Here is a 225,839-nt window from a genome sequence, read left to right on the forward strand (position 1 = left end):
CGCCGTGCCGGGCCGCCCGCGGGGGCAGGGTGACGGTCTCGGCGGGTCGGGGTGGTTCCAGGATCGGCATCGCATCTTCCCGTCGGATCGGTGGGTCGCGGGCGGCGCGTTCCGGCACAGGGGCGGGTGGTCGGTCAGGGCGTCATGGGGGTCACGGCGCCGTGCAGGTGCAGGTCCGCGGTCCTTCGTACGTCGGCGCCGCCGCCGTCGATGGAGTCCAGGAGGAAGCCGCAACGGGCGCAGGTCTCCCGGGCCAGTGCCTGCAGTCCCCGTACCCGCCTGGTCAGCTCCTCCTGCCGCCGCGGGAACTCGTCCCAGAGCCGGTCGACCTCCGCCAGGAGCAGGCCGGCCTGTTCCCGCGCCACACCGACCAGGGCGGGCGCGCCGGTACGGCGGGCGAAGTCGAAGACCTTGCCGGAGTAGGGCAGCGGCAGCACGGGCAGGCCGGTGAGCGCGGCGAAGATCACGACGTGCAGGCGCATGCCGACGACCATGTCCAGATGGCTCATGAAGCCGAGGATCTCGCCGGGGCTGTAGGGGTTGTGCAGGATGCGGCCCAGGTCCGGGGCGCTCATCCGGGACAGTACGCCGTGGGCGTGGCGGACGTCCTGGCGTTCCATCGGCACGAAGACCACGTGGGCGTCCAGGCGCCGGGCGAGGAACTCGGCGACGTCGGCCAGCAGCGCGTGGTAGTCGTCCTCGTCGAGTTTCTCCGCGGCCCGGCCCGGTTCGCGCACGGACATCCCGATCAGCCGGGTGTCGGTGGGCAGGCCCTCCTGCCGCATCATCTGCTCGGTGAAGGGCTCGGGGGTGAGCAGCAGAGCCGGGTCGGCGGTGACGGTGAGTTCGCGGTCGATGCCGACCTCCTCCAGGACGAGGCGTGACTCCTCGTCGCGCACCACCACCTCGGTCATCCGCGGCAGCACGGCACGTACGGCGTCCCGGTCGTCCGCCTCGCGCAGTGGGCCCGCGCCGACCGCGTAGGCGAAGGTGGGCACGCCCCGCTCCTGCGCCGCCCGCACCAGCCGCAGGTAGCGCCGTGCCTCCCCGTCGTAGAGGATCCCGCCGCCGCCCAGCACCAGCAGGTCCAGTCCGGCCAGGACGTCCAGGACGGGCTTTTGGGGGACGCCCTCCCAGTCGACGACCTCGTCGGCCTGCGGCTGGTGGGCGCGGGTGTGCTCGGCGTTCCGGCTGAAGACCACGAGTCGGGCCCCTGGCCGGTGGGCTCGCAGGCAGCTGAGCACACACATCAGGATCGCTTCGTCGCCGGTGTTGCACCCGCCGTACGAGCCGAGCAGACCGATACGCAGAGGGGACGAGGCGGGCGACGGGTGTGGGGTGATCGTCATCCGGAACTCCCGTTCGATGGAGCGAGCGGGACCCGCGAGCCGTCCTGGACGGCGCCGTCGCCGAGGGACTGGGGCCGGGGGTCTGGTGGGTGGCAGCGTGCCGTCGTGGCGTGGGGCCCGATTCGCCCGGGCCCTTGGGGAGAACCTCACCTCCGGCTGTCGGGGGCCGCCGGTCCGGCACGGCGGCGACGCGCAGGCGGAGGTACGTTCGTAGAGCCAGTATGGGTGCTTCCGCACCGCGCGTCCTTTCCGCCGCCGTGCCGTGCCGCCGGACGGGTACCCGCCGTGCGGGGGTGATGCGGCCGGATCGCGCCGTGTCACCGGGCGCCCGGGGGGTGCCGGTCCGGCGCTCGACGGTGCCGGGCCCCTCCCCCGCCCGAGCGGGGCCGGCCGACCGGCCCGTGCGTAGGAGGGACGATCACGATGAGCGTGAGCCACCACACCCCGTCACAGGCCGAGGGTGAGCGCGAGGAGGCCGAGACCCCGTGGGCCCACCACCCGGTGCCGGAGTACACGACGCCGTCCCAGGCGGAGGGCGAACGCGACGACGCCCCTGAGGCGACGGAGGCGGTCGCCTCTTCGGACACAGGGCCGCAGGAGACCTGACGATGCCGCTACGGGCCGTGCCCGCGTGCCGGTGAGGCGTGCGGGCACGGCCGGTAGCGGCGTGCCGCGGGAGTTCGGGCCGGTCAGGGTCACGTGGTGGTCCGGGCGGGGTTCAGCAGGCCGACGGCTGCGCCGGCCACCTCGTCGGCGCGGATGCGCAGCAGCTGCGGGTCGGGGGCGTCGCCGTGCGGGTCGCCCGGGGGGCCGGGTTTCCACAGGGCGACGTGGCGCGGGGAGCGCGGAGGTCCCCACAGGCGGGGGGAGACGGGTCCGAAGAGGGTCACGGACGGTGTGCCGTGGGCCACCGCGAGATGGGCCGGTCCGGTGTCGCCGCTGACGACGAGGGCGGCGTGGGCGACGAGCGCCGACAGCTCGTCGAACGGCAGCCCACCGCACAGCACGTCCCGCGCGGGCAGCCCGGCGCGTGCGGCGAGGTCGAGGACCAGCGCGTCCTCCGCGGGGCCGCCGCTGACGACGACTCGGTGCCCCGCGGCTCGCAACCGCCGTACGACGTCGGCGTACCGCCCGGCCGGCCAGCGGCGGGAGGCGGACTCGGCGCCGGGGTGGACGAGGACGGCGCCCGGTGCCGGGGAGGGTGCCGTGGGCGGTGGCAGTCGTACGTCGTCGGGATCGGCCGCGATGCCGTACGCGCCGAGGAAGCGGCACCAGCGCTCGCGCTCGTGCTCGTCCGGTCGCCACACGGGGGGCCGGCCGGGCCCTGGTCCGGCGAGGGGATCGCCCGCGGCGGCGAAGGCCAGGAGCCGACGAGGGCGGAGGGCGGCCAGTGCGTCGCGGCTCTCGGGACCGTTGCCGTGCAGGTCGACGGCGACGTCCGGGGGCGGCCCGGACCAGTGATCCAGCGTCGGCACGCCCCGCCCCGGCGCCTGCGCCGGCAGGACGCCGTCCACTGTCGCGGTGGCCAGCGCGGCCTCGGCCAGGGCCCGGGGCAGTGCCAGCACGATGTGGTCCCCGGGGAAGGCCCGCCGGATGCCCCGCAGCGCGGGAACCCCGGCGAGCAGGTCACCGAGCCCCAGCGCCCGCAGCACCAGGACCCGGCGCCGGCCGTACGGTCCGGTGGCCGCGGCCTCGACCGGGCCGCCCCGGGCCCCTGCCGCGCGACCGTGGACCTCCCGTGGGCGCCACCGCCCCGCCTCGGCACCGAACCCCGCCTCGGCCGCCCGGCGCCGCCGCTCCGGCGGATCGATCACCGCGGGCTCCCTTCACTCGTCACGGCGTTCGGCTACGGGCATCGGTCGCCGCCGCCCTCGTGCGGTGGCCGGCGTCAGGGGTGTGGAGGGTGGTCGTGGGGTCAGGGCCGCTCGCTCGGCGATGCCTGTGGTGGAGCGGCCGTCGAGGTACGGGAAGAGGACGACCTGGCCTCCCCAGCTCTCCACGAGGGGCGCCTCCGGCAGGCGTTCGAGGGCGTAGTCGCCGCCCTTCGCCCAGATGTGCGGGCGCAGTTCGGCGAGGAGGCGTTCCGGTGTGTCCTCGTCGAACACGGCGACCGCGTCGACGCACTCCAGCGCGCGCAGGACCCGAATCCGGTCGGCCTCGGGGACGAGCGGCCGGCCGTCGCCCTTGCGGCGGCGCACGGACGCGTCGGAGTTGACGCACACCACCAGGCAGTCACCGGTGCGCCGGGCGGCCTGCAGCAGCGCGACATGACCGGCGTGCAGCAGGTCGAAGCAGCCGCCGGCGGCGACGACGGTTCCGCCCGCCGCCCGTACCCGGGCGGCCGTGCGCAGGGCGTCGTCCGTGGGCGCGTCCTGGGGCTGGGGGGCCGTCGTTCCGGTGGCCGTGGTGGCCGTGGCAAGGGACCGTACGCCGCCCTCGGCGACATAGCGGGTGGCGGCGTGCACGGCCGCGCGGACGGCCGTCTCGGCGAGTTCGCCGTCGGCGAGCAGCCCGGCTGCGGTGGCCGCGAACCGGTCACCGGCCCCGCACGCGTCGCCCTCGGCCGTGACCGGCGACGGCACGAGCAGCGGCGTCCCGCCGTGCGACAGCAGGGCTCCGCGTCCGCCGAGCGTCACCGCCACGGATGCCACCCGCCATGCCCGTACGAGCCGGCCGGCGTCCTGGGCGGCCGTGCGCAGTTCGCCGCGGGGTCCGCGCTGCTCGGTGTCGTCGCGGTCCTCGGTCCGGTCCGCGAGGGCATGTGCCTCGGCGGCGGACGGCGTCGCCAGCCGTGCGCCCGGCACCGGTGGCATGCCCCGGGGATGCGGGTCCCAGACGACGGGTATCCGCGCCGCCGCCCCGGCCAGCGCCTCGCGCAGCACGTCGGCGGTGCCGCGGCCGTAGTCCGAGACGAGCACGGCGTCCGCCTCGGTGATGGCTCGGACGGCCTCGTGCGTGGATTCCCGGGCCCGTCCCTCGCCGTCGTCCAGGCGCAGCAGCGGCCGGCCGTCCGCGAGGACGCGGGTCTTGCTGGACAGGGCGCCGTCGAGCGGGAGTTCGACCAGGTGCACACGGTCGGTCAGGAGGTCGCGCAGGGCCGCACTGTCCGGGTCGTCGCCGAGGGCGGTGATCAGCGTGACCGGCCGCCCGTCGGCGGCGGCGAGGCAGGCCGTGAGCGCGGCCCCACCGGGGCGGGTGGCGCGCCGGGTGCCGCTGACGACCGGTACCGGCGCGTCGGGGGCGAGGCGTTCGACACGGCCTGAGACGTCGTGGTCGAGCAGGGCGTCCCCGACGACCAGCAGTGCGGCCGGTGCGGTCATGTGCCGTCCTCCTCCAGGAGCAGCGCCCAGGACGCACCGGGCCGTTCGTCGGGGCGGTGGTGCTCCTCCGGGGCGCCGCCGGTGGCGACGGACCAGTACCGCCGGTCCGTCGTGCCGGGCCGGGCGGCGCCCTCCCGGTTGCGCCGGTGCGCCGTCTCCCGTCGTGCGACCGCCTGGTCGAAGGTCTCGCAGAGCATGTGGACGGCCACCAGGTGCAGCTCCTGCACCGTCGCCGAGGTCGCCGCCTCGACGCAGAGGGCCTCGTCGGCGGCGTCCGCGAGCGGGTTCGGTGCCGGGCCGGTCAGGGCCAGCACGGTCATGCCGAGGCGGTGGGCCTCGCTCGCCGCGACGAGGAGGTTGGCGCTGGCGCCGCTGGTGGACAGCAGGGCGAGGACGTCCGCGGCGCGGCCGTGCGCGGCGACCTGGCGGGCGAAGATCTCCTGGACGCCGTAGTCGTTGGCGATGGCGGTGGTGGAGGAGGTGTCGGCGTGCAGCGCGAGTGCGGAGAACGCCGGGCGGTCGTCCCGGTAGCGGCCGACCAGCTCGGCGGTGAGGTGTTGCGCCTGGGCCGCGCTGCCGCCGTTGCCGGCGACGAGGAGCCGGGAGCCGGAACCGAGACGGGAGGCGAGCAGGGTGCCCCAGTGCCGGAGCACGGGCCCGGCGTAGCCGCGGAAGCCCTGCAGCGCCCGCATCAGGTCGTCGCAGTGTGTGACGTCGGTGGCGAGTTTCATCGGACGGCTCCCGACAGCGAGGGGACGGTGGAGACGGCGCTGTAGGCGCGGGTCACGCCGTCGGCGACGCGGTCCCAGGTGTAGTGGGCCAGGACGCGGCGGCGTCCGGCCGCGCCGTAGCGGGCGAGCAGCGTCGGGTCGGCCAGCAGGCGGCGGACGGTGTCGGCGATGTCGTGGTCGTCGTCGGGCGGTACGAGGACACCCGTGACGCCGTCGACGACGGTGTCGAGCTGCCCGCCGACGGCCGTGGCGAGGACGGGCGCGCAGCAGGCCATGGCCTCGACCGGCACGATGCCGAACGGTTCGTAGCGGGGCAGGGACAGCACGAGGTCCGCGCCGGACATCAGCCCCGGCATCTCCTCGCGGCTCACCCCGCCCAGCAGCCGTACCCGGTCGGCGACACCGCACTCGTCGGCGATCGCCCGCAGCCGCTCGGCCTCCGGCTCGGCGAGCAGCAGGGCGGCCTCGGGCCCCCCGGCGACGAGGAGTTCGGCGTCGGGGACGTCGGCCAGGGCGCGGATGGCGCGGTCGAAGCCCTTGCGGGGGACGAGCCGGCCGACGGCGAGGAGGCGCCGGGGCGCGCCGGCGGGTCTGCGCGCCGCGGCGACCGGGGCGAACCGCACGGGGTCGACGCCGCAGGGGACGACCGAGATGTGTCGCCGCGGCAGGCCCATGGCCTGGAGTTCGGTGACCTCGTCCTCGCAGGTGGCGATGATGCGGCTGCACTCGCGGCCGATGGCGGTCTCGATCGCGATGCGGTCGGGCGGGCTGGTGTCGGCGGCGCCCTGATGGCGCTTCTTGACGGTGCCGAGCGCGTGGTAGGTCTGTACGACGGGCACGCCGAGGTCGCGGGCGCCGGCGAGCGCCGCCCACCCGGACATCCAGAAGTGGGCGTGCGCCACGTCGGGCGGTTCGGCCGCCCACCGCCGGGCCAGGAACTCCCCGAACTCGGGCATGTAGGGCGGGAGTTCGTCCTTGGGTATGGGCGCCGCCGGTCCCGCGGGCACGTGCACGACCTTGAATCCGTCGGGCACGGTGACCTGTTCCGGCAGCCGGGGGTCGTCACGCCGTGTGTACACGGTGACCTCGTGTCCGCGGCGGACCAGTCGCCCGGCGAGTTGCGCCACGTAGACGTTCTGTCCGCCCGCGTCGGGTCCGCCGAGCGCGGCCAGCGGACTGGCGTGCTCGGAGACCATGGCGACACGGCCGGCCGAAGGGTGGCTGGTGCTCATCGGGTGACCTCCTTGATCAGACGCTCCCAGTCGTCCCGGAAGCGCCGCTCTCCGTAGCGGGCCTGTGCCGCGGCCCTGGCGGCCTCCCCTGTCAGCCGGGCGTCCACGGGGTCCGCGAGGAACCCGCGCATGGCGTCCCGCAGTACGTCGAGCCGGTTGGACACCACCCCCGCTCCCTCGGGGACGGCCTCGCGCACCTCGGTGGTGTCCAGGGCGACGACGGGCATCCCGAGGAACATCGCCTCCAGCAGGGACAGTCCGAGGGACGTCCACCGGACGGGGTGCAGGTACATGCGGCAGCGCGCCATCGCCGGATGCAGGCTGCTCTGGGGCAGATCGCGGCTGCGCAGCCGGTCGGACGGGAGGTGGAGGTGGTCCCCGAGCCCTTCGGTGCGCATGCCGAAGACGTCCAGCGGCACGGCGCGCGCGAACTCGGGCAGCAGGTCCGTTCCGGTCGTACGGCCGCGCCGCAGGGGCTCGTTGACGACGACCGCGGCGCGCGGCTCCTGTCCGGTCCACAGGTGTCCGGGGTCGATGACGCCGTGCTCGATCACCGTGGTCGGGGCCCGGCCGCTGTCCCACATCAGGCGGTTGAAGTGGGTGACGTGCACGAGCGTGATGTCGGTCCGGTCGGCCAGCGGGTGCCGGGTGTCGACGGGTGTGGCGTGCGGGCTGTTGTGCTCGACGTAGACGGCGGGTACGTCGACGCCGGGACGGCGCCCGGTCCACCGACGGGCGAGTTCGAGTTCGTGCGGCCGTTGCAGCACCATCAGGTCGATGTCGGCCTCCCGCAGCTCGGCGGGGCTCAACTCCCTTACGGTGGGCGGCCACTGCCATGTCCGGGCGCGTCCGAGGCCGTCGGGTCCGCGGTCGGGGGTCACGGGGACGAGGAAGTCGTACGCGCCCTGCACGAACGACGTCAGCCACGAACCGTGCACATGCCACACGAGGATGTTCATGCGTCCTCCTTGAGCAGTCTGCGGACCGCGCCCACCACGTCCTGCCCGGTGACCTCCTCCAGGCAGGGGTGACCGGGCACGGGACACCGCCGGGCGCGGCTGTCCGCGCAGGGCGCGCGCTGGTCGCCGAGGACGACGCTCGGCACTCCGTACGGCGCCCAGCGCTCCGCCGGGACCACGGGGGCGAACAGCGACACGACCGGCGTGCCGACGGCGGCGGCCAGATGAGCCGGTCCGGTGTTGCCGCACACCACCACGTCGGCGGTGCGCAGGATCCCGGCGAGCGTGCGCGGTTCGGTGCGCCCTCCGAGGTCCACGGCGATGTCGCCGCTGACCTTCCGGGTCAGGCCGATCTCGTCGGGGCCGCCGGTGACCACGACCCGGTGCCCGGCCTCGGCGAGCGACTCGACGGCCTCGGCGCAGCGTTCGGGGCTCCAGGCGCGGGCCGGTGCGCTGGCTCCGGGGTGCAGCACGACGTACGGGCCGTTGCCGGTCAGCGCGATGGTGTCGGGCGGCGGCAGGACGCGCAGCAGGCCGTCGTCACCGGCGGGCGGCTCGAAGCCCATGGCGGCGGCGGTGTCGAGGGCGGCCTCGGCCTCGTGGCGGCCGGGGAGCCGCCGGTGGCGCACGTCGAGGAGGCGGCCCGGGTGGTCGGTGCTGTCGGCGCCGATGTACGGGACACCCGCCAGGCGCAGCAACAAGGCCGTGGGCAGGGGGCTCTGGTGGAACGAGGTCAGGACGAGGGCGGCGTCGAACGCCGCGTCCTTCAGGCGTCGTACGAGGCCGTCGACGCCGGCTTCCTGGACGGTGGGCGCGTCGAAGCCCTCCCAGGGGGCCTCCCACACGATCACGTCGTCGACGCCGGGCAGCAGGCGGGCGGCGGGTTCACCGCGCGGGCCGCACACCATGGTGACGTGGGAGGAGTGCGCCGCGACGGCCCGGACCGCGGGTCCGGCGAGCAGGACGTCGCCGAAGCTGTCGAGGCGTACCACCAGGCTCTTCACGGGCGATCACCCCGCCTCTCGGCGAGGAGCCGCCGGACCGCCGTGAGCAGGTCGGGGGCGGTGTCGGGTGCCGTGGCGACCTCGTACGGCAGGGTGGCCGCGTTGGGCACGAGAACGCCCCGGGCGCCGGCGGCGCGGGCCGCCTGGACGTCGGCCGCGATGTCACCGATCACCACGCAGTCCGACGGGTGCACTCCCAGCCGCCGGGCGGCCTCGACGACCAGTCCGGGGCGGGGCTTGCGGCAGGAGCAGCCGGCGTCGGGCGCGTGCGGGCAGTGGACCCAGGTGTTGAGGCCGCCCAGCAGGGTGTCCGCCCGGTCGTTGACGCGGCGGACGTCGGTCTCGGTGAGCAGTCCGCGGCCGATGCCCGACTGGTTGCTGACGACCCCGGTCGGGATGCCGGCGGCGCGCAGCAGGTCCAGTGCCTGTCGGACGCCGGGGAGCGGGTGCACCCGGGTGGGGTCGGCGTTGTAGGGGACGTCCTCGACGAGGGTTCCGTCGCGGTCGAAGAGGACGGCGGCCACGCGGCCGCGGTGACGGCGGCCGCGCGTGGGTCCGTGAAGGCTCGTGCCCGTTGCGCGCCGTGTCACGGTGTGCTCCTGAGGGGGGTGGCCCGCCGGTGGCGTATCAGCCCGCCGACCCAGTGGCGCACGGCGAGCGGCGGGATGACCACGCTGGTGGCGATCATGGTGGTGATCTCATGCGAGGTGCGGGGCCCGGGCTTGATACGGGCCAGGGCGAACTCGGCGGTGCCGAGGGCCCACAGGCCAGCGGTGGCCCGGGCGGCGCGGCGACGGCCGGCCAGCGCGAGGGCGGGGGTGGCGAGCGCGAGGGACGTCACGAGCGCGTGCCGGGGCAGCCTGCCGCGCGGGGCCCGGGCGTGCGCCCACCAGTGGGGGCCGTGCAGCCGGGTCATCAACGCGTCGTCGGCGTTGCCGCGTTGGGCCCGCACCGAGACCCAGCGGTCGGCGCCGCGCACCGGGTGGCGGGTCGTTCGTTGTCCGCGGCGCAGCATCCACCCGGCGTCGCGGACGCGCAGGGCCAGGTCGGCGTCCTCCCGGAAGGCCCGGGCGAACCGTTCGTCGAAACCCTGGACGTTCGCGAGCGCCTCGGTGCGGTAGGCCATGTCCGCCGTGGCCCAGGCGGCCTGTTCCAGTCCGGCGGTGCCGCGTTCCCAGTCGGTGGGCCGGCGGTCCTCGGGCAGCGGGACGCGCAGGCGTCCCTGGACGCCGCCGGTGGCGGGGTCCGCGGCGGCGAGGTCGTCGGCGAGCCGAAGGGACCAGTCGGGCAGCACCTGGACGTCGTCGTCGAGGAAGACGGTCCAGGGTGAACGGACCGTGCGCCAGCCCTCGTTGCGGGCGGCCGCCGGGCCCCTGCCTCCCGTGCTCAGGGTCTTCAGCGGCAGGTCGCCGGCCGCTTCCAGGGGCAGTGGGCCGGCGGGGTCGGGGCGGTCGTCGACCACCACGACCGCCTCGGGTGGGTGGTGGGGCGCGGCCTCGGCGAGCGCGCGCAGGCAGTCGGCGAGGCAGGGCCGTCCGATCGTGGGGATGACGACGGAGTAGGCGGGCGCGTCGGCCGTCATGCGAACACCTTCTTCCGCCGGATCGCGAACGGGCCGAGGGCGAGCAGGTCCACGGGCGCCGAGCCGAAGCACTCCAGGGCGTCCCGGGGGTCGTCCACCATGGGCCGTCCGGCGGTGTTGAGGCTGGTGTTGACGACGACGGGCAGGCCGGTGAGTCGTTCGAATCCCTCGATCATGCGCGCGACCAGAGGTTCGTCCCGGCGGTCCACGGTCTGGATCCGTGCGGTGCCGTCGACGTGGACGACGGCCGGGATGCGGTCCCGCCACTCCTCGGCGACATCGTGGACGAACAGCATGTAGGGGCTCGGCAGCGGCCCGTCGAAGAGCTGAGCGGCACGCTCGGCCAGCACCATGGGCGCGACGGGGCGGAACTCCTCGCGGCCCTTGACGGCGTTGAGGCGTTCGAGGTTCGCGGCGCGGCCGGGGTGGGCGAGCAGTGAGCGGTGCCCGAGCGCCCGGGGCCCGTACTCGCTGCGGCCCTGGAACCAGGCGACGATGCCGTCCCCGGCGAGTTCGGCGGCCACGGTCTCGGCGATGTCGTCGGGTTCCTCGTAGGGCACGGCCGCGCGGTCCAGCCGGTCCCGCAGTTCGTCGTCGCTCCAGTCGCGGCCGAGCGCCGCGGTGGGCATCGCCTCCACGGCCTCCTTCTGGTGGGCGACGTGGAGCGCGGCGCCGAGCGCGGTGCCCGCGTCCCCCGCGGCGGGCTGCACCCAGACGTGGCGGAACGATGTCTCACGGTGCAGCCGGGTGTTGGCCACGCAGTTGAGGGCGACGCCTCCCGCGAGGGTGAGCGCCTCCTCGCCGGTACGGTCGTGCAGCCACCGGGCGAGGCCGAGCAGGACCTCCTCCAGGCAGGTCTGGGCGCTGGCGGCGAGGTCGGCGTGGTCCTGCGTCCAGTCGGCGCCCGCCGCACGTGGGGGGACCAGCGACGCCCACGGGACGGGGCGGGCGCGGAAGCCGCCGTCGCCGTCCGGGTGGACGTACTCGCGCAGCCGGTCGAGGAAGCGGGGCGTGCCGTACGAGGCGAGCGCCATCACCTTGAACTCGTCGCTGCTGCGCAGGAATCCGAGGTGCTGGGTGAGGTCCTCGTAGAACAGGCCCATCGAATCGGGCAGCGACTGCGAGCCGAGGACGGTGAGTTCGCGGTTCGCGTACCGTCCGGCCAGGTGCGAGCCGCATTCGCCGCGGCCGTCCAGCACCAGTACGGCGCTGTCGGGGTACGGGGCGGCCTGTCCGGCCGAGGCGGCGTGGGCGACATGGTGGGCGACGAAGCGGACCTTGCCGGGGTCGAGTCCGGGCAGGGCCTCGGCGAGGAACCCCGGGGCGCGGCGGGCGTATTCCTGACGCAGGTGGTCCCAGGGGTCGTTCAGACCCAACTGATCTGCCGGGCGGGCGAGTTCGGGGTCGTACGAGTAGGCGACCGCGTCCAGGTCGGCCGGGGTCAGGCCGGCCCGGTCCAGGCACCATCGGGCCGAGAGTTCGGGAAGTTCCCAGGCGGAGAAGGGCAGGGGGCGCTTGCCGTGCTTGCGCCGGCTGAAGCGTTCCTCCTCGGCCGCCGCCACGATCCGGCCGTCCACGACGAGGGCGGCGGCGGGGTCGTGGAAGAGGGCGTTGATTCCCAGGACGCGCATGCGATGCCTCCGTACGGTGTGCGGGTGGGGCGGTCAGTCCTGTGGGCGGGGATCGCACGCCGAAGACTCCGTGGCGAAGTAGGCGATGGTCTGCTTGACGCCCTCCTCCCAGGGCACCCGGGGCGTCCAGCCGAGCAGTTCACGCGCCAGGCCGGTGTCCGGGCGGCGGCGCTGCGGGTCGTCGGTGGGGCGGTCGACGTACACGATCGGCGAGGAGGAACCCGTCAGCTCGACCACCCGGTGGGCGATCTCGCGGACGGTGACCTCGTCGCTGCCGCCGATGTTGACGGGGCGGACCGAGTGGCTCGCCGCCACGAGCAGGATCCCGTCGACGGTGTCGTCCACGTAGCACAGCGACCGTGTCTGACGGCCGTCGCCCGCCACGGTGAGCGGTTCGCCGGCCAGTGCCTGGCTGACGAAGGTGGGAACGGCTCGCCCGTCGTGCGCGCGCATGCGCGGCCCGTAGGTGTTGAACAGGCGCACGATGCCGGCGTTCGCGTCCTTCACCCGCACATGGGCGGTGACCAGAGCCTCGGCGAACCGTTTGGACTCGTCGTACACGCTGCGCGGCCCGACCGGGTTGACGTTGCCCCAGTAGTCCTCGCGCTGCGGATGCCGCAGCGGATCGCCGTACACCTCGGAGGTAGAGGCCAGCAGGAACCGGCACCGGTCACGCTCGGCGACGGCCAGCATGTTGCGGGTGCCGAGGCTTCCCACGTCGAGCGTCTCCAGGGGCAGCCGAAGGTAGTCGGCGGGTGACGCGGGGCAGGCGAAGTGCAGGACCAGGTCGTAGGGCCCCGGGAGCCGCTGGGGGGCATCGGGTGCCGAGACGTCGCATGCGACGAACCGGAAGCCGCGGCGGGCTTCGAGGTGTACGACGTTCTCACGCGAACCGGAGCACAGGTTGTCGGCGCAGTCGACTTCGACCTCCGAATCCAGCAGGCGCTCGCACAGATGACTGCCGAGGAAGCCGGCACCGCCGGTCACCAGGGCACGTCGCCATGTACATGTCGAAGATGCACTCATGGGTCTTCCTTCGTCCACGCACGAGGACGCCGGGGAACCGGCGCACACCACACACCGACAGGCGCGGCACAGGAGGTTTCGGAGAACCGCGGAAGGCTTCGGCGCGCCTTCCCCCGGCTGTTGGCGAGAGTGAAAGAACTGGTCGCGGATGGCGCCCGGCGGAAGTGCCCGCGCCCGCGGTCGTCCGTTCCCGACGACGCACGACCACGGGGTTCCCGGGGCGTGCTGGTTTCACACGTTGATTCCTACTATGCGTCGGTCCGTGGATGGTCGCGACTTCCGTGTGAGTCCGCCGACCGCGGGCACTCGGAGCCGGCGGCGGCCCACCCGGGGCGCCGCTGAGGCTGGAGGTGAAGGACATGGGTCATGGTGGGAACGTCATCGACGAGCTGGTGACCGATCACCGCGAGGTCGAGGAGCTCTTCGGCCGGATCGAGGCGCTTCCGTCCGGTGACAAGGACCGCAAGGTGTATGCCGAGCAGGTCACCATGGAGCTGGTGAGGCACTCGGTCGCCGAGGAGGAGTACCTCTACCCGGCGGTGCGGGAGCATGTCGCGGGCGGGGACACCCTCGCGGACAGGGAGATCGAGGATCACTCCAAGGCCGAGCGGCTCATGAAGGACCTGGAGGGGTGCGAGGCCGGCGATCCGGAGTTCGACCGACTCGTCGGGATGTTGATGACCGAGGTCCGCTCGCACATCGCGGACGAGGAGCAGAACCTCTTCCCCAGGCTGCGCGCGGCATGTCCGCCCGAGGCGCTCGACCAGCTCGGCGACAAGGTGCGTACGGCGAAGAAGATGGCTCCGACGCGCCCGCATCCGGCCGCCCCGGACAAGCCGCCCGCCAACAAGCTCCTGGCCCCCGGAGCGGGCCTGGTGGACCGTATGCGCGACGCGCTGAGCGGTCGCGGCAAGAAGGACTGACCCGGGCCGGGAGACACGGCCGTGCTGTCCGGCCTCCCGGGCTCCTGTGAGCAACCACACTCGACCGGCAAATACGGGATTCTCCCGGGCAGTTGACCCCCGGGACGGCGGCGCGACAGGGCGGGCGCCGTCGTTCCGGGGGTCCGGTCTGCCACGATGGTCCGCGCCGTGACCGACTCGGTGGAACCGCCGCGCAACGCAGCCGGCGATACCGGTTCCCCGGTCCCTCCTCGACTAGCCAGGTTCCGGGTACCGCACTGTGTCTCTCACCCCTGCCCTGCCCCCGTCTGCGCCGAACACCGCCTCCGTCCCGTCCGACGGCGAGTCCCGCTCGCCCTGGCGGTCGCTGAGGTACCGCAGCATGCGCTGGTGGTCGGTCGCCAACTTTTTGTCGAACGCCGGCACCTGGATGCAGCTCACGGTGCAGAACCTGCTCGTCCTGCAGATCACCGGCTCGGCGGCGGCGACGGGCCTGTCGATGTCCGTTCAGGCCGCCCCCGCCCTGTTCATGAGCCTGCTGGGCGGTACGGCGGTGGACCGCTGGCCCCTCAAGCTGACGGCCGCCGTCAGCCAGGCGCTGCTCGGCGCGGTGGCCTTCACCACGGCCCTGCTGGTGGCGCTGGGCGGGCTGGACATGACGTCCCTGATGGTGCTGGCCGCCGTCACCGGCATCATCGCCACCGTCGACGGGCCCGCGTGTGCCCTGCTGGGCAACGACCTCGTTCCGGTGGCGGACGTGCCCTCCGCGATCGGTGTCGGCTCGCTGGTGCACAACGCGGGCCGGCTCGTGGGCACCGCCCTGGCCGGTGTGACGGTCGCCTTCCTCGGCACAGCCGCCGCCTATGCCGCGAACGGCCTGTCGTTCCTGTTCGTGGCGTCGGTGATTCCCTTCCTGCGTCCGGCGCCCGGCGCGGTGCGCCACGCCGCGCAGGTGCGTTCCGTGCCGCGGCCCGGCGACGGCACACCCTCCGCGCCGGACATGACCATGCGCCAGGGCCTGCTCTTCTTCCTGCGCCGCCCCCGTCTGGTCGCGCTCGCCGCGGTCACCGGGGTCAGCTCGGTCTTCGGCCGCAACTACGGCCTCACCCTGGCGGTGCTCGTCACCGGGCCGCTCGCGGGCGGGGCGGGGTCCTTCGGCACGGTCTCCACGGTGCTCGCCGTCGGCGGCATCCTGGGCGCGGTCCTCGGCGCCCGGTTGCGCAGGCCCTCCGTCCGGCTGGTGGGCACGCTGGCGGCCGCGGGCGGTCTGCTGCAGGTGGCGGCGGGGCTGTCCCCGTCGCTGGCCGTGCTGCTGGTGCTGGTGCTGCCGATGGCAGTGGTGGAGTCCGTCTCCGACACCGCAGGGACTTCCGTCCTCCAGACCGACCCTCCGGCCCACCTGCGGGGACGCGTGCTCGGCGTCTGGAGCAGCATCGGTACCGTCTGGGGACTCGGCGGCCCTCCGGCCCTCGGCCTCCTCATGGAACTGGCCGGCGCCCGCGGCGCCCTGGTCACCGGCGGTCTGATCATCGCCGCCACCATCGCGGCGGGCCTCACCCTGCGCGCCCGCCGAACCCCGACGCCGACGACCCTGCCGACGAAGGAGGGCGACGTCACGGGGCGGGCGGCCCTGGGGACGGCTGCCTGACGGGACGGCTGCCTGACGGGACGGGGGCGACGGCAGGGGGCGGGCGGCCCTGACCGGACGGCACGAGGCGCGCCGCCCTGACCGGACGACGCACCTGACGTCTGCACCGGCGACTGCTCGGCCGGGCTCACCCGACCCGTCGCCCGGCCCTCCCCCGTCCGACGCCCCGCCCACCGAACGGCACCACGCTCAGGCGGCCAGCGCCCGGCCCGGGTCGAGGCGGGCCTGGAGGGCGGCTCGATGGAGGGCGGCCACGGGGGCCACCAGGTCGGGGTGGCGCAGCAGGGCGGCTGCCTCCCGGTCTCGGGAGTCGGGGCGGACGAGGCGGCGGAACTCCTGCGGTACGCCCGTCGCGTGGTCGCCGTCGGCGAGCGCCGCCACCGCCAGCCGGGCCAGGGCGTCGTCGGTGAGCAGGCAGGCCGCCCAGCTCGCCACGACCTCGTCGACCCAGGTGCGCCAGGCGAAGTCGTCCGTCTCGTCGGCCGCGGCGGCGTCCGCGCCGGTCACCCAGTCCAGGCCACCCGAGCCGCCCGGGCCCGCCATCCCCACCAGTGCGGCGTCCGTCGACGTCGGGTATCGCAGCCATGCGGCGACCGTGACGGCCTGCCGGGCCTGCACCTCACCGCGTGCGGCGGCCAGCGCGCCGCCGCACGCGGGATAGGAACGTGTCAGCCATTGGGTGGTCGCCGCGATGAGCGGGGAGAGGTCTGCGAGCACTGCCGGGCCGTCCGGGTTACGGGCGATGGACGCCGAGTCCACCGGATCTACAGAAGCCCTGAAACGGTAGCCCGGCGTCCCTGCCGGTGGACATGCCCGAACGCCGATCGGCGACGTGGCCTCGCCCACACCGGGACGGTCACGACACGGCGCGACCACGCCCTCAGACTCGCGCCCGGCCGCTCGGGGCAACGGATGCCGCCCGGTCGTGCCGTGCGAGGTGGTAGACGTGGAACGCCCGGCCGATCACCGGCTGGGCGACGTTGCGCACCTTCACGCCGCCGCTCGTCATGCCGTGCTCGCTGCCCAGGTGGGCGTGCCCGTGAACCGCGAGGTCGGCGCCGGCCGTGTCGATCGCCTCGGCCAGCAGATAGCTGCCGAGGAACGGGTAGATCTCGGGCGCTTCCCCGGCCAGCGTGTCCGGCACCGGGGAGAAGTGGGTGAGGGCGATACGTACGTCGCAGTCCTGCCCAGCCAGCTCCTGCAGGGACTCCCGCAGGGTGTCGGCGCGCCGGCGCGAGTACCTGACGAACTCCTTCATGATCGGCTCCCCGAACTCACCGGCGCAGCGCCCGACGAACCCACCGCCGAAGCCCTTCGTGCCGGCCACGCCGATCCTGGCGCCCCCGTTCCCCACCACGGTCGCCTGTCCTTCCAGGACCCGCGCGCCCGCGTCCTCCAGCACGGCGGTGATCTCCTCGGGGCAGTCGGCGTGGTGATCGTGGTTGCCCAGCACCGCGACGACCGGGACCGCCAGTCCCTCGATCTCGTGCGCCACCACCCTGGCCTCCTCCGGGGTGCCGTGGCGGGTGAGGTCGCCGGCGAGCAGCAGCACGTCGGCGCATTCGGGCAGGGTTTCGAAGGAGGGACGCAGCCGGCCCTTGCTGTCGGGCCCCATGTGGATGTCCCCGACGGCTGCTATCCGGATCATTCGACCTCCTCGGCGTGATCGGGTGCGGTGGAGTCCGCGACCACGATGTCGCTGTGGACGGGTGCCCCCGACAGCTCTTCACGCGCCATGCGCAGGATGTCGTCGCGGCACTGCGCGGACGGCACGGTGCCGGTCAGCAGGACCGCCTCGCCGCGAAGCTCGATCCGTACGCCGAGTTCGCCGAGGTCCCCGGCGGCCAGATGGTCGGCGAGATGTGCCAACCGGTAGTCCAGGCCCTGCGGCGCTCCGGCGCCGGGAGCGGGCGGGGCGCCGTATCCGGTCATCGAAGCTCCTCCTGTGGGGCGATGACGTTCAGGCGTTCGAGGAGAAAGAAGAAGGCTGCGGGCATGGGTTCGTCACCGCAGGAAGCGCGTACGTCCTCCCAGTCCACCTTCTCGCGCAGGGCACGGGCGGCGGCCAGCACCGGCCCGAAGTCGCAGTAGTGCTCCGAGAAGGGCTCGATCAGGCCACGCATGAGGTCGGTCGGCGCGATGACGGGCATCCGCACCGAGTCGACCGGGAGCTCCTGCGCGCGGGCGAGTATGTCGTCGGAGACCGGCCGGTGCGCCAGCTCGAACAGGAGGTCGACCTCCTGTCCGAAGCAGGTGGTCTTCAGCAGCCAGTCCTCGGGGGGCGTACGGACGGTGAGGCCCGCCTCGGCCAGTGTCTCGGTCACCGCCTGGGCATCGGAGCGGCGGATGCAGAAGTCGGCGTCGTGCTGGAGGTGACCGCTTCCGCCGTGCGCGTAGACGGCGACGCTGCCGGCCAGGGCGAAGTTGTGCCCCTTGCGTTTGAGCAGCGCGCCCACCTGCTTGGCCGCCTCCAGGATCGCCTGGCTGCGGTCACCTGCCGGTGTCCCGTTGGTGAGCGAGCGCGGCTCCCGCGAAGGCGAAGGCGACGGGCCCTCCTCGACCGGGCGCAGTTCCGGAAACCCGGGTCGCTGGGCGGGCGTCGCGCTCTCCCGGTTCTGCGTCATCACGACTCCGTTCGAAGCACGCCGGTCCTGTCCGAGCCCGCGGCTGGGGCGGGCGGGCTCGATCGCAGGGCCGAGTACCCGGCACGCCCGGTTCAATACGGCGGGCTGAGCGCTACAGGTGGTTCGTCACCGGTTCGCGAGGCGGTCGGGCGGCGGACGGGCCGCCCTCGCAGCGCTCGGAAGGCGCTCGGGCGGCGCTCGGGAAGCCGCCGCCGGGCGGTCACGCCGCGGTGCAGCCCAGCTGCCTGCTCATGCCGAGGGTGCCCGGGACACGAGAAACGTGCAGGCCGGCCCCCACGGGCCGGCCTGCACGTCGTACGCGTGACGGATCAGACGAGGTCGAACCGGTCCAGGTTCATGACCTTGACCCACGCCGCGACGAAGTCGTTCACGAACTTCTCCTTCGCGTCGTCGCTCGCGTAGACCTCCGCGAGCGCGCGCAGCTCGGAGTTCGAGCCGAAGACGAGGTCGGCACGGCTGCCGGCCCACTTCAGCTCGCCCGTGGCGGCGTCACGGCCCTCGAACGTGGTCTGGTCCGAGGACGTCGACTTCCACGTGGTGCCCAGGTCGAGCAGGTTGACGAAGAAGTCGTTGGTCAGCGCACCCGGGGTCTTGGTCAGGACGCCCAGCTGCGACTGCTGGTGGTTGGCGCCCAGGACGCGCAGGCCACCGACGAGGACCGTCATCTCGGGGGCGCTCAGGGTGAGCAGGTTCGCCTTGTCGAGCAGCAGGTACTCGGCGGGGAGGCGGTTGCCCTTGCCGAGGTAGTTGCGGAACCCGTCGGCGACCGGCTCCAGCGCGGCGAAGGACTCCGCGTCGGTGTGCTCCTCGGTCGCGTCGACACGGCCCGGGGCGAACGGCACCTCGACGTCGAACCCGGCGTCCTTGGCGGCCTTCTCCACGGCCGCGGAACCACCGAGGACGATCAGGTCGGCCAGCGAGACCTTCTTGGCGCCGGAGTTGAACTCCTGCTGGACGCCCTCCAGCACCCGCAGGACCTGAGCGAGCTGGTCGGGGTCGTTGGCCTCCCAGCTGCGCTGCGGCTCCAGGCGGATACGGGCGCCGTTGGCACCGCCGCGCTTGTCGCTGCCACGGAACGTCGAGGCCGACGCCCACGCGGTGGAGACCAGCTGCGAGACGGTCAGGCCGGAGTCGAGGAGTTTGGCCTTGAGGGCCGCGACGTCGGCGGCGTCGAGGGCCTCGCCCTGGGCCTCGGGCAGCGGGTCCTGCCACAGCAGCGTCTCCGCCGGGACCTCCGGGCCGAGGTACAGGGACTTCGGGCCCATGTCACGGTGGGTCAGCTTGAACCAGGCGCGCGCGAAGGCGTCCGCGAACTCCTCCGGGTTCTCGTAGAACCGGCGGGAGATCGGCTCGTAGATCGGGTCGAAGCGCAGCGACAGGTCCGTGGTGAGCATCTTCGGACGGTGCTTCTTCGACGAGTCGTGGGCGTCCGGGACGATCTCCGGAGCGTCCTTGGCCACCCACTGGTGGGCGCCGGCCGGGCTCTGCTCCAGCTCGTACTCGTACTCGAAGAGGTTCTTGAAGAACCCGTTGCTCCACTGGGTCGGCGTGGTGGTCCAGGTGACCTCCAGGCCGGAGGTGATGGCGTCACCGCCCTTGCCCGTGCCGTAGGTGCTCTTCCAGCCCAGGCCCTGCTCCTCCATGGACGCGGCCTCGGGGTCGGCGCCCACGTGGTCGGCCGGGCCGGCGCCGTGCGTCTTGCCGAAGGTGTGGCCACCGGCGATGAGGGCGACGGTCTCCTCGTCGTTCATCGCCATGCGGCGGAACGTCTCGCGGATGTCGCGGGCGGCGGCGATCGGGTCCGGATTGCCGTTCGGGCCCTCGGGGTTGACGTAGATCAGGCCCATCTGGACGGCGGCGAGCGGGTTCTCCAGCTCGCGGTCGCCGCTGTAGCGCCGGTCGTCGAGCCAGGTGGTCTCGGGGCCCCAGTAGACGTCCTCGTCGGCCTCCCAGACGTCCGCGCGGCCACCGGCGAAGCCGAAGGTCTTGAAGCCCATCTGCTCCAGGGCGACGTTGCCGGTGAGGATCATGAGGTCGGCCCAGGAGATGGACTGGCCGTACTTCTTCTTGACCGGCCACAGCAGGCGGCGGGCCTTGTCGAGGTTGCCGTTGTCCGGCCAGCTGTTGAGGGGGGCGAAGCGCTGCTGACCCGCGCCGGCGCCGCCGCGGCCGTCGCTGATGCGGTAGGTACCCGCGCTGTGCCAGGCCATACGGACCATCAGCGGGCCGTAGTTGCCGAAGTCGGCCGGCCACCAGTCCTGCGAGGTGGTGAGGACCTCGGCGATGTCACGTTTCACGGCCGCGAGGTCGAGGGCCTGGAACGCCTCGGCGTAGTCGAACTCCTCGCCGAGGGGGTTGGCCACCTCGGGGTTCTTGGCGAGGATCTTCAGGTTGAGGCGCTCGGGCCACCACTGACGGTTGCCACCGCCCTGAGTCGGGTGCGCGGCACGCCCGTGCGCGACGGGGCAACCACCGCCCGCCTCCTCCGCCTTCGGGTCGGTGACGATCGCGTCGTGGTTCTCAGTCATGGGAATCCTTCCGGACGGGGTGGATCACAGTGCTCGGGTGGATCACAGTGCTCGGGTGGATCACGATGCTCGGGTGGATCACGTGTTCAGGAGCCGCGGGCGGCTGAACAGGCGGGGCACAGACCCCAGTAGATGACCTCGGCCTCGTCGACCGCGAAGCCACGGTCGTCGGACGCGGTCAGGCACGGGGCATGACCGACCGCGCAGTCGACGTCGGCGACGGCGCCGCAGGACCGGCACACCAGGTGGTGATGGTTGTCGCCGACCCGCCCCTCGTACAGGGCCGGGCTGCCGGGTGGTTCGAGGCGGCGCACGAGTCCGGCCGCGGTGAGAGCGTGCAGGCCCTCGTAGACGGCCTGCAGGGAGACGTGCCCCACGCGATCGCGCACCCCGGAGGCGATGGCCTCGACACCGAGGTGGTCACCGGCTCGCACGGCCTCCAGCAGCGCGACTCGCGCGGCGGTCACCCGCAGGCCGGCACCGCGCAGCTCCTCGGCGGGGGTCGGGGTCGGGGATGCGGTCATGGGGACAACCTACCTTCCTAAACACGAATGATTCAAGAAAACGAACGATGAAAGTTTGGCCCGTCCTGGATGGCCGGAAAGAGAGGTCGGCCGAGGCGGCGTTCCCGCCCGCACCTCCGTTCCGTCCGCTGGCGCACATGACTCCCTCCTTGGCCCCCCAAAGCGCGAAAAAACATCACTTATGGCATCGGCGCGTCGCTTTCTGTCAAGGACTTCAGCTGATCGACACCCACGCGCACCCCGATGGAGGTACACCGCATGCTCGGCAGACATGGCGCAGCGCGGCGCCGCACCGCCCTCACCGCTCTCGGCACCCTCGTCCTCACCGGCGTCACCACGGCCGCCTCGGCCGAGCCGCCGCCCGCCCCGGCGTCCACCGCCGCTCACACTCTCGGCGCCGACCGGCCGCCCGCGGCGGTGCTGCGCGCCCTGGAGCGGGACCTCAAGCTGAAGCCGGGTCAGGCGGCCGAGCGGCTGGTCAACGAAGCGGAGGCGGGCGCTCGCGCGGGCCGCCTGCGCAACGCGCTGGGCACGCACTTCGCGGGGGCCTGGGTGAGCGGCGCGACCTCCGCCGAGCTCACCGTCGCCACCACGCACTCCGCCGACGTGGCCGCCATCGAGTCGCAGGGCGCCAAGGCCGCCGTCGTCAAGCGGCCGTTGACCGACCTCCAGGCCGTCAAGAAGAAGCTGGACTCGGCCGCCCGCCGCGTCAAGACGCGCGACACTCCGGTCTGGTACGTCGACGTACCGACCAACCGCGTCGTGGTCCAGGCGACCAGGCGTCCGGCCGCCACCGCGTTCATCAAGGCCGCCGGCGTCCGGGGCAAGGGCGTGAGCGTCCGTGTGTCGGCGCAACGGCCGCGGCTGCTGGCCGACCTCGTCGGCGGCGACGCCTACTACATCGAGAGCACCGCCCGCTGTTCCATCGGGTTCTCCGTCACCAAGGACCAGCAGCAGGGCTTCGCCTCGGCGGGCCACTGCGGCGAGCAGGGCGACTCGACGGCCGGCTCCAACCGGGCCTCCCAGGGCACGTTCCAGGCCTCCACGTTCCCCGGCAAGGACATGTCCTGGGTCGCCGTGAACAGCGACTGGACGGCCACGCCCGACGTGGAGGGAGAGAACGGCCAGCGCACGCAGGTCACCGGTTCGGTCCAGGCGCTCGTCGGGGCGTCCATCTGCCGCTCCGGCTCCACCACCGGCTGGCACTGCGGCACCATCCAGCAGCACGACACGAGCGTCGCCTACTCCGAGGGGACGGTCGACGGCGTCACCCAGACCACCGTGTGCGCCGAGCCGGGCGACTCCGGCGGCCCGTACGTCTCCGGCTCGCAGGCACAGGGCGTCACCTCCGGCGGCTCCGGTGACTGCGACGAGGGTGGCACCACCTTCTACCAGCCGATCAATCCGATCCTGAGCGACTTCGGCCTGGTCCTGAAGACCGCCGCGGCCCAGTCCGGCGCGTCCGCCCCGCAGGACAACGGGACGGTGGACACCTGGGCCGCCGGCCGTGTCTACGAGGCAGGCACGACCGTCACCCACGCGGGCGTGCGGTACCAGTGCCTGCAGTCCCACCAGGCGCAGGGCGCGTGGTCGCCGGTCGCCACGCCGGCGTTGTGGCAGCGGATGTAGGAGTCGTGGACGTCGTAGGAGTCATAGGAGGCGTGCAACTCGTACGACCTTTCCGGTGCGGGGCCCCGCCCCGCACCGGTCCCCCTGCCGCTCCGCTACTCCTCGGCGAGGAGCCCGTAGGCCGTGGCGACGAAGCGGTCGCGGGCGCGGAAGCGGCGGGTGCACAGCGCGACCAGGGCCGTGCCTGTGTCGGGCCGGAAGCCGAGGAACGCCTGCTGGCCGAGGGTCGCCCCGCTGTGGAAGTAGAGCGGACCGCCGTCGGTGGGATGCCGGAACCACGCCACCGTGTGGACGTGCCGGTGGTCCCGGCCGCGCCGGAGCACCGGCACGCGGACCGCCCGCAGCGCGTCGGCCAGTGGGCTGCCGGCCGGGTCGAGGTGGGCTTCCAGGAAGGTCAGCAGGTCGTGCGGGGTGGCCCGCAGAGCACCCGCCGCCTGGAATCCGCCGGCGTCGAAGAAGAGGGTGGGGGTGCGTCCGTCCTTGCCGTGTCCGACGGCGTCGGTCCCCGCGTCCTGCGCCTTGAGGGCGGTGCCGTTCAGGCCGAGCGGACGCAGCACATGGGCGCCGAGCAGGTCCTCCCATGCCGTGCCGGTGGCCGCGGCGACCGCGTGACCGAGCACGGCGACGCCGAAGTTGGAGTACTGCCACCGGGAGCCGGGCCGGTGCCGCGGGCGGTGGCGCAGGAAGGCGTCGGTCACCCGCTCGGCCGGATAGCGGCCGTAGGGGTTGGTGCGCCAGGCGGGCAGGGCCCGACGGTAGAAGTCCGCGGGCAGGGCGGGCAGTCCGGCCGTGTGTGTGACGAGGTGGGCGAAGGTCACCGGGTCCCGCTCCCTGCGCCGGCCCGGGTCCAGGCAGGCGGCGACCGGCTCGCCCCCGGTGAGGACGCCCCGCTGGATGAGCTGGGCCAGCAGCAGCCCGGTGAACGCCTTCGAGGCCGACCCGATCTCGTAGCGCAGCTCCCGACGGGGCACCCGCGGGGGTGCGGCGGTGCCGCCGCAGTACAGGGTGCGGCGGCCGGAGCGGGAGACGGCGAGGACGACGTCGGGCGCCTCCACGGCGTCGACGGCCCTGCGCAGCCGCTCCACCAGCGCGTCGTCCTGGGGACCGACGGGCTCGTCGCCCGCGACGGCGCCCCGCAGGCGGAAGCGGTCCCCGGCACCGGCGGGCGGGTCACCAGTCGGCTCGGCGGGCGGGTCACCCGCCGAGCCCGCGGCCCCCACGCCACCCCGTACGTCCGCGCCGCCGTCACCCCCCGGCCAGGGCAGGCCCCGCCCGGTCATGAGGTCGTGGCGTGAGTCAGCTCGGACAGGGCGCGGGAGGTGGCCAGCACGGAGGCGAAGGCGGCGACCAGCGTCGGGTGGTAGACGATGTCGAACAGCTCATCGGGTTCGCCCTCGGGCATGTCCCGGACGGCCGGCATCGCTCCGTCGGGCTGCTGGGCCGCGGCGAAGCCCTCCCAGGCCCGTTCGTCCAGTGTGGGGCGGGGCAGGCAGGCGTCGACGACGAGGAGTTCGCCGAGCAGGTCCCAGCGTCTGAGGTCCAGCCAGTCGTCGATCCAGACGGGCAGCCACGTGGCCAGGTAGTCCGCGATGTCCGGCGGCAGCTGCTCGGGGTGCTCTCCCCAGTCGGTGAGGTGGAACACCGTGTGGGTGACGTCGTAGGCGATGTGCCCGCTGACCGTCCAGGGTTCGGGCGTGCGGGCCAGCCAGGTGGAGCCGACGAGGTCCGGTTCGGGCGTGCGGGGGGTGAGGCCGAAACGGCGCTGGAACGCGGCCAGTCCGAGGCGGCGGGTCGGGTCCAGTTCGAGGGCGTCCCAGCTGTCGAGCCGGTGGTAGAGGACGGTGGCACGCTCCACCTCGGGCTCGCTGTAACCGAGTTCCTTGTAGGGGAGGTACACCTCGAACGGGATGGGCGAGAGTGGTTCGACGCGCTGTCCGCGCACCAGCATGCGCCCGCCGTCCAGGGCCTCCCGCCAGGTGTGGTCCAGGAGCCGGCGGGCCAGCTCGGCCTGCCGCGAGCCCGCCACGCCCTCCCGGAACAACACCCGGCAGATCAGGGCCAGTTCACCGACGGGCTTGAAGCGCTCCAGGAAGCCCACCTCCGGATCGACGTCCGGTTCCAGGCGGAAGCCGTCGCGGTGGGCCCACAGCCACTCCAGGGCGCGCACGCCGACGGTGTGCATGAGACGGGTGTCGGTCATCCTGGCACTCCTTGTCCCCCGTAGCGGTTCTGTATGCCGCCCGCGGGTACCGCATCGCCCTCGCCGGTCAGGCACTTGACGGTCTGTGCCGCCGCGAAGCCGGCCATCAGCGTGGAGTGGTAGCAGTGGCGGAAGCCCGGCTCCTGGTCCATTGCGGCGCCGCCGGGGCGCTGCTCGGGCAGCGCCCCGGAGTCGAGCTGCGCCCGAGCGATCCGCGCCCAGGCGTCCTGGAGTGCCGCGGGGTCCGGCGGGCTCGGGAGGCTCGCGGCCACCACCAGCAGCTCGCAGCTGAGGTCCCACATCCCGGCGTCCAGGCAGGTGTCGAGCCAGGGCGGCAGCCAGTGCGACAGGTAGGCGTCGAGGTCGGCGGGGACGCCCGCGGGCAGGCGGCCCCAGTCGGTGAGATGGAAGACGACATGGGTGAGCGCGTAGCCGGAGGAGCGCTCGAACGTCCAGGGTTCCGGCAGTGCGCCCAGCCAGGTCTGCCGCAGCACCCCCTCGACCTGCTCCGGCCGGTGGATGCCGCTGCGCCGCTCGGCCTTCAGCACGCCGAGCCGCCGTGTCGGGTCCTGCTCGGTGAGCCGCCAGCCGCGCGTGCGGGCGGTCGTCGCGGCGGCGGCCTCGTACCCGGGATGTCTGAGTCCGGCCGCGGCGAACACGGAGTAGATCTCCAGGGGGTAGGTGGCGAAGGGCTCCATCCGCTGCAGGCGCAGGAAGAGTTCGCCCTGGCCGGTCTGCTGCCAGGCGAACCGCAGCAGGTCCGCCGCGCAGATGTGCAGCGAGTCGGACGGCGGCGTGTGCGCGCGTACGCTCGCGCACGTCTGGGCCAGTTCGCCGAGGGGTTTCCAGGTGGCGTCCACATGGCCGTCCGCGGTGAGCGCGTCCTCGCCGAGCGCGAACTCGCCGCGGTGCGCGGACAGCCATGCGAAGGCGGCGGCTCCCACGTCCCGGATCTCCTGGACGCCCATGGCGGTCATACGAGCGCTCCGGCCACCCGCATGACGCGTGCCGCCTGCACCTGGAGGGCGACGCGGGGATCGCTGCTGCCCATCAACTCCACGAAGTCCAGCCCGGTTTCGAGGCCGAGCGTGTCCGGCACCCCGTCGAGCAGGGTGAGCCAGCGGCCCGCGCCCGCCGCCTGCTGCCAGTCACGGCGGCGCACGGCACGCACGAAGCCACGGGCCACGTCGACCGGCCGACGTCTGGCCACCAGGCTCACGGCGCAGTCCTCGCCGGGGACCGCGAGCGGGGCCAGGACCGCGAGTTGATGCGTCAGCACCTGCCAGGTCGCCGCGTCGAGCCAGCTCGCGTCGGGTGCCGTGAGGTCCTCGTCGCCCCCGGAGCCGGACCCGGGCGGGGACATGTCGAACCGCCGCAGTGTGCGCGTCATGGCCCAGTGGCTCCACCTGACGGTGGGTGCCGCGTCCGGGCGCGGCGGGAACGCCTCCACCGTCCTGCGGAACACGGTAAGTGCCTCTGGTACCGGGGGTGTCGGGAAGAGTACGTGCGGCAGCAGAAGATCCGCTCCCAGCACTCGTACGGCCGCGAGGGAGAGGCTTCCCTCAGGGTCGTCCACCGTCTCCGTGCCGGACATGCGCACGTGGTCCCCGCCCCGAAGGGCGGAGACCACGTCGGACGCAAGGTCCTGCACCGCGCCCTGCAAGAGGGCCGAAGTGCCTGACTGCTCCATTCAGCCGCTCCCGTCGGTCCACTCAGCCCTTCTTGGGGCGAGGGGTCGGCGGGGACAGCAGCAGCTTGGTGTCCGCGGAGAGCAGCGCCAGGGCGGCGCACTCACGGCTGTCACGGAAGACTCCGTCGGGCTCGGTGGGGTCGAGTGCCGCTTCGAGGTCGGTCCGGACGCCGGTCGTTTCCTTGATCGCCTTGTCAATGGAAGGCATATCACCATCTCCTCTGGGGTCAGCCATAGCCTCCACAACCAAGGTCACCACATCGCCACAAAGTGCGCATCTTTTCCCATAAGACTCGATACGTCACTTGCCTCACACCTTCGAAGTCGGGCCGATGGCTCCCCGAACACCCTCACTCGGGCCGGGCGGCCACCGGCGCGCAGGAGCTGTCCTGCACGAACAGGTCCGCGCTGTCGCCTCGTTCGACCCTCAGATGGCCACGCTGCCGTCACCGTCGACGAACCGCTCCGGCGCCCAGGCCCGGGAGAGGGTCGCGATCGGGACCGTGCAGTCGTACAGGACGGTCCAGTTGACCCGGTAGGCGCTGCGGGCGAAGCCGATGGTGGTGCCGATGGCCCGCCTGGACCGGCACGGCGGTACGCATCGAACACAGGTCGGAACTTCGATCAGGAGGTAGAGGCGAGGTCCGGACGCGTCCATGCCTCGCGCACGAGGAGGCGAGCCGGGGGAAACCTGTGGGGAACCTGGGAGCCGCGCCCGCGAGAGCGTTCCGCCACCGCTCCCGGGACGTTACCGTTCGGTAGACAACGTCGTCCCGGAGGTGCCCCGTATGACACCCGACCGTGCCGTAGGCCTCGCCGAGTCCGCCCGCGCGCTGGCCGACGGGGAGGTGACGTCGCAGACGCTGGTCGCCCGGGCGCTGGCGCGGATCGAGGCGACCCAGGGCTCGCTCAACGCCTTCCGGGTGGTGCGGGCCGAGGCCGCTCTCGCCGAGGCCGAGGCCGCGGACGCGGAGCTCGCCGCCGGCGCGCGTCGGCCGTTGCTCGGGGTGCCGGTCGCGGTGAAGGACGACATGGACGTGGCGGGCGAGCCGACGGCGTTCGGCTGCGGCGGGGAGTTCCCGCCCGTCGCCGAGGACGGCGAGGCGGTACGGCGGCTGCGCGCGGCCGGGGCCGTGATCGTCGGCAAGACCAACACCTGCGAGCTGGGGCAGTGGCCGTTCACGGAGGGGCCCGCCTTCGGCGCGACCCGCAATCCATGGAACCCCGAGCACACTCCCGGTGGCTCGTCCGGCGGTTCGGCCGCCGCCGTGGCCGCGGGCCTGGTGCCCGCCGCGCTCGGCTCGGACGGCGCCGGCTCGGTGCGGATCCCCGCGTCCTGGACCCATCTGATCGGCATCAAACCGCAGCGCGGTCGTATCTCCACCTGGCCGAAGGGTGAGTCGTTCCAGGGCATCACCGTCAACGGCACCCTCGCCCGCACGGTGGCCGACGCGGCGCTGCTGCTGGACGCGGCGGCCGGCAACCACGCGCTCGACCCGCACCGCCCGCCGGCCGTCAACGCCTCCGAGGCCGTGGGCCGTGAACCGGGCCGGCTGCGGATCGCGCTCTCCCTCAAGCCGCCGTTCACCGCAGTGCCGGCCCGCCTCCACCCCGAGGTGCGGGCCAGGGTCGTCGAACTCGCCGAGAGGCTCGACGCGTTGGGGCACGTCGTCGAGGAGGCCGATCCGCCGTACGGCCAGATCGGGCTGACCTTCGTCCCGCGCGCGACGGCCGGTATCGCCGAGTGGGCGAGCGAGGTCCCCTTTCCCGCGCTGCTCGACCCGCGCACCCGCAGCGCCGTCCGGCTGGGCCGGCTGCTCGGCGGCCCGCCGCTGCGGGCGGCCCGGCGGGCCGAGGCGGTCCTGCACCGTCGTATCGGCAGGTTCTACGAGTCGTACGACGTCGTCCTCGCACCCACGACCGCCGCTCCCCCGCCCCGCGTCGGCGCCATGCTCGGGCTCGGCGGGTTCGCCACCGACCGGGCGATGATCGCCGCCTGCCCGTACGCCTGGCCGTGGAACGTGCTGGGCTGGCCCGGTGTCAACGTCCCCGCGGGATTCGTGGGCGGCCTGCCCGTGGGCGCCCAGTTGCTCGGGCCGGCGAACAGCGAGCCCCTGCTGGTCTCGCTGGCGGCGCAGTTGGAGGCGGAACTGCGCTGGCACGAACTGTGGCCGCCCCAGCAGGGCGAGACGGCGCCCACCGCCGTCGTCTGAGCGGACGCCGGACCGCCTCGACCGCCCGGCCGTCCAACTGCTCCGGGGGTGATGGGTACTCGCCACCGTCACCAGGCCCTAAGGTGCCCCCGTGACCACCTCCACCGCAGAGAACGTCCCGGGCCGCCAAGGCCCGACCGCGACCGTCGAAGCCGACCCGCGTGCCATCGGCAGGGTGCGCACCGAGTACTCCCCCGCCCACGACGGCGACCCCGATCCCGGCGAGATCGTCTGGACCTGGGTCCCCTTCGAGGAGAACGACGGGCGGGGCAAGGACCGCCCGGTCCTGGTGGTGGCCCGGGAGGCCGCGGGGACGTTTCTCGCGGTGCAGCTCTCCAGCAAGCGGCACGACGGGGAGCGCGAGTGGGTGGCGATCGGCAGCGGGCCGTGGGACCGGTCCGGGCGGGAGTCGTGGGTGGACGTGGACCGCGTCCTGCGCCTGCACGAGGAGGGCATGCGCCGGGAGGCGTGCGCTTTGGACCGCGGGCGGTTCAACCTGGTCAGGCAACGGCTGCACGAGCGCTACGGCTGGACCTGAACCGCCGGGAAGGCCCGGACGAACGCCTCCCGTACCGCGCTCCTCGGTGTGCGGTCCAGGATGGCGAACACCACGTGCTCGAAGGCCGATGCGAACCGCCCGTCGGGTCCGAGCAGCGCCCGGAAGGCGGCCGCCACCTGAGCGGGGTCGTTCTGGAACACCCCGCAGCCCCACGCGCCCAGCACCAGACGCCGGTACCCGTGTGCCGCGGCCGTCTCCAGTACCCGCTCGGCCCGTACCGCGAGCGCGTGCGGCAGTTCGGACGTGCGGTGCGGCGCCGTCCGGCGGACGACTCCCGCGTTCGGCGCGGCGGCGGTGAGGAAGCCGACGGTGACCGGCTCGTCCAGGAGACGGCCGCCGTCGTCGCGGAAGACGGGAACGCCTGGTGAGTGGATGACGCGGTCCGTGTAGAACGGGTCGCGGTGGGCCCGGTGGTGGTCGTAGAACGCACGGGCCGCAAGCAGGCAGGTGTGCAGCGCCGAGGCTCGGCACAGGGCTTCCTCCTGGGCCTGCGCGCCGTTGAGGTAACCGCCGCCGGGATTACGGGCGGACGCGAAGTTCAGCACGGCTGTCGCGTCGCCGAGCCGGCGGGCCGCCACCAGGCTGCTCTCGCCCGTGACGTCGACGGACGTCCGGGGCGCGGAGACCGGCGGCGCCGGGACCGCGACGGGGCACGGTCCGTACATCCGTGTGCCGGACCGTGCCGCCTCGATCGCCGCCGCGACGGACACCTCGCGGCCGTCCGGCGCGGTGTAGGCCCCCGCCGCCACGATGTGCTCCGTCTCCCGCGCGATGCCGCGCAGGCGCGCGCTCATGGCGCCACCCCCGTGCGCGCCATGCACCCGCGACCGCGTCGGCCGCCCGCGATCTCCCCCGTCGTGCTCACCCAGGCATCGTGAGCGATGCTGGTCGTGCGGTGCAACAGAGTTTTCCCGAGCCCCGCCACGGGGCAGAAACGGCCGGGAAAGCCCCGGCCAACGCGGGGAAAGCGAAGATCACCGACCCGGAACGTACCGGTACGCACCCTTGTGCGAAGCGGCGCGAGGGTTTTGGGTGGGACCAGTGTGCCGCCCCGCCCACAAGATCCGGGGCGGTGCCACCGTGGACACTCAGGAGGATCCCATGTCCGATTCGGTGAGTGACTGTACGGCGCAGCCGCGCGCCGCGGTCACCGAAGCCGAGGTGGAGGCCCTGGTCAGGGGCATCTGCTTCAAGACCGGTCCGCCCCACAGGCTCGGTGTCGAAGTGGAATGGCTCGTCCATGAGCTGCGCGGACCGCAGCTCCCCGTGACACCCGAACGACTCGAAGCGGCCTACGCCGCACTGCGTACCGCGCCCCTGAGGTCGGCGCTCACCGTCGAACCCGGCGGTCAGCTGGAGCTGAGCTCGCCGCCCGCCGCCTCACTGATGGAGTGCGTCGGTACCGTCTCCGCCGACCTCGACACCGCCCGCGCGGTGCTGCGCGAGCACGACCTCGCCCTCGTCGGCATCGGAAACGACCCCTGGCGCCCGCCCCGCCGCTTCCTGCGCGAGCCGCGCTACGACGCCATGGAGGCCTGCCTGGACCGTACGGGCCCGGCCGGCCGCGCCATGATGTGCACCTCGGCCTCCGTGCAGGTGTGCCTGGACGCCGGTCACGAGGAGCCCGGTCCGCTCGGTCACGGGCGGCGGTGGTGGCTGGCCCACCAGCTGGGCGCGGTCCTGGTGGCCGCCTTCGCCAACTCGCCGCTGGCCGACGGCGAGCCCACCGGCTGGCTCTCGACCCGGCAGCTGCTGTGGATGGAGATCGGCGCGGGCCGCGCGGGCGCGCCCCCGTTCAACGGCGATCCGCGGGCCGCGTGGGCGCGGCACGTGCTGGACGCGCCGGTGATGTGCGTACGGCGGGAGGACGGCCCGTGGGACGTCCCGGACGGCCTGACGTTCCGGGAGTGGGCCAGGTACGGCGCGCCCGGACCGCCGACGCAGGAGGACCTCGACTACCACCTCACCACGCTGTTCCCCCCGGTCCGACCGCGTGGCCATCTGGAGCTGCGCATGATCGACGCCCAGCCCGGCGAGGACGGCTGGATCGTGCCGCTCGCCGTGACGACCGCCCTGTTCGACGACCCCGAGGCCGCCGAGACCGCGTATCGCGCCGTGAAGCCGCTGGCCGAGCGTGCCCAGTCGCTGCCAGCACCGCACAATCCGCTGTGGACCGACGCCGCCCGGACGGGCCTGGCCGATCCGGAGCTGCGGGAGGTGGCCGTCATCTGCTTCGCGGCCGCCCTTGAGGCGCTGCCCCGCCTGGGCGCGACGAACGACGTCACGGCCGCCGTGGCGGCATTCCAGGAGCGCTATGTCAGCAGGGGCCGCTGCCCCGCCGACGACCTGTTGGACGAGTTCGACGGCACGGACCGCACCGCGCACCGGAAGGACCTTCGCACATGACCGACCCCGCCCTCGAAGCCGACACCCTCCGCGAGCGGGCCCTGACCACCCTGACCACCGCCCGTGCCCGGACCACCCTGCTGACCAGTTGCGTGGACGACCCCGATCTGACGGCCCAGCACTCCCCGCTGATGTCCCCGCTGGTGTGGGACCTCGCGCACATCGGGAACCAGGAGGAGCAGTGGCTCCTGCGGACGGTGGGACGGCGGGAGGCGATACGGCCCGAGATCGACGGCCTCTACGACGCCTTCGAGCACCCCCGCGCCGAACGCCCCTCGCTGCCCCTGCTGCCGCCCGCCGAGGCCCGGCAGTACGCGGCCGAGGTGCGCGGCCGGGTGCTCGACCTGCTGGAGAGCACGGCCTTCCACGGAACGCGGCTGACCGAGGCGGGCTTCGCCTTCGGGATGATCGCGCAGCACGAGCAGCAGCACGACGAGACGATGCTGATCACCCATCAGCTGCGCAAGGGTCCCCAGGCCCTGACCGCCCCCGAGCCCGAACCGGCACCGCTGTTCACGGGACCGTCCGAAGTCCTGGTCCCGGGCGGCCCGTTCACCATGGGCACCTCCACCGAGCCGTGGGCGCTGGACAACGAACGCCCGGCGCACCGGCGCGAGGTGCCGCCGTACTGGATCGACACGACGCCGGTCACGAACGCCGCGTACCAGGCGTTCATCGAGGACGGCGGCTACGACACCGAGCGCTGGTGGACGCCGGAGGGCTGGGCGCACATCCGGCAGCACGCGATCCGGGCGCCGCTGTTCTGGCACCGGGACGGCAAGCAGTGGCTCAGGCGCCGTTTCGGCGTCACCGAGGTGGTGCCGCCCGACGAGCCGGTGCTGCACGTGTGCTGGTACGAGGCCGACGCCTACGCCCGCTGGGCAGGGCGCCGGCTGCCCACCGAGGCCGAGTGGGAGAAGGCCGCCCGGCACGATCCCGCCGGGGACCGCTCGACGCGCTACCCGTGGGGCGACGCCGACCCGGGGCCCGAGCACGCCAACCTCGGCCAGCGACATCTGCGCCCGGCACCGGCCGGGAGCTACCCGGCGGGCGAATCCCCGCTCGGCGTACGGCAGTTGATCGGTGACGTCTGGGAGTGGACGGCGAGCGACTTCCTGCCCTACCCGGGCTTCCAGGCGTTCCCGTACAAGGAGTACTCGGAGGTGTTCTTCGGGCCCGAGTACAAGGTGCTGCGGGGCGGTTCGTTCGCCGTGGACGCGGTGGCCTGCCGGGGCACCTTCCGCAACTGGGACTACCCGATCCGCCGGCAGATCTTCTCCGGGTTCCGTACGGCCCGTTCGGGAGCCGCCTGATGTGCCGTCACCTGGCTTATGTGGGCCCCGCGGAGCCGCTCGGCCGGCTCCTGGTGGAGCCCCCGCACGGGCTGTACCGCCAGTCGTGGGCGCCTCGGCGCCAGCGGTACGGGACCGTCAACGCCGACGGTTTCGGGGTCGGCTGGTACGCCGAGGAGGATCCGGTGCCGGCGCGCTACCGGCGGGCCGGGCCCGTCTGGGCGGATCCGTCCTTCGCCGATCTCGCCCGGGTCGTCCGCAGTACCGCGCTGCTGGCCGCCGTACGGGACGCGACCATGCCGGGCGCAGACCAGGAGGCTGCGGCGGCGCCGTTCGCCACGGGGCCCTGGCTGTTCAGCCACAACGGCGCCGTGAAGGGCTGGCCCGGTTCGCTGACGCCGCTGGTCGCGGGCCTGCCCGCGGTGGACCTGCTGCGGATGGAGGCCCGCAACGACTCGGCGTTCGTCTGGGCGCTGGTCCTCGCCAGGCTGCGCGGCGGTGACGACCAGGGGCAGGCACTGGCCGACACGGTCGTGGAGGTCGCCGAGGCGGCTCCCGCGTCCCGGCTCAACCTGCTGCTCACCGACGGCGAGACCATCACCGCGACCGCCTGGGGCGACACCCTGTGGTACCTGACCCGGCCCGGCGGCGGCACCGTCGTGGCCTCCGAGCCCTACGACGACGATCCGCACTGGCAGGAGGTCCCGGACCGCACCCTGCTCGCGGCGAGCCGCTCCGATGTGCTGCTCACCCCGCTCAAGGATCCGAACGACACCCTGGCACAGCCACCGAAGGAGCCCAGCACGTGAGTCCGTTCCTTCTCACCCGCACCCTGCCCGAGGACGCCACCGGCGCCGCCTTGCGCGCCGATGTCCTGGGGGGCCTGACGAGCACGCCCAAGACGCTGCCGCCGAAGTGGTTCTACGACGCCAAGGGCAGTGAACTCTTCGAGCTGATCACCGAGTTGCCCGAGTACTACCCCACGCGCGCCGAGCGCGAGATCCTTGTCGACCGGGCCGGCGAGATCGCCGCGGCCACCGGCGCCCGGACCCTGGTCGAGCTGGGGTCGGGCTCCTCCGAGAAGACGCGGTACCTCATCGACGCGCTCACCGGACTGCACACGTACGTCCCCGTCGACGTGAGCGAGAGCGCCCTCACCCAGGCCGGGCAGGCCCTCGTCGAGGCGCGGCCCGGACTGGACGTGCACGCGCTGATCGCCGACTTCACGGGAGGGCTGGCCCTGCCGGACACGCCGGGCCCCCGGCTGCTGGCGTTCCTGGGCGGCACGATCGGCAACCTCCTGCCCGAGGAGCGGGCCGCGTTCCTGTCCTCGGTGCGGTCCCATCTCTCCCCCGGGGACGCGCTGCTGCTCGGCACCGACCTGGTGAAGGACGAGCGGGTCCTGGTGGAGGCGTACGACGACGCGGCCGGGGTGACGGCCGCCTTCAACAAGAACGTCCTGACCGTGATGAACCGCGAGTTGGGCGCCGACTTCGATCCCGACGCCTTCGACCACGTGGCGCTCTGGGACGCGCGCAGCGAGTGGATCGAGATGCGGCTGCGGTCCCGTACGGCACAGACGGTGAAGGTGCCCGCGCTCGATCTGGCCGTGGACTTCGCGGCGGGCGAGGAACTGCGCACCGAGGTGTCGGCGAAGTTCCGCAGGGAAGGCGTGCGGGCGGAGCTGGCCGCGGCCGGGCTGGAGCTGGCGCACTGGTGGACGGACCGCCAGGGCCGTTTCGCGTTGTCGCTGAGCGTGGCGCGGTGACGGACGGCTCGCGCGATGCCCCGCCCTGGGGCACGGTGGAGTGACGTGTGACCGATCCGCCACGGCTCGGTCACGGGAGAGGAGCACCCGCATGACGAACCACACCTACCGGGTCACGGACATCGTCGGCACCTCGCCCGAGGGCGTGGACCAGGCCATCCGCAACGGCATCGAGCGTGCCTCGCAGACCCTGCGCAACCTGGACTGGTTCGAGGTGACCGAGGTGCGCGGCCAGCTCGACAACGGGCAGATCGCGCACTGGCAGGTGACCATGAAGGTCGGTTTCCGCCTGGAGGACGCCGGCTGACACTCCGGGCCGTCAGGTCCGCCCCTCCCGCTCCTGCGCCACCTTCAGCGCGGCGGAGGGGGCGGCCCAGCGTGCCCGTACGACGGTGAAACCGGCCCGTTCGGCGTCCTCGCAGACCAGTTCGTCGTCGTCCACCAGCATGCGGATCTCCCGCGTGCGGGCGAGGCGGTCGAGGGTCTCCAGCTTGGTGCGCCGGGCGGGCCGTCGGTCGTCGTTGCGCCGCATGTGGACGCGCCCTTCGGGCAGCCCGTGCGCGGCGAGCCAGTCCAGCGTGGCGCGCCGGCAGCGCTCGGGCCGCCCGGTCAGATAGCGGACCTCGCATTCCCCGGCGCTCTCCAGGGCCAACGCGACGCCCTGCGCGATCGGCGGATCCTGCGGGGCGGCCGCGAAGAAGGCGTCCCAGTCGCGCGGCCTGCGCTCCAGGAAGTGCTGCCGGTGTGCCGTGTCGGCGAGGGTGTTGTCCAGGTCGAACACGGCTAGCGGGCGATTGCTGCGGTCGGTCACACCATTCACCCTAGACGGCCCGGGACCGCTTTGAGACAGCCTGACCGGAAGTAATGGGCCGGACTATTTCGCCGAGGGCCCTTTTCCGCAGGCCGTTCACGATCACCACACGTTCACCGGGGTTGTGACGCGCCACGGACGGCGGGCAATTCCTCCCTGGCGGTTGATTGTTCAAAGAGGCCGCTGACATACTCCGGGCTCCGGCCCCGCCGCCCGCCCCCCACCAAGCCCGCACCCACGAGTGTGTTCGGCATGACGCAGCGAAGAAGGTGCGCCTGTGCCCGAGTTTTCACCATGGCACGACAATCCGCTCACAAACGGTTCACCGACCGATGAACCACCGCCCTCCACACGCATATCCGAAGAGCCCGAATTTCGCTCACTGAGGCGCACCCAGCTCGGATTCGGCATCCGCGCCACGCTTCTTTCGGTCGGCGGATTCCTGCTGTACGTGCTGCTGTCGCATTACGTCCCGGGCCCGATGAACGAGCGCCTGGTCGGACACCTCACCGTCGGCCTCGCCCTGGGGCTCGGCCAGTTCGTCGTGATGGGCGTGACGGCCTGGTGCTACGTCCGGCACATGCGCAGACGGGTCGACCCGCTCGCCCGGGGCCTCGGCTCACGACTGCGGCAGCACGAAGCGGGTTCGCTGCGCGCCACCGTGTCCCGCGAGGAGGCCGGGCGGACCGTCCAGCCCGGCTCCGGGGGGTACCGCGCGTGGTGACCCTGTCGGAAGGCATCGTCGACCGGTTCAGCCTGCAACTGACGTTCGTCCTCTTCCTGTCGGTGGTCGTGGTCACGCTGTTCATGGCGCTGCTCACCGCCCCGCAGCGCGACGAGATCAGCGAGTTCTACCTCGGCAACCGCACCATGTCCCCGCTGCGCAACGGGCTTGCCATGTGCGGCGACTACCTGTCGGCCGCGACCCTGCTGGGCAGTACCGGACTGGTCGCCCTCACCGGGTACGACGGACTGCTGTACCTCGGCGGCACGGTCGCTGCCTGGATGATGGTGCTGCTGCTCATCGCCGAACCCCTGCGCCGGACGGGCAAATTCACCCTGGGTGACACGCTGGCCCTGCGTCTGACCGAACTCCAGCGCCCGGCGCGGCTCGCGCTGGCGGTGTGCACCCTCACCATCGCGGTGCTGTACCTGGTGGCCCAGCTCGTGGGCAGCATGGCGCTGTTGACCCAGTTCACGGGTGAACCCAGCGCGGCGACCCGCACCCTGTGCGTCATCGTGATCGGCACGATCGTCATCGTGTACGCGGCCATCGGCGGCATGCCCGGTGCCACCGTCATCCAGATCATCAAGGCCGTGATGCTGGTGGCGGGCGTCTGCGTCACCGCCGTGATGGTGCTCCACCACTACGACTGGAACCCCGACGCCCTGCTGTCCGCCGCGGCGAACAACAGCGGCACCGGCACACGGTTCCTGGAACCCGGGCTGCGCTACGGGGCCAGCGCCACCAGCACACTCGACTTCTTCAGCCTGGAGCTGGCGATCGTCCTCGGACTGGCCGCGCTCCCGCATGTCCTGATGCGCCTGCTCGCCCCGCGCAAGGTCGACGTCCTGCGCTCGTCCGTGGTCTGGGCGATGGGCCTGGTCGCACTGGTCTGCCTGGCGGCCGGGATCCTCGGCCTCGGTGCCACGGCGATCGTCGGCCGGGAGACCATCGCCGAGACCGACCACAAGGGCGACTCCGCGGTTCTGCTGCTGGCCAACGCCCTCGGCGGCGGCATCCTGACGGCCCTGCTGTCCTGCCTCGCCTTCGTCACGCTGCTCGCGGTCGCGGCCGGCCTCACCCTCGCCGCCGCCTCCTCCCTCGCCCACGACCTGTACGGCGAGGTGATCCGCAAGGGCCGTGCGAGCGAGACCGAGGAACTGACCGTGGCCCGGCTGTCCGCGGCCGTCATCGGCGTCCTCGCCATGATGCTCGCCCTCGTCTCGTACGGCGCCAACACCGCGACGCTCGCCTTCCTCGCCTTCGCCATCGCGGCGTCCGCGATCCTGCCGACGATCGTGTACACCCTGTTCTGGCGGCGCTTCACGGGACGGGGCGCGCTGCTCAGCCTCTGGGGCGGCCTGGCCTGCTCGGTCCTGCTGGTGCTGTTCTCCCCGGTGGTCTCCTCCACGCCGGGTTCGTTCTACCCGGGTGCCGACTTCGCCTGGTTCCCGCTGCAGAACCCCGGCATCGTCTCCATCCCGGCGGGCTTCCTCCTCGGCTGGCTCGGCACGGTGCTGAGCGACCGCCGGGAGGCCCGGGAGGACGCCGCCTACGCGGAGTTCGAGGTGCGGATGCTCGTGGGCACGAAGGAGTGAGGGATGCTTCTGTCATGCCCACTCACACCTTCCTGATCGGCGCCGCCCGCCAGCGCCCCTGCACGCTCGTCGTCTGCCGGGGCTGCTGCTGCGGCGATCCCCGCAAGCACCCCGGCACCGATCACGCGGGGCAGCTGGAGCGGCTGCGCACGGCCGGCGCCGAGCACGGCTTCCAGGTCCGCACGACGGACTGCCTCGGCCCCTGCGACCAGGCCAATGTGATCGTCGTCCAGCCGTCGGCCGCGGGGCGCCGGGCCGGCGGGCGGGCCACCTGGGTGGGCTTCGCGATGGACGACGACTGCACGGAGGAGCTGGTGCAGTGGGCGGCCGCGGGCGGGCCGGGCCTCGCGCGGCCGCCGGTCGCGCTGGAGCTTCAGTTCGTCCGGCCGCCGCGGGACGCACGGGTGCGGTCGCGACGCTGACGGGCCACCGCTCCCGGCTGCCGCCCTCGCCGGTAATTGTTAATGGGATCCATTTTCATGTAGCGTCCTCGGTGTTCACCCACCGAGGAGGTCCGTCATGGCTGTCCCCAAGCGGAAGATGTCCCGCAGCAACACCCGCCACCGCCGCGCCCAGTGGAAGGCGAGCACGCCGCAGCTCGTTCCCGTCACCGTCGACGGCGTCAGTCACCTCGTGCCGCAGCACCTGGTCAGGGCGTACGAGCGCGGGCTGCTGCGCCCCCAGGGCTGAGCGGGGATGCCGTACGAGAGCCGTCTGCCGGTCACCGTCCTGTCCGGCTTCCTCGGGGCGGGCAAGACGACGCTGCTCAACCATGTGCTGGCCAACCGTGAAGGGCTGCGCGTGGCGGTCATCGTCAACGACATGAGCGAGGTCAACATCGACGCCGCCCTGGTGCGGGGCGGCGAGGCCGCGCTGTCACGGACCGAGGAACGCCTGGTCGAGATGACCAACGGGTGCATCTGCTGCACCCTGCGCGACGACCTGCTGGACGAGGTCGACCGGCTGGCCCGCGAGGGCCGTTTCGACCACTTGCTCATCGAGAGTTCCGGTATCTCGGAACCGATGCCGGTCGCCGCCACCTTCTCCTTCGCCCGCGACGACGGCGCCACGCTCGGCGATCTCGCATCGCTGGACACCATGGTCACGGTCGTCGACGCCGCCCACTTCCTCACCGAGTTGGACAGCGGGGACGAACTGGCCGAACGCGGCCTCGCCCCGTACGAGGACGACGAGCGCACCGTCAGCGATCTCCTCGTCGACCAGGTCGAGTTCGCCGACGTCATCGTGCTCAACAAGCTGGACCTGGTCGACCGGCCGACGGCCGACCGGCTGCGCGCGGCGCTGGCCCGGCTCAACCCGGCCGCGCGCGTCGTCGACGCCGTACACGGCCGCGTGGCGCTCCGGGAGGTGCTCGGCACCCGGCTCTTCGACCTGGAGCGCGCCCAGCAGGCGCCGGGCTGGGTGCGGGAGCTGAACGGCGACCACGTCCCGGAGACCGAGGAGTACGGCATCTCCTCGACGGTGTTCCGCTCCGAAACCCCCTTCCACCCGGGGCGGTTGTGGACCTTCGTCACGGAGCGGCTCGACAGCGGCGCGTACGGAAAGGTGCTGCGGTCCAAGGGGTTCTTCACCCTCGCCAGCCGCCCGCACCTGACGGGCCTGTGGTCCCAGGCCGGCTCGGTCGCCCGCTTCGAGCCCAGCGCCGCACGGGACGCCGACGCCCCCTACGCGCAGGAACTGGTCCTCATCGGCGTCCGGCTGGACGCCGAGGCGCTCCGGAGCGCCCTGACCGAATGCCTGATCGCTGAGGACGAGGGCCTCCCGGCCGACGACCCGTTCCCGGCCTGGGACACCTACGGCATCGACGACGTCTGCGACCACGAGAGGAATCCTGCGGACTCCCAGGCGTTGCACCCTGTATGAGTTCCGTGATCGCCTCGACCCGCTTCTCCGTCCTCGACCGCTCCCGCACCCGGGAGGGCCACACGCACGCGGAGGCACTGCGCGACACCGTCCGGCCGGCCCGGGACCTGGAGTTTCCGGGCTGCCAGCGGCTCTGGGTCTCCGAGCCTCCCCGCGGGCTCTTGCCGTCGGACGCCACGCACGAGCTGGAAACGCGGTTCCGTCGATCGACGTGAGAGGACAGCTGCCTGGGGTGAGCCCAGCCAGTCGGACTTCGAGAACAGACTGACCGACCGTTCGCCGTGTGGGCGATCCTGGCGATGCAAGCCGGCACGGGCCTTTGGTCAGGGCTGGGTGAGGCTGCGCCCGTGGTCCGCGGCGTACGCGGCGAAGACGTCCGTCACCGTGCCACCGGAGTGGAGAAAACGCTGGTCAAGGATGGCGGCGAGGTCCTTCAGCGCACCGGCGAGCACATCACCTGCCAGACGCACCTCCGGCCGCTGGGCTGCCTGTCCTCGCTGGGCGAGGGTGGCGGCGTAGCCGACCATGGCCGCCAGCGACGAGTGGTCCTCCCCGTCATGGAAGTAGTACGCCTCGGCGTACTGGGTGAAGTCGATACGCACGCGTACGACGTCCGTTGCCAGGCTGTCCAGCAGCAGCGCCCCGGCCGTGCAGTCGATCTGCCCCGGCGTCGGGTCCGCGTCGCGCAGCAGCGCCAGCCGGATGGCCAGGACCCGCCGGCGGGTCAGCGCCGGGTAGATCTCCAGCACCCAGGAGACAGTGGCCGTCAGGAGGGCGAAGCCGACGAGGGCTTCCAACGGTGAGACCAGGCGGAGCCAGCCCTCGCCGGGTGCGATGTCTCCCAGGCCCAACGTGGCGACCGTGACGAGCGACAGGTACAGGGAGTCGAGCAACGCCGGCTCCTGGGCCGCCTCGGAGCCGGCGGAGAAGGTGAACGCTTCGGGCATGTGGGGCCAGTAGACGACGGCCCAGCCGAGGATCACGGTGGCGGCCCACATGGACACGACCGTGACCATGGCGAGCGGCCCGACCAGCCCGACCACCCGCCTGCGTGTGCGCAAGCGCCGGGCCAGGCGCCACATCGCCGTCATGACGAGGCGACTCAGGCCGCCGTGGCGGGTCGGGTGCCAGAGGGTGTGGAAGAGATCCCGCAGGGTGAGCATGACGAGCCCGGCACCGAGCAGCGAGACCAGCCATTTCATCCACGTCTCCCACAGCACTGTCGCCTGAAGCGGAACCCCGTTTTCGAGCCTATGGTCTGCCCGTGGAACTGCCGCCGAGGCCGAGCTCGGCACGCGCGTCTGCGCGTATCAACTCTCCGGCAGCACAAGCGTGCAGGTCTCTCCGGGCGCGACGGTCACGGCCCGGTCGGCCAGCACCACGCGGATGGGTGACTCCTCCGAGTCGGGCACCCGGATCTCCAGCTGTCCGCTCCGGCGCCGTACACCGACACCCCAATGGCCGCGGTAACGCAGGGAGAACCCGTACTCCGACAGCGCGGGCAGGGGCACCGGGTCCAGGAAGAGGGCGTCCTCACGCGTGCCCAGTCCCGTCAGGCCGCGTTGCACCAGGTCCAAGGTCCCGGCCATGGCGCCGAGGTGGATGCCTTCACCCGTCGTGCCGCCCTGGATGTCGGCGATGTCCGCCTCCAGGGCCTCCTGGACGTAACTCCACGCCTCGGCTCGTCTGGCCCGGGCGAGGACGAGGCCGTGGACGAGTCCGCTGAGGGTGGAGCCGTGGCTGGTGCGCTTCAGGTAGTAGTCGACGGTCCGGCGCCAGACCTCGTCGTCCACGTCGTACCCGAGACGGCGGAACAGATCCCGCAGCTCGGCGGGCGAGAAGAGGTAGCCGAGCATCAGGACGTCGGCCTGTTTGGAAGCTTGGTAGCGGTTCACGGAGTCGCCCTCCGCCTCGAGGATGCGGTCCAGCCGCCGGATGCTGTCGTAGCGGGTGCGGTAGGCGTCCCAGTCCAGCTCGGTGAGGTCGCCGTAGCCGTCGAACTGGCTGATGACGCCCTGATGGAACGGCACCCGCAGCCGCCGGGAGACCTCCTCCCACCGCGGGAGTTCGCCGCCGTCCAGCTCGATGCGTTCGAACAGCTCCTGTCGGCGCCATGCCGGGAGGCGCCGCACCAGGTCCAGGGCACGGCTGAGCACCCAGACGGCGGTGACGTTGGTGTACGTGTTGTCGTCCAGGCCCGGCCGGGCGGCGTCGGGGTAGCTGTCGTGGTACTCGTCCGGGCCGACCACGCCACGGATGCGGTACCGACCGAGGCCCGGGGCGAACTCCGCGCTGTCCGCCCAGAAGCGGGCGATCTGCAGCAGCATCTCCGCGCCCTTGGTGTGCAGGTACTCGGTGTCGCCGCTCGCCTCGCAGTACTGCCACACGTTGTAGGCGATCGCCGAGCCGACGTGGTGCTGGAGCCTGGAGTGGTCCGGCAGCCACCGGCCCGAACGGGGGTTGAGGTGCAGTTGCTGGGTCTCCTCACGGCCGTCGCTACCGGATTGCCATGGGTACATCGCCCCGGCCCGGCCCACCGCGCGGGCGGCGCGGCATGCCTGGGGCAGGCGCCGGTGACGGTAGGTGAGCAGGGCCCGGGAGACCTCCGGGAAATGCAGGTTCAGGTACGGCAGCACGAACAGTTCGTCCCAGAAGACATGGCCCCGGTACGCCTCGCCGTGCAGCCCGCGGGCCGGCACGCCCACGTCCAGGTCCGCGGTGTGCGGCGACAGTGTCTGCAGCACGTGGAACAGATGCAGGCGCAGGACACGGCCGGCCTCCCCGGGCACCTGGATGTCCGCGCCCCGCCACAACCGTGCCCAGGCCGCTTCATGGGAGTTCACAAGCGCCGGGAAGCCGGCAGCCGTGGCCACCCGGTCGAGCGCCGCGCCCAGCGGGTCACTGATCGCCGGATCGCGGGAGGTGTGCAGGGCGACCGTCTTGTCCACGACGACGGGGCTGCCTGGAGCGACCGGTACCACCAGCCGGTGTGCCGCACGGCGGCGAGAAGCCCGCACCTCCGAGGACGTGGGGGGCCGGCCGACGGCGACCGTACGGGCCGCCATCGCGATGCCGATGTCGGAGGTGCTGGTGCGGCAGCTCAGCCACGTCACGTCGGTCGCGGACGCGCCGGTCCGTACACGGACCAGGTGGTGACGGTTGAGGGACCTGTAACGGTGCACGTTGCTGTTGATCACATCGCCGTCGAGGACGGACTCCACCTCGACCTCTCCGGACCACTCCTCGGCTGTGACAACGGTCCGCAGCGCGGCCAGATGCGGATCCGCCATGTGTACCAGCCGGACCTGCTCCACACTCAGCACGCCTGCCTCGTCGTCCCGGAACCGGAACGTCCGTGTCAGCGTGGCCCGGCGCAGATCCAGGCTGTGCCGGTGGTCGAGCGGCTGCCATCGGTCGGGAGAGAACCACGGGCTCGTCGATCCGTCGGCGAAGCGGAGACGGATCCGCAGCAGAAGCCAGTTGGGGAGGTTCACCAGGTCCTCGTTCACCACCCGCCGCCCCGCCACGCCGGACTCCAGACGGTTGTAGACGCCGGCCGCGTAGGTGGCCGGGCAGTGCACCAGGCCCGCCCTGCTCTCGGGCACGGCACCACGGGTGGCGAAGTACCCGTTGCCGAGCGTGCACAACGACTCGCGCAGTCGCTCGCCGGCCGGGTCGTAGCCCTCGTACTCCCAGGTCCACTCCGACATTCGCCGCCCTCTCCTCTTTCCCCCTGCGCGATGTGAAGGGCCATGAGATGCGGGGCGGGTCAGACCCGTTGCGGGACCACGGCCACCGGGCACCGGGCGTGATGCAGCAAGGCGTGGGCGACCCTGCCGAATTGCAGACCGACATGGCCGTGGCGCCTGCGCGCACCCACGACCACCAGGTCAGCCTCCGCCGCGGCGTCCAGGAGGACCTTGTGGGCGGGGCCTTCGACCGCCTGACGATGCACGTCCACCTGCGGGTGGTTCCGCAGGGCGTCGCGCAGCGCGTCGGTGAGAAGAGCGGAGACGCGCTCCTCATGGGCGCCGGCGGCATCGTCCGCGATCAAGGGATGGTCCGCGTGTCCGTGGGCGGGCCGGCGCCAGGCCCGTACGGCGTGCAGACCGCAACCGCGCGCCTCGGCCTCGCGGAAGGCGAACCGGACGGCCGCCGCGCCCTCCGTGGAGTCGCCGACGCCGACCACCACCCGGCCGAGCGAGCCCTGCCTGTTCCGCTCCCCACCGCGAACCACGATCACGGGGCACACGGCACGGGCGGCCACCGCGAGGCTGACCGAACCGAGCAGGACCCCGGCGATCTCACCGCGGCCGCGGGAGCCCGTGACCAGGGCGAAGGATTCATGGGCCGCGTGCAGGAGAGCGGACACGGCGTCGTCGGGCACTACGTCGCTGGAGACCTTCACCTCCGGGTTGCGCAGCCGGGCGCGTTCCGCGCCGGACGCGGCGATGTGCTGAGCCATGACCGCTTCGGCCGGACGGTCGGTACTGAAGGACGGGCGGCCGCCCTCGTACCGCTCCCACAAAGAGGCGTAGAGGAGCCGCAGAGACAGCCCGAGGCGCGCCGCCTCGTCCACCGCCCAGTCAACGGCCTCCAGGCTGGAGTCCGATCCGTCGACACCCACCACCAGCGGGAGCTCCACGGTCACCACCACCTTCATGCCCGGCCACTGCGGGAAGCCCCTTGTCAATACCGTCGCACCGCACGGCTCTGGTCGCGACACAGGGATGGGCTCCGGCGAAGGCCGTCGGCCCAGGTTGCACCGCGCCGATTTGCGACGATCGTGGAGTCATGCGGCCGGCGCGAGAACCGGGGGTTCGTGGCTCACCTCGCCGCCACGGCCGTCGCATCGGCTGGTACGAGCCCGATTCCGCTCCGAGGTCACGGTGAAGGGAAGGCGATCGTGGCTGTCAGGACCGGCGTCTTCGGCGCCTTGACCGAGGAACATCGCGAGCAGCTCTTGCCCCTAGGGTCTGTCGTTCGCGGCCGACGTGCGCATCTTCGACGAGGGCGGAAAAGCCGACCGTTTCTGGATCATCATCCGGAACTGGATCATGCGCTGCTCACCTGCGTCGCAGGCGTGATCGCGGAGCGGCTCAGGTCCGCCCGGGTGCGACTGCTCGACCTGTACGCCCCCCAGGGTGCCGGCGAGGTGCCCTGAGGAGGGGAGACGAGGAGGATCGCGTGCCTGAGACCCCGCACATCGTCGGCGATGTGATGACCCGGACGGTCGTGGCCGTCGGACGTGACGCGCCCTTCAAGGAGATCGTCCGGACCATGGAGCAGTGGAAGGTCAGCGCCATGCCGGTCCTGGAGGGAGAAGGGCGTGTCATCGGCGTCGTCTCCGAGGCCGACCTGCTGCCCAAGGAGGAGTTCCGCGACAGCGACCCGAGCCTCTTCGAACCACGTCGGCGTCTGTCCGACGTCGCCAAGGCCGGGGCGGTGACGGCGGAGGAGCTCATGAGCACCCCCGCGATCACGGTTCACGCCGACGCCACCCTGGCACAGGCGGCCAGGATCATGGCCGTCCGGCACGTCAAGCGGCTGCCCGTGGTCGATGGCATCGGCATGCTCCAGGGCATCGTCAGCCGTGCCGATCTGCTGAAGGTCTTCCTGCGGCCGGACGAGGAGATCGAGGAGGAGGTTCGCCGTACCGTGGTGGCGTACCTCTTCCCGGCCTTCAGCCACGCGATCCACGTGAGCGTGCACGAGGGAGTCGTCACGCTCCGCGGGCACACACACGACACCTCGCTCATCTCGGTCGCCGTGCGCCTCGTGCGCGCCGTGGAGGGCGTCGTGGATGTCGAGCCACAGCTCACCGGCGAGTCAGCCGGTCGGGACGGGGCCGGGACAACTTTGTGACCGTGTGCGAGGCCGGCCGGCTTCGGTCGCTCCGGCGGGTCAGGGCTGGATGACGTGCCAGAAGTCGGCGCGGATCTCGAACGCGTGCGGCTGCGCCTCCCGTTGCAAGTCGGCGGCCCGCCGGGCGGGGCCCGCGGCGGCCCGTGGGCGGCTACTGATCGGCAGGAGTGATACGCCGGCCCGTGAGTCGCGTGGGCCGGATCGACACCCACATCTCGCGTGCACCGCCCGCCCATGGCTCGGTGTGTGCGCGCCGGGCGAGCCCCCGTACGGCGTCGGGCTCCGTGACGACGTTCGCGGGGCCGACCGCGAGCACACTCCAGCCCTGGCTCATCGCATCATCCAAGTGGTCGACCTCGAAGGCGACCTCCGTTCCGACAGCCGCCGCGGGCACGGAGTCGGGCGCGGTCCGGAAGGCGATCGCGTCATCGACGACCTCGTAGTTGACCGGGACGACCGCCGGGCGGCCGTCGGGCGTCGACACGGCGATGCGCCCCACGCCGTGCGTGGACAGCAGGCGGCGGCATTCTTCCGGGCCGAGGTCCCGCAGCTGCGGATGCAGCAGTGCGTGCCCCTGACCGGGTGGCAGGTCGACGCCGGCTCCGCGCAGGGCCGTGGCGGTGGTGCCCAGTGCGGCGGCCAGGCTGAGGAGAGTCGCCACGGTCGGGTCGGCCGGCTGTTCCTCCAGGTACGCCAGGTAGCCCGGCGAGATGTGGGCGCGGCGGGCCGTCTCCTCGCGGCTGAGCCCGCGCCTGCGGCGTTCCAGGGCCACGCGCCGACCGATGTCGCCTGGGTCGGCCGTCCCGGTCGGCGGAGCAACCGCGGGCCTGGCCTCCGCCTCACCGATGTCCGTCCGGGATGACGTGCGCGTGGCGCCCGGCTGCCCGTGCTCCACATGCCGGATGTGCGCGTCGGGCCCGGGGAACATGAGCGTCACCTCATCCGTGTCCGACCAGCGCACGTCGTAGGGAGGCGTTCCGTCCTCGTGGTGGAGTCCGACGATCTCGCCGTCGCGCCTGGCGACGCCGGTCGCGGGATTCTCTACGACGAGCCGGTCACCGAGGTGAGCTCGCATGATCGCCACCTCTCCTCAGAACGGTGCTGTATCCAACGTGCCACGCGCGACACGCGGCCGCATGGGACGACCGGCGCGTTTCTGCCGGGCGGGCCGAGCCGACCGGATGTCAATCGGTTCAGAGCCCGGACAGGAGAGGCGACATGCACCACCGAACGGTCGCGGAGCTCATGACCCGAGAGGTCGTCACGGCGCGGCGTGACCTGCTGTCGAGCGGATCGTCAGGCGGCCGGCGGACAACGACGTCACCGCTGTGACCGTGGCGGACGACCGGAACGCCCCACGGGGCCGTCGGAGCCGGCGGCTGGAAGACACGCGGGACCGTGACCGCGCGCGGCCGCCGGCCTCGCGCGGAGGCAACGGGCACCGGCCTGCCGAACCCGGTACGCGACCCCGGACTTCCTCACCCCGGTCAGCCGGTGATCTCGATGCGCTTGGCCTTGCCCGTCTCGGTTTTCGGGATCCGCACCCTGAGGACTCCACTCGTCAGGTCCGCGCTGATGTGCTCGGTGTCGGAGTTCGGCGGCAGAGTCGTGCGGTAGTCGAACTGCCCCATGCGGCGGGTATGCCTGCGGACCACCCCGGTTTGTTCCTTCTCCTTGATCTCGCCGTGGATGTCGAGTTCGCCCGCGGCGACCTCCACGGTGATCTGGTCCTTGCCCACGCCGGGAAGCTCCAGTTCCACCAGGTAGGCGTCCTCGGTGTCCACGACGTCGGCCGGCGGCGCCCACGGCTCGGCCGTGCCGAACTCGGGGTAACCGCCCACAGGGAAGACGGCGTGCATGAGCTGGTCCATCCGGGCACGGAGATCGTCCAGCTCATGCAGCGCTGCCGAGAGCCCACCTCTGCTGTGTCGTACGGGATGTGTCATGGCTGATCCTCCTTGACCTGCTGCTCCGACCGTCGGTCACGTGGGCCATCCGGTGACCTGACGGGTACTGGGCCGGGGCGCGCCCATGCCCTCGATGTCGCGCTCGGCGATGTTCAGCAGCTGTTGGGCGAGGTCCTTCATGGCTCGGCCCGCCGCCAGTTCGTCGCCGATCTCGGGCACATCGGCGTCCGCCGGGTGGCAATGCGCGGCCCCGTGGCCGGTGAGCGCCGTGGTGCCGGTGTCCAGCAGCACGTGTGCCTTCGTGGTTCCGTCGCCCTCCTCGAAGAGGTGGAGTCGAACCTTCCACTCCGCCGTGTGCGGCATCGCTTTCCTCCTCGCCTCGATACGGACCCATGAGGTCCGGACGTGTTTCGTCAGCGGCTCGACCTCCCCGGCGTACGGCGGACAGCGGAGGCGAAAGCGTGTACAGGTCGGTGCTCGTCGCGTCGGACATCGACATCGCCTCCTCGTCTGCCGGCCGGGATTCCTGCCCGTCACCGGCGAAAGCGCGCGGACCACAGGGGCTCGACCCAGTCCCACTCGGTGTCCCACTGCGCGTACCGTCGCCGGTCCAGCACACGGCGCATGCCTGCGCGCGCCGCGTAGAACCCGGCGCCCACGCCGATCGCGGCCATACCGCCCACGAACCAGCCATTGGTCGTCGCGCTGAGCTCACTCATCGGCGGGCTGGTGAGGCCGCCGTCGCGGTCCATCCACACCCGCACGGTGGCGCCCTGCGAGATGTGCGCCGTGACGAGGGTTGTTCCGGTCCGCACTGTGCCGTTCCCGTCGGTCCAGCGCACCTGCGCCCGTTGCTTCCCGTCCGTGGTGACGCCCTTGGCGGTCGACGTGAGCCGGGCCGCGACCTCCTGACGTTCCGCCGACTGGGCGCGCACGGTGCGCATCGACGACTCGTACGTCGTCAGCCCCGCGCTGAGCGCGGCGACCGGCACGCCGAGGACGAGGGCCAGCATCAGGAAGCGGCGGAACCAGGACTCGAACCGGTCGGACGTACGTCGGAGGGGGTTCGTCCCTTCTGATGCCCCCTGGCGGCGCGGCGGAGGACCGGACGCGTGCGGCGAATTCCGTGCACTCATGACTCGGCCTCCAGCAGATCGCCGGCCCGTACCTCCACCACTCCCACCGTGGGACGGCACCGGACTGCGGTCACAGGGCCGAAAGTCCCTGCGGGGACGACTTCCGGCCCTGCGGGGGCCGACCGTGGTGCGTCTGCGCCGGTCTGCTCATATCCGGGGGACGACCGCGATCGGACATGGCGCGTGATGCAGTACCGCATGGTTGATCAGTCCCAGTTGCAGGCCCAGGTGCCCCTGTCGTCTGCGGGCGCCGACGACCAGCAGGTCCGCCTCGGAGGCCGCCTCCAGCAGGGCCTGGCGTGCCGGTCCCTCGATCACTCGTCGGCTCACCGGGGCGCGGTACTGCTCCGACGCCTCTCGCAGGGCGTCGTCCAGCACCCGCGCCGGCGGACGCCGGTGGGTCCGGGGAGCGTACGGAGACGAAACGTGTGGTGTGCTGATGGCACCGAACGGTGCGCTCCAGGCGTGCACCGCCACCAGCCGGCAGTGCCGTGCATGTGCCTCACGGAACGCGAACTGCACTGCCGTACCGCTGCCCTCTCCCTCCTCGACACCGATCACGACGTTCCCGAACCGGGTGTTCCGGTGCTCTGCCGCGCCACGGACCACGACGACCGGGCAGTCCGCTCGCGCCGCCACGGCGAGGCTGACCGATCCGAGAAGCATTCCGGACAGGCCACCGAGCCCTCTGGATCCCAGCACCAGCGCATAGGCGTTACGCCCCTCGTCGACCAGGGCGGCGGTCGCGTCCTCATGCAGCACTTCGCTCGACAGCTGCACGCTGGGAGCGCCCTTCCTGACGCGTTCCGAGGCGGCATCGATCAGTTCGGACGCTTCGTGGTCCCGCGCCGCCGCGTGCAGGAGATGGAGCGGCACACCATGAAGGACGGCTTCGTCGGCGGCCCAGTCCACTGCCTCCAGGCTCGCCTCGGAGCCGTCGATGCCGACCACCAGGGGAATGGTCACCGCCCGATCTCCTCTCGGCCGGATGCCGCATCTCCGGTCCCCTCCCGTCCGCATGCGCCGCGGAGCGGATCGGGGCACTCCTCGAACGAGAGGACCCGCCGTGCCCGGCATGCCGACCACGTCCGGAGCGTCCACCGTCGACTCGTTCACCGTCATCTCCAGCTTCGTACGAGACGGAGGCCGCCGCCATGCAACCAGTCGTCACCGGGCCTGGACGCCTCACCGGAGACGGCGTCATGACGACCGGACGGGCATGTCGGCTTCCGCTGCGCGGGGCCGCCGACCCCGCCGGTCTGACCGACTGGCTCTCCCTGATCGGCACAGTGGTATCCCCACCCGTCCGGCCCTGAACACCGGGCGACGCAGCCGCACGTCCCGGCCGCAGGAGTCCGACGATCCTGCCGAGTCGACCGGTCCGATGGTCCCGGTTGCCCGGGCGTCCTTGCAGAGCGACGGTGGAGGGAGCCGGCCGAGTCGGCCAGGGAGTGGATGACCATGCGTGCTCTCGTCTACCACGGTCCCGGACGGATCTCCTGGGACAGCGTCCCGGATCCTGCGATCGAGGACCCTGCCGACGCCGTCGTGCGCATCGAGGCCACGGCCATCTGCGGCACCGATCTGCACATCCTTCGCGGGGACCTGCCCGAGGTGAAGCCGGGGACGGTCCTCGGTCATGAAGCCGTGGGCGAAGTCATGGAGACCGGCGGCGACGTCCACGACCTGCGCGCCGGCGACCAGGTGATCGTGTCGTCCGTCTCGGCCTGCGGCCGCTGTCCGGCGTGCCGTGACACCCTGCGCGGACAGTGCAGCGGGGGCGGTGGATGGGTCCTGGGGAATCTGGTCAACGGGACCCAGGCGGAGTTCGTACGGGTTCCCTTCGCCGACCACTCCACCCACCGACGGCCCTCCGCCCTCCCGCTCGACGACGCGGTCCTGCTGGCCGAAGTCCTCCCCACCGCCTACGAAGTCGGCGTGCGCAACGGGGAGGTGGGCCCGGGAGACACCGTCGTCGTGGTGGGCGCGGGTCCCGTCGGTCTCGCCTGCGTGGCCGTCGCGCGGCTGTGCTCGCCCCGCCGGATCATCGTGGTGGACCTGTCTTCCGCCCGCCTGGAAGCCGCCGCCCGCGTGGGGGCCGATGCCGCCGAACTACCGGGGACGATGATCGCCGAGTTGGCCGAGGGGCCGGGTGCCGACGTGGTCATCGAGGCATCGGGGGAGCCGGAGGGGTTCGTGCTGTGCACCCGCGCCGTCCGCGCGGGAGGGCACATCGCCAACATCGGCACCCACGGCAAACCGGTCACCCTGCATCTCGAATCCCTGTGGCGCAAGAACGTGACGATCAGCACCGGCCAGGTGGACACGCACTCCATACCGTGGCTGATGGAGCTGGTGAGGTTCGGACGCCTGCACGTCTCACAGCTGGTCACCCATACGTTCGGCCTCGATCGGGTGGAGGACGCCTACGAGGTGTTCTCCCACGGCACGCAGTCCGGCGCGCTCAAGGTCGTACTGCGCCGTGAGTGAAGCACGACGGCCCGGGCCTCAGGTGGGGGACGACTCCGGCCCGGTCGACTCGGGGCCTTCCTCGCGGTGGAGGAAAGCCCCGAGGAGGTCGCCCACGGGATGGCCGGCCTCGGCGGGGTGGCGCAGGGCGACGGTCGGGTCGATGGTGTACCGGTTGCGGCGGCCCACCCTGGTACGGGTGAGGTATCCGGCGGCCTCAAGGTCGGCGACGATCAGCTGGACGGCACGTTCGGTGATGCCGATGCCCGTGGCGATGTCACGCAGGCGCGTGTCGGCGTCACGGGCGATCTGCAGCAGGACGCGGGCGTGGTTGGTCAGGAAGGTCCACTGATCGCCGCGGGAGGAGGACACGCTCATGAATCCCCATCATACGAAGCTGGATTCGCGTATCCAAGCCTACCCGAACATTGATTAGCGAAAAAAAATTCGCGTAATTCTTGACGGGTGTGGGAGGGGTGCGTGACGCTTGAATCACCCTCAAAACCTCCCACGCATCCCGAAAAGGGGGCATTTGTGTTTCACCAGCCCCTCACTCGTCCCGCCGCCCCCACCGTCCCCACCGAACAGGTGCCACCGGTTTCCACGCCCCGTCCGGTGACCGCTCTCCTGGCGGACTCCGTCCAAGACGTCGCCGTCGTCGACACCGCACTGCGCCTGGCCGTCCCGCGTCGGGCCCCCCTGCTGCTCGTCGCCGTCCTGCCCGCACACGCCCACTCGTCCGTCACCGCAGAAGCGGACGCGCACGCTGCCCGTGTCGTGATGGGCCGGGTACTTCCCCGGATACGGCAGGCGGGCGTGGACCACATCCCCGTCGTCCACCGCGTCGCGCCGCACGGCACCCGGCTGCGAGCGGCGGGCGCCGTACTCGATGTAGCCGCCCGCCATCTGTCCTCGGTGCTGGTGACCTCCGCACGGGGCCCGGCAGGGCTGGACGCCCACGTCCTGACCGAGGCTGCCACCCAGCGGTGCGGCCCGTTCGTCCACACCGCCACACCGACGGCCTGGAGTCACACGAGATGAGGGAGGTGACCGCCCCTGTGAACCGGCGGCCCGGGCCCGGCTCCCCTCCGTACCCGCCAGGGCCCGGGGCCGCGCCCCGCCTTTCCGCCCCTCTGCCGCCTTCGAGGAAGCCGATCGACCATGAATGAACTGTCGTTCACCGTCCCGCTCTGGGCGTGGGCCGCGGTCACCCTCGTGATCGCCGCCATGCTCGCCGTCGACCTGATCGCCCACCGCGACAACCATGTGATCGGTTTCAAGGAAGCCGCGCTCTGGAGCGGTGTCTGGATCGCCTTCGGCCTGGCCTTCGGCCTGGTGCTGCTCGTGTGGCAAGGCGGAGAGGTCTCCTCCACCTACTACGCCGGGTATCTGATCGAAAAGGCGTTGTCCATCGACAACGTCTTCGTCTTCGCGCTGGTCTTCTCCTTCTTCGCCGTCCCCGACGCCTACCAGCACAAGGTCCTCTTCTGGGGCGTCCTCGGCGCACTCGCCGCACGGCTGGTCTTCATCTTCGTCGGTGCCGAACTGCTGGAGCTGTTCTTCTGGACCGCCTACCTGTTCGGCGCGTTCCTGATCTGGACCGGCTACAAGATGGCGGTCTCCAAGGACGAGGAAGTCCACCCCGACCGCAATCCGGTGGTCCGCCTGGTCCGGAGGATCATCCCCACCGATGCCCGCTTCCACGGCGACCGGTTCTTCACCAGGGTCGGCGGCCGACGGGTGGCGACGCTGCTCTTCGTGACCCTGGTCGCGGTGGAAGCCACCGACCTGATCTTCGCCGTCGACTCCGTCGCCGCGATCCTGGCCATCACCTCGAACACCTTCATCGTGTGGACCGCCAACGCCTTCGCCGTCCTCGGCCTGCGCAGCCTGTACTTCTGCCTGTCCGGACTACTGCGCCGCTTCGCCTACCTCCACTACGGCCTCGCGGTGCTGCTGGGCTTCGCGGGCGTCAAGCTCATCCTGTCCGAGACTCCCGTCGGAAAGCTGCCCATCCCCCTCACACTCGGGTTCATCACCGTGACGATCACGGTGTCCATCGTCTGGTCCCTCGTCGCCACCCGCGGTCAGGACACCGGTGCCGCGCCGGACGCCTCGATGGCCGGCGCACCGAGCGGCACCTCGGCCTCACCGAGACAGCACACCGCCCGCCACGGCGTCGACGAGGACCGGCCATGACCGTGCTCGTGTCCCCTCTCGGAACGGAATGCCTTGTGACGTGCGGCGCCGGCGGATTCCTACCGGCGTCTCGCCCGGATCATCACCTCCTGACCCGGGCGAGCCGCCGGCCGGCGGTCAGTCGGTGTCGCGCGGGTCGAACGAACCGGTGTCCACGGTCAGCGGCTTCGGGAACGCGGTCGCCACCGTCTCCCAGCGGATGAACTTGAAGCCGGTGCCCTCACGGTCGCCGTCCGCCGGCGTCGCCTCGCCGTCGTGGGCGACGAGCAGCCCCTTGGGGAAGGACCGGCCCAGCGGCACATTGATCACGTTCGCTCCGTCGGAGTGCTGCACACCGTCGGTGGCGGGGCCGTCGGTGACGGCGAAGGAGCCGAGATAGGCGTTACCGCCCTCGCGCTCGTAGACGGCGAAGCTGTTGTCGCCCTGGCTGGAGGCGAGGAGATAGCCCTTGCCGTCGGCGGCGTGGTAGATCGTCGTGCCCTCGGCGTCGGCGCTCAGGTGCTCACCGCCGAATCCCGGGTCGTGGGCGGTGTCCAGGACGCACTCCTCTTCCTGCGCGTCGTACGTCCACGGAGTGCCGTACTCGCGCACCCGGTCGATCAGCTCCGGCCGGTCGAACTCCTCGTCGTCGAGGTCGACGCGCCACAGCCCGACGTCCTCCTGCGCCGCGTACAGGACGTGTTCCTCCTGGTCCACGACCATCCCCTCGACCTGCGGGCGGTCGCCGGGGTCGGCGCACGGCGTCCAGTTCGCCCCGTTCGGCAGCGTGAAGGAGGCGGGCAGGTCGAGGGTGTCCTCGCTCCGGTAGCCGACGCGCCCGCCCCGGTCCTCCAGCCGAAGCAGCCGCAGACGGGTCTCCGAGCGGCGGCTGACCACGGCGTACGCGTGGTCGTCGGCGCTGAAGGCGGCCAGTCCGTAGGCGGTGCGCTGGTCGTCGACCTCGGCCTCGTCGGCGGAGAAGACCGGCGGGACGTCGGGTGCGGTCACGTCCCGCAGCGGGGGCCTGCCCGCCGCGACGGCGGCCGGATCGATGGCGTAGGCCCTCACCCGGTCCCGGCCGCGGTCGCTGACCAGGGCCACGTCGGTCTTCCTGCCGCCCAGTTCGAAACCGTAGACGACGTCGACGTTGTTGAAGCGGCCCGGTGCGGCGTCCTCACCCGGCGCGGGGGGCGCGGCGATGTGCTGCAGCCTCCTGCCGTCGAGGCCGTGGACGTCGAGGCCGGCCTCCTTCAGGGTGCCGATCACTAGGCTGCGCCCGGGGTCCCGTGGGTCGACCCAGACGGCCGGGTCGTCGGCGTCGGCGTTGCCGCCCGCCTCGTCGTCGTACACGGCGGGCGTCTCCACGCGTGCGGAGACGGAGACCGGCTGCGGGGCGGCGGCACCCGTGACCATCAGCAGCGCGGCGGTGAGAGTGCTCAGAGCTGAAACGCTCACGATGCTCCTCGGTAGGAAGAGAGACTGGCGTGACGCTACGGGCGGTCGGTGTGGGTGAGCCGACGGCGTCGTGAACATCAGGTGGCTCGCACGGGCGTACGCCTGGTTCGCATAGGATCGCGGGGTTTGCCCACACCCCTCACCCGACCGTCCCGGAGCATCCACCCCATGCATTCCCCGCACGACCCGTTCGTCCGCGTCCGCGGCGCCCGCGAGCACAACCTCAAGGGCGTGGACGTCGACATCCCGCGGGACGTCCTGGCCGTGTTCACCGGGGTCTCCGGGTCCGGGAAGTCGTCGCTCGCCTTCGGCACGATCTACGCCGAGGCCCAGCGCCGCTACTTCGAGTCGGTCGCCCCGTACGCCCGCAGGCTGATCCACCAGGTGGGAGCGCCGAGGGTCGGTGAGATCACCGGGCTGCCGCCCGCCGTGTCCCTGCAGCAGCGCCGCTCGGCGCCCACCTCCCGCTCCTCGGTCGGCACGGTCACCAACCTCTCCAACTCCCTGCGGATGCTGTTCTCCCGGGCCGGCACCTACCCGCCCGGCGCCGAGCGGCTCGACTCGGACGCCTTCTCACCCAACACGGCGGCCGGGGCGTGCCCCCGGTGCCACGGGCTGGGTCAAGTGCACCGTACGACCGAGGAGTTGCTGGTCCCGGATCCGTCGCTGTCGATCCGGGAGGGCGCGATCGCCGCGTGGCCCGGGGCCTGGCAGGGCAAGAACCTGCGCGACATCCTCGACACGCTCGGCCACGACGTCGACCTGCCCTGGCGCGAGCTGCCGGCCGAGCAGCGGCAGTGGATCCTGTTCACCGACGAGCAGCCGGTGGTGACCGTCCATCCGGTGCGGGACGCCGACCGCATCCAACGGCCGTACCAGGGCACGTACATGAGTGCCCGGCGCTATGTCATGAAGACGTTCTCCGACTCCAGGAGCCCGACGCTGCGGGCCAGGGCTGAGCGGTTCCTCACCTCGGCGCCCTGCCCGGCGTGCGACGGCAGCAGGCTGCGGCCCGAGGCGCTGGCGGTGACCTTCGCCGGCCGTACGATCGCCGAGCTGGCGGCGCTGCCGCTGAAGGAGCTGACGGGCGTTCTTGAGGGCGGCGGCTCGCAGACCGCTCGTGTCCTCACCGAGGACCTCATCTCCCGTATCGCGCCCGTCGTGGAGCTCGGCCTCGGCTACCTCAGCCTCGATCGCGCCACCCCCACGCTCTCGGCGGGCGAACTCCAGCGGCTGCGGCTGGCGACCCAGCTGAGGTCCGGTCTGTTCGGTGTCGTGTACGTCCTCGACGAGCCGTCCGCGGGACTGCACCCGGCGGACACGGAGGCGTTGCTGGGCGTGCTGGAGCGGCTGAAGGCGGCCGGGAACACGGTGTTCGTGGTGGAACACCATCTCGACGTGGTGCGCGGCGCCGACTGGCTGGTCGACGTCGGCCCGCACGCGGGTGAGCACGGCGGGCAGGTGCTGCACAGCGGTCCGGTGGCGGAGCTGGCCGCCGTCACGGAGTCGGCGACGGCACGCTTCCTGTTCGACCGCTCCCCCGCCGCCGTACGCCGGGTGCGCGCCGCGCGCGGCCAGGTGACGGTCGGCCCGGTCACCCGGCACAACCTGCGCGGGGTGAGCGCCGAGTTCCCGCTCGGGGTGTTCACTGCCGTGACCGGGGTGTCCGGTTCGGGCAAGTCGACGCTCATCGGCGAGATCACCGAGGAGTCGGCGGGCGTGGGCCGGCTGGTCTCGGTCGACCAAAGGCCGATCGGCCGTACCCCGCGCTCCAACCTCGCCACCTACACCGGCCTCTTCGACGTCGTACGCAAGGTGTTCGCGGCCACCGACGACGCGCGGGAGCGCGGTTACGGTGTCGGGCGCTTCTCCTTCAATGTCGCGGGAGGGCGCTGCGAGACCTGCCAGGGCGAGGGGTTCGTCAGTGTCGAGCTGCTGTTCCTGCCGAGCACCTACGCGCCGTGCCCCGACTGCGGCGGGGCCCGCTACAACCCCGAGACGCTCCAGGTGACCTACCGGGGGCGGACCGTCGCGCAGGTGCTGGACCTCACCGTCGAGGAGGCCGCGGCCTTCTTCTCGGACACCCCGGCCGCCTCCCGCAGCCTGGCCGCACTGCTCGACGTGGGCCTCGGCTACCTCCGGCTGGGCCAGCCGGCCACCGAACTGTCGGGCGGCGAGGCCCAGCGCATCAAGCTGGCGAGCGAGTTGCAGCGGGCCCGGCGCGGCCACACCCTCTACCTCCTCGACGAGCCGACGACCGGACTCCACCCCGCCGATGTCGAGGTGCTGATGCGCCAGTTGCACGGCCTCGTCGACGCCGGGCACACCGTCGTCGTGGTCGAGCACGACATGTCGGTCGTCGCGGGCGCAGACTGGGTGATCGACCTCGGTCCGGGCGGCGGGGACGCGGGCGGACGGATCGTGGCCGCCGGTCCGCCCGCTCAGGTGGCGCGGGCGAGGGACAGCGCCACGGCTCCGTATCTCGCCCGGGTCATGCCGTGACGGCCTCGCGGGGCGGGGCCGGTCAGGGGGTGGTGCGAACGTCCCGTGCGGTGCCTTCGGTGCCTGCGGTGTCCGGTGCGTGCCCTCGGCGCGCCGGACGAAGGCCCTCGCCCCGTTCCAGGACCGCTCCAGGCGTGTCGCCCGTCTCCGACGTCCCCGAACAGCACGCCCAGGGCCGTTCGGCCGCGTGACCGCACCGGTCCGCCGGAACGGGCCCGGGGTGCCGCGGGCCGCGGACCTGGAGCCGCCGCACCCGCGGCAGGACGGACGCCTCGGCCGCCCGGGCCAGGGCGCGGCGATCGGGGCGGCTGCCCGCCGGGATCGCCGCCCGCACCTCCACCTCGGCCACCAGCCCCCGTGTCGTCACCACCCGCCACACCGACGCCAGCAGCGAGTCCTCGCCGACGAAGGCGGGGGCCGTGCTGGGCGGGCCCCCGGCGACCCGGTAGCGCAGACGCACCGGCTGCACGGGAACACCGGCGTCGAGCGCGGCCTGGAAAGCGGCCCGGCGGAACGGGCCCTGGGCACGCCCGCACCAGGTGCTGCCCTCGGGGAACACGGCGACCGCGTCGCCCGCCCGCAGGGCCCCGGCGATCCGGGCCACCGTGTCGGGCAGGGCGCGGATATGGTCCCGGTCGATGAACAGGGCGCCGCTGCGGGCGGTCAGCCACCCCGCCACCGGCCATCGGCGGATCTCCGACTTGGCGAGCATCCGGGCGGGGCGTACGGCGGCGAGCAGCGGGATGTCCAGCCAGGAGATGTGGTTGGCGACGAGCAGCAGCCCGCCGTCGGAGGCGGCGCCGCCGTCGATGCGCACCCGGACCCCGGCGGCGCGCACGACCCAGCGGCACCAGCGTCGGACCAGCGCCGCGGGGACCCTGCCCCGCCGCCGGTGCGCGGGCCCCCGGCAGAGATGGCTGACCGCGATTGCGGCGGTGAGCAGCGACACGATGGCCGCGACCCGCAGGACGGCCAGGGGCAGGGCCGCGGCTCGTCCCGTCGCCGTCACGCACTCCCGCGGGGTGCAGGGGGCGGTGGGCCGCCAGAGGGTGCCGGCACCGGCCGCCTCGGACTCGGACAGGGTCGCCGCCATGTCCGTCATGCGGGGACGAGGGAGAGGAAGTGCCGCAGATAGCGCGGGTCGACCCGGCGCATCGACAGCAGCACGTACAGGTCGGCGACCCCGAACTCCGGGTCGTGCGCGGGCTCGCCGCCGACCCAGGCGCCGAGGCGGAGGTAGCCGCGCAGGAGGGCGGGCAGTTCGTGGCGGGCGGCCGGGGCGGGGCCGGTGGGCCGCCAGGGGCGCAGCGGTCGTACGCGGTACTCCTCGGGGGCCAGGTGCCTGGCCCGTACCCGTTCCCAGGTGGCGGCGGCGAGGGTGCCGCCGTCGGCGAGCGGGACCGAGCAGCAGCCGGCCAGCCACTCGTGGCCGCGGTCGATCATGTAGCGGGCGATGCCGGCCCAGATGAGGCCGATGACCGCGCCGTCGCGGTGGTCGGGGTGGACGCAGGAGCGGCCGACCTCGACCAGGTCCGGGCGCAGGGCCTCGACGCGGGTGAGGTCGAACTCGCCCTCCGAGTACAGCCGGCCCGCTACCGCCGCACGCTCGGGCGGGAGCAGCCGGTAGGTGCCGACGACCTGCCCGGAGACCTCCTCGCGGACGAGGAGGTGGTCGCAGTACGCGTCGAAGGCGTCGATGTCGTGGCCGGGCTGCGGGGTGGACAGCAGGGCCCCCATCTCGCCGGCGAAGACGTCGTGCCGCAGCCGCTGGGCGGCGCGCACGTCCTCCTCGTCGCGGGCGAGAGCGACGGTGTAGCGGGTGGGTGCCGTGGGCTGCGGGGGACGGTCGACGGTCAGTACGCCGGTCATGGCTACTCCAGGTCACGGGCCGGGGACGGCGAGCGGAGCACAGCGGGAGCGGTCCGGTGTGCCGCCCCTGTTCTTCCGATGCCGGTTGGCGTGTGCGTGACCTGGGCCAGGAGAGGTGATGTGCGGATGTTGAACGGCACGGACCGGTACCGGCGGTCCACCTTCCGGTGCCCGAGCGGTCAGCCGGCTCCTCCGGTGCCGTTCATCTGTGGGGCGCGCGAAGGCGAGACGGGGCCGGGGAGCACCACTCCCGGCCCCGCCCGTCCGCACCTGCCGGCGAACGTCCGTGGTGCGCTGGCGTCTACCGCTTCACCTTCCGCGTGGCCCGCAGCCACTCCTTGTTCATGCCGGTGATGGACATGAGCGGGATGCCCTTGGGGCAGGCCGTCGCGCATTCACCGGTGAGCGTGCACCCGCCGAAGCCCTCCTCGTCCATCTGGGCCACCATGTCGAGGACCCGGGTCTCGCGTTCGGGCGCTCCCTGGGGCAGCACGTTCAGATGGTTGATCTTGGCGGAGGTGAACAGCATCGCCGCCCCGTTGGGGCAGGCCGCCACGCACGCGCCGCAGCCGATGCACTCGGCGTGCTCGAAGGCGTGGTCGGCGTCCGGTTTCGGCACGGGGGTGGCGTGGGCCTCCGGCGCGGATCCGGTCGGCGCGGTGATGTAGCCGCCGGCCTGGATGATCCGGTCGAACGCCGACCGGTCCACCACCAGGTCCTTGATCACCGGGAACGCTGAGGCTCGCCACGGCTCGATGTCGATCGTGTCGCCGTCCTTGAAGGACCGCATGTGCAGCTGGCAGGTCGTCGTCCGCTCGGGCCCGTGCGCGTCGCCGTTGATGACGAGCGAGCAGGCACCGCAGATGCCCTCGCGGCAGTCGTGGTCGAAGGCGACCGGGTCCTCGCCCTTGAGGATGAGCTCCTCGTTGAGGGTGTCGAGCATCTCCAGGAAGGACATGTCGGAGGAGATGCCGTCCACCTCGTACGTGGACATGTGGCCTTCGGCGTCGGCGTTGCGCTGCCGCCAGACGCGCAGGGTGAGCTTCATGCGTAGCTCCGCTGGGTGGGGTGGACGTACTCGAAGACCAGGTCTTCCTTGTGCAGGACGGGTGCGGTGCCCGTGTCGGTGAACTCCCAGGCCGCCGCGTAGGCGAACTCGTCGTCCCTGCGGGCCGCTTCGCCGTCGGGTGTCTGCGACTCCTCACGGAAGTGGCCGCCGCAGGACTCGGCGCGGTGCAGCGCGTCGAGGCACATGAGCTCGGCGAGTTCCAGGTAGTCGACGACCCGGTTGGCCTTCTCCAGCGACTGGTTGAACTCCTCACCGGTGCCGGGGACCTTGATGCGCCGCCAGAACTCCTCGCGGATCTGCGGGATGCGCTCCAGCGCCTTGCGCAGACCGGAGTCCGTGCGGGCCATGCCGCAGAACTCCCACATCAGCTCGCCGAGTTCGCGGTGGAAGGAGTCCGGCGTACGGTCGCCGTCGACCGCCAGCAGCAGGTTGAGCCGGTCCTGGGTCTCGGCCAGCGCCTCCTGGACGGCGGGGTGTTCGTCGGTGACCTTCTCGTGGTGCGGGTTGCGGGCGAGGTAGTCGTTGATCGTGGCCGGCAGGACGAAGTAGCCGTCGGCCAGGCCCTGCATCAGCGCGCTCGCGCCGAGCCGGTTGGCGCCGTGGTCGGAGAAGTTGGCCTCGCCGACGGCGAACAGTCCGGGGACGGTGGTCTGCAGGTCGTAGTCGACCCACAGACCGCCCATCGTGTAGTGCACGGCCGGGTAGATCCGCATCGGCACCTCGTACGGATCCTCGTCGGTGATCCGCTGGTACATGTCGAAGAGGTTGCCGTACTTGGCCTCGACGGCCGCCCGGCCCATCCGCTCGATCGCGTCCGCGAAGTCCAAGTACACGCCCTGGCCGCCGGGGCCCACTCCCCTGCCCTCGTCGCACACGTTCTTCGCGGCGCGGGAGGCGATGTCGCGCGGGACCAGGTTGCCGAAGGACGGGTAGATGCGCTCCAGGTAGTAGTCGCGCTCGTCCTCGGGGATCTGGTTCGCCGGGCGGGTGTCGCCCTTGGCCTTCGGCACCCAGATCCGGCCGTCGTTGCGCAGCGACTCGCTCATCAGCGTCAGCTTCGACTGGTGGTCGCCGGTGCGCGGGATGCAGGTGGGGTGGATCTGGGTGAAGCAGGGGTTGGCGAAGTACGCGCCGCGCCGGTGCGCCCGCCAGACGGCGGTGGCGTTGGAGTTCATGGCGTTCGTCGACAGGTAGAAGACGTTGCCGTAGCCGCCGGAGGCGAGGACGACGGCGTCCGCGAAGTAGGTGTCGATCTTCCCGGTGATCAGGTCCCGGGCCACGATGCCGCGCGCCCGTCCGTCGACGACGATCAGGTCGAGCATCTCGGTGCGCGGGTGCATCTCGATGTTCCCCGCGGCGATCTGCCTGCTGAGCGCCTGGTAGGCGCCGAGCAGCAGCTGCTGACCCGTCTGGCCGCGGGCGTAGAACGTGCGGGAGACCTGCACGCCGCCGAAGGAGCGGGTGTCGAGCAGACCGCCGTACTCCCGCGCGAACGGCACGCCCTGCGCGACGCACTGGTCGATGATCTCCACCGAGATCTGCGCGAGTCGGTGCACGTTGGACTCGCGGGCCCGGAAGTCGCCGCCCTTGACGGTGTCGTAGAACAGCCGGTGGATCGAGTCGCCGTCGTTGCGGTAGTTCTTCGCCGCGTTGATGCCGCCCTGCGCGGCGATCGAGTGGGCGCGGCGCGGGGAGTCCTGGTAGCAGAACTGGACGACGTGGTAGCCCTGTTCGGCGAGCGTGGCGCCCGCGGAGCCGCCCGCGAGGCCGGTGCCGACGACGATCACGGTGTGCTTGCGGCGGTTGGCGGGGTTGACCAGCTTGGCCTCGAAGCGGCGCTTGTCCCACCGTTCGTGGACCGGGCCGGAGGGTGCCTTGGTGTCGACGAGGGGGTCGCCGGTCACGTAGTTCGTGTATGCGGTCATGTCAGCTCACCACTCCTGTCATGACGCCCACGGGTACGGCGATGAAGCCGGCCGTGAGCAGCAGCGCGAGGATGTCGGCCGTGGCCTTCAGGGCGCGGTCGCGGGCGCGGCTGCCGACGCCGAGGGTCTGGGCGGCGCTCCAGAAGCCGTGCCGGATGTGCAGGCCGAGGGCGAGCATCGCCACGATGTAGACGACGTTGCCGTACCAGGTGGAGAAGGTGTCCACGACGTTCTGGTAGGGGTGGCCCTGCTGGAAGCCGCCGGGGTGCGCGGTGCCGGTCGTCAGGTCGAGGATGTGCCAGACGATGAAGAGGCCGAGGATGACGCCGCCCCAGCGCATGGTGCGGGTGGCGTAACTGGCCCGCGGCTTCTTGTGCACGTACTTGCTGGGGCGCGCCCTGATGTCGCGGCGGCTGAGCTGGTACGCCGAGGTGGCGTGGGCGACGACGGCGATGACGAGCACGATCCGCACGAGCCAGAGCGTCCACTCGTAGTGCATGAACGGCTCACCGACGGTGCGCAGCCAGTGCGCGTAGTGGTTGAACTCGCCCGCGCCGAAGAAGATCTTCAGGTTGCCGATCATATGGACGACCAGGTACAGCAGCATGATCAGCCCGCTGACCGCCATCACGGTCTTCTTGCCGACGGTGGAGTCCCACACCGTGCGTGCCATGGACGGCCGTCGGTCCGTCCGCGTTGCCAGAGCCATGGCCACGACGCTAGGGCCGAACGGCCCCATCGGTCCAAGACATGGTCCGGCTCGTTTCGATAGGCGGCCTCTATGATGGGAGGGTGCAGTTCCAGCAGCTCCAGTACTTCGTGGCGGTCGCCGAGACCCGGCACTTCACCCGGGCCGCCGACCTGGTGCATGTCGCCCAGCCGTCGCTGTCGCAGCAGATCAAGGCGCTGGAGCGGGAGTTGGGCGCGGACCTGTTCCTGCGGGCACGGGGCAACATCACGCTGACGGACGCCGGTGAGGCCCTGCTGCCGCTGGCCCGGCGCATCCTGGCCGACGCCGACACGGCCCGGCACGAGGTCCAGGAGCTGGTGCAGCTGCGCCGCGGCCGGGTCCGCCTCGGTGCGACCCCGAGCCTGTGCACGGGCCTGCTCCCGGACGTGCTGCGCGCCTTCCACGACCGCTACCCGGGCATCCGGCTGCTGATCGAGGAGGGCGGCTCGCACGATCTGGTACGCGAGCTGGCGCGCGGCGCCCTCGACCTCGCCCTGGTCGTCCTGCCGCTGCCCAGCCCCTCCCCCGCGCTGACCACGGTGGAGCTGCTGCGCGAGGACCTGGTCGTCGTCTCCTCCCCCGAGGCGCCCCGCCCGGGCGGCGACCGGCGCACGGTGCGCGTCGCCGACCTGGAGGGCGAGCGCCTGGTGATGTTCCGGCACGGCTACGACCTGCGCGAGCTGACCGTGGCCGCCTGCCGCGCCGAGGGCTTCGAGCCGGACCTCGCGGTGGAGGGCGGGGAGATGGACGCGGTACTGGGGTTCGTGCGGGCGGGGCTGGGCGTGGCCGTCGTCCCCCGCATGGTGGCGGCGCGCTCGGGCCGCGGGCTGCGGGTGACCCCGCTGGCCCGGCCCGGGCTGCACCGGACGATCGCGCTGGCCCACCGCAGCGACGTGGCGCCGCCGCGGGCCGCCCGGGAGCTGCAGCGGATGCTGCTGGAACGGTGAGGGTCAGCTCGCGGTGCGGGCCGTCAGCAGGTCCGTCACGCCGATCCGCCGGTAGAAGTCGGCACGCACGCAGTCGGCGAGGTCGCTGACCTGCTCCGCCGTCGTCGACCGGGTCGATGGTGGTGCGCGGGGGGCGCCGGCCCTTCGGTGCGTCGACGACGCGGACGATGGCGTCGGCCACCTCACGCACGTCGGCGTCGGCCGGTGCCAGGGCGGCCAGGGCCTCGCCGACGTCGTCCGTCAGCCCCGCGTAGTGGGCGTCGTGGGCCTCGGCGGTCGCGGTGTCGGCGGGGTGCATGGCGTGGGCGAAGTGGTGGGTGCCGGAGGTCTCCTTGCCGGGAGCGGGGGAAGGGACGCGGACCGGGTTCGATCAGGCGAAGGTGATCACGCTGCGGCCGCGGGCGGAGCCGTGGGCCATCGCGTCGAGGACGCCGGGGGCCTGGTCCAGGGTGATCGGCGTGACCTCCGGCAGGATGTCGTGGGCCGCCGAGAAGGCCAGGGTGTCGCGCAGGTCGTGCGGGGAGCCGGAGGGCGAGGCGGCGACGTGCAGCCGGTTGAGGATCATGGGCTGGGTGGGCAGCGTGAGCGGCTCGGTGCCGTAGCCGAGCAGCAGGAGGGTTCCGTCGGGGGCGATGCCGCCGAGGGTGGCGGCGGCCGCCGCGGTGGACGGGGCGGCGTTGAGGACCAGGTTCGCGCCGCCGTCCCACACCCTGAGGGCGTCGGCCGGATCCGACTCGTCGGTGGCGACGAAGAGTTCGGCGCCGAGAGCCTTGGCCTGGTCCTCGCCTCGCCGGGAACGGGCCACCACGGCCACCCGGGCGCCCATGGCGACGGCGTAGCGCACGGCCAGGGCACCCACGCCGCCCAGCCCGACGACGGCGACCCGGGAGGCGGCCCCGGCACCGCCCTGGCGCAGACCGTTGAAGGCGGTGAGGCCCGCGCACATCAGGGGCGCCGCGGCCACCGGGTCGAGGCCCTCCGGCAGCGGGGTGACGAAGTCGGCCTTGAGCAGGGCGTACTCGGCGTACCCACCGTCGGCCACGACGCCGGTGATCCGCTTGCGCGGGCACAGGATCCGGTCCCCGCGCACACAGTGGTCGCAATGCCCGCAGGAGTCGTACAGGAACTGGGCGCCCACCGCGGTGCCGACCTCGGGCCAGGTCACGCCGTCGCCGACCGCGGTCACCACACCGGTGATCTCGTGGCCGGGGATGACGGGGAACCGGGCGAACGGGTAGTGGCCCCGCAGCAGGTTCAGGTCGGAGTAGCAGACTCCGCAGGCGATGACCTTGACCAGGACCTCGCCTGCGGCGGGCCGGGGGACGTCGTGGTGGTCGAGGGCCAGCGGAAGGTCGGCTCCGGTGGCGACGGCGGCACGCATCGCGGGCTCCATGGGGTCGGGAAGGGTGATCGGGGACGTACTGCGGGATGTCGAACTGCGGGATGTCGTACGGCGGGATGTCGTACGGCGGGATGTCCGAACACCTCCGAGTCTTCGCACCCCTGGTCGCCCCGTCCAATGCCTGTTCCCGCGCGATTGATGCCGCCCCGGCATGGCCGCAGGTCTACGGCGTCCCGCTCGTCCGTGTGGCGGCGCGAACCGTCTCGACGAAGCTCACGACGCGCTGCGCTGGGCGCGAGGCGTTCCAGGCCAGGGCGACGTGTCCCGGCGCCACGTCGGCGACCGGGACGTACGCGATGTCGGACCGGGGGAACGCGGTCGCGGCGGAGTGCGGCACGAAGGCGACGCCGCGCCCGCCCCCGACGTACCCGAGGAGCTCCTCCATGTCGTGGAAGGCGGGACCGCGGCGTGGGCGGGTGCCGTCGGGACGCGGGTCGGCGTTCCACACGGCCGTCCAGGCCTGCGTCGCGTCGGCGTACTCCAGGACCGGGTCGTCGGCCAGTGCGGCCAGGCAGACCTTTGCGTCGTGGGCCCGCGGGTGATCGATCGGCAGCACGGCGGTGAGGTGCTCGGAGTACAGGGGCAGCAGTTCGAGCCCCTCGGCTTCCAGGGGCGGCCGCACGAACCCGACGTCGACGCCGCCGTCCAGGAGGACGCGTGCCTGGCTCCACCAGCGCAGACGTACCAGCTCGATGGGGACGTCGGGATGGCGTGCGGAGAACGCGTTGAGCGCCGGGCCGACATCCGTGCCGAGCATGAACCCGACCACCAGTGCGTCGTGTCCTGCGCTGATCCGGCGGGCCCGTTCCTGGGCGGCCTCCGCCGCGGCCAGCAGCTGCCTGGCGTCGTGCAGGAACTGCTCGCCGGCAGGAGTGAGCGTGACCTCGCGCGTGCTGCGCGTGAACAGCTCGACCCGCAGATCGTGCTCCAGCTGCCGTACCTGTCGGGAGAGTGCGGGCTGGGTGACGTGCAGGGCTACGGCCGCCCGGCCGAAATGCCGGCGCTCGGCCACGGCGACGAAGTAGCGCAGTCTGCGCAGATCCAGGTCGATCGGCCGGTCAGCCATGTGCCCCACCCTAAGAGGTCTGCGCGCTGCGAGCGTCCGGTCGGGTCACGTGCTCCGGTGCCGTCAGGGGCAGCACCCCGCAGCGCCCTCGCCGCGGAACCGGGTGGGCGCTCGGGCCACGCGGCGCGGTGCCGGAGCACGTGAGCCGGGCGGGCACCGTGGGCGGGTCTGCGGGCGCTCCCGCACCTGCCCGCCGGGCGAGCGGGCAGGTGCACCGGGGCGGCCGTACGGGCCCTGGAGACAGGCGACTTCCCCGTACGGCCGCGGGGTCACCCCGCCGCGTCCACCAGCGCCAGCTCGTGCAGCCGCTCCGGCGGGCCCGGGCGGGCGTAGTACCAGCCCTGGGCGGTGTCGCAGCCCAGTATCCGCAGCTGATCGGCCTGGGCGCCGGTCTCCACGCCCTCCACCGTCACCGCGAGGTTCAGGCTGTGGGCGAGGGAGACGATCCCCTCGACGATCTTCAGGTCGACGGGGTCCGCCGGGAACCGCTGCATGCTCTGGGTGAAGGAGCGGTCCAGTTTGAGGACGCTCACCGGCAGCCGGCGCAGGTTGGCGAGGTTGGAGTAGCCGGTGCCGAAGTCGTCCAGGGCGATGTCGACGCCCATCTCGGCCAGCCGGCGCAGCGGCTTCAGCAGGTCGTCGTCGGCGCCGATCAGGGCCGACTCCGTGACTTCCAGGCACAGGGCGTCCGGCGCGACACCCGCGCGCTCCAGGATGTCCACCGTGTCCTGCACGAGGCCGGGGTGGGTGAGCTGGCACGGCGAGAGGTTGACGTTGATCCGCAGCGGGCCCGCGGCGTGGTGGCGTTCTCGCCACTCGCGCGCCTGACGCACCGACTGCTCCAGCACCCAGCGGCCGAGCGGGACGATGAGTCCCGTGTGCTCGGCGAGCGGGATGAACCGGTCCGGCCCGAGGATGCCGTGCTGCGGATGCAGCCAGCGCACCAGGGCCTCCGCGCCGCGCACGCTGCCGTCGCCGAGGTGGACCAGCGGCTGGTACTCGATGAAGAACTCGCCGCGCTCCAGGGCCGTCGGCAGCGCCGTGGTCAGCCCGTGCCGGGTGATGGCGCGGGCGTCGGCCTCGGGGTCGGCCAGCTCGAAGCGGTTGCCGCCGGCCGACTTGGCCCGGTACATCGTGATGTCGGCGCTGCGCAGCACCTCCGCCGGGCTGCGCTCCCCGGCCGGCCCCTCGACGATGCCGATGCTGCCGCGCACGGTCAGCTCCCGGCCGTCCACGCTGATCGGCGCGACCAACGCGTTCATGATGCGGGTGGCGAGCTCGTCCACCTCGCGCTCGGTGTCGGGTCCGGTGGTCAGGGCCACGAACTCGTCGCCGCCGAGCCGCGCGACCATCTCGCCGGGCGCGGTGGCGCAGGACTGCAGCCGGTCGGCGACCTCGACGAGCAGCCGGTCGCCGGCCGCGTGACCGAGGCTGTCGTTGACGGTCTTGAAGCCGTCCAGGTCGAGGTAGCACAGGCCGAACCGCTGTCCTTCGCCGGCACCCAGTGCCTTCTCCAGGCGTTCGAAGAAGAACGTGCGGTTGGGCAGGCCCGTGAGGGCGTCGTGCGTGGCCTCGTAGCGCAGTCGCAGATTGAGCAGGCGCCGCTCGGTGGTGTCCTCCATCAGGGCCAGCTGGTACTGCGGTTCGCCGTCGGCGTCACGCAGAAGGGAGACCGTGAGGTTGGTCCACAGGACCGTCCCGTCAGGACGGTAGAAGGCCTTCTCGACGTGGTAGTGCTCGCGCTCGCCGCGCACGAGCTCGTCGTAGAGCTTCCAGGTCTGCGGCGCGTCCTCGGGGTGGGTCCACTCCTTGACGTTGCGGCTGCGGATCGCCTGTTCGGAGACCCCGAACATACGCAGCAGCGCCCCGTTGACCTGCAGTATGTTGCCGGCGAGGTCGGAGATGCCGATTCCTATGGCCGCGCCCTCGAAGACCGCGCGGAAGCGGGCCTCGGTGGCGTGCAGCGCCTGCGCCACCACGCCCTGCGCCTTCAGCGCCGCCGCGGAGATCGCCTCCTGCTCGGCCAGTGTCCGCTCACGCAGCGCCTGGGCGTACCCGGCGGCCATGGCGTGCTGGAGCCGCGCCGATCGGGCCCGCAGGTCCTCCTGGTCGCCGTCGCCACCGCAGTAGAGCACCAGGTAGGCGTCCACACAGTCCAACGAGCGGCTGAGCGCCTCGGGGTCGGTGCAGTGCGCGGCGACGAGCGCGGCACCGACGGCCTTGCCCTCGTCCGCCGCGAAGGCCCTGGCCCTGAGCGCCTCGCTCAACCGCCGGGCCAACGGCAGCAGTTGGTCCTCGAACTCCGGCCGGGTCGACGACGTCGAGGTCACCGGGAAGACCGCCCGGCTCCAGATCGTCGCGAACCGGCGCAGTCTGTCCTCCGGCCCGTCCGGCCCCGCGCTCACGCCGTACGCCCCACGCCTGCGAACCCGGAGAAGGCATACGGGTCCTCGTCCTCCGGTGCGGTGTCCGGCCGCCAGAGCGGCATCGGCACCAGTCCCGGTTCCACCATGTCGTACCCCTCGAAGAACCGCGCGATCTCCTCGCGCGAGCGCATGATCAGCGGGTTGCGAATGTCCTTGTATACGTCGACCGTGCCCTTGGCCCGCCCCTCGGGCAGCGGGATTCCCTCGTACGAGGCATGTGTGAGCACCAGCATGCTGCCGGGGGCGAGTGCGTCACGCAGCTCGGCCACCGCCCTGCACGGGTCGTCCTCGTCCTCCACGAAGTGCAGTATGGCAACGAGCAGCAACGCCACCGGCCGCTTCAGATCGATGAGGCGCTCGACCTGCGAACTCGTCAGGATGTCCTGGGGCTTGCGCAGGTCCGCGGCGACGACGTCCGCGCCGTCGTTGCCCTCCAGGACGGCCTGGCTGTGCGCGACGGCGACCGGGTCGTGGTCGACGTACACCACGCGGGCGCCGGGGTCGGCCTTCTGGGCCACCTCGTGGACGTTCCCGAACGTCGGGATGCCGGAACCGATGTCCAGGAACTGCGTGATGCCCTCGTCGACCGCGAAGCGCACCGCGCGGCGCATGAACGCCCGGTTCGCCTGCATGATCTTGGGGAGCCCCGGCATGAACTCCATGGCCTTGCGGGCTGCTTCCCGGTCGACCTCGAAGTTGTGCGAACCGCCCAGGTAGTAGTCGTAGATCCGCGAGACACTGGGCACCGAGATGTCGATGCTCCGTGGGGCCCAGGCGGGACGCTCCATCTATCTCTCCAAGGCTTAGGCGATCCGGTGTTCGAGCAGAGGCTACTGATCGCCCGCCAAAGGAGCGAGCGGAAACGGAAATTGACCATCCGTTCCCGGTCACTGCCAGCGGCACGTGCCGTATTGATGCCCCGTACACCGGGCGCGAAAAGCACCCGAAGCATTCCACAGAGTTCCGAACCATGGTGAAGAGGGCGAAGGATACGGGTGAACGACGACAAACCGGTCCGCCCCCTGCTGGTGGAACCGCAGGGGGCGGACCGGTCGGGTCGGGCGCGCCGTCCGTTCGTCCGGCACTCTCTCCGTTTCGTCCCTCCCTTCCGTGGTCGGTGCTCGACCGGGTGAGGCGATCAACCCTGGGGAGGTGTGATCTCTACTGCTGGGGCGCGCCGACCGGCTTGCCGTCGGGGCGGATGGCGTACCAAGTACCGCCGACGCCCTGACCGTTGGTGTCTCCGGGCTTCTTGTCACCGGCGAAGGTGTAGATCGGGACGCAGTCGATGGTCTGCTGCTTCAGCCCGTCGGGCCGGTCGAAGACCACGTAGCCCTGCCCCCGGGGACCGGAGCCCTTCAGGTCGATGCCCTCGGTGTCCTCGGCGTCGACCGGCTCGATGACCGGCCACTTCTCCAGACAGGCGCCGGTGCACGCCGTCTTCATCGGCCAGGGCGAGTCCTTCATGAAGCGGTAGACCGTCATGCCGTTCTTGTCGATGACGATCTCGCCGAGCTTGGGGTCCTCGCGCGTGGACAGCCCGGGCAGGTCGCCGGCGCCGGCCGCCTCCGCGCCCCCCTTCGCCTTCTTGCCGTCGGGGGCGAGCGCGTACCAAGTACCGCCGACACCCTGGCCGTTGACATCACCGGCGGCGGTGTCCTTGGCGAAGCGGTAGGCCGGCCAGCCGTCCACGGTCAACTGCTTGGTGCCGTCGGACCGGGTGACCGAACCGAGCAGCGACTTGTCGATACCGGCGCCGGCCGTGGCGTCGTCCGCGGGAACCGGCGGCCACTTCTTCGCGCAGTCGCCGTCACAGCTGGACTTGGGCGGCTCCGCGGTGTCCTTGTCGAAACGGTAGAGCGTCAGACCGGCGCTGTCGGTGAGCACCTTGCCGAGTTCCTGGTTGGTGGAGACGGACAGCTCACCGGCGGAGGCCCCCTGTGCCGCGGCATTCTCCTGGCCGGCCGCGCCGACTCCGGCGCCGGTGCCCGTGCCGGTTCCGCTCCCCAAACCGGTGCCGGCGGTCCCGTAGTCACCGGCCGCGGCCGTGGCACCCACGTTCTGGCTGCTCGCCGGCGGGGCGGTTTCCTGCCCACATGCCGTCGTCAGCGCCAGCACTGCCACGGCGCTCACCACGAGCGAGGCGCTCCGCCACGAGGTCTTCATCGTCAACTCCCCATACTCACAAGGGTGTTGCAGCGCCCTGCTGCGCCGCCGCACGACAAGAGGTACGCACGAGAGCCATGGCTGTGTTCAACGGGCGCGCAAATTTCTTTCCGGAAGCATCGGACGCGGGTCCTCCGAACCCCGGCCACCCCACGTGCGCATCGCACGCGCGTACGCCCCGGCAGTCACGTCCGCGCCCGCCGGTCAAACCATCGAGGGCCATTCGTCGCCCGTTCGGGGCATTCCGCCCGCGCTGCGGCGTGCCGGAGCACACACCGGCCTCAGGATCTTCGTCGTGCATGCACTCGATCCGACCCAATCCGCCGTGACGACAAGGTTGTTGACGGTGGCGACGCTGACCTGGCTGCTGGTCGCGGCGCCGGCCGGCGTGGCGGTTGCCGACGCCTGCGCGTACGCCGGCACCGGTCCGGACGGCGCGCAGGCGGTGGCGGTGGCCGGGAGCCGCACCTGGCCGACGCCTCCGCAGTGCCCGGCACCGACGCCGACACCCACACCAACACCAACCCCGACGCCGACACCCACGCCCACGCCGGACCCCGTGCCCCCGACACCGCCACCGCCACCGCCGAAGCCCACGCCCACCGCGAAACCCGAGCCACCGCGTCCCGCGCCACCGCCACCCCCGGCCGCACCGGCCCCGCGGCCCGCGCCGCCCCGGCCGCGGCCGGTCCCGACACCGCCTCCCGCGCCGGAGCCGACGCCCACCCCGGCCGCACCCGCGCCGAAACCGTCCGTCAAGCCCACCCCGAGCCCGTCCACGACCCCCGTGCACTACCCGCCCTACCGCGCCGCCCCGCACCGGCGCCCGGCGCACGACGCGCCGTCACCTCTCACTTTCGTCCTGCTCATCGCGGCACCCGCGATCGTCGCCGTCGCCGCACTGCGTCCGCGCTGACCCTGGAGGCTTCCGTTGCCGGAATGGCTTGTTCTCACCCTCGCGATGCTGGCTGCCTGCGCCGTGGTGGTCATCATCACCTTCGTACGGCACCGCACCGCCCCCGAGGACGAGGACCCCTCCGAGACCCCTGACGTCATCGAGTACATGACGATGTGGATCGGCGTGGTGTACGCCATCGTCCTAGGCCTGGCCATCGCCGGCGTGTGGGAGGGCCGCAGCGCCGCGCAGGACCACGTACAGGCGGAGGCCACGGCGCTGCACGAGATCTCGGAGCGCGTCCGGGTCTATCCGGCCGACACCCGCGACCGCATTCGGGACGATGTCAACGCCTATGTCGGACACGTCGTCACCACCGAGTGGAAGACGATGTCCGAGGAGGGCCGGGTCACCGAACGCGGCACCGCGCTCCTGCAGCGCATCCGTCAGGACGTCACCGACTACCAGCCGGGGTCGGACTTCGAGGCCCAGGCCTACCAGCCGCTCCTCGACCAGGTGACCGCCGCCGACCAGGCCCGTATCGCCCGCGCGAACTCCACCGGCGAGACCATGCCGGGCGTGGTGTGGTTCGGGCTCATCGCGGGCGGTGTCGTCACCATCGGGATGATCTTCGCCCTGCAGATCCGGCGCACGCCCCGCGAGCTGGTCCTCGCCGGTGTGTTCTCCGCACTGATCGCCTTCCTGCTCTTCCTCATCTGGGATTTCGACGCTCCGTACAGCCGGGGCGTCACGGCGTCGGCCGAGCCCTTCTTCGATCTGTTCCCGCACATCAAGGGCTGACGGGCTCACCGGGCGCTCCGGCCGGGGGAGGCGGGCACGCGGCGACGCACCCGATGTGCGGGCCGCCACGCCGTGCCGGTCCCCCGGTGGTGGGAGCGGCTTCCCCTGAGCGGCCCACACCTGTGCCCCATTCGCACGACAGCGATCGCGCGCGGGTGCGCGTCTTCCTAGCGTTCGGATCATCGAGGTGCATGCCCGACACGAGCGGAAGAAGGTCCGCAGCAGCTCCTCGGGGACCCGGAGGGAACACCATGCGCGCGATACGCGTTGCTTCGGCCGCACTGCTGGGCGTCAGCGCCCTCGCCATGACCGCCCCCGCCGCGCAGGCGAGCGGTGAGTCCGACGGCTTCCGAGTCGGTGTCCTGCCCTCCACCGTCGCTCCCGGCGGCCGGGTCACCCTGCGCGCGACCGGCTGCGAGAAGAGCGTGAGCGTGTCCTCGGGCGTCTTCGACACCGTCATCATCCCGCGGGGGTACACGACGGCCAGGGCGAAGGTCGACTGGGAGGCCAAACCGGGTGCGGTGTACGAGGTGTCCTTCCACTGCGGCACGTTCTGGCAGGACGTCGACCTCACCATCGCCGGCGGCCGGCACGTCAGCCCGGTGCCCGACTACCGGCAGCACGGCGTCCAGGCGGGCGAGGGGGGCAGCCTGGCCGACCTGAACCTGAAGCAGATCGGGCTGGGTGCCGCGCTCATCACGGCTTCGCTCGGGACGGCGTACCACCTCTCCCGGCGCCCCGGCGGCGAGGACGGCGGCTGACAGGGCCCGTATGGCATCGCCCGGACATGGCTTCGCCCCGGATCCCCGCGAAGGGGGCCGGGGCGAAGGTGTGTCCACGTGCGGCCTGGGTGCCTGTGTCTGCGCCGGACAGCCCCTCAGATCTGCTTCTCCGAGCGCCGCCGCATCCAGAACACACCGCCGCCGACCAGGGCAACGGCGATGAGCCCGGCGCCGATGGCCATGTCGGTCGGCGTCGCTCCCGTGGAGGTGCTGCCGCCGACGCCGCCCCTGACACCGCCGATGACGGTGAAGGCGTTGGGGTGCGTCAGGGGTCGGCCGGCGCCGTCGCAGTGGACCGTGATGCTGTGCGCGCCGGGCTTCGCGTGCCGGTCGATCGTCGCGGTGCCCTTGGCCGTACTGCCGCTGACCGGGAACAGCCGGGTGGGCTGGAAGGCGTCCGAGGTCGCCGTGCCGCCTTTCGGGCAGCCGTCGACGGTGATGGTCAGCTGCCCGCCGCGCGCGATGACGCTGGGCATGGCGACGATGTTGCTGGGACCGACGGGCATGCCGTCCCGAGCTTCCGCCGCCGGGGCGGCGAGGCCGAGGGCGGCGACCGCGGTGGCAGCGGCCGCCAGGGCACGAGTAGTACGCATGTGATCCTCCGCGGAAGACGCCCCGGGAACCGTCCCCGGTCGATCGGCGAGAAAGCGCCTCCCAGAAAGACCCTCAGATGCCGTGCCCGAGGCCGCATTTCGGCGATGGTCCGTCCTGGTGAGAGGACACGCCGACCGATGAGCCCACAATCCGATATTGCCGCAGGTCACGGACCGTCAGAATTTTCCTGCCGACGGCAACTCGGATGGCGCACCGGCGAAAGGGGGGCCACCCGTTCGCATCCGCCCCGTCGCCGGTTCCCGGCGCGCGACTTAGCGTTTTCGTATGCGCGATTGACGTGGCGACGGCCGCGTCGAGAGGGGAAGCCGAATGTATGGGTCCGAGCAGGCCGAAGAGGAGGAGCGGCGGAAGAAGCATGCTCCTTGGGGCGTGATAGCGCTTGTTCTGCTGACCGGTCTCGCGCTCATTCGCAATGGCTCGGGGGAGTTCGACACGGGACCGCCGCAGCCCGCCTCGGCGGCGGCCGCGGACAGCCGGGTGCCGGGCGGCGTCTTCGCGGCGGCCGCGCGGCCGCTGCCGTACGCCATGCCGGATCGGGTGCGGATTCCCGGGATCCAGGTCGACGCGCCGATGATCCCGGTCGGATTGGACATGGACGGCTGGATCGGCGCGCCGCCACCCGAGGATCCCAACCTGGCGGGCTGGTTCACCGGTTCCGTGTCCCCCGGCGAGAAGGGCACGGCGGTGGTCGTCGGCCATGTCGACAACGCTCAGGGGCCCGCGGTGTTCTACGGGCTCGGCTCCCTCAGGCAGGGAAATCGTGTCGAGATCGTCCGGCAGGACGGAAAGACGGCTGTTTTCGAGATCTACGGCGTGGAGGTGTTCGAGAAGGACAACTTTCCCGGCGACCGGGTCTACGCGTCGAAAGGCACCGCCGAATTGCGGGTCATCACCTGCGGCGGTGGTTTCTCCAAGCAGAACGGTTATGACGGGAATGTCGTCGCCTTCGCCAGCCTGGTCGAGGTGCGCTGAACGTTCCGCACCGGGCCGGCGAAATCCGTCGCGACAATTCCGTCAGGCGTACTTGTGCTCGGGGACGGTGACGAAGTATCCGGCGTCGAGCAGCTGCGGCAGGTAGGAACGCAGCGCCATGACGCTCTGGGAGCGGTCGCCCCCGGCGTCGTGCGAGAGCACCACGACGCCGGGGGCGGCGCCGTTCTCGACCCGGTCGACGATGGTGCGGGTGCCCGGGGCCATCCAGTCGAGGGTGTCGACCGTCCAGGCCAGCGGCTCCATGCCGAGCTCGGCGCCGAGTTGGAAGGCGGCACGGTTCCAGGCGCCGTAGGGGGCCCGGAACCAGAGGGGGCGGTCGCCGTAGGCCGCCTCGACGATGTCGCTGGTGCGCTCCATCTCGGCGCGGATGCGGGCCCGGCTGAGACCGGTGAGCAGCGGGTGGGACCAGGTGTGGTTGCCGACCACATGGCCCTCGTCGGCCATCCGCGCCAGCAGGTCCTTGTTGTCGGCGACCATCTCGCCGCACACGAAGAACATCGCGCGTACGTCGTACTCGCGCAGGATGTCCAGGATGTAGGGGGTGTACCGGGCGTCGGGTCCGTCGTCGAAGGTCAGCACCATGGTGCGGCCCCGTCCGGACACCCGCAGGAACGGCGCGCGCCGTACGAGGGGCCGGCGGGGCGCCGTACGGGGCGGGCCGTATCCCGTCAGGGGCTGGAGTCGATAGGCGGAGGGCTTGAGCGCGCGGTGCGCCTGCGGGCCCGCGGCCGGGGCGGCGGGCCGGATCGGCTTCTCGCCCGCGATCGTCGTGAACAGTCCGGCGGCGCCGGCGGCTCCGACGGCGGCGGCACCGGCGAGCAGCGCGCGGCGCCGCGTGAGCGGACCTGTGAGCGACTGATCCTTCGTCATGACTCATCAGTCGCCCGGGGAGGGACCGGTGGACCACGGCGGCACCGGGACGGCGGCAGGAAAACCCTCGACCGGCCGAGCCCGGGTGGCGGCCGCGCCTGACTTGTGACGTGGGGTCAGCCGCGGGCGACGGCCGCAGACCAGGTCGAGGTGGCCCATGCGGACCTCGGCCTCGCCTGCCTCGCCGACGTCGGTGTGGGTGCCGGTGTCGCGGATTCCGGTGTCGGAGGTGAGGCGGTCGAGGCCGTGCCGGGCCGGTCTCCCCGCGGGTGAGGGCGAGTTGGTGGGCGCCGATGCGGACGTCAGCCGAGGCGTGGGTGCGGGGCAGGGTGCCCATGGGACAGGGGTCCGAGGCGTCCGCGCGCAGCCGGACGAAGGTGCGGTGCCGGATGCGGACCTGTTCGGGCAGGCCGGCACCCGGGGTCCGGCGGCCCCGGCCCCATCCCCTCCTTCGAGGCCGAGCGCCGCCGGCGAGGGCAGTCCCTGAGTGGTGGTGGGACGTGACCCGTTCCTCGGGTGCCCCTTTTCCGCGGGAGGTTGCGCAGCGAAATGCGGAGACGAACCGCTCGGCGAGGGCGGAGGCGACGCGGCCGACACGGGGAGGGAGGCGGCCCGGCCGTAGCGGATGAAGCGGGGGCACCGGTGCGGCTCTGCACGGGCGCCCCCTTCGAAGGCCGAGCGGGAGACGGCGACCTTCCGCGAGATCCCGCGCACCCGACTCGGGTGCCGCCTCGCACGGTTCGGCGACCGTGGACTGTTGGCGGTGCGTCAGAGTGTTCGCAGGAACTCCAGCACGATCTCGTTGAAGACCTGTGGCTTCTCCATGTTCGGGTAGTGCCCGACGCCGTCGACGGTGAGCGACCGGCCGTCGGGCACGGTGCGGGCGACGCGTTCGGCCATCGCGATGCTGTCCGGTGCGTCGAGGGCGCCATGGACGGCCAGGACGGGGACGTCGATCTTCGGCAGGCGCGGCCAGGTGTCGGTCAGGGGCACGTGCCAGTCCTGTTCACCGGGCGTGTGCTTGGCGAGCGTGTGTGCGACCATCTCCCGAAGCCGGTGGACGACCTCGGGATCGACCTCGTCCACCGTGCGGTGCGGGCCTGCCACTCCCCGTGCGAAGTGGTCGAGCCAGCCTTCGACGTCGCCGGCGGCCAGCAGCCGGGCGGCCTCGGCCACGTGCTCCAGTGTCCCCGGGTCGGTGAACTCGAACTCGCTGGTCCCGGCTCCGCTGACGACGACCGCGCGGACCAGTTCGGGATGCTCCAACGCGGTGTCGGTCGCGACCGCCGAGCCCATGCACAGGCCGACCAGGGCCGCGGGGCCGACGTCGAGGTGGCGGAGCAGTCCGGCGAGGTCGTCGGCCCAGCGGAACGGGCGGCTCGCGTTGGCCGAGAAGCCGTGTCCGCGCACGTCGGGTGCGATCACCCGGTAGTGGGCGGCCAGGGCCGTCATCTGGTCGTCGAAGACGCGGTGGTCGGCGTAGCCGGAGTGCAGCAGCACCACGGGGTCCCCGGTACCCAGGTCGCGGTAGGCCAGGTCCCCGTCGGCAGAGGCGAAGAAGCTCAGTTCATCGACTGTCATGACAACCAAGGTGTCATCCTGGACCCACTTTGGCAACCCAGGTGTCATGATGGGCTGGTGACCGGATCCGAGGAACCACTCCCGCCCGATGAGCTCGGCCATCGCCTCACCGAGGTGTTCGACCTCGTGGGCCCGCTCTACCGGACCGCCGCGCGCAAGGTCGAGCTGGCCGAACCCATCGAGGGGGCGTCCGCCGGAGTGCGGGCCGTCCTGAACCTCCTGCGCCAGAACGGGCCCATGACCGTCCCGCAGATGGGCCGGGCCCAGGCGCTGAGCCGGCAGTTCGTGCAGCGCATGGTCAACGACGCGGCCGCACGGGGCTGGGTGGAGACCATCCCGAACCCGGCGCACCAGCGCTCGTCCCTGATCCGGCTCACCGAGACAGGCGGCGCGACCATCACGGCCGTACTCGCCCGTGAGCACACCCTCAACCGGCAGGTCGGCGGCGGACTGACCGACGCCGAGGTGCGGGCGTGCGTGCGGGTGCTGACCGAGATGGTGCGCACCTTCGATCACGTCGACGTCGACTGACCCGCTCCCCTACTCCCCCATCACCAGGCCGTCCTCCGCCGCCCCCCGGCTGAGCACGACGTCGCGGATCCGGTCCCGTACGCCGTTCAGCTCGGCGCCCTTGGCGATCGCGCGGTTGAGGTCGACCACCCGGCCGGCGTCGATGTCGAAGTACTGGGGGATGAACTCGGCCTTGGTCACCTCCCAGCGCCCGTCGGCGCGGTCGGGCGGCGCGAAGGTGAAGCGGCCCAGCGTGGACTGGTTGCCGCGCGGATCCTGCACGCCCTGGTGGTTGTACATCGCGCCCGCGACCTGGTCGCCCATGCCGTAGACCACCCAGGTGCCGTTCACCTTCTCGTACGCCTGCGGGACATGGGCGTGCGTGCCGAGGATCAGGTCGATGTCGGGGCGCTCGCCGGTCCGGGAGCCGGTGAGGGAGCGGGCGAGGGCCAGCTGCTGCTCGTCGGGCTCGTCCTGCCACTCGGTGCCCCAGTGCAGCGAGACGACGACCACGTCGGCGCCGGCCTTGCGGGCGGCGCGGGCGTCCGCCACGATCTTCCCCTCGTCGATGAGGTTGACGGCCCAGGGCTGCCCGGCGGGCAGCGGGAAGCCGCTGACGCCGTACGTGTACGCGAGGTGGGCCACCTTGGCGCGGCCCGCCCGCAGCACCGTGACGGCACGCGCCTCGCCCTGGGTGCGGGCCGTTCCCGCGTGGCGTACCCGTGCCTTGTCGAGGGCGTTCAGGGTGCGCAGGATGCCCGCGGCGCCGTCGTCGAGGCTGTGGTCGGAGGCGGTGGAGCAGCCGTCGTACCCGGTGGCGGCGACCCCGCGGGCGATCTCCGGCGGGGACTTGAAGGTGGGGTAGCCGGTGTACTGGCCGCCCTCTCCGTAGACGGTCTCCATGTGACACAGCGCCAGGTCGGCCCGCGAGACGACGGGTTCGACACCGGCCAGCATCGGGCGGAAGTCGTAGCCGGAGCCGCCCGCGTCGAAGCGCGCGCGGTCGATGACCGAGGTGTGCGGGAGGATGTCGCCGGAGGCGACGAGCGTGAAGCCGCGGGGGTCGGCGGAGGCGCCCGGATGCCCCAGCTTGTGGTTGTTGGCCTGGCAGGCGGCGCCTGCGGCGAGGGCGGCCGTCAGAGCGAGGGCCGCAAGTCGACTGCGTGCAATCATCAACTCACCCCGGATGGTCTTATTTACCCACCAATAGGTATGAATCTGGACCTGCTCGCAAACAATCCGGCCACTTCTGTTAGCCCGTCCGCGCACCGCCCCAGGCGGAACCGACCGTTCACCGGCCGACGCAGGCGGAAGGGACCGTTCGTCGAACCGTTCGTCGACGCGATCGACCGTCCGCCGCAGACCCGTGTGCGCGCCCTGTCCCGGAAGGGCCGCCTGCGATGCCATACGGCCATGACGGCCGGAACCACCCTGCCCCAAGGGACGACGACCGCCGAGCACGAGCTCGCCGCGCTGCAGCGCGAGCACGGCCGGCCCCTTTTCGCGCTCCTGCTCCGGCTCTGCGACGGCGACCGGCAGCGCGCCGAGGACCTCGTGCAGGAGACCCTGGTGCGCGCCTGGCAGCACCCCGAGGCGCTGCGCGCGGCTGACTTCGAGTCCGTGCGGCCCTGGCTCATGACGGTCGGGCGGCGGCTCGCGATCGACGCGCGGCGCGCCCGGCAGGCACGGCCGCCGGAGGTCGGCGACGCGATCCTGGAGAACGCTCGGGTGATCTCCGACCACGCCGAGCGGGCCGCCGAGATGCTGGACGTCCGTGAGGCTGTGAAGACACTCACTCCCGAGCACCGTGAAGTCCTGGTGCTCGTGTACTTCCAAGGGGCGAGTGTTGCGGAAGCCGCTCAAACCCTGGGGATCCCGCCCGGTACCGTGAAGTCCCGCGCTTACTACGCGCTGCGCGCCTTGCGCAGGGTGCTTCCGGGATACGCGGCCGACCTGCGGTGAAACCAATGGCTGAGTCAAACCTCCGTAAAGCGCCTTGCTGAAGACACCGGTTGAGTAATCGGCTGTCCTCATCCGTGTTCCGGATTGGGCCCCAGGGCCCAAGGGCCCCGGGTCGGGCGACGCACTCACCGGAGGAAGGCAGGAAGGGATGCTGCACAGAGGTCAAGAGAGCACGGACGGCACCGGCGGCGGTGAACTGGCCGTCCCCATGGCGTGGTTGTACGCCGAGTACATCGCCGACGAGCTGCTGCGCACCGGCGATCTGATGCCGCCGACGTCCTTCGAGTTCCGCGCCGGGCGCGACGCCCTGGCGCTGACCATCTTCCTGTCCGACACCGACGGCGAGCTCTCCGGCATCAGGGTCGTCACCCAGCTGGAGACCTGGCTCTCGCTGACGGCGTACGACCAGCCGTGGCAGGACTGGGTGGGCGAGCGCATGGCGGGTCTCGCGGCGGAGGCGGCCGAGGCCGGCGGACCCGCACCCGACCTGGAGCTGGCCGAGGCGGCCTGGCGCTGGCTGCAGGAGACCGAGCTGCTCGCCCCCGATCTCAACGCGGTTCCGGGCGGCGGTGCGCTGGTCGGCGAGGACGAGGGACCCAAGGTGTGGACCCCGGCGTGGCAGCTGGGGCTGCCGCTCGGGCACCTCGCCATCCATCTTTTTTGAGTTCTTTCCGCCTGGGACCAATCCTCGGGCCCGACCGCTCCGAATCCTTTGGTTGCGATTCGGTGCGTGGCTTGAGTGATTCGACTGTCTGGTGCGTACCAGTGGGCGCAAGGAGTAACCCACCCCGCACCCAACGGCACGAGGATTCGGCATGAGGTCCCTGGAGAGGCATCGCGACGTCGCCGCGTACGCGCTCGGCGTGCTGAACGAGGCGGAGGCGTTCCGCTTCGAGGACCACCTCATGGAGTGCCCGCGCTGCGCGGCAGAGGTGACCGAGTTCGGGCCCGTCACCCGCCAGTTGATGTTGTACCGGCGGTCCACGCCCCGGTTCGTGCACCCCATGGCCCAACCGGGCCCGCAGCTGCTGAACCGGCTGCTCGAATCGGTGGCGACCCGCCATCGTGCCCGCCGCCGGCGCACCCTGTACGCCGTGGCCGCCTCCGTGGTGTTCGCCTTCGCCGGCCCCACCGCCGCGATCATGGCGAGCGATGACGGCGGGGGAAGCGCACGGATCGTCCAGGCGACGGACGCCCGCTCGGGCGTGTGGGCGCAGGTCACCACCGAGGACGAGTTGTACGGCAGCCAGGTGGAGCTGAAGGTGAAGGACGCCGCGGGTCCGCGCGCCTGCCATCTGGTCGCCGTCGGCCGGGACGGCTCGGAGGAGACCGTGACCAGCTGGCACGCGGCCGACCACGACGCCCGCGAGGACACCATGACGGGTGCCACGGCGATGCACTCCGACGAGATCGTGCGCTACGAGGTGAGAACGTCGGGCGGGGAGCATCTGGTGACCCTGAAGCCCCGGTGACGAGGGTGCCCGGCTCCGGCGGCGCGGGGACTACTTCAGCAGCCTCGACAGCCTCCGGTCGGCCAGCGGCTTCCCGCCCGTCTGGCAGGTCGGGCAGTACTGCAGCGAGGAGTCGCTGAAGGAGACCTCGCGGACGGTGTCGCCGCACACCGGGCAGGGCTCACCGGTGCGGCCGTGGACGCGCAGGCCGCTCTTCTTCTCCGCCTTCAGCCGCCCGGCCGCCAGTCCGCGCGAGCGCTCGACCGCCTCGGTGAGGGTCGTCCGCAGGGCGGCGTACAGCCTCGCCGTCTCCTCGGCCGTCAGCGACGACGCCAGCTTGAAGGGGGACATTCTCGCCGCGTGCAGGATCTCGTCGCTGTAGGCGTTGCCGACCCCGGCGATGAGGCTCTGGTCGCGCAGGGCGCCCTTGATCTGACGGCGCTCGTCCTTCAGCAGGGCGGCGAAGCGCCCCTCGTCGAAGGCGTCGGCGAGCGGGTCGGGTCCCAGCCGCGCCACGCCGGGGACCTGCTGCGGGTCCCGCACCAGGTACACCGCGAGGCGCTTTTGGGTGCCGGCCTCCGTGAGGTCGAAGCCGGCGCCGGTCTCCAGGGCCACCCGAAGCGCGAGCGGGCCCTTGCCGGGGCGGGGCATGCCGCTGGGCAGCTCGTCCTTCCAGTGCAGCCAGCCGGCCCGCGCCAGATGGGTGACCAGGTGGGGACCGTCGGCCGTCCGGAGGTCGAGGAACTTGCCGTAGCGGTGCACGGCGATGACCTGATGGCCCTCCAGAGCGGTGACCGGGGGGTCGTACGTCTTGAGGACGCTGATCGCGACGGGCAGCACGCGGACGACCTCATGGCCCACCAGGTGCTCGGTCAGGAAGTCCTTGAGCGCTTCGACCTCGGGGAGTTCCGGCATACGTCCAGAGTGCCACCCGGCACCGGCAACGCCATCAGGGCCGCTCCGCGACCACGAACTCGCACCAGACCGCCTTGCCGCCGCCCCTGGCCTCCACCCCCCACACGTCCGTCAGCAGGTCGACCAGGAGCAGACCGCGGCCGGAGACTCCCGACTCCCCCGCCTCCCGGCGGCGTGGCAGCGCACTGGAGGAGTCCTCGACCTCGACGCGCAGCCGGCGCTCGGAGCCGGTGAGGACCCGCAGGGTCACGATCGCGGAGCCCTCGGTGTGCATCAGGGCGTTGGTGATCAGCTCGTCGGCCACCAGCTCGATCTCGTCGGCCCGTTCGGCGGCGCTCCAGGCGCGCACGGCGGCACGGATCATGTGCCGGGCCCCGGTGAGGGCCTCGGGGTCGCCGGGGGCGACGTGCTGCTGGAGGCGGCCGCCGGACTGCGGGGCGTCCAGGACGCGGCGGCGCAGCAGGAGCAGCGCCACGTCGTCGTCGCCGCCGCGTTCCTCGGCGACGTCGATGAGGCGGTCGGCGAGCTCCCGTACGTCGTGCGGGCCGGTGGCGATGAGGGCGGTGAGGGTCTGCATGCCGTCGTCCAGGTCGGCGCCGGGCTGCTCGACCAGGCCGTCGGTGCACAGCAGGAGGGTGTGGTCGGAGTCCAGCTCGATCGTGCTGACCGGGTACTCCAGACGCCCGAACTCCGCGGACAGGCCGAGGGGCAGCCCGCCCTCGACCGGGACGCGGCGGCAGGCGCCGCCCGGTTCGCGGATCAACGGGTCGATGTGACCGGCCCGGACGACCTGCACGACGCCGGTGGACAGGTCGGCCTCCGCGTACAGGCAGGTGGCGAAGCGGTCGGTGTCCAGTTCGTGCAGGAAGACGGAGGCGCGGGCCATCACCGTGGCCGGGGTGTGCCCCTCGGCGGCGTAGGCGCGCAGGACGATGCGCAGCTGGCCCATCACGGCGGCGGCGTGCGTGTCGTGGCCCTGGACGTCGCCGATGACGGCGCCGACGCGGCCGCCCGGCAGCGGGATGAGGTCGTACCAGTCGCCGCCGATGTCCCGGCCGAGGGAGCCCGCCGCTCCTGCCGCGCGGTAGCGCACGGCGACGTCCGCGCCGGGCACGCTGGGGATGGTGCGCGGCAGCATCGCCTGCTGGAGGCCGGTGGCGAGGTCCTTCTCCTGCTCGTAGAGCATGGCCCGCTGCAGGCTCTGGGCGATGCTGCTGCCGAGGGCCACGAGCACGTTGCGGTCCTCGGTGGAGAAGCCGTTGCGGTCGCTGTAGAGCAGGCCGATGGCGCCGATGGGCCGGGCCTGGGCGATCAGCGGCATGTAGGCGGCGGCTGTGATGTTCAGGTCGGTGATGTGCGGCCAGAGGATCGGGTAGCGGGCCGCGAACTCCTCCGGCGACTCGATGAAACGCGGGCTCAGGGTCCGTACGACCTCGCTCATCGGGTACTGCTCGTCGATCCGGGTGACCAGCGTCCCGGGTACGAAGCTGCCCGCGGGGCCCTCGGCGACGAGCCGGATGCGGCCGGCCTCGACCAGGCCCATCACCAGGCTGGTGGCGCCGAGGTGGGTGATGCCGTGGGTGTCCTTGAGGACGTCGATGACGTCCTGGACGGTACGGGCGTGCGCGAGGGCGGCCGTGGTGAGCTGGACGACGCTGGTCTGCTGCCGGCGAGCCTCGTCCTCGGCGCTCTGCTCGCCCCGCTCCTCGCTCTCGGCGAGTTCCTCGGTGGCGTCACGGACGATGCCGATGATGCGGCGGGGGCGGCCCGTCTCGTCGCGGCGGATGTAGCCCTGGGTGTGGGTCCAGCGCAGGGTGCCGTCGCGGCAGCGGATGCGGAAGTAGGCACCGTAGTTCTCGCTGCCGTCCTTCAGCGCCTTGGAGACCAGGCCGTCGAGCCGGAAGGACTCCGGCGGCGGTACCCGGATCGCCAGGGTCGCGGGGTTGCCGTCGTATTCGTCGGGGCGCACGTCGAAGACCTCGTGGGCCTGGGCGTCCATGTGGAGCAGACCGCTGTCCAGGTCCCAGTCGAAGCTGCCCATGCGGTTGAGCGCCAGGATCGGGTCCGGGTGGGCGGGCCAGTCGTCCGGGAGGGACAGGGCGCTCGCTCCCCGATCAACCATGGGGCCACCTTGCCAGGATTTGCCGGATTCTTCGACCGGGGCGACAGAACTGTTCTCACCGTGCGCCCGGTGCCTCTCCACCCGCGTCCGTCACCCGTCGAAGACGTCGGTGGGGCTGCCGAAGATGCTGTCGGAGGTCTCCGGGGCAGCGGGTATCAGCCCGGCGCCGTCCGAACGGTCGGGGCTTTGCGGTACCGCCCCGGTGCCGGTCTCCGCCGGATCGGAGGACTTCGGGGACGAGTCGGGGGCGGTCCCGGTCCCGGGCGCGCTGGGCTTCCCGGGCGGCTCGGGGGCGCGGTCGGGGGAGGCCGCCGCGGACGGGGCCGTACCGGTCGCCGTGGGGCAGCCGTAGGGGGCGGGGGCCGGTCCGGCCGAGGTGTCCGAGGCGCTCTCGGCCGGCGGGGGGTCGGTGGTGCCCGGGGTGGCGGTGGCCGCCGGGGTCACGCAGTCGGCCGGCGACCCTGTCGGGGAGGTGCGCTCGTCGGAGGGGGAGGTGGGTGCGCCGGACCGGGTCGCGCCCTCGCCCTCGGGGAGCCGGCCCTCCTCGCCGGGTGCGGTGGCGGTGGCGCTGTCGTGCGGATGCGGCGGCTTGGGCCGTGGCAGGGCGTGGTCGCGGCGGTGGCCCCGATGACCGGTCGGGCGTTCGATCCAGGTGTGGTCGGCGATGTCGATGATCGTGAGGTCGGTGATCACCTGGGGCGCCGGGGCCACCACGATCACCTGGCCCGGCCGGTACCCGGACCACGGCCGGCCGCCGACGCCGGGCTCGTCCCGCAGGCGTGCCGCCGGAGTGAGCGGGTTGCCGCAGGCGCAGCGCACCCGCGGCACGCCGTGGCGGTCGACGAGGACGGCGGTGCCCGCCTGAAGGACGGACTGGTAGCCGGTCGCACGGCCGGCACGGAAGCCGTGGTTGGTGACCCGGGTGTCGGCGCGCAGCACGACCGAGGTCAGGCTCCGCAGATGGCCGGGTACGGAGGCCGCGGAGATGCCCGCGGCCCGGGCGAAGGCCTGGGCCCTGCCCCGGTCGGACATGAGATGGCGGATCTGCCGCTCGACGTCACAGCTGCCGGCACCCCGGGTGCCGCCGTAGAGGCCGGGCGTACCGCCGGACAGGGTCCGCGGGCCGCTGTGCTCCGAGCGCGGCGGTTGCGGCGTGCGGGTGGTCGGGGGCGGGGTCGCCCCGGTGACCGCCGTGGTGTCGGTGAAGGGGTCCGGCCCCTTGGCCGCCGCGGGTTCGAGGAGGACTTCCGCGGTCGGTTCCATGCCCTGCACCGCGTTGCCGCCGCAGCCGGCGACGACGAGGGCCGCCGGGAGCGCGCAGGCCGCGACGACGACTGCGCTGGATGTCCGCACCACACCCTCCCATCCGTTTCGAACCTTTCGTGACCATTGTCTGTGTCACTCGCTCGGGTTACGCAAGCGGAGAGGTGGTATACGGAGAGTCACAAGCGTCTCGGGCGCGACACTGGAAACGAGGAGCACACGGCCGTGGACTGGTTCATCGCGCCCGAGTACTGGACGAGCCGGCTGGTCTTCCAGCGGGCCCTGGCCGGCGTGTATCTCGTCGCGTTCCTGACGGCCGCCCTGCAGTTCCGGGCCCTGATCGGCGAGCGCGGCATGCTGCCCGTGCCGCGCTTCGTCGAACGGGTGCCCTTCAAGGCCGCGCCGAGCCTGTTCCAGCTGCGCTACTCGGACCGGTTCTTCGCCTTCTGCGCCTGGTCGGGCTGTGCGGTGTCGGTGGCGTTGCTCGCCGGGCTGGACTCGGTGGTGCCGCTGTGGGGGGCCATGCTGCTGTGGCTGGTCCCCTGGGCGCTGTACCTGTCGATCGTCAACGTCGGCCAGACCTGGTACTCGTTCGGCTGGGAGTCCCTGCTGCTGGAGGTCGGCTTTCTCGCCGTCTTCCTCGGCAACGACGAGGTGGCGCCGCCGATCGTGGTGCTGTTCCTGCTGCGCTGGATCCTGTTCCGGGTGGAGTTCGGGGCGGGCCTGATCAAGATGCGGGGCGACGCCTGCTGGCGGAAGCTGACGTGCCTGGACCACCACCACGAGACACAGCCGATGCCGGGGCCGTTGAGCTGGTTCTTCCACCATCTGCCCAGGCCCCTGCACCGCGTGGAGGTGGCCGCGAACCACGTCACCCAGCTCGTCGTGCCGTTCGCCCTGTTCACCCCGCAGCCGGTCGCCACGGCCGCCGCCGCCCTGATGATCGTGACCCAGCTGTGGCTCGTCCTGTCGGGCAACTTCTCCTGGCTCAACTGGATCACCATCGTGCTGGCCCTGTCGGCGGTGGAGTTCCCGAGCGATCCGCCGGCCCTGCCGGACGCGCCCCTGTGGTACGAGGTCGTGGTCCTGGCGGTCGCCGCGCTGCTGCTGTTCCTCAGCTACCACCCGGTCGCCAACATGGTCTCCCGCCGCCAGGTCATGAACCGCTCCTTCGACCCGCTCCATCTGGTCAACACCTACGGGGCGTTCGGCAGCGTCAGCAGGATCCGGTACGAGGTGGTGATCGAGGGCACCGCCGACGAGGTACCGCGGCCGGACTCGGACTGGCGGGAGTACGAGTTCAAGGGCAAGCCGGGCGATCCCCGGCGCTGGCCCCGCCAGTTCGCGCCCTACCACCTGCGACTGGACTGGCTGATGTGGTTCGCCGCGCTGTCACCCGGGTACGCCGGGTCGTGGTTCGGCGCCCTGGTGGAGCGGCTTCTGGAGAACGACCGGGACACGTTGAGGCTGCTGCGCCGCTCGCCGTTCCCGCAGGACGCGCCGCCGCGCCACATCCGCGCCCGTCTCTTCCGTTACCGCTACACCACCTGGCGTGAGCTGCGGGAGACGGGCGCGTGCTGGGAGCGGACGTATGTGCGGGAGTATCTGCCGCCGACGCGGTTGGCGGACGCGGCTCACAGATCGTAGACCCGGACGGCGGTCCGCTCGAAGATCTCCGCGCGATCCGCCGGGCTCGTCAACGCCTCAGCCGTGGCGAGCACTTGCGCGTACGACGCGGCCGGTGTGCACACCGGCCAGTCCGAGCCGAACATCAGGCGCCGCGGGCCGAACGCCTCCAGCACCACATCCGCGTACGGGCGCAGGTCCTCGACCGTCCAGGCGGCGGGGTCGGCCTCGGTGACCATGCCGGAGAACTTGCAGACGGTGTTGGGGAGGGCGGCCAGGGAGCGGACCGAGGTCTCCCACGGTTCCCGCTCGCCGGCGGCGATGGGTGGTTTGCCGAGGTGGTCGAGGACGAAGGTCAGGCCGGGGTGGCCTGCGGCGGCCTCCACGCAGGCCGGCAGTTGGTGCGGCAGCACCACCAGGTCGTAGACCAGCCCGGCGTCGGCCACGGCGGCCAGGCCGCGCCGTACGTCCGCGCGCAGCAGCCACCGGGGGTCGGGCTCGCCCTGGACCTGGTGGCGGACGCCCTTCAGGTACGGCCCGCCCGGCAGCTCCCGCAGCCGGGCCAGTTCCTCGGCGATGTCCGCACGGGTGAGGTCGGCCCAGCCGACGACACCCGCGATCAGCTCGTGCTCGGCGGCGAGGGCCAGGAACTCGGGGGTCTCCTCGGGCACGGTGACGGTCTGGACGAGGACCGTACGGTCGACTCCGGCGGCCCGCGCCTCGGGGGCGAGGTCGGCCACGGTGAAGTCGCGCCTGAGCGGCGCCAGTGCGGGGCCGGTGATCCAGTCCTGGTCGCGTACCGCCAGGTCCCAGACATGGTGATGGGCGTCGACGACCGTCACGACCGCTCCCGGACGACGGGCAGGCCGGCGTCCGCACCGGCCCCGGAGCGGTCGTGCACCACCTCCGGCAGCTCGGTCCTGCGGGCGGGCCGGGCCACGTCGACCGGCAGTCGCTCCGGTGCGGTGAGGAGGCGGCCGTGGTCCTCGCACTCCAGGACATGGAACAGGTCGCTGCCTCCGCCACGCTCGCATGCGTTCGCGCGGGGGGACCCCCAGCGCCGGACGGTCCCGGACGTGGCGCCGACCGCCCGGATCGCGTCCGTGGGTTCGTTCGGGACCTCGCGGTGGGCGGCCTCGACCTCGGCGACAGGGGCCGCGCGGACCCTGGTGTGCAAGGCGACTCTCATCACTGCTCCTCGGCGGGGACGGGGGCGTCGGGCGGCAGCAGGCCCGTGGCGCGCAGCTCCTGCCACAGGGCGGCGGGCACGGGGGCGGCGAACTGGTGGGCGCAGTCGACGACCTCGAGCGCCGAGCGGGCGCCGACGAGGACGCTCGCGACCGCCGGGTGGGCGGCGCAGAAGGCCAGGGCCGCGGCCCGCAGGGTGACGCCGTGCCGGTCGGCGACGGACTTCAGCCGCAGGGCGCGGTGCAGCAGCTCGGGGGACGCGGTGGCGTAGTCGTACGTGGCGCCCGGCCTCGGGTCCGCCAGGAGGCCGGAGTTGAAGGCGCCACCGATCACGACGGAGACGCCGCGGGCCTGGGCGGCGGGCAGCAGGTCGGTGAGGGCCCGCTGGTCGAGCAGCGTGTAGCGGCCGGCGCACAGCACCACGTCGACGTCGGTGTCCTGGACGAAGCGGGTGAGCATCTCCACCTGGTTCATACCGGCGCCGATCGCGCCGACGACGCCCTGCGCGCGGAGCTTCTCCAGCGCCGGATAGCCCTCGCGGAAGGCCCACTCGGCGTGGTCGTCGGGGTCGTGGAGGTAGACGATGTCGACGCGGTCCAGGCCGAGCCGGGTCAGGCTCGCCTCCAGGGTGCGGCGTACGCCGTCCTCGCTGAAGTCCCAGACCCGGCGGTGGGTGGCGGGGACGGCGAAGCCGTCGCCCAGGTCGTCGCCGCCCGCGTCCCACGGCTCCAGACGCCGGCCCACCTTCGTGGAGATGGTGTACCGGTCGCGGGGGCGCTCGCGCAGGGCCGCGCCGAGGCGGCGTTCCGACAGGCCGAGGCCGTAGTGCGGTGCCGTGTCGAAGTAGCGGATGCCCCGCTGCCAGGCGGCGTGCACCGCCTCGTGCGCCTGCTCCTCGCCGACCTCGGTGTAGAGGTTGGCGATGGCGGCGGCTCCGAAGGCCAGCTCGCTGACCTCGACGCCGCTGCCGCCGAGCCGCCTCACCGGCTCACCGGCCGCGGGCGAAGGCCCTGCATGCCGCCGTCCACGGCGAGGGCGGTTCCGGTCGTGGCCCCGGACAGCGGGCTCGCCAGGTAGGCGATGGCGCCCGCGACCTCCTCGGCCGAGACGAGCCGGCCGGTGGGCTGGCGGGCCTCCAGCGCGGCGCGTTCGGCAGCGGGGTCGGAGGCGGCGTCGAGCAGCCGGCCGACCCAGGGGGTGTCCACGGTGCCCGGGTTGACGCAGTTGACGCGGATGCCCTCGCGGACGTGGTCGGCGGCCATGGCGAGGGTGAGGGCGTACACGGCGCCCTTGGTCGCGCTGTACAGCGCCCGCTGCGGCAGTCCGGCCGTGGCCGCGACGGAGCAGGTGTTCACCATCGCCGGGTGCGACGACTCGCGCAGGTGGGGCAGGGCCGCCCGGGCGACCCGCACCATGCCGACGACGTTGACGTCCATGACCCGGTGCCACTCGGTGTCGTCGTTGTCCTCGACGGTGCCCCGGGCGCCGACGCCGGCGTTGTTGACCACCACGTCGAGTCCGCCGAGGTCGGCCACGGCGGCCGTCACGGCCTCGCGCACGGAGACGTCGTCGGTGACGTCGGCGCGGAAGGCGAGCAGCGGCTTGTCGATGCAGGACGGATCCAGGTCGAGGACGGCGACCCGGGCTCCGCGCGCGGCGAGGAGCTGCGCCGTGGCCCGGCCGATGCCGGAGGCGCCTCCGGTCACCAGCGCCTTGAGACCGTCGAAGTCGCTCATGCCGCGTGCCCTTTCTGCTGCGTCTGGAGGTCGGCGGCCCAGAAGGCGCCGTCCGGGAACGTGTACCGGGCGATCGACTCGGGTCGCATGGCGGCCGAGAAGCCCGGCGCGGTGGGTGCCGTGTAGCGGCCTTCGCGGATCACCACGGGGGTGAGGAAGTGGTCGTGCAGATGGTCGACGTACTCGATGACGCGGTTGTCGGTGGTGCCGGTGACGGCGACGTAGTCGTACATCGACAGGTGCTGGACGAGTTCGCACAGTCCGACACCGCCGGCGTGCGGGCAGACCGGGACGCCGAACTTGGCGGCGAGCAGCAGCACGGCGAGGTTCTCGTTGACCCCGCCGACGCGGGCCGCGTCGATCTGGACGACGTCCAGGGCGCCGGCCTGCAGGAGCTGCTTGAAGACGACGCGGTTGTGGACGTGCTCGCCGGTGGCCACCTTCACCGGGGCGACGGCCTCGCGGATCGCCGCGTGGCCGAGGACGTCGTCGGGGCTGGTGGGCTCCTCGATCCAGTACGGGTCGAACTCGGCGAGCGCCTTGGTCCAGCGGATCGCCTCCTCCACGTCCCAGCGCTGGTTGGCGTCGATCGCCATGCGGATGTCGGGGCCGACGACCGAGCGGGCGACACGGCAGCGCCGTACGTCGTCCTCCAGATCGGCGCCGACCTTCAGCTTGATCTGCCGGAAGCCGTCGGCGACGGCCTCGGCGGCGAGCCTGCTGAGCTTGTCGTCGTCGTAGCCGAGCCACCCGGGGGAGGTGGTGTAGGCGGGGTAGCCGTCCTCCAGCAGCCGGGAGGTGCGCTCCGCCGCCCCCTCCCGGCCCCCGCGCAGGATCTCCAGCGCTTCCTTCGGTGTCAGCGCGTCGGTGAGGTACCGGAAGTCGATCTGGCGGACGATCCACTCGGGGTCGGCGTCGGCGAGGAGGCGCCACAGGGGCTTGTCGGCCCGCTTGGCGGCCAGGTCCCACACGGCGTTCATGACCGCGCCGATCGCCATGTGCATCACGCCCTTCTCGGGCCCGAGCCAGCGCAGCTGGCTGTCCCCGATCAGGTCCCGGTTCAAGGACCCCGGGTCGGCGCACAGCTCGTCGACGGACCGGCCGACGACATGCCCGCGCAGTGCCTCGATCGCGGCGACCTGGACCTCGTTGCCCCGCCCGATGGTGAAGGTGAATCCGTGCCCCTCCGGCCCGTCCGGCGCGTCGGTGCGCAGGACGACGTAGGCGGCCGAGTAGTCGGGGTCCGGGTTCATGGCGTCGGAGCCGTCGAGTTCGCGTGAGGTGGGGAAGCGGATGTCGTGGGTGTCGAGCGCCGAGATGCGGCAGGAGGGGCCGGGGGTCGGGGACACAGGGGGCCTTTCGGTCGGTGACGTCGATGAAGGGTTCGGCGCGGGTCAGTCCTGGGCCCGGCCCGTCGTCACACGGGCGATCATGAGGGCGACCAGGATGATTCCGCCGTAGATGGCCTGGATCCAGAACGACGGGACCTGGGCGAGGGTGAGCAGGTTCTGGACGACGCCGAGGAGGAGTACGCCGGTCAGGGCGCCGAACATGGTTCCCTTGCCGCCGTCCAGGGCGATGCCGCCGATCACCGCGGCCGCGAACACGGTGAAGATCATGTTGTTGCCCTGGTTGGCGCTGATCGCCCCGACGTAGCCGGTCTGGATGATCCCGCCGACCGCCGCGAGGGCGCCCGCCACGACGAACACCCCGAGCATCACGCGCTCGACCCGGATCCCTGCCGCGCGGGCGGCGTCCGCGTTGCCGCCGATGGCGTACAGCGCGCGCCCGACGCGGTGGTACTTCAGCACGAACCCGGCGATCGCGAAGGCCGCCGCCGCGAGCCACACCGACATCGGGATGGTCAGGAAGGTCGTCGTGGCGAGGGAGTAGAAGCTCTCGGGCATCCCGAACAGCGTCTTGCCCTTGGTAGCGCCGACCAGCAGGCCACGCAGGACGATCAGCATCGCCAGGGTCACGATGAACGCGTTGAGCTTGAACCTCACGACGAGGACGCCGTTGAACGCGCCGACCGCCGCACCGGCCACCAGGGCCGCCGACAGGGCCAGAGCGGCGGGGAGTTCGGTGCCCCAGCCGGAGTTGGCGGCGGGCAGGACCAGGAGCGCCCCGAGGGCGGGCGCGATACCGACGACCGATTCCAGGGACAGGTCGAACTTTCCGGTGATCAGGACGAGCGACTCGGCCAGCACGACCATCGCCAGGGCGGCGGACGCGCCGAGGATCGAGATCAGGTTGCGCTCGGTGAGGAAGGAGTCGTTGACCACCGCGCCGAGCACCAGGAGGAGCACAAGGGCGGGTACGAGGGCGAGTTCACGGGCGCGGCGGAGCAGGACCGCCCTGGCGGCACGGGCGTCCGGCACCTTCACGGGCAGGGCCGGTGGGGCCTTGGTGTCAGCCATGGTCGTCCACTCCTTCGATGGAGGCGATCAGCTCGTGGTCGCGCCAGCCCGCCGCGTACTCGGCGGCGACGCGGCCGTGGAACAGGACGAGGACGCGGTCGCAGCGGCGCAGGTCGTCGAGTTCGTCGGAGACCACGAGCGCCGCGACGCCGTCCGCGCGGGCGCTGTCCACGCGGGCCAGCAGGGACTCCTTGGACTTCACGTCGACGCCCGCGGTCGGGTTGATCAGCACGAGCAGGCGGGGGTCGGAGGCGAGGGCGCGGGCCATGACGACCTTCTGCGCGTTGCCGCCGGACAGGTCGCCGACGGGCTGGTCGGGGCCCTCGGTGTGGATGTCGAGGCGTTCGATGAGGGCGGTGGCGAGATCGCCCTTGCGTGCGCTGGCGACGAAGCCGAAGCGACCGAGCCGGTCGAGGACGCTCAGGGTGGCGTTGTCACCGACGGTCATGCCGGCGACGAGGCCCTGGTCGTGCCGGTCGCGGGGCACGCACGCGACACCGGCCTCCAAGGCGGCCCGCACGTCGCCGAAGGGCAGCGGTGTGCCGTCGATTCGGGCGGCCCCGCCGGTCGGCGCGTGCAGCCCGGCGAAGGACTCGGCGAGCTCCACCTTGCCGCTGCCGCTGATTCCGGCGAGTCCGACGACCTCGCCGCGGCGGACGGTCAGGTCGATGTTCTCGTACGCCGGTGACGTGAGCCCCCGGGCTTCGAGCAGGACGGGGGCGTCGTGGTCGACGTCCCCGGGATCCACGGCCTGCTCGGCGATGGCTTCGAGGGACTCCCCGGCCATCGCCTCCACCAGGGCCCGGCGCGGGAGTTCGGCGACCGGGGCGGTGGTGATCCAGCGGGCGTCGCGCAGCACCGTGACGGTCTGGCAGACCTCGTACACCTCCTGCAGGTGGTGCGAGATGAACAGGAAGGTGACGCCAGCCTCCTGCAGGGCCCGCATCCGCGTGAACAGCCGCTCGATCTCACGGTTGTCGAGCTGGGCGGTGGGTTCGTCGAGGATGATGAAGCGGGCGCCGAAGCTCAACGCCCGGGCGATCTCCACCATGTGCCGGTCCTCGACCCTGAGGTCGGCGGTGCGGGCATCGGGGTCGACGTGTACGTCCCAGGCGGCGAGCAGGTCGGCGGCCTCGGTGCGCAGCTTGCGCCAGCTGATGACGCCCCTGCGGAGCGGCTGCCGGTTGATGAAGAGGTTCTCGGCGACCGTGAGTTCCGGGACGACGGTGGGCTTCTGGTAGACGCAGGCCACCTTGCGGCGCCAGGCGTCCCGGTCGGCGAGTGCGGGCGCGGGTTCCCCGTCGAACCGGACCTCGCCCCGGTCGGCCGCCTGGAGTCCGGTGAGGATGGTGACCAGGGTCGACTTGCCGGCGCCGTTGCGGCCGACCAGGGCGTGGGACTCGCCGGGCAGGACGGTGAGTCGGCCGTCGGCGAGGGCGGTGGTGGGGCCGTAGCGCTTGACGATCCCCCGCGCCTGTACGAGTGGCGTCGTCATGTGACCGTGTTGCCCCAGAGCTTGGGGTCCTCGACGTTGTCCTTGGTGACCAGCGGGGCGGGAAGCTGGTCCTCCAGGATGCCGCCGGGGAGTTCCACGATGGTCGAGCCGTGGTCGGTCGGGCCCGGCTCGAAGGTCTTCCCCTCCATCGCCGCCTTGATGTAGTACATGCCGTACTTGGCGTACAGGTCGGCGGGCTGGGAGACGGTCGCGTCGATCTCACCCTTGCGGATGGCGTCGTACTCCTGCGGGATGCCGTCGTTGGAGACGATGGTGATGTGGCCGTCCTGCCCGGCCTTCCTCAGCATCCCCTTGGACTTCAGGGTCTGGAGGGTCGGCGCGAGGTAGACGCCGCCGGCCTGCAGATAGATCCCCTTGATGTCGGGGTTGGCGTTGAGCAGGGTGTCCAGCTTGGAGGCGGCGGTGTCGGACTCCCACTTGGCCGGTATCTCCAGGACCTTGAGTTCGGGGAAGTTCTTCTTCACGCAGGCACGGAAGGCCTCGGAGCGGTCCCGGCCGTTGACCGAGGCGAGGTCGCCCATGATCTGCACGACCTTGCCGCTGGTGATGTTCCTGCCGAGGTAGTCGCAGGCCTTCTCGCCGTACGCCACGTTGTTCGCGCGTACGACCATGGCGACCTTGCCCTTGTCGGGGGCCACGTCGACCGCGACGACGGGGACGCCCTTGCGTTCGGCCTGGTCGAGTCCGGCCTCGATGGCGGCGCTGTCCAACGGGGCGACGACCAGGCCCCTTACGCCCTGGTTAAGCTGGTTGTTGATGTCGGTGATCTGCTGTGAGGGGTCACTGTTGGAGTTGACCGTCTTGAGGGTGTCGACGCCTTCGGAGGCGGCCATCTTCGGCACGTAGTCGTTGTAGGCCTGCCAGAACGGCGAGGTCAGCAAGGGCAGGATCACCCCGACCTCGCCGCTGCCGCCGCCTTCCGCGCTCGCGGCGCCGGTGTCCTTGGTACTGCCGCACGCGGCGAGCGCGAGCGAGGCACCGGCGACCGCGGCCGCCGCTCTGACCATGCGTGACCTGTTCTGCTTCCGCGCTGTCGTACAGGGCATCCGGCGGCTCCTCGTCGAGCGGGTTCGAGCACCTGGTTCGAGCAGATGCCCGCATTGTTATCAGACCACTTCGCCGGAACAACACCCTTAGGAGGCATGATCTCGCCGTTTTCGGCCGTAGTGGTCGGACCAACCCGGTGATTACACTGCCGCTCACCAGGAACCCTCCGGTGCCTGGGGCGACGGGAGGAACGGCGTGGAGGACGAGACGGCCCCCCAGAAGGGCACCGTGACGCAGCGCGCCATCGAGGCGGTCAAGGCGATGATCGCCGAGGGCCGGCTGGAGCCCGGCCAGCGGCTGCCCACCGAGCGCGATCTGGCGGCGCGGCTCGGCATCTCCCGCAGCTCGATGCGGGAGGCGATCCGGGCGCTCACCGTGATGGGGGTGCTGGAGGCGCGGCACGGTTCGGGCATCTACGTCACGCGTCTGGAGGCCGGCGACCTGCTGGAGACGTTCGGCGTGGTGGCCGACCTGTCCCGGGGCCCACGCCTGGTGGAGCTGCTGGAGGTGCGCCGCGTCCTGGAGTCCACGGCGACGGCCCTGGCCGCGGCGCGGATTACGCCGGACCAGCTCGCGCAGGTCGGCGAACACCTGGCGGCGATGAACGCCACGGACGACCCCGAGGAGATCCTCGCCCACGACCTGGCCTTCCACCGCGAGATCGCGGCCGCCGCCGGCAACGACACCATGGCCGCGATCCTGGAGGGCCTGTCCTCGCGTACGTTCCGCGCCCGTGTCTGGCGCGGTTACCAGGAGGAGGGCGCCTTCGCCCGTACCCGTCGCGAGCACGCCGCGATCCACCGCGCCCTGGTCGCCCGCGACCCGGATGCGGCCCGGGCGGCGGCTGCCGCGCACGTGGGCGAGGTGGAGGAGTGGCTGCGGGCCCAGCTGGGCGGCTGATCGCAGCCGCGTCGCGCAGGCAGGGCCGTCCCCTCGTCCGCCGTGCGAGGCAGCGGCCCGCTCATACGCCCGGACGAGGCGTCACCGCGGTGCCTGCGCGGCTCTACGGCCGCACGTCGAACCCGTGCTCGCGTCCGAGCTTCTCCAGTGACACGAAGCCCGGGATGCCGTTGGCGTCATCGCCCGTGAAGCCGCAGCGCCGCTGCCAGTCGGCGTACGCCTCCACGGTGGCCGAGCCGAAGTGGCCGTCCGCGAGCGTCGCCGCGAGGAGGCCTTCCGCGACGAGCGCCTTCTCCACCGTCCTGACCCCGGTGTACGACACGGGGGTGCCCGGCTCGGCCGGGTCGTGCAGGGCGGCCGCGGCGACCTTCGACACATCGATCACCGGCCGCGGGCCGGGCTCCGGCTCCGGTGCCGGACCGTCGGGCCGTGGGGCGCCCTTCTTCACCCATGCGTACAGGTGCTTGCCCGGGCAATCCGTGGCGAGGCCGTCCCGGTGCCCCTTGATCTCGCCGCCGGCGCCATGGTCGCGCAGCAGCTCGATGCCGTCACGGATCGCTCCGAGCATCGCGTCGGTCGGCTTGGTCAGCCCTTCCGAGCCGACCAGGCCCATGATCGCGTAGTGGGCGCGGTTGAGGTCCTGGTTGCCGTTCGCGCCGCTGCGCCTGCCCAGACCGCGGCCCTCCAGAAGGTAACCGTGCGGGCAGGCACCGTAGTTGTAGGCGATGTCGGAGTAGTTCTCCGTCTTGTTCGCCAGGTGGTCGACCCGGATCCTCTTCCACTTGGCGAGGCACAGATCGTGGTCGTCGAGCAGCTGGACGCTGACCGGTACACCGTCGTAGTGGATCTTCACACCCTTGGTCGAGGTCTGCGTGGGTGCGGCGGATGCGGGCCAGCCGAGCTGCGCCCGTGTGACAAGCTTCAAATGTGCCTCCAAGGTGCAAATGGGACGCCAACGGCCTTGAGTCTGGGGCCGTTCGACGTTCCTCGCACGACGACGCGCCTCACACGCCTGCAGCTCAGATGAACCGCCTTTCCGACGGTGTGGCGGGAGAGGGACGCGGCGTGGACGAGGTGAGCGCGTCGCCCTCGGTGAGGGTCAGGGAGGCATTGCCGAGCGTCCTCTCGACGCGGGGCCCGCAGACGGGCAGAGTGCTCTCACGTACTCGCGAGTAAGCCCTGAGGAGCGCCCGTGACCAGCTGGGTCGGCAGGACCGCCGTCGAGATCGCCGCCGCCGTACGCGAGAAGCAGGCCACGCCCCGTGAGGTGGTGGCCGAGCACCTGGCCCGCATCGAGCGCCTCGACGGGGGCGTCGGTGCCTTCCGCCTGGTCCGGGGGGAGGCGGCGCTCGCCGAGGCCGACGAGGTCGGCTCCCGGCCCGACCTGGCCGAACTGCCCCTGGCCGGGGTGCCGGTGGCCGTCAAGGACAACCTCGCGGTGCGCGGCGAGTCCAACCGCGTCGGCTCCACGGCGACGTCGGACGCCCCGGCCGGACAGGACCACGTCACGGTGGCCCGGCTGCGGGCGGCCGGCGCGGTGGTGGTGGGGCTGACGAACGTGCCGGAGCTGTGTGTCTTCGGCACCACGGAGGGCGTGCACGGTACGGCGCGCAACCCGTGGGACACCTCGCGCACGGCGGGCGGTTCGTCGGGGGGCAGCGCGGCGGCGGTGGCCGCGGGCATGGTGCCGATCGCCCTCGGCAACGACGGGATGGGTTCCCTGCGCATCCCGGCCGCCAACTGCGGTCTGGTCACCATCAAGCCGGGTACCGGTGTGGTCCCGGCGGGTGTCAGCGACGGCGACTGGTTCGGCATGTCGGAGAACGGCCCGCTGGCGACGACCGTCGGGGACGCCCGTCTGATGCTGTCCGTCCTCACCGGCACCGAGGTGGCACTCCCCAAGGCGCCGGGCACCCTGCGGATCGCGGTGTCCCTGCGCAGCCCGCTCGCCGGGGTCACCATCAGCAGGCCGTACGCGGCCGCCGTACGTGAGGCCGCCGGGCTGCTCATCAGGGCCGGTCACCAGGTTCGGCGCGCCGACCCGCCGTACCCGGTGTCGCTGGGTGTCACCGCGCTGACGCACTGGACGGCGGGCACCGCCGTGGACGCACGGGGCCTCGACCCGCGCCGACTCGCCCGCCGGACCCGGGTCCACGCCTCGGTGGGCAGACGCTTCGTCGCCCGGGCGCAGGGCGGTGCGAGCAGGGAGGCCCTGCGCCGGCGTCTGGAGCCGTTCTTCGCCGAGTACGACGTCCTGCTGACCCCGGCCCTCGCCCGCCGCTCCCCCAGGTCGGAGCCCTGGCACGAGCGGGGCTGGCTGCGCAACATCATCACGAACACCAACTACTCGCCGCTGACGCCGCCGTGGAACCTCACGGGCTGGCCCGCCATGTCGGTCCCGTTCGGCCATCTCCCTTCCGGCGCCCCGTGTGCCGTGCAGCTGGTCGGGCGTCCCGGTGCGGAGGCGCAGCTGCTCGCGCTGGCCGAGCGGATCGAGCAGCTGCGGCCATGGCGGCGGACGGCGCCGATGGACCGGTCGGTGTCGTCGTAGAACTCAGAGCGCGCCGGGCACGTACCGCGCTGCCGTGATCCCGGCCATGGTCCGCAGCCTGCCGTAGTAGGACGCGCAGTACGCGTCGTCGATCAGGGGCAGGACCTTGTCGAGGCCCGCGACGCATGCCCACAGCATCGCCACGCCCTCGCCGTCGAGGCCGTCGGCGAGCTCACCGCGGACGAGACCCGCGACGTCCGCGTCCAGCATGACCAGGTCCACCCCGTCGAGGTCCACCCCGCGAAAGCCCGCGGGGAACGGGGCCCGACAGTGCTCCTCCCAGAGCAGGGGAAGCCGGTCGTCATCGTCTCGTTCGCGCACGCGTCCGATCATCCCCCTACGGCGCGAGCCGGCTGCCGGCTGCCGCCGACGCGCGTGGGGCCGCGGCGAAGGGCCCGTCGTCGGTGAACACCAGCCGGGCGAAGCGTTCGCCGATGCGGCGGTGGGTGGCGGCGTCCGGGTGGAGGCCGTCGGGCAGCGGCAGTTCCGCGGAGTCGGTCTCGCCGTAGAGGTCACGGCCGTCGAGGTAGTGCAGGTTCGGGTCGTCGGCCGCCCGCTGCCCGACGATGCGGGACAGTTCGTCCCTGATGACCTTCAGCGTCAGCTTCCCGGTCGCGCTCTCCGCGGGGTCGCCCATGGGCACGAACCGCAGTCGTCCCTCGCCGAGGCCGCCGAGGTCCGGGGCGCAGGGGCCGGGCGTGTCCTCGTGCATCGGGCACAGGATGGGCGACACGACGAGCAGTGGTGTCGTCGGGTGCCCTTCCCGGACGGTGTCGAGGAAGCCGTGGACGGCGGGGCCGAAGGCGCGCAGCCGCATCAGGTCCAGATTGACCAGGTTGATTCCGATCTTGACGCTGATGACGTCGGCGGGGGTGTCGCGCAGGGCGCGTGCGGTGAACGGGTCGAGCAGGGCGCTGCCGGCCAGACCCAGGTTGATCAGCTCCACGCCGCCCAGCGAGGCCGCGAGCGCGGGCCAGACGGCGGTGGGACTCGCGGCGTCGGAGCCGTGGCTGATCGAGCTTCCGTGGTGCAGCCACACCCTGCGGCCCAGGTCCCGTGCGGGTTGGACGGGGGCGTTCGTGCGCAGGGCGATCAGTTCGGTGGTCTCGTTGTGCGGCAGCCAGATCTCGACGTCCTTGTCGTGGTCGGGCAGCCCGGTGAAGCGGACGGTGCCGGGGTGGCCGGGCCGGTGCTCGGCGGTGCCGGCGGTCATGTCGACGGTCACGACGTTGCCGTCGGTCACGGTGCCCTGCCCGGCGAGGCGGCCGTCGACGGTCAGGTCGTACCTGCCGTGCGGACGGGGCGGGGCACCCACGTAGACGCGCTTGGTGGGGAGGGTGTCCAGTTCGAGCGCGGTGGCCCGGGTCCGGAAGGCCAGTCGTACACCGGAGGGCTGCGACTCGGCCATGGCCAGCTGCTCGTCGGTGTTCTGGGCGCGGGCCCGGGCGGGCAGCCGGTGGGGCAGCAGGCCGTGTTCGGTGTGTTCGACGTCGAGGGCGCCGCGCAGCAGCTCGGCCGTGAGGGGCGTGCTGATCCAGTCGTGCTCGGTGTCCATGTGCTCCGCGTCCTTGTCCTCGGCCTGTCGGTCAACGGGTGGGCTCGGCGGGCCAGTTGCGCAGCAGGGCGTCGAGGGCGTCCAGGATCCGGGTCCAGGACTCCTCGGAGTCGGGGGCGCTGTGACTGAAGCCGCCCGCGGTCTCCAGGCTGGCGTAGCCGTGGAGGACGCTGCCCAGCAGCCGTACGGCGTGGGTCGCGTCCGGTTCCGTCAGGTCGTAGCCGCGCAGGATGGCGCGCGTCATCTGCGCGTGCCGGGCGCCCGCGCCGGCCGCCGCCGTCTCGGGGTCGAGTCTCGTCCGGGCGGCGGCGGCCCGGCCGGGGTGCTCACGGCCGTAGTCGCGGTAGACGTTCGCGAAGGCGACCAGGGCGTCCTTGCCGGCCCGCCCGGCGATGGCGTCGGCAGCCTGGTCGGCCAGTTCCTCCAGCGCGAACAGGCAGATGCGCGTCTTGAGGTCCTGGGAGTTCTTCACATGCGAGTACAGGCTCGCGACCTTGACGTCGAACCGGCGGGCCAGTTCCGACACGGTCACCTGGTCGAAGCCGACCTCGTCGGACAGTTCGGCGCCCGCCCGGACCAGATGCTGCGCGGTCAGTCCTACGCGTGCCACAGCCGCCCTCCCGCCCCGTCCGTTCACCCCGCTTACCCGCTTACCGTAAACGAGTATGCATTTACCTAAAACCCTTAGGCAAATGGACTGCTCGCAGCATTCATCGGCTAAAGCGCCCTGTACATGATGTGCAGGCCTACCGGTCCCCGTGCGGGGTGGTCGTACGCCTCCGGGACGGTGCCGAGGATCGTGAAGCCGAGGGAGATCCACAGACCTACGGCCGGGTTCGTCTCGACGACGGCGTTGAAGACCATGCCCCGGTAGCCGTCGGCCTTGGCCTCGGCCAGGAGGTGTTCGGCGAGGGCGCGGCCGATGCCCCGGCCGCCGTGATCGGGGTCGACCATGAAGCCGGCGTTGGCGATACGGGCCGCGGGGCCACCGTAGTTGGGCGTGAGACAGGCGGAGGCGACGACGACTCCGGCGGCGTCCTCGACGACGAAGACGCGTTTGGCCGGGCTCATCCACAGCTGCCGGGCGGCGTCCTCGGAGGTGTCCGGGTCCCAGGTGTAGGTCTCGCCGGCGGCGACTATCCGGTGCCAGAAAGGCCAAATCCGCGGCCAGTCGTCGGCCGCGGCTTCTCTGATCAGCATGGGCGTGAGTCTCGCACGCCCATGCGTCGGCGATCGCGAAGGTTCTGCCCGTCAGTCGACGCTGGGCAGGATGTGGGGCTCGGCGAGGTCGTCCTCGTAGCCGGCCAGGCGGATCGGGGCGGACCTGGCCCACACATCGAGACTGCCGATCTCCGTCGACCGGCGGCCGGCGCGCTCCGTGCGTTCCTTGGGGCGCTGTTCGCGATTCGTCTTCTCAGGTGTCACCGCGCACTCCTTATGTGTCGGATCACCCTCGGGGCGGGCCGGCCCAGTCTGCGGTCCGGCACGTGACGCCCGCTCGGGTCTTACTCGAAGTCGGCTCGGACGCGGTGGCGCCGGTAACTGGTGTGCAAGCAGGCCGTTGTGCACCGGCTTGTCCCGGGACGGACCATGGGTGTGGGTTGGGACCCTGTATTGCTGTCCGTCCGCTACAGATTAACCAAATGAGCGGGTGCCCGCTCGATGGGGCTGCAAACAACGTGTAACTATCCTGATTCAAACGGCATTCAGTGGCCCGTTGCGTACCGTTTTGCCGTGAAATAGCCAGGTTCACAGATCACCCGTACGGGTCAACGCCCGCTTCCCCGGTATCGCCGGGCCGAGCGCGCCGCGCAGTTCCGGTCCTGTTGGCCGATTCGCGAGCACCGGAGCTGGGGACGTCCGGTGACTCATCGCTCGGGACTGTCGACTGACGTACCGTCATGAGACGGTACGACGATGACGTCATACGGGTCACGGGGCGGGGACGCCGGTTCGTCAGGCGGGCACGGCCGTCCCGGGGGCGGCAACGCCGATCGCGAGGGCGGGGACGCCGGGTTTCGGGGCAGGGCAGCGATCGTCACCGGCGCCACGCGCGGGATCGGACACGCGGTCGCCCGGCAGCTGGCCGCCGCGGGAGCGCGGGTGTGCGTGACCGCGCGGGACGCGGGCGAGGTGCGGCGGACGGCCGCCGCGCTGGGGGGCGTCGGAGTGGCCGGGAGCGTGGCCGACCCGGATCATCTTCGGGCGGTCGTGGATCTCACGCTGCGCGAGCTCGGCCGGATCGACGTGATCGTGAACAACGCGGCGACCAACCTCCCGTACGGTCCCCTGATGGACGTCGACCCGCAGGCGTGGCGAGAGGCGTTCACCGTGAACGTCGAGGCGCCGCTGCGGCTGGTGCGGTACGCCTGGCGGGCGTGGATGCGCGAGCACGGCGGCGCGGTGGTCAACGTCTGCACGGAGGGCGCGGACCATGTCGGCCCCCACATCGGCGCCTACGGCACCAGCAAGGCGGCCCTCGCGCATCTGACCCGGCAGCTGGCGGGCGAGCTGGCCCCGCGGGTGCGGGTCAACTCCGTCTCCCCCGGGCTCGTCCGCACCGAGATGGCGCGCTTCGTGTGGGAGCCGGACGAGGACCGCGTCGCCGCCGGGCTGCCGCTCGGGCGGATCGGGGAACCCGAGGACGTGGCTCGGGCGGCGGTGTGGCTGGCGTCGGACGCGGCGGAGTGGGTGACGGGCGCCGACCTGCTGGTCGACGGGGGGACGAGGGTACGGGCGGCACGCACGGCGGCGGAACACGCCGTGCACGAGCACCTACGCTCGCGCGGTCCCGCCGCCCCCTACCACTTGCCCGGCGCGTAGTCCTTCATGAAGACCCCGTACAGGTCCTCCCCCGCCTCGCCCCGCACGATCGGGTCGTAGACCCGGGCCGCACCGTCGACCAGGTCGAGCGGCGCGTGGAACCCGGCCTCGGCGAGCCGCAGCTTGTCGTAGTGGGGCCGCTCGTCCGTGATCCAGCCGGTGTCGACCGAGGTCATGAGGATGCCGTCGGTCTGGAACATCTCCTGCGCGCTGGTCCGCGTGACCATGTTCATCGCGGCCTTGGCGGCGTTGGTGTTCGGATGGCCGGCACCCTTGTAGCCACGTCCGAAGACGCCCTCCATCGCCGAGACGTTCACGACGTACGCCCGTCCGCTCGCCGCCTTCTTCGCGGCGTCGGCCATGACCGGGCGCAGCGCGCTGATCAGGATGAACGGCGACGTGTAGTTGCACAGCTGGGTCTCCAGCAGCTCCACCGGGGAGATCTGGTCGATGGTCTGCACCCAGGTGTTGGAGTCGACGACGTCGGGGACGAGGCCGCCCGCGTCGATGGCCGTGCCGTCCAGGTGCCGCTCGACGCTGGCGTTGCCCGCGACCAGGGCGAGGTCGGCGACCTTCTGCGCGTCGAGGCCGCTGGCGCCGAGAGGCAGGGCGGCGAGGCCGTCGACCGCGCCGGAGTTGAAGGCGCCGATGACGTGGTGGGCGGGCAGCTCGCCGGCGGGCAGCGGGGCGCTCTCGCCCTCCACCAGGGCGGCGTAGGCGGAGGGCAGCCGGCGCACGGTCTGGGTCGCGTTGTTGATGAGGATGTCCAGCGGGCCGGCCTCGGCGACCTGGTCGGCGAGGGCGACCGCCTGCGCCGGGTCCCGCAGGTCGATGCCCACGACCTCCAGGCGGTGCATCCAGTCCGCGGAGTCGTCCATCGCCTTGAAGCGGCGGATGGCGTCCTTGGGGAAACGCGTGGTGATCGTCGTGTGCGCGCCGTCGCGCAGCAGCCTGAGCGCGATGTACATGCCGATCTTGGCGCGGCCGCCGGTGAGCAGGGCCCGCTTGCCGGAGAGGTCGGCGCGGGCATCGCGCTTGGACCGGTTCGTGTGCGCGCAGTCCGGACAGAGCTGGTGGTAGAAGTAGTCGACTTCCACGTACCGGGTCTTGCAGGTGTAGCAGGAACGCGGGCGCTGGAGTATCCCCGCGATCCTGCCCTCCTCGGTGACCGAGGACGGCAGGAGACCCTCGGTCTCGTCGTCGATGCGCTGGGCGGAGCCGGTCGCCGTGGCCTCCGTGACCGCCTTGTCGTGGGCGGTCTTGGCGGCCCGGCGCTCCTGGCGGCGGCGCTGCTTGACGGTGCGGTAGATGCCCGCGGTGGCCCGGCGCACGGCGATGGCGTCCGGGTGGTCGACCTCCAGCTTGTCGAGCTCCTCCAGCACGCTGAGGCAGACGGCGAGCCGCTCGGGATCGATGCCGGGGCCGTACACGACCTCGTCCCCGGGCTGGTGCACGACCTCGTCCGTGGTCGTCACCGAGCCGTCCTGTGTCACCGTCATCGCCGCTGCCGTCCCTGATCACCGCGGCGCTCCGACCGCGCCCCGCTTTCGAACCGGGAATTCTACGGAGCGCCGGGCCGGTCCTCCAAAATCCGTCGGGGTCAAGGACCGCAGGCCGTGATGAGGGTCTCCACCTCCTCGGAGACGGCCTCGGCGAGCACGTCGAGGTCCGGTACGGCCTCGGCGTCGGCGACGAGGCCGTAGTGGACCCGTCCGCGGTACGTCGAGATCGCGATCGCCAGGGCATGGCCGCGGGCCAGCGGGGCGAACGGATAGACCTCCGTGACCGCGTGACCGCCGAGCCGCAGGGCGATGCCGGGCAGCGGCACGCTGGTGACGAGGATGTCGAACCAGAGCCGGGCGGCCCCGCCGACCAGCGGTCCGCCGAGCCGGTGGCCGAGCGCGGGGACGTGGTCGGCGAGCAGGGCGACCGCGCCCGCGCCCCGGTTGGGTCCGGCGTCCTTGTTGCGGTCCATGGCGGTACGGACGGCGGCGAGACGGCGCACCGGGTCGGGGTCGTCGACCGGGAGCCGTATCAAGTAGCCGGAGAGCCGGTTGCCCTGCGGGTGGGCGGTGCGCGGGCGGCGCTTGGAGACGGGGATGAGGGCACGGGGGGCCACGCCCTCACTGCCGTCGCCGCGTGCGTCCAGCCAGCGGCGCAGCGCTCCCGCGACCACGGTGATGAGGACGTCGTTGACGGTGCCGCCGACGGCCTTGCGGATCACGTGCACGTCGTCGATGTCGACGACCACTCCGGCGGTGCGCCGGGTACCGCTGGGCTCGGCGGTCAACGCGGGCGACGAGCGCATGCCCAGGGTGGAGACGGCGACGGAGGCGCCGATGTCCAGGGCCCGGCCCACGTCGGACAGGGAGCCGCGCAGCACGTCCGGCAGCTTGCGCACGTCCGGGAGGCGGGCGGCCCGGGGCTCCTCGGGGCGGGGCGCGCGGGCGGGCAGGTCCATGGGGTCCAGGACCGCGGCGGCGAGGGTCAGCGCGCGCAGCCCGTCGGCCAGGGCGTGGTGGAACTTGAACAGCACGGCGAACGACACACCGTCCTCCCCCGGCAGCACATGCGCCTCCCAGGGTGGCCTGCCACGCTCCAGGGGCCGCTCCATGAGCCGGCCCGCCATCGCCTGGAAGTCGGCGGTCGGGGCGTGCAGCCGGACATGGTCGAGCGGGTCGAAGTCGGGCGCGGGCTCGCGGGCGGCACCGCCGAAGGAGAACGGCCGCAGCAGGCCGCGCGGCTGCCATGCGTCGCGGATGCGCATCCGCAGTCCCGGCACGGCGGCGGCGCGGGCGGCGAGCAGGTCGGCCGCGTGGGCGCCCGCGGTGGGCGAGTGCGCCGCGAACACGCCGAGCGCCGCGAGGTGCATGGGGTGTTCGGCGGACTCGATGTTCCAGAACGCCAGGTCGAGAGGTGCGAGCAGGTCAGAAGTCAATGGCTTGCCTCGCGTCGACGAAGGGTGGACCCGCAGTCAATCGCCCTGGACCGATTACGGTCAAGTACGATCAAGCTACGCACAGTTAACAGCAGATTAAGTCCCACCCCTCGCGAAAGGGGCGGGACTCATGGTGCATATGAGGTCACTCCAGCACAGGTTGCGGCGCCGGGCATCCCGTGGGTGTCACCCGGGAGGCGTCACGGACCGGTGCCGCAGGGGCGGCCGGGAGCCGATCCGGGCGTCCGGTTTCGGTACGGCGCGCACGCGGGTGAGCGGCCGTTCGGCTCACCCTCGGCGTCGGGGCGGCCACGTCCGGGGCGAGCCGGATGCCGTCCACGCGATCGGGAGGAGATCGGCGGTGTCGCCTGCCGTGCCGTCCCCGAGGGCTCGTCGTCCCGCAGCGGGCACGGACCCTCGACGCTCCCGAGCGGCCGGGCCGCGCCGTCGAACACCTCCGGACCGTGGGTGACGTCGGCCGGGGGTGCGGCGAGGGCGCGGGCGAAGTCGAGCTCGGGCGTGCGGTCGTCGCCGAGGGCCGTGGCCGCTGTCGCCCGGTGGGGTTCGAGACCGCCGGGCTCCGTGCGGGGCAGGAGCGAGAGTCCCGCAGACCCGGGGGCGAGGTGCGCGCGACCGCTACGAAGCCGCTACGTGACCAACTGCCCCTTCCCCAGGGCGATCACCCCGCCCTTGGAGACGGTGTACAGCTCCGCGTCACGCTCCGGGTTGACGCCGATCGTCGCGCCCGGGGGCACCTCGACGTTCTTGTCCAGCACGGCCCCCCGCACCACCGCGCCCCGCCCGATGCGCACGTTGTCGTGCAGGACCGCCCCCTGCACCACGGCCCCCGGATCGACCACCACGCCCGGCGAGAGCACGGACCGCGTGACCTGCCCGCGGATCAGGCAGCCGGCGCTGACGATGGACTCGCCGGCGATGCCGCCCGCGTTGAAGCGGGCCGGGGAGAGCTGGTTGGAGTGGGTGTAGACGGGCCACTGGCGGTTGTAGAGGTTGAAGGCGGGGCGTTCGGCTATGAGGTCCATGTGGGCGTCGTAGTACGCGTCCAGGGTGCCGACGTCCCGCCAGTAGCCGCGGTCGCGGTTGGTCTCGCCGGGGACGTGGTTGGCGCTGAAGTCGTACAGCTGGGCCTCGCCCCGCTCGGTGAGCTGGGGCAGGATCGAGCCGCCCATGTCATGCACGGAGTTCTCGTCCTCGGCGTCCCGCTGGAGCGCCTCGATGAGGGCCTTGGTGGTGAAGATGTAGTTGCCCATGGAGGCGAACACGCACTCCGGGTCGTCCGGGAGGCCGGGCGGGTCGGCGGGCTTCTCCAGGAACCGCTCCACGCTCTGGCCGTCCGAACCGGGGCTGATCACGCCGAAGGACGAGGACTCCCCGCGCGGGACGCGTATGCCGGCCACCGTGACACCCGCGCCGCTCTCGATGTGCTGGGCGAGCATCTGGCGCGGGTCCATGCGGTACACGTGATCGGCGCCGAACACGGCGACGTACTCGGGGCGTTCGTCGTAGACCAGGTTGAGCGACTGCAGGATCGCGTCCGCGCTGCCCAGGTACCAGCGCGGGCCGAGCCGCTGCTGCGCCGGGACCGGTGTGACGTAGTTGCCGAGCAGGCTGGACATCCGCCAGGTGGTGGTGATGTGCCGGTCCAGCGAGTGCGACTTGTACTGCGTGAGGACGCAGATGCGCAGGATGTCGGCGTTGACGAGGTTGGAGAGGACGAAGTCGACGAGGCGATACGTTCCTCCGAAGGTGACCGCTGGTTTCGCACGGTCCGCGGTCAGGGGCATCAGGCGCTTGCCCTCTCCGCCCGCGAGCACGATTCCGAGCACCGAAGGTCCGCCTCGACGCATGGGCCGCTCCCCTCACCCTGGTTGATGCCAGCCTGCCCCTGTGCGGGGCGCGCTAAGCCTGCTTGAGGATCTCCCCGTAGAGCCGGGCGGTCCGCCGGGCCACCGCGTCCCAGCCGAACTCCCCCACGGCCCGCTCCCGTCCGGCCTCGCCCATCCGGCGGGCGGTCTCCGGGTCGCCGATCACCGAGTCCAGGGCCTGCGCGAGACCGGCCTCGAAGCCGTCGTCCAGCGTGACGAGCAGGCCCGTCCTGCCGTCGTCGACCACCTCGGGAATACCGCCGACCCGCGAGGCCACCACGGGAGTTCCGCAGGCCATCGCCTCCAGGTTGACGATGCCGAGGGGTTCGTACACCGAGGGGCAGACGAACACGGCGGCGTGGGTGAGGAGTTGGATGACCTCCGGGCGCGGCAGCATCTGCGGGATCCAGTGCACGCCCTCGCGGACCCGGCTCAGTTCCTGGTAGAGGTCGCGGAACTCCTGGTCGATCTCCGGGGTGTCGGGGGCGCCGGCGCACAGCACGACCTGGGCGGCCGGATCGATGTCCCGTACGGCGCGCAGCAGGTGCGGCACGCCCTTCTGGCGGGTGATACGCCCGACGAACAGCACGTACGGGCGGTCCGGGTCGAGGCCGAACCGGCGCAGGACGTCGGTGCCGCGGTCCGGGCGGTACAGGGTGGTGTCGATGCCGTTGTGCACCACGTGGACCCGGTCCGGGTCCAGCGCCGGGTAGCAGCCGAGGATGTCCTCGCGCATGGCCCCGGACACGGCGATCACCGCGTCGGCGGCCTCGATCGCGGTCCGCTCGGCCCAGCCGGACAGGGCGTAGCCGCCGCCCAGCTGCTCGGCCTTCCAGGGGCGCAGGGGTTCCAGGGAGTGGGCGGTCATCACGTGCGGGATGCCGTACAGGAGCTTGCCGAGGTGGCCGGCGAGGTTGGCGTACCAGGTGTGGGAGTGGACGAGTTCGCGGCCCTGCAGGCCGGCCGCCATGGCGAGGTCCACGGAGAAGGTGCGCAGCGCGTCGTTGGCGGTGTCCAGCGCGGACCAGGGGCGATGGCGCAGTACGCCCACCGCTCGGCCCTCGCCCCAGCAGTGCACCTCAAGGTCGACGAGATCCCGCAACTCCCGGGCGAGGAACTCGACATGGACGCCCGCGCCGCCGTACACATCCGGCGGGTACTCCCGGGTCAGCAGTCCCACTCGCACCCGGAACCCCCTGTTCTCAGCGGCTGGTTGCCCTTTCATGGTCACTCAGACGGGGCGTGTACGGAAGAGCGCGGGGGTCGCGTGAAGCAACAGTCACCGCACACGCCGCCGCCCGGCACCCGGTAGTAGAGGCAGCAGCTGCGGCGCCGGAAGGCGGTTTCGGTGAGGGTGCCGGTGCCGGCGAGGAGGGGATGGCCGAGGAGTTCCGCGGTCAGGGCACGGGTCCGGTCCGCCGTTTCGGTACGGCCGTGCGCACGGGCCCACTGGTCGAGCTGCCGGGCGGCGCCCGCCAGCGCGGAGGCGGCGTTGCCCCGCAGCAGACCGGGGGCGACCCGGTGGCGGGTGTGCAGGGCGGCGGCCAGTGGTTCGAGATGGCCGTGCAGGACGACCCGGGCGAGGGTGGCGGGGTCGGCCGGCAGTGGCCGCACCGCGGTGAGCCGGAGGTCGTCGGGGGCGCCGGCGTCGGGGTCCCAGTGGAGCAGGCGCGGGTCGAGGTCGGGGACGCGGCCGTAGAGGGCCGCGCAGCCGAGCGTGATGGACCACAGGCGGGCCGCGAGCCCCTGCTGGGCCACCGAGGCGGCGACGCGCGTCTCGGGGGCGCGCAGGGCGTGCGCGACCTTCCGGACGCGGAACGCCAGGGCGTCGCCGGGTGCGTCCGACGGCCGGCTCCCGTACGCCTGCGCCAGGGTCGGCAGCGGCCGGAACGCTTCCTCCGCGGTGCGCAGCACGAAGAAGCCTCCGAGCGGGCGGAGAGCGGCGAGGTCGGGGTCGAGATCCACGAAGAGCAGTAGTACCAAGGCCCGTCGGGGTTTTCACCTGGGGGTCTCCCCCAGGGGGCACCAGCCTTGGGGATGAGGTGGCCGTCGCCGTACTCCATCGGCAGTACGACACAGTGCGTGCTCTGGTACGACGACGGGAAGACCTTTTCGCGGCATCGTGTTGGTCATGAGAGCCGACCGTTCGCCGCGCCGGGGTCACCGCCCCCGCTCCACGCAGAGGAGCAGCTCATGAGTGCCCTCGCGTTGTCCGTGCTCCTGTCGTTCGTCTCCGCCGTCGCCTACGCCGGCGGGGCGATCGTGCAGGAGCGTGTCGCGGTGTCCTCGCCGGGGCAGCAGTTCGCGCCGATGCGCCGGCCGGGCTGGTGGGCGGCGATCGCGCTGAACGGTCTGGGCGGTCTGCTGCATGTGGTGGCGCTGGCCTTCGGGCCCTTGAGTCTGGTGCAGCCGCTCGGTGCTCTGACGATCGTGTTCGCGCTGCCGATGGCGGCGCTGTTCGTGGGGCGCAAGGCCGGCTCGACGGCCTGGCGGGGCGCGATCATGGCGACCGTGGGTCTCGCCGGTCTGCTGTCGCTGGTCGGCTCCTCCGAGTCGCAGTCCCTGGACACGGCGCAGCGTGTGGGAGTGGCCCTGGTGACCGGCGGCATGGTCGTGGCCCTGATGGTCGCGGGAAGGGCCGCGCACCGGCATCCGGCGGTGCGCAGCATGCTGCTCGCGACGGGCTCCGGCATAGCCTTCGGCATGTCCTCGGTGTTCACGAAGATCGTCGCCGTCGACTGGAACGGCGGGGTGTCGGCGGCCGACCTGCCGGCGCTCGGCACGATAGGCGTCTTCGCCACGGGCGGTCTGCTGCTGTCGCAGGCCGCCTACCGGGGCGCGGGGCTCGCGGCGCCGCTGGCCACGCTGACGGTCGTGAACCCGGTGGTGGCGGCCGCGGTCGGCATCACGATGTTCGGCGAGACCTTCCGGTACGGCACCACGGGCACCGTGCTCGCCCTCGGCTGCGGCGTGGTCGCGGCGGGTGGCCTGATCCTGCTGACGACGGAGCGGATCGCCCGCACGGAGGCGGAGGCCGTGGAGGCCGTGCCCGGCACCGACGCCGTGGCGGCCCTGGCCGAGGCGCGTGCGCCGGAGCTGCTCCCCGGCCTTCCCCGGCCGGCCGTGACGACGCCCCGCGAGGAGGTCGTCGTCCCGGACAGCATCGAGGACATCCTCACACCCGCCCGGGTCGCGGAGGGCGCGTACGAGGAGCGGCGGCCGCTGCCCGCCGAGGCGGAGCCGGCGAACCTCTACGGCCCCTACTACGGCGGGCCGTACGTCCCGACCCCGGTCCTCGACCGGCATCGCATCCGCGTCAAATCCTGACGCCGCCTGCGCGCAGGTACGCCACCGGGTCGATGTCCGCCCCGAAGCCGGGCCCCGTCCGCACCTCGAAGTGCAGATGCGGGCCCGTGCTGTTGCCGGTGGACCCGGAGCGGCCGATGCGCTGGCCGGCCCCGACCGACTGCCCGGTCTTCACGGAGATGGCCGAAAGATGCGCGTACTGGCTGTAGCGGCCGTCGGAGTGCCGGATCACCACCTCGTAGCCGAAGGAGCCGCCCCATCCGGCGCTGACCACCTTGCCCGCTCCGACGGACTGCACCGACGTACCGGTCGGGACCGGGAAGTCGACGCCCGTGTGGTAGCCCTTCGACCAGTTGGGACCGGCCTTGCGGTAGGGGGTGCCGGCGGCGGAGCTGACCGGGGCGACGAGGGAACGGCCGGTCGAGGCGGCCTGCTCCTTCTTCTCCGTCCGCCGTTCCGGCTTCCCCGTCTGCCGTTCCGGCGCGGCCTTGCGGGGCGGCGACTTGGGTTCGGCCGTCCGCGGCGGCGCCTCGTCCGCCGTGGTCACCGCCTTGCCGCGCACCGCGAGCCGCTGGCCCGGCAGGATCAGATCGGGGTCCGTGCCGATGGCCTTCCGGTTGGCGGCGTACAGGCCCCGCCAACCGCCCTTGACCCGCTGCGTCTCGGCGATCCCGGAGAGGGTGTCGCCGTGGACCACGGTGTACATCTCGGCCTTGCCCGCACGGGACTGGGGTGTGGTCTGCGGCTGGACGTCCTTGATCGAGGTCTTCGTCTTCTTCGTCGGCTTCGTGGTGGTGCCGGCGGGGTGGATGTCCGGCGTGTCCCCGCCTCGGGTCAGCCCGGCCCGTACCGAGCACACCGGCCAGGCGTCGGGCCCCTGCCCGTCCAGCACCTTCTCCGCCACGGCGATCTGCTGGTCCTTGGTGGCCAGGTCGGCGCGCGCGGCGTACTCGGTGCCGCCGTAGGCCTCCCACGTCGACTGGGCGAACTGCAGCCCGCCGTAGTAGCCGTTCCCGGTGTTGACGTCCCACCTGCTGGTCGACTCGCATGCGGCGACCTTGTTCCAGGTGTCCAGGTCGGCCGCTTGCGCGGCGCCGGTGCCGATGAACGGCAGCGCCATTCCGGCGCCGCCCGCGGTGACGGTGAGTGAGGCGCGGTTGATCCTGTTCGGCTGGTACCGGCGGTGCCGGCCGCGTACGGCCATGTCGGAGCCCCCCATTGACATGCGTCAGAAGGGGCAAAAGTAAGCGCCGCGAACAGGCCATGACAAGACGGCAATTCAGCCGCCTGTTCACGCCAAGTGGCGAGGGACCGGCGCATGTTGTCCGGCACGCCGGTACCGCTGAGTGCGAGGGGGCCTTCCGTGCGTATCTGCCTGCGCGACATCGCGCCACCCCGGGTGTGCGGCCGGAATACCAGCACGTCAGGATGGACGATGGGGCAACACTGGCGGGCATGACCGGCACCGCTGATATATCGAGGTCACTAGGAGCCAACGCATGAGCACTTCGGCGCAGATCGGCGTCACGGGTCTGGCGGTCATGGGCCGCAACCTCGCCCGCAACTTCGCCCGCAACGGCTACACGGTCGCGGTGCACAACCGGACCCCGGCGCGGATGCGCGCGCTGGTGGAGGAGTTCGGGAGCGAGGGCGAGTTCGTCGCGGCCGAGACCGCGAAGGAGTTCGTGGCGGCGCTGGAGCGACCGCGGCGGCTGGTCATCATGGTCAAGGCCGGTGAGCCGACCGACGCGGTGATCCAGGAGTTCGCGCCGCTGCTGGAGCCCGGCGACATGATCATCGACGGTGGCAACGCGCACTTCGCGGACACCCGGCGCCGCGAGCGTGAGCTGCGCGAGCAGGGCATCCACTTCGTCGGCATGGGCGTCTCCGGCGGTGAGGAGGGCGCGCTGCACGGGCCGAGCATCATGCCCGGTGGCCCGAAGGAGTCGTACGACTCACTGGGCCCGATGCTGGAGAAGATCTCGGCGAAGGCGGCGGACGGCGCCCCCTGCGTGACCCATGTGGGACCGGACGGCGCCGGGCACTTCGTGAAGATGGTGCACAACGGTATCGAGTACGCCGACATGCAGCTCATCGGCGAGGCGTACCAGCTGCTGCGCGACGTCGCCGGGTACGAGCCCGCGCAGATCGCGGAGATCTTCCGGACCTGGAACACCGGCCGTCTCGACTCCTACCTGATCGAGATCACGGCCGAGGTGCTGTCCCACGTGGACGCGGCGACGGGCAAGCCGTTCGTGGACGTGGTGGTCGACCAGGCCGAGCAGAAGGGCACGGGCCGGTGGACCGTGCAGATCGCGCTGGACCTCGGCGTGCCGGTCTCCGGGATCGCGGAGGCGGTCTTCGCCCGCTCGCTGTCCGGGCACGCCGAGCTGCGCGAGGCCTCGCGCGGGCTGGCCGGTCCGAAGGCGACGCCGCTGAGCGAGGCGGAGGCCGCGGCCTTCGCCGACCGCGTCGAGCAGGCGCTGTACGCCTCGAAGATCGTGTCGTACACGCAGGGCTTCCACGAGATCGACGCGGCGCGCGCCGAGTACGACTGGGACATCGACCTGGGCGCCGTCTCGGCCATCTGGCGCGGCGGCTGCATCATCCGCGCCGCGTTCCTCGACCGCATCCGCGCCGCGTACGACGCCCGGCCCGACCTGCCGAGCCTGCTCGCGGACGAGACGTTCGCGCAGGAGATCGCGGCCGCACAGGACGACTGGCGCGAGGTGCTGATCGCGGCGACGCGGCAGGGCGTGCCGACGCCGGGCTTCGCGGCGGCCCTCGCGTACTACGACGCCCTGCGTGCCGAGCGGCTGCCCGCGGCCCTCACCCAGGGGCAGCGGGACTACTTCGGGGCGCACACCTACCGGCGCACCGACCGGGACGGGTCGTTCCACACGCTGTGGGGCGGGGACCGGTCCGAGGTGTCGGCCTAGCTGCCGCGTGCCACCGGGGGCGGCAGCTAGGCCGACACCTCGGTGTACGTGTACACGCGCCACGACAGTCTGCCGCCCTGCTGAGCCCCGTCGGTGTCAGGACAGCGGCGGACCCGGCTCCGGGTTCGGCACCGGCTCCGGTCCCGGCGGGATCGGGGACGGGGAGGGGCCCGGGGGCGGGGTCGGGCTCGGGGGTGTCGGGTTCGGCGGCGGTGTGGGGCCCGGCGGCGACGGCGGGGGCGGCCCCGGCGGGGGCGGCGGTTCGGGGGTCGGTCCGGGCTCCGGGGGCGGGACCGGCTCCGGGCCCGGGGTCGGCCCCGGATGGACAGGGTCCGGGTACGGGTTCGTCATGGCATCCTCCAGCCCATGGGTCACGTCGGCTCTGGACTACTCCCCCGCGTACCCGAGGGCCGAGCCACCAGTCACTCACCCGGCGTCAATGCGGGCGGCCAGGTGGGTCATCCGGGGCGGAACCGTGGGAGACGGGACACGAGTTCACCGTCACTCCCGACACTCGCCGCTCCCCCGGCTCATCCGCCCCGTACCGCCTCCGCGCCTGCCGCCGGCCCCGGGCGTGGGCCGGCCAGGACCGGGATCGAGGTCGTCGTCAGGTGCCACCAGCCAGGCGCAGCCCTCCGTGCTACCCGCCTCGAAACGCCCCCCGGGCGGGTCCGTACGTCGACGGCACGCCCGGCGCCGTGCGCGCCTCCTCCTCGACCAGGTTCACGGCCGGACCCGATGACGCCCCGGGCCCCGCGGCCACGGCCGCCGCCATCGGGCGGTCGACCCAGCAGCACCGGCACCCCTGTCGCGGGGGCGGCCGCCTCCGCGACACCATCGACGGTCGAGCACGTGCACAACACGGCCCGCGCCCTCGGCGACGGCCCGGCGCAGGGTTTCGCGGATGTCCTTCGCCCCCCCTCGCCGCGGGCGCGGCCCAGCAGCTCATCGTCGACGAAGTGCCGTAGTTCCAGGCCCGGGTGGATCAAGTCGCGCAGTGCGTCGGAGACAGGGACGTGCAGGGGCGAGGTGCGCAGCAGGCCGGCGTCAGAAGCGGCCGGGATGGGCCCGCAGCCAGTCCTTCGCGGCCTCCAGCACTGCGGGGGCCACTACGGGGGCCTCGTCGGGGTGACGCTCGGCCCACTTGGCGACGTACGGGCACAACGGCGCCACGACGGCCCCTTCGCGCGCCGCCGTGCCGTACAGCTCACGTGCCAGAGACCCGGCGATGCCCTGCCCCTCGTGGGCCGGTTCCACGATGGTGTGGACCGGGACCAGGGCGCGTGCCGGCGCTTCGAGGACGAAGTACTCGATGTGGCCGACCACTTCGCCTTCCTGGACTGCTTCCAGGCGGCCGGCCGGCCGGTCGTCGCGGATCTTCGTCTCGCTGCTCATGGCACGCTCCTGGTCCGTTGTCCGTCCGGGCCGAGCGGCCGCTGTCAGGCCACCGGCACCGCTTGCGGGCTGCGCTCCTGGTCGGAGCCGGGCACCGGCTCGGACGGGTCGGCGCCCAGGGCCACGATGCGGTTGGCACCGTCCACGTGCACGACCCGCGGCTCGTACTCCCGCGCCTCGGCATCGGTCATCTGAGCGTAGCTGATGATGATCACCAGGTCACCGGGGTGCACGAGATGGGCGGCGGCACCGTTGATGCCGACGACCCCCGAGCCGCGTTCGCCCTCGATGACGTACGTCTCCAGACGGGCGCCGTTGGTGATGTCGACGATGTGGACCAGCTCGCCGGGCAGCAGGTCGGCGGCGTCGAGAAGGTCCGCGTCGATGGTCACGGATCCCACATAGTGCAGGTCGGCCTGGGTGACGGTGGCGCGGTGGATCTTGGACTTGAACAGAGTACGCAGCATCTGGACTCCTGGAAGACGGCTCCCTGCCTGCTTTGTGCAGGTCAAGGGCGGTCTTCACTCTACACGGGCACGTCCCGGCCGACGATTGTGAGGAACATCGCTTCTCATGGCGCCCTGTGGCTGCTCAACGGCTCCCTGCTGCGCCTGGGCGCGGGCCTCGGACAGGTGCTGGGCCCTGCCCTGGTGGCCGTGCAACTCACCGCGCCGCAGGGGCAGTGGCGGCCACCAACTCGTTGTTCGGGGCGGGGATCGCGGCGTTCACGCTCGCCATCACGTACTTCTTCCGAGCCAGTCGGTCAGCAGCCCGTTGACCTCGTCGGGGCGTTCCTGCTGGATCCAGTGGCCGCAGCCGTCCAGCAGGTGGGATGCGGACAGGGCGGGGAGGGTGGTGGGGTAGGCGTCGATGGCGTCCGACATCCAGGTGGTGGAGGCGTCCAGGGCGCCGCCGATGAACAGGGACGGCTGCTTGATCGGGGCTCCGCGGTGAGGGGCGAGGTCTTCCCAGTCGCGGTCCATGTTGCGGTAGCGGTTGAGGGCGCCGGTCAGGCCGGTGCGCTCGAACTCCCCGGCGTAGACGTCGAGGTCCTCCTCGCTCAACCAGGCCGGCAGCGGGCCGGCGGGGAAACGGTCGCGCAGTTCACGGCCTGGGGCGACGAAGTGCGGGTCGGGTTCGCCCTCGGCCGGCATGGTGTCGGCGGACAGGGCCGCGTAGAAGCCTGCGAGCCAGCCCCGGACATCGGGCTCGATCTCCGCCTCGGCGCGGCCGGGCTCCTGGAAGTAGGAGACGTAGAACTCCTGCTCGGGGCCGCCGATCCGGCCGAGGATCTCGGTGGGGCGGGGGCCGCCGGGCGGCGCGTACGGGACGCTCAGCAAGCCGACAGCGCGGAAGACTTCGGGGTGGAGGAGGGCGGAGGCGGAGGCGATGCCGGAGCCCCAGTCGTGGCCGACGACCACCGCGCTCTCCTCGCCGAGGGCGCGCACGACGGCGACGTTGTCCTCCACCAGGTCGAGCATGCGGTAGGCCTCGGTCGCGGCGGGCTTGGAGGAGCGGCCGTAGCCGCGTACGCCGATCGCCACTGTCCGGTATCCGGCCGCGGCGAGGGCCGGGAGTTGGCGGCGCCAGGAGTACCAGGACTCGGGAAAGCCGTGCACCAGCAGGACCAGCGGGCCGGTCCCCTGCTCGACCAGGTGCAGGCGCCCGGCGGGGGCCTCGACGGTCCGGTGGCGGAGTACTGCGGTCGGCTCGGATCGCATGGGGGACTTCTCCTCTGCTCGCGGGCGGCGGGCGGCACCCGTCGATCATGCGGTGCGGCGGCCACTCGGCGCGATCAGCGTTGCCATTCTGGCAAGCTTGCAGGCCGGCGTGGTGAAGCGGCTCGACGGGGAGGAACAGGGACGGTGGCAGGGGACGACGTGGCCCGGACGCTGGCTGCGACGGGGCCCCGGCTGCGGGCCGTGCGCGAGCGCCGTGGCCTCACACTCGCCGGTGTCAGCCGCGCGACCGGCATCTCGCCCAGTACGCTCTCGCGGATCGAGACCGGCCGGCGCAAGCCCACCCTGGAGGTGGTGCTGCAACTGGCAAAGGAGTACGGAGTGTTGCTGGACGAACTGGTCGGTACCGCACCCGCTCCTGCGGCCCGGCCCCGCGGCACGGCGCCGCGCAGCTTCGGCGACGGCAAGGCGGTGGTGCCGCTGACCCGCTACGTCGGCGGCCTGCACGCCCACAAGCATGTCCTGCCTGCCGTCGAGGGGCCGTCCGGGCGGCCCCGGCAGATGTCCCACGAGGGCTACGAGTGGCTGTGCGTCCTGTACGGGCGGTTGTGGCTCGCACTCGGTGACCAGGACCTCGTCCTGGCTGCCGGGGAGGTCGCCGAGTTCGACACCCGCATCCCGCACGGACTCGCGAACGCCGGATCCGACGGACCGGTCGAGTATCTGATCATGTTCGGGCCGCAAGGGGAACGGCTGCGGCCACGCACCCCTCCGGCCGCTGGTGGCGGAACCGGTGGCGGAGAACCCGCTGACTGAGCACGTGTGAGAAACCGCGTGCCTCGCTGGTGGCCAGAACAAGGTGGCCGACCGAGCGCACCATGTCCTGGCTCGGCGGCTGACGCCGCGCGCACCGCCGCTGTGGGCGCAGGGCCGCCGACCGCTTCCCGGCCTTCACCGCCATCACCCGCAGCCTCACGACGTCCCGCGGACTTACCGCCATCACGCGCAGCCTCATCCCGTCCCACGGACTCCGCGCCATCACCCACAGCCTCACCCCGTCCCACGGACTCCCCACCACCGCCCGCAGCCTCACCCCGTCCCACGGACTCCCCACCACCGCCCCCAGCCTCACCCCGTCCCACGGACTCCCCACCACCGCCCGCAGCCTCACCCCGTCCCACGGACTCGCCGAAGGAGACGGTGTCCGAGCACCCTGCGGGAGCGGCGGAGCAGCGGTCGTCCGCGCGCCGCCCCGGCAAAAGGACCTCACCTGCTCATGGTGGTCACCACAGCGAGGTGCGCCTGACCGTGGTCGCGGCGCGACTGCCTTCGGCCGCTCCCGCGACGACCTGCGGCCCCCGATCTCACCGCAGGCCGGCAGGGGTGGCCGCGGTGGCTGCCGTCGGGCCGGGCCACACGGCGGAGGCGTCGTCCCGGCGGGGGTCGGGCAGGCGGACCGGGCGGACCGGGACCGGGGCGGCACCGTTGCCGGTGACCGCCGTCCAGGAGACGGGCCGACCTGAATAGCTCAGAGCCGTCAGCGCGAACGTGTCGTCGGCGTAGACCTCGACGTACTCGCCGACCGTGAGGATGCGCAGCGCGCCGGGGGGTCTCGGCAGATCGGTCCGCGCCAGCACCCGTCCGCCGGGCCCGGTGACCCGTAGGTCCTTGCCGTCGCAGGCCACGGTGAGGGCGGCGCGGTCGCCGTCCGGATCCTCGGCGCGCAGAACCACCTCGACGCGGCCGCTGACGCCGATGTCGCCGACAGCGTGCAGTTCGGGACCGCCGGTCGGCTCCTCCAGCCAGGTGTCCAGGCCCGGCCACCATTCCAGGCGGGGCGCCTCGCCCGGCCGCGTGACCAGCGTCTTCGGCTGGGCGAGCATGCCGCGGCAGCGGTCGCCGGTGTCGGTGAGGCCGACGCGGCGCGGGGTGGTGTGCAGGACGACGCGGGAGCCGTCGGGGGCGGCGACGACGCGCGGAGCGTACGCGCCTGTCGGCCCGAGCGGGCCGCGACGGGTCCACGGGCCACGCAGGCGGGGGGCGGTCCACGCCTCGAAGCCCCGGGTGGCGCCGATGGAGCCGAGCAGCAGCCAGCTGCCGTCGTCGAGGCGTTCCAGGACCGGGCACTCCAGTTCGTCGACGTCGCCGGGGGAGATGAGCGGCGGGTGGACGGTCCAGTGCTCCAGGTCGTCGGAAGTGGCCCAGGCCACGCAGCCGCTGACGTCGACGGGCAGGGCGGCGTCGGCGGCGCAGATCACCATGACCCAGCCGTCGGACTCGTCGTCGCGCACCACGAAGGGGTCGCGCCAGCCCATGCGTTCGTTTGTGCGGTACCAGCGCGGGTCGGCCTCGACCACCGGTCCCGAGCCGTGGCGGCGCCAACCGGTGCCGTCGGTGCGCTCGGAGTACGCCAGACCGACCGACTGCAGGGGCCAGCCGCCGGGGGTGAGTCCTGAGACGGCGGTGTAGAGCATCGCCATGCCGAGGTCGTGCGGGAAGGCGTGCATGGTCCACACCGCCTGCTGGTCGAAGCGGCCCGGCAGGCCGTTGCCGAAGGCGGTGCCCTGCGGCTCCCAGTGGACCAGGTCGGTGGAGGTGGCCCGGCCGTAGGAGGTCTCCATGCGCAGGTGGTCGAACTCGGCCGTCCAGGGGCCCTGCAGATGCAGCACGGTGTAGGTGCCGTCCGCGTGGCGCAGGAGGTCGAAGTCGTTCACGCAGAGGCCGGGTGGCGCGTATCGCATGGACAGGTCCTGTCTGCCGACAGCAGCACTCAAACGTGTGCGCTGTTCTCTAGCTGGTGGGAGTTCCTCCGGGAGTCAGCCGAAGTAAATCTGAACGCAAACGCTTGCGCAACAGGGTGGGCGGGTTTACGGTCTCGTCACTCCCCCTCACGCCGACGTGCTGCCGGACCCCGGCCACGAGGCGTGCACCCGATCAAGGAGCGTCCCGTGACGGTCAGCATCACCGATGTCGCCGAGGCCACCGGGGTCTCGGCGTCCACCGTGTCCCGCGCCCTGCGCGGCCGTCCCGGAGTGTCGGAGGAGATGCGCGCCCGGATCGTCGCTGCCGCCGCCGAGCTGGGCTACACCGCCTCGCGCTCGGCGTCCAGCCTGGCCAGCGGGCGCACGTACACCATCGGCGTCGTCGTGCCGTACGTCGGCCGCTGGTTCTTCGGCACCGTGCTGGACGCGGCCGAGAAGGTCTTCAGCGCCGCCGGTTACGACGTCCTGCTCTACAACCTCGGATCACCGGAGGCACGCAAGCGCTTCTTCACCAAGCTGCCGATCCGCAAGCGGGTGGACGCCGTGCTGTCCCTGCTGATCCCGGACCCGGAGGAGGCCGCGGCCCTGCGCTCCCTGGACGTGCCGCTCGCCACCACGGTCGGCGGCGCCCGGCCCGGCTTCACCGTGGTCGGCATCGACGACCGGGGCGGGGCGCAGAGCGCCGTCCGGCACCTGGTGAACCTCGGCCACCGTCGGGTCGGCATGATCTCCGGGGCGAGCGAGCCGCTGCACTGGACCACGCCTCTGGACCGCCGCCAGGGCTACCTGGACGTGCTGGCGGACGCCGGGATCGAGCCCGACTCCGCCCTGGAGGCGGACGGCGGCTACACCGTCGAGGGCGGCGAGCGGGCGATGACCGAGCTGCTGGCACTGCGCCACCCGCCGACCGCCGTGTTCGCCCAGTCCGACGAGATGGCGATGGGCGCCCTGCGCGCCCTGCGCCGCCACCGGCTGAGGGTGCCGGACGACGTGTCCGTCGTCGGCTTCGACGATCACGAGCTGTCCGAGGTCGTCGGGCTGACCACCGTGGCCCAGCCGGTCGCGGCCCAGGGCCGGGAGGCGGCCCGGCTGCTGCTGGCGCAGCTGGACGACCCGGACGCCGGGCCGGGCCGGCCCGTCGAGATGCCCATCCGCTTCGTCCTCCGGGAGACCACCGCCCCGCCGCACAGCCGTCGGCAGCGGTAGTCCGCCCGCCTCGTCAACCGCCCGCTCCCACAGGGCCGTTCCGCCCCCGCTCCACCGCCCGCGCATCCACCGCACACCGCTCGGAAGGCACCACCATGACCTACGCACCCGGACGACACCGCCGTACGGGCCTGACCGCCCTCGCCCTGCTGCCCCTGGCCGCGCTGGCCGCCTGCGGCGGCGGCAGCGGCACCGGTGACACCTCCGCCGAGGAGGGCAGCGGCAAGGGCACCATCAGCGTCTGGGCCCACCAGGGCCAGGCGAGCGAGGCGACCGCGCTGCAGAACGCGGTGAAGTCCTTCAACTCCTCGCAGAAGGACGTCAAGGCCGAGCTGAAGCTCATCCCCGAGAAGGACTACACGAAGACCATCACCACCACCGACGCCTCCGAGCTGCCGGACGTGATGGAGTTCGACGGCCCGACGATGGCGAACTTCGTCTACAACAGCAAGCTCGCCCCGGTCGACGGCCACGTCTCCGCCAAGACCCTCGCCAACGCCACCGACGCGATCAAGGCGCAGGGCGAGATCGACGGCAAGCACTACGGCCTGGGCATGTTCGACGCCGGACTCGGCATGTACGCCAACAAGAAGCTGCTGGACGCGGCCGGCGTGAAGTACCCGAAGAGCGTGGACGACGCCTGGACCGCCGAGGAGTTCGGCAAGGTCCTGGGGGCGCTGAAGGGCAAGGACTCCGACGGCAAGGTCCTCGACATATCGGAGCAGTACGGACTGGCCTCCGAGTGGGGCACCTTCGGCTTCTCCCCGATCGTCTGGTCGGCCGGCGGCGGCCTGGTCAAGGACGGCAAGGCGGAGGGCGTCATCGACAGCCCGAAGGTCGTCTCCGCGATGAAGACCTTCCAGTCCTGGAAGCCGTACGTCGACCCCAACACCGACGGCAACGCCTTCGCCAAGGGCAAGGTGGCGCTGAGCTGGGTGGGCCACTGGATGTACCCCGCCTACAGCGAGGCCCTCGGTGACGACCTCGTCGTCCTGCCGCTGCCGGACTTCGGCAACGGCCCCAAGGCGGGCCAGGGCTCGTGGGCCTGGGGCATCGGCGCCGACAGCAAGAACGGCAAGGCGGCGGGCGCCTTCCTGGACTACCTGCTGAACGACACCAACGTCGGCGCGATGACGAAGGCCAACGGCGCGGTGCCCGCCACCAGGTCGGCACTCGCCAAGAGCGAGCTGTACAAGAAGGGCGGCCCGCTCCAGCTCTTCGCCGACCAGCTGGCCAAGCCGTGCGGCGACAGTGACATCAGCGCCTCGTGCGTCGCCGTCACCCGCCCGGTGACCGCCGGATACCCCACGGTCACCGCCAAGTTCAGCACGGCGCTGAACTCGATCTACGGCGGCGCCGACCCCGAGGAAGCCCTGCAGAAGGCCGCTCGCGCCATCGACCGGGACTTCACCGACAACGCCGGCTACGAGATCCCGTAACCCGCAGGACGCATCGGCCGGGGCGGGCCGTCGGTCACGTGGCTGCGCAGCGACGTGACCGACCGCGCCCGCCCCGCCGGGAAGAGGACCTCCCCGTGAAAACCGTGGAACCCGCACACGCCACGGCCGCCCCAGGCCCGGCACAGGCCGCCTCGGCCGCGCCCTCCGCCAAGCCCTCGCGTCACCGGCGCGGCAGCCGCGAGTGGCTGCACGGGCTGCTGATGTCCGCCCCGGCCGTCGGCGGGCTGATCGCATTCGTCGGCATCCCGTTCGGCTACGCCGTCGTGCTCTCCTTCTACAACGTCCGCCTCGGTTCCCCGCTGGAACCCGCCTTCTTCGGCGTGGAGCACTACCGGCGGCTGTTCACCGACCCCGACCTGTCCGGCCCGTTCCTGCGGGCGCTGCTGAACAACCTGACCTTCGCCGCGGTCGTCGTACCGCTGCAGACGGGTCTGGCGCTGGCGCTGGCGATCCTGCTCAACCGCAAGCTGAAGGCCATCGGCCTGTTCCGGTCCTTCTTCTTCATGCCGGTGGTCTTCCCGATGGCGCTCGTCGCCGTGATCTGGCGGCTGATCCTCGCCCGCAGCGAGCAGGGCATGCTCAACTCCGCGCTGGACGCGGTGACGTTCGGCAACTGGGGCGCCTTCGACTGGCTCGGCGACGGCATCACCGCGATGGGCTCGATCATCGTGCTGTCGGTGTGGCAGGGCGTCGGCTTCCAGATGGTCATCCTGCTGGCCGGCCTCCAGCAGATCCCGGGCGAGCTCTACGAGGCGTCCGAGCTGGACCGGGCCTCGCGCTGGCAGCAGTTCCGGCACGTCACCCTGCCCGGCATCCGCGGCACCCTGGTGTTCGTCGCGATGCTGACCTCGGTGCTGTCCTTCCGGGTCTTCGACCAGGTGTACATCCTCATCCGCGGTGGCGGCCTGGACGAGGACGCCACCCGCACGGTGATGTACCAGGCCGTCACCACGGCCTTCGACCAGAACAACATCGGCCAGGCCTCGGCCGTCACGGTGGTGTTCTTCCTGATCGTGATCGCTCTGACGATCGTCCAGCGCCGCCTCGTCCGGCCCGACAACGAGGACTGACTGACCCATGGCCCTGACCCGTACGCCCGTACGCCGCGTCCTCGACTACACCGTCCTGAGCGTCCTGGCGTTCGTCTTCGCCCTGCCCGCGCTCTACCTCTTTCTCGGCAGTCTCAAGCCGTCCGACGAGGTGCTGAACGGCCTGTCCGGCTTCCTTCCCACCCATCTCTCCTTCGACAACTACGCCGCCGTGCTCGACAGCCTGAACTCGGACAGCACCGGGTACTTCTGGCAGTTCATGGGTGTGTCGGTGCTGCTGTCGTTCGTGGTCGTGACGGGCGGGCTGATCGTCAACTCGATGGCGGCGTACGGGCTGACGCGGCTGAAGTGGCGGGGGCAGAACGCGGTGTTCACCCTCGTCCTGCTGCTGATGCTGATCCCGTTCGAGTCGGTGGCGGTGCCGCTGTTCTACATGTTCAACGGCCAGCGCAACACCCTGCTCATCCAGGCCCTGCCGTTCATCGCCAACGCCTTTGCGATCTACCAGTTCCACACGTTCTTCAGGAAGATCCCGCCGAGCATCGAGGAGGCGGCCCGGCTGGACGGCGCGGGCCCCTGGCGCACCTTCTTCGCGATCATCGTGCCGATGTCCAGGCCGGTGTTCGCCTCGGTCGCCATCCTCACCTTCCTCATCCAGTGGGGTTCCTTCCTGTGGCCGGTGCTGATGGTGTCCGACCCGTCGGTGCGCCCCCTCCCCCTGGAGATGAGCGTCTTCCAGGGGCAGCAGCCCCCTGACTGGGGGCAGATCCTGGCCTTCGGCGTCCTGCTGGTCCTGCCGGTTCTGGTCGTCTTCGCCTTCTTCCAGCGCTGGTTCGTCCAAGGTGTCGCCAGCTCCGCCGTCAAGGGCTGAGGGCAGCCGTGCGGGGCGGCGAGGCGCTCACACTTCTCCTCGCCGCCCCGGCACGGGGCACGTTCCTGCCGGGGCCTTCCGTCAGTCCTTGCCGACGACGACCACCGCGTCCTGGACCGACCAGCGGCGGCGCTCGGCCTTGGGCGGGTTGATCCGCACGCCGTGGCCGGGACTCGTCGAGGAGTCGTCGTGGCTTCGGTAACCGATGGCGCATTCGCCGCGGTGACGTGCCGCGGCCACGACCGTGGCGAAGGAGGTCTCGCACCCCGGCAGCACGTAGTCCGTCGCGGGCATCAGGCGAACCCCCGTGCCGTCGGCGGAGAACAGTTCCTCGAACACCGCCGCCAGGTTCCGGTTCTGGGAGATCTGTGCCATGAGCAAGCCGATGAGCTTGCCACTGATGATCACGTCGGCTCCGGGGCTGATGGGGGCCAGCGCCCGGTTGCGGTCGTCGATCAGTTCGGTGACGACCGGCAGTTCACGCCCGGTGGCTTCCTCCAGTTGACGCAGAAGCAGCAGGGTGACGAGCGTGCGGTTGTCGGGTTCGTCCTGCCGCTGTCCGGGAGCGGGGTCCTGGCCGAGCACGATCACGCTGTCGTAGGAGTGCACGTCCAGACGCTTCAGGGTCTCGGGACGGGTGATGTCCCCGTGGTGCAGGGTCAGGGTCAGGTCGGTGCCGCTGTGCGTGTCGGCCTCGCTCACCTGCCGAACCGTCGCTTCACGACCGTCAGCCACCACATCGACGGCTGATCCGGGCCTGACGCGGCGGCGCAACTGGTCGACTATGAGCGGCGCTCGGCGATTCCAGCCCAGCAGGAGAACCCGCTCCGGCCGCGCGGGCGTCGAAGGGCCGGATGCCATCACCGCCTTCTCGACCAACTCCGCGCAGTCGTCGAGCCAGGCCGTGTCGTCGTCGCGGGAGATGACGATGAGCACGTCGTCGGGGGCGATGGGCGTCTGCGCCGGCGGGTTGAGCAAGGGGGTGCCTTCGCGCATCATCCCGACCACGCACGACGTCGGGTACGACAGCAGCGCGTCGCCGAACGGCCGGCCTGCCAGGGCCGGCTCGGCGATCAGGTAGAACTCGTCGCCGGCGAAGTCCAGCAGTTCCTGGTGGACGAGGGAGAGCCCGGGCCGGCGGGCGGCCTGGACGATCAGCCGGGCCGTGACGGTGTCGCTCTCCAGGACGATGCCGCCCGGCCCGGCGGCGAGACCGGCGGCCAGGCGGTAGCGGTCGTCCCGGACGGCGGCGACGACGGGCGGATGGGTCTCCTCCCCGGCCAGGGCTGCCCGGAGCGCCAGCAGCGTCTTGACCACCTCGGCGTCGGCGTCCGGCTCGTCCTGGGGCAGGACCAGCACGACACCGGCCGTGGCCGGGCTGGTCAGGGTGAGCACGGCCGGGTCGGTGGTGGGACCACTGCGGCAGATCAGCCGCGTACCGCCGAGGGGGCCGACCTTCGTGCTCAGGGCCTCCTCCATGGCGGTCTTGTCCCGGTCGGCCAGGACGACCACCGCCGCGCGTCGCTGGTTGGCGTTGGCGGCCACCAGTTCACTCACCACCGTGAAGACCTGCTCCGACCACCCCAGGACCACGGCGTGCCCTTGTTCGAGCACGGTGGAACGGCCCCGTCGCAACTCGGTGAGCCGCTCCGTGAGCGCCGTCGTGATCAGGCCGACGAGCGTCGAGACGTACAGCAGGGCGACCAGTGCGAGCAGCACCGACATCGTCACTCGCAACGGCGCCCCCGTGGCACCGCCCAGCCGCAGTGTCTCCCCGGTGAGATGCCATACCTCCGCCAGCCGGTCCGTCAGGGCCGCCGGCGCGTCGGGGTCGGTCCACACCAGCACCGCACTGGCCGGGACGACGATGGCCAGACACAGCAACGCCATCCAGCCGACGAGAGCGGGAGCACCGCGGGCCAGCGTGCTGTCGAACCAGTAACGGGCTCTGCCACCGAACGGAGTGCGCCGCTGCGCCACCCTTCCCCCTCCACCGGCCCGCACCCTCCGGGAGGCCCCGCGCGGCCCGTCGCCTTCCTGACGGCGACCGCAGGCCCGCCGAAGAGCACGGATGCGAATACGCATGTGGCAGTGTGGAGGACCGACTCGTGGCGGCAGACGGGGTTCGGTCCGCATTCATCCCTTCGGGGTTCCGAGCCGTCCCATGCGGCGGACCTGCGTCGACGTCAGGGTTTGTCACCGTCTTCGCTCGATCGAGTCAACGCCCGGCGGAGGGCGGGCGCTTGGTCGCGGCCATCAGTACAAAGGCCGCCATGACTGAAGATCATGCGGCGGTGCACTCAGGCAGTGGCCTCTCCCGGCGTGGCTTCGCGGCGGTGGCCGGCACGGCCACGGTGGCGACGGCCCTGACCGGCGGTGTCTCCGCGGCCCTGCCCGCCCCGACCGCCCCGAGCGCCGGCCGTGGCGCCGACTTCGACCGGTGCCTGGCCGTCGCTCGCGCACTGCTCGTACTGGACTCCGACAACCGCCCCCTCGTCCCGCGCTACCAGCGCATCCTCGAACAGGGCCTGCCGGCTCAGCGGCGGACACAACCGAAGAACGTTCTGGTCATCGGGGCCGGTCCGGCCGGGCTGGTGAGTGCCTGGCTGCTGAAGAAGGCAGGTCACCGTGTGACGGTGCTGGAGGCCAACGGCAACCGCGCGGGCGGGCGCATCAAGACGTTCCGCAACGGCGGCCACGAACAGGCGAAGCAGCCCTTCGCCGATCCGCGTCAGTACGCCGAAGCGGGCGCGATGCGCATCCCTGACAGCCATCCCCTGGTGATGGATCTCATCGACCAGTTCGGCCTGAAGAAGCGGCGTTTCCACTATGTGGACGTCGACAGCGAGCAACGTCCCGCCAACCGCACCTGGATCCATGTGAACGGGATCCGCATGCGGCGTGCCGACTACGCCCGCGCGCCCCGGCGCATCAACCGGTCCTTCGGCGTTCCCCGGGCCCACTGGGACACCCCTGCCGCCGCCATCCTGCGCTCCGTCCTGGACCCGGTGCGCGACGAGTTCAGCTACGTCAACGGCGACGGCAAGCGGGTCGACAAGCCGCTTCCGGAGCGGGTGCGGGGTTGGGCCCGCGTGGTGCAGCGGTTCGGTGACTGGTCGATGTTCCGGTTCCTGACCGAGCACGCCGGCCTCGACGAGCGGACCATCGACCTGATCGGCACTCTGGAGAACCTCACCTCACGTCTCCCCCTGTCCTTCATCCACAGCTTCATCGGTTCCTCCCTCATCAGTCCCGGCACGCCCTTCTACGAGTTGGAGGGCGGCACGGCCGTGCTGCCGGACGCCCTCCTGGAACGCGTGCGGGGGGACGTGCGCTTCGACCGCCGTGTGACGCGTATCGAGTACCACCACCCCGACCGTCCTTCGCCGGACGCCGAGCACGTCCGGGGCAAGGGCCCGCACGTGTGGGTGGACACGGTGTCCGAGGGCCGCGACGGTCCCGTCGTACGCGAGCAGTTCACCGCGGACGCCGCCGTGGTCACGGTGCCGTTCTCCGGACTGCGCCACGTGCAGATCGCGCCGCCCATGTCGTACGGCAAGCGCCGCGCGGTCTGCGAACTGCACTACGACAGCGCGACCAAGGTGCTGCTGGAGTTCAGCCGCCGCTGGTGGGAGTTCGACGAGGCCGACTGGAAGCGCGAGCTGAACGCCGTCGGCCCCGGCCTGTACGACGCCTACCGCACCGGCCGCGCCGCCACGGACGGCAGCCTGCTCGGCGCCCATCCCTCCGTGCCCGCCGGGCACATCACAGCGGGTCAGCGCACCCACTACGCCGCCAACCGAGCGATCGCGCGCGACCAGCCGGAAGCGGTCGGCGTCGTGGGGGGCGGCTCGGTGTCGGACAACGCCAACCGGTTCATGTTCCACCCCTCCCACCCGGTCCCGGAGAGTGCGGGAGGTGTGGTCCTGGCCTCCTACAGCTGGGCGGACGACGCGCTGCGCTGGGACTCCTTGGACGACGACGCACGGTACCCACACGCACTGTGCGGCCTCCAGCAGGTGTACGGCCAGCGCATCGAGGTCTTCTACACCGGCGCGGGCCGCACGCAGAGCTGGCTGCGCGACCCGTACGCCTACGGGGAGGCGTCCGTGCTCCTGCCCGGGCAGCACACGGAGTTGCTGCCCGCCATCCCCGTGCGCGAGGGGCCGTTGCACTTCGCCGGGGACCACACGTCCGTCAAGCCGGCGTGGATCGAGGGGGCCGTGGAGTCCGCCGTGCGTGTCGCCTTGGAGATCCACACCGAGTGAGCCGGGCGGTCCGCTGAGCCACGGCGCACCCGATGGCCCCGGCGCACCGGCGCCGGGGCCATCGGGCCCCGATTCCGTGTCACTCCACGGCGGTGGGCCGGCGTGAGGCCGCCATCGCCGCGTCGACGTCCCTGAGGGGACGCAGCCGGTAGGTGTAGGAGTAGTCCCGGTTCGCGAGCAGCTTGTACTCGTAGTGGGTGTGGGCACCCCAGCTGTTGTCACCGCCCACGCCCATCTGCCGGTGGCTCACGCGGAGTACGACCTCCTCACGCGGGGTCAGCTGGTAGTCGTGGCGTACCCCGACCGACAGGTCCTCGGGCGTGAAGTGCGAGGCGTTGACCTCGACGAGCGGTTCGCCCGAGACGAGCAGTCCGGTGCCGTCGCGGCCGGTGAGGGCGATCCATCGGACGTCGGTCTTGTTGCCGCTCTCCTGGGGACGCAGGTAGGGGGTCCACTGCCCGCTCACGGTGCCGGAGTACAGGCCCACGTCGGTGGCGTTGTTGCGGTCCCAGTGGTTCTCCTCGGGGCCGCGGCCGTAGTAGTGCAGGTGCTCCAGACGCCCCGGCAGGAGCAGCAGGGTGCCCACCTCCGGGATGTACGGCAGTGAGGCGGCGCCCGGGCGCAGGGTGTTGTCGACCTTGATCTCGCCGTTGCCGAAGACCGTGTACGTGGTGGTGTACGTCGACTCGGTGGTCGTGGGCAGGGTGCCGCTGACCTTGATCTCGACGGCCCGGTCCCGCAGGGCGCGGACGGCGACACCGGTGACCTTGCGGCGGGTACCGGCGTCGCGCCAGGTCTGGTTGCGGGTGTGCTGGCCGTTGCCCCGGTCGTTGTCGGTGGGGGCCCGCCAGAAGTTCGGGACGGGTCCGGAGGAGATCAGCTGGGTGCCGCCGGCCTTGAACGAGGTGATGACGCCGCTCTGCTTGTCGACGGTGACGGAGAAGCCCTTGCCGGTGACGGTGACCGCGGTGTCGCCGTCGGTGTGGCCGAGCGCCGGGACGCCGGCCAGCGGCAGCGGACGCACGGCGGGGCTCGCGGCGTCGACGGGGAGCTGCTGCTTGGCCACCTCGAAGCCGGCCTCGGCCCACTTCGTGGACTCACGGGTGGTGAAGGACAGCCGGAGGAAGTACTCGGCGCCCGGTGCGGGGTCGTCCGGCACCTCGAAGGGCACGGTGACGTCCTTGCTCGACAGCGGGGCCAGGTCCAGCTGGGCCCGGCTCAGCCGGCCGCGCCGGACCACCTTGCCGTCGCACATCAGCTCCCAACGTCCGTCGAACTCATGGAGGTTGGTGAAGAGGTACTCGTTGGTGAGGGTGACGGCGGCGCCGGGGGTGAGCGAGTCGCCGTTGGCGGGGGCGGCGTTGATCGCCTGGTAGATCTGCTTGACCTCGGCGGACTTGCCGGTGAGACCGCGGTCGGCGGTGACGATGCCGTCCCCGGCGAAGGCCCCGTCGTTGGGGTTGTCGGCCCAGTCGCCGCCGTAGGCGTAGAAGGTCTTGTCGCGGGGCCGCTTCTCGGTGAGGTCCACGGTGGCGGCGTCGAACCAGAACCGCACGCCGTCGTCGCCGGGGCGGCGGCCGTCGGAGGCCAGTTCGGCGGCGGTCAGCGCGCGGGCGTACACGCGGGCGCGCCGGATGGTGCCGCTGAACTCGCGGGTGGGGTTGTCGACGTCGGTGGCCAGGGCCAGCGAGGCGGTGTTGTCGGAGGGGCGCCGGGTGGTGGTGCGGGTGGCCCGGACCACGCCGTCGACGTGGAGGGTGAGGGTGCCCGCAGCCGCGTCGAAGACGCCCGCGACATGGTGTTCGCGGCCCGTCCAGTCGTCCGGCAGCGCCCAGCTCGCGGTGACCCACTGGCCGCCGCCGTGGATGAAGAACTCCAGGCTCTTGTCGGTCTGCTTCAGGGCGTACTGGGTGTCGCCCTTGGCCAGGATCGGCTGGTGGCCGCCGGTCACATGCGGGGTGACCCAGGCTTCCAGGGTGAGGGAGCCGGTGAGGTCGAGGCCCGGGTCGCGGGCGAAGACGGTGCCTGCGCTGATGCCCTCGGCGCGGCTGAAGGTGCCGGCGGGGGCGAGGATCTCGCCGCGCAGCGCGGCAGGACCGGCCTCCGTGAAGCGTTTGCGGGTCGGGGTGGGCCACTTGAGGGCCTGGTCGGCGAAGTCCCAGATCCAGCCGCCCTGGAGCACGTCGTAGCGGCGGACGACGTCCCAGTACTTCTTGAAGTTGCCGTTGGAGTTCCCCATGCCGTGGGAGTACTCGATCATCACGTACGGCCGGGTGTCGCCCGTGTCCTTGGCGCGCGCCTCGACGCGGGAGGGGCTGTCGTACATCTCGGAGCGGATGTCGCTGATGCCGGGGCGGTCGTCGCCCTCGTACTGGATCACGCGGGTGGTGTCGTAGGAACGGATCCAGTCGTACATGGCGTTGAAGGTGCTGCCGCCGCCCGCCTCGTTGCCGAGCGACCAGATGACCACCGAGGCGTGGTTCTTGTCGCGGTGGACCATGTTCTGCGCGCGGGCCAGACACGCCTCGGTCCACTCGGCGTGGTTGCCGGGGTACTCGCCCCGGATGCCGTGGGTTTCGAGGTTGGTCTCGTCGACGAGGTACAGGCCGTACTCATCGGCGAGTTCGAGCCACTGCGGGTTGTTGGGGTAGTGCGAGGTGCGGACGCTGTTGATGTTCAGTCGCTTGATGATCTCGATGTCCTGGACCACCTCGGCGCGGGTGAGGGCCGAGCCGCGGACCGGGTGCATCTCGTGCCGGTTGGTGCCCCGGAAGGAGACCGGCTTGCCGTTGATGCGCATCAGGCCGTCCTTGAGCGCGAACTCGCGCAGGCCGACCCGGTGGGAGAGGGTCTCGATCACCCGGCCGGCCGGATCGCGCAGGCGGAGCACGGCCGTGTACAGGTGAGGGTGCTCGGCCGACCACAGGCGCGGCCGTGGCACGGCCTTCGCTGCCTGTACGGTCTTCTCCTCGCCGGAGTCGAGCGCGACGGTCTGCTGGAGCGGTCTGGGCCACACCGGGTGCCCGTCGGCGTCGTACAGCTGGGTCTCGACGGAGTACCGGCCGCCCCCCTTGCCGCCGTAGTCCCGCACATGTGCGGTGACCGACAGTTCGGCCGCCCGGTAGTCGTCGCTCAGCGGGGTGTCGAGCCGGAAGTCGCGCAGGTGCACGGCGGGCGTGGAGTAGAGGTAGACCGAGCGGAAGATGCCGCTCAGCCGGATCATGTCCTGGTCCTCCAGCCAGTCGCCGTCGGAGTAGCGGTAGACCTCCACGGCGATCTGGTTGGTGCCCGGCCGGAGGTGGTCGGTGATGTCGTACTCGGCGGGGTCGTAGGAGTCCTCGTGGTAGCCGACCAGTTCCCCGTTGATCCACACGTAGTGGGCGGACTTGACCCCTTCGAAGTGCAGGAACGTCCGCCGGCCCGACCAGTCGCGCGGGACGGTGAAGGTACGGCGGTACTGGCCGACCGGGTTGTAGCGGGTCGGGGCGGCCGGCGGCTGCGCCTCCTCGCCAAGGCCGTTGGGGCCCCACCAGGGGTAGGTGATGTTGATGTAGATGGGCCGGTCGTAGCCGTGCAGTTGCCAGGCGGAGGGCACCGGGATGGTGTCCCAGTCGCTGTCGTCGACGTCGGTGCGGTGGAAGTCGGCGTCGCGGCCGTCGGGGCGGTCGGCGTAGGCGAACTTCCACTTGCCGTCGAGACTCAACCGGTACGGCGAACGGGTGCGGTCGGCGGCGAGCGCCTGCCGGACGTCCGCGTAGGGCATCAGCGTGGTGTGGGGTGGCTCGGTGCCCACACGGAAGAGGCTGATGTTGCCGTTCCACTCGGGCGTCGCGGCCGCCGGCCCGGCACCGTCGGCCGCGCGTGCCACGGCGGACGGCCCGGAGAGGGCGAACGCGCCGAGGACGGCCGCTCCGCCCTCCAGGAGACGGCGACGGCTGACCGGCACACCCGGCCGACGGGACGGACCGGCGGGAGACAGCGGGGAGTTCGGCATCGACGGGGGCCTTCCTCTGGACGACAGTGCGGCGCTGCACGGCTACGAGGGAGCGTCATTTCCTGTGCGGAGCTGTTGGGAAACCGAACGCACAGTAGGTCGTGAGCCCAAGGGAAGCAATGATCCTGTCGATGTTTGTGTGTTCGTGAGGGGTACGGTGTCGAGCTTGGCCGAATCACGCCTCCCTCGACGGCAGGATCACGCGGCCGTCTCGACCTCCGCGAGCGTCCCGTCCCGCTGTTCGAACTGGGTCCGGTACAGCTCGGCGTAGCGCCCGCCGGCGGCCAACAGCGCGTCGTGGGTGCCGCGTTCGACGATCCGCCCGGCCTCGACCACCAGGATCTGGTCGGCCGCCCGTACGGTGGAGAGCCGGTGGGCGATCACCACCGCGGTCCTGCCCTCCAGCGCCTCGGTGAGCGCTTCCTGGACGGCGGCCTCGGAGGTGTTGTCGAGGTGTGCGGTGGCCTCGTCGAGGATGACGACCCGCTGACGGGCCAACAGCAGCCGGGCGATGGTCATGCGCTGGCGTTCCCCGCCGGAGAGCCGGTAGCCGCGCTCGCCGACCACCGTGTCGAGGCCGTCGGGCAGGGACCGTACGAGTGCGTCGAGCCGGGAGCGGCGCAGGGCGTCCCAGAGTTCGGTGTCGGAGGCGGTGGGGCGGGCCAGCAGCAGGTTGGCGCGGACGGTGTCGTGGAAGAGGTGGCCGTCCTGGGTGACCATGCCGAGGGTGCCGCGCAGGGACGCGGCGCTCAGGTCGCGCACATCCACGCCGCCGATGCGCACGGCGCCCTCGTCGACGTCGTACAGCCGCGGGAGCAGCTGGGCGATGGTGGACTTGCCGGCGCCGGACGAGCCGACCAGGGCGATCGTCTGTCCGGGTTCGGCGCGGAAGGAGATCCCGTGCAGCACCTCGGCACCGCCGCGTGTGTCGAGGGTCGCGACCTCCTCCAGGGAGGCGAGGGAGACCTTGTCGGCGGAGGGGTAGCCGAAGCGGACGTTGTCGAACTCCACCGAGACCGGGCCGTCGGCGACCTGCTCGGCGTTCGGCTTCTCCTCGATCAGCGGCCTGAGATCGAGCACCTCGAAGACCCGCTCGAAGCTGACGAGGGCGCTCATGACCTCGACACGGGCTCCGGCGAGCGCGGTGAGCGGGGCGTACATCCGGGTCAGCAGCAGGGCGAGCGAGACGACGGCGCCGGGCTCCAGGGTGCCGCGCAGGGCGAACCAGCCGCCGAGGCCGTACACCAGGGCGAGGGCCAGTGCGGAGACCAGGGTGAGGGCGGTGATGAACACCGACTGGGCGGTGGCGGTGCGTACTCCGATGTCCGCGACGCGGCGGGCCCGGGCCGCGAATTCCTCCGACTCCTCCTCGGGGCGTCCGAAGAGCTTGACCAGGGTGGCGCCGGGCGCGGAGAAGCGTTCGGTCATGCGGGTCCCCATCGCGGCGTTGAGGGCGGCGGCCTCTCGCTGCATCCGGGCCATGCGGGTGCCCATGCGCCGGGCCGGGATGACGAACACCGGGAGCAGGACGAGGGCGAGCAGCGTGATCTGCCAGGACAGGGTGAGCATGACGGCGAGGGTGAGCAGGAGCGTGACCAGGTTGCTGACCACGCCGGACAGGGTGTTGCTGAAGGCGCGCTGGGCGCCGATCACGTCGTTGTTGAGTCGGGAGACCAGCGCTCCCGTACGAGTGCGTGTGAAGAACGCGACCGGCATGCGCTGCACATGATCGAACACAGCCGTCCGCAGATCGAGGATGAGCCCCTCCCCGAGCGTCGCCGACAGCCGCCGCGCGAGGATCCCGAGTGCCGCCTCCGCCACCGCGATGACGGCGATCAGCAGGGCCAGGCGGACGACCGTGTCCTCGTCGCCGCGCGTCACGATCGCGTCGACGACGTGTCCGGCCAGGACGGGCGTCGCGACGGCGAGGAGCGCGGCCGCCACCCCGAGCACGACGAAGAGCGTGATCCTTCGGCGGTGCGGACGGGCGAACGCGCCGATGCGGCGCAGTGTGGCGCGGGCGAACGGGCGCCGCTCCCGCTCGGCGTTCATGACGCTGTGCAGCTGGGTCCAGGCTGTGGTCTCCATACTCATGGGGAGGAACGTAGAACCTCAAGCTTCGTTGAGGTCAACAGCGCCGGTGTCGGCGGGCCGCCCGGGACCGCCGGCGGGCCCGCCGGGACCGGGATCCGTCCGCAGCCGGTCCGTAAGACGCCGTCCGCGCTGCCGCAACCCGCCGTTGTCGCGGCACGGCGAACCTCTCCGGGTGTGACAGCCGTACGACTGCCCGCGGGACGCCTGCTGCGGCGCGTCCCGCTCCGCCGGATCCTGTGCCTGCTTCCCCTCGCCCTGGTCGTCGTGGTGGCGGCAAGGCACCGTGCCGTGCTCGCCGAGGGCATCGGCCACCTGGCGACGGCCAAGTGGCCGTGGCTGCTCGCCGCCGCCTGCGCCACCTGCCTCACCTGGGTCGCGGCGGCGGTGACCCGGCAGGGGGCGGTGGTGGAGCGGCTGCCCGGACTGCGGCTGCTCGTCACCCAGTTCGCGGCGGGCGCGGCCAACCACCTGCTGCCGACCGGCCTGGGCGCGAGCGCGGTCAACCTGCGCTTCATGGCCGTGTGCGGGCTGTCGCCGGCCCGCTCCTCGGCCGCGCTGGCGCTGTATCTGCTCGCCGAGAGCGTGGCCCGGGTCGGGTTGCTGGCCGCGCTGCTCATCGCTTTCCCGGACGCCCTGCGTCTCGGACCGCTGCTTCCGGAGCGGGCCTCGGGCCCGTTGCTGGTCGGGGCCGGCGCGGTGGCGGTCGTGGTGGTGGCCCTCTTCGTCCTCGTACGCCGGCTGCGCACGGCCGTGCTCTCGTTCCTGCGCACCGCGCTGGGCGAGGCACGCTCGGTGCACTCGCGTCCGTCCCGGGTGCTGGCGTTGTGGGGCGGCTCGCTGGCCTTTCCCCTGCTGCAGGCGTCGGGACTGGTCCTGGTGGGGCTCGCCCTGCAACTCCCGGTGCCGCCGGCGCACATCGCGCTCGCGTATCTGGCGGCGACCGTCGCCGTCGCCCTGGTGCCGACGCCCGGCGGGCTCGGCTCGGTGGAAGCGGCACTGGTGTTGGCGCTGGTGGCGGTCGGCGGCCCGGTCGCGGTGGTGACGGCCGTGGTACTGGCGTACCGGACCATCACGGTGTGGCTGCCGCTGCTGCCGGGGGCGTTGACGCTGGCGGCGCTGGTGCGGTGGAAGGTCATCTGACGGGGCGGCAGCGCCCGAACCCTGCTGAGAGGCGAATGACCGACCAGGTCGACCGGCGCCGCGAGGAGCGCGCCGCCCCCTTCGACTGCCCGTACGCCGTGACGCGGTTCAGCGCCCGCCGATCCGCGCGGCCTCGCGGGGCGGGAGCCGGATCGCCGCAGGGCCTAGGGAGGGAGGAAGGGAGGGCGCGACGCGGGGGCGTGCGCGGCGGCATGCGGCTCTCGTGGGGCGCGCGAGCACCGGGCACGCCTCGGAGAGCGGCCGTTCGGCCCTCCGCGCCCACCCGGGGTCCAGGAGAGAATGCCCGAAAGCGACCGGTGAGACCGTCAGGTCGACGATCCCGGGACGAACACCTGTGCCGGATACGGCAGGATGAGCCCGCGCGGGTCTCGGGGGACGGGGCGGCCGGCGCGACGGCACATCGCGGAAAATCGAGCAGGGGACAACGTGACGAGACTTCACATCCGGCCGTCGGCGCATCAATGCGCCGCAGCTCTTCCTCACGGGGGTGACCGGTGAAGCGAGCGCTCACTGTGGACGACCTGGTCATCGCCGGGATCGCGTTGGCGGCGGGTCTGCTTGCGGCCTTCCTATTGCGCGTTGCGCTGCGCTGGCTGGGCAAGCACGCCGACCGCACCCGCTGGAGCGGCGACGACCTCATCGTGGACGCGCTGCGGACCGTGGTGCCGTGGGGCGCGTTCCTCGGCGGCGCGGCCTCCGCGGGCGCGGCCCTGCCGCTGACCGCGACCGTGCAGCACAACGTCAACAAGACCCTGACCGTGCTGTTCGTCTTCGTCGTGACCCTTGCGGTGGCCCGCGGGGTCGCCGGGCTGATGCGGACGGTCACCCAGTCCCGGCCCGGCGTCGCGGGATCCGCCACGATCTTCGTCAACATCACCCGGATCCTGGTCCTGGCCATCGGCTTCCTGGTGGTGCTGCAGACCCTCGGCATCTCCATAGCGCCCCTGCTCACCGCGCTGGGCGTCGGCGGTCTGGCGGTCGCCCTGGCGCTGCAGGACACGCTCGCCAACCTCTTCGCGGGCATTCACATCCTCGCCTCCAAGACTGTCCAGCCCGGCGACTACATCCGGCTGAGCAGTGGTGAGGAGGGGTACGTCGAGGACATCAACTGGCGCCAGACGACGGTGCGCAACCTCTCCAACAACCTGGTCGTGATCCCCAACGGGGAGCTCGCGAAGACGAACATGACCAACTTCATGCGTCCCGAGGAGAAGTTGACGATCCTGCTCCAGGTCGGCGTCGCCTACGACAGCGACCTGGACCACGTCGAGCGGGTGACGAACGAGGTCATCGGCGAGGTGATGACCGAGGTCGAGGGGGCCGTGCCGGACCACGAGCCGATCATCCGCTTCCACACCTTCGGCGACTCCAGGATCGGCTTCACCGTGATCCTGGGCGTCGGCGAGTTCAGCGACCAGTACCGGATCAAGCACGAGTTCATCAAGCGCCTGCACCGGCGCTACCGCCTGGAGGGCATCCGTATCCCGGCGCCCACCCGGACGGTCGCCATCCAGCAGGGGACGGTGGCGATACCGCAGCAGCGCGGCCCCGAGGAGGCGGACGAGTTCACCCCCGTCCGCCTCGACTGACGTACGCCGCCGTCCCGCGGGACGACTACAGGGTGGCCGAGTTGTCGTGGTAGTGGCCACCCCGCCGGCTGTGCGGCGCGACGAGCGACGGGTTCACCTGGGTGACCGTCCAGTCCGGGTGCCCGGGCATCCGGGGCGTCTTGGTGCCGTACAGCCAGTCCTGGAGGAATCCGGACACATCCTGGCCCGAGACCTCCGAGGCGACGGCGATGTAGTCCGCCGTGGACGCCGAGGAGTTGCGGTACCGGGCGAGGAAGGCACGCTCCAGGGCGTTGAAGGCCGCCTCGCCCACGAGGTTGCGCAGCGCGTACAGGACCAGGACGCCGCCCAGGTAGCGCTGCGACTCGAACAGGTTCGCCGCGTTCGGTGCCGCGACCGGGCCCCAGTCGCGGCGCCACTGGTCGCCGCGCGCGTAGGTGTCCTTCATCCGGGCTTCCATGGTGGTCATGCCCAGGGAGTCCGGCCAGCCGCGCTCGTAGCGGTAGAGCAGCCCGTAGAAGTCGGCGTGGCCCTCGTTCAGCCACAGGTCGGCCCAGGTGGCCGGGCTGACGCTGTTGCCGAAGTAGGAGTGGACCAGCTCGTGCATCATGTGCGAGCCGATCTTCTTCTCCTCCTGCAGGAGGTAGTTCGGCTTGTAGATGGTGAGGGTCTGGGTCTCCAGGCCGGTGAAGTCGAAGGCGTCCGGGGCGTCGGAGTTGCAGGGCAGCAGTCCGTACGTCTCGAAGGGGTACGCCCCGAGCCGCGCCTCGATCCACTCCACCAGCTTCGGCGTCAGCGCGAGCGCCGGTTCCAGCGCCGCGGCCCGCGCCGTCGGGACGACGTCGCGCAGCGGCAGCCCGTGCGGACCCTGCCGGTCCTTCACCACGTAGTCGCCGACCGTGATCTGCACCAGCTCCGTGGCCATGGGCTCACGCGAGCGGTACGTGTAGGCGGTGCGGTCGCCGCTCAGGCTCTCGGTGCGCACGAGCAGGCCGGTGGCCACGCCGCGCAGGGTGTTCGGGACGGTGAGGCGGAAGGAGAAGTCGGTCTTGTCCGAAGGGTGGTCGTTGCAGGGGAACACGGTGTGCGCGGAGTTCGGCTGGCAGCACACCGCGAACCCGTCCGGCGTGTCGACCCAGCCGGTGTGGGGCAGATCACGTCGCGGGTCCGCCGTGTACTCCACGCGGAGGGTGGCCGAGCACTTGGCGGGCAGGCTCCGTGCGGGTGTGACGCGGAGCTTCTCGTCGACCTGCTCGTAGGTCGCCTTGCGGCCGCCGACCCGGACGGCGCGGACGTCCAGTCCGAGGGCGTCGAGGGAGAGGCGGGTCAGGGCCCGGGTGGTTCGGATCTTCAGGGTCGCGGTGGCGTCGACGAGCCGGGTCGCGGGGTCGTAGGAGAAGTCCAGATGGTAGGCCTCGACGCGGTAGCCGTCGTTGCCGAGGGCCGGGAAGACCGGGTCGCCGAGGGTCTCGGGTCCCGGCTCGCCGGAGGTTTTGGCGGCCGACGTCCCCGTCTGCTGCGTCGTCGGTGTCGCGTGCGCGCCGGGCGCGGCGGTCAGGGCGGCGGCGGTGCCGAACAGGGCGGCCGCGGGGGCCGTCACTCGGGTGCGATATCTCATGGTCCGCTTTCGCTCGGGCGGCCGGGTGGTCGGGTCCGGCCGCCGGAATCGGTGATCTCCGGTTCGGTGATCTGCTTACATGACCACCGGACGGGCCCCTGAGGTTGCACGGACGCGCCGCTTCCTCTTAGCGCCGGGCGCGGTGGGCGGGGGTGGCCCCCACCCGCCTGTGTGCGGACCCCTGTCGAGTACAGGTCGATCACGAGATATCTTGATGTCGAGCAATGTTGCAGACGTGGAGCGGAGCACCCGGTGACTGACTCGACCATCATCTATACGCACACTGACGAGGCCCCGGCCCTGGCGACGTATTCCTTCCTGCCGGTGGTCCAGGCGTACGCCTCGCAGGCGGGTGTCGCCGTGGAGACGCGTGACATCTCGCTGGCCGGCCGCATCATCGCGGTGTTCCCGGAGTACCTGACCGAGGACCAGCGCATCCCGGACGCGCTGGCGGAGCTCGGTGAGCTCGCCAAGACGCCCGCGGCCAACATCATCAAGCTGCCGAACATCTCGGCGTCGATCCCGCAGCTCAAGGCGGCCATCGCCGAACTGCAGGGCCAGGGCTACGCGCTGCCGAACTACCCGGACGACCCCAAGACCGACGAGGAGCGGGAGATCCAGGCCCGCTACGACAAGATCAAGGGCTCCGCGGTGAACCCGGTCCTGCGCGAGGGCAACTCCGACCGCCGCGCCCCCGCCTCGGTCAAGAACTACGCCAAGAGCCACCCGCACCGCATGGGTGCCTGGACCGGCGAGTCCAAGACGAACGTGGCGACCATGGGCCGCAACGACTTCCGCTCCACCGAGAAGTCCGTCGTGATCTCCGAGGCCGGCGCGCTGAGGATCGAGCACGTCGCCGAAGACGGCGCCACCACCGTTCTGCGCGAGTCCGTACCGGTCCTCGCCGGTGAGGTCGTCGACGCCTCCGTGATGCGCGTCGCCGCGCTGCGCGAGTTCCTCACGGCGCAGGTCGCCCGCGCCAAGGAGGAGGGCGTGCTGTTCTCCGTGCACCTCAAGGCGACGATGATGAAGGTCTCCGACCCGATCGTCTTCGGCCACGTCGTGCGCGCCTTCTTCCCGAAGACCTTCGAGCGCTACGGCGCCGACCTCGCCGCCGCCGGTCTGACCCCGAACGACGGTCTGGGCGGCATCTTCAAGGGCCTGGACGCCCTGCCGAACGGCGCCGAGATCAAGGCGTCCTTCGACGCCGAGCTCGCCGAGGGCCCGGCCCTGGCGATGGTCGACTCCGACAAGGGCATCACCAACCTGCACGTGCCGTCCGACGTGATCGTGGACGCCTCGATGCCGGCGATGATCCGCACCTCCGGCCACATGTGGGGCCCGGACGGCCAGGAGGCCGACACCCTCGCGGTGCTGCCTGACTCCTCCTACGCCGGGGTCTACCAGGCCGTCATCGACGACTGCCGCGCCAACGGCGCCTACGACCCGTCGACCATGGGCTCGGTCCCGAACGTCGGCCTCATGGCGCAGAAGGCCGAGGAGTACGGCTCCCACGACAAGACCTTCGAGATCAAGGCCGCCGGTACGGTCCGCCTGGTCGACCAGGCCGGCAACGTGCTCATCGAGCAGCCGGTCGCCGAGGGCGACATCTTCCGCGCCTGCCAGACCAAGGACGCGCCGATCAGGGACTGGGTGAAGCTGGCCGTCACCCGCGCCCGCGCCACCGGGGACCCGGCCGTCTTCTGGCTGGACGAGACCCGCGCGCACGACGCCAACCTGATCGCCAAGGTCAACGCGTACCTGCCGGAGCACGACACCGAGGGCCTGGACATCCGCGTCCTCGCCCCGGTCGAGGCCACCAAGCTGTCGGTGGAGCGCATCCGCCGCGGCGAGAACACCATCTCGGTGACCGGCAACGTGCTGCGTGACTACCTGACCGACCTGTTCCCCATCCTGGAGCTGGGCACCAGCGCCAAGATGCTGTCGGTCGTCCCGCTGATGGCGGGCGGCGGCCTGTTCGAGACGGGCGCCGGCGGCTCCGCGCCCAAGCACGTCCAGCAGCTGGTCAAGGAGGACTACCTGCGCTGGGACTCCCTCGGTGAGTTCTTCGCGCTGGTGCCGTCCCTGGAGCAGTACGCGACCGCCACCGGCAACACCCGCGCGAAGGTCCTCGCGGACACGCTGGACCGCGCCACGGCCACCTTCCTCAACGAGGACAAGTCGCCGACCCGTCGCGTCGGCGGCATCGACAACCGCGGCAGCCACTTCTACCTGTCCCTGTACTGGGCGCAGGAGCTGGCCCGGCAGACCGACGACGCGGACCTGGCCAAGGCCTTCGCCCCGCTCGCCGAGACGCTCGCCGCGAACGAGCAGAAGATCGTCGACGAGCTGATCGCCGTCCAGGGCAAGCCGGCCGACATCGGCGGCTACTACCAGCCCGACCCGGCCAAGGCCGCCGCGGTCATGCGCCCGTCGGCCACCTGGAACGAGGCGCTCGCGTCCCTGAGCTGACGCGAGGGTCCGAACGGGCCACCCGATGAGCGATCCCGCCCCGACCGGCCCACAGCCGGCCGGGGCGGAGCCGTACGGCGACCGGCCACGACGGCGCAGCAGACGCCGACGACGCACGGCACGGGAGAAGGCGTGGACGGTCAGGCGCCTCACCAGTCCCGTGTGGCGATCAGTTCCTCCACGTCCGCGTCCGCGAAGCCGTAGGCGTCGGCCACGAACCAGAACTCCTCGGCTATCTCCTCCCGAGCCACGGTCTCGATGTCGAAGTCCTCGTCCTGAAGGTCGTTGAACTCGTCGGTGGCCTCATGGGTCAGGACGTACAGCGCGGCCAGGTCGGCGGGCCGTTCCGCCTCGATGCGCTCGCACAGGCGCAGCAGGATCTCCTTGCCCCGGTCCACCATGTGGTCGGGGTAATAGCCGTCCGCGTAGAGCGACTTGAGGAACGGGTGCGCTGTCACCCGCTGGTTGCCGATGTTCATGCTGTGATGGTGCACCACACCACTGACAACGCCCCGGGAGCAGACCTCATGACCTCAGCCGAACCGTCGTTCGAGCTGCTCCCCGGCGCCGACGGGTCGCCCGTGATCCTGCATGTGCCGCACTCCGCGCGGAAGATACCGCCCGAGGTGCGCGCGGGGATCGTGCTGGACGACATCGCGCTGGAGCGGGAGCTGGACCACATCGTCGACGCGCACACCGCGACGCTCGCACAGAGGGCGGCCCGGGCGTCACGACTCACGCCATGGCGGTTCGTCAACCGGCTCTCGCGGCTCGTCGTGGATCCGGAGCGGTTCCCGGACGAACGCGAGGACATGCTGGCCGTCGGCATGGGCGCCGTCTACACGAAGACCACCCACCGCGCGGATCTACGTCCGCCGGACAGCGACCCGGAGCCGCTCATCGAGCGGTACTTCCGGCCGTACGCGAAGGCCATGACGCAGGCCGTGGCCGACCGGCTCGCCGCCACCGGCCGGGCCGTGATCATCGACGTCCACTCCTATCCCAGCGCCCCGCTCCCCTACGAACTGCACGGCGAGGGTCCGCGGCCGGCGATCTGCCTGGGCACCGACTCCTTCCACACGTCGCCCGAGCTGCTGGCGGCGGCCCGGGAGGCGTTCGCGCCGTGCGGGGGGACAGGGCTGGACAGCCCGTTCAGCGGCACCTACGTCCCGCTGGCGTTCCACGGCGCCGAGGCCCGTGTCGACGCGTTGATGATCGAGATCCGCCGGGACGTCTACATGACGGAGCCGGGCGGTCCGGCCGGTCCCGGACTCACCCGGCTCGCACGGGCGTTGGCGGCGCTGGTGGACGCCGCGGCACGCTGATCCGGCGGCTCAGGCCCGCAGCCACTCCGTGACCACGACCTCGCCGCCGGTCCGCAGCCGCAGGGCGAAGGGGCCGCTCGGCGGAGCCTCGCTGGTGAAACGGCCCATGGCGTCGGCGTCGACCGGCACGGCGGTCTGCGGCCCGGCGAGCACCTCGATCCGCGCCTGCTGCGGCGGCAGCACCTGCCCCATCAGGCCCTGTGCGGTCACCTCCACGTCGACGGTGACCTCCCCCGCGCGGAACGTCAGCATCCGCGGTGTGTCCGTCGCTCCCCTGACCGGAATGGCGTCCACGACCGAGTCGAAGGTCAACTCGGCGATACGGGCGTCCAGGTCGTGCAGCGCGAAGGCCTCGACGGCGATCTGCTGCAGGTCGGCCGGCACGGGGTCCAGGATCGCGGCGGCCTGACGGAGCTCCTCCTCCAGCAGCCCTACGTCGAACCCGTCGTCGCCGGGGGGCTCCTCGTCCCTCATCTCGTCGTGCATGTCGTCGTTCACAGCGCTCCCCGTGCGTCGAGTCGGGCCCGAAGGCGGCGCAGGCAGCGCTGGCGCAGTGGCCCGATGCTGCCCACGGCGATGCCCAGTGCGGCGGACACCTCCTGGTAACTGGGCGGCGGTGAGGCCATCAGCACCCGCAGCAACTGACGGCAGCGGTCACCGAGTTCCTCGAACTCCTGCCACATCCAGCGGATCCGCTCACCCTCCGCGGCCGCCTCCTCGGAGTCCAGCACGGACTGTTCGGGCGTACGGTCCTCGCTGACCCGGTCGAGCAGCTGCGGATCGTTCGTCACGGTCAGCCGCCGCAGACTCTTGAGCACCTTCAGGCACTCGTGCCGAGCGGTGCTGGCGAGCCAGGACCCGGCCTTCTCGGGTTCCCGGATCCGCCCGAGGTTCTGGGCGAAGCGGAACCAGACGGTCTGGTACACCTCGTGGGCGTCGGCGTCGCTGAGCCGGTGCGCGCGCACCACGGACCACACCAGTGGGCTCAGTCCTTCCACGAGCGCCTTCCAGGCCGCCGCGTCGCCGTCGACGGCGGACTGGACCAACGCACCGACATCTGCACGGTCCACAGCCCCACCCCTCGTGTACGGCAAGCAATCGTACGCCGCGGAGGGGACGGTTCCGACCCTCATGACCGAGGTGCCGGGAGCACGACCGGGACAGGGCGCCAGGTCGGGGGACGCAGGGCCGGTACGTGCGCCCCTCGCACCTCGGCGTAGCCGGAGTTCGCCGCGAGCATCTTGTAGCGGGCCACCCGCGGGTCGCTCTCCTGCTGCCCGCTCATGTGCGCCGCGATCATGCCGGCCACGAGGGGGGTGGCGAACGAGGTGCCGCTCCAGCAGGCGAACCCCTCGAACATCACCTGGTCGGGCTTGGTGGTGCCGCCCTCCTCGCTCAACACGCCGTTGTGGCGCGGGGACTGGCAGGTGCAGGAGTAGCCGAAGCCGTAGCGGCAGGCGTCGTAGGTGGAGTGCTGGTAGACGTACGGCACGGGCGTGTCGAAACCGGTGAGGAGGCTGGTGAGGCGCTCGCCGGGGGCGTAGGCCTTCACCCAGGCGCCGTGGTTGCTGAAGCAGGCGCCGAACTCGCCGTCGCTGCGCAGCGCTCCGACCGACAGCACGACGTCCTGGTACTCGGGCAGGTCGGCGTAGGCGGCGGGCCAGAAGGGGGTGGCGCTGCCGTTGTTGCCGGCGGCCGCGACGAGCAGGGTGCGCTGTTCGCGCAGTTCCTGCATGAATGCCTCGACGCCGAGCAGGCCGTCGGTACGCCCGTTGGAGGTGCCGGCCGAGAGGCTGAGGATGTCGGGCCAGCCGCCCGCGTCGACGGCCTCGAAGAGCTTCTCGCCGAACTCGGACTCCAGGATGGCGCCGGCGTCGTTGAGGGAGTTGCGGACCGTGATGTCGGTGTTGGGTGCGACGGCGGCGACGAGGCCGGCGATGAACGTGCCGTGTCCGACGTACTCCTGGAGGACGCCGTCGCCGTCGCACTCCTGGATCTGCGCGTCGCCCTCGGTGTGGGCCAGCAGCGGGTGGGACCGGTAGTCGTGCATGAGACCGGTGTCGACGACGAGGACACCGATCGCGGTGTCCGCCTCGTACGTGCCCTCGGCCGGGGCGGGGTTGAGTCCCCCGGCCGTCGGGGCGGGCGCCGGTTCGTCGCCGGGGCAGGAGTTGACCCCGGGTGCGATCGCCACGAGGTGGTTGCGGCTGACCAGGCGCCGTCCGGCCCGGCCCTCGGTCTCCCGCAGCGCGCGCAGGGCGTGCGCGACGGTGCGGTCGCCGCGCGGGTCGCCCTCGCCGGGGTCGCCGACCTGGATGCGGGTGATGCCCGAGCGGTTGGCCCGCGGGGTGACACGGCGCACGCGGTCCTGCACGAGGTCGGGTTCGGCGGTGAAGTGCGCCCGCACGGTGTCCTCGACGAGGCGGGCGTCCTCGCCGTCGCGGACCAGCACGTAGCCCTTCTCGTAGATGAACTCCGCTGAGTCGTCCGGTCCCATCGCGAGGGGGACGTCGGGCATGGAGCGCTGGATCTGCGCGAACTGCTCGTGGAATCGCTGTGGTGCCATGGCGTGTCCTCCTGCTGAGGCGACGGTCGTCAGTCAGAGCCGTGCGGTCGCTGATTGATACAGCGCCAAACCGGTGTGGCACGGTTCCGGGGCAACTACCATCCGTGGAGTGACAGCGGGAAGCGACTCGGTTCTCGAACTGCTGCCGATGGTGTTCGCCGCACCCAACGACGCGCTGGCGAGGGCGGAAGGGGTTCTCGACGCCGATCCGTCGCCGTGGCACGCATCCGTCGCGCACCAGGTGATCGGTATCTGGCAGCGGGACTGGGGCGACATGCGCATCGCCCTCCACCATCTGCGGCGTGCCCGGGACCTCGCGGCCCGCGCGGAGTCGGCCGACCGGGAGGCGGACGCCCTGGCGGCGCTCGGGGTCGCGTTGGTGCACGCGGGGCGCACGCAGCAGGGCCTGGCCGCGCTGGAGCGCGGGATCGAGCGCGGCAGCGGTCACACCCGGGCCCGGGTGCTGTTCCGCCGGGCCTACGCCCGCTGGGTGCTCGGCCGTCACCGCGAGGCGCTGGAGGACGTGCGCCGGGCCATCCCCGTGCTGCGGCAGGTGGAGGACGTCATCTGGACGGCCCGGGCCCTGACCCTGCGGGCGACGGTGCATCTGGCGCTCGGGGCGGTGGAGCGTGCCGACGCCGACTTCACCGCGGCCGAGGCGCTGTGGGACACCACCGGCCAGGAGCACGACAAGGCCGACGCGGTGGAGAGCCGGGGGCTCGCGGCGTTCCGGGCGGGTGACATCCCGGCGGCGCTGCGGCTGCTCGACGAGGCCGAGGAGCGGTACGCCAAGCTCGGCACACCGACGTTCATGCTCAACATCCGCCGCTGCGAGGTGCTCATGGCCGCGGGGCTGGCCCGGGAGGCGCTCGCCGAGGCCGACGCGGCGATCACCGTGCTCGACGGCATCGGCGGCCAGTCCACCCGCAAGGCCGAGCTGCTGCTGGCCGCCGCGCGCGCCGCCCTGCCGGCGGGTGACGCGCACACGGCGATCGCGCGCGCCGACATGGCCGTACGGCTCTTCGCGGGGCAGCGGCGCGGCTGGTGGGAGGCGCATGCCCGGCTGGTGCTGATCGAGGCGCGGGTGGCCGCCGGACGCAGTTCGGGCCGGCTGGTCGCCGACACGGCGGCGGTGGCCGAACGGCTGGCCTCCTTCGGCGCGCCGGCCGCCCCGGAGGCCTCGCTGCTCGCGGGCCGGATCGCGCTGTCGCTCGGGTGGCGGGCGGACGCCGAGCGGCATCTGGCCGTGGCCGCGCGCAGCAGGCGCAGCGGTCCGCCGCTGGCGCGGATGACGGGCTGGGCGGCGCAGGCGCTGCGGGCCCGGGCCGCCGATTCCAGCAGGGGGGTCCTGGAGGCGTGTCGGCGCGGCCTGGACGTGCTCGACGCCCACCGCATGACGCTGGGCGCCTCCGAGCTCAGGGCCCGTGCCACCGCGCAGGGCGCGGAACTCGCCGCCCTGGCCCAGCAGGCGAGCGTCGATACGGGCAGTGCGCGGAGGTTGCTGGTGTGGAGCGAGCGCTGGCGGGCCACCGCGCTGTCCGCACCGCCGACCCGGCCGCCGGCCGACCCGGAACTGCAACGCCATCTGACCGCGTTCCGCGAGATCGCGGCCCGTGCGGAGGCCGCCCGTAGGGAGGCCCGGCCCGTTCCGGCGCTGGAGCGTGAACAGCGGCGCCTGGAACGGGAGATACGCTCCCGGACCCTGCACATGCGCGGTGACGCGCCCGGCGACGGCTACCGCTTCGACACGGGCCGGCTGCTGGAACGGCTCGGTGACGACGTACGCCTGGTCGAACTCGCCGTCCTGGACGGGCGGGTCCAGGTACTGCTGTGCGGTCAGGGGCGGGTACGCCGGTTCGCGGCCGGGCTGCTGGCCGAGGCCGAGGGCGAGGCCGAGCACGTCCAGGCCGGTCTGCGGCGGCTCGCGCATCCGGGCGCCGAGGGGCGGCTGCCGATCGTGGAGGCCGCGGGCAGGCGGCTTCAGGAGTTGTTGCTCGGCCCGGCCGCCGCTCATCTGGGCGAGGGGCCCGTCGTGGTCGTGCCGCCCGCCCGGCTGCACCGGGTGCCATGGGCGCTGCTGCCGGCGCTGCGCGAGCGGGTGCTCAGCGTGTCGCCGTCGGCGAGCAGCTGGCTGCGCGCCCGGGAGACCGAGCCGCCGCCCGGCGGCCGGCATGTGCTGGTACGCGGCCCGGGGCTGGCGACCGGTGGCGCGGAGGTGCCGCATCTGGCCTCCCGGTACCGCGGATCCGTCGTCCTGGAACACGCGGACGCGAGGGTGCCGCGGGTGCTGGAGGAGCTCGACGGGGCGGCACTGGCCCATATCGCGGCACACGGCACCTTCCGCGCCGACAGCCCGCTCTTCTCGGACCTGCGGATGGCCGACGGGCCGCTCATCGTGCACGACTTCGAGCGCCTGGAGCGCAGCCCGTACCGGATCATCCTGTCCTGCTGCGACACCGCCCGTTTCGCCTCGGTCGGCGCCGACGAGCTGCTGGGACTCGTCACCGCCCTGCTGCCGCTCGGCACGGCGGGGGTGGTGGCGAGCAGCGCGCCCGTCAACGACGCGGCGGTCGTGCCCCTGATGCTCGCGCTGCACAAAGGGCTGAGCGAGGGGCGCTCCCTGGCGGAGGCCCTGCGGGACGCGCGCGCCGCGCTGCCGGGTGACGCGCTGCACCAGGCGACCGGATGGGCGTTCTCGGCGTTCGGGGCGGCTTGATCGCTCGCGGCGCCGCTGTCCGAACCCGTTCCGCTACGCCGGCTGCACACGGGGCGGCTCCATCAGCCAGGGCAGCGCGCCGCGGTCGCCGGCGCCGAGGCGGGCGTAGGCGCCGTAGAGGTGGTTGCCGACCGTGCGGACGGACAGGGTGAGTTTCTCGGCGATCTGCCGGTTGCTCAGCCCCGTGGCCGCCAGAGTGACGATCTGCCGTTGCCGTGCCGTCAGTTCGCCCAGGACGAGTCCGGACAGGGCCGGGGTACGGGCGCCCTGGCAGCGGCGGGCCAGAGCGACGGCACGCGTGCGTGCGGTGCGCGCGGCCCTCGGGTCCCGGTGGGCCCGTACGGCCTGGGCGTGCGCCTCGGCGGCGAACAGCAGGAAGCCGCGCTCCTCCAGCTCCGCGGCGACCCGGTCGAGCGCCGGACCGTCGCCGCGGCCCAGCGCGTCGGCGTGTGCGGCGAAGACGCCCGTCAGGCGGCCCGCGGCCCGCTCGGGGAAACCGAGGCGGACGGCGTCGTACGCGTCGCCGGTGAGCGTCTCGCTCACTTCCTCGGCGTCACCGCGGGCCGCTGCGGGCCGGGTGGCCGCCCCACCCCCGTCGGGGCGGCCACCCAGGATCTCGTGCGCTGTGGTCGGATCACCCGACTGCGCCGCGGCGAGGACGAGTTCGCGTCGGCAGGACGGGTCGTCGCCGCCTCGCAGCCCCTCGCGCGCCCATGCCGCCGCCTCGCGCAGCTCCCCGCGCAGCCGGGCGAACCCGGCGCGTACGGCGGCGTATCCGGCCGGCACCCCGGCGCCCTCCGCGACCAGCCACTCCCCCACGGGCGCCGGTACGGCCCGTACGTCCGCCCGCTCGATACGGCGGGTCAGCGCGGCGCCCTCCGCGTCGAGGGCGAGGGCGCACCGGTCGGGCGTGCGGGACAGCCGCCTCGCCCGCAGCCTGCCGACCGCGTCCCGCAGCACCGGGCCGTGCAGGGGGTGGGCGAGGCGGACGGCGCCGCGGTCGTCGACGCGGACGAGGCCGTCGGCCTCCAGGTGCTCCAGCGCGTCCCGTTCGGCTCCGTCCGGGTCGAGTTCGTCCGGGCCGAGGGGCAACGGCTCGGCGAGGGCGAGGCGTTCGAGGACGGCGCGTTCGGCGGGGTGACGGCGGTCGAGGACATGGGCGGTGTGCTCCCGTACGGCCGCGGTGATCGGCAGGGGCCCGCGCCACGCCCACTCCGCCGAGTCCGGGTCCGGGTCCCAGGGCGTGGCGGGGACGCGGGTGAGCAGTCCGCGCTCGCGCACGGCGGCGACCAGGTCGCGCAGCAGCCGCAGGTCTCCCTGGCACAGGAGGTGCAGCCGGTTCACGGTGAGGGGTTCGAGGTCGATGCCGGCTCCGTCCGTCAGCAGCCGGGCCGTCTCCTCGCGAGGCAGCGGTTCCAGGGCGAGGCGGGGCAGGAGTTCGCCGGTCCACAGGCGGGAGACGGCGGCCGGGATGGGCCCGCCGTCGGTGCTGACGACCAGCAGACGGGTACGGCCGTGCACGGCCAGCTGATGGACCAGGGCGGCGGAGGCGTCGTCGAGCAGATGCGCGTCGTCCACGACCAGCAGGCGCACCCCGGAGAGCTGCTGGAGCGCCTCGTGCAGGGAGACGGTCTCGGGAACGAGGTGCGCGAACGCGGCGAAGCGGATGTGACGTGCCTCGGGGGTGCCGGTCACCTTGGCGCAGTCGGTGCCGCGGACGGCCTCGGTGACGAGCCGGGTCTTGCCACGGCCCGCCGGTCCGGTGAGCACGATGCCGTGCCGGCCGGCTGTGAAGGACGCCCGGAGCAGTCGCAGTTCGTCCTCGCGGCCGGTGAACGGCCAGGAGGTGTCGAGGGTCTTGGCGTCCCGTTCGAAAGTCGTCACGGTAAGGGGAGCGCGATGACTCACTCCTGATACAGGGCGACTTGAGTAGCCCTCGACTCAGGCGCCCGCCGCGGCCCGACGGCACCCTGTTCGCATGACCGCACGGTTCTGCTCCCTCGCGCAGCAGCCGGCACCCGCCTTCGCGCCGGGGCTGGCCGCCGAGCGGCTCGGCGCGCTCCTCGGCGGGCGGCGGATGTGGGTCAACGGCACCGTTCTGCACTACTGCTTCTTCGACCGGGACTCCGACGGGTCCGTGATCCCCGACCCGGAGACCGGGCGGACCCGGCATGTGTCGTGGGTCGGCGGCAAGAAGCAGCGGGACGTCGTGCGCGAGTGCTTCCAGGAGTGGCAGAACCTGGGCATCGGGTTGTCGTTCGTGGAGGTGAGCGACCGGTCGGAGGCGGAGTTGCGCATCGGGTTCCAGCTCGGTGACGGCTCCTGGTCGACGGTCGGCAAGGACGCGCTCCGGGTCGGCCTGAACGAGCGCACCATGAACTTCGGCTGGGACCTGACCGAGCCCGGGGAGCGCGGCACGGCCCTGCACGAGATCGGGCACGCGCTGGGCATGCTGCACGAGCACCAGAGCCCGTTCGCCGGGATCCACTGGGACGAGGAGGCCGTGTACGCGGATCTGGCGGGCCCGCCTAACTTCTGGAGCCGGGACCGGACGTTCTTCAACATCCTGCGCAAGCTCGACCCGCGTGAGGTCAACGGCTCCGTCTGGGACCCGCAGTCGATCATGGAGTACCCCTTCTCGGCCGGGCTGATCCTGGAGCCGGAGCAGTTCCGCGCGGGGCTCAACCCGCCGGGCGCGCTCTCCGAGGCCGACAAGGAGTTCGTCCGCCGCTGGTACCCGCCGGCCGCGGCACGAGGCCCGGCCGAGCTGGTGCCGTTCCGCTCGGTGCCGCTGCGGCTCGGCCGGGCCGGGCAGGCCGACTTCGTCGTCGAGCCGCCGGAGACCCGTGCGTACACGGTGGGCACCTTCGGGGACGGTGACGCCGTCGTCGTGGTCTTCGAGGAACGGGACGGTGAACCGCGCTACCTCTCCGCCCAGGACGACGGCGGCACCCCGCACAACGCCGCCGTCCGGGTCCGTCTCGTCAAAGGCCGCCGCTATGTCGTCCGAGTGCGCCAGTACTCCAGCTGGGGTTCCGGGCAGACCGCGGTGATGTGCTGGTGACGGCACGGGGCCGCTGACGGGGCCCTTCACAGTCCGGCGCCGGGGGAAGCGGCCGGGCACGCCGCCTTCGGGGGACAGTGTCGTTCAGGCACTGCGGCGGTGTGCTCGGCCCCACGCTCGTCGGGTCCGCCGCACGGGGGTAGCGGCGGACCCGACGTCGTGCCGGGCAGGGCCGACCGGCGGCGCCAGTGCCGTAGCAGGCAGCGTTCGCGGCGCCAGTGCCGTAGCAGGCAGCGTTCGCCCCTTGTGTGGTCCTGCCTGTCGACGGATTCGGTCCCCGGCGAAATCGACCGATGGCCGTAGCGCTTCCGGATCAGACGGTGCCGGGACTCGACGACGGTGCGTAGGCGCCGGTCGTCGACGGCGCGGCATTGCGGGCGTGCGAAGGCCCGGCCGCGCACGGGCGCGAGCCGGGCCGGTCAGTGGGTGCAGGTCAGCAGGTCTCCCCGAACTTCACTGCGGTGAGCGTCACCGGCTGTCCGTCGAGCTTCGCGCCGGCGGCGGGTTCCGTCGTGCACACCTGCCAGTTCGACTCGATCAGCACCATGCGGTCCTGCCCTGAGGCGTCGTTGACGGTGATGCTCGTGCTGCTGTCGAGGGCGGTACGGGCGACCTTCACCGACTTGCCCGCGAAGTCGGGCATCGTCGAGCCGGCGGCTTCGGGCTCGGCGCCCTCGTCCTCGGCGGGGCAGGTCTCTTCGAGTTTGACCGTGGCGAAGTCGACCTCTGTGTCGGTCGGGTGCTTGCCGGCTTTCGGGGTCTGGGAGCAGACCTTCCAGTTGCGGTCGAAGGCTTGCATGCGGCCGCGGCCGAGGGCGTCGTGCGAGGTCAGGCTGTAGAACCCGGCTTCCTGGGCCTGGTCCTGCGCGGACTGCAGGCCCTTGCCGGCCATGTCCGGCAGGGTGACGGTCTCGGCCTTGGCGATGTCGCTGCCGGTGTCGGCCTTGCCGTTGCTGCCCTGGCTGGGCTTGGAGTTGGTGCTGCCGCTGGCGTCGGCGCCGCCTTCGCAGGCGGTCAGGGTGAGCAGGGCGGCGGCAGCGACGACTGCGACGGTGGCCGTGCGCTTGATCATGGTTCCCCCATGTGTGGTGCGTCTGTTGCGGGAGCATCATGCGCCATGTGGAGAGAACGTGGATGCCAAGTGATGTTCCCGTGACACGAATGAGTGTCAGTGGCATCCGTTCCGGCATCCGTTCCGGGCATGCCGGTGCCGACCCCGCGCTGATCCGGTCGCCTCGTGTGGTGCTTAATGCGCCCGGCATCGGCCGGGCCGGCGCAGTGAGCGGCCCGCGCGGCGGACGGTCGGGGGCGTTTCGTGCAATTTAAACCCGAACGACACCCGCTGTCCGACGCGCCCCGCGGCGAAGGAGCACCGATGCCCGGCCAACGATCGATCACCGAAGCCGAGAAGCTCGCCGAAGCCGAGTTCGGCGGCCTCCCGCTGCACCGGGAGCAGATGGCCGTGGTCGCCAACATCCACCGCGCCGCCTCCGCGGTCCGCCAGCATCTGGAGAACTCCGTGCTGCGGGGGGCGGATCTGACCTAGACGGGGTTCGTGGTGCTGTGGGTGGTCTGGGTGTGGGGCGAGTCGGAGACCCGGCATGTCGCGGAGGAGGCCGGGATCTCCAAGGGGACGCTCACCGGCGTGTCGCGGACGCTGGAGGGCCGGGGGCTGCTGCGGCGGGCCGGGCATCCGACCGACGGCCGGCTGGTGCTGCTGAGCCTCACCGAGGAGGGCGAGGCGCTGATGCGGCGCCTTTTCCCGGCGTTCAACGAGGAGGAGGCGTTCGTCGCCGGGCGACTGAGTGACGAGGAGTGCCGCAGCGTCGCGGAGGGGCTGCGGCGGGTGGTGCTCCAGGTCGAGGAGCACGGCGAGGAGCGCCGGGTAGCCCTGCTCGACGGGGCGGAGCCGGCACCGCGGCGCAGCGGGCGGCGGTCGAAGGCCTGAACCCGGCCCCCGGTCCCCCGCCTCAGCGGCGCCCGCCCGCCGCCCCTACCAGGGCGTCGAAGAGACCCTGCTGCGCCGGGTCCCGGTCCGCGGTGTCCTCGGGGTGCCACTGCACCGCGCTGAACCACCCGCGCGCGTCCCGGAGTTCGAGCCCTTCGACCGTTCCGTCGGCGGCTCGCGCGGTGATCGTGAGTCCCTCGCCGAGGCAGTCGACCCGCTGGTGGTGGTAGCAGGACACGTCCGTCGTCAACGGCATCAAGAAGCTGCCGGTCGAGGTCACCCTCGCCTGACCGCTTCTCAGCAGGCGCGGACCGGCGCGGAAAATCGGGTGCCCCGGCGCCATGGCCGGAAGTACGGTCCTCGTGTGATCGATGACGACGGTGACTTCGACGACGGTTACTTCGGGGAGAACATCGCGGCCGACTACGACGAGTCGGCGGCGGACATGTTCCGGCCCGAGGCGGTGGACCCGGCGGTGGACCTGCTGGCGGAGCTGGCCGGCGACGGCCCGGCCCTCGAACTCGGCGTCGGCACGGGCCGGATCGCCCTGCCGCTGACCGCCCGGGGTGTGCCGGTGCACGGGATCGACATGTCCCGCGCCATGGTGGACCGGCTGCGCGCCAAGCCCGGCGGCGAGGCGGTCGACGTGACGATCGGGGACTTCGCGACGACGCGGGTGAAGGGCGAATTCGCCCTCGTCTACCTGGTGTTCAACACCATCAACAATCTGACCACGCAGGACGCCCAGGTCGACTGCTTCCGCACCGCGGCCGCCCACCTGCGGCCCGGCGGCCGGTTCGTCGTCGAGGTGGGCGTGCCCGAACTGCGCAAGCTCCCGGCCGGGCAGACGGCCGTGCCGTTCCACATCAGCGACACGCGCTGGGCGTTCGACACCTACGACGTCGCCACCCAGGCGATGAGTTCCCACTACGTCACCATCGTCGACGGCCGGGCCGAGCACTGGTCCGTCCCGTTCCGCTACGTCTGGCCGGCCGAGCTGGACCTGATGGCCCGGCTCGCCGGGCTGCGCCTGCGCGACCGGTGGCAGGACTGGACGCGCGAGCCCTTCACCAGCGAGAGCGGCAAGCACGTCTCGGTGTGGGAGAAGCCGGCCGACTGAGGTTGCGGCCGCTCACCGACGGCGGGCGCGTCAGGGATTGGTCCACGCCTCGGGGTCGTCCGCGAGACCCAGGACATCGTCGGGAAGCTTGGCCGCCGCCACGTGGGCCAGGGTGACCTCACCGAGGATCTTGCGCACGTTGGCGCGTACGGCGATCCACAGCGGGAGCAGGGACTCCGCGGGGCCGGTGTAGGAGAGGTCGGGCGGGCGCACGCCGCGCACCGAGACCAGGGGGCCGTCCGCCACCCGGATCACGTCGGCGATGGCGATGGAGTCCGCCGGGCGAGCGAGCCGGTAGCCGCCCTTGCCGCCTCGTTGGCTGGTCACGAGGCCGCCCCTGCGCAGGTCGCCCAGGATGCCTTCGAGGAACTTGTGCGGGATGCCCTGCGCCTCGGCGATCGCTTCGGCCTTCAGCGAGGTGTCTTCTCCCGCCGCGGCCAGCTCCAACGCCGCCCGCACCGCATAGTCCGCCCTGGCCGAGATCCGCATGCCGTGATTATCCATCACGACCGCGCCGCCGCCCTCACCGCCGGCCGCGGGCGCCGCATTCGCCCGCGGATCAGCCGGGCAGGCTGAACACCGGATGCGCTCCGTTGAGGAAGTAGTCCCCGACCTCGCGCAGCCGGTGGGCGACCGGCTCGCGCAGGGTGTGGGTCCGCGTGTCGCGCCAGAAGCGGTCCAGGCCGTGTCGCGCCAGGGCGGCGGGCGCGCCGACAGCGTCCAGTGCACGCGTCGTGATCTCCTGCGCGGCCCGAAAGGCGGCTGCCTGCGCCGCACTGGCGAGCACGGCGATCTCCGCGCACTCCTCGTCGTCGAGTTCCTCGCCCCGCGCGAGCCCGTCCGCCAGTGCGGCCACGGCCTGGTCGGCGAGGGCGGACGCGGCACGCGCGGTGACGGCGAGTTCCCCGTACGCGGTCAGCACGGACGGGTCCTGCGGCGGGCCGCCCGGCCAGGGTGGAGGCGGGCCGCCCGGCCAGAGCTGGGCGGAGAGCGGCTGCAGCAGGGGTGACAGCGCCCTCTTGTGCTCGCGGACTTCGCCGAGCAGCCCTTCGGTGACGCCCAGACAGACCTGGGCGGAGACCAGCCGGGCGGTGGGGGCGGCGAGACCGGCGAAGGGTGACAGGGCCCCCTCGTCGGCGGAGAGCGAGCCGAGCACGCCGTCCCCGGCCACCGGTACGGAGTCGAACAGGACGGCACCGCCGGCCGCCAGCCGCTGCCCGAAGGTGTCGTCGCCGCTGCCGCCCACCAGGCCCGGGTGGGCGGGATCGGCCAGGACGGCGAGGGGCTCGCCGGTGCCGGGCACGGCTGCCCGGACCACCAGCCGGTCGGCGACCCCGACCCCCGAGCCGTACCTCTGATGGCCGTCCAGGAGGTAGCCGTCGGCCGTGGGGGTGAGCGTGAGCGGCGGTTCGTGCGAGGCGACGCCGCCGCCCCAGTACCACCGGCCGGCCGTGAACGCCCGTTCCACGCGGGCGACTTGTTGAGGGGCAGCGAAGAACCGGGGGCTGTGGGACAGGAAGTAGTGGCTGCCCAGGAGGTGTCCGACGGCGCCGTCGGCGGCGGCGAGGATCCGCACGACCGCGTAGGCGGTGGGCCAGTCGGCGCCTCCTCCCCCGTGCGCGGTGGGGACCAGCAGGGTCAACAGGCCTGCTTCGCGGAGACGTTCGACCTCGTCGAGTGGCGGTCGGCCCGCTTGCTCGCGCTCGACCGCGTCCGTGGCGAGGTCGTCCGCCAACTCGCGGGCGATGTGCGGCCAGTCGGCCGGCGCGGCCGCGGGCTCGGTCACCTCGTCGGCCGGTGGTGCGCTTGTCATGGCACTTCCTTCACGGCGGAGGAGAACGCTGTCCCGGGCTTTCGGCCGACCCGGTCCGCGTCATCCTCACCCGCTTCACCGAGGGGGGTCAACACTTCCCTAGTAATTCGATCGGAAATATAGGGAACATGCATCACCCTCTGAGCCAGCCCCAGTCGAGAGGGCGGGAGCGACCACGCCTGACCTCACTGTTTTCGAATACCGAGACACGTACGTCCATAATATGAACACGCCCTTGGGGGCCGCGCCTCTTTCTGCCACTATCCCCATCAACCAGGTAGGAAAACTAGGGAACTGCGGGGTGGGGTGGCCATGCGTACGCGCAATCGCACAGACCTGCCGCCGCACCTTCTGACCTCGCGTCGTCACATCGACTTCGGGCGTACGCGCAGCGCCCTCTGTCGGCCCGTCTGAGACCGGCCGCGGCTCCTGCCCGCGCCGCACCGCGACAGCCCTCCGTGCCGTCCCGCGCTCCCCGCCCTCCCGCCCGACGCCGGGCGACCGGTGTACCGGTGCGCTCCCCGGCGCCTTGGCCTCCATCGCCGTACCTTCCTGATCGCACGTTCCTGAGAGGACACCTCCGTGTCTGCCGCAAGACCGCTCACCACCCTCCGCACCTTCGCCGCCCTGGCGGCGCTTCCCCTGCTGCTGACCGCATGCGGCTACGGCGCCGAGTCCACCGACACCGGAAAGCAGGCCGAGGTCGCGGCGGGCGCCAAGAAGCTCTCCGCCGACGAGGTGAAGATCGGCTACTTCCCCAACCTCACGCATGCCACCGCCCTGGTCGGCATCCAGGAGGGCCTGTTCCAGAAGGAGCTCGGGGGCACCACGATCAAGCCCTCGACGTTCAACGCCGGTCCGTCGGAGATCGAGGCGCTGAACTCCGGCTCCATCGACATCGGTTGGATCGGCCCGTCCCCGGCGATCAACGGCTACACCAAGGCGGCCGGCAAGAACCTGCGCATCATCTCCGGCTCGGCCTCCGGTGGTGTGAAGCTCGTCGTCGACCCGGAGAAGATCAAGTCCCTGGGGGACGTCAAGGGCAAGAGGATCGCCACCCCCCAGCTCGGCAACACCCAGGACGTCGCCCTGCTCAACTGGATCTCCGAGCAGGGCTGGAAGGTCGACGCGGAGAGCGGCAAGGGCGACGTCTCCGTGGTCCGCACGGACAACAAGATCACGCCCGACGCCTACAAGTCCGGCTCGATCGACGGTGCCTGGGTTCCCGAGCCGACCGCTTCCAAGCTGGTCGCCGAGGGAGCCAAGGTGCTCCTCGACGAGGCCGACCTGTGGCCGGACAAGAAGTTCGTGATCACGAACATCATCGTCCGGCAGGCGTTCCTGAAGGAGCACCCGGACGTCGTGGAGGCCGTGCTGCGCGGCTCGGTGAAGACCAACGCGTGGATCGACGCCAACCCGGACAAGGCCAAGGCCTCCGCCAACGCGGCGCTGAAGGCGGAGTCCGGCAAGGCGCTGCCCGCCGACGTCATCGACCCGGCCTGGAAGTCGATCACGTTCCTCGACGACCCGCTGGCCTCCACCCTCGGCACCGAGGCGGAGCACGCGGTCGATGCGGGGCTGCTGGAGAAGCCCGATCTGAAGGGCATCTACGACCTCAGGCTGCTCAACAAGGTCCTCAAGGCCGAGGGCGAGGACGAGGTCGACGACGCCGGTCTCGGCGTCGAGTAAGAGCACCGCACACCAAACGCCCCCAGGAGATGACGAGCATGGCCACGACGACGGCCCCGACCGCCAGGATCGCCGAGGACGCACCGGCGCCGACCTACGCCGCCCGGATCGAGCACGTCTCGAAGTCCTTCCCGGCGCCGGGCACCCCCGGCGGGCAGCAGCTCGTGCTGGACGACATCACGCTCGATGTCGGGCCCGGCGAGTTCGTCACCCTCCTGGGGGCCTCCGGTTGCGGCAAGTCCACACTGCTCAACCTGGTCGCCGGGCTCGACCGGCCCTCCGCCGGCTCGATCGGCACGGACGGCCGGCCCGCCCTGATGTTCCAGGAGCACGCGCTGTTCCCGTGGCTGACCGCGGGCAGGAACGTCGAACTCGCCCTCAGGCTCAGGGGCGTCGCCAAGGCCGAGCGGCGCCGGGAGGCGGAGCGACTGCTGGACCTCGTCCGCCTGCAGGGCGCGTACGGCAAGCGGGTGCACGAACTGTCCGGCGGCATGCGCCAGCGGGTCGCCCTGGCCCGCGCGCTCGCCCAGGACAGCCGGCTGCTGCTGATGGACGAGCCGTTCGCCGCCCTGGACGCGATCACCCGCGACGTCCTGCACGACGAACTCACCCGGATCTGGCACGAGACGGGGCTGTCGGTGCTGTTCGTGACGCACAACGTGCGCGAGGCCGTGCGGCTGGCCCAGCGGGTCGTGCTGCTGTCCTCCCGTCCGGGCCGTGTCGCGCGTGAGTGGACGGTCGACCTGCCGCACCCGCGCCGCATCGAGGACGGCGCGGTCGCCGAACTCTCCGCCGAGATCACCGAGGAACTGCGTGAGGAGATCCGCCGCCATGGCCGGCACTGACAACGGGGTCGCCGTCGAGGGCGACAGCAAGAAGGACAGCGCCGAGGACCTGGCCGGACTGGAGGCCGGGCTCGACGCCCTGGACTCGGTGCAGATCGGGCGTACGCCGCTGCGCGAGACCCTCACACGCAAGGTGCTGCCGCCCGTCACCGCCGTCGTACTGGTGCTGGTGGTCTGGCAGCTGCTGGTGTGGGCCGAGGTGGCGCCCGCCTACAAGCTGGCCTCGCCCTCGGACGTCTGGGGCGAGGTCCGCGAGGCGTGGCTCCAGGGAACGCTCCTCGACTACATCTGGACCTCCGTCTCACGCGGCCTGCTCGGCTTCCTCATGGCCCTCGCCATCGGTACGCCGCTCGGACTGCTGGTCGCCCGGGTGAGGTTCGTCCGGGCGGCGCTCGGCCCCATCCTCTCCGGCCTGCAGTCGCTGCCGTCGGTGGCCTGGGTGCCGCCCGCCGTGCTGTGGCTGGGTCTGAACAACTCGATGATGTACGCCGTGATCCTGCTCGGCGCCGTCCCGTCCATCGCCAACGGCCTGGTCGCGGGCATCGACCAGATCTCCCCGCTCTTCCTGCGTGCCGGTCGCACCCTCGGCGCCACCGGACTGCGCGAGGCCGGGCACATCGTGATGCCGGGAGCCCTCCCGGGGTACCTCGCGGGCCTGAAGCAGGGGTGGGCCTTCTCCTGGCGCTCGCTGATGGCGGCCGAGATCATCGCCTCCTCGCCCGATCTCGGCGTGGGCCTCGGCCAGTTGCTGGAGAACGGCCGCAACAACAGCAGCATGCCGCAGGTCTTCCTGGCCATCTTCCTGATCCTGCTCGTGGGCGTCGCCATCGACCTGCTGGCCTTCAGCCCGCTGGAGCGGCGAGTGCTGCGCGGGCGAGGGCTGCTGGTCACCCGCTGAACTGCGGGAGCCCGACGGGGAGTTCGTGAGGGCGGGTCACTGGCGACCCGGCGACTGGATCCACCCCAGGGACCGCTCGACGGCTCGCTTCCAGGAGGCGTACTCCCACTCCCGCCGTTCGGGGTCCATGTCCGGGAGCCACTGGCCGGCCATGTGCCAGTTGCGCCGCAGGACCTGCAGGTCCGGCCAGTAGCCGGCCGCGAGTCCGGCCGCGTACGCCGCGCCCAGTGACACCGTCTCGTGGACGAGCGGCCGTACCACGGGCACGTCGAGGACGTCGGCCAGGATCTGCATGAGGAGGTGGTCCGAGGTCATGCCGCCGTCCACCTTGAGCTGCTTCAGGGCGAGCGCGGAGTCGGCGTTCATGGCGTCGACGACCTCCCGGGTCTGCCAGCCGGTGGCCTCCAGGACGGCCCGGGCCAGGTGCCCCTTGGTGATGTACGAGGTGAGGCCGACGATGACGCCGCGGGCGTCACTGCGCCAGTGCGGCGCGAACAGCCCTGAGAACGCGGGGACGATGTAGCAGCCACCGTTGTCCTCGACGGTGAGCGCGAGCGTCTCGATCTCAGGAGCGCTGTGGATCAGGCCGAGCCGGTCGCGGAACCACTGCACCAGCGAGCCGGTGACGGCGATCGGGCCTTCCAGGGCGTAGACGGTCGGCTGGCCCGCGATCTTGTACGCGACCGTGGTGAGGAGTCCGTGCTCGGAGCGTACGAGGTCGGTTCCGGTGTTCATCATCAGGAAGCTGCCGGTGCCGTAGGTGCACTTCGCCTCGCCCGGTGAGAAGCACGTCTGACCGAACAGGGCCGCCTGCTGGTCGCCGAGAGCGGCCGTGATGGGCACGCCGGGCAGCAGTGCGCGGGCCTCGCCGTAGCTCTCCGCGGAGGGGCGGATCTCCGGCAGCATCGAGCGCGGCACCCCGAAGAAGTCCATGAGCGCCTCGTCCCAGGTCAGCGTACGGATGTCCATCAGCATGGTGCGGCTGGCGTTGGTGGCGTCGGTGATGTGCAGGCCGCCGTCCGTACCTCCGGTGAGGTTCCAGATCAGCCAGCTCTCGATGGTGCCGAACAGCAGCTCACCGTCGCGGGCGCGGCGTTCGAGGCCGTCGACATGGTCGAACAGCCAGCGGATCCGCGGCGCGGAGAAGTAGGTCGACGGCGGCAGGCAGCAGTGGTCGAGGAAGAACGCGTCCCCCGGCTCCGTCCTCAGCTCGTCGACGAGCTGCGCGGTGCGCGTGTCCTGCCAGACGATCGCATGTCCGAGGGGGACCCCGGTCCGCGGGTCCCAGAGCACCGACGTCTCCCGCTGGTTGGCGATCCCGATGGCGGAGATCTGCCCGGCGTCGATCCCGGCGTTGGACAGCGCCTCGGGTACGACGCGCTGCAGATTGCGCCAGATCTCGACGGCGTCGTGCTCGACCCAGCCGGGCCGGGGGAAGTACTGCTGGTGCTCCCGCTGGGCGACCGCCGCCAGTCGTCCCCCGTGGTCGAACAGGATGCATCGGGTGGAGGTGGTGCCCTGGTCGATGGACATCACATACCGCTCAACCATGATCGGCCCTGCCTTCCGATGTGTCGCGGAGGCCGCGGTGGCCTACCAGCGGGCCGCGCCCAGGTCTCTGGAGATCGCGCGTGCCGCCTCGCGCAGCACGGTGATCAGGGCCGGGAGGGGCCGGCCTTTGGTGTCGCAGATCCGTTCGACGGCGCCGGACACCCCGATCGAGCCGACCACCAGGCCGCCCTGTCCCCGGATCGGCGCGGCGATTCCGGCTTCGCCCATGCTCATCTCCTGCACCTCGGCGCCCCAGCCGAGGTCCCGTATCTCGCCGAGCGCCCGGGTGAGCTGCTCCGGGTGAACCAGGGTGTGCCGGGTGTACGCCTCCGGTTCTCCCTCCAGAAGGGGGTCGAGGGGGGTGGCTCCGTAGGCCAGCAGGACCTTGCCGAGCGAGGAGGCGTGCAGCGGCAGCAGCGCGCCGACGTCCAGGGTCTGGAGGGTGTCGTCCGGCCGGAAGACATGGTGGATGACGAGCACCTTGCCCTCCAGGGGCGTGCCCAGGCGGACCGCCTCCCCGCTGCGGGCGGCCAGGGCGTCGGCCCAGTTGATCGAGCGCGAACGCAGTTCGTTGACGTCCAGGTAGCTGGTACCTAGGTGCAGCAGAGCGGCCCCGAGCTGGTACTTTCCGGTCGTGGGGTCCTGCTCGACGAAGTCCACGTGCTGAAGCGTGCGCAGGATTCCGTGGGCGGTGCCCTTGGCGAGGCCCAGCGAGGAGGCCACCTCTCCCAGCCCGAGCCGACGGGATCCACCGGCGAGCAGGCGCAGGATCGCCGCCGCCCGCTCTATCGACTGGACTGGGCCGGCCATGAGGCGATGGTAGTCCGGGTTTTTCCGGTTCGGGACTGTCGTTCGGTAATGCCGACCTATGTTCGTTGACCGCCCGCATTTTCGTCTCTAGCGTTCCTTGTCGGCCCGGTCGGTGGCCGACAGGGCTTCCCCAGAAGGAGGAGAGATGACAACAGCGCAGCTCGCTGCCGCGCCTCGCGGGGAAGCCGAGCACGTCTTTTCGCTGCCGCACGCACCGGGTGCCGTCTCGGGCGTACGTCGGCGCATACGTGCGGTCCTCGCCGACTGGAACCTCGCCGCGGACTTCGCCGACGACGTCCTGCTGGTGGTCTCGGAGCTGCTCACGAACGCGATCGTCCATGCCCTTCCCCCGGCGACGCTGAGGCTCTCGCGCGGCCCGCTCGACCTGGGCAGGGCGGTACGGGTCGAGGTGACCGACATGGGCCCCGCGGCCTCGACCGCGCTGCGCGCTCCCGACCCCGACGAGCACGGCCGCGGCCTCGATATCGTCACCGCGCTGGCCGCCCGCTGCGGTGTGCGGGTGCACTCCGGCGGGACCAGCCGGTGGGCGGAGCTGCGGTTCGGCTGAGGCCGGTCATCGCAGGACGGCTACGGCTCGCCTCCGACGGCCACCACACGCTCGGCGTGACCTCGGCACCGAAGACGGCAGAGATCGTCGCGGACCGGGTCGAGGGAGGCCGGGAAACGCCCTGCGCGGCGAGCGCTGCGCTCTGCCCAGCGCCGCCACCTCACGGCGGGCTCGGACCGCGACGACCGACAGTCCGCTGAACTGTCGGGACGACAGGATTTGAACCTGCGACCCCTTGACCCCCAGTCAAGTGCGCTACCAAGCTGCGCCACGTCCCGTTGCACGCCCCGCGGCGGACCGCGTGATCATGCAGGTCAACCCTACCGCATAGGCGGCATGCTCCACCCGTGGGTCAGCGGCTACCGGCCGCTGCGGACCTTCTCCGCGTGCTCCTCCTGGCGCGGTACCCGCACGTGCACCGGGACCGTCCGAACGGTGGAGCCCTTGTCGGCCGAGAACCAGACGGGCTGAGCCGCCGGGCCGGACGCCGACGTGTGCTTCGCGCACCGGCCCGGGCTCCAGCCCCTGCCCGCGGCGAACCCCGCGATCAGCAGGGTCACGGCCGCGACCACCCACCACGGCAGGCCGGCTGTGGCCGTGAACGCGATGACCGCCACCACCGAAAGAAATGCGGACACGCCCTGCTCCCCCTTCACCGTCAACTCCCCTGCCCCCGGCATACCGAGAGCCGCCTGCGTCACAGCAGGCATATGACGCAACAATACGCGAGACCGTCGTATAACCCAGTTCGGGTCATCCGTACATATGAAGGGCGATTAGATATGAATGACGGAAGAGCAGATATGACGTGCGGTCAGGCAAGGCGCCGGACAGTACCTGTTCGCTGCCGGGGCGAGCAGGCTCCCGGCGAGCATGATCCCGTCGACCGGCCGACCGGCCGACCGACCGGCCGACCGACCGCCCGGCGACGGTCCGAGGACGGTGCCGAACCCGGCCCGTGCCGAAGGTTCGACCGACAGCGGTACAGGGCCTTGCTCGGGGAGCCGATGATGTCGGGCGGCGACGAAGTGTCCGTTCGGCCGCACCCACACCTCACACTGTGTCCAGGTCTTCGCCCCGTACCCCGCGACTAGGGTCACCGCATGACGCACAGCTTCGTAGTCCACATCCCCGACGCCGAGCTCGAACCCGAGCCCCTGGCACCCGAGCAGATCGTGTCCGGCACACCCGAGGTGACCGGGAAGGTGGTCTGGGAGTCGGAGGACGGGCGCCGGATCCGCGGGATCTGGCAGATCACTCCCGGTGTGGTCACCGACACCGAGGCCGACGAACTGTTCGTCGTGATCAGCGGGTCGGCCACCATCGAGGTCGAGGGCGGGCCGACGCTGACCGTCGGGCCCGGCGACCTGGCCGTCCTGCGCGAGGGCGACCGTACGACGTGGACGGTGCACGAGACCTTGCGCAAGGCGTACGCGATCAACCTGTGAGCGGCGGCGCCGTCGACCCGCGGATCTCCAGGGCGGGTGTGGCGAGTTGCACCCGGCCCGCTCCCCCGGCGCCCTCGAAGCGCTCCAGGAGGCAGCGGGCCGCGCGGCGCCCGACCTCGTGGCTGGTGTTGTCGACCGTGGTGAGCCAGACGTGCCGCAGCCGGGCGATGCTGGTGTTGTCGCAGCCCACCACCGACAGGTCGCGCGGGACGTCCAGCCCCAGTTCCCCGGCCGCCGACAGCGCGCCGATGGCGGCCATGTCGTTGACGGCGAAGACGGCCGTGGGCCGGTCCGCGCGGCTGAGCAGCCGGACGGCCGTGCGGTAGCCGCCCTCCTCGGTCATGTCGCTGGGCTCCACCACCGCCCGGTCCGCGAGGCCCCGCTCGCGCATCGTCGCCTCGAAACTGCGGCGTCGCAGCTCGCCCACCGCGCCGTATCCCGCGATGTGCGCGATGCGGCGGTGCCCGAGGCCGATGAGGTGCTCGGCGACCAGCCGGGCACCGTGTTCGTCGTCACCGGCCACGACGTCGACGCCGGGCGGCGCCGGCTCGCGGGAGCCCGCCAGCACGACCGGGATCCGCTCGGCCACCGCTCCGAGCGCGGCCGGGTCGGGCAGTGTGCCGACCACGACCAGCCCGTCGACCCCGAGGTCGAGGAAGGGGCCGGCCGGGTCCTGGCCGGTACGGCGGTTCAGGCGGGCGTCGGCGAGCAGCATGCGCAGGCCGTTGTCGTGCAGGAGCGAGTTGAGGCCGTCGAGCATGTCGACGAACCAGGGGTTGCGCAGGTCGTTCAGGAGAACGCCGACCGTGCGGCTGCGCTGCTCGCTGAGGCTGCGGGCGGCGGCGTTGGGACGGTAGCCGAGCTCGCGAACGGCCCGCAGGACGGCCTCCCGTTTCTCCGGGCGCACCTGGTCGGAGCCGCGCAGTACCAGCGAGACCAGGGATTTGGAGACACCGGCCCGGTCGGCCACGTCGCGGATCGTCGGCGCTCTCATGCTCTGGACCGTTCCATGTGCTGGTGCGGATTGTCAAAGGGTTGACAGTCAGGGGAAACGGAACCCAAGGTGGGCGGGACAGGAAATGGACCGGTCCAAAGAGGGGCTGTCATGGTGGATTCACTCGGTGTCGCCGTCGTGGGTTTCGGCTGGATGGGCCGGGTGCACACCCAGGCGTACGCGCGCGTCCCGCACCACTACCCGCAGCTGGCGGTACGGCCGGAGCTGGTGACCGTCGCCGAGGAGGTCCCGGGCCGGGCCGAGGAGGCCGCCGCGCAGTTCGGGTTCGCCTCGACGACCCGTGACTGGCGCGAGGTGGCCGCCGACCCGCGGGTGCGGGCGGTGAGCATCACCGCGCCGAACTTCCTGCATCGCGAGATCGGCGTGGCGATGGCCGAGGCCGGCAAGCACATCTGGATCGAGAAGCCGGTGGGCCTGACGGCCGCGGACGCCCGAGCGGTCGCCGACGCCGTCGCCGAGGCCGGTGTCCGAAGCGCGGTCGGCTTCAACTACCGCAACGCGCCCGCCGTCGAGGCCGCCCGTGACCTCATCGCCTCCGGCGAGATCGGCGCCGTCACCCACGTCCGCATCCGGCTCTTCAGCGACTATGCGGCGCATCCGGACGGCGCCCTGACCTGGCGGTACGAGAAGGAGCGCGGCGGCAGCGGCGTCCTGGGCGACCTCGCCTCGCACGGCGCCGACCTCGCCCGCCACCTGCTCGGCGACATCACCTCCCTCACCGCCGACACGGCCGTGTTCATCCCGAGTCGCGCCCGCCCCACCGGCGCCACCGCCGGCCACACCCTGGCCGGCGGCGGCGAGCCCGGCCCCGTGGAGAACGAGGACTACGTCAACTGCCTGCTGCGCTTCGCCTCCGGCGCCCGTGGTGTCCTGGAGGCCTGCCGGGTCTCCGTCGGCGAGCAGAACAACTACGGCTTCGAGGTGCACGGCACCAAGGGCGCGGTCTTCTGGGACTTCCGCCGGATGAACGAGCTGGGCGTCAGCCGTGGCACGACGTACCAGGACCAGCCGGTCAGCACGGTGTACGTCGGCCCGGGCGCCGGCGAGTTCGGCGCCTTCCAGCCGGGTGCGGCGAACGCCATGGGCTATGACGACCTCAAGGTCATCGAGGCGTACCGCTTCCTGCGCTCGATCGCCGAGGGCGAGCCGCACGGGGCCACCCTCCAGGACGCCGTGCTCAGCGCCGCCGTACTGGACGCGATGGTGCGGTCGGCGCAGCGCGGCACATGGGTGGACGTGGCCACCGGGGTGTGACGGCCCGTCAGCGCGCTTTGGCGGCCCGCAGCCCGATGGCCACCTTGACCGGGGCCATGGCGAGCCAGAACCACATGGCCGCGGAACCGAAGGCCAGGGCGAGCGGGATGCTGAGGGTGAACACCCCCACCGTCACCGCCAGGTCGAGCACGAAGAGACGGAAGCCCTCCGGCGGCACCGCCTCGTCGCGCAGCCAGGGGCGCCCGGCCAGGAGGAGGACCAGGGCGAGGTGGGCGGCGCCGAGGGCGGCGACCGCCCCCGCGTAGGCGGCGACCGAGGTGGGCTCCCTGCCGTACTCGGCGATGAGCTTGGTCGGGAAGGGCAGCAGGGCCGCGACACCCAGGCCCAGGATGGACAGCGAGATCACCTGCCCGTCGATCTGCCGTACCAGGCGGAAGATGCGGCGGTGTTCACGCCAGAAGGCGCCGAGCACCAGCACGGTGAGCGCGTAGGCGCCGAGGTTCGGGATGAGTTCGTGCAGGGCGTTGTCGTACTCCGCGTCGTCGAGTCCCCGTGGCACGTAGAAGTCGAGGACCAGCAGCGTGATGGCGATCGCGAACACTCCGTCGGCGAGTGCCACCAGCCGCTCGGGCCCGCCGTCCGGGTTCGATTTCCACATGCGCACGACGGTAGGGATCCGTGACCGCCCCCGCGGGCATTACACGCCCGGCGCACGCGCCCGATCGTCACCCGATGGGCGTGGGCATGTTGTACGGCGTCACCACCTGGATCGCCGACGGCAGGGTGGGCCCGGCGGGCGGCAGGGCGCCGTGGGCCCGCATGACGATGTGGCAGGCCTCGCGCATGTCCTGACGCAGGTCGTGGTGGAGCACGGCGGACAGGCGGTGCTCGCGCAGCAGCCGGGTGTTGTCGTGGTCGAGATCGTGCGCGACGAACACGGCGCACTCCCGGCCCAGTTCCTCGAAGGCCCGCAGCGTCGCTATGTTGCCGCCGCCGATCGAGTAGACCGCGCGGATCTCCGGGTCCCGCTGCAGGGCGGCCCGGACGAGGTCGTACTGGGTGGCGTCCAGTCCCTGTCCCTCGGTCAGTTCGACGAGCGTGCGCTCGGGATGACGGGCGCGCATGGCGCTGCGGAAGCCCATCTCGCGTTCCTCCTCGTTGCGGAAGAAGCCGCTGCTGAGGCTGGTCAGGACATGGCCGGGGCGGTCGCCGAGCCACTGGCCCACGAGGTACGCGGCCGTCGCGCCGGCGGCCCGGTTGTCGATGCCGACGTAGGCCAGGCGCGGCGTGGACGGCAGGTCGGTCACCAGGGTCACCACCGGTATGCCCGCGTCGGCGAGCCCGGCGACGGCGGCGGTGACCTCGGGTACGTCCGGGGCCTTGAGGATCACGCCCTGCGAACCGCGCCGGGCTATCCGCTCCAGCGTCCTCGTCAGCTCCTGCACCGGTCCCGTCTCCCGGAAGTGGAAGCGCGAGCGCACCACGGCGGGGTGCAGGGCGGGCAGCTCGGCCTCCAGGGCGGCCCGCACGGCGGTGGAGAACCGCTCCGGCGTCTGCATCACGATGTCGATCATGAAGGTACGGCCCACCAGCCGGACCTGGGTGCGCTGCCGGTCCAGGTCGGCGATGGCCTGGTGGACCTCCCGCGCGGTGCTCTCGCGCACCCCTCCCCTGCCGTTGAGCACCCGGTCGACGGTGGCCTCGCTCAGACCTGCCTGACGTGCGATCTCCCGGATCGGGAAGGGATGGCCCATACGGATGCTCCTGGGTGGCGGCCCTGAGGGGTTTTTGATGGCCGCCTGCTGGTTGTTCGAGGGGTTTGTACTGACAAGAATGACAGCACTGCGTCGCCCCTGTCACCGAGAGGACGCCGATGTCCTTCACCTCCGTACATCGCCGTGCGTGGCTGTCCGAGCGGGACTGCGACCTCGCCGCCTTCCGTGCGCTGGTCGAGCGGACCACCGACCTCACCGACCACCCGCACGCCTGCGCCGTCCAGGAGGGCGTCCTCGTCTACGACAGCGACCGGCTGCGGGCGGCCGACCCCCGGGCGGTACGGGCCGAACTGGTCCGCGCACTGACGGACGGCCCGGGCGTCGTCGTCTTCCGGGGCGCCTTCCCCGACCCGGAGGTGGTCGACCGGCTCAGCGCCGTGTTCGACGCCCTGATCGCCGAGCAGCGCGCCTCGGGCGTGCACGCCGGTGACCACTTCGCCCGGCCGGGCGCCAACGACCGGGTGTGGAACGCGCTGGAGAAGGCGGCGCTCCACGACGCCGAGGCGTTCGCCGATTACTACGCCAACGACGTCCTGGCGCTGGTCTCGACCGCCTGGCTCGGGCCCGGCTACCAGGTGACCTCGCAGGTGAACGTGGTCAACCCGGGCGGCGCCGCGCAGACCGCGCACCGCGACTACCACCTGGGTTTCCTGACCGCCGAGGCCGCGGCGGCCTACCCGGCCCATGTCCACGCCCTCTCCCCCGTGCTCACCCTCCAGGGGGCCGTCGCGCACTGCGACATGCCGGTGGAGTCGGGGCCGACGATGTACCTGCCTTACTCGCAGACGTACGAGCCGGGCTACCTGGCCTGGCGCCTGCCCGAGTTCCAGGCGTACTTCGACGCCCACCACGTGCAGCTGCCGCTCGCCAAGGGTGACGCGGCCTTCTTCAACCCGGCGGTGTTCCACGCCGCCGGCACCAACCGCTGCGCGCACGTCCGGCGCATGGCGAACCTGCTCCAGGTGTCGTCCGCGTTCGGGCGGGCCATGGAGACGGTGGACCGCGAGGCGGTCGTGAACGCCGTCTACCCGGTGCTGCTCGGGCGCCGAGGCGACGGCGCGGACGAGGCGTGGCTGGGGAACGTGATCGCCGCGAGCGCCGAGGGCTACCCCTTCCCCACGAACCTCGACCGCGATCCGCCGGTCGACGGGTCGGCCCCCTCCTCGCAGGCGGACGTCGTACGGCGTGCGCTGCGCGAGTCGTGGACCCCCGAGGCCCTGCGCGCGGAGCTGCGGGCCGGCGCCGAGCGGCGCCAGAGCTGAAAGGACCCGGAAGAGACATGGCACTTCTCGACGACAAGGTCGTCCTCGTCAACGGCGGCAGCCAGGGCGTCGGCGCGGCGATCGCACGTGCGGCAGTCCGCGAGGGGGCGGTCGTGGCCGTCACCGGACGGCGCGCCGAGCCCGGTGAGGCGCTGGTGGCCGACCTCGCCTCCGCGGGGGGCAAGGCCCTGTTCGTGCGGGCCGATCTGTCGGACGCCGAGCAGGCCAAGGCGGCCGTGGCCGAGGTCGTCGACGCGTACGGCCGGATCGACTGCCTGGTCAACTCGGCGGGGCTGACGTCGCGGGGCACGCTGCTGGACACCACGCCCGAGCTGTTCGACCAGCACATCGCGATCAACCTCAAGGCGCCGTTCTTCGCCATGCAGGCCGCCGTGAAGGACATGGTCACGCGGGGGGCGCCCGGCACGGTCGTCAACATCATCACGTCCTCGGCGCACGGCGGGCAGCCGTTCCTCGCGCCGTACGTCTCCGCCAAGGCCGGCCTCATCGGGCTGACCCGCAACGCCGCGCACGCGCACCGCTGGGACCGGATCCGGATCAACGGCCTGAACATCGGCTGGACGGCGACGGAGGGCGAGGACGCCACGCAGAAGGCCTTCCACGGCGCCGACGACGACTGGCGTGAGCAGGCCGCCGCCAAGCTGCCGATGGGCAAGCTCGGCCAGCCGGACGAGATCGCCGACTTCGTGGTGTTCCTGCTGTCGGACCGGTCCGGGGTGGTCACCGGCTCGGTGATCGACTGGGACCAGAACGTGCTCGGCGGCCTCGACTAGCCGTACCCGACCTCTCCTCGCAAGACCCGCACTCAAGAAAGCGAAGCCCCCATGCGTATCGGAATCCTCGGCCTCGGCCGCATCGGCGCCTTCCACGCCGAGACCCTGTCCGGACTCGACGCGGTCGACTCCCTCGTCGTCACCGACCCGTTCGCGGACGCCGCCAAGGCCGCCGCCGAGCGCTTCGGCGCCGAGGTCGTGGACTCGCCGGAGGCCCTGCTGGCGGCCGGCGTGGACGGCATCGTCGTCGCCGCCGCCACGGACGCCCACCCCGCCCTGATCCTGGCCGGGGTCGAGGCCGGCATCCCGGTGTTCTGCGAGAAGCCCGTCGCCAGGACCATGGGCGAGGGCGTCGAGGTGCTCAAGGCGGTCCAGGGCAGCGACGTGCCGATCCAGATCGGCTACAACCGCCGCTTCGACGCCGGTTTCGTCGCGGCGCGGGCCGCCGTGCACGCCGGTGAGCTGGGCAAGCTGCACACCGTACGGTCGACCACGCTGGACCCGGCGCCGCCGCCCGCCGCGTACGTGGCCGCCTCCGGGGGCATCTTCCGGGACTGCTCGGTCCACGACTTCGACATCATCCGCTGGGTGACCGGCCGCGAGGTGACCGAGGTGTACGCCGTCGGCGGCAACCGGGGTGCCGACTACATCAGGGAGGCGGGTGACGCCGACACCACCGGCGCGATCCTGACCCTGGACGACGGAACGATCGCGGTGGTCTCCAACTCCCGCCACAACGCCCGCGGTTACGACGTCCGCATGGAGATCCACGGCTTCCAGGACTCCATCGCCGTGGGCCTGGAGGACAAGCTGCCGCTGCGCTCGGTCGAGCCCGGAGTGACCTTCCCGGCCGGCACCCCGCACGACTTCTTCATGGACCGCTTCACCGAGGCCTACCGCGTCGAACTCACCGCGTTCACCGAGGTCGTGGCGGGCACCCGGCCCTCCCCCTGCACGATCGAGGACGCCCTGGAGGCGGGCTGGATCGCGGAGGCGTGCACACTGTCGCTGCACGAGCACCGCCCGGTGACGATCGAGGAGGTACGGCAGGGATGAACGACTCGGGCCGGGAACCGCTGCGCATCGGGGTGCTGGGCGCCGCACGCATCACCGAGCTCTCCCTCGTCGGCCCGGCCCGCACGACCGGCCACCGCCTCGTCGCGGTGGCCGCGCGTGACAGGGCCCGTGCCGAGGCGTTCGCCGACGAGCACGACGTGGAGCGCGTGGTGGACTCCTACGCCGGCCTGCTCGCCGACCCCGAGGTGGAGGTCGTCTACAACCCGCTCGCCAACGCTCTGCACGGGCCGTGGAACCTCGCCGCGCTCGCGGCCGGCAAGCACGTCCTGACGGAGAAGCCGTCGGCGAGCAACGCCGAGGAGGCGGCCGAGGTGCGGGAGGCGGCGGCGAAGAACGGGACGGTCTTCATGGAGGCCTTCCACTACCTCTTCCACCCCGTCACCCGGCGTCTGCACGAGCTGTTGGCCGACGGTGAACTGGGCGAGCTGGAACGGGTGGAGACGCTGGTCGCGATTCCGGCGCCCGACGACTCCGACCCGCGCTGGTCGCTGCCGCTGGCGGGCGGCGCCGTGATGGACCTCGGCTGCTACAGCCTGCACGCGGTGCGGATGCTCGCGCCCTGGGCGGGCGGTGCGCCGCGCCTCGTCCGCGCGCGGGGCGGGGAGCGGCCGGGCGCGCCCGGCGTCGACGAGTGGCTGGACACCGAACTGGAGTTTCCCGGCGGGGCGACCGCCTCGGCGCGCTGCCACATGGCGTACGGCGGGCTGGAGATGAGCTGCCGGATCGTCGGCTCCCGGGGCGAGGCGTTCGCGCCGAACTTCGTGCTGCCGCACCGCGACGACCGGGTCGTGGTGCGTACGGCGCAGGGCGAGCGGACGGAGCGGCTGGGTACGCGCTCGTCGTACACCTACCAGCTGGAGGCGTTCGCGGCGCACATACGCCGCGACGCGCCACTCCCGCTGGACGCGGACGACGCGCTGGCGACGATGGCGCTGATCGACGAGTCCTACCGCGCGGCGGGGTTCGAGCCGCGGCCGCGTACAGCGCTCTGACATCCGAACGGACACGGTCGGGCGCCGGGGAACTCCCCGGCGCCCGGCCGTTGTTGTCAGTCCTGGTACAGCGCCGGTCGTTCGACCAGGTCCACGGTGACCCGGCCGCCGTCCTCCAGCGCCCGTACGCCCGCCTCGCACACCGCCGCCACGGCGTACCCGTCCCATGCGCTGGGTCCGGTGACCTCGCCGCGGCGGGTGGCGTCCACCCATGCCTGCACCTCACGGTCGTAGGCGTCGGCGAACCGCTCGATGTAGTCCTGGGCGATGATGCCGCCCCAGCGGCCGGCGGCGTGGGTGACCATGGCGTGGCCGTCGCCGACGCGGGCGGTGCCGCGTTCGCAGACGACCTCGCACTGGACCTGGTAGCCGAAGCCGCAGTTGACGAAGATCTCGACGTCGACGACGGCTCCGCCGTCGGTCTCGAAGACCACGAACTGCGGATCTCGGATGCCGTCCGGCGCGTTCCCTGACGGGGCCGGGGCCAGCACGGTGACGGCCGTGATCTCGTGGCCGAGCAGCCAGCGGGTCACGTCCATCTCGTGGGTCACCGAGTCGTTGATGAGCATCGCGCTGGTCCAGCCGGGTGGGCTGGCGACGTTGCGGTGCTTGTTGTGGAGCATCAGGGGGCGGCCCAGCTGGCCCGTCTCCAGGAGGGCCTTGAGCTTCATGTACTCCGCGTCGTAGCGCCGCATGAAGCCGACCTGGACCCGGCGGTGCCCGAGCCGCTGTTCGGCCGCCAGGACGCGCAGGGCGGACGCGGCGTCAGGGGTGAGGGGTTTCTCGCACAGCACCGGCAGATCGTGCTCGAAGGCCGTGAGGAGGGCCGCCTCGTGGGCGGGTCCCGGTGAGGCGATGATCACCGCGTCCACGTCGGCCGCCGCCATCGCCGCGGCGGGGTCGGTGTGGGCGGCGCAGCCGTCGACGCGGGCGGCGACCGCTTTGGCCCGCTCCGCGTCGACGTCCACGACGGCGGTCACCCGTGCCCCGCTGGTGACCTCCTGGATGCGGCGCACATGGTCCGCACCCATCTTTCCGGTACCGATGACTGCGACTCCGAGTGTGGCGCGCTCAGTCATGGCTGTCCTTTCGGGTCGTCAGGCGCCGCAGGACCTCAGGAACTTCCGGGTGCGCACCGCGATGGGCAGCGGCTTGTCCGGCTCGCACGGGTACATGTCCTGCTCCACGATCGCGAACAGGTCCACGTTCAGCTTCTGCGCGGCCTCCAGGACCGGCCCCAACGCCGGCACACCGGCCGGTGGTTCGCACATGACGCCGCGCTGGACGGCGGGCCCGAACGGGATCTCGTTGCTGACGACGTCGGCGAGGATCTCCGGGTCCACCTGCTTGAGGTGCAGGTAGCCGATCCGCTCACCGTAGGTCTCGATCAGCTTGACGCTGTCGCCGCCGCAGTAGGCGTAGTGCCCCGTGTCCAGGCACAGGTTGACCAGGTCGGAGTCGGTGGAGTCGAGGAAGCGCTCGACGTGGGCCTCGGTGTCGATGTGGGTGTCGGCGTGCGGGTGGACGACGATGTCGAGTCCGTACGCCTCCCGCACCTCGTGCCCGAGCCGCTCCATGCCCTTGGTCAGGTGCGCCCACTGCTCGCCGGTGAGCTCCGGCGGCTCCAGGATCTCGGCGGTCTTGTCGTCCCGCCAGAAGGAGGGGATCACGACCAGGTGCTTCGCGCCCATCGCCTGGGTGAGCGCGGCGACCTGGCTGACGTGCTCCCAGGTGGACTCCCAGACGGAGGGGCCGCGGTGCAGTCCGGTGAAGACGGTACCCGCGGACACCTTCAGGTTCCGCTTGTCCACCTCGTCGGTGAGACGGGCCGGGTCGGTCGGCAGATAGCCGTACGGGCCCAGCTCGATCCACGAGTAGCCGGCCTCGGCGACCTCGTCCAGGAAGCGTTCCCAGGGCACCTGCGCGGGGTCGTCGGGGAACCAGACGCCCCAGGAGTCCGGGGCCGAGCCGACCCGGATGCGGTCCAGCACAGGGGGCATGTCAGGCCTTCCCTTCGGGCGCGGTGGCCACGGGGGCGGTGAGGTCCGCCTCTTCCGGGAGCTCCTCGACGTCGACGCCGCGGACCTGCGCCAACTCGTGCTTGAGCGCGGCGAGTTCGGTACCGCCCGCCATGTGGTTGGTGAGCTCTTCGAGGCTGACCTCGTCACGGGAGGCGTTGAGCTCCATGGTGCCGAGGCGCAGGACGCTGAAGTGGTCGCCGACCATGTAGGCGTGGTGCGGGTTGTGGGTGATGAAGATGACGCCGAGGCCGCGGTCGCGGGCGGCGGCGATGTACTTCAGCACGACACCGGACTGCTTGACGCCGAGGGCGGCGGTGGGCTCGTCCAGGATGAGGACGCGGGCGCCGAAGTAGACGGCGCGGGCGATGGCCACGCACTGGCGCTGGCCGCCGGACAGGGTGCCGATGGGCTGCTCCATGTCGTCCAGGACGATGCCCATGTTGCGCAGTTCCTCGTCGGCGGTCTTCTTCATCTTCTCGATGTCGAGCCGACGGACGGGCCAGGGGCCCTTGGTGATCTCGGAGCCGAGGAAGAAGTTGCGCCACACCGGCATCAGGGGGACGACGGCGAGGTCCTGGTAGACGGTGGCGATGCCCTTGTCGAGAGCCTCGCGCGGGGTGGAGAAGCGCACCGGTTCGCCGTCGACGAGGAACTCGCCCTCGGTGTGCTGATGCAGACCCGAGATGATCTTGATGAGGGTGGACTTGCCCGCGCCGTTGTCGCCGAGCACGCAGGTGACCCGGCTGGGGAACACCTTCAGGTCGACGCCGTGCAGGGCGCGGATGTTGCCGTACGACTTGCCCGCGGCGCGCAGTTCGACGACGGGGCCGTCCTTCTCGGGGGCCTCGTCGGCGAGGACGGCGCCGTGGGTGCCGGTTCCGTTGGTGGGTGTCATCGCGGTCACCTCCGGGTCGCCGTGCGCTGCACGTACAGATTGATCAGGACGGCGCCGAGGAGCATCACGCCGAGGAACGCCTTGAACCAGTCGGGGTTCCAGCCGGCGTAGACGATGCCCTGCTGCACCATGCCGAACATGAAGGCGCCGAAGACCGGGCCGATCGCCGAACCGGCGCCGCCGGTCAGCAGACAGCCGCCGATGACGGCCGCGGCGATGTAGATGAGCTCCTGGCCCACGCCCTCGCCGGACTGCACGGTGTTGAACGAGAACAGCTGGTGCATGCCGACGAACCAGGCACCGAAGCCGACCAGCATGAACAGCGAGATCTTGGTGAACGTCACCGGCACACCCACCGCCCGCGCGGACTGCTGGTTGCCGCCGACCGCGAAGATCCAGTTGCCGTACTTGGTGCGCAGCAGCACCCAGGTGGCCAGGGCCGCGAAGACCAGCCACCACACCACCGTGATCTTGACGTTGACCCCGCCGACCTCGAAGGACGAGGCGAAGAGCGCCTTGGCCTGGTCGAAGCCGTCCATGTCGCTGATGTCGTCGGTGGCGACGTTGCCGGTGATCAGCTTGGTCACCGCGAGGTTGACGCCCTGCAGGATCAGGAAGGTGCCCAGCGTGACCAGGAAGCTCGGCAGGCCCGTCTTGACGAGCATCCAGCCGTTGAACAGGCCGACCGCCAGTGACGCGATCAGGGCGACGATCACGCCGACCCAGACGTTCATCGTCAGCTGGTAGCTGATCATGCTCGCGGTCAGCGCGGAGGTGACCACCGCGACGCCGGCCGACAGGTCGAACTCTCCGCCGATCATCAGGAGGGCCACGGGAAGGGCCATGATCCCGATCGTCGACGACTGGTAGAGGATGTTGGCCATCGAGCTGCCGTCGCGCACCGGCGGCGCCGTGATCAGGAAGAAGACCAGCACCGCCACGGCGCCGAGGAAGACGCCCACCTCGGGGCGGGCCAGGAGCCTCAGCGCCGGCGGGCGTTCAGCGGTCCGCCCGTCCTTCTCCTTGCCGGGGCCGGGGGCCGGCGGTGTGGTCACCGCCGGCTCAGCCTGTCGGGTCATGCTCATCACCGAGTGCCCTTCGCGGCGAACTTGTCGATCGTCTCGACGTTCGTCTTGTCGACGAAGGCAGGTCCGGTCAGCACCGGCTGCTCCCCGCCGCCCATGTAGTTGCCGTTGTTCTTGTAGAGCCACAGGGAGTCGATCGCCAGGTAGCCCTGCAGGTAGGGCTGCTGGTCGACGGCGAACTCGATGTCACCCTTGCTGATCGCTCCGGTCAGCTCCTTGTTCAGGTCGAAGGTGGCGACCTTCGCCTCGCTGCCGGCGTCGCCGATCGACTGCACCGCGGTCAGCGCGAACGGGGCACCGAGGGCGACGACGTAGTCGATGCCGCTGTCCTGCTTGAGCTTGGCCGTGATCGTCGACTTCACCGACGGCATGTCGGTGCCGTTGACGTTCAGGTTCTCGACCTTGCCCTCGAAGGTCTTCTTCACGCCCGCGCAGCGCTGCTCCAGGCCGATGTTGCCCTGCTCCTGGATGACACAGACGGCGTTCTTGGCACCGGCCTCGTTGAGCCGCTTGCCGAGCGCCTCGCCGGCCACGGTCTCGTCCTGGCCGAAGAACTCCATCAGGCCGAGCTTCTGCCACTCGCTCACACCGGAGTTGAGGCCGACCACCGGTATGCCGGCGGCCTTCGCCTTGTTCACGACGTCCTTCATCGCGTCCGGCTTGGCGAGGGTGATGGCGATGCCGTCGACCTTCTGGTCGATCGCGTTCTGGACCAGGTTGGCCTGGTTGCCGGCGTTCGGGTCGTTGGAGTAGATCAGCTTGATGTTGTCCTTGGCGGCGGCGGCCTCGGCACCCTTGCGGACGATGTCCCAGAAGGTGTCACCGGCCGACTGGTGGGTGACCAGGGCGACCGTCATGCGGGGCGTGGTGGCCTTGCCCGCCGAGGCGTCCGCGGCGCCTTCCTCGGACTTCTTGCCGCCGGAACTGCTGGAGCATCCTGCGAGCGTCAACGCTGCCGCTGCGGCCACGGCCACCACGGGGGCCAACTTGCGGGAGCGAGAGTAAGAGCGGTCCATCTTTCCAGCACCTCACTGTGCGACGGGGGTGTGCGACGGGGGGAAAGGGTGTGATCACCGGGATCCATGGCCCGGGCCCGGAGGTCCGGTCGTGTGCCGTGGAACACGGCGGTTGCGCTGGGACGGGATCCAATCGCTGGATCCGGCCGCTGTCAATACTTTGTTAAGACATCATTTCACAAGCAGGTCCGAATGTAAGTACAAAGTATTGACAGCGTCGGCCTCCACGCCCTACATCTGGGAGGCGGCAGGCCCCCTGGGGGCCGTACCCCCAGCCCAGCTCTAGGAGCGTCGCGCATGGCCGAGTCAGCCAAGCCCTTCGACTTGATCACAATGGGAAGAATAGGAGTCGACCTCTATCCCCTGCAGTCCGGCCTGTCTCTTGCGCAGGTGGAGACGTTCGGCAAGTTCCTCGGAGGTTCGGCCGCGAACGTCGCCGTCGCCGCCGCCCGACTCGGCCGTACCACCGCCGTGATCACCCGGACCGGCGACGACCCCTTCGGCGCCTACCTGCACGAGGCCCTGAAGGACTTCGGCGTGGACGACCGCTGGGTGACGCCCGTCGCGACCTACCCGACGCCGGTGACCTTCTGCGAGATCTTCCCGCCGGACGACTTCCCGCTGTACTTCTACCGGCAGCCTAAGGCGCCTGACCTGGAGATACATTCCGAGGACCTGGACTACTGGGCCATCCGCTCGGCCCGGGTCTTCTGGATCACCGGCACCGGCCTGAGCGAGGAGCCGAGCCGCTCCGCCACCCTCGCCGCCCTCAAGGCGCGCGACAAGGCGGGGACCACGGTCTTCGACCTGGACTGGCGGCCCATGTTCTGGCGCGACCCGGAGGAGGCCCGCCCCTACTACGCCGAGGCGCTGCGGCACTCCACGGTCGCCGTCGGCAACCTCGACGAGTGCGAGATCGCCACCGGTGTCCGCGAGCCCCGCGCCTGCGCCGAGGCGCTGCTGGCGGCCGGGGTGGAGCTGGCGGTCGTCAAGCAGGGCCCCAAGGGGGTGCTGGCCGTGCACCGCGACGGCACGGAGGCCGAGGTGCCACCGGTGCCGGTCGAGGTGGCCAACGGCCTCGGCGCCGGCGACGCCTTCGGCGGCTCGCTGGTCCACGGGCTGCTGTCCGGCTGGGACCTCGCCACCACCATGCGGTACGCCAACGCCGCCGGCGCGCTCGTCGCCTCCCGACTCGCCTGCTCCTCGGCGATGCCCACCGAGTCCGAGGTCGAGGACCTCCTCGCACAGGCGTCGTGACGGCCTGCCGAGCCACCTTCGAACGGAGCTTTCCCTTGAGCATCACCATCCCCGACCTCACCGCGATCAGAGCCCGCAACCCCGAGGCGATCGCCGAGGCCGCCGCCCGCCGGAGGCGTCGCCCGCTGATCGGCGACAGCGGCCGCCTGATGATCGTGGCCGCCGACCATCCGGCCCGCGGCGCGCTGAGCGTCGGCGACCGCCGCCTGGCCATGGCCGACCGGGCCGATCTCCTGGAGCGCCTCTGCGTGGCGCTGTCGCGGCCCGGTGTCGACGGGGTGCTGGCCACCGCCGACATCCTGGAGGACCTGCTGCTGCTCGGTGTCCTCGACGACAAGGTTGTCATGGGCTCGATGAACCGCGGGGGGCTGGCCGGTGCGTCCTTCGAGATGGACGACCGCTTCACCGGTCACCGCGCCGAGGACATCGCCCGGCTGCGCTTCGACGCGGGCAAGCTGCTGGTGCGGATCGACTACGGCGACCGGGGTTCGCTCGACACCCTGGAGTCCACGGCCCGCGCCGTCGACGCCATGGCCGCGCTGCGGCTCCCGCTGTTCGTCGAGCCGTTCATGTCCCGGCGCGTCGACGGCAAGGTGCGCAACGACCTGTCCGCCGAGGCCGTCACCAGGTCCATCGCCATCGCCTCAGGGCTGGGCGGCACCTCCGCGTACACCTGGCTGAAACTGCCCGTCACCCATGACCCCGACGACATGGCGGAGGTTCTTCAGACGTCCACGCTGCCGGTCGTCCTGCTCGGCGGTGAGGTCGGGGGCACCGCCGAGGACCAGGCGGGCGCCTACGAGCGCTGGCGCAAGGCGCTCCAGCACCCCACCGTCCAGGGCCTGGTCGTCGGCCGCTCCCTGCTCTACCCGGCCGAGGGCACTGTGGAGACGGCCGTGGACACGGCCGTCGGCCTGTTGTGACACGGATTGCGACCCGGAGGAACACGATGACGTATCACCTTCCCGCGGGAAAGGCGCTCGGCGGCCCGTACGTCGTGGACGTCACGCCCGAGAAGGCAGGCTGGGGCCACTCCAGCCTGAGGGTCCTGGAGCTGCCGCCCGGCGGCTCGCACACCTTCGACACCGGTGACAGCGAGTGGATCGTCCTGCCGCTGACCGGCGGCTGCACGGTCGAGGCCACCGACGATCTCAGCCACGACACCTTTCGGCTCACCGGGCGTGCCGGCGTGTTCAGCGCCGTCAGCGACTTCGCGTACGTGCCACGGGACGCCCGTACGACCGTCTCGTCCACCGACGGCGGACGGTTCGCGCTGACCGGCGCGCGCTGCACCCGGCGGCTGCCCGCCCGCTACGGTCCGGCGTCGTCGGTCCCGGTGGAGCTGCGCGGCACCGGCAGCAGCAGCCGTCAGGTGAACAACTTCGGCGCGGCCGGCGTCTTCGAGTGCGACAAGCTCATCGCGGTCGAGGTCATCACGCCGGGCGGCAACTGGTCGTCGTTCCCGCCGCACAAGCACGACGAGCACCGCCCCGGCGAGGAGTCGGTGCTGGAGGAGATCTACTACTTCGAGTTCGCCGACCACGACGGCACCCCCGGCCTCGGCTACCAGCGCGTCTCCCCGTCCGGCCACGGGCGCAACACGGACGTCCTGGCCGAGGTGCGCGGCGGCGACGTCGTGCTGATCCCCGACGGCTGGCACGGGCCCTCCATGGCGGTGCCCGGTCACCACATGTACTACCTCAACGTCATGGCGGGCCCCGAGGCCGAGCGCGCCTGGCTGATCTGTGACCACCCCGATCACGCCTGGGTCCGCGACACCTGGCCCGACCAGCCGGTCGATCCCCGTCTGCCCCTCTACACCGCTGAGTCCCAGTGAGGTCCCCGATGAGCCAGTCCACCGTCCGCCTGACCGTCGCCCAGGCGCTGGTGCGGTTCCTGTCCGCCCAGTACACCGAGCGCGACGGCGTACGGCACCGGCTGGTCGCCGGTACCTGGGGCATCTTCGGCCACGGCAACGTGGCGGGTATCGGCCAGGCCCTGCTCCAGGCGGGCGAGGACGTGATGCCGTACCACCAGGGCCGCAACGAGCAGTCCATGGTGCACGCGGCCGTCGGCTACGCCCGCCAGCTGGGCCGGCTCTCCGCGCAGGCCGTGACCACGTCGATCGGTCCGGGCGCGACAAACCTCGTCACCGGTGCCGCCCTGGCCACCATCAACCGCCTGCCGGTCCTGCTGCTGCCCGGCGACTACTTCGCCTCGCACGCCCCCGACCCGCTGCTCCAGCAGCTGGAGCACCCGACCGAGGCGGACGTGTCGGTCAACGACACCCTGCGCCCGGTGTCGAGGTACTTCGACCGGATCACCCGCCCCGAGGCCCTCGTCCCGTCCGCGCTGAACGCCATGCGTGTGCTCGCCGACCCGGCCGAGACCGGCGCGGTGACCCTCGCCCTCCCGCAGGACGTCCAGGCGGAGGCGTACGACTGGCCCGAGGAGTTCTTCGCCGAGCGCGTCTGGTACGTACGACGCCCCGCGCCCGACCCGGTCGAGCTGGCGGCGGCCGTCGAGGCGATCCGGGCCGCCGAGCGACCCCTGATCGTCGCGGGCGGCGGCGTCCACCACAGCGAGGCCGAGGCGGCGCTGAAGGCGTTCGTCGAGGCGACCGGCATCCCGGTCTCCTCCACCCAGGCGGGCAAGGGCTCGCTCCGGTACGACCACCCCGCCGACCTCGGCGGCATCGGCCACACCGGTACCTCGGTCAGCGACGACCTCGCCCGCGCCGCGGACCTGGTGATCGGCGTCGGCACCAGGTACACCGATTTCACCACCGCCTCCGGCACCCTCTTCCAGAACCCCGACGTGCGCTTCCTGAACCTCAACATCACCGGGTTCGACGCGCACAAGCTGGCGGCACGGACCCTGGTCTGCGACGCCAGGACCGGTCTGGAGATGCTGCTGGACGCCCTGGCCGGGCACCGGGTGAGCGAGGCGTACGAGGCCGAGTACCGCACCGGCAAGGAGCGTTGGGACGCGGTCGTCGAGGCCGCCCACCGCGCCGACGACGAGACGGCCGTACCCACGCAGACCCAGGTCCTGGGCGCGCTGGACGCGGTCGTCGGCGACGACGACGTGGTGATCAACGCCGCCGGTTCGCTCCCGGGCGACCTGCACAAGCTGTGGCGGTCCCGCTCGCCGCGCCAGTACCACCTGGAGTACGGCTACTCCTGCATGGGCTACGAGATCCCGGCCGGGATCGGCGTCCAGCAAGCCGCTCCGGACACGGTCGTGTGGTCGCTGGTCGGCGACGGCACCTACCTGATGATGCCGACGGAGATCGTGACCGCGGTCCAGGAGGGCCTGCCGGTCAACATCGTCCTGATCCAGAACCACGGCTACGCCTCCATCGGAGGGCTGTCCGCCGAGACCGGCGGCGAGCGGTTCGGCACCGACTACCGCTACCGCGCCGCCGACGGCACCTTCACCGGCGCTCCGCTCCCCGTCGACCTCGCGGCCAACGCGGCCAGCCTCGGCATGGACGTCCTGCGCGCCAAGACGGTCGGCGAGCTGCGCGCGGCGCTCGCGGCGGCCCGCGCCTCCGACCGGCCGACCTGCGTGTACGTCGAGACGGACGCCGTGAACCCCGCCTCGCCCGGCGCCGAGGCCTGGTGGGACGTGCCCGTCGCCGAGGTCGCCTCCCGCGAGGCCGCCGTCGAGGCCCGTGAGCGCTATGAGCGCAACGTCGCCGGACGCCGCCACCACCTGTGAACTCCCCGCACCCGAAAGGCCCTTCGCACACCATGAAGACCATCACCCACTGGATCGACGGCAAGCCCGTCGAGGGCACCTCCGGCCGCTTCGGCCCCGTCTACGACCCGGCGACCGGCACCCAGGAGAAGCAGGTCGCCCTGGCGACCGTCGACGAGGTGGACGCCGCCGTCGCCTCCGCCAAGGCCGCGTTCGTCAGCTGGGGCGAGTCCTCCCTGGCCAAGCGCACCGCGATCCTCTTCAAGTACCGCGAGCTGCTGGACGCGCACCGCGACGAGATCGCCGAGTTGATCACCTCCGAGCACGGCAAGGTGCACTCCGACGCGCTCGGCGAGGTGGCGCGCGGCATGGAGATCGTGGAGCTGGCCTGCGGGATCAGCGTGCAGCTCAAGGGCGAGCTGTCGACGCAGGTGTCGACCCGGGTGGACGTGGCCTCGATCCGGCAGCCGCTGGGCGTGGTCGCCGGCATCACACCGTTCAACTTCCCGGCCATGGTGCCGATGTGGATGTTCCCGCTGGCCATCGCGTGCGGCAACACCTTCGTGCTCAAGCCGAGCGAGAAGGACCCGTCGGCGTCTTTCCGGCTGGCCGAGCTGGCCTCCGAGGCGGGGCTGCCGGAGGGTGTGCTGAACATCGTGCAGGGCGACAAGGTGGCCGTGGACCGGCTCCTGGAGCACCCGGACATCGAGGCGGTCTCCTTCGTCGGCTCCACCCCGATCGCCAAGTACATCCAGCTCAAGGCCGTCGAGCACGGCAAGCGCGTGCAGGCCCTGGGCGGCGCCAAGAACCACATGCTGGTCCTGCCCGACGCCGACCTGGACTTCGCCGCCGACCAGGCGATCAACGCCGCCTACGGCTCGGCGGGCGAACGCTGCATGGCCGTGTCGGTCGTGGTCGCGGTCGGCGACACCGGTGACGAGCTGGTGGCCAAGATCGCCGAGCGCGCGAAGAACCTGAGGATCGGTCCCGGCGACGACCCGGCCTCCGAGATGGGCCCGCTGATCACCCGTGAGCACCGCGACAAGGTGGCGTCCTACGTGTCGTCGGCCGCCGAGCAGGGCGCCGAGGTCGTCGTCGACGGCACCGGCTACTCGGTCGAGGGCCACGAGGAGGGCTTCTTCCTCGGTGTCTCGCTGCTGGACCGGGTGCCGCTGACGGCGGACGCGTACCGGGACGAGATCTTCGGCCCGGTGCTGGCGGTGGTGCGTGCGGAGACGTACGAAGAGGCCATCAAGCTGATCAACGACTCCCGCTGGGGCAACGGCACCGCGATCTTCACCCGGGACGGCGGTGCCGCCCGCCGCTTCCAGCTGGAGGTCAAGGCCGGCATGGTCGGCGTGAACGTGCCGATCCCGGTCCCCGTCGGCTACCACTCCTTCGGCGGCTGGAAGGACTCGCTCTTCGGCGATCTGCACATCTACGGCAACGACGGCATCGCCTTCTACACCCAGGGCAAGGTGATCACCACGCGGTGGCCGGACCCGGCCGACGCCGGTATCAACCTCGGTTTCCCCAGCAACACCTGACATCCGCTCACAGGACCGATCGCAGGGAGGGCCCATGGCGAAGACCCGCGGCTCCGCACGTGCCGTGTCCGCCTCCGCGCTGGACTCGCTGACCTTCGCCCTGGACCGGGGCAGTCCCGTGCCGCTCTACTACCAGCTCGCCCAGCAGCTGGAGGAGGCGATCGAGCACGGGATCCTGGCCCCGGGCAACCTCCTGGGCAACGAGGTGGACCTGTCGGTGCGGCTGGGCCTGTCGCGGCCCACCGTCCGGCAGGCCATCCAGTCGCTCGTCGACAAGGGGCTGCTGGTCCGGCGGCGCGGGGTGGGCACCCAGGTGGTGCACAGCCAGGTGAAGCGCCCACTGGAGCTCAGCAGCCTCTACGACGACCTGGAGGCGGCCGGGCAGGGCCCGACCACGGAGGTCGTCCGCAACGAGCAGGTCCCGGCGACCGCCGAGGTCGCCGCCGCACTCGGCATCGCGGAGGGCGCGGAGGTCACGGTCCTGGAGCGGCTGCGCTGCACCCACGGCCAGCCCGTGGCCGTCCTGTGCAACTACCTGCCGGCGAGCCTGCTCGACCTCGGCACCGCACGGCTGGAGTCGACGGGCCTGTACCGGATGATGCGCGCCGCCGGCATCACCCTGCACAGCGCCCGCCAGACCGTCGGCGCCCGCTGCGCCACCGCTGAGGAGGCCACGCGCCTGGACGAGAAGGAGGGTGCCGCGCTGCTGACCATGCAGCGCACGGCGTACGACGACACGGGGCGGCCGGTGGAGTACGGGACGCACATCTACCGCGCGTCCCGGTACGCCTTCGACTTCCAGCTGCTGGTCAGGGCTTGAGGGCCGAGGTGAAGGGGGTGACGGGCCGCTCAAGGCGTTCGCCGTCCACGGTGATGTCGACCGCCTCGTTGTAGAAGGCCACCAGCCCCTTGACGGGGGCCACGGCCGGCAGGGGCTCGGCATAGCTCCACGCGATGTTCCGGGGAACCTCACCCGCGCCGCGCCAGGTCCAGTACCGCGCCCTGCCCTTGTAGGGGCAGCCGGTGCGGTGGTCGGTGGGCTCGAACAGGTCGAGGCGGACGTCCTCGGGCGGCAGGTAGTACCGCGTCGGCAGCCCCGTCTCGAACAGCAGCACCGGCCGGTGGGAGTCCCCGACGACCGTGCCGCCGATCTCGACCCGGACATGGCGGCTGCTGGGCATGGCGTCCACCCGTTTGTGCGGGTCGCGCGGGTGGACGAAGATCTCTTCCTCCTCCTCGTACCAGTGGTCGAGGCCGCTGCCCCAGCGGCGGAACCACTCGAAGGCGATGTGGTCGGCCAGGTCGGCGGCCGGGAACGTCCACGCCGCGTTCTCCACCTGCTGCCCGTCGGTCCGCAGGTCGTAGAAGATCTGCGATCCGGTGTGCGAGCCCGGCTCGGGGTGGGCTGCCGGGCGCAGGAGGTCGGTGCGGACCTCCGCCCGCGGGAAGGCGTAGCACGGCACCGGCAGACCGGGCTCCCAGACCAGGACGGGGTGCCGGCTGTCGACGACGGTCACATCGCCCTTGACTCCCCGCACCCAGCGCTCGCTGGGCTCCCACAGGAGGCCTTCAGGGGTCGTACGGACGGACCGCTCGGTGGGGAACACAGGCATGGCCCACTCTCCTTCGGCTCCTTCTCGGAGCGTACTCCGGGAGGGGTCAGTGGGCCGCGTCGAGCCGGGCCCGCTGCTCCGCCGACAGCTCCAGGTCCACAGCGGCCAGGCTCTCCTCCAGCTGCGCGACGGACGACGCTCCGACCAGCGGGATGATCGGCAGCTCGGCACCGATCTGCCAGGCCAGCACCACCTGGTTGACCGTGGCCCCGGTCTCCCGCGCGACCTCGCGCAGCGCCTTCAGGCGGGCCGGGGTGCCCGGGTGGTCGTAGTCGGCGGGCAGCCGGTCGGGATGGGTGTAGGCACCCTTGAGCAGCGGTGAGTAGGCGACGAGGGTGAGGGCGGGTTCCTCCCGCAGGTAGCTCAGCAGGTCGGGGCCGGCCTGGCCGAGGTTGCCGTCGGGGAAGAGGCCGTCGGGTACGTCGAAGCGGGGCCGCAGGTGGCTGTGGGCGTACTGGAGCACCTCGTAGCCGGGCAGTCCGGCCGCGGCGGCGAGGGCGCGGGCCCGTTCCACCCGCCAGGTGGCGTGGTTGCTGACGCCGAGGAGGCCCACGGTGCCCTCGGCCACCAGCTCGGCGAAGCCCTCGACGGTCTCCCGCAGCGGGACCGTGCGGTCCTCGATGTGGGCGTACAGCAGGTCGAGCTTCGCCACGCCGAGCCGGTCGCGGCTGCGCTCGGCCGACTCGCGGATCACCTTCTTGGAGAGCCCCTCGGCGTTGTCGACGTAGCCGGTGCCGGGGGCCAGCGGTCGCGCCCCGAGCTTGGTGGCGATGAGGATCTCGTCGCCGATACCACGGCTGCGGCGCCAGCGGCCGAGCAGTTCCTCGCTCTGGCCGCCCTGGCCGCCGTCGATCCAGAAGGCGTAGTTGTCCGAGGTGTCGATGAAGGTGCCGCCGGCCTCGACGTAGCGGTCCAGTACGGCGAAGGAGGTCTCCTCGTCGGTGCGGGAGCCGAACAGCATCGCGCCGAGGGCGAGGACGCTGACCTCGCGGCGGGTGGCCGGGTCGGTGCCGATCGTGCGGTACTTCATGGATGGGTCTCCTCCCGTTCGCGCGCCCGTGGTTCGGGGCACGAACGGGAGTCTTCATCTTGAAGCGCGCTTCAAGTCAAGGCCGTCGGCGCCGGGTTCACCCGCGAGGGGCGAACGGCCCGTCCAGTGCGGCCCATTGCAGCAGCATGATGGTCTTGGCGTCGGCGATCTCCCCCGTGCGGATCATCTCCAGGGCTCTGCGGAAGGGGAGTTCGAGGATCTCGATGTCCTCGCCCTCCTCGTCGAGGCCGCCGCCCTCGTGGGTGCGGGTCGCGGGGCCGTAGGCGGCGGCGTAGAAGCTGACACGTTCGGTGACGGAGCCCGGACTCATGTAGACGTCGAAGACGTGCTGGACCTCGCCGATGGTGTGCCCCGTCTCCTCCACGACCTCCCGGCGTACGGCGATCTCCGGGTGCTCGTCCTCGTCGTCGAGGAGCCCGCCCGGTGTCTCGACGAGCATCCCGTCAGGGTGGCCGTTGACGTACACCGGGAAGCGGAACTGCCTGGTCAGCAGGACGGTTTCCCGTTCGGTGTCGTAGAGCAGCATGGTGGCCCCGTTGCCCCGGTCGTGCGTCTCGCGCTGCTGGGTGCTCCAGGTGCCGTCGGCGTGCTGGAAGTCGAAGGTGGTGGTCCGCTCCACGTACCAGTGGCTGGACAGGAGCCGCACGTCCCGCACCTTGACCCGGGGGTTGCCCGTCAGGTCCCGGCCGGCCCGGTCGAGTCCGGTGCGGCCGCGGCGGTCGGGGGTGTCGATACCGGCGGTCATCGGGAACCGGCCGGGAGGATGAGCGAGTTGGTCATGGCCCGCTTCTACCATCCCGGCACGTCGGCGTCCTCGGCGGCGCCCCTCGCCGGGGCCCGCCGGTCACCGTACGCACCGTCGGGAGGCCGTGTGGTCTTCGCCGCGCACGGTTCCTTCCGGTCGCGCACATGCGGGTCGGCCGCCCGTGAGTGTCACGAACGGCCGACCCGGAGCAGCTGTCACCTGTCAGCTCACACTTCAGAACGCCTTGTTGCTGCAGCCCATCGTCGAGCCCAGGTGCTTGTCCTGCCCACCGGCGTTGCCCTCGCCGTTGAGCGCGTTGCCCAGCAGGCCGTTGAGGACGCCGACCTGGCCGAGGACGTCGAGGTTCAGGTCGTGCGACTTGCAGCTGGAGCTCTGCAGGACGCTGACCTTGCCGCCGTCCTTGCCCTTGTCACCGTGGCCGTCGTTGCCGTGGGCGGCGGCGGTGCCGGCTCCCATGAGTCCGACGCTGCCGAGGGCGACCATCACGACGGCGGCCTTGCGAAGCTTGTACATGCTTATCTCCGATGGAGTGAGGGGTTACGATCCGTGAGAGATCGACTCCGTTCAGTGATCGGAGGCTAATATGACCAGGCCTGACAAGTCCGAGCGACGCGCCGAGACGATCGCGCGCCACTCGCCCTGATGGAGCCCGTGCTGTCGGCCGCCCCCTGAGCGACCCGCGGAGCTGAAGGCCGACTCCGCGAGGCCCGGCGAGCCGCTCGGTCAGGGGAGATCATCGCGCTGAGAGGAGAAAGCGCTGCACTCCTCCGGCCCCGGGAACAATCGAGGGCCTCGGCTCACTTCATGTGATCCAAGGCCCTCACCTGCGATGACAGTCGCATCGAACTGTCGGGACGACAGGATTTGAACCTGCGACCCCTTGACCCCCAGTCAAGTGCGCTACCAAGCTGCGCCACGTCCCGGTGCGCGTCGTGCGGTGAACCGCGTGATCGCGCGAACAGCACTTTACCCCACGTCGACGCTCACGCCGAAGACGGCATCCGGCAGGGCGCGATGCGGGGGCCCCGAGCGGGCGATGGACAATCGGGGCATGGGCAGCACATCGACGGGACAACAGGACGGCGGACGGGACCGGGACACTGAGGGCCGGGCACGCAGCGCCCGGCCCCGGGACGGTCTGGGGCGGCCGCTCCCCTATGGCGCGGACGGCGTCGACCGCCAGCCCGAGGGTGTCGTACGCACCCCGGAGCAGACCGTCGCCGAGGCACAGCAGTTGCTGGACGCGGGCAAGCCGTTCCACGCGCACGAGGTGTTCGAGGACGCGTGGAAGACGGGTCCGCAGGACGAGCGCGCCCTGTGGCGCGGGCTGGCCCAGCTCGCCGTGGGGCTCACCCACGCGGCCCGGGGCAATGTGACGGGCGGGGCGCGGCTGCTGCGCCGGGGTGCCGGGGCGGTGGATGAATGGGCGGCCTCGGACGCCGGGGAGGCGCGGCCGTACGGGATCGACCTCGCGGGGGTCGCCGCCTGGGGGCGGGAGCTGGCCGTCGAGGTGGAGAAGGGCGGCGGGGCGGTGGAGGCGCGGGGGCGCGCGCCGAGGCTGCGTGGAGGGACGTGAGGGCCGCGCCGTCGGGGGCGTACGGCAGACTCGGGGCGTGCGAAGGATTCATGTCATCGGGATCGGGGCGGGCGACCCCGAGCAGCTGACGCTGCAGGCGGTGAGGGCGTTGCGGGGCACGGACGTGTTCTTCGTCCTCGACAAGGGCGAGGTGAAGTCCGACCTCACGCAGTTGCGTCATGACCTGCTGGAGGCGCACCTACCGGAGGGGACCTACCGGATCGTGACGGCGCTCGACCCGGAGCGGGACCGGTCCGCCGAGGGGGCCGCCTACCCCGGCGCCGTCGAGGACTGGCGCAGCGCCCGCGCCGGGATCTTCGAACGACTGATCGCCGATGAGCTGGGCGAGGACGATGTCGGCGCCTTCCTGGTGTGGGGTGACCCCGCGTGGTACGACAGCACGCTCGGGATCCTCCAGGAGGTACTGGACCGGGGCGCGGTGGAGTTCGCGTACGACGTCGTGCCGGGCATCAGCAGCGTGTCCGCGCTCGCCGCCCGGCATCGCACGGGCCTCAACCGGGTCGGGCGCCCCGTACAGATCACCACCGGGCGGCGGCTGGCCGAGGGCTTCCCGGAGGAGGTGGACGACGTGGTCGTGATGCTCGACGCCCAGTTGGCCTTCCGGCGGTACGCCGACCAGGACATCGACATCTACTGGGGCGCGTACCTGGGCACCCCGGACGAGATCCTCGTCTCGGGGCCGATCGCCGAGGCCGCCCCGCGGATCGAGCGGCTGCGCGCGAAGGCACGGGAGCGCAAGGGCTGGATCATGGACACGTATCTGCTGCGCCGCGGGCCGAACGACCGGTAGGGGCACCGGAGGTGCGGCAGGAACGGCCCGGGGCGGCTGCGAGGGTCAGAGCAGGAGCTGGACGCCGCCCACGACCGTCGCCGCGATCACGAGTTGCTCGAACAGCCGCTGGTTGATCCGGTTCACCGCCCACTTGCCGAGCAGCGCGCCGGGGACGACGAAGAGTACGAGCGCCGCGTCGAGCAGCAGGGAAGGGCCGTCGATGAGACCGAGGCCGACGCTGAAGGGCACCTTGGAGACATTGACGATCAGGAAGAAGAAGGCCGAGGTCCCGAGGAAGCCGAGCTTGCGGAAGCCGGCCGAGAGCAGGTACAGCGACATCACCGGGCCCCCCGCGTTGGCGACCATGGTGGTGAAGCCGCCCAGGATGCCGTAGGAGCGGGCCTTGATCCGGCCGGCCCGGGTGGTGACGGCGTCCGGCTCCTGCTCCTTGTCCGCAGTGCGTCGACGCCACACGGTCACCGCCGCCATCATCAGCAGGATCGCGCCGATCGACGTACGGACGACCTCGTCGTCCGCCCACACCAGGAACAGCGTGCCGAGGACGACGCCCGCGGCGACGGCCGGGAACAGCCGCCACAGGGTGGGCCAGTGGGCATGCCGACGGTAGGTGAGGACGGCCAGGACGTCCCCGGCGATCAGAATCGGCAGCAGGATGCCGGTGGAGGCGCGGGCGGGCAGTACGGCGGCGAAGATCGCGAGGCTGACCGTGTTGGCCCCGCTCACGGCTGTCTTGGAGAAGCCGACGAGAAGGGCCGCGAAGGCCAGCGCGGCGAACTGCCCGCCGGTGAGGTGCCACAGAGTCATCGTGTCCATGCGGAGACCGATGCTATGTGCAGACATCAGGTCCTGGTAAGGACCGTCTCGTCGGACGGGAGGCGTCGCGGGTTCCTCAGTGCCGCTCCACCAGGACCGCGCTGCCCTGCCCCACGCCCACGCACATGGTCGCCAGCCCTCGCTCCGCTCCGGTGCGGCGCATGCGGTGCAGGAGCGTGGTGAGGATGCGGGCTCCGGAGCAGCCGAGGGGGTGACCCAGGGCGATCGCGCCGCCGCTGGGGTTGACGAGGTCGTGGTCGATGCCGAGTTCGTCGACGCAGGCGAGTGCCTGCGCGGCGAACGCCTCGTTGAACTCGGCCTCCTGGATGTCGCCGATCGACCACTCGGCCCGGGCCAGTGCCTTGCGGGTGGCGGGGACCGGCCCGATGCCCATCACGTCGGGGTGGACCCCGGCCGAGGCGCCGGCGACATAGCGGCCCAGGGATTCCAGCCCCAGGTCGTTCAGGGCCTCCTCGCTGACCAGCAGCAGTCCCGCGGCGCCGTCGTTCATCGGTGAGGCATTGCCCGCCGTGACGGTGCCGCCCTCGCGGAAGACCGGCTTCAGCCGGGCCAGCTTCTCGTACGACGTGTCCTCGCGTACGCACTCGTCACTGTCGACCAGCACGCCGTCGGGGCGCTCGACCGGCAGGAGTTCGTCGTCGAAGTGGCCGTTCTTGCGGGCGTCGGTGGCCCGTTGGTGGCTGCGCAGCGCGAACTCGTCCTGCCGCTCGCGCGGGATGCCGTGGCGCCGGGCGACCTCCTCGGCGGTCTCTCCCATGGAGAGCAGGCCGTGCAGCTCCTTCATCGCCGGGTTGACCAGGCGCCAGCCGAGCCGGGTGTCGACGGTCTCGATGCGGTGGGGCAGCGCCTCGTCGGGGCGGGGCAGCACGAAGGGCGCGCGGCTCATGGACTCGGAGCCGCCGGCGAGCACGATGTCGGCCTCGCCCGCTGCGATGGTGCGGGCGGCGGTGGTGACGGCTTCGAGGCCGGAGGCGCACAGCCGGTTGACCGTGGCGCCGGGCACCGACTCGGGCAGGCCGGCGAGGAGGGCGGCCATGCGGGCGACGTTGCGGTTGTCCTCGCCGGCCTGGTTGGCGGCGCCCCAGTAGACGTCGTCGACGCGGGCCGGATCCAGTGCGGGCACGTCGGCGACGAGGCCCCGGATCACGGCCGCGGCGAGGTCGTCGGGCCGTACCGGCGAGAGCGCTCCGCGCAGCTTGCCGATGGGGGTGCGGCGGGCGGCCGCGAAGTGGACGGGACGCACGACGGATCTCCTGACCGGGCGGTATGGATCGGTATGGATCGGCACCCTCTTAATTAGCACCGCTAGTTTCGGACTATAGACCGCCTCGCCGGGCCCTGGGAAGATCCCGGGGACCTTTCACCGACCCAGCCGGAGGAGCCATGGCCGAACCCCGCGAGCACCTGCTCGACGGAAGCCGGGGAACCGTCGTCGTACGCGAGTGGCCGCACCACCGGCCCCGCTACGTGGCGCTCGTGATCCACGGCTACGCGGAGCACATCGGCCGGTATGCGGAGGTGGCGGAGGCCCTGGTCGCGCATGGCGCCGCCGTGTTCGGGCCCGATCACATGGGGCACGGCCGGTCGTCGGGCGAGCGGGTACTGATCGAGGACTTCGAGGAGGTCGTCGCCGACGCGAACGCGTGCCTGGAACTGGCCCGGACCGCACATCCGGGTCTGCCGGTCGTCGTGGTCGGGCACTCCATGGGCGGTCTGGTCGCGTCCCGCCTCGCACAGCTGCACGGCGACGGGCTCGGCGCCCTGGTGCTGTCCGGGCCGGTGATCGGCGACTGGGAGCTGCCCCGGCGACTGCTCGCCCTGGACGAGATCCCCGGCACCCCGATCAGCCCGGCCGCGCTCTCCCGGGACCTCGGGGTCGGTGCGGCCTACGCGGCGGATCCGCTGGTCTGGCACGGCCCGATGAAGCGGCCGACCGTGGAGGCGTTCACGCGGATGCTGGAGACGGTGTCCGAGGGCGGGGACATCGGGCCCGTGCCCCTGCTGTGGCTGCACGGGGACGACGACCGGCTGGTCCCGCTCGCCGGCAGTCGTGTCGGTGTCGAGCAGTTGCGCGGGCAGGAGCTGACCGAGCACGTCTACCCAGGGGCCCGGCACGAGGTGTTCCACGAGACGAACCGGGCGGAGGTACGAGCGGATCTGGTCCGCTTCCTGGACAGAGTGTTCGCACTCCGAGACGCGTGACGTTTGCACCCGTTTCCCGTGGGCACCCGCGCCGACACCGACCAAGCCACAAGGAGGAGCTCGCCATGACCGTGGTCAAGAGCACGCTCCCCGAACCGGCTCGCCGAGTCGCCGGGGACGCCTTGCAGGGCACTCTCGTCGATCTTCTCGGGCTCTCACTGATCGCGAAGCAGGCGCACTGGAACATCGTGGGCCCGCGGTTCCGCTCGATCCATCTGCAGCTCGACGAGGTCGTGTCGCTGGCCCGCACCCACGCCGACACCGTCGCGGAGCGCTCCTCGGCGCTCGGCCTGCCGCCGGACGGGCGCCCGGAGACCATCGCCGCGGCCTACACGCTGCCCGGGCCGAAGGACGGGTGGGTGCGCGACAACGAGGTCGTCCAGGTGATCGTGGACGCCTTGGCGGCGGCCGTCGAGCGGCTGCGCGAACGGATCGGGGCGACCGCCGAGGCGGACCCGGTGACGCAGGACCTGCTGATCACCATCACCGGCGACCTGGAGAAGCAGCGCTGGATGTTCGACGCCGAGAACTGGCCGCCCGGCGAGTGAGGCAGCCGCGAGCGCCGCAAGCACACGCCGTACACGCAGAGCAGTACCCGGAGAGAAAGGGCACACCATGGCCGACGCCCTCGAACTCGACGCGCTGTGGGAGGACTTTCACCGCGCGGTGAACATGACCTCGCAGGAGCTGGCGGCCTGGCTGCGGGTCAGTGACGCCGACGAGGCCACCGAGCCGCTGCCGGACCAGGCCGGTTCACCTGTCGGGCAGCACGTCCTCGCGATTCTCCAGAAGCGGCGGACGGACCTCACGGACGACGACATCCAGGTCATGTACGACGTCGTGGACACCGTCACCGCCGAGGCGGACGTGGAGAACGAGCCGGAGCCCGAACAGACCCGCCGTCGGCACCAGTTGATGACGATCGGCCACGACCCGCTGAAGCCGTGAGCGACGACAGGCGCCTGGTGCGGGAACTCGTGCGCGCGCACGGGAGGACGTTCGCCGAGGAGGCGGGCATCCCGTTGAAGGACACTCCGCAGCCGCTGTACCGGCTGCTGGTGCTGGCCCATCTGCTCAGCGCGCGGATCCGCGGCTCCATCGCCGTGGACAGCGCTCGCGCCCTGTACGAGGCGGGGTTGCGTGATCCGCGCCGGATGGCGGACGCCGACTGGCAGGACCGGGTGGACGCCCTGGTCCGGGGCGGATACCGGCGTTACGACGAGCGCACCGCGACCCAACTGGGCGACGCCGCGGAGCTGCTGATCGACCGGTGGGGCGGCGATCTGCGGCGGCTGCGCCGGGAGGCGGACGGTGACGTCCGTGAACTGCGGCGGCTGCTGCGGGAGTTCCCCGGCATGGGCCCGGCGGGCGCCGACATCTTCCTGCGCGAGGCCCAGTTGGTATGGCCGGAAGTGGCCCCCTACCTCGACGACAAGGCGCTCTCGGGTGCGCGGCGGCTCGGCCTGCCCGAGGACCCGGACCGGCTGACCGAGCTGGCCGGGAGCACCGAACCGGCCGTGCTGGCAGCCGGGTTGGTACGGGCCTCGCTCGACAAGGAGGTGGCCGAGGACAGCCTCCGCCGCGCCGCATGATCGTGACAGACTGCTCGCACAACCGCCCTTGCGAGCAGAGGAGACCTGTGTGACCGGGACCGAGCCGGCCGTACCGCGGATCGACACGAGCAGACCGCATCCTGCCCGGGTGTACGACTGGTTCCTCGGCGGCAAGGACAACTACCCCGTCGACGAGGAGCTCGGCCGGCAGATCGCCGCGATGCAGGGCGACGCCCCGCGGCACGCTCGGGCCAACCGCGGGTTCATGCGGCGGGCCACCAGGGCGGTCGTCGAGGAGACCGGCATCCGCCAGTTCCTCGACATCGGTTCCGGCATCCCGACCGAACCCAACCTGCACCAGGTCGCCCAGTCCGTCGTCCCGGACGCGCGCGTGGTGTACGTCGACAACGACCCGATCGTGCTCGCCCACGCGGCGGCCCTGCTGCGCGGCACCCCGGAGGGGATGACCGAGTACGTGCAGGCCGACGCCCGTGAGCCCGAGCGGATCCTGGAGCAGGCGGCCGCCGTCCTCGACCTCGACCGGCCGGTCGCCCTCTCGCTGATCGCACTCCTGCACTTCATCGCGGACGACGACGGCGCTCATGAGCTGGTGGACACGCTGGTCGGTGCGCTGGCGCCGGGCAGCTGCCTTCTGCTCTCGGCGTTGACGGCGGACTTCGACCCGGAGAACGTGAACCGGGGCATCGCGGCCTACACCGCGAGCGGGGTCACGCTCGTGGCCCGCTCGCACGCCGAGACGGGCCGGTTCTTCGAGGGACTTGAGCTGATGGAGCCGGGGATCGTGTCGCTGTCGCACTGGCGTCCCGCGAGGGACGACGAGGAGGACGCGGGCGACGGGAGCACGAAGGAGCCCGTCTCGTTGTACGGCGCGGTCGGCTTCAAGCGCTGACCCGCGGCTCGCGTCCCCGTCAGCCCAGCAGCCACCCTCCGTCCACGGCGAGTTCGACGGCGTCGACCGACCGGTTGCGCAGCAGGAAGTCCACCGCGTCCACCACGTCGGCCATAGTGGCGAGCCGCCCGGTGGGCGTTCTGGCGCGCAACCCGGCGAGCACCTGCTCGGGTTTGCCGCGCCAGTGCGGGCTGTCCCCCACGACCCCGGGGTGCACCGCGTTGACCCGGACGGGCGCCAGCTCGGTGGCGAGCGTGCGTACGAGGCCGCCCACTCCGGCGTTGACGGTCGCCACCGTCGTCGCCCCCGCGTACGGCCGCTCCTTGGCCTGGCCGCCGAACAGCACGATCGCGCTGTCGTCGTGCAGCCGGCGCCGCAGGGTGTGCACGACCTCGGTGTACCCGACGAGCTTGAGCGTGACCAGACGCACAGCGGCGTCGATGTCGTACGCGGTGATCCGGTTGTCGTCCCGGGAGATCCCGGCGATCACCAGGTGGTCGACGCGTCCGACACCGGCCAGGGCGGCGGCGATCTCGCGGGGCCGCGACAGGTCGAGGGCGATGCCTTCCGCGGCACCGACCTCCTCGGCCACCGTGCCGGCGCGATGCGCGTCCCGGCCGGTGAGGACCACGCGGTCGCCCCGCGCCGCACGGAATCGGGCGAACTCGCGGCCGATCCCGGACGTCCCGCCCACGACGAGCACACTGCTCATGACCCCAGGGCCTCCCTCAGGTACTCCCAGTCCCGGGTGAACCGGTAGGAGTGGCGCGCCGGCGGCTGCGGCGCCTGCGTCTCCAGCCAGCGCAAAGTCCCCTCCCCCGCGTTGGCGAACCCGTGCACGCACCCGACGCCGGCCCAGGCGACGTCGCCCGGTCCGAGCCGGTACCGCTCGCCGTCGAAGGTGGCGTCGGCCAGCCCTTCCAGGATCAGGTACGTCTCCTCGAAGGGGTGGTCGTGGGTGCCGGCGACGCCGTCGGGGGCGTACTGCACCATGAACATGGTGGAGGCGACCGCGCCGAGGTCGCCGTCGACCATCGGCTTCACGGTGATGCCGCTGTACACGAGCAGTGCGGTCCGCATGCTCGCCGACACCGCGAGCAGGTCCTGGGACTGCTTGGCGGGGTCCATCTGGGCGGGCTCGAAGTGGCCGAAGGACCGGGTGCGCGGGTCGCGGACGTCGATGCGGACGGGGTCGCGCTCGGGCAGGGCGGGCACCTGCTGGGTGTCGTGGCCGTAGCGGGCGCGGGGCACCGGGGCGAGCATGTCGGCCCAGCGGCCGCCGGTGTCCCCGGCGCCGCGCCAGGCGTGCGGGACACCGATCGGCAGGAGGCCGTAGTCGCCGGCGCGCAGGCGGTACGACCCCTCGGGCACATCCAGGATCACCGCCCCGCCGAGCACGTGGAAGCTCTCCTCGTACGAGTGGACATGAGCGGCGACCCGGCCGTCGGGCCGTATCTCGCAGACACCGAAGCCGGTGTGCGCGCTGCCGTCGCCCTCACCGACCGACTCCGTCCGCCGGTGGCCGAGTCGGTCGTACGGCGGCTCGGCGACGTCGGCGGCCCGCCGCACCACGTGTCGGGTCATGCCGCGCCCTTCGCCTCCCTCGCCGCGAGGAGCCGGTCGCGTGACTCCTCGACCAGTCGCCGGGCCCGGCCGAGGTCGGCCGTCAGCCTGCCGTCGCGCTTGCGGATCACGCCGTCGACGATGACCGTGTCGACGTTGGAGACGTCGGCGCACAGGGTGACGGCGGCGGCCGCGTCGTGCACCGGGGCGACGTTCAGGGCGGTGGCGTCGATCGCCACGACGTCGGCGCGCTTGCCGGGGGTGAGGGAGCCGGTGCGCTCTTCGAGGCCCGCGACATGGGCTCCGTTGAGGGTCGCGATCTCCAGCATCTGACGCGCCGTCAACATCGTGTCGGGCACGGGCAGGTTCGCCTTCCAGCAGTCGGCGTTGACCCGGGCGCGTTCGGCACCGAAGGCCGCGCGGATCTGGGTGAACATGTCGCCGGGCACGGTGGTGACGACGTCGATGCTGAGCGACGGGCGCAGTCCGTACTCCATCGCCTTCATGACGGGCGGCCAGCCGTGCCCCATCTGCACCTCGACCTGCGGCGCGATCGACACCGTGCCGCCGGTGTCGGCGACCATGTGCCACTCGTCCTCGTGGAGGTAGCAGCAGTGGACGTAGGTGGTGTCGGGTCCGAGCAGGTTCAGGTCGTTCAGCTGCTTGACCATGCCGAAGCGGCCCGCCAGCCGGCCCATGGCCACGTGCACGGTGATAGGGATGCCCAGCTCGCGGGCGAGGTGCCATTCGCGGGTGACGACCTCGTCGATGCAGAATCCGGGTCCGCGGGTGGCGAGGGCCATGGTCAGCAGGCCGGCGTCGGAGGAGAAGTAGGTGTCGCGGATCCGGCGTACGTCGTCGTCCGGGACCGGGATCCTGCTCTCGAACCAGTAGTCGGCCAGGGAGGTGTTGGCGCTCCCGTACGCGTACTGGGCGCGGATACCGCTCTCCGTGAGTGCCTGGATCGCCGCGTCCGGGTGGTCGGGCGTGTTGTTGATGTGCGACCAGTCCACGAGGGTCGTGATGCCGGCGTTCAGGCATTCCAGTGAGCCGGCGAGGTTGCCCGCGTACACGTCCTGCGGGGTGTAGAGCGGTGCGAAGGTGTCGAGGATGTCGACGAAGTAGTCGTCCAGGGTGGCGTCGGGGGCGACGTTGCGGATCGGCGCCTCCCAGGTGTGCCGGTGGGTGTCCACGAAGCCGGGGATCACGATGCGGCCGGTCATGTCGAGCACCTCGGCGTCGGCACCGATCTCCCGTTCCACCGCGGTGATCCTCCCGTCCTCGATGAGGACGTCCCCCGTGGGCAGGTCCCCGACGCTCGGGTCCATCGACAGCACGTGACCGCCGCGCAGGAGTATCCGATTGGTCATCGCCGTTCCTCCCTCGGGGTGTTCAGTAGGCGGCGAGGCCGCGTACGGCCGCCACGACCTTCTCGACGGTGGGGATCACCCGTTCCTCCAGCGCGTCGGCGAACGGCAGCGGGACGCACTCCCCCGCCACCCGTCTGACGGGCGCGTCCAGCAGGCCGAAGCCCTCGTCGGCGACGACCGAGACGAGCGTCGCGCCCCAGCCGCCCTGGTACGGGTTCTCCTCGACGGTGACGAGCCGCGAGGTCCGGCCGAGCGAGGCGAGCACGGTGCTCACGTCCAGCGGCACCAGGCAGCGCAGATCGACGATCTCGGCCTCGATGCCCTCCCCCGCGAGGATCTCGGCGGCCTTCCGTGCGAGCGGCACCATCGCGGCGAGGGCGACGAGGGTGACGTCGGAGCCCTCGCGGACGACGGCGGCACGGCCCAGTTCGACGACGTGGTCCGGCGGCGGGGGCGGGCCCTTGGCGGCGAGCAGCCCCTTGTGCTCGAAGAAGACCACCGGGTCGTCGCTGCGGATCGCCGCCGCCATCATGCCGATCACGTCGGCGGGTGTCGCCGGTGCGGCGATCTTCAGGCCGGGCACGGTGAACGCCCAGTTCTCGGTGGCCTGGGAGTGCTGCGCGCCGAAGCCGAGGCCGCCGCCGTTCGCGGTGCGCACGACGAGCGGGACGGTGACCTGGCCGCCGGTCATGTACCGCACCTTGGGGATCTCGTTGGCGAGGTAGTCCCAGCAGCAGGCCAGGAAGTCGGAGAACATGATCTCGGCGACCGGCCGCGTCCCGGTCATCGCGGCCCCCATCGCGGCGCCCACGATGGCCTGCTCGGAGATCGGCGTGTCCCACACCCGCCCGGGCCCGAACTCCTGGAGCAGCCCGGCGGTCGTCTTGAACACCCCGCCCGCCTCGCCGATGTCCTCGCCCAGGCACACCACGGACGGATCGCGTCGCATCTCCCGCGCGATGCCCTCGGCGACCGCCTCCCGGTAGGTGATCACGTCCGCCACGCCGCACCTCCGTCGGCCCATACGTCGGTCAGCGCCTGGTCCGGATCGGGTGGTGGGGCGGCCTTCGCGGCCTCCACCGCGCTCGCCACCAGGGCGCGGGCGCGTTCGTCGGCCTCGACGACCGCATCCGGTGCCACCCCTGACTCGACGAGCCGTCCGCGTGCCAGGTCCAAGGGGTCGTGCTTCAGCCACCGTTCGACCTCCTCGGCCGGGCGGTAGGCGGCCGGGTCGGAGCGGCTGTGCCCGAAGTGCCGGTAGGTCAGCGCCTCCAGCAGCGCCGGCCCTTCCCCTGCCCTGGCCCGCTCCGCCAGATGGGCCACCGCCTCCCGTACGGCGACGACGTCGTTGCCGTCCACCACTTCGCCCGGGATGCCGTACGCGGGCGCCCGGTCGGCCGCGGGACGGGCCACGGCCGTGACGTCGGCGATCGGCGTGTACTCCATGTAGAGGTTGTTCTCGCAGACGAACAGCACGGGCAGCTTCCACACGGCGGCCAGGTTGAGCGTCTCGTGGAAGGCACCGATGTTGGTGGCCCCGTCCCCGAAGAAGGCGACGGCGATCCGGTCGGTGCCCCGCAGCCGGGCCGACCAGGCGGCGCCGGCCGCCATCGGGAGGTGGGCTCCGACGATGGCGTAGGAGCCCAGCATGCCCGTGGAGGCCTTGGTCAGGTGCATGGATCCGCCTTTGGCCCGGCACAACCCGGTCGCGCGGCTCATGAGCTCGGCCAGGCACTCCTGCGGGGTGGCGCCCCTGGCCAACGCGTGGTGGTGGCCTCGGTAGGTGGCGAAGACGTAGTCGTCGGGGCGCAGGGCGGCGTCGGCGCCCACGGCGATGGCCTCGTGTCCGGCGGCGAGGTGGGTGGTGCCCTTGACGAGGCCCTGCAGGAACAGGTCGTGGGCGGCCTTCTCCGTACGGCGGATGACGGCCATCCGCTCGTACGCGATGAGGAGTTCGGCCGGTTCCATCAGCGTGCTCCGTCGCCGCGGGCGGTGTTGAGGTGGGACTGCGCCTCGCGGCGGGTGTCGAGCTCGCCGCCGACCGTCCAGTACTTGCGGCCGGCCACCAGTAGTTCCTCCGCGGGGAACTTCGTGATGACCTCGCAGCCGTCGGCGGTGACCACGAGCTCTTCCTCGATGCGGGCGGCGGACCAGCCGTCGGCGGCCGGCCAGTACGTCTCCAGCGCGAACACCATGCCCTCTTCGAGGACTTCGGGATGATCGAGGGAGACCAGCCGGCTGAAGATCGGCTTCTCCCAGATGGACAGGCCGACACCGTGGCCGTACTGCAGGGCGAAGGCGGCGGTCTCGTCGGCGAAGCCGAACTCCTCGGCGCGCGGCCAGACCTGGACGATGTCGGCCGTCGTGGCTCCGGGCCGGACGAGGGCGATCGCCTCGTCCATGTACTCCCGGCAGCGTACGTACGCGTCGCGCTGGGCGCGGGAGGCGCTGCCGACGGCGAAGGTGCGGTAGTAGCAGGTGCGGTAGCCGAGGTGGCTGTGCAGGATGTCGAAGAAGGCGGGGTCGCCGGGGCGGATCAGGCGGTCGCTGTAGACGTGCGGGTGGGGCGAACAGCGCTCGCCGGAGATCGCGTTGACGCCCTCGACGTACTCGCTGCCGAGGTCGTACAGGACCTTGCTGACCACGCCGACGCACTCGTTCTCGCGCACGCCGGGACGCAGATGGCCGTACAGCTCCTCGTACGCCGCGTCCACCATCGCGCAGGCCTGGGTGAGCAGGGAGATCTCGTCCGGCGTCTTGGTGCGGCGGGCCTCCAGGAAGACCTGCTGTCCGTCGACGACCTCGATGCCCTCGGCGCGCAGGGCGGTGAGGACCGGCATCTCGGCGACGTCGACGCCGAGCGGCTCGCCGGCCAGGCCGTGCTCGCGCAGTACGCCGGCGATCTTGGCGGCGACGTCCTGGGCGATGCCCGCCTCCGGGTGGAAGGCGCCGCGCAGGGTGGAGATGCCGGCGCGGGCCCCGGTGGGCGGGCCTTCCTTGCCGTCGCCGTAGTCGAGCCAGGGGTTGTAGAGCTGGTGGTGGCGGGCGGCGGAACCGAAGTCCCACACGATCGGCTCGCCGCCGCGCACCAGCAGGGCGAAGCGGATCAGCTTGTCCATCGCCCAGGTGCCGATGTGCGTGGCCGTCATGTAGCGGATGTTGGCGAAGTCGAAGCTGAGCACGGCGCCGAGCTCGGAGCGGTTCAGGGTCTCGTCGAGGCGGGCCAGCCGCTGTCTGCGCAGCCGGTCCAGGTCGACGCGCTCTTCCCAGTCGACTGCGTTGGGTCCGAACGTGCGGATCGCCATGGCGACCACCCCCGCTTCGGAGTCAACGACTGTGAACGACGGGTGTCAAGTGTCACTGAACGACATCGGGGGACACGAACCAGATGCCGACGGCCGGTACAGCACCATCATTGCGGTAGCGGTGCGGGGTCGTCGACTCGAAGCAGACCGAGTCGCCGGGACGCAGCGTGTACTCGTCGAAGCCGAGGGTGAGGACCAGCTCGCCCGAGGTCAGACTGCCGTACTCGGTGCCGTTGTGCCGCATGAGGCCGCCCGAACCGGAGGAGGCTCCGCCGGGCCGGTAGGTGACCTGGAGGAAGTCGACGTCCGTGCCCGGAACGTGGCCGAGGCGCTCCCACACCACCCCGGAGTCCAGCTCCAGCACCTCCCGCTGATCCGGCCTGACCAGGGGGCCGATGCGGCGGCCGGGGTCGGCGGCGAAGGCGGCCAGGGCGTGCGCGACGGTGCCGGGGGGCGACGCGGCGACCGGGGAGGCGGCAGCGGCCTCCCCCGCGTCGAAGAGCGACTCGACGGAGATGCCGAGGGCGGTCGTGATGGCGTACAGCGTGCTCACCGAGGGCTGGCTCTTGCCGTTCTCGATCTGCGACACGAGGCTCGCCGAGACGCCGATCTCGCGGGCGAGCGCCCGCAGGCTCGTCCCGCGTTCGAGGCGCGCCCGCCGGATGCGCGCGCCCACGGGCGGGACGGCGGCGGGGGGCATGGGCGGCTCCTCTCTGCGGGCGGGGGGCCAAGGAGGCGAGGGGTGTTCGCTCTCATTGAACAGCGGGGAGGGCTGCGAGGGTATCGGGTCCGGAGAAATGTGCGGGGCGCTGGGTGCACAGCCCGGCGCGTGAGGCCCTGGCGGCCCCCGGGTGCGCTCACTCGAACGGTCCGGTGCCGCTGGTGGGCGGTGTTGCGCGGTGATGCGCTGAGGGCACGCGTCACGTTCCCAGGAGGCACTTGCGATGACCCGTCGTCCGCCCCGACTCGCCCGCGTTCTCTCCTCGGCCCTGGCGGCAGGCGCGCTGCTGGCCGCGGCCGCCTGCTCGCAGGACGGCACCGACAAGGACGGCTCGCGGGCCGCGGGGGTCACCGCGTCGCCCGTCGCCCAGAAGCGGCAGACCCCCTCGCCCACCGCCACGCTCACCGAGGCCGGCGCCCGGACCGCGCTGATCACCGAGGCGGACATCGAGGACGACTGGACGCAGGTCAAGGACACCGAGGCGGAGAACTGGAACGACGCTCTGCTCATCGGCACGGTCGACGTCTCCGACTTCCTCACCGCCAAGGCCGACGCCGCCGACTGCCAGCGGCTCGTGGACTCCCTGTTCGACGACGACCTGCTGGGCAGGCCGTCGGGGGCGAACGCGCTGCGCGGCTTCACGCAAGGCGACTCGCGTCTGCTCCACCAGGTCGGCTCCTACGACCGGACCGACCCGCAGGACTCCCTGAACTGGATGGCGAAGCTGCCGCAGGAGTGCGACCGGTTCACGATGACCGAGGACGGGGAAGAGCGCACCGTCCAGGTCATCGAGACCTCGTTGCCCGACGTGGGCGACGCCCGTGAGGGCCTGCGCGTGACGGTGCAGGGCCCGACCGACGGCGTGCAGGCCACGCTGACGCTGGACGTGGCCGCCGTACGCGTCGGCAACGACGCCATCACCGTGACGGCGGGTGGGCTGGACGGCGACGAGCACGACTCGGTGGAGCAGGCGGTGAAGCTCGGCACCCAGCGTCTGAAGGACGTCCTGGCCGGCAAGTCGCCCGCCTCGACGCCCAGCGAGATCCAGTAGCACCGCGGCTCGCACCCGTCCACCGCCGCCCACGGCCCTCCGCCGGACACCGACGGACGCCGACGGACGTCCGCCAACAGCCCCGCCCGCTCTGTCGATTCCCGGGACAACGTGATCAACGGAGCGGCACAATGGCGGCGATGGCCGGTTTCGGTCGTGCGTGCGAGGAGAGGACGAGTCGTGAGTGATGGCCACACCCCGTCGGGCGGGTCGGCGAGGCTGAACACCGGTGTGGCGCACAACGCGCGCGTGTGGAACTACTGGATCGGCGGCAAGGACAACTACGAGATCGACCAGCAGGTCGGCGAGCAGGTCGCGGGGATGTTCCCGATCATCCGGGACATCGCCCGCGCGGACCGGGACTTCCTCGGCCGGGCCGTGCGGTTCGTGGCCGAGGAGCGGGGCGTGCGCCAGTTCCTGGACATCGGCACCGGGCTGCCGACGGCGGAGAACACCCACGAGATAGCCCAGCGCGTCGCGCCCGACTCCCGGATCGTGTACGTCGACAACGACCCGATCGTCCTCGTACACGCCCGGACACTGCTGACCGGCACCCACGAGGGCGTCACCGCCTACATCGACGCCGATGTGCACGACCCGGACGCCATCGTCGAACGGGCCGCGCAGACCCTGGACTTCGGCAAGCCGGTCGCGGTGATGATGCTGGGCATCCTCAACTTCGTCCTCGATGACGACGAGGCCCGCGAGATCGTGCGGCGCGTCCTGGCCGCGGTCCCCTCCGGCAGCCTCCTGGTCCTGACCCACCCGACCTTCGACTCCGAGCTCGGCGGCGAGGGCCAGATCCCGGCGATGAAGTTCTGGAACGAGAACGCCACGCCGCCGATCACCGCCCGCAGCGGCACGGACATCGCGGCCTTCTTCGAGGGCCTGGAGCTGGTGGAGCCGGGCATGGTGTCCTGCTCGCAGTGGCGCGCCCCGGGCTCCCCCGCGGCCGTTCCGCAGTACGGCGCGGTGGCCGTGAAGCCCTGACCGCCGGATCCTGCGGTCGTACGGCTGGACAGCGACACCCGCATGCACTGAGCGGATCCCCCGCCGCCGACGGACTGGTTGCGCCTCACCAGGGGAACGATCCCCGTCATGCTCCTGCACCGCTGGCCGGATCAGCGCCGGGCCGCCCGTCCGGCGGCAGTGTCCGAGCAGGCGTACCCGGACGTCGGCCTGGCCCCGACCGCGTCGGCCCCTGCCGGTCCGGCCCGGTCCCCTCCGAGGTGCTGGAGATCACCTCGTTCCGCGCGCTGCTGTACAACTCCGCCGCGTATGGTCTGCCGAAACCGAGCCTGCCGGACGCGTCGCGGATCGCGGCACACGGTCGGCCGGTGACGACGCCCGCCGCCTCTTCGGACCTGCCGAGCCCGAGACCGAACCCGAACCCGCCCCGCACCCGATCCCCGTCCGCACCGCGACCGAGCGTTCGCGATCCCGGAAAGTATGATCAAGCAATGTCTGACATGACCGACACCACGCCCGGCTGGCTGAGCACCGACGACCTGGAGCAGGCACGCGCCCGCATGCCGATCCTGTACGTCGAAGCCGTACCCGTGCGCGTCGACGACAGCGGCGAGGTCACCAGCATCGGTCTCCTGCTGCGCATCGGACCGGACGGAACGGTCAGCCGGACCCTGGTCTCCGGCCGCGTGATGCACCACGAGCGGGTCCGTGACGCCCTGCTGCGGCACCTGGAGAAGGACCTCGGCCCGGTGGCACTCCCCCGGGTCCCTGCCTCCCTGCAGCCGTTCACGGTCGCCGAGTACTTTCCGACGCAGGGCATCACGCCGTACCACGACCCGCGTCAGCACGCGGTCTCCCTCGCCTACGTCGTCCCGGTCACCGGCGACTGCCGCCCCCGTCAGGACGCCCTCGACCTGGTCTGGTTCAGCCCGCAGGAGGCCCTGTCCCCCGCGGTGCAGAGCGAGATGCCGGGCGGGCACGGGGTGCTGCTGAAGCAGGCGCTCGCCCATGTGGGGTGCGTGGCCTGACCGCCCGGGGCAGTGGGCCGTGACCGTCGTGGTCATCGGCGGCGGGACCGGCGGCTCTCTTCGCGGAGCGCGGGACCGGGCTGGGCCGCGGCGGCTTCGAGCGGCCTTCGAAAGGGCCGACGGACGTGGCCGTGCCGCACTCGGCGGTGACCCGGCGCCCGCGGCCGGAGGCCGGTCGGCGGTCGACGCGGCGGACCGCGGCGCGGCGCACGCCGGGACGGCGTGGCCGGCACCGCGGTCTCGTCGGGGCGGTTCCGCTCAGCCGGGCGAGATGCGGCCCCGCCAGGCTCCGGACTCACTCCCTCGGTGCTCGATGTAGTCCTTGAAGCGCCGCATGTCGCCCTTGACGCGGCGATCGATCGTCCCCAGCATGTCCGCGGTCTTCTCCACGGCTCCGGTCGGTTCGATCTCCATCACGAGTTCCACCCGCGTGTGGGTGTCGTCCACGCGCTGGAAGCGAACCATGCCCTTCTGGTGGGTGTCACCGCTGACGGTGCGCCAGGTAATCCGCTCGTCAGGGAGCTGGTCGACGATCTCGGTGTCGAACTCCCGCCGTACTCCGCCGATCTTGGTGGTCCAGTGGTTGTGACTGTCGTCGAGCTGGGTGACCTCCTCGACGCCCTCCATGAAGTTCGGGAAATCCTCGAACTGCGTCCACTGGTTGTACGCGGTGTGGACCGGGACCTCTACTTCCACTGCTTCCTTGACGGTGCCCATGTCGGACCTCCTTTCACGCTGCGGCGAGTACCCAGGAGTCGTCCGGCTACAAGTCCTGATCACCTCGTCGTTCCCGGAAGCGGTCGCACGCCCGCCCTTCGGGGGTCGAAGAGCGAGATGGGGTGCTGTGTGCTGCCCTCGACGGCCAGGTCGGCGAGGATCTCGCCGATCACCGGCACGAACTTGAACCCATGTCCGGAGAAGCCGCAGGCGACGGCGACCCGCGGGTGCTCGGGATGCCGGGCCACGACGAAGTTCTCGTCGGGGGTACTCGTGTACATGCAGGCCGCGCCCTTGAGGAAACGGCCGGGCAGCGCCGGGATGCGCGGCCGCAGGTACGCGGCGATGGTCTCGATCTCCTCCGGGTGGATGCGGCGGTCGAGGGCGTCCGGGTCGGTGGCTCCCCCGGTGCGGAAGAACGCGACCTTGGCACCGCCGTGCGGGCCGTCCAGGGCGGGGAAGCCGTAGATCTGGGCGCCGTCCGGGTCCTCCCAGATGTAGACGGGGTGCCGGTCGGGGGTGAACGGGCCGGTGCCGCCGTCGGGCTGGAACCAGTACATGACCTGGCGTTCCACCGTCACGCTCACGCCGAGGTCGGACAGCAGCTCCGGCGCCCAGGCGCCCGGGGCGATCACCAGCCGGTCGGCGGTGTAGGTGCCGCGCTCGGTGACCACCCGGGCCTTGCCGCCCGGTCCGTCGGCCTCCCACGTGCGCACCCGCTCCTCGAAATGCAGCTCGGCGCCCTGGGCACGGGCGAGGTCCAGATGGGCACGCACCGTGGCCTCGGGCCGGGCCACACCGGCCCTGCGCTCGTGGAAGGCGACGTCCTCGGGTGCCGGGGCGAAGGTGGGGAAACGGCGGCGGATGTCCGCGGCGTCCAGCATCTCGTGGTCCAGGCCCCACTGCCGGGCGCTGCGCAGCGTGCCGGCGACGGCCAGGCTGTCCTCGCGTCCGATCAGCAGACCGCCGGTCTCGGTGAAGACCTCGCGTCCGGAGTCGGCGCCCAGTCTCTCCCACAGCTCGTGCGCGCGCAGCAGCAGCGGCACGTAGGCGGGGTCCTCGAAGTAGGCCTGCCGGTAGATGCGTGAGCCGCCGTGGCTGGAGCCGAGGTCGTGGGCCGGGCCGAAGCGCTCCAGGCCCAGCACCCGAAGGCCGCGGGCCGTCAGGTGGTAGGCGGCCGCGCTGCCCATTCCGCCCAGTCCGACGACGATCACGTCGTACGCAGGGGGCATGCGTTCTTGTCTCCTGTGGTGCCGACTGCCAGGTCTTGGCGCGTTCGTACGTCGAACGGACCAAGACCCAGAATCAGACCCGGCCGTCGCCGTGGGCAACCGGATATCGACGTCGGCGCGCCTTCGTGGACCGCTCACCCGCGAAGTCGGGTCATCGCCGGGTCGAACAGCGGCTCCTGAGCGACGACCGCCTCGACGCGCTGGTCGAAGTAGCCGATGTGCAGGGTGGTGCCAGGGGTGGTGAGGTCGGCGGGCAGCCAGGCGTACGCGATGCCCTTGCCGATCGTGTAGCCGTAGGAGGCGCTGGTGACATAGCCCACCGGGCGGTCCCCGTCTTGGACGGGCTCCTTGCCCATGACGACCGACCGCGGGTCGTCGATCGTGAGACAGGTCAGCTTCCGCCGTACGTCGGCCCTGCGGCGCTCCAGCGCGGCCTTGCCGATGAAGTCCTCCTTGTCGGGCTTGACGGCGAAGCCGACGCCGGCCTCGTAGGGGTCGTGCTCGTAGGTCATGTCGGTGCCGAAGGAGCGGTAGCCCTTCTCCAGCCGGAGGCTGTTGAAGGCGCCGCGGCCGGCGATGATCCCGCCGAGCGGCCGGGCCGCCCGCCACAGGGTGTCCCAGAGCTTGTGGCCCAGGTCGGCGGTGGTGTAGAGCTCCCAGCCGAGTTCGCCGACGTACGACAGGCGCATCGCGGTGACGGGGACGGAGCCGATGTGGGCGTGCTTGGCGCGGAAGTACTTCAGTCCCTCGTCGGAGAAGTCCTCGTCCGTCAGGGGCTGGAGGACCTCGCGGGCCAACGGTCCCCACAGGCCGACGCAGCAGGTCCCGGGGGTGATGTCGCGGACCTGGACGGTGCCGTCGGCGGGGAGGTGGCGGCTGAACCAGTCGAGGTCGAGGTTGCCGTTGGCGCCGACCTGGAACCGGTCGCGGGCGAGGCGGGCCACGGTGATGTCGCTGCGGATGCCGCCGTCGTGGTCGAGGAGCAGGGTGTACGTCACGGAGCCGACGGACTTGGCGACCTTCCCGGTGACCAGTCGCTCCAGGAAGGCGGCGGCACCGGGGCCGGTTACCTCCAGGCGCTTGAGGGCCGTCATGTCGTACATCGCGACGGTCTCGCGGGTGACCTGGGCCTCGGCGCCGACGATCGGCGACCAGTACCGCGCGGCCCACGCGTTGGGGGTGGGGACGGAACGGCCTTCGAGAAGGCCCGCGTTGGCCTCGTACCACTGCGGGCGCTCCCAGCCGTTCGCCTCCAGGAAGAAGGCGCCGTGCTCCTGCTGGCGGGCGTGGAAGGGGCTGGTGCGGATCGGGCGGGGCTCACCGGACGGCTGGAGCGGGTGGAGGATGTCGTAGACCTCGACGAAGTTCTGGCAGTCGCGGGCCAGGACGTACTCCGGGGTCAGCTGGTGCGGCTCGAAGCGGTTGACGTCGCACTCGTGCAGGTCGAAGGACGAGCAGTGACCGTCCACCAGCCACTCGGCCATGGCCCGCCCGACGCCGGCGGAGTGGGTGACCCAGACGGCCTCGGCGACCCAGAAGCCCCTGACGTCCGGGGACTCGCCCAGCAGCGGGAAGTTGTCGGTGGTGAAGGAGAACAGGCCGTTGATGCCCTCCTCGACTTTGGCCTCCCGGGTGGCGGGGAGCAGGGCCTGGGTCTCGGTCCAGGCATCCGCGAAGTCCTCCTCCGTGAACTCCAGGACCGAGGGCATCTGGTCGGCCTCGTCGACGGAGAGGATGTCGTCGGCCGAGATCGGCATCGGGCGGTGGCCGTAGGAGCCGATGCCGATGGCGTCGAAGCGGTCGCGGTAGTACAGGTCGGCGTCCTGGTGGCGCAGGATCGGGCGGACCGCCTCCTCGGTCTGGCCGGCGAGGGCCGGTACGGGCCCGGTCCAGGCGAGTTGGTGGGCGAGCGGGGTCAGCGGGAGGTTCATGCCGGCCATGCGGGCGATCCTCGGGCCCCAGATGCCGGCGCAGCAGACGACGACGTCGGCGGGGATCGGGCCCTGGTCCGTCAGGACACCGGTGACGCGGCCGTCGGCCTGCTGGACGTCGAGGACCTCGTGGCGGGCCAGGAAGCGCACGCCGCGCTCGGCGGCCCGGCGGATCTGCGCCTCGACCGCTAGGACGGCCTTGGCGAGGCCGTCGGTGGGGACGAGGAGGCCGCCGAGGACCTTGTCGCGGTTGATCAGGGGGTGCCGCTCGACGCACTCGTCGGTGTCCAGCAGACGGGCCTCGATGCCCCAGGAGGTGACCCAGCCGTGGCGGCGGCGCAGTTCGGTGAGGCGCTCGGGGGTGGTGGCCACTTCGAGGCCGCCGACCTGGAGGAAGCAGGGCTCGCCGTCCACGTCGAGGGAGCAGAACTTCTCGACGGTGTAGCGGGCCAGTTCGGCCATGGTCTTGGAGGAGTTCGTCTGGAAGACCAGGCCCGGGGCGTGTGAGGAGGAGCCCCCGGTGGCGGGGAGCGGGCCCTGGTCGACCACGGTCACTTCGGTCCAGCCGCGCGCGGAGATCTCGTCCGCGAGCGCCGCGCCGACGACCCCCGCTCCGATGATGACCACTCGGGGTCCCGCCATCGCCGCACCTCCGGTTCAGTTGCTCTCTACGCAACGTGATTCAGGCTGCGCAACTCAATGTGCCCGGCGTGCAGGTGGGTGTCAAGGGGGCCGGTGACGTCGGACAACGGCGTCGGGAACGGCCCGCAGAAGGGGCCGGGAACGGCAATGCCCGGTGGGCGGTGCGCCGTCGCGCGCACCGCCCACCGGGCATCCGGGACGGTCTACTTGATCCAGGCCTCCACCTTGTCGCGGTTGGCCTCGACCCACTTCTCGGCCGCCGCCTCCGGCGTCATCTTGTCCACCGCGATGTACTTGGCCACGGTGTTCTGGTCCTCGTTCGTCCAGGTGAAGTTCTTCACCAGGTCGTACGCCGGACTGCCCGACTTGGCGAACTTCGCGCTGACGATCTTGTCCAGCTCGTAGACGGGGTAGTCGCAGGCGACCTTCTCCGTGTCCGCGTCACAACCCGCCTTGTACTCCGGCAGCTTGACCTTGACCAACGGCACCTCGGACATGAACCACTGGGGCTCGTAGAAGTAGCCGATCACCCATTCCTTGTTCTTCTCGGCCTTGCGGAAGGCCTGGATGAGCGCGGTCTCACTGCCCGCGTACACCACCTTGAAGTCCAGCTTGAGGTTCTTCACCAGGGCCTCGTCGTTGGTGACGAACGACGGGTCGCCGTCGAGGAGTTGGCCCTTGCCGCCGGACTCGGAGGTCTTGAACTCGGCCGCGTACTTGTTCAGGTTCTTCCAGTCGGTGATGTCCGGGTGCGCCTTCGCCAGCCACGGCGGCACGTACCAGCCGATGAGGCCCTTGTTGCCGGTCCTGCCGGCGTCCACGGCGGTCTTCTGGTCGGTGATGTACTTCTTCTTGAGGTCGTCGTGGCCCCAGTTCTCGATGACGGCGTCCACCTCGCCGGTGCCGAAGCCCTGCCAGGCGATCTCCTCCTTGAGGTCCTTCTTGGTGACCTTGCAGCCGAGGTCGTGCTCCGCGACGTACGCGACGACCGCCGCGTTGGCCTCGTAGCCCACCCACGGGTTGACGGCGAGGTTGAAGGTGCCGCACTTGCCCGAGCCGTCGGCGCCGGAGGAGTCCTCACCGACCTTCGCGCCGCCGCAGGCGGTGAGGGTGAGGGTGAGGCCGAGAACGGCCAGGCCGGCCGCGCCGACTCTCCACTGTCGTACCTGTGTTGCCATGGGTCAGTGCTCCTTACGCGCTCACGCGCCGCGCCGCGGCCTGAGTGATCCGGTCGAACATGACTCCGAGAAGGACGATGGCGAGCCCTGCCGCAAGGCCCTTCCCGTACAACTGCCCCTGGGAGAATCCGGCCACCACGTCGTAGCCGAGGGCGCCCGCTCCCACCAGTCCGCCCACCACGACCATCGACAGCACGTAGATCAGGCCCTGGTTGGTCGCGAGCGTCAGGGCACTGCGTGACATCGGCAGTTGGACCTTGGTGATGATCTGCCAGGTGCTGCAGCCGGCCGAGGTGGCCGCCTCGACGGTGGTCTGCGGCACGGCCCGGACACCGTCGGCGATGATCTTGATGGCGACCGGGGCCGCGTAGACGATCGCGGCGACGATGGCCGTGAAACGGGTCGCACCGAACAGCGCCAGGAACGGCACGAGATAGACGAACGGCGGCATGACCTGCGCCGCGTCCAGGGTGGGGCGCAGCAGCCGGTCCACCAGCCCACTGCGCCCCATCCACACGCCGAAGGCCACACCGAGGGCCATGACGAGCACCGTCGCCACGACGGTCGAGGCCAGCGTGGTCATCGCGTCGGACCACACACCGGTGCCGACCAGCAGACCCACGCACACGGTCGCGGTGATCCCGGCGCGCGGGCCGCCGAGCACCGCGCCCAGCGCGATCAGCACCGCGCCGACGAGCCACCACGGGGAGTCGGTGAGCAGCGTCTGGAACGGGTTGAGCAGACCGTTGGTGATCGCGTCACGGAAGGCGTTGGTCAGGGCCGAGAGGTTGTCCTGGGCCCAGGTGGTCGCGGTGTCCGCCGCGCTCGCGACGGAGCGGCCGACGCCGCCCTCGCCGGGGAACTCCGCCGCCCACACATAGGTGTGCGAGAGATACACCAGAACCGCCGTGCCGGCTCCCCCGGCTGCCAGCAGCGGCCTGCGCCAGGTCAGGAAGCGGCCGCCCGAGCGCCGGGCCGTCTCCTCGCGGGCGCTGGCGGCGGTGGTGACCCGGTCCAGCACGATCGCCATGACGACGATGGCGAGGCCCGCGTTGAAGGCCGTGCCCACGTCCAGCGACTGCAGGGCCTGGACGACGGTCTTGCCGAGTCCGGGCGCGTCGATCAGGGCCGCGATCGTCACCATCGCGAGCGCCGCCATGATGGACTGGTTGACGCCCATCACCAGGGTCCGCTTGGACATCGGCAGCAGGACCTTCGTCAGCGCCTGCCGTGGTGTCGCGCCCAGCGAGTCGGCGGCCTCGACGGTGGCCTTCGGTACCGAGCGGATGGCGTGCGCGGTGATGCGGATGGCGGGCGGCGCCGCGTAGATCACGGTGGCGATGGTGGCGGAGGCTCCGCCGATGAGGAAGAACAGGGTGAGCGGGGCGAGGTAGACGAAGGTCGGCATCGTCTGCATGAAGTCCAGGAACGGCGTCACGATCCGGTGGAACCGGTCCGACAGGCCCGCCCACACCCCGAGCGGGATCGCGAACAGCAACGCCACGAACACCGCGGACAGGGTGAGGGCCAGGGTGTCCATGCTCTCCTGCCAGAGCCCCTGGAGCCCCATGAAGGTGAAGCCCGCGACGGCCAGCAGGGCGACCCGCCAGTTGCCCACCGCCCAGGAGACGTATCCGGCGATGCCGACGACGCCGAGCCAGCCGATCCGCGGCACGGGGCGGCCGCCGGAGGGCTGGGAGACGAGGTCCTGGACGAAGGTCACCAGGGTGTCGATGACCAGCCGGATCTCGTTGAAGAAGTAGAGGAAGAGGGGGTTGGAGTTGCGGTTGGCGCCGATGGAGTCGTTGGCGTCGTTGAACCACCGGTGCAGGTCCGTGAGGTCCGCCGCCGCCAGGGCGAGGGTCTGCCTGCCGCGCAGCAGGGCGAAGAGCAGCAGCCAGCCGACCAGGACGGCGGCCACCAGCACGCCGCGGCTCACCTTGCGCCGCCGGGCGGGGGGCGGGGACACGGGTGCGGTGTCCGGCTGCCGCCCGTGCTCCGGTTTCTGCGGTTGCCCGGGTTTCTCCACGACGACCGTCATCACGCGCCGCCTTCCTGCCCGGCCACCACCGCGAGGATCTCCTCGTCACCGACGATGCCGAGAAGCTTGCCGTCCTCGACGACCCTGACCGGTCTGTCGGCCGCCAGTACCGCCCGGGTGGCCTCCTTCACCACGACGTCGGGGCCGAGTTCGGGGCCGTCGAGGTCGTCCTCGGGCCCGGCCGGACGCATGATCCAGCGCAGGGTGAGCACATCGCCGCGCGGTACGTCCTTGACGAACTCGCGCACATAGTCGTCGGCGGGGGCACCGACGAGTTCGTCGCCGGTGCCGCACTGGACCGTCCTGCCGTCGCGCATGATGAGGATGCGGTCACCCAGTTTGAGCGCCTCGGAGAGGTCGTGGGTGATGAACACCATGGTCTTGCCGACCTCGTGGTGCAGTCGGATGACCTCGTTCTGCATGTCACGCCGGATCATCGGGTCGAGCGCCGAGAAGGGTTCGTCGAAGAAGAGGACGTCCGGATCACCGGCCAACGCCCGCGCGAGGCCGACGCGTTGCTGCATACCGCCGGAGAGCTGGTCGGGGTAGGAGTTCTCGTATCCGGCGAGGCCGACCAGCTCCACCACCTCCTGGGCCCGCCGGGTGCGCTCGGCCCTGCTCATGCCGCGGATCTCCAGGCCGAAGGCCACGTTGTCGACGACCCGGCGGTGCGGCAGCAGGCCGAAGTGCTGGAAGACCATGGAGAATTTGCTGCGCCGCAACTCGCGCAGCCGCTTGCCGTCGGCCTCGCGGATGTCCTCACCCTCGAAGACGATCTCCCCCGCGGTGGGCTCGATCAGCCGGGTCAGACAGCGCACCAGCGTCGACTTGCCGGAGCCGGACAGGCCCATGACGACGAAGACCTCGCCCTTGCGCACGTCGAAGTCGACGTCGCGCACGGCGGCGGTGCAGCCGGTGCGGTCCATGAGCTCACGGCGGCCGAGGCCGCACAGCTCCTCGGACTGCGGCACCCGGTCGGCCTTCGGACCGAACACCTTCCACAGCCGGCGCACGGATATGACCGCGCTACCGTCCGAATCCTGGGGCGTGCCGCGCCGCTGCGGCACCTCGGTCTGTGTTGGGGTCACGGTCGACCTCTCTTCGGCGTTCAGCCGCGGAACCAGTGCTGCGGCCGGGGTTGGATGTTCTGCCAGATGTGCTTGGCCTCTCGGTACTCGTCCAGGCCGGTCGGTCCCAGCTCCCGGCCCACGCCCGAGTGTCCGAAGCCACCCCATTCCGCCTGCGGCACGTAGGGGTGGTAGTCGTTGATCCACACCGTTCCGTGGCGCAGCCGCCGAGCGACCCGCTGGGCCTTGCCGGCGTCCTGGGTCCAGACGGCTCCGGCGAGCCCGTACTCGGTGTCGTTGGCGATGCGTACGGCGTCGTCCTCGCCGGTGAAGCGCTCCACGGTGAGGACGGGTCCGAAGGACTCCTCGTGGACGACGCGCATGTCCTGCCGGCACTCGTCGAGCACGGTCGGCGGGTAGTAGTGCCCACCGGCGAGGGCGGGATCGTCGGGGCGGGCACCGCCGCAGCGCAGTACGGCGCCCTCGGCGAGACCGGCCGCGACGTACGCCTCGACCTTCGCCAGGTGCTGGGCCGAGATCAGCGCCCCCGTCTGGGCCTGCGGGTCGAAGGGGCCGCCGAGGCGGATCCGCCGGGCGCGGCGGACCACCTCGTCGACGAAGCGGTCGTGCAGCGAGTCCTCGACGATCAGCCGGGCGCCGGCCGAGCAGACCTGCCCGGAATGCAGGAAGACGGCCGTGAGGGCGAAGTCCACGGCCGTCTCGAAGTCGGCGTCGGCGAACACGACGTTCGGGTTCTTGCCGCCGAGTTCCAGCGCGACCTTCTTCACCGTCGCGGCGGCGCTCGCCATGATGCGTCTGCCGGTCGCCAGGCCGCCGGTGAAGGAGACCATGTCCACCGCCGGATGCTCGCCGAGAGGTGCGCCCACTTCGGGTCCCGCGCCCAGGACCAGGTTGGCGGCCCCGGCCGGGAGACCTGCCTCCGCCAGCGCCCTCATCAGCAGGATCGAGGTGGAGGGGGTGAGTTCGCTGGGCTTCAGGACGATGGTGTTGCCGGCGAGGAGAGCCGGGGCGACCTTCCAACCGGCTTGCAGGAGCGGGTAGTTCCAGGGTGTGATGAGGCCGCAGACGCCGATCGGTTCATGGACGACGCGACTCACGGCGTCCTCTCGGCCGGTGTCGATCACCCGTCCGGCGTCGGTGCCGCCGAGCCCGCCGTAGTAGCGGAGGCAGGAGACGACGTCGGCCATGTCGTACTCGCTCTCCACCAGCCGCTTGCCGGTGTCCAGCGACTCGGCGCGGGCGAACTCCCCGGCGTCGCGTTCGATGAGGTCGGCCGTGCGCTGCAGCAGCGCGCCGCGCTCCCGCTCGGGGGTGCGCGGCCAGGGTCCCTCGTCGAAGGCGGCGCGGGCCGCGGCGATCGCCGCCTCCGTGTCGGCGCGGGTCCCTTCCGAGACGGTCGCGACCAGGGTGCCGTCAGCAGGGCAGCGGATCTGCCGGCTGCCGCCGGCCACCGGGTCCCGCCATTCGCCGGCCACATACAGGTCTGCCACGCGCCAAGCCCTTCAGCCGGAATGCGTTGCGCATCATGCATTCAATTGCTTGTGGTGGAACACCCTTGCGAATGCCGGAGAGCTACGTCAAGGGGCTGGGGATGACGATTTCGCCGTACGGACGCCTGCGCGACCGCACTTCACCGGGCCTGCTTGCGGACGTCGGGGTGGCGGTAGTAGGCGGCCTTCGACGGCGCGAGCGGCTCCTTGCCGAGGATCAGGTCGGCCGCCTTCTCGGCGATCATCATCACCGGTGCGTAGATGTTGCCGTTGGTGACGTACGGCATCACGGACGCGTCCACGACCCTCAGGCCGTCCAGGCCGTGCACGCGCATGCTGCCGGGGTCGACCACGGCCATCTCGTCCGTGCCCATCTTGCAGGTGCAGGACGGATGCAGGGCCGTCTCCCCTTCCTTCGCGACCCAGGCGAGGATCTCCTCGTCCGTCTCCACGGTGGGCCCGGGAGAGATCTCCCCGTCGTTGTAGGGGGCGAGCGCGGGCTGGTTGAGGATCCTGCGGGCCACCCGGATCGCCTCGACCCATTCCCGGCGGTCCTGTTCGGTGGACAGGTAGTTGAAGCGCAGCGCCGGGCGCTCGCGCGGATCCCTGCTCCTGATCTTCACCGAGCCGAGCGCGTCGGAGTACATGGGGCCCACGTGCACCTGGTAGCCGTGTCCGCCGGAGGGCGAGGAACCGTCGTAGCGGACGGCGACCGGCAGGAAGTGGAACATCAGGTTGGGGTAGTCCACTTCCTCGTTGCTGCGGGCGAAACCGCCGGCCTCGAAGTGGTTGGTGGCGGCCGGCCCCGTGCGGAAGAGCCACTGCAGCCCGATGAAGGGGGCGCGCCACTTGGCCATGTACGGCTGCATGGAGACCGGTTGACGGCAGGCGTACTGGACGTAGACCTCCAGGTGGTCCTGCATGTTCTCCCCGACGCCGGGCAGGTCGTGGACCACGTCGACGCCGAGGGCCCGCAGTTCCGCGGCGTTGCCGACGCCGGAGAGCTGCAGCAGCTGCGGGGAGTTGATGGCCCCGCCGCACAGGATGACCTCCTTGGCGCGGACCCGCTGTGCGGCGCCCCTGCCGCGCCGGTACTCGACGCCGACGGCGCGTTTGCCCTCGAAGAGGACGCGGGTGACGAGCGCGCGCGTGGTGACGGTGAGGTTGGGCCGCTTCATCGCGGGCTTGAGGTACGCCTTGGAGGCCGACAGACGGCGTCCGCGGTGCACGTTGCGGTCGAACTTGGCGAAGCCTTCCTGCCGGTAGCCGTTGACGTCGTCGGTGGGCGCGTAACCGGCCTCCTCGGTGGCCTTGAGGAAGGCGGTGAAGAGCGGGTTGGTGGCAGGTCCGCGTTCCAGGACGAGCGGGCCGTCGTGGCCGCGGAACTCGTCGTCCGGGTCGGCCGCGAGACAGTTCTCCATGCGCCGGAAGTACGGCAGGCAGTGCGCGTAGTCCCAGGTCTCCATGCCCGGGTCGGCCGCCCAGCGCTCGTAGTCCATGGGGTTGCCGCGCTGGAAGATCATGCCGTTGATGCTGCTGGAGCCGCCGAGCACCTTGCCGCGGGCGTGATAGATGCGCCGGCCGCCCATGTGGGGTTCGGGCTCGGACTCGTACTTCCAGTCGTAGAACCGGCTGCCGATCGGATAGGTCAGCGCCGCGGGCATGTGGATGAAGACATCCCACGGGTAGTCGGAGCGGCCGGCCTCCAGCACCAGTACCCGGTTCGCCGGGTCGGCGGAGAGCCTGTTCGCCAGTGCGCTGCCGGCCGATCCACCGCCGACGATGACGAAGTCGTAGTGCAAAGGAGCCATCATGCCTCGTCTCGCTCGCGCCACAGATACGCGAGGGATGCTAGCGGCGTAGCGTCATGTGCACCAGGTTGCGAACGACGCAACCTGGCGGGCATTCGTATACGGCCTCGTTACTTGCAGCAGTGTTGTTTACTACGCGTATAGTTTTGCTGTGAGCAACTACAGCCATGACACCGAAACGTCAAACACGCAGGCCGGCGGAGTGCAGTCGGTCGATCGTGCCATCAGCGTCCTCGAGATCCTGGCCCAGCGCGGCGAGGCGGGCGTCAGTGAGGTGGCCGCCGAGATCGACGTTCACAAGTCGACCGCGTTCCGTCTGCTCGGCGCCCTGGAGGCGCGCGGTCTGGTGGAGCAGGCCGGCGAGCGCGGCAAGTACCGCCTCGGCTTCGGCGTCGTCCGCCTGGCCGGCGCGGTCACGGGCCGGATCGACATCACCCAGCAGGGCCGCCCGGTCTGCGAGCGCCTCGCCGAGGAGATCGGCGAGACGGTGAACATCGCGGTCATGCAGGAGCACTACGCGATCAACCTGTACCAGGTGCGCGGTCCCGGCGCCGTCAGCGCGTACAACTGGGTCGGCCAGCTGACCCCGCTGCACGCCACGTCCAGCGGCAAGATCCTGCTGGCTCACCTGCCGGCCAAGCGGCGGGCGGCGCTGCTCGCCGAGACCGGCCTGAAGAAGGTCACGCCGAACACCATCACGGCGAAGACGAAGCTGGAGAAGAACCTCGCCGAGGCCCGCGAGCGCGGCTACGCGTGGACCCTGGAGGAGCTGGAGATCGGCCTGCACGCCATGGCCGCGCCGGTCCGCGACCGGGACGGCGTGGTCATCGCGGCCCTCAGCGCCTCCGGACCCGCCTACCGCCTGACGGAGGAGCGGCTGCACGAGCTCTCCCCGGTGCTGCTCAAGGGCGCGGAGGAGATCAGCCACCGCATGGGCCACCTGGGCTGAGTCAGCGCTGGGGGGTGCCCAGGCGCGCGTTCACCCAGTCGTGGAAGGCGCCGATGTGGTGTTCGCTGGGCACCAGCACACCGCCCTTGGCGTACATGCGCGAGCCCATGGCGGGCTGGGTGCGCTCGCACGCCGCGAAGTCCTGCCGGTTGACCCGGTCGAAGAGCTCCACGGACCGGCTGACGTCCTCGCCGCCCTCCACGACGTGCGGCAGATACAGCCAGTCGCACTCGACCACCGTGCGGTCGACGGCCACCGGGAACATACGGTGGAAGATCACGTGGTCCGGGACGAGGTTGATGAACACCTGCGGCTTGACGGTGATCGCGTAGTAGCGGCGGTCCTGCTCCTCGGCCACCCCGGGGATGCGGTCCAGGCCCTCGGAACCGTCGACGGTGAAGCCCCGGATCTCCGCTCCGAACTCGGCGCCGTGTCCCACGTAGTACTGGGCGGCGTAGCCGTCGGCGAACTCGGGGAGCACCTCGGTCAGTTCGGGGTGGATCGTGGCGCAGTGGTAGCACTCCATGAAGTTCTCGATGATGAGCTTCCAGTTCGCCCGCACGTCGTAGACGATCCGCCTGCCCACCGAGAGGCCCGCGATGTCGTAGCGCTCGATCGACTCCACGTCGCCGAGCCGGCCGATGATCTCACCGACGACCTCCTCCTCGAAGGAGGGCGGGTTCTCCGCGAGGCACACCCAGACATAGCCGAGCCACTCACGGACGGCCACCGGGGCCAGGCCGTACTCGGTGCGGCCGACGTCGGGCATCTTGGTGAGGTTGGGCGCGGCGACCAGCTTGCCGTCGAGGCCGTACGTCCAGGCGTGGTAGGGGCATTGGAACGCGCGCTTGACCTCGCCGGACTCCTCGGTGCACAGCCGGGCTCCGCGGTGCCGGCAGACGTTGAAGTAGGCCCGGATCGAACCGTCGCGCGCACGGGTGACGAGGATGCTCTCGCGGCCCACGTCGACCGTTCGGAAGGCGCCGGGCCTGCCCAGGTCGCCGGCGCGCGCGACGCAGAACCACATGGTCTCGAAGATGCGCTCCTGCTCCAGGGCGAAGACCGCCGGATCGGTGTAGGAGGAGCCGGGGAGGGTGGCGATCAGGCTGTCCGGCAGGCTGGTCGAGGTCACGGTGGACTCCTCGGGAACGTGGCGGGGTGATGCGGGAGATGCCGGAAGTACGTCGTCAGGACGTCTCGGCGGCCAGCTGCTTGCGTCGGCGCGTGAACAGCCGGGGCTGGTTCATGCCGAGGACGGCCACCGGCCGGCCCGCTCGGCGGTAGACGGCGAGGACGTTCCGGTCGTCGGGGGTGCCTTCCTCGACCGTCACGCTGTCGGCGCCGGCCGCGTGCCCCGCGAACTGGATCTTCACTCCGTACTGGTCGGACCAGAAGTACGGCGGCCGGGGCAATCCGGGCTGTGCCGCGCCCCCCGCCAGCAGCGCGGCGACGGCGGCGTCCGGCCGCTCGCGGGCGCCGGTCCAGTGCTCGACGCGGCGGTGGGCTCCCGCGCGGGGGTCGTACCAGTTGGCGCAGTCGCCGACCGCCACCACTTCGGCGACGCCGGTCCGGCCGTCGGCGCCGCACTTGACGCCGTTGTCGAGCTCCACGCCGGATCCGGCCAGCCACTCGACGCACGGACGGGCACCGACGCCGACGACGACGATGTCGGCCGGGAGGGTGCGGCCGTCGTCGAGCAGGACGGCGTCCACGCGCCGCTCACCGCTCAGCCCTTTGACGCCGACGCCGCACAACAGTCGTACGCCGTGGTCCAGATGGAGTCCGCAGACCACGGCGCCCATGGCCTCGCCGAGGGGTCCGGCGAGCGGCGTCGGGGCCGCTTCGACGATCGTCACGTCGAGCCCGAGGGCACGGGCGGTGGAGGCGACCTCGGCCCCGACGAAGCCGCCGCCGATCACCACCAGCCGTCCGCCGCGGGTCAGTTCGTCGCGCAGGGCGCGGGCGTCGTCGAGGGTGCGCAGGGTGTGCACGCCGGCCAGGCCCTCGGTGCCCGGCAGCGTGCGGGCCGCGGCGCCGGTGGCGATGACGACGCCGTCGGCGCGGACCGTCCTGCCGTCGGCGAGCCGGACGGCGCGTTCGCCGCGGTCGAGGCCGGTGGCGCGGACACCGAGCAGCCACTCGGCTCCCAGGTCCTCGCCGTCCGACTCCAGCGCGAGGTCCCCTTCACCGAGGGTGCCGGCCAGGAACTCCTTGGACAACGGGGGCCTGTCGTACGGGCGGTGGAGTTCGTCACCGATGACGACCAGCCGCCCGTCGTAGCCCTGCCCTCGCAGCGAGCGTGCCGCCGACAGGCCGGCCAGTGAGGCGCCGACCACGGCGACCGTCCTCACGCGGGACCACCGGCGAGCCGGGCGGCGACGCAGGGCGGCAGGTTGGGGGCGTCGGTCGACACCTGGACGTACACCGTGCCGTCCTCGACGAAGACCTCGTGGGTCCGGACCGGAAGCCTGGCCGGCGGGGCGTCGACGGCGCCGGTCCGCAGGTCGAACTTCGAGGCGTGCAGCGGGCATTCCACCTCACAGCCCTCCAGCCAGCCGTCGGCGAGCGAGGCGTCCTGGTGGGTGCAGGTGTCGTCGATGGCGAAGAGCTCGCCGTCGTCGGTGTGGAACACCGAGACCGGCGGGTCGATGTCGAGCCGGAGGGCCTCGCCTCGCGGGAGATCCGTGAGACGGCACGCGGGAATCATCATGACACCTCGGTGCGTATAGCGAAACGGATTGCGGTAAGCGCAACGCCAGTCTGGGGGCGGCTCCGAAGCGTTGTCAAGGCGTGCAAAAGGCCCCGTTCCGGCCGCCCGTCCGCGCGTTCGCGCGGCAGCCCGAAACGCCCGAACCACCTGCGGAAACAGGCGGAACGGGCGCCGCACGGGAAGCCGTTCGGGGGCGGGTCAGTGACCGCGGTCGAGCCACTCCTGGAGGGGGCCTCGGCCGCGATCGTGGTGGTCCCGCCGTGGCCGGTGTGGACGACCGTGTCGCCGGGCAGCGTGAGCAGCCGCTCCCGGATCGAGTCGATGATGGTCGGGAAGTGGCTGTACGACCTGCCGGTCGCCCCCGGGCCGCCCGCGAAGAGGGTGTCACCGCTGAAGAGCGCCGCCAGGGCCGGTACGTGGAGGCAGACGGCGCCGGGTGCGTGCCCCGGGGTGTGCAGCACGGTCAGCTCGACGCCCGCCACGGTGAGCACCCGCCCGTCGGTCAGTTCGCCGTCCGGCATCCGATGGGGGTGGGTCTGCTTCCACAGCGGCAGATCGTCCGGATGCAGGAGGACGGGGGCCCCGGTGCGTGCGGCGAGCTCCGGCGCGGCAGCGATGTGGTCGTCGTGGGCGTGCGTGCACACGATGGCCCGCAGGGTGCGGCCGCCGAGAGCTTCGGCGACGGCCTGCGCGTCGTGCGCCGGGTCGACGACGATCGCCTCGTGGTCGTCGCCGACGATCCACACGTTGTTGTCGACCTCCCACGTGCCGCCGTCCAGCGAGAACGTCCCCGAGGTGACGAGGTGTTCGATGCGGGCGCCGGTCACGGGAGAACCACCACCGAGCGCAGGACATCGCCGCCGTGCATCCGCTCGAAGGCCTTCTCGACCTCGTCCAGGGCGATGGTCTCCGAGACGAAGGCGTCCAGATCCAGCCGGCCCTGGAGGTACAGGTCGATGAGCATCGGGAAGTCACGGGAGGGCAGACAGTCGCCGTACCAGGACGACTTCAGCGCGCCGCCGCGCCCGAAGACGTCCAGCAACGGCAGTTGGAGCTTCATCTCGGGGGTGGGCACCCCGACCAGGACGACCGTACCGGCGAGGTCGCGGGCGTAGAAGGCCTGTTCGTACGTCTCCGGGCGGCCGACCGCCTCGATGACGACGTCGGCACCGAAGCCGCCGGTCAGTTCGCGGATCGCCTCGACCGGGTCGGTCCGAGCGGAGTTGACGGTGTGGGTCGCGCCGAGTTTGCCGGCCATGGCCAGTTTCCGGTCGTCGATGTCTACGGCGATGATCTTCGCCGCCCCGGCCAGACGCGACCCGGCGACGGCGGCGTCCCCGACGCCCCCGCAGCCGATGACGGCCACGGTGTCACCGCGTCCCACGTTCCCGGTGTTGAGGGCGGCGCCGATGCCCGCCATCACGCCGCAGCCCAGCAGCCCGGCGGCGGCCGCCGACGCGGCCCGGTCGACCTTGGTGCACTGACCGGCCGCCACCAGCGTCTTCTCCGCGAACGCCCCGATACCCAGCGCCGGGGACAGCTCCTGGCCGGTCGAGGCGAGGGTCATCTTCTGCCGGGCGTTGTGCGTGGCGAAGCAGTACCAGGGCCGCCCCCGCAGACAGGCGCGGCACTGGCCGCACACCGCCCGCCAGTTCAGGATGACGAAGTCACCGGGCGCCACGTCGGTGACGCCCTCGCCCACCGACTCCACGACGCCCGCGGCCTCGTGCCCCAACAGGAACGGGAAGTCGTCGCTGATCCCGCCCTCCCGGTAGTGCAGATCGGTGTGGCAGACCCCGCAGGCCTCGATCCGCACCAGCGCCTCACCCGGTCCGGGATCGGGCACGACGATCGTTTCCAGGCTGACGGGGGCACCCTTGCCCTGCGCGACGACAGCACGGACCTGGTGAGCCATGGCCACTCCTCGGCTGCTGCGGGAACGATGGGACTGATGTTGCTCATTACGGCACGCATCTCATGTGCCGCAACACAGCATCCTGGAGGGCCGACCGGGGGTCAAGAAGTCGGCACCCTTCGCTCCCCGACCGCGCCGCCACGCGTTCGACCCCTCGTCCACGCGGCCGCCGAGTCCGGACAACTGTGAAAAAATGCCCCTGAGGTTTCGGAGGAGATCCCGTGAGCAGTCCTGGCGACACACCCGGCTACCAGAACGTGCGATTCGACCGCACCGGCCAGGCCGAGGCCTTCGACGCCATCGGAGACCGCTATGACGAGGCCTTCCCGCACAAGGAGGGACAGGTGGCCTCCGCCGCGTGGCTCGTCAGGTCCCTGCCGGCCGGGTCGCGGGTGCTGGACCTGGGGTGCGGCACCGGGCTGCCGACCGCGCTCCAGCTGACGCAGGCGGGTCTGGAAGTCGTCGGTGTCGATCTGTCGAGCGCGATGATCGCGCTCGCCCGTGAGAACGTGCCCGCCGGGGAGTTCCACCAGGCGGACATCGCGGACCTCGGTCCCTCGGGCCCCCGCCACCTGGGCCGCTTCGACGCGGTGGCGGCCTTCTTCTCGCTGCTCATGCTGCCGCGCGCCGAGATCCCTCTGGCCCTGCGGACCATCCACGACCTGCTGGTCCCGCGCGGTCTGTTCGCGCTGTCGATGGTGGAGGCGGACGTCGACGACTTCGCGATCCCGTTCATCGGGAGCATCATCCGCGTCTCCGGCTACCTGAGGGACGAACTGCGCGAGGTCGTCGAGGGGGCCGGCTTCGAGATCGTCGAGGAGTCGTCGCACACGTACGCCCCGGCGACCGTCGACGTCCCGCCCGAGGTGCAGGTCTTCCTGCGCTGCAGGCGGCACACCTGAGGACTCCCGGCCCGCCCGCCCCCAGGACGGGCCCGCACCGCCGGAAGGACACGCGTGAGGAAGCGGCACATCGGAGCCGAGCAGGGCGCCGGCGGGCACACGTCCCCGGCCCACGGGTCCACCGCTGCCTCGCGCCGTGCCGCGGCGAGGCGCCCACCGGCCGCACAGGCCCGCGCCGGTCGCCCACGGGACGACGGCCCGGACGCCGCCGTGTCACGGATCGACCGGCTCCGCTACCTCGACGCCGCGACCCGTCGGATCGCCCGGGGCATGGACCTCGACGAGACGTTGAACGAGCTGTGCGGTGCCGCCGTCCCCGCGTTCGCCGACACCGCGTTCGTCCACCTGTACGCCCCGCTCCCGACCGGCGACGAGACCGCCACCGCGCCCGGCGTCCTGCGGCTGCACGCCATGGACCACGCACCGCTGCCCCGGACGGCAGCCCCCGGCTCCGGGCCGGCCGCGCCGGGCGCCGGCCCGGTCCAGGCGGCGGAGGTGGTACGCCCGACCGCCGCCGGCCCGCTCACCGAGCTCCTGGAGAAGGGACGCCCGGTCTTCGCGGACACGCCGGGCAGCACCGCAGCGGCGGCCGAGTTGCTGAGGTCGCCGCACGCCCTTCGGGCGCTGACCGGTCGGCGGCTGATCATCGCTCCCCTGCACGGCCGCAACCACGTCATGGGAAGTGTCGTCCTCGTCCGCGGACCCGACCGGCACGCTTTCACCCGGGACGACCTGCTCGTCGCCTCCCAACTGGCCACGCACACCGCGCTCGGCATCGACAAGTCGGTCGCGTTCGCGCGTGAGGCGTCCGTCGCGGACGCGCTGCAACGCACGATGCTCCCACCGTCGCTGCCCGAGCCGGTCGGCGTCGTCCTGGCCAGCCGCTACCTGCCCTCCTCACGGACCGCGCAGGTCGGCGGCGACTGGTACGACGTCATCCCGTTGCCCGGCAACCGCGTCGCCCTGGTGATCGGTGACGTGATGGGCCACTCCATGACCTCGGCAGCGATCATGGGCCAGCTGCGCACCATCGTGCAGACCCTCGCCGGCCTCGACCTGCCCCCGGACGAGATCCTGCACCACCTCGACGAGCAGGCCGAACGGCTGGGCAGCGAGCACACGGCGACCTGCCTGTACGCCATGTACGACCCGGTCCTGCACCGCCTGCTGATCTCCAACGCCGGCCATCTGCCACCGGTGCTCCTGCACGCCGACGGTCGCACGGAGGTCGTCGAGGTACCGCCCGGAGCGCCGATCGGCGTCGGTGGCGGCGACTTCGAGTCCACGGAGATGCACGCGCCCACCGGGGCGACCCTGCTGCTGTACACCGACGGCCTGGTCGAGTCCCGCGCCTCGGACGTGCTGACCGGCGTGGAGCACTTGCGCACCCGACTGCGGGAGGCCGCCTCGTCGTCCACGGTCGCGGGGCTGGAGGACCTGTGCGACCAGGCGCTCGGCACGCTGGGCCTCGGCGACCGGGAGGACGACGTGGCGCTGCTCGCCGCCCGCTTCGAGGGCATCCTGCCGGAGACCGTGGCGTACTGGTACATGGCCCCGCGTCCGCAGACCGCGCGCCAGGCCCGCCGACTGACCCGCAGGACCCTGCACGACTGGGGCCTGGACTCCCTGGTGGAGTCCACCGAGCTGCTGGTCAGCGAGGTGGTGGCGAACGCCGTGCGCTTCGCCTCCCGGCCGATCACCCTGCGGCTGCTGTGCACGGACGTCCTGCGCTGCGAGGTGGAGGACGACTCGGCGATCATCCCGAGGATGCGGCACGCCCGACTGAGCGACGAGGGCGGCCGGGGCCTGTTCCTGGTCGACCAGCTGGCACGGCGCTGGGGGGCGACTCGGGTGAGCAGCGGCAAGGTGGTGTGGTTCGAGCAGCCACTGCCCGACGACCGGGCGTAAGGGCGGGGCGTGGGGGCGTACGAGATCGTGTTCCGTCGACGGCCGTTGCGCCGCACCATGACCGAAAGGCCGTACCGGATAACTCCGATACGGCCTCTGACCTGCTGTTTCGCAAGTCGGGACGACAGGATTTGAACCTGCGACCCCTTGACCCCCAGTCAAGTGCGCTACCAAGCTGCGCCACGTCCCGATGCCGTCTGACCTGGGGTTTCCCCCGGCCGAACGCGCAT

The 225,839-nt window shown here is 71.8% G+C and carries 202 protein-coding genes, 3 tRNA genes and 5 pseudogenes (1 of these 210 cut by a window edge); 80 read left to right on the forward strand and 130 right to left on the reverse strand.

The features are described from left to right. A protein-coding gene (locus ACFYNL_RS21225) for an FAD-dependent oxidoreductase (RefSeq protein ID WP_388805719.1) crosses the window boundary here: on the reverse strand, positions 1-70 show its 5' end (the start). Its footprint begins 1,382 nt before the window's first position; only the first 70 of its 1,452 coding nucleotides appear in the window; the start codon lies at positions 68-70; its stop codon lies beyond the left edge, outside the window. Positions 71-134: 64 nt separating this feature from the next. Beyond that, positions 135-1,349: a polysaccharide pyruvyl transferase family protein gene (locus tag ACFYNL_RS21230; protein WP_388805722.1), complete on the reverse strand. Its 1,215-nt coding sequence runs from the start codon at positions 1,347-1,349 to the stop codon at positions 135-137. Between the two features lie 423 nt (positions 1,350-1,772). Here ACFYNL_RS21230 and ACFYNL_RS21235 point away from each other — a divergent pair, with 423 nt between their 5' ends. Then, positions 1,773-1,955: a hypothetical protein gene (locus ACFYNL_RS21235; RefSeq protein WP_388805725.1), complete on the forward strand. Its 183-nt coding sequence runs from the start codon at positions 1,773-1,775 to the stop codon at positions 1,953-1,955. A gap of 89 nt (positions 1,956-2,044) precedes the next feature. Here ACFYNL_RS21235 and ACFYNL_RS21240 read toward each other — a convergent pair whose 3' ends face one another. From ACFYNL_RS21240 to ACFYNL_RS21285, 10 genes are all read right to left on the reverse strand, one after another. Further along, positions 2,045-3,163, reverse strand: coding sequence for a glycosyltransferase family 9 protein (locus tag ACFYNL_RS21240; RefSeq protein ID WP_388805728.1), 1,119 nt, complete (start codon positions 3,161-3,163; stop codon positions 2,045-2,047). Between the two features lie 12 nt (positions 3,164-3,175). Then, entirely contained in the window at positions 3,176-4,669 is a 1,494-nt protein-coding gene (rfaE2, locus tag ACFYNL_RS21245) for a D-glycero-beta-D-manno-heptose 1-phosphate adenylyltransferase (RefSeq protein ID WP_388805731.1), read from the reverse strand. Further along, positions 4,666-5,400 (reverse strand): SIS domain-containing protein, encoded by a 735-nt coding sequence (locus ACFYNL_RS21250; RefSeq protein WP_388805734.1) that lies wholly within the window; start codon positions 5,398-5,400, stop codon positions 4,666-4,668. Before ACFYNL_RS21250 ends, rfaE2 begins: the two co-directional genes overlap by 4 nt. Further along, positions 5,397-6,632 (reverse strand): glycosyltransferase, encoded by a 1,236-nt coding sequence (locus tag ACFYNL_RS21255; RefSeq protein ID WP_388805737.1) that lies wholly within the window; start codon positions 6,630-6,632, stop codon positions 5,397-5,399. The genes ACFYNL_RS21250 and ACFYNL_RS21255 overlap by 4 nt, the downstream gene beginning before the upstream one ends. Next, complete coding sequence (locus ACFYNL_RS21260) at positions 6,629-7,591, reverse strand: glycosyltransferase (RefSeq protein WP_388805740.1); 963 nt, start codon at positions 7,589-7,591, stop codon at positions 6,629-6,631. Before ACFYNL_RS21260 ends, ACFYNL_RS21255 begins: the two co-directional genes overlap by 4 nt. Next, positions 7,588-8,595: a glycosyltransferase family 9 protein gene (locus tag ACFYNL_RS21265; RefSeq protein ID WP_388805743.1), complete on the reverse strand. Its 1,008-nt coding sequence runs from the start codon at positions 8,593-8,595 to the stop codon at positions 7,588-7,590. The genes ACFYNL_RS21260 and ACFYNL_RS21265 overlap by 4 nt, the downstream gene beginning before the upstream one ends. Beyond that, a complete protein-coding gene (locus ACFYNL_RS21270) occupies positions 8,592-9,119 on the reverse strand; it encodes a D-glycero-alpha-D-manno-heptose-1,7-bisphosphate 7-phosphatase (protein ID WP_388805746.1) in 528 nt (175 codons plus the stop codon). Before ACFYNL_RS21270 ends, ACFYNL_RS21265 begins: the two co-directional genes overlap by 4 nt. Positions 9,120-9,181: 62 nt before the next feature. After that, positions 9,182-10,177, reverse strand: a complete 996-nt coding sequence (locus ACFYNL_RS21275) for a glycosyltransferase family 2 protein (RefSeq protein WP_388805749.1) — start codon at positions 10,175-10,177, stop codon at positions 9,182-9,184. After that, complete coding sequence (locus tag ACFYNL_RS21280; protein WP_388805752.1) at positions 10,174-11,808, reverse strand: carbamoyltransferase; 1,635 nt, start codon at positions 11,806-11,808, stop codon at positions 10,174-10,176. Before ACFYNL_RS21280 ends, ACFYNL_RS21275 begins: the two co-directional genes overlap by 4 nt. Before the next feature lie 33 nt (positions 11,809-11,841). Next, the gene (locus ACFYNL_RS21285; protein WP_388805755.1) at positions 11,842-12,834 is read right to left on the reverse strand and encodes an NAD-dependent epimerase/dehydratase family protein; all 993 of its coding nucleotides are present in this window, start codon (positions 12,832-12,834) and stop codon (positions 11,842-11,844) included. A gap of 359 nt (positions 12,835-13,193) precedes the next feature. On the opposite strand from ACFYNL_RS21285, the gene ACFYNL_RS21290 reads away from it, so the two are divergent. Beyond that, a complete protein-coding gene (locus ACFYNL_RS21290; protein WP_388805758.1) occupies positions 13,194-13,757 on the forward strand; it encodes a hemerythrin domain-containing protein in 564 nt (187 codons plus the stop codon). A 361-nt stretch (positions 13,758-14,118) separates the two neighbouring features. After that, positions 14,119-15,384, forward strand: coding sequence for an MFS transporter (locus ACFYNL_RS21295; protein WP_388806248.1), 1,266 nt, complete (start codon positions 14,119-14,121; stop codon positions 15,382-15,384). A 189-nt stretch (positions 15,385-15,573) separates the two neighbouring features. Here the strand turns inward: ACFYNL_RS21295 and ACFYNL_RS21300 are convergent, their stop codons facing one another. The 6 genes from ACFYNL_RS21300 to ACFYNL_RS21325 form a co-directional block, all read right to left on the reverse strand. Next, on the reverse strand, positions 15,574-16,101 hold the full coding sequence (locus tag ACFYNL_RS21300) for a hypothetical protein (RefSeq protein ID WP_388806250.1): 528 nt from the start codon (positions 16,099-16,101) through the stop codon (positions 15,574-15,576). Positions 16,102-16,264: 163 nt separating this feature from the next. Continuing rightward, on the reverse strand, positions 16,265-17,032 hold the full coding sequence (locus ACFYNL_RS21305) for a metallophosphoesterase (RefSeq protein WP_388805761.1): 768 nt from the start codon (positions 17,030-17,032) through the stop codon (positions 16,265-16,267). After that, positions 17,029-17,316, reverse strand: coding sequence for a BON domain-containing protein (locus ACFYNL_RS21310; RefSeq protein WP_388805764.1), 288 nt, complete (start codon positions 17,314-17,316; stop codon positions 17,029-17,031). The genes ACFYNL_RS21305 and ACFYNL_RS21310 overlap by 4 nt, the downstream gene beginning before the upstream one ends. Then, positions 17,313-18,008 carry a hypothetical protein gene (locus ACFYNL_RS21315; protein ID WP_388805767.1) on the reverse strand — a complete coding sequence of 232 codons (696 nt, stop codon included), beginning with the start codon at positions 18,006-18,008 and terminating at the stop codon, positions 17,313-17,315. The genes ACFYNL_RS21310 and ACFYNL_RS21315 overlap by 4 nt, the downstream gene beginning before the upstream one ends. A 329-nt stretch (positions 18,009-18,337) precedes the next feature. Further along, on the reverse strand, positions 18,338-20,557 hold the full coding sequence (katG, locus tag ACFYNL_RS21320; protein WP_388805770.1) for a catalase/peroxidase HPI: 2,220 nt from the start codon (positions 20,555-20,557) through the stop codon (positions 18,338-18,340). An 86-nt stretch (positions 20,558-20,643) separates the two neighbouring features. Continuing rightward, a complete protein-coding gene (locus ACFYNL_RS21325) occupies positions 20,644-21,081 on the reverse strand; it encodes a Fur family transcriptional regulator (RefSeq protein WP_388805773.1) in 438 nt (145 codons plus the stop codon). A 258-nt stretch (positions 21,082-21,339) separates the two neighbouring features. Between ACFYNL_RS21325 and ACFYNL_RS21330 the strand changes: the two genes are divergently transcribed. Then, positions 21,340-22,710 carry an alpha-lytic protease prodomain-containing protein gene (locus tag ACFYNL_RS21330; protein WP_388805776.1) on the forward strand — a complete coding sequence of 457 codons (1,371 nt, stop codon included), beginning with the start codon at positions 21,340-21,342 and terminating at the stop codon, positions 22,708-22,710. A 95-nt stretch (positions 22,711-22,805) separates the two neighbouring features. On the opposite strand, the gene ACFYNL_RS21335 is transcribed toward ACFYNL_RS21330, so the two are convergent. From ACFYNL_RS21335 to ACFYNL_RS21360, 6 genes and pseudogenes are all read right to left on the reverse strand, one after another. Next, positions 22,806-23,990: a serine hydrolase domain-containing protein gene (locus ACFYNL_RS21335; protein WP_388805779.1), complete on the reverse strand. Its 1,185-nt coding sequence runs from the start codon at positions 23,988-23,990 to the stop codon at positions 22,806-22,808. After that, positions 23,987-24,910 carry a DUF6895 family protein gene (locus tag ACFYNL_RS21340; RefSeq protein ID WP_388805782.1) on the reverse strand — a complete coding sequence of 308 codons (924 nt, stop codon included), beginning with the start codon at positions 24,908-24,910 and terminating at the stop codon, positions 23,987-23,989. Before ACFYNL_RS21340 ends, ACFYNL_RS21335 begins: the two co-directional genes overlap by 4 nt. Further along, the gene (locus ACFYNL_RS21345) at positions 24,907-25,887 is read right to left on the reverse strand and encodes a DUF6895 family protein (protein WP_388805785.1); all 981 of its coding nucleotides are present in this window, start codon (positions 25,885-25,887) and stop codon (positions 24,907-24,909) included. The genes ACFYNL_RS21340 and ACFYNL_RS21345 overlap by 4 nt, the downstream gene beginning before the upstream one ends. Continuing rightward, a complete protein-coding gene (locus ACFYNL_RS21350; RefSeq protein ID WP_388805788.1) occupies positions 25,884-26,600 on the reverse strand; it encodes a hypothetical protein in 717 nt (238 codons plus the stop codon). Before ACFYNL_RS21350 ends, ACFYNL_RS21345 begins: the two co-directional genes overlap by 4 nt. Positions 26,601-26,622: 22 nt before the next feature. Beyond that, positions 26,623-26,808: a hypothetical protein gene (locus ACFYNL_RS21355; protein ID WP_388805791.1), complete on the reverse strand. Its 186-nt coding sequence runs from the start codon at positions 26,806-26,808 to the stop codon at positions 26,623-26,625. Positions 26,809-27,030: 222 nt separating this feature from the next. Next, a pseudogene (locus tag ACFYNL_RS21360) lies at positions 27,031-27,171 on the reverse strand (arabinofuranosidase); the annotation flags it as partial. Positions 27,172-27,388: 217 nt separating this feature from the next. Between ACFYNL_RS21360 and ACFYNL_RS21365 the strand changes: the two are divergent. Both ACFYNL_RS21365 and ACFYNL_RS21370 read left to right on the forward strand, forming a co-directional pair. Further along, entirely contained in the window at positions 27,389-28,813 is a 1,425-nt protein-coding gene (locus ACFYNL_RS21365; RefSeq protein ID WP_388805794.1) for an amidase, read from the forward strand. A 91-nt stretch (positions 28,814-28,904) separates the two neighbouring features. Continuing rightward, positions 28,905-29,351: a type II toxin-antitoxin system PemK/MazF family toxin gene (locus tag ACFYNL_RS21370; protein WP_388805797.1), complete on the forward strand. Its 447-nt coding sequence runs from the start codon at positions 28,905-28,907 to the stop codon at positions 29,349-29,351. Here ACFYNL_RS21370 and ACFYNL_RS21375 read toward each other — a convergent pair. Next, entirely contained in the window at positions 29,336-30,166 is an 831-nt protein-coding gene (locus tag ACFYNL_RS21375) for a TIGR02452 family protein (RefSeq protein WP_388805800.1), read from the reverse strand. The genes ACFYNL_RS21370 and ACFYNL_RS21375 overlap by 16 nt on opposite strands. A gap of 307 nt (positions 30,167-30,473) precedes the next feature. On the opposite strand from ACFYNL_RS21375, the gene egtA reads away from it, so the two are divergent. The 5 genes from egtA to ACFYNL_RS21400 all read left to right on the forward strand — a co-directional run bounded on the left by egtA (position 30,474) and on the right by ACFYNL_RS21400 (position 35,145). Next, entirely contained in the window at positions 30,474-31,778 is a 1,305-nt protein-coding gene (egtA, locus tag ACFYNL_RS21380; protein WP_388805803.1) for an ergothioneine biosynthesis glutamate--cysteine ligase EgtA, read from the forward strand. Further along, positions 31,775-33,091, forward strand: a complete 1,317-nt coding sequence (gene egtB / locus ACFYNL_RS21385) for an ergothioneine biosynthesis protein EgtB (RefSeq protein ID WP_388805806.1) — start codon at positions 31,775-31,777, stop codon at positions 33,089-33,091. Before egtA ends, egtB begins: the two co-directional genes overlap by 4 nt. Then, positions 33,091-33,879 carry an ergothioneine biosynthesis protein EgtC gene (egtC, locus tag ACFYNL_RS21390; protein WP_388805809.1) on the forward strand — a complete coding sequence of 263 codons (789 nt, stop codon included), beginning with the start codon at positions 33,091-33,093 and terminating at the stop codon, positions 33,877-33,879. The genes egtB and egtC overlap by 1 nt, the downstream gene beginning before the upstream one ends. Then, positions 33,876-34,838 carry an L-histidine N(alpha)-methyltransferase gene (gene egtD, locus ACFYNL_RS21395; protein WP_388805812.1) on the forward strand — a complete coding sequence of 321 codons (963 nt, stop codon included), beginning with the start codon at positions 33,876-33,878 and terminating at the stop codon, positions 34,836-34,838. Before egtC ends, egtD begins: the two co-directional genes overlap by 4 nt. Positions 34,839-34,929: 91 nt before the next feature. Beyond that, complete coding sequence (locus ACFYNL_RS21400; protein ID WP_019758416.1) at positions 34,930-35,145, forward strand: dodecin; 216 nt, start codon at positions 34,930-34,932, stop codon at positions 35,143-35,145. Positions 35,146-35,157: 12 nt separating this feature from the next. Here ACFYNL_RS21400 and ACFYNL_RS21405 read toward each other — a convergent pair whose 3' ends face one another. Further along, complete coding sequence (locus ACFYNL_RS21405; protein WP_388805816.1) at positions 35,158-35,649, reverse strand: hypothetical protein; 492 nt, start codon at positions 35,647-35,649, stop codon at positions 35,158-35,160. Between the two features lie 277 nt (positions 35,650-35,926). On the opposite strand from ACFYNL_RS21405, the gene ACFYNL_RS21410 reads away from it, so the two are divergent. From ACFYNL_RS21410 to ACFYNL_RS21435, 6 genes and pseudogenes are all read left to right on the forward strand, one after another. Beyond that, complete coding sequence (locus ACFYNL_RS21410; protein WP_388805819.1) at positions 35,927-36,373, forward strand: DUF485 domain-containing protein; 447 nt, start codon at positions 35,927-35,929, stop codon at positions 36,371-36,373. Beyond that, entirely contained in the window at positions 36,367-37,971 is a 1,605-nt protein-coding gene (locus ACFYNL_RS21415) for a cation acetate symporter (protein ID WP_388805822.1), read from the forward strand. Before ACFYNL_RS21410 ends, ACFYNL_RS21415 begins: the two co-directional genes overlap by 7 nt. Positions 37,972-37,985: 14 nt before the next feature. Next, a complete protein-coding gene (locus tag ACFYNL_RS21420) occupies positions 37,986-38,393 on the forward strand; it encodes a (2Fe-2S) ferredoxin domain-containing protein (protein ID WP_388805825.1) in 408 nt (135 codons plus the stop codon). 97 nt (positions 38,394-38,490) lie between these two features. Further along, positions 38,491-38,661 carry a 50S ribosomal protein L32 gene (rpmF, locus tag ACFYNL_RS21425; protein ID WP_388805828.1) on the forward strand — a complete coding sequence of 57 codons (171 nt, stop codon included), beginning with the start codon at positions 38,491-38,493 and terminating at the stop codon, positions 38,659-38,661. 6 nt (positions 38,662-38,667) lie between these two features. Continuing rightward, complete coding sequence (locus tag ACFYNL_RS21430) at positions 38,668-39,855, forward strand: GTP-binding protein (RefSeq protein WP_388805831.1); 1,188 nt, start codon at positions 38,668-38,670, stop codon at positions 39,853-39,855. Continuing rightward, a pseudogene (locus tag ACFYNL_RS21435) lies at positions 39,852-40,001 on the forward strand (LLM class flavin-dependent oxidoreductase); the annotation flags it as partial. The gene ACFYNL_RS21430 and the pseudogene ACFYNL_RS21435, both read left to right, overlap by 4 nt. Before the next feature lie 177 nt (positions 40,002-40,178). Here ACFYNL_RS21435 and ACFYNL_RS21440 read toward each other — a convergent pair. The 3 genes from ACFYNL_RS21440 to ACFYNL_RS21450 all read right to left on the reverse strand — a co-directional run bounded on the left by ACFYNL_RS21440 (position 40,179) and on the right by ACFYNL_RS21450 (position 44,500). Beyond that, a complete protein-coding gene (locus ACFYNL_RS21440) occupies positions 40,179-41,057 on the reverse strand; it encodes a potassium channel family protein (protein WP_388805834.1) in 879 nt (292 codons plus the stop codon). 108 nt (positions 41,058-41,165) lie between these two features. Beyond that, a complete protein-coding gene (locus tag ACFYNL_RS21445; protein ID WP_388805838.1) occupies positions 41,166-43,565 on the reverse strand; it encodes a glycoside hydrolase family 65 protein in 2,400 nt (799 codons plus the stop codon). A 59-nt stretch (positions 43,566-43,624) separates the two neighbouring features. Further along, entirely contained in the window at positions 43,625-44,500 is an 876-nt protein-coding gene (locus ACFYNL_RS21450) for a universal stress protein (RefSeq protein WP_388806252.1), read from the reverse strand. A gap of 542 nt (positions 44,501-45,042) precedes the next feature. Here ACFYNL_RS21450 and ACFYNL_RS21455 point away from each other — a divergent pair. Further along, the gene (locus tag ACFYNL_RS21455; protein ID WP_388805841.1) at positions 45,043-45,720 is read left to right on the forward strand and encodes a CBS domain-containing protein; all 678 of its coding nucleotides are present in this window, start codon (positions 45,043-45,045) and stop codon (positions 45,718-45,720) included. Positions 45,721-45,871: 151 nt separating this feature from the next. Here the strand turns inward: ACFYNL_RS21455 and ACFYNL_RS21460 are convergent, their stop codons facing one another. From ACFYNL_RS21460 to ACFYNL_RS21480, 5 genes are all read right to left on the reverse strand, one after another. Continuing rightward, positions 45,872-46,795: a DUF1918 domain-containing protein gene (locus tag ACFYNL_RS21460; RefSeq protein ID WP_388805844.1), complete on the reverse strand. Its 924-nt coding sequence runs from the start codon at positions 46,793-46,795 to the stop codon at positions 45,872-45,874. A 412-nt stretch (positions 46,796-47,207) separates the two neighbouring features. Beyond that, a complete protein-coding gene (locus ACFYNL_RS21465) occupies positions 47,208-47,666 on the reverse strand; it encodes an Hsp20/alpha crystallin family protein (RefSeq protein ID WP_388805847.1) in 459 nt (152 codons plus the stop codon). A gap of 36 nt (positions 47,667-47,702) precedes the next feature. After that, positions 47,703-47,990, reverse strand: coding sequence for a DUF1876 domain-containing protein (locus ACFYNL_RS21470; RefSeq protein WP_388805850.1), 288 nt, complete (start codon positions 47,988-47,990; stop codon positions 47,703-47,705). Between the two features lie 170 nt (positions 47,991-48,160). Then, the gene (locus ACFYNL_RS21475) at positions 48,161-48,763 is read right to left on the reverse strand and encodes a hypothetical protein (protein ID WP_388805853.1); all 603 of its coding nucleotides are present in this window, start codon (positions 48,761-48,763) and stop codon (positions 48,161-48,163) included. Between the two features lie 147 nt (positions 48,764-48,910). Further along, positions 48,911-49,729 carry a universal stress protein gene (locus ACFYNL_RS21480; RefSeq protein WP_388805856.1) on the reverse strand — a complete coding sequence of 273 codons (819 nt, stop codon included), beginning with the start codon at positions 49,727-49,729 and terminating at the stop codon, positions 48,911-48,913. A 495-nt stretch (positions 49,730-50,224) separates the two neighbouring features. Here ACFYNL_RS21480 and ACFYNL_RS21485 point away from each other — a divergent pair, with 495 nt between their 5' ends. Further along, positions 50,225-51,253 (forward strand): alcohol dehydrogenase catalytic domain-containing protein, encoded by a 1,029-nt coding sequence (locus ACFYNL_RS21485; RefSeq protein ID WP_388806254.1) that lies wholly within the window; start codon positions 50,225-50,227, stop codon positions 51,251-51,253. A gap of 18 nt (positions 51,254-51,271) precedes the next feature. On the opposite strand, the gene ACFYNL_RS21490 is transcribed toward ACFYNL_RS21485, so the two are convergent. Further along, positions 51,272-51,610, reverse strand: coding sequence for a helix-turn-helix transcriptional regulator (locus ACFYNL_RS21490; protein ID WP_388805859.1), 339 nt, complete (start codon positions 51,608-51,610; stop codon positions 51,272-51,274). A gap of 237 nt (positions 51,611-51,847) precedes the next feature. Here ACFYNL_RS21490 and ACFYNL_RS21495 point away from each other — a divergent pair, with 237 nt between their 5' ends. Both ACFYNL_RS21495 and ACFYNL_RS21500 read left to right on the forward strand, forming a co-directional pair. Continuing rightward, the gene (locus ACFYNL_RS21495; protein ID WP_388805862.1) at positions 51,848-52,273 is read left to right on the forward strand and encodes a universal stress protein; all 426 of its coding nucleotides are present in this window, start codon (positions 51,848-51,850) and stop codon (positions 52,271-52,273) included. Positions 52,274-52,393: 120 nt separating this feature from the next. Next, the gene (locus tag ACFYNL_RS21500) at positions 52,394-53,431 is read left to right on the forward strand and encodes a TerC family protein (RefSeq protein WP_388805865.1); all 1,038 of its coding nucleotides are present in this window, start codon (positions 52,394-52,396) and stop codon (positions 53,429-53,431) included. Positions 53,432-53,548: 117 nt separating this feature from the next. On the opposite strand, the gene ACFYNL_RS21505 is transcribed toward ACFYNL_RS21500, so the two are convergent. Then, complete coding sequence (locus ACFYNL_RS21505; RefSeq protein WP_388805867.1) at positions 53,549-54,865, reverse strand: phytase; 1,317 nt, start codon at positions 54,863-54,865, stop codon at positions 53,549-53,551. A 168-nt stretch (positions 54,866-55,033) separates the two neighbouring features. Between ACFYNL_RS21505 and ACFYNL_RS21510 the strand changes: the two genes are divergently transcribed. Continuing rightward, positions 55,034-57,367 (forward strand): ATP-binding cassette domain-containing protein, encoded by a 2,334-nt coding sequence (locus tag ACFYNL_RS21510; protein ID WP_388805870.1) that lies wholly within the window; start codon positions 55,034-55,036, stop codon positions 57,365-57,367. 22 nt (positions 57,368-57,389) lie between these two features. On the opposite strand, the gene ACFYNL_RS21515 is transcribed toward ACFYNL_RS21510, so the two are convergent. From ACFYNL_RS21515 to ACFYNL_RS21535, 5 genes are all read right to left on the reverse strand, one after another. Further along, the gene (locus tag ACFYNL_RS21515) at positions 57,390-58,460 is read right to left on the reverse strand and encodes a lysophospholipid acyltransferase family protein (RefSeq protein ID WP_388806256.1); all 1,071 of its coding nucleotides are present in this window, start codon (positions 58,458-58,460) and stop codon (positions 57,390-57,392) included. Between the two features lie 5 nt (positions 58,461-58,465). Beyond that, positions 58,466-59,236, reverse strand: coding sequence for a GNAT family N-acetyltransferase (locus ACFYNL_RS21520; RefSeq protein WP_388805873.1), 771 nt, complete (start codon positions 59,234-59,236; stop codon positions 58,466-58,468). Between the two features lie 301 nt (positions 59,237-59,537). Further along, entirely contained in the window at positions 59,538-60,284 is a 747-nt protein-coding gene (locus tag ACFYNL_RS21525; RefSeq protein WP_388805876.1) for a succinate dehydrogenase/fumarate reductase iron-sulfur subunit, read from the reverse strand. Further along, positions 60,281-62,230, reverse strand: a complete 1,950-nt coding sequence (locus ACFYNL_RS21530) for a fumarate reductase/succinate dehydrogenase flavoprotein subunit (protein ID WP_388805878.1) — start codon at positions 62,228-62,230, stop codon at positions 60,281-60,283. Before ACFYNL_RS21530 ends, ACFYNL_RS21525 begins: the two co-directional genes overlap by 4 nt. Position 62,231: 1 nt before the next feature. Beyond that, a complete protein-coding gene (locus tag ACFYNL_RS21535) occupies positions 62,232-62,903 on the reverse strand; it encodes a succinate dehydrogenase (RefSeq protein ID WP_388806257.1) in 672 nt (223 codons plus the stop codon). A 119-nt stretch (positions 62,904-63,022) separates the two neighbouring features. Between ACFYNL_RS21535 and ACFYNL_RS21540 the strand changes: the two genes are divergently transcribed. Continuing rightward, positions 63,023-63,907, forward strand: coding sequence for a LysR family transcriptional regulator (locus ACFYNL_RS21540; RefSeq protein WP_388805881.1), 885 nt, complete (start codon positions 63,023-63,025; stop codon positions 63,905-63,907). Positions 63,908-64,277: 370 nt separating this feature from the next. On the opposite strand, the gene ACFYNL_RS21545 is transcribed toward ACFYNL_RS21540, so the two are convergent. The 5 genes from ACFYNL_RS21545 to ACFYNL_RS21565 all read right to left on the reverse strand — a co-directional run bounded on the left by ACFYNL_RS21545 (position 64,278) and on the right by ACFYNL_RS21565 (position 70,967). Continuing rightward, on the reverse strand, positions 64,278-65,288 hold the full coding sequence (locus ACFYNL_RS21545; RefSeq protein WP_388805884.1) for an alcohol dehydrogenase catalytic domain-containing protein: 1,011 nt from the start codon (positions 65,286-65,288) through the stop codon (positions 64,278-64,280). A 184-nt stretch (positions 65,289-65,472) separates the two neighbouring features. Next, complete coding sequence (locus tag ACFYNL_RS21550; protein ID WP_388805886.1) at positions 65,473-66,375, reverse strand: LysR family transcriptional regulator; 903 nt, start codon at positions 66,373-66,375, stop codon at positions 65,473-65,475. 269 nt (positions 66,376-66,644) lie between these two features. Then, positions 66,645-68,780 carry a putative bifunctional diguanylate cyclase/phosphodiesterase gene (locus ACFYNL_RS21555; protein WP_388805889.1) on the reverse strand — a complete coding sequence of 712 codons (2,136 nt, stop codon included), beginning with the start codon at positions 68,778-68,780 and terminating at the stop codon, positions 66,645-66,647. Continuing rightward, positions 68,777-69,589, reverse strand: coding sequence for an SAM-dependent methyltransferase (locus tag ACFYNL_RS21560; protein ID WP_388805892.1), 813 nt, complete (start codon positions 69,587-69,589; stop codon positions 68,777-68,779). The genes ACFYNL_RS21555 and ACFYNL_RS21560 overlap by 4 nt, the downstream gene beginning before the upstream one ends. Positions 69,590-69,962: 373 nt before the next feature. Next, entirely contained in the window at positions 69,963-70,967 is a 1,005-nt protein-coding gene (locus tag ACFYNL_RS21565) for an SCO0930 family lipoprotein (protein WP_388805895.1), read from the reverse strand. Between the two features lie 346 nt (positions 70,968-71,313). Between ACFYNL_RS21565 and ACFYNL_RS21570 the strand changes: the two genes are divergently transcribed. The 3 genes from ACFYNL_RS21570 to ACFYNL_RS21580 all read left to right on the forward strand — a co-directional run bounded on the left by ACFYNL_RS21570 (position 71,314) and on the right by ACFYNL_RS21580 (position 73,424). Then, positions 71,314-71,883, forward strand: coding sequence for a hypothetical protein (locus tag ACFYNL_RS21570; protein ID WP_388805898.1), 570 nt, complete (start codon positions 71,314-71,316; stop codon positions 71,881-71,883). 15 nt (positions 71,884-71,898) lie between these two features. Further along, on the forward strand, positions 71,899-72,663 hold the full coding sequence (locus ACFYNL_RS21575) for a hypothetical protein (protein WP_388805901.1): 765 nt from the start codon (positions 71,899-71,901) through the stop codon (positions 72,661-72,663). Between the two features lie 251 nt (positions 72,664-72,914). After that, on the forward strand, positions 72,915-73,424 hold the full coding sequence (locus ACFYNL_RS21580) for a hypothetical protein (protein ID WP_388805903.1): 510 nt from the start codon (positions 72,915-72,917) through the stop codon (positions 73,422-73,424). 116 nt (positions 73,425-73,540) lie between these two features. On the opposite strand, the gene ACFYNL_RS21585 is transcribed toward ACFYNL_RS21580, so the two are convergent. After that, positions 73,541-74,038, reverse strand: a complete 498-nt coding sequence (locus ACFYNL_RS21585; protein ID WP_388805905.1) for a hypothetical protein — start codon at positions 74,036-74,038, stop codon at positions 73,541-73,543. 331 nt (positions 74,039-74,369) lie between these two features. On the opposite strand from ACFYNL_RS21585, the gene ACFYNL_RS21590 reads away from it, so the two are divergent. Then, complete coding sequence (locus ACFYNL_RS21590; protein ID WP_388805907.1) at positions 74,370-75,032, forward strand: class F sortase; 663 nt, start codon at positions 74,370-74,372, stop codon at positions 75,030-75,032. 42 nt (positions 75,033-75,074) lie between these two features. Here ACFYNL_RS21590 and ACFYNL_RS21595 read toward each other — a convergent pair whose 3' ends face one another. Together ACFYNL_RS21595 and ACFYNL_RS21600 are read right to left on the reverse strand one after the other, a co-directional pair. Further along, positions 75,075-75,923, reverse strand: a complete 849-nt coding sequence (locus tag ACFYNL_RS21595; protein WP_388805910.1) for a polysaccharide deacetylase family protein — start codon at positions 75,921-75,923, stop codon at positions 75,075-75,077. A 768-nt stretch (positions 75,924-76,691) separates the two neighbouring features. Then, positions 76,692-77,504, reverse strand: a complete 813-nt coding sequence (locus tag ACFYNL_RS21600) for an alpha/beta fold hydrolase (protein WP_388805913.1) — start codon at positions 77,502-77,504, stop codon at positions 76,692-76,694. A gap of 57 nt (positions 77,505-77,561) precedes the next feature. Here ACFYNL_RS21600 and ACFYNL_RS21605 point away from each other — a divergent pair, with 57 nt between their 5' ends. Further along, complete coding sequence (locus ACFYNL_RS21605) at positions 77,562-78,035, forward strand: MarR family winged helix-turn-helix transcriptional regulator (protein ID WP_388805916.1); 474 nt, start codon at positions 77,562-77,564, stop codon at positions 78,033-78,035. Positions 78,036-78,044: 9 nt separating this feature from the next. Here the strand turns inward: ACFYNL_RS21605 and ACFYNL_RS21610 are convergent, their stop codons facing one another. Next, on the reverse strand, positions 78,045-79,187 hold the full coding sequence (locus ACFYNL_RS21610) for a CapA family protein (protein WP_388805919.1): 1,143 nt from the start codon (positions 79,185-79,187) through the stop codon (positions 78,045-78,047). Between the two features lie 240 nt (positions 79,188-79,427). Here ACFYNL_RS21610 and ACFYNL_RS21615 point away from each other — a divergent pair, with 240 nt between their 5' ends. The 3 genes from ACFYNL_RS21615 (at position 79,428) to ACFYNL_RS21625 (ending at position 81,448) form a co-directional block, all read left to right on the forward strand. After that, positions 79,428-79,976 carry a sigma-70 family RNA polymerase sigma factor gene (locus tag ACFYNL_RS21615; RefSeq protein ID WP_388805922.1) on the forward strand — a complete coding sequence of 183 codons (549 nt, stop codon included), beginning with the start codon at positions 79,428-79,430 and terminating at the stop codon, positions 79,974-79,976. Positions 79,977-80,124: 148 nt separating this feature from the next. After that, positions 80,125-80,640 carry a hypothetical protein gene (locus ACFYNL_RS21620; RefSeq protein ID WP_388805925.1) on the forward strand — a complete coding sequence of 172 codons (516 nt, stop codon included), beginning with the start codon at positions 80,125-80,127 and terminating at the stop codon, positions 80,638-80,640. A 151-nt stretch (positions 80,641-80,791) separates the two neighbouring features. Next, positions 80,792-81,448 (forward strand): zf-HC2 domain-containing protein, encoded by a 657-nt coding sequence (locus tag ACFYNL_RS21625; RefSeq protein ID WP_388805928.1) that lies wholly within the window; start codon positions 80,792-80,794, stop codon positions 81,446-81,448. 30 nt (positions 81,449-81,478) lie between these two features. On the opposite strand, the gene ACFYNL_RS21630 is transcribed toward ACFYNL_RS21625, so the two are convergent. The 3 genes from ACFYNL_RS21630 to ACFYNL_RS21640 form a co-directional block, all read right to left on the reverse strand. Next, entirely contained in the window at positions 81,479-82,342 is an 864-nt protein-coding gene (locus ACFYNL_RS21630; protein ID WP_388805931.1) for an Fpg/Nei family DNA glycosylase, read from the reverse strand. 34 nt (positions 82,343-82,376) lie between these two features. Continuing rightward, on the reverse strand, positions 82,377-84,464 hold the full coding sequence (locus ACFYNL_RS21635; RefSeq protein WP_388805934.1) for a SpoIIE family protein phosphatase: 2,088 nt from the start codon (positions 84,462-84,464) through the stop codon (positions 82,377-82,379). 90 nt (positions 84,465-84,554) lie between these two features. After that, positions 84,555-85,817 carry a DUF6777 domain-containing protein gene (locus tag ACFYNL_RS21640; protein ID WP_388805937.1) on the reverse strand — a complete coding sequence of 421 codons (1,263 nt, stop codon included), beginning with the start codon at positions 85,815-85,817 and terminating at the stop codon, positions 84,555-84,557. Between the two features lie 135 nt (positions 85,818-85,952). Between ACFYNL_RS21640 and ACFYNL_RS21645 the strand changes: the two genes are divergently transcribed. After that, positions 85,953-87,374 (forward strand): lipase maturation factor family protein, encoded by a 1,422-nt coding sequence (locus tag ACFYNL_RS21645; protein WP_388805940.1) that lies wholly within the window; start codon positions 85,953-85,955, stop codon positions 87,372-87,374. On the opposite strand, the gene ACFYNL_RS21650 is transcribed toward ACFYNL_RS21645, so the two are convergent. From ACFYNL_RS21650 to ACFYNL_RS21685, 8 genes are read right to left on the reverse strand one after another with little or no spacing between them, the layout of a single operon-like run. Beyond that, complete coding sequence (locus ACFYNL_RS21650; RefSeq protein WP_388805943.1) at positions 87,362-88,195, reverse strand: amidohydrolase family protein; 834 nt, start codon at positions 88,193-88,195, stop codon at positions 87,362-87,364. The genes ACFYNL_RS21645 and ACFYNL_RS21650 overlap by 13 nt on opposite strands. Next, a complete protein-coding gene (locus ACFYNL_RS21655; RefSeq protein WP_388805946.1) occupies positions 88,192-88,542 on the reverse strand; it encodes an L-rhamnose mutarotase in 351 nt (116 codons plus the stop codon). Before ACFYNL_RS21655 ends, ACFYNL_RS21650 begins: the two co-directional genes overlap by 4 nt. After that, positions 88,542-89,525, reverse strand: coding sequence for an aldo/keto reductase (locus ACFYNL_RS21660; protein WP_388805949.1), 984 nt, complete (start codon positions 89,523-89,525; stop codon positions 88,542-88,544). The genes ACFYNL_RS21655 and ACFYNL_RS21660 overlap by 1 nt, the downstream gene beginning before the upstream one ends. Continuing rightward, a complete protein-coding gene (locus tag ACFYNL_RS21665; RefSeq protein ID WP_388805952.1) occupies positions 89,522-90,277 on the reverse strand; it encodes an SDR family NAD(P)-dependent oxidoreductase in 756 nt (251 codons plus the stop codon). Before ACFYNL_RS21665 ends, ACFYNL_RS21660 begins: the two co-directional genes overlap by 4 nt. Next, complete coding sequence (locus tag ACFYNL_RS21670) at positions 90,274-91,626, reverse strand: L-fuconate dehydratase (RefSeq protein WP_388805955.1); 1,353 nt, start codon at positions 91,624-91,626, stop codon at positions 90,274-90,276. Before ACFYNL_RS21670 ends, ACFYNL_RS21665 begins: the two co-directional genes overlap by 4 nt. Before the next feature lie 45 nt (positions 91,627-91,671). Then, positions 91,672-92,697 carry an ABC transporter permease gene (locus tag ACFYNL_RS21675; protein ID WP_388805958.1) on the reverse strand — a complete coding sequence of 342 codons (1,026 nt, stop codon included), beginning with the start codon at positions 92,695-92,697 and terminating at the stop codon, positions 91,672-91,674. After that, entirely contained in the window at positions 92,690-94,192 is a 1,503-nt protein-coding gene (locus ACFYNL_RS21680; protein WP_388805961.1) for a sugar ABC transporter ATP-binding protein, read from the reverse strand. The genes ACFYNL_RS21675 and ACFYNL_RS21680 overlap by 8 nt, the downstream gene beginning before the upstream one ends. Further along, positions 94,189-95,259: a sugar ABC transporter substrate-binding protein gene (locus tag ACFYNL_RS21685; RefSeq protein WP_388805964.1), complete on the reverse strand. Its 1,071-nt coding sequence runs from the start codon at positions 95,257-95,259 to the stop codon at positions 94,189-94,191. Before ACFYNL_RS21685 ends, ACFYNL_RS21680 begins: the two co-directional genes overlap by 4 nt. A 196-nt stretch (positions 95,260-95,455) precedes the next feature. Here ACFYNL_RS21685 and ACFYNL_RS21690 point away from each other — a divergent pair, with 196 nt between their 5' ends. After that, positions 95,456-96,160 carry a FadR/GntR family transcriptional regulator gene (locus ACFYNL_RS21690; RefSeq protein ID WP_388805967.1) on the forward strand — a complete coding sequence of 235 codons (705 nt, stop codon included), beginning with the start codon at positions 95,456-95,458 and terminating at the stop codon, positions 96,158-96,160. Between the two features lie 103 nt (positions 96,161-96,263). On the opposite strand, the gene ACFYNL_RS21695 is transcribed toward ACFYNL_RS21690, so the two are convergent. Further along, positions 96,264-97,085, reverse strand: a complete 822-nt coding sequence (locus ACFYNL_RS21695) for an N-acetylmuramoyl-L-alanine amidase (protein ID WP_388805970.1) — start codon at positions 97,083-97,085, stop codon at positions 96,264-96,266. 267 nt (positions 97,086-97,352) lie between these two features. Between ACFYNL_RS21695 and ACFYNL_RS21700 the strand changes: the two genes are divergently transcribed. Beyond that, on the forward strand, positions 97,353-98,711 hold the full coding sequence (locus tag ACFYNL_RS21700; protein ID WP_388805973.1) for an amidase: 1,359 nt from the start codon (positions 97,353-97,355) through the stop codon (positions 98,709-98,711). A 3-nt stretch (positions 98,712-98,714) separates the two neighbouring features. On the opposite strand, the gene ACFYNL_RS21705 is transcribed toward ACFYNL_RS21700, so the two are convergent. From ACFYNL_RS21705 to ACFYNL_RS21725, 5 genes are all read right to left on the reverse strand, one after another. Further along, positions 98,715-99,032 (reverse strand): hypothetical protein, encoded by a 318-nt coding sequence (locus ACFYNL_RS21705; protein WP_388805976.1) that lies wholly within the window; start codon positions 99,030-99,032, stop codon positions 98,715-98,717. A 16-nt stretch (positions 99,033-99,048) separates the two neighbouring features. Further along, a complete protein-coding gene (locus tag ACFYNL_RS21710; RefSeq protein ID WP_388805979.1) occupies positions 99,049-100,266 on the reverse strand; it encodes a GDSL-type esterase/lipase family protein in 1,218 nt (405 codons plus the stop codon). A 31-nt stretch (positions 100,267-100,297) separates the two neighbouring features. After that, complete coding sequence (locus tag ACFYNL_RS21715) at positions 100,298-100,876, reverse strand: TetR/AcrR family transcriptional regulator (protein ID WP_388805982.1); 579 nt, start codon at positions 100,874-100,876, stop codon at positions 100,298-100,300. Between the two features lie 107 nt (positions 100,877-100,983). Next, the gene (locus tag ACFYNL_RS21720; RefSeq protein ID WP_388805985.1) at positions 100,984-101,466 is read right to left on the reverse strand and encodes a GNAT family N-acetyltransferase; all 483 of its coding nucleotides are present in this window, start codon (positions 101,464-101,466) and stop codon (positions 100,984-100,986) included. Positions 101,467-101,517: 51 nt separating this feature from the next. Beyond that, positions 101,518-101,691 carry a hypothetical protein gene (locus ACFYNL_RS21725; protein WP_019759059.1) on the reverse strand — a complete coding sequence of 58 codons (174 nt, stop codon included), beginning with the start codon at positions 101,689-101,691 and terminating at the stop codon, positions 101,518-101,520. Between the two features lie 492 nt (positions 101,692-102,183). Between ACFYNL_RS21725 and ACFYNL_RS21730 the strand changes: the two genes are divergently transcribed. After that, positions 102,184-103,089: an SDR family oxidoreductase gene (locus ACFYNL_RS21730; RefSeq protein WP_388805989.1), complete on the forward strand. Its 906-nt coding sequence runs from the start codon at positions 102,184-102,186 to the stop codon at positions 103,087-103,089. Here ACFYNL_RS21730 and ACFYNL_RS21735 read toward each other — a convergent pair. The 5 genes from ACFYNL_RS21735 to ACFYNL_RS21755 all read right to left on the reverse strand — a co-directional run bounded on the left by ACFYNL_RS21735 (position 103,068) and on the right by ACFYNL_RS21755 (position 109,896). Beyond that, on the reverse strand, positions 103,068-104,588 hold the full coding sequence (locus ACFYNL_RS21735; protein ID WP_388805992.1) for an SDR family NAD(P)-dependent oxidoreductase: 1,521 nt from the start codon (positions 104,586-104,588) through the stop codon (positions 103,068-103,070). The genes ACFYNL_RS21730 and ACFYNL_RS21735 overlap by 22 nt on opposite strands. Before the next feature lie 101 nt (positions 104,589-104,689). After that, a complete protein-coding gene (locus tag ACFYNL_RS21740) occupies positions 104,690-106,027 on the reverse strand; it encodes a wax ester/triacylglycerol synthase family O-acyltransferase (RefSeq protein ID WP_388805995.1) in 1,338 nt (445 codons plus the stop codon). Positions 106,028-106,674: 647 nt separating this feature from the next. After that, positions 106,675-107,895 (reverse strand): glucose-1-phosphate adenylyltransferase, encoded by a 1,221-nt coding sequence (gene glgC / locus ACFYNL_RS21745; protein WP_388805998.1) that lies wholly within the window; start codon positions 107,893-107,895, stop codon positions 106,675-106,677. 52 nt (positions 107,896-107,947) lie between these two features. After that, entirely contained in the window at positions 107,948-109,099 is a 1,152-nt protein-coding gene (gene glgA / locus ACFYNL_RS21750) for a glycogen synthase (protein WP_388806001.1), read from the reverse strand. A 41-nt stretch (positions 109,100-109,140) separates the two neighbouring features. Beyond that, positions 109,141-109,896, reverse strand: coding sequence for a (2Fe-2S)-binding protein (locus ACFYNL_RS21755; protein ID WP_388806003.1), 756 nt, complete (start codon positions 109,894-109,896; stop codon positions 109,141-109,143). 210 nt (positions 109,897-110,106) lie between these two features. Here ACFYNL_RS21755 and ACFYNL_RS21760 point away from each other — a divergent pair, with 210 nt between their 5' ends. Continuing rightward, positions 110,107-111,240 carry a DMT family transporter gene (locus ACFYNL_RS21760; protein WP_388806005.1) on the forward strand — a complete coding sequence of 378 codons (1,134 nt, stop codon included), beginning with the start codon at positions 110,107-110,109 and terminating at the stop codon, positions 111,238-111,240. On the opposite strand, the gene ACFYNL_RS21765 is transcribed toward ACFYNL_RS21760, so the two are convergent. Beyond that, positions 111,230-112,423 carry a transglycosylase family protein gene (locus ACFYNL_RS21765; RefSeq protein WP_388806007.1) on the reverse strand — a complete coding sequence of 398 codons (1,194 nt, stop codon included), beginning with the start codon at positions 112,421-112,423 and terminating at the stop codon, positions 111,230-111,232. The two genes, ACFYNL_RS21760 and ACFYNL_RS21765, sit on opposite strands and share 11 nt — an antisense overlap. Before the next feature lie 295 nt (positions 112,424-112,718). On the opposite strand from ACFYNL_RS21765, the gene gndA reads away from it, so the two are divergent. After that, positions 112,719-114,158 (forward strand): NADP-dependent phosphogluconate dehydrogenase, encoded by a 1,440-nt coding sequence (gene gndA / locus ACFYNL_RS21770; protein WP_388806009.1) that lies wholly within the window; start codon positions 112,719-112,721, stop codon positions 114,156-114,158. Between the two features lie 1,047 nt (positions 114,159-115,205). On the opposite strand, the gene ACFYNL_RS21775 is transcribed toward gndA, so the two are convergent. The 3 genes from ACFYNL_RS21775 to ACFYNL_RS21785 form a co-directional block, all read right to left on the reverse strand. Further along, a complete protein-coding gene (locus ACFYNL_RS21775; RefSeq protein ID WP_388806011.1) occupies positions 115,206-115,553 on the reverse strand; it encodes a GNAT family N-acetyltransferase in 348 nt (115 codons plus the stop codon). A gap of 44 nt (positions 115,554-115,597) precedes the next feature. Beyond that, on the reverse strand, positions 115,598-116,020 hold the full coding sequence (panD, locus tag ACFYNL_RS21780) for an aspartate 1-decarboxylase (protein WP_388806013.1): 423 nt from the start codon (positions 116,018-116,020) through the stop codon (positions 115,598-115,600). 270 nt (positions 116,021-116,290) lie between these two features. After that, the gene (locus ACFYNL_RS21785) at positions 116,291-117,274 is read right to left on the reverse strand and encodes an alpha/beta fold hydrolase (protein WP_388806015.1); all 984 of its coding nucleotides are present in this window, start codon (positions 117,272-117,274) and stop codon (positions 116,291-116,293) included. Between the two features lie 144 nt (positions 117,275-117,418). Here ACFYNL_RS21785 and ACFYNL_RS21790 point away from each other — a divergent pair, with 144 nt between their 5' ends. Beyond that, positions 117,419-118,048 carry a helix-turn-helix domain-containing protein gene (locus tag ACFYNL_RS21790; protein WP_388806017.1) on the forward strand — a complete coding sequence of 210 codons (630 nt, stop codon included), beginning with the start codon at positions 117,419-117,421 and terminating at the stop codon, positions 118,046-118,048. Positions 118,049-118,596: 548 nt separating this feature from the next. Here ACFYNL_RS21790 and ACFYNL_RS21795 read toward each other — a convergent pair. Then, positions 118,597-119,973: a mucin-1 gene (locus tag ACFYNL_RS21795; protein ID WP_388806019.1), complete on the reverse strand. Its 1,377-nt coding sequence runs from the start codon at positions 119,971-119,973 to the stop codon at positions 118,597-118,599. A 207-nt stretch (positions 119,974-120,180) separates the two neighbouring features. Between ACFYNL_RS21795 and ACFYNL_RS21800 the strand changes: the two genes are divergently transcribed. From ACFYNL_RS21800 to ACFYNL_RS21815, 4 genes are all read left to right on the forward strand, one after another. Next, on the forward strand, positions 120,181-121,200 hold the full coding sequence (locus tag ACFYNL_RS21800; RefSeq protein ID WP_388806020.1) for a LacI family DNA-binding transcriptional regulator: 1,020 nt from the start codon (positions 120,181-120,183) through the stop codon (positions 121,198-121,200). Between the two features lie 95 nt (positions 121,201-121,295). Then, positions 121,296-122,639, forward strand: coding sequence for an ABC transporter substrate-binding protein (locus ACFYNL_RS21805; protein ID WP_388806022.1), 1,344 nt, complete (start codon positions 121,296-121,298; stop codon positions 122,637-122,639). A 95-nt stretch (positions 122,640-122,734) separates the two neighbouring features. Then, positions 122,735-123,730 (forward strand): carbohydrate ABC transporter permease, encoded by a 996-nt coding sequence (locus ACFYNL_RS21810; protein ID WP_388806024.1) that lies wholly within the window; start codon positions 122,735-122,737, stop codon positions 123,728-123,730. A gap of 7 nt (positions 123,731-123,737) precedes the next feature. Next, positions 123,738-124,580: a carbohydrate ABC transporter permease gene (locus tag ACFYNL_RS21815; protein ID WP_388806026.1), complete on the forward strand. Its 843-nt coding sequence runs from the start codon at positions 123,738-123,740 to the stop codon at positions 124,578-124,580. 81 nt (positions 124,581-124,661) lie between these two features. On the opposite strand, the gene ACFYNL_RS21820 is transcribed toward ACFYNL_RS21815, so the two are convergent. Continuing rightward, entirely contained in the window at positions 124,662-126,560 is a 1,899-nt protein-coding gene (locus ACFYNL_RS21820; RefSeq protein WP_388806027.1) for an NAD-binding lipoprotein, read from the reverse strand. Positions 126,561-126,853: 293 nt separating this feature from the next. Between ACFYNL_RS21820 and ACFYNL_RS21825 the strand changes: the two genes are divergently transcribed. After that, positions 126,854-128,848 (forward strand): flavin monoamine oxidase family protein, encoded by a 1,995-nt coding sequence (locus tag ACFYNL_RS21825; protein ID WP_388806029.1) that lies wholly within the window; start codon positions 126,854-126,856, stop codon positions 128,846-128,848. 79 nt (positions 128,849-128,927) lie between these two features. Here the strand turns inward: ACFYNL_RS21825 and ACFYNL_RS21830 are convergent, their stop codons facing one another. Together ACFYNL_RS21830 and ACFYNL_RS21835 are read right to left on the reverse strand one after the other, a co-directional pair. Then, positions 128,928-132,842 (reverse strand): glycoside hydrolase family 2 TIM barrel-domain containing protein, encoded by a 3,915-nt coding sequence (locus tag ACFYNL_RS21830; RefSeq protein ID WP_388806031.1) that lies wholly within the window; start codon positions 132,840-132,842, stop codon positions 128,928-128,930. A gap of 198 nt (positions 132,843-133,040) precedes the next feature. Further along, positions 133,041-134,930: an ABC transporter ATP-binding protein gene (locus ACFYNL_RS21835; RefSeq protein ID WP_388806259.1), complete on the reverse strand. Its 1,890-nt coding sequence runs from the start codon at positions 134,928-134,930 to the stop codon at positions 133,041-133,043. A gap of 180 nt (positions 134,931-135,110) precedes the next feature. Between ACFYNL_RS21835 and ACFYNL_RS21840 the strand changes: the two genes are divergently transcribed. Together ACFYNL_RS21840 and ACFYNL_RS21845 are read left to right on the forward strand one after the other, a co-directional pair. After that, positions 135,111-136,076, forward strand: a complete 966-nt coding sequence (locus tag ACFYNL_RS21840; protein ID WP_388806033.1) for a YbhN family protein — start codon at positions 135,111-135,113, stop codon at positions 136,074-136,076. Positions 136,077-136,591: 515 nt separating this feature from the next. Continuing rightward, entirely contained in the window at positions 136,592-137,686 is a 1,095-nt protein-coding gene (locus tag ACFYNL_RS21845) for a mechanosensitive ion channel family protein (RefSeq protein ID WP_388806035.1), read from the forward strand. 25 nt (positions 137,687-137,711) lie between these two features. Here ACFYNL_RS21845 and ACFYNL_RS21850 read toward each other — a convergent pair whose 3' ends face one another. Further along, positions 137,712-139,283, reverse strand: coding sequence for a M1 family metallopeptidase (locus ACFYNL_RS21850; RefSeq protein WP_388806036.1), 1,572 nt, complete (start codon positions 139,281-139,283; stop codon positions 137,712-137,714). Between the two features lie 252 nt (positions 139,284-139,535). Between ACFYNL_RS21850 and ACFYNL_RS21855 the strand changes: the two genes are divergently transcribed. Further along, on the forward strand, positions 139,536-141,755 hold the full coding sequence (locus tag ACFYNL_RS21855) for an NADP-dependent isocitrate dehydrogenase (protein WP_388806038.1): 2,220 nt from the start codon (positions 139,536-139,538) through the stop codon (positions 141,753-141,755). 149 nt (positions 141,756-141,904) lie between these two features. On the opposite strand, the gene ACFYNL_RS21860 is transcribed toward ACFYNL_RS21855, so the two are convergent. Continuing rightward, complete coding sequence (locus tag ACFYNL_RS21860; protein WP_388806040.1) at positions 141,905-142,234, reverse strand: DUF5713 family protein; 330 nt, start codon at positions 142,232-142,234, stop codon at positions 141,905-141,907. 48 nt (positions 142,235-142,282) lie between these two features. Here ACFYNL_RS21860 and ACFYNL_RS21865 point away from each other — a divergent pair, with 48 nt between their 5' ends. After that, positions 142,283-143,080: an N-formylglutamate amidohydrolase gene (locus ACFYNL_RS21865; protein WP_388806042.1), complete on the forward strand. Its 798-nt coding sequence runs from the start codon at positions 142,283-142,285 to the stop codon at positions 143,078-143,080. Positions 143,081-143,089: 9 nt separating this feature from the next. Here the strand turns inward: ACFYNL_RS21865 and ACFYNL_RS21870 are convergent, their stop codons facing one another. Genes ACFYNL_RS21870 through ACFYNL_RS21880 form a run of 3 tightly spaced genes read right to left on the reverse strand, consistent with a single transcriptional unit; the run spans position 143,090 to position 145,646 of the window. Continuing rightward, entirely contained in the window at positions 143,090-143,566 is a 477-nt protein-coding gene (locus tag ACFYNL_RS21870; protein ID WP_388806261.1) for a hypothetical protein, read from the reverse strand. Between the two features lie 8 nt (positions 143,567-143,574). Next, on the reverse strand, positions 143,575-144,150 hold the full coding sequence (locus ACFYNL_RS21875) for an RNA polymerase sigma factor (protein ID WP_388806044.1): 576 nt from the start codon (positions 144,148-144,150) through the stop codon (positions 143,575-143,577). 59 nt (positions 144,151-144,209) lie between these two features. Beyond that, positions 144,210-145,646, reverse strand: coding sequence for a S8/S53 family peptidase (locus ACFYNL_RS21880; protein ID WP_388806046.1), 1,437 nt, complete (start codon positions 145,644-145,646; stop codon positions 144,210-144,212). Positions 145,647-145,794: 148 nt separating this feature from the next. On the opposite strand from ACFYNL_RS21880, the gene ACFYNL_RS21885 reads away from it, so the two are divergent. Further along, positions 145,795-148,362, forward strand: a complete 2,568-nt coding sequence (locus ACFYNL_RS21885) for a CHAT domain-containing protein (protein ID WP_388806263.1) — start codon at positions 145,795-145,797, stop codon at positions 148,360-148,362. Between the two features lie 33 nt (positions 148,363-148,395). Here ACFYNL_RS21885 and ACFYNL_RS21890 read toward each other — a convergent pair whose 3' ends face one another. After that, the gene (locus tag ACFYNL_RS21890) at positions 148,396-150,246 is read right to left on the reverse strand and encodes a LuxR C-terminal-related transcriptional regulator (protein ID WP_388806048.1); all 1,851 of its coding nucleotides are present in this window, start codon (positions 150,244-150,246) and stop codon (positions 148,396-148,398) included. 94 nt (positions 150,247-150,340) lie between these two features. Here ACFYNL_RS21890 and ACFYNL_RS21895 point away from each other — a divergent pair, with 94 nt between their 5' ends. Continuing rightward, positions 150,341-151,426 carry a M12 family metallopeptidase gene (locus ACFYNL_RS21895; protein ID WP_388806050.1) on the forward strand — a complete coding sequence of 362 codons (1,086 nt, stop codon included), beginning with the start codon at positions 150,341-150,343 and terminating at the stop codon, positions 151,424-151,426. A 433-nt stretch (positions 151,427-151,859) separates the two neighbouring features. On the opposite strand, the gene ACFYNL_RS21900 is transcribed toward ACFYNL_RS21895, so the two are convergent. Further along, positions 151,860-152,498: a hypothetical protein gene (locus ACFYNL_RS21900; RefSeq protein ID WP_388806052.1), complete on the reverse strand. Its 639-nt coding sequence runs from the start codon at positions 152,496-152,498 to the stop codon at positions 151,860-151,862. 303 nt (positions 152,499-152,801) lie between these two features. Between ACFYNL_RS21900 and ACFYNL_RS21905 the strand changes: the two are divergent. Then, a pseudogene (locus tag ACFYNL_RS21905) lies at positions 152,802-153,374 on the forward strand (MarR family winged helix-turn-helix transcriptional regulator). A 22-nt stretch (positions 153,375-153,396) separates the two neighbouring features. Here ACFYNL_RS21905 and ACFYNL_RS21910 read toward each other — a convergent pair. Further along, positions 153,397-153,684, reverse strand: a pseudogene (locus ACFYNL_RS21910) (gamma-glutamyl-gamma-aminobutyrate hydrolase family protein); the annotation flags it as partial. Positions 153,685-153,738: 54 nt separating this feature from the next. Here ACFYNL_RS21910 and ACFYNL_RS21915 point away from each other — a divergent pair. Continuing rightward, positions 153,739-154,494, forward strand: a complete 756-nt coding sequence (locus ACFYNL_RS21915) for a class I SAM-dependent DNA methyltransferase (RefSeq protein WP_388806054.1) — start codon at positions 153,739-153,741, stop codon at positions 154,492-154,494. A gap of 30 nt (positions 154,495-154,524) precedes the next feature. Here ACFYNL_RS21915 and ACFYNL_RS21920 read toward each other — a convergent pair whose 3' ends face one another. Then, a complete protein-coding gene (locus ACFYNL_RS21920) occupies positions 154,525-154,983 on the reverse strand; it encodes an RrF2 family transcriptional regulator (protein WP_388806056.1) in 459 nt (152 codons plus the stop codon). 70 nt (positions 154,984-155,053) lie between these two features. Then, on the reverse strand, positions 155,054-156,307 hold the full coding sequence (locus tag ACFYNL_RS21925; RefSeq protein WP_388806058.1) for an acyl-CoA dehydrogenase family protein: 1,254 nt from the start codon (positions 156,305-156,307) through the stop codon (positions 155,054-155,056). A gap of 582 nt (positions 156,308-156,889) precedes the next feature. Here ACFYNL_RS21925 and ACFYNL_RS21930 point away from each other — a divergent pair. From ACFYNL_RS21930 to ACFYNL_RS21940, 3 genes are read left to right on the forward strand one after another with little or no spacing between them, the layout of a single operon-like run. Continuing rightward, positions 156,890-157,996, forward strand: a complete 1,107-nt coding sequence (locus ACFYNL_RS21930) for an ABC transporter substrate-binding protein (protein ID WP_388806060.1) — start codon at positions 156,890-156,892, stop codon at positions 157,994-157,996. A 38-nt stretch (positions 157,997-158,034) separates the two neighbouring features. After that, complete coding sequence (locus ACFYNL_RS21935) at positions 158,035-158,841, forward strand: ABC transporter ATP-binding protein (protein WP_388806062.1); 807 nt, start codon at positions 158,035-158,037, stop codon at positions 158,839-158,841. Then, positions 158,828-159,739, forward strand: a complete 912-nt coding sequence (locus ACFYNL_RS21940; protein ID WP_388806063.1) for an ABC transporter permease — start codon at positions 158,828-158,830, stop codon at positions 159,737-159,739. Before ACFYNL_RS21935 ends, ACFYNL_RS21940 begins: the two co-directional genes overlap by 14 nt. Positions 159,740-159,775: 36 nt before the next feature. On the opposite strand, the gene glpK is transcribed toward ACFYNL_RS21940, so the two are convergent. Both glpK and ACFYNL_RS21950 read right to left on the reverse strand, forming a co-directional pair. Next, positions 159,776-161,290: a glycerol kinase GlpK gene (gene glpK, locus ACFYNL_RS21945; RefSeq protein ID WP_388806065.1), complete on the reverse strand. Its 1,515-nt coding sequence runs from the start codon at positions 161,288-161,290 to the stop codon at positions 159,776-159,778. A gap of 42 nt (positions 161,291-161,332) precedes the next feature. Then, positions 161,333-162,100 (reverse strand): IclR family transcriptional regulator, encoded by a 768-nt coding sequence (locus ACFYNL_RS21950; protein ID WP_388806067.1) that lies wholly within the window; start codon positions 162,098-162,100, stop codon positions 161,333-161,335. Positions 162,101-162,245: 145 nt separating this feature from the next. Between ACFYNL_RS21950 and ACFYNL_RS21955 the strand changes: the two genes are divergently transcribed. Beyond that, positions 162,246-162,668: an ATP-binding protein gene (locus ACFYNL_RS21955; protein ID WP_388806069.1), complete on the forward strand. Its 423-nt coding sequence runs from the start codon at positions 162,246-162,248 to the stop codon at positions 162,666-162,668. Between the two features lie 204 nt (positions 162,669-162,872). Here the strand turns inward: ACFYNL_RS21955 and ACFYNL_RS21960 are convergent. Beyond that, a tRNA-Pro gene (locus ACFYNL_RS21960) sits at positions 162,873-162,946 on the reverse strand. A gap of 81 nt (positions 162,947-163,027) precedes the next feature. Next, the gene (locus tag ACFYNL_RS21965; RefSeq protein WP_388806070.1) at positions 163,028-163,306 is read right to left on the reverse strand and encodes a hypothetical protein; all 279 of its coding nucleotides are present in this window, start codon (positions 163,304-163,306) and stop codon (positions 163,028-163,030) included. Positions 163,307-163,771: 465 nt separating this feature from the next. On the opposite strand from ACFYNL_RS21965, the gene ACFYNL_RS21970 reads away from it, so the two are divergent. Then, positions 163,772-164,116 carry a cupin domain-containing protein gene (locus tag ACFYNL_RS21970; RefSeq protein ID WP_388806072.1) on the forward strand — a complete coding sequence of 115 codons (345 nt, stop codon included), beginning with the start codon at positions 163,772-163,774 and terminating at the stop codon, positions 164,114-164,116. On the opposite strand, the gene ACFYNL_RS21975 is transcribed toward ACFYNL_RS21970, so the two are convergent. Further along, positions 164,106-165,110, reverse strand: a complete 1,005-nt coding sequence (locus ACFYNL_RS21975; protein WP_388806074.1) for a LacI family DNA-binding transcriptional regulator — start codon at positions 165,108-165,110, stop codon at positions 164,106-164,108. The two genes, ACFYNL_RS21970 and ACFYNL_RS21975, sit on opposite strands and share 11 nt — an antisense overlap. A 111-nt stretch (positions 165,111-165,221) precedes the next feature. Here ACFYNL_RS21975 and ACFYNL_RS21980 point away from each other — a divergent pair, with 111 nt between their 5' ends. Beyond that, positions 165,222-166,385, forward strand: coding sequence for a Gfo/Idh/MocA family protein (locus ACFYNL_RS21980; protein WP_388806076.1), 1,164 nt, complete (start codon positions 165,222-165,224; stop codon positions 166,383-166,385). A 7-nt stretch (positions 166,386-166,392) separates the two neighbouring features. Here the strand turns inward: ACFYNL_RS21980 and ACFYNL_RS21985 are convergent, their stop codons facing one another. Further along, positions 166,393-167,004: a TMEM175 family protein gene (locus tag ACFYNL_RS21985; protein WP_388806078.1), complete on the reverse strand. Its 612-nt coding sequence runs from the start codon at positions 167,002-167,004 to the stop codon at positions 166,393-166,395. 67 nt (positions 167,005-167,071) lie between these two features. Continuing rightward, entirely contained in the window at positions 167,072-168,100 is a 1,029-nt protein-coding gene (locus ACFYNL_RS21990) for a LacI family DNA-binding transcriptional regulator (RefSeq protein WP_388806080.1), read from the reverse strand. 119 nt (positions 168,101-168,219) lie between these two features. On the opposite strand from ACFYNL_RS21990, the gene ACFYNL_RS21995 reads away from it, so the two are divergent. Genes ACFYNL_RS21995 through ACFYNL_RS22010 form a run of 4 tightly spaced genes read left to right on the forward strand, consistent with a single transcriptional unit; the run spans position 168,220 to position 172,246 of the window. Then, positions 168,220-169,383 carry a phytanoyl-CoA dioxygenase family protein gene (locus tag ACFYNL_RS21995; protein WP_388806082.1) on the forward strand — a complete coding sequence of 388 codons (1,164 nt, stop codon included), beginning with the start codon at positions 168,220-168,222 and terminating at the stop codon, positions 169,381-169,383. A 17-nt stretch (positions 169,384-169,400) separates the two neighbouring features. Continuing rightward, a complete protein-coding gene (locus ACFYNL_RS22000) occupies positions 169,401-170,177 on the forward strand; it encodes an SDR family oxidoreductase (RefSeq protein ID WP_388806084.1) in 777 nt (258 codons plus the stop codon). Positions 170,178-170,228: 51 nt separating this feature from the next. After that, positions 170,229-171,233 carry a Gfo/Idh/MocA family oxidoreductase gene (locus ACFYNL_RS22005; protein ID WP_388806086.1) on the forward strand — a complete coding sequence of 335 codons (1,005 nt, stop codon included), beginning with the start codon at positions 170,229-170,231 and terminating at the stop codon, positions 171,231-171,233. Next, complete coding sequence (locus ACFYNL_RS22010) at positions 171,230-172,246, forward strand: Gfo/Idh/MocA family protein (RefSeq protein WP_388806088.1); 1,017 nt, start codon at positions 171,230-171,232, stop codon at positions 172,244-172,246. Before ACFYNL_RS22005 ends, ACFYNL_RS22010 begins: the two co-directional genes overlap by 4 nt. Before the next feature lie 56 nt (positions 172,247-172,302). Here ACFYNL_RS22010 and ACFYNL_RS22015 read toward each other — a convergent pair whose 3' ends face one another. Genes ACFYNL_RS22015 through ACFYNL_RS22035 form a run of 5 tightly spaced genes read right to left on the reverse strand, consistent with a single transcriptional unit; the run spans position 172,303 to position 177,263 of the window. Continuing rightward, entirely contained in the window at positions 172,303-173,325 is a 1,023-nt protein-coding gene (locus tag ACFYNL_RS22015; protein ID WP_388806089.1) for a Gfo/Idh/MocA family protein, read from the reverse strand. 18 nt (positions 173,326-173,343) lie between these two features. Continuing rightward, positions 173,344-174,246, reverse strand: a complete 903-nt coding sequence (locus ACFYNL_RS22020) for a sugar phosphate isomerase/epimerase family protein (RefSeq protein ID WP_388806091.1) — start codon at positions 174,244-174,246, stop codon at positions 173,344-173,346. 1 nt (position 174,247) lies between these two features. Further along, entirely contained in the window at positions 174,248-175,162 is a 915-nt protein-coding gene (locus ACFYNL_RS22025; RefSeq protein WP_388806093.1) for an ATP-binding cassette domain-containing protein, read from the reverse strand. A gap of 5 nt (positions 175,163-175,167) precedes the next feature. Next, complete coding sequence (locus tag ACFYNL_RS22030; protein WP_388806095.1) at positions 175,168-176,247, reverse strand: ABC transporter permease; 1,080 nt, start codon at positions 176,245-176,247, stop codon at positions 175,168-175,170. Continuing rightward, a complete protein-coding gene (locus tag ACFYNL_RS22035; RefSeq protein WP_388806097.1) occupies positions 176,247-177,263 on the reverse strand; it encodes a sugar ABC transporter substrate-binding protein in 1,017 nt (338 codons plus the stop codon). The genes ACFYNL_RS22030 and ACFYNL_RS22035 overlap by 1 nt, the downstream gene beginning before the upstream one ends. A 297-nt stretch (positions 177,264-177,560) precedes the next feature. On the opposite strand from ACFYNL_RS22035, the gene iolC reads away from it, so the two are divergent. The 6 genes from iolC to ACFYNL_RS22065 are packed head-to-tail and all read left to right on the forward strand — an operon-like array spanning position 177,561 to position 184,589. Then, a complete protein-coding gene (iolC, locus tag ACFYNL_RS22040) occupies positions 177,561-178,520 on the forward strand; it encodes a 5-dehydro-2-deoxygluconokinase (protein ID WP_388806099.1) in 960 nt (319 codons plus the stop codon). Between the two features lie 35 nt (positions 178,521-178,555). Then, on the forward strand, positions 178,556-179,443 hold the full coding sequence (locus tag ACFYNL_RS22045; RefSeq protein ID WP_388806101.1) for a deoxyribose-phosphate aldolase: 888 nt from the start codon (positions 178,556-178,558) through the stop codon (positions 179,441-179,443). A gap of 26 nt (positions 179,444-179,469) precedes the next feature. Beyond that, on the forward strand, positions 179,470-180,357 hold the full coding sequence (gene iolB / locus ACFYNL_RS22050; protein WP_388806103.1) for a 5-deoxy-glucuronate isomerase: 888 nt from the start codon (positions 179,470-179,472) through the stop codon (positions 180,355-180,357). An 8-nt stretch (positions 180,358-180,365) separates the two neighbouring features. Next, complete coding sequence (iolD, locus tag ACFYNL_RS22055) at positions 180,366-182,243, forward strand: 3D-(3,5/4)-trihydroxycyclohexane-1,2-dione acylhydrolase (decyclizing) (protein ID WP_388806105.1); 1,878 nt, start codon at positions 180,366-180,368, stop codon at positions 182,241-182,243. 32 nt (positions 182,244-182,275) lie between these two features. Then, entirely contained in the window at positions 182,276-183,769 is a 1,494-nt protein-coding gene (locus tag ACFYNL_RS22060; protein WP_388806107.1) for a CoA-acylating methylmalonate-semialdehyde dehydrogenase, read from the forward strand. A 34-nt stretch (positions 183,770-183,803) separates the two neighbouring features. Continuing rightward, complete coding sequence (locus ACFYNL_RS22065) at positions 183,804-184,589, forward strand: GntR family transcriptional regulator (protein WP_388806109.1); 786 nt, start codon at positions 183,804-183,806, stop codon at positions 184,587-184,589. Here ACFYNL_RS22065 and ACFYNL_RS22070 read toward each other — a convergent pair. From ACFYNL_RS22070 to ACFYNL_RS22090, 5 genes are all read right to left on the reverse strand, one after another. Beyond that, positions 184,579-185,382, reverse strand: coding sequence for a DUF427 domain-containing protein (locus ACFYNL_RS22070; RefSeq protein WP_388806111.1), 804 nt, complete (start codon positions 185,380-185,382; stop codon positions 184,579-184,581). The two genes, ACFYNL_RS22065 and ACFYNL_RS22070, sit on opposite strands and share 11 nt — an antisense overlap. Before the next feature lie 46 nt (positions 185,383-185,428). Further along, complete coding sequence (locus ACFYNL_RS22075) at positions 185,429-186,412, reverse strand: aldo/keto reductase (protein WP_388806113.1); 984 nt, start codon at positions 186,410-186,412, stop codon at positions 185,429-185,431. Between the two features lie 97 nt (positions 186,413-186,509). Next, on the reverse strand, positions 186,510-187,178 hold the full coding sequence (locus ACFYNL_RS22080; RefSeq protein WP_388806115.1) for an NUDIX domain-containing protein: 669 nt from the start codon (positions 187,176-187,178) through the stop codon (positions 186,510-186,512). A gap of 234 nt (positions 187,179-187,412) precedes the next feature. After that, positions 187,413-187,712, reverse strand: coding sequence for a hypothetical protein (locus ACFYNL_RS22085; protein ID WP_388806117.1), 300 nt, complete (start codon positions 187,710-187,712; stop codon positions 187,413-187,415). Between the two features lie 336 nt (positions 187,713-188,048). Beyond that, positions 188,049-188,122: transfer RNA gene (locus ACFYNL_RS22090), tRNA-Pro, on the reverse strand. 128 nt (positions 188,123-188,250) lie between these two features. Between ACFYNL_RS22090 and ACFYNL_RS22095 the strand changes: the two genes are divergently transcribed. After that, positions 188,251-188,775, forward strand: coding sequence for a DUF309 domain-containing protein (locus tag ACFYNL_RS22095; protein WP_388806119.1), 525 nt, complete (start codon positions 188,251-188,253; stop codon positions 188,773-188,775). Between the two features lie 37 nt (positions 188,776-188,812). Further along, positions 188,813-189,586, forward strand: coding sequence for a precorrin-6A synthase (deacetylating) (cobF, locus tag ACFYNL_RS22100; RefSeq protein ID WP_388806121.1), 774 nt, complete (start codon positions 188,813-188,815; stop codon positions 189,584-189,586). Between the two features lie 45 nt (positions 189,587-189,631). On the opposite strand, the gene ACFYNL_RS22105 is transcribed toward cobF, so the two are convergent. Then, positions 189,632-190,402 (reverse strand): sulfite exporter TauE/SafE family protein, encoded by a 771-nt coding sequence (locus tag ACFYNL_RS22105; RefSeq protein WP_388806122.1) that lies wholly within the window; start codon positions 190,400-190,402, stop codon positions 189,632-189,634. A gap of 76 nt (positions 190,403-190,478) precedes the next feature. Next, the gene (locus ACFYNL_RS22110; protein WP_388806124.1) at positions 190,479-191,666 is read right to left on the reverse strand and encodes a thiolase family protein; all 1,188 of its coding nucleotides are present in this window, start codon (positions 191,664-191,666) and stop codon (positions 190,479-190,481) included. Positions 191,667-191,806: 140 nt separating this feature from the next. On the opposite strand from ACFYNL_RS22110, the gene ACFYNL_RS22115 reads away from it, so the two are divergent. The 5 genes from ACFYNL_RS22115 to ACFYNL_RS22135 all read left to right on the forward strand — a co-directional run bounded on the left by ACFYNL_RS22115 (position 191,807) and on the right by ACFYNL_RS22135 (position 195,088). Then, positions 191,807-192,625: an alpha/beta hydrolase gene (locus tag ACFYNL_RS22115; protein ID WP_388806126.1), complete on the forward strand. Its 819-nt coding sequence runs from the start codon at positions 191,807-191,809 to the stop codon at positions 192,623-192,625. A gap of 65 nt (positions 192,626-192,690) precedes the next feature. Beyond that, on the forward strand, positions 192,691-193,173 hold the full coding sequence (locus tag ACFYNL_RS22120; protein WP_388806128.1) for a Dps family protein: 483 nt from the start codon (positions 192,691-192,693) through the stop codon (positions 193,171-193,173). 67 nt (positions 193,174-193,240) lie between these two features. Then, positions 193,241-193,573: a DUF3140 domain-containing protein gene (locus tag ACFYNL_RS22125; RefSeq protein ID WP_388806130.1), complete on the forward strand. Its 333-nt coding sequence runs from the start codon at positions 193,241-193,243 to the stop codon at positions 193,571-193,573. After that, entirely contained in the window at positions 193,570-194,217 is a 648-nt protein-coding gene (locus ACFYNL_RS22130) for an endonuclease (protein ID WP_388806132.1), read from the forward strand. Before ACFYNL_RS22125 ends, ACFYNL_RS22130 begins: the two co-directional genes overlap by 4 nt. Positions 194,218-194,266: 49 nt before the next feature. Next, complete coding sequence (locus ACFYNL_RS22135) at positions 194,267-195,088, forward strand: SAM-dependent methyltransferase (protein ID WP_388806134.1); 822 nt, start codon at positions 194,267-194,269, stop codon at positions 195,086-195,088. Positions 195,089-195,107: 19 nt separating this feature from the next. Here ACFYNL_RS22135 and ACFYNL_RS22140 read toward each other — a convergent pair whose 3' ends face one another. Genes ACFYNL_RS22140 through ACFYNL_RS22170 form a run of 7 tightly spaced genes read right to left on the reverse strand, consistent with a single transcriptional unit; the run spans position 195,108 to position 202,026 of the window. After that, a complete protein-coding gene (locus ACFYNL_RS22140; protein ID WP_388806136.1) occupies positions 195,108-195,800 on the reverse strand; it encodes an SDR family oxidoreductase in 693 nt (230 codons plus the stop codon). Continuing rightward, positions 195,797-196,672 carry a cupin domain-containing protein gene (locus ACFYNL_RS22145; RefSeq protein ID WP_388806138.1) on the reverse strand — a complete coding sequence of 292 codons (876 nt, stop codon included), beginning with the start codon at positions 196,670-196,672 and terminating at the stop codon, positions 195,797-195,799. Before ACFYNL_RS22145 ends, ACFYNL_RS22140 begins: the two co-directional genes overlap by 4 nt. Next, complete coding sequence (locus tag ACFYNL_RS22150; RefSeq protein WP_388806140.1) at positions 196,669-198,021, reverse strand: amidohydrolase family protein; 1,353 nt, start codon at positions 198,019-198,021, stop codon at positions 196,669-196,671. The genes ACFYNL_RS22145 and ACFYNL_RS22150 overlap by 4 nt, the downstream gene beginning before the upstream one ends. A gap of 22 nt (positions 198,022-198,043) precedes the next feature. After that, complete coding sequence (locus ACFYNL_RS22155) at positions 198,044-199,024, reverse strand: alpha-ketoacid dehydrogenase subunit beta (RefSeq protein WP_388806142.1); 981 nt, start codon at positions 199,022-199,024, stop codon at positions 198,044-198,046. Next, complete coding sequence (locus ACFYNL_RS22160; RefSeq protein WP_388806144.1) at positions 199,012-199,989, reverse strand: thiamine pyrophosphate-dependent dehydrogenase E1 component subunit alpha; 978 nt, start codon at positions 199,987-199,989, stop codon at positions 199,012-199,014. The genes ACFYNL_RS22155 and ACFYNL_RS22160 overlap by 13 nt, the downstream gene beginning before the upstream one ends. Next, complete coding sequence (locus tag ACFYNL_RS22165) at positions 199,989-201,326, reverse strand: M24 family metallopeptidase (RefSeq protein WP_388806146.1); 1,338 nt, start codon at positions 201,324-201,326, stop codon at positions 199,989-199,991. The genes ACFYNL_RS22160 and ACFYNL_RS22165 overlap by 1 nt, the downstream gene beginning before the upstream one ends. A gap of 52 nt (positions 201,327-201,378) precedes the next feature. Continuing rightward, positions 201,379-202,026, reverse strand: coding sequence for a helix-turn-helix domain-containing protein (locus ACFYNL_RS22170; protein ID WP_388806148.1), 648 nt, complete (start codon positions 202,024-202,026; stop codon positions 201,379-201,381). 244 nt (positions 202,027-202,270) lie between these two features. Between ACFYNL_RS22170 and ACFYNL_RS22175 the strand changes: the two genes are divergently transcribed. From ACFYNL_RS22175 to ACFYNL_RS22185, 3 genes are all read left to right on the forward strand, one after another. Next, positions 202,271-203,098 carry a hypothetical protein gene (locus tag ACFYNL_RS22175; RefSeq protein ID WP_388806150.1) on the forward strand — a complete coding sequence of 276 codons (828 nt, stop codon included), beginning with the start codon at positions 202,271-202,273 and terminating at the stop codon, positions 203,096-203,098. 180 nt (positions 203,099-203,278) lie between these two features. Next, positions 203,279-204,088 (forward strand): SAM-dependent methyltransferase, encoded by an 810-nt coding sequence (locus tag ACFYNL_RS22180; protein ID WP_388806152.1) that lies wholly within the window; start codon positions 203,279-203,281, stop codon positions 204,086-204,088. A 479-nt stretch (positions 204,089-204,567) separates the two neighbouring features. Then, a complete protein-coding gene (locus tag ACFYNL_RS22185; RefSeq protein WP_388806265.1) occupies positions 204,568-205,095 on the forward strand; it encodes an NUDIX hydrolase family protein in 528 nt (175 codons plus the stop codon). A gap of 258 nt (positions 205,096-205,353) precedes the next feature. Here the strand turns inward: ACFYNL_RS22185 and ACFYNL_RS22190 are convergent, their stop codons facing one another. From ACFYNL_RS22190 to betA, 8 genes are all read right to left on the reverse strand, one after another. Beyond that, positions 205,354-205,812 (reverse strand): SRPBCC family protein, encoded by a 459-nt coding sequence (locus ACFYNL_RS22190; protein ID WP_388806154.1) that lies wholly within the window; start codon positions 205,810-205,812, stop codon positions 205,354-205,356. Positions 205,813-205,871: 59 nt separating this feature from the next. After that, positions 205,872-207,044 carry an N-methyl-L-tryptophan oxidase gene (gene solA / locus ACFYNL_RS22195; protein WP_388806156.1) on the reverse strand — a complete coding sequence of 391 codons (1,173 nt, stop codon included), beginning with the start codon at positions 207,042-207,044 and terminating at the stop codon, positions 205,872-205,874. A 134-nt stretch (positions 207,045-207,178) separates the two neighbouring features. Further along, on the reverse strand, positions 207,179-209,617 hold the full coding sequence (locus ACFYNL_RS22200) for an FAD-dependent oxidoreductase (RefSeq protein ID WP_388806157.1): 2,439 nt from the start codon (positions 209,615-209,617) through the stop codon (positions 207,179-207,181). A gap of 203 nt (positions 209,618-209,820) precedes the next feature. Beyond that, a complete protein-coding gene (locus ACFYNL_RS22205) occupies positions 209,821-210,795 on the reverse strand; it encodes an ABC transporter substrate-binding protein (RefSeq protein WP_388806159.1) in 975 nt (324 codons plus the stop codon). 13 nt (positions 210,796-210,808) lie between these two features. After that, the gene (locus ACFYNL_RS22210) at positions 210,809-212,836 is read right to left on the reverse strand and encodes an ABC transporter permease (RefSeq protein WP_388806160.1); all 2,028 of its coding nucleotides are present in this window, start codon (positions 212,834-212,836) and stop codon (positions 210,809-210,811) included. Beyond that, entirely contained in the window at positions 212,836-213,924 is a 1,089-nt protein-coding gene (locus ACFYNL_RS22215) for a glycine betaine/L-proline ABC transporter ATP-binding protein (protein WP_388806162.1), read from the reverse strand. The genes ACFYNL_RS22210 and ACFYNL_RS22215 overlap by 1 nt, the downstream gene beginning before the upstream one ends. A 20-nt stretch (positions 213,925-213,944) precedes the next feature. Further along, positions 213,945-215,414: an aldehyde dehydrogenase family protein gene (locus tag ACFYNL_RS22220; RefSeq protein ID WP_388806164.1), complete on the reverse strand. Its 1,470-nt coding sequence runs from the start codon at positions 215,412-215,414 to the stop codon at positions 213,945-213,947. A 140-nt stretch (positions 215,415-215,554) separates the two neighbouring features. Further along, on the reverse strand, positions 215,555-217,225 hold the full coding sequence (gene betA / locus ACFYNL_RS22225; RefSeq protein ID WP_388806267.1) for a choline dehydrogenase: 1,671 nt from the start codon (positions 217,223-217,225) through the stop codon (positions 215,555-215,557). Between the two features lie 202 nt (positions 217,226-217,427). Between betA and ACFYNL_RS22230 the strand changes: the two genes are divergently transcribed. Next, the gene (locus tag ACFYNL_RS22230) at positions 217,428-218,174 is read left to right on the forward strand and encodes an IclR family transcriptional regulator (protein ID WP_388806269.1); all 747 of its coding nucleotides are present in this window, start codon (positions 217,428-217,430) and stop codon (positions 218,172-218,174) included. Between the two features lies 1 nt (position 218,175). On the opposite strand, the gene ACFYNL_RS22235 is transcribed toward ACFYNL_RS22230, so the two are convergent. From ACFYNL_RS22235 to ACFYNL_RS22255, 5 genes and pseudogenes are all read right to left on the reverse strand, one after another. After that, a complete protein-coding gene (locus tag ACFYNL_RS22235) occupies positions 218,176-219,306 on the reverse strand; it encodes an aromatic ring-hydroxylating dioxygenase subunit alpha (protein ID WP_388806166.1) in 1,131 nt (376 codons plus the stop codon). A gap of 55 nt (positions 219,307-219,361) precedes the next feature. Continuing rightward, entirely contained in the window at positions 219,362-220,525 is a 1,164-nt protein-coding gene (locus ACFYNL_RS22240; RefSeq protein WP_388806168.1) for an NAD(P)/FAD-dependent oxidoreductase, read from the reverse strand. Then, positions 220,522-220,884, reverse strand: coding sequence for a bifunctional 3-phenylpropionate/cinnamic acid dioxygenase ferredoxin subunit (locus tag ACFYNL_RS22245; protein ID WP_388806169.1), 363 nt, complete (start codon positions 220,882-220,884; stop codon positions 220,522-220,524). Before ACFYNL_RS22245 ends, ACFYNL_RS22240 begins: the two co-directional genes overlap by 4 nt. A 198-nt stretch (positions 220,885-221,082) precedes the next feature. Further along, positions 221,083-221,711: pseudogene (locus ACFYNL_RS22250) on the reverse strand (MBL fold metallo-hydrolase). Next, positions 221,708-222,799, reverse strand: coding sequence for an S-(hydroxymethyl)mycothiol dehydrogenase (locus tag ACFYNL_RS22255; RefSeq protein WP_388806171.1), 1,092 nt, complete (start codon positions 222,797-222,799; stop codon positions 221,708-221,710). Before ACFYNL_RS22255 ends, ACFYNL_RS22250 begins: the two are co-directional and overlap by 4 nt. 221 nt (positions 222,800-223,020) lie before the next feature. On the opposite strand from ACFYNL_RS22255, the gene ACFYNL_RS22260 reads away from it, so the two are divergent. After that, complete coding sequence (locus ACFYNL_RS22260) at positions 223,021-223,701, forward strand: class I SAM-dependent DNA methyltransferase (protein ID WP_388806172.1); 681 nt, start codon at positions 223,021-223,023, stop codon at positions 223,699-223,701. Positions 223,702-223,755: 54 nt separating this feature from the next. Then, positions 223,756-225,609, forward strand: coding sequence for a SpoIIE family protein phosphatase (locus tag ACFYNL_RS22265; RefSeq protein ID WP_388806174.1), 1,854 nt, complete (start codon positions 223,756-223,758; stop codon positions 225,607-225,609). A gap of 116 nt (positions 225,610-225,725) precedes the next feature. On the opposite strand, the gene ACFYNL_RS22270 is transcribed toward ACFYNL_RS22265, so the two are convergent. Further along, positions 225,726-225,799, reverse strand: a tRNA-Pro gene (locus ACFYNL_RS22270). Positions 225,800-225,839: the final 40 nt, after the last annotated feature.

The sequence above is a fragment of the Streptomyces sp. NPDC007808 genome, assembly GCF_042868655.1.
Taxonomy (GTDB): domain Bacteria; phylum Actinomycetota; class Actinomycetes; order Streptomycetales; family Streptomycetaceae; genus Streptomyces.

Bases quoted from the DNA above. Each gene is read 5' to 3' on its own strand.
- ACFYNL_RS21230 (WP_388805722.1), bottom strand. From the start codon at position 1,349: ATGACGATCACCCCACACCCGTCGCCCGCCTCGTCCCCTCTGCGTATC.
- ACFYNL_RS21235 (WP_388805725.1), top strand. From the start codon at position 1,773: ATGAGCGTGAGCCACCACACCCCGTCACAGGCCGAGGGTGAGCGCGAG.
- rfaE2 (WP_388805731.1), bottom strand. From the start codon at position 4,669: ATGACCGCACCGGCCGCACTGCTGGTCGTCGGGGACGCCCTGCTCGAC.
- ACFYNL_RS21250 (WP_388805734.1), bottom strand. From the start codon at position 5,400: ATGAAACTCGCCACCGACGTCACACACTGCGACGACCTGATGCGGGCG.
- ACFYNL_RS21255 (WP_388805737.1), bottom strand. From the start codon at position 6,632: ATGAGCACCAGCCACCCTTCGGCCGGCCGTGTCGCCATGGTCTCCGAG.
- ACFYNL_RS21260 (WP_388805740.1), bottom strand. From the start codon at position 7,591: ATGAACATCCTCGTGTGGCATGTGCACGGTTCGTGGCTGACGTCGTTC.
- ACFYNL_RS21275 (WP_388805749.1), bottom strand. From the start codon at position 10,177: ATGACGGCCGACGCGCCCGCCTACTCCGTCGTCATCCCCACGATCGGA.
- ACFYNL_RS21280 (WP_388805752.1), bottom strand. From the start codon at position 11,808: ATGCGCGTCCTGGGAATCAACGCCCTCTTCCACGACCCCGCCGCCGCC.
- ACFYNL_RS21285 (WP_388805755.1), bottom strand. From the start codon at position 12,834: ATGAGTGCATCTTCGACATGTACATGGCGACGTGCCCTGGTGACCGGC.
- ACFYNL_RS21290 (WP_388805758.1), top strand. From the start codon at position 13,194: ATGGGTCATGGTGGGAACGTCATCGACGAGCTGGTGACCGATCACCGC.
- ACFYNL_RS21295 (WP_388806248.1), top strand. From the start codon at position 14,119: ATGCGCTGGTGGTCGGTCGCCAACTTTTTGTCGAACGCCGGCACCTGG.
- ACFYNL_RS21305 (WP_388805761.1), bottom strand. From the start codon at position 17,032: ATGATCCGGATAGCAGCCGTCGGGGACATCCACATGGGGCCCGACAGC.
- ACFYNL_RS21310 (WP_388805764.1), bottom strand. From the start codon at position 17,316: ATGACCGGATACGGCGCCCCGCCCGCTCCCGGCGCCGGAGCGCCGCAG.
- ACFYNL_RS21315 (WP_388805767.1), bottom strand. From the start codon at position 18,008: ATGACGCAGAACCGGGAGAGCGCGACGCCCGCCCAGCGACCCGGGTTT.
- katG (WP_388805770.1), bottom strand. From the start codon at position 20,557: ATGACTGAGAACCACGACGCGATCGTCACCGACCCGAAGGCGGAGGAG.
- ACFYNL_RS21325 (WP_388805773.1), bottom strand. From the start codon at position 21,081: ATGACCGCATCCCCGACCCCGACCCCCGCCGAGGAGCTGCGCGGTGCC.
- ACFYNL_RS21330 (WP_388805776.1), top strand. From the start codon at position 21,340: ATGCTCGGCAGACATGGCGCAGCGCGGCGCCGCACCGCCCTCACCGCT.
- ACFYNL_RS21335 (WP_388805779.1), bottom strand. From the start codon at position 23,990: ATGACCGGGCGGGGCCTGCCCTGGCCGGGGGGTGACGGCGGCGCGGAC.
- ACFYNL_RS21340 (WP_388805782.1), bottom strand. From the start codon at position 24,910: ATGACCGACACCCGTCTCATGCACACCGTCGGCGTGCGCGCCCTGGAG.
- ACFYNL_RS21345 (WP_388805785.1), bottom strand. From the start codon at position 25,887: ATGACCGCCATGGGCGTCCAGGAGATCCGGGACGTGGGAGCCGCCGCC.
- ACFYNL_RS21350 (WP_388805788.1), bottom strand. From the start codon at position 26,600: ATGGAGCAGTCAGGCACTTCGGCCCTCTTGCAGGGCGCGGTGCAGGAC.
- ACFYNL_RS21355 (WP_388805791.1), bottom strand. From the start codon at position 26,808: ATGCCTTCCATTGACAAGGCGATCAAGGAAACGACCGGCGTCCGGACC.
- ACFYNL_RS21365 (WP_388805794.1), top strand. From the start codon at position 27,389: ATGACACCCGACCGTGCCGTAGGCCTCGCCGAGTCCGCCCGCGCGCTG.
- ACFYNL_RS21375 (WP_388805800.1), bottom strand. From the start codon at position 30,166: ATGAGCGCGCGCCTGCGCGGCATCGCGCGGGAGACGGAGCACATCGTG.
- egtA (WP_388805803.1), top strand. From the start codon at position 30,474: ATGTCCGATTCGGTGAGTGACTGTACGGCGCAGCCGCGCGCCGCGGTC.
- egtB (WP_388805806.1), top strand. From the start codon at position 31,775: ATGACCGACCCCGCCCTCGAAGCCGACACCCTCCGCGAGCGGGCCCTG.
- egtC (WP_388805809.1), top strand. From the start codon at position 33,091: ATGTGCCGTCACCTGGCTTATGTGGGCCCCGCGGAGCCGCTCGGCCGG.
- ACFYNL_RS21400 (WP_019758416.1), top strand. From the start codon at position 34,930: ATGACGAACCACACCTACCGGGTCACGGACATCGTCGGCACCTCGCCC.
- ACFYNL_RS21420 (WP_388805825.1), top strand. From the start codon at position 37,986: ATGCCCACTCACACCTTCCTGATCGGCGCCGCCCGCCAGCGCCCCTGC.
- rpmF (WP_388805828.1), top strand. From the start codon at position 38,491: ATGGCTGTCCCCAAGCGGAAGATGTCCCGCAGCAACACCCGCCACCGC.
- ACFYNL_RS21430 (WP_388805831.1), top strand. From the start codon at position 38,668: ATGCCGTACGAGAGCCGTCTGCCGGTCACCGTCCTGTCCGGCTTCCTC.
- ACFYNL_RS21440 (WP_388805834.1), bottom strand. From the start codon at position 41,057: ATGAAATGGCTGGTCTCGCTGCTCGGTGCCGGGCTCGTCATGCTCACC.
- ACFYNL_RS21445 (WP_388805838.1), bottom strand. From the start codon at position 43,565: ATGTCGGAGTGGACCTGGGAGTACGAGGGCTACGACCCGGCCGGCGAG.
- ACFYNL_RS21460 (WP_388805844.1), bottom strand. From the start codon at position 46,795: ATGCGAGCTCACCTCGGTGACCGGCTCGTCGTAGAGAATCCCGCGACC.
- ACFYNL_RS21465 (WP_388805847.1), bottom strand. From the start codon at position 47,666: ATGACACATCCCGTACGACACAGCAGAGGTGGGCTCTCGGCAGCGCTG.
- ACFYNL_RS21470 (WP_388805850.1), bottom strand. From the start codon at position 47,990: ATGCCGCACACGGCGGAGTGGAAGGTTCGACTCCACCTCTTCGAGGAG.
- ACFYNL_RS21475 (WP_388805853.1), bottom strand. From the start codon at position 48,763: ATGAGTGCACGGAATTCGCCGCACGCGTCCGGTCCTCCGCCGCGCCGC.
- ACFYNL_RS21485 (WP_388806254.1), top strand. From the start codon at position 50,225: ATGCGTGCTCTCGTCTACCACGGTCCCGGACGGATCTCCTGGGACAGC.
- ACFYNL_RS21490 (WP_388805859.1), bottom strand. From the start codon at position 51,610: ATGAGCGTGTCCTCCTCCCGCGGCGATCAGTGGACCTTCCTGACCAAC.
- ACFYNL_RS21500 (WP_388805865.1), top strand. From the start codon at position 52,394: ATGAATGAACTGTCGTTCACCGTCCCGCTCTGGGCGTGGGCCGCGGTC.
- ACFYNL_RS21510 (WP_388805870.1), top strand. From the start codon at position 55,034: ATGCATTCCCCGCACGACCCGTTCGTCCGCGTCCGCGGCGCCCGCGAG.
- ACFYNL_RS21515 (WP_388806256.1), bottom strand. From the start codon at position 58,460: ATGGCGGCGACCCTGTCCGAGTCCGAGGCGGCCGGTGCCGGCACCCTC.
- ACFYNL_RS21520 (WP_388805873.1), bottom strand. From the start codon at position 59,236: ATGACCGGCGTACTGACCGTCGACCGTCCCCCGCAGCCCACGGCACCC.
- ACFYNL_RS21525 (WP_388805876.1), bottom strand. From the start codon at position 60,284: ATGAAGCTCACCCTGCGCGTCTGGCGGCAGCGCAACGCCGACGCCGAA.
- ACFYNL_RS21530 (WP_388805878.1), bottom strand. From the start codon at position 62,230: ATGACCGCATACACGAACTACGTGACCGGCGACCCCCTCGTCGACACC.
- ACFYNL_RS21535 (WP_388806257.1), bottom strand. From the start codon at position 62,903: ATGGCACGCACGGTGTGGGACTCCACCGTCGGCAAGAAGACCGTGATG.
- ACFYNL_RS21545 (WP_388805884.1), bottom strand. From the start codon at position 65,288: ATGCGTGCCGCCGTCGCCACCGGAGCCGACCTTCCGCTGGCCCTCGAC.
- ACFYNL_RS21550 (WP_388805886.1), bottom strand. From the start codon at position 66,375: ATGGCTGACCGGCCGATCGACCTGGATCTGCGCAGACTGCGCTACTTC.
- ACFYNL_RS21560 (WP_388805892.1), bottom strand. From the start codon at position 69,589: ATGGAGCGTCCCGCCTGGGCCCCACGGAGCATCGACATCTCGGTGCCC.
- ACFYNL_RS21565 (WP_388805895.1), bottom strand. From the start codon at position 70,967: ATGAAGACCTCGTGGCGGAGCGCCTCGCTCGTGGTGAGCGCCGTGGCA.
- ACFYNL_RS21580 (WP_388805903.1), top strand. From the start codon at position 72,915: ATGCGCGCGATACGCGTTGCTTCGGCCGCACTGCTGGGCGTCAGCGCC.
- ACFYNL_RS21585 (WP_388805905.1), bottom strand. From the start codon at position 74,038: ATGCGTACTACTCGTGCCCTGGCGGCCGCTGCCACCGCGGTCGCCGCC.
- ACFYNL_RS21590 (WP_388805907.1), top strand. From the start codon at position 74,370: ATGTATGGGTCCGAGCAGGCCGAAGAGGAGGAGCGGCGGAAGAAGCAT.
- ACFYNL_RS21595 (WP_388805910.1), bottom strand. From the start codon at position 75,923: ATGACGAAGGATCAGTCGCTCACAGGTCCGCTCACGCGGCGCCGCGCG.
- ACFYNL_RS21600 (WP_388805913.1), bottom strand. From the start codon at position 77,504: ATGACAGTCGATGAACTGAGCTTCTTCGCCTCTGCCGACGGGGACCTG.
- ACFYNL_RS21610 (WP_388805919.1), bottom strand. From the start codon at position 79,187: ATGATTGCACGCAGTCGACTTGCGGCCCTCGCTCTGACGGCCGCCCTC.
- ACFYNL_RS21615 (WP_388805922.1), top strand. From the start codon at position 79,428: ATGACGGCCGGAACCACCCTGCCCCAAGGGACGACGACCGCCGAGCAC.
- ACFYNL_RS21620 (WP_388805925.1), top strand. From the start codon at position 80,125: ATGCTGCACAGAGGTCAAGAGAGCACGGACGGCACCGGCGGCGGTGAA.
- ACFYNL_RS21625 (WP_388805928.1), top strand. From the start codon at position 80,792: ATGAGGTCCCTGGAGAGGCATCGCGACGTCGCCGCGTACGCGCTCGGC.
- ACFYNL_RS21630 (WP_388805931.1), bottom strand. From the start codon at position 82,342: ATGCCGGAACTCCCCGAGGTCGAAGCGCTCAAGGACTTCCTGACCGAG.
- ACFYNL_RS21635 (WP_388805934.1), bottom strand. From the start codon at position 84,464: ATGGTTGATCGGGGAGCGAGCGCCCTGTCCCTCCCGGACGACTGGCCC.
- ACFYNL_RS21655 (WP_388805946.1), bottom strand. From the start codon at position 88,542: ATGAGAGTCGCCTTGCACACCAGGGTCCGCGCGGCCCCTGTCGCCGAG.
- ACFYNL_RS21665 (WP_388805952.1), bottom strand. From the start codon at position 90,277: ATGAGCGACTTCGACGGTCTCAAGGCGCTGGTGACCGGAGGCGCCTCC.
- ACFYNL_RS21675 (WP_388805958.1), bottom strand. From the start codon at position 92,697: ATGGCTGACACCAAGGCCCCACCGGCCCTGCCCGTGAAGGTGCCGGAC.
- ACFYNL_RS21680 (WP_388805961.1), bottom strand. From the start codon at position 94,192: ATGACGACGCCACTCGTACAGGCGCGGGGGATCGTCAAGCGCTACGGC.
- ACFYNL_RS21685 (WP_388805964.1), bottom strand. From the start codon at position 95,259: ATGCCCTGTACGACAGCGCGGAAGCAGAACAGGTCACGCATGGTCAGA.
- ACFYNL_RS21710 (WP_388805979.1), bottom strand. From the start codon at position 100,266: ATGGACACCGAGCACGACTGGATCAGCACGCCCCTCACGGCCGAGCTG.
- ACFYNL_RS21720 (WP_388805985.1), bottom strand. From the start codon at position 101,466: ATGCTGATCAGAGAAGCCGCGGCCGACGACTGGCCGCGGATTTGGCCT.
- ACFYNL_RS21730 (WP_388805989.1), top strand. From the start codon at position 102,184: ATGACGTCATACGGGTCACGGGGCGGGGACGCCGGTTCGTCAGGCGGG.
- ACFYNL_RS21735 (WP_388805992.1), bottom strand. From the start codon at position 104,588: ATGACGGTGACACAGGACGGCTCGGTGACGACCACGGACGAGGTCGTG.
- glgC (WP_388805998.1), bottom strand. From the start codon at position 107,895: ATGCGTCGAGGCGGACCTTCGGTGCTCGGAATCGTGCTCGCGGGCGGA.
- ACFYNL_RS21760 (WP_388806005.1), top strand. From the start codon at position 110,107: ATGAGTGCCCTCGCGTTGTCCGTGCTCCTGTCGTTCGTCTCCGCCGTC.
- ACFYNL_RS21765 (WP_388806007.1), bottom strand. From the start codon at position 112,423: ATGGCCGTACGCGGCCGGCACCGCCGGTACCAGCCGAACAGGATCAAC.
- gndA (WP_388806009.1), top strand. From the start codon at position 112,719: ATGAGCACTTCGGCGCAGATCGGCGTCACGGGTCTGGCGGTCATGGGC.
- ACFYNL_RS21775 (WP_388806011.1), bottom strand. From the start codon at position 115,553: ATGAGCAGCGAGACGAAGATCCGCGACGACCGGCCGGCCGGCCGCCTG.
- panD (WP_388806013.1), bottom strand. From the start codon at position 116,020: ATGCTGCGTACTCTGTTCAAGTCCAAGATCCACCGCGCCACCGTCACC.
- ACFYNL_RS21785 (WP_388806015.1), bottom strand. From the start codon at position 117,274: ATGCGATCCGAGCCGACCGCAGTACTCCGCCACCGGACCGTCGAGGCC.
- ACFYNL_RS21795 (WP_388806019.1), bottom strand. From the start codon at position 119,973: ATGCGATACGCGCCACCCGGCCTCTGCGTGAACGACTTCGACCTCCTG.
- ACFYNL_RS21805 (WP_388806022.1), top strand. From the start codon at position 121,296: ATGACCTACGCACCCGGACGACACCGCCGTACGGGCCTGACCGCCCTC.
- ACFYNL_RS21815 (WP_388806026.1), top strand. From the start codon at position 123,738: ATGGCCCTGACCCGTACGCCCGTACGCCGCGTCCTCGACTACACCGTC.
- ACFYNL_RS21825 (WP_388806029.1), top strand. From the start codon at position 126,854: ATGACTGAAGATCATGCGGCGGTGCACTCAGGCAGTGGCCTCTCCCGG.
- ACFYNL_RS21830 (WP_388806031.1), bottom strand. From the start codon at position 132,842: ATGCCGAACTCCCCGCTGTCTCCCGCCGGTCCGTCCCGTCGGCCGGGT.
- ACFYNL_RS21835 (WP_388806259.1), bottom strand. From the start codon at position 134,930: ATGGAGACCACAGCCTGGACCCAGCTGCACAGCGTCATGAACGCCGAG.
- ACFYNL_RS21850 (WP_388806036.1), bottom strand. From the start codon at position 139,283: ATGAGATATCGCACCCGAGTGACGGCCCCCGCGGCCGCCCTGTTCGGC.
- ACFYNL_RS21860 (WP_388806040.1), bottom strand. From the start codon at position 142,234: ATGAACATCGGCAACCAGCGGGTGACAGCGCACCCGTTCCTCAAGTCG.
- ACFYNL_RS21865 (WP_388806042.1), top strand. From the start codon at position 142,283: ATGACCTCAGCCGAACCGTCGTTCGAGCTGCTCCCCGGCGCCGACGGG.
- ACFYNL_RS21870 (WP_388806261.1), bottom strand. From the start codon at position 143,566: ATGCACGACGAGATGAGGGACGAGGAGCCCCCCGGCGACGACGGGTTC.
- ACFYNL_RS21880 (WP_388806046.1), bottom strand. From the start codon at position 145,646: ATGGCACCACAGCGATTCCACGAGCAGTTCGCGCAGATCCAGCGCTCC.
- ACFYNL_RS21885 (WP_388806263.1), top strand. From the start codon at position 145,795: ATGGTGTTCGCCGCACCCAACGACGCGCTGGCGAGGGCGGAAGGGGTT.
- ACFYNL_RS21895 (WP_388806050.1), top strand. From the start codon at position 150,341: ATGACCGCACGGTTCTGCTCCCTCGCGCAGCAGCCGGCACCCGCCTTC.
- ACFYNL_RS21900 (WP_388806052.1), bottom strand. From the start codon at position 152,498: ATGATCAAGCGCACGGCCACCGTCGCAGTCGTCGCTGCCGCCGCCCTG.
- ACFYNL_RS21920 (WP_388806056.1), bottom strand. From the start codon at position 154,983: ATGCGGATCTCGGCCAGGGCGGACTATGCGGTGCGGGCGGCGTTGGAG.
- ACFYNL_RS21925 (WP_388806058.1), bottom strand. From the start codon at position 156,307: ATGACAAGCGCACCACCGGCCGACGAGGTGACCGAGCCCGCGGCCGCG.
- ACFYNL_RS21935 (WP_388806062.1), top strand. From the start codon at position 158,035: ATGGCCACGACGACGGCCCCGACCGCCAGGATCGCCGAGGACGCACCG.
- ACFYNL_RS21940 (WP_388806063.1), top strand. From the start codon at position 158,828: ATGGCCGGCACTGACAACGGGGTCGCCGTCGAGGGCGACAGCAAGAAG.
- glpK (WP_388806065.1), bottom strand. From the start codon at position 161,290: ATGGTTGAGCGGTATGTGATGTCCATCGACCAGGGCACCACCTCCACC.
- ACFYNL_RS21950 (WP_388806067.1), bottom strand. From the start codon at position 162,100: ATGGCCGGCCCAGTCCAGTCGATAGAGCGGGCGGCGGCGATCCTGCGC.
- ACFYNL_RS21955 (WP_388806069.1), top strand. From the start codon at position 162,246: ATGACAACAGCGCAGCTCGCTGCCGCGCCTCGCGGGGAAGCCGAGCAC.
- ACFYNL_RS21970 (WP_388806072.1), top strand. From the start codon at position 163,772: ATGACGCACAGCTTCGTAGTCCACATCCCCGACGCCGAGCTCGAACCC.
- ACFYNL_RS21975 (WP_388806074.1), bottom strand. From the start codon at position 165,110: ATGAGAGCGCCGACGATCCGCGACGTGGCCGACCGGGCCGGTGTCTCC.
- ACFYNL_RS21980 (WP_388806076.1), top strand. From the start codon at position 165,222: ATGGTGGATTCACTCGGTGTCGCCGTCGTGGGTTTCGGCTGGATGGGC.
- ACFYNL_RS21985 (WP_388806078.1), bottom strand. From the start codon at position 167,004: ATGTGGAAATCGAACCCGGACGGCGGGCCCGAGCGGCTGGTGGCACTC.
- ACFYNL_RS21990 (WP_388806080.1), bottom strand. From the start codon at position 168,100: ATGGGCCATCCCTTCCCGATCCGGGAGATCGCACGTCAGGCAGGTCTG.
- ACFYNL_RS21995 (WP_388806082.1), top strand. From the start codon at position 168,220: ATGTCCTTCACCTCCGTACATCGCCGTGCGTGGCTGTCCGAGCGGGAC.
- ACFYNL_RS22000 (WP_388806084.1), top strand. From the start codon at position 169,401: ATGGCACTTCTCGACGACAAGGTCGTCCTCGTCAACGGCGGCAGCCAG.
- ACFYNL_RS22005 (WP_388806086.1), top strand. From the start codon at position 170,229: ATGCGTATCGGAATCCTCGGCCTCGGCCGCATCGGCGCCTTCCACGCC.
- ACFYNL_RS22010 (WP_388806088.1), top strand. From the start codon at position 171,230: ATGAACGACTCGGGCCGGGAACCGCTGCGCATCGGGGTGCTGGGCGCC.
- ACFYNL_RS22015 (WP_388806089.1), bottom strand. From the start codon at position 173,325: ATGACTGAGCGCGCCACACTCGGAGTCGCAGTCATCGGTACCGGAAAG.
- ACFYNL_RS22020 (WP_388806091.1), bottom strand. From the start codon at position 174,246: ATGCCCCCTGTGCTGGACCGCATCCGGGTCGGCTCGGCCCCGGACTCC.
- ACFYNL_RS22025 (WP_388806093.1), bottom strand. From the start codon at position 175,162: ATGACACCCACCAACGGAACCGGCACCCACGGCGCCGTCCTCGCCGAC.
- ACFYNL_RS22030 (WP_388806095.1), bottom strand. From the start codon at position 176,247: ATGAGCATGACCCGACAGGCTGAGCCGGCGGTGACCACACCGCCGGCC.
- ACFYNL_RS22035 (WP_388806097.1), bottom strand. From the start codon at position 177,263: ATGGACCGCTCTTACTCTCGCTCCCGCAAGTTGGCCCCCGTGGTGGCC.
- iolC (WP_388806099.1), top strand. From the start codon at position 177,561: ATGGCCGAGTCAGCCAAGCCCTTCGACTTGATCACAATGGGAAGAATA.
- iolB (WP_388806103.1), top strand. From the start codon at position 179,470: ATGACGTATCACCTTCCCGCGGGAAAGGCGCTCGGCGGCCCGTACGTC.
- iolD (WP_388806105.1), top strand. From the start codon at position 180,366: ATGAGCCAGTCCACCGTCCGCCTGACCGTCGCCCAGGCGCTGGTGCGG.
- ACFYNL_RS22060 (WP_388806107.1), top strand. From the start codon at position 182,276: ATGAAGACCATCACCCACTGGATCGACGGCAAGCCCGTCGAGGGCACC.
- ACFYNL_RS22065 (WP_388806109.1), top strand. From the start codon at position 183,804: ATGGCGAAGACCCGCGGCTCCGCACGTGCCGTGTCCGCCTCCGCGCTG.
- ACFYNL_RS22070 (WP_388806111.1), bottom strand. From the start codon at position 185,382: ATGCCTGTGTTCCCCACCGAGCGGTCCGTCCGTACGACCCCTGAAGGC.
- ACFYNL_RS22075 (WP_388806113.1), bottom strand. From the start codon at position 186,412: ATGAAGTACCGCACGATCGGCACCGACCCGGCCACCCGCCGCGAGGTC.
- ACFYNL_RS22080 (WP_388806115.1), bottom strand. From the start codon at position 187,178: ATGACCGCCGGTATCGACACCCCCGACCGCCGCGGCCGCACCGGACTC.
- ACFYNL_RS22085 (WP_388806117.1), bottom strand. From the start codon at position 187,712: ATGTACAAGCTTCGCAAGGCCGCCGTCGTGATGGTCGCCCTCGGCAGC.
- ACFYNL_RS22095 (WP_388806119.1), top strand. From the start codon at position 188,251: ATGGGCAGCACATCGACGGGACAACAGGACGGCGGACGGGACCGGGAC.
- ACFYNL_RS22105 (WP_388806122.1), bottom strand. From the start codon at position 190,402: ATGGACACGATGACTCTGTGGCACCTCACCGGCGGGCAGTTCGCCGCG.
- ACFYNL_RS22115 (WP_388806126.1), top strand. From the start codon at position 191,807: ATGGCCGAACCCCGCGAGCACCTGCTCGACGGAAGCCGGGGAACCGTC.
- ACFYNL_RS22120 (WP_388806128.1), top strand. From the start codon at position 192,691: ATGACCGTGGTCAAGAGCACGCTCCCCGAACCGGCTCGCCGAGTCGCC.
- ACFYNL_RS22125 (WP_388806130.1), top strand. From the start codon at position 193,241: ATGGCCGACGCCCTCGAACTCGACGCGCTGTGGGAGGACTTTCACCGC.
- ACFYNL_RS22140 (WP_388806136.1), bottom strand. From the start codon at position 195,800: ATGAGCAGTGTGCTCGTCGTGGGCGGGACGTCCGGGATCGGCCGCGAG.
- ACFYNL_RS22145 (WP_388806138.1), bottom strand. From the start codon at position 196,672: ATGACCCGACACGTGGTGCGGCGGGCCGCCGACGTCGCCGAGCCGCCG.
- ACFYNL_RS22150 (WP_388806140.1), bottom strand. From the start codon at position 198,021: ATGACCAATCGGATACTCCTGCGCGGCGGTCACGTGCTGTCGATGGAC.
- ACFYNL_RS22160 (WP_388806144.1), bottom strand. From the start codon at position 199,989: ATGGAACCGGCCGAACTCCTCATCGCGTACGAGCGGATGGCCGTCATC.
- ACFYNL_RS22165 (WP_388806146.1), bottom strand. From the start codon at position 201,326: ATGGCGATCCGCACGTTCGGACCCAACGCAGTCGACTGGGAAGAGCGC.
- ACFYNL_RS22170 (WP_388806148.1), bottom strand. From the start codon at position 202,026: ATGCCCCCCGCCGCCGTCCCGCCCGTGGGCGCGCGCATCCGGCGGGCG.
- ACFYNL_RS22175 (WP_388806150.1), top strand. From the start codon at position 202,271: ATGACCCGTCGTCCGCCCCGACTCGCCCGCGTTCTCTCCTCGGCCCTG.
- ACFYNL_RS22185 (WP_388806265.1), top strand. From the start codon at position 204,568: ATGACCGACACCACGCCCGGCTGGCTGAGCACCGACGACCTGGAGCAG.
- ACFYNL_RS22190 (WP_388806154.1), bottom strand. From the start codon at position 205,812: ATGGGCACCGTCAAGGAAGCAGTGGAAGTAGAGGTCCCGGTCCACACC.
- solA (WP_388806156.1), bottom strand. From the start codon at position 207,044: ATGCCCCCTGCGTACGACGTGATCGTCGTCGGACTGGGCGGAATGGGC.
- ACFYNL_RS22200 (WP_388806157.1), bottom strand. From the start codon at position 209,617: ATGGCGGGACCCCGAGTGGTCATCATCGGAGCGGGGGTCGTCGGCGCG.
- ACFYNL_RS22205 (WP_388806159.1), bottom strand. From the start codon at position 210,795: ATGGCAACACAGGTACGACAGTGGAGAGTCGGCGCGGCCGGCCTGGCC.
- ACFYNL_RS22210 (WP_388806160.1), bottom strand. From the start codon at position 212,836: ATGACGGTCGTCGTGGAGAAACCCGGGCAACCGCAGAAACCGGAGCAC.
- betA (WP_388806267.1), bottom strand. From the start codon at position 217,225: ATGGCTCCTTTGCACTACGACTTCGTCATCGTCGGCGGTGGATCGGCC.
- ACFYNL_RS22245 (WP_388806169.1), bottom strand. From the start codon at position 220,884: ATGATGATTCCCGCGTGCCGTCTCACGGATCTCCCGCGAGGCGAGGCC.
- ACFYNL_RS22255 (WP_388806171.1), bottom strand. From the start codon at position 222,799: ATGGCTCACCAGGTCCGTGCTGTCGTCGCGCAGGGCAAGGGTGCCCCC.